This window comes from Streptomyces sp. NPDC002911 (genome assembly GCF_053591835.1).
The window spans coordinates 59,374-271,915 of sequence record NZ_JBSFUO010000010.1 but is presented as its reverse complement, the minus strand read 5'-3'; the positions used below and the strand labels follow the sequence as shown (position 1 = coordinate 271,915).

Genomic DNA, 212,542 nt, shown 5'->3' with positions numbered 1-212,542 from the left:
AGAGAACACGACGTGTCATCTCTACTGCAGGGCGGGCGAATTTACGCCTGACCAGCGGAAACCCGGCGATCACACCCGGAAAAACAACAGGTTCTGAACAGCGGTGATGCGCCGACCGCTTGAGCTCACCTTCGTTTGACAGGCCCCGGCGACGGCTCAGGGCCAAGGCCCGCGTGTAGCCCGGAGAACGGTCGCGGGCGGCAGGGACCCTGGGACTTTCGGCCGCATCAATGTGCACGCGCAGGAGACATCTGAAAGATGATCCACGCAGGTCAACGCTCTGCAACCACGTATCGCCGCAGGTCATGGGACTGCGCGGTCTCTTCCGGGACATCTGAAAGCCTGCAGAAACGGCACCGTCACACCCATCCTGACCTGCACAAATGCGAGTCGAGGCGGGGTGTGACGGAGTCCCTGGGACTTCTCTGGGACTTTGAACCAGGAGCGGCGGCTTCCGTGCACCGCGCAGCGGTGGATCCTCCTTGCCCTTTTGCATGACCTGCGTGACACGGGCCAAAGGGGCCTGTTGTCGTCACGTCGTCATCACAGCGACTGAACGGCGTAAAGGGCCCCGAAGGCTGCGGCAAGGGTGCCGAGCAGGAGGCGCAGGGCGGTCTCGGGCACGCGAGACTGCAGGTGCGCCCCAAGGTAACCGCCCGCCAGCCCGCCCAAGCCGCAGGCCAGCCCGAGGTACCAGTCGGGGGCGACGTCCCCGGAGCCGTTCAGGGACAGCATCGCGAAGGTCGCGGCGCCGACCACGGAAGTGGCGAAGGTGGAGGCGAGGGCTGCCGGGGCGACCCGGCTCACGGGCATGCCCCGGCCGACCAGGACGGGGCCGAGGATGGAGCCGCCGCCGATTCCGTAGATCCCGCCGACGATGCCGACGGCCAGGGCGAAGCCGGTGATGGTGCGGGGGGAGGGCTCCGCCGCCGGGCCGGGCGGGGCGGGCCTGAGGGTGCGGGCGATCAGCCAAAGGCCCAGCGGCATCAGCAATCCGGCGACCAGTAAGCGGAAGGCGGTGGGGCCGGGGACGGCGAAGACCCTCACCACGACGCCGATGATCACTCCGGGCAGGGTGCCGATCACCAAGCGGCGGGTGAGCGGGTTGTTCATCAGGCCCGCTCGCCGGTAGCGCAGCAGGGCGCCGGGCCCGGCGACCACGTTGTACAAAAGGTTGGTGGGGGTGACTGCCGGACTGGGTACGCCGAACACGCTCAGTTGCACGGGCAGCAGGAACACCGCGCCTGAGACTCCCACGGGCGCGGTCACCACCGCGATCATCAGGCCGACGGCCAGCCCACACAGTTCCGCCGACCCTGCCACTTCACTCCCGATAATTCGAACGTCCGCCCAGTATCGGTACCTCGCCCCGGCGTCCCGTCACAGGGTTTCCGCTGTCGAGTGGGAGCAGAGGGCCGCGGCCGGTGCTGAAGGGGGAGGCGCGGTCGATCTGCTTCCTGCGTGCCGGCACTTCGATGGTGTCGGCACCTTCCCAGGGCGGTGCCGTAGACCGGGGCTGGCGGGACCAGGCGTGCCCGCTGGCACGGTCAGGCAGAAAACCGGGCCATGACCGGCTCATCGACGTTGCCACTCTTCTGCGAGGAGTTGGTAGGAGCGCACCCTGTCGGCGTGATCGTGGGTGACGGTGGTGATGATCAGCTCGTCGGCGCCCGTGGCCTCCTGCAGTTGTTCGAGCTGGTCGGCCACGCGCCCCGGAGAGCCGACGAACTGAGTGTCGACACGGTCGGCGACCAGAGCCCGGTCCGCTTCGGTCCAGGCGTTGCCGCGGGCCTGTTCCGGGGTCGGGAAGGGTATGGCGCCCTCGGCGGTGCGGATGCTACGGACCCACGGGCCGTAGCCAGTGGCCAGTTCGCGGGCGGTCGAGTCTTCCTCGGCGACGACGACATCGGCGGAGACGCTGACGTAGGGCTTGTCGAGGTGGTCGGACGGATGGAACGCGGTCCGGTAGCCCTCGACCGCCTCCAGTACGGTGGCCGGGCTGACGTGATAGTTGGCCGCGAAGCGGAGGCCGTTGCGCCCTGCGACGTCGGCGCTTTGTCCGCCGCTGCTGCCGAGGATCCATACCTGTATTTCGGCACCCTCGCCGGGGATGGCGTGTGCTTCGATCTCGTCTGCGGAGCGGTAGTCACCGCGCAGGAGCGCGAGTATGTCGTCGACCTGCTCGCCGTAGTCCTGGGGGCGCGCGCCCGGCTGGCGCAACAGTTGCTGCTGAAGCAGGAAACGCGGCGAACTGAACAGGTGCTCAGGGGAGAACCGTGGCGGGATCTTCAGACCGTTCGAGGCGCGCCCGTCGACGACGGGGGTTGTGGTCGGCGGGTGCCCTGCAGTCTGTCCGGGGGGCCGTCCACCCGAGCGGCCGAGGCCCAGGTCAAGTCGCCCGGGGTGCAGGGCGTCGATCAGTCCGAACTCCTCGACGGTGGACAGGGCGGTGCGGTGACCGAGCTGTACGGCCCCGGAACCGATCCTGATCGTGGAGGTCGCGGAGGCGGTCAGGGCCAGCACGACGGCGGGAGAGGTCCCTGCCACGCCCGGGTTGAGGTGATGCTCGGCGAACCAGTAGCGGGTGTAGCCGAAACGCTCGGTCTGCTGGGCGAGGTCGATGGTGTTGCGCAGCGCATCTGCGACGGTGGAGCCGGACGAGATCGGGACGAGGTCGAGGACTCCGAGACGAGTGCCGGACATGATCGGGTGTTGCTCCTCAGCGGTCGGTGGGCGCGGATGCGGGTACGGACGCGGTCTCGGACTCGGGTCCGGCAAGGACTGGAGTCCAGGGGAACGGCGGGTCGGGGATGTCGCGTCGCAGAACGGGGGCGATGTCGGACTGGAAGAGTTCGAGCGAGGCCCGGTGCCGGGCCTCGGTGAGCCCGCCCGCGTCGGCGTGCAGGTGGAGCACGCTGTGTCCGAACTGCTCGTGGTAGCGGTGCACTTTGTCGATCACTTGCTGCGGGCTGCCGATCAGCGCCGAGCTGCGTTCGACGAAGTCCTCCAGGGTCGCGAACACCGGCTCGACGCCCAATCGTTTCTGGAACGCGAGATAGCCCTCGAACACCGGCCGGTACGCGGCGAACGCTTCCTGTGAGGTGCGGGCCGCGTAGTAGCCGGCCGTTCCCGCGCCGACGACGGCCCGTGCCGGGTCGTGGCCGTAGTGCTCCCACCGTTCCCGGTAGTGGCGGATGAGTTCGGCGTACGACTCGATCGGGTTGGTGACGTTGGCCGAGAAGAGCGGATCTCCGTAGCGGGCGGCGAGATCGACCGACTCCCGGCTGGTCGCGCTGCCGTGCCAGACCCGGATGGGCTGCTGAAGCGGTCTCGGCCACACCTCGGCGTCTGCCAGCTCGGGGCGGAAGCGCAAGGAGGCGCTCACCTTGTCCTGCCGCCAGATCCGGCGGAACAGCTCGTAGCTCTCGGCGTTACGGTCCCACTGGTCCTCGGGTGTGACGTGGAACAACTCGCGTTGGGCGGTGCCGTTGCCCTTGCCGATGATCAGATCGAGACGGCCCGCGGACAGGTGGTCCAGGGTCGCGTAGTCCTCGTACGCGCGTACCGGGTCGAGCAGGCTGAGGGTGGTGACGGCGGTGAACAGCCGGATCCGGGAAGTGAGCGCGGCGATGTGGCTCAGTACGACCGGTGGTGAGGAGGAGATGAACGGGCGCTCGTGGCGTTCGCCGACGCCGAAGCCGTCGAATCCGAGTTCCTCGGCCAGCAGCGCGTTGTCGATCACCTCTCGGAAGCGCTCGTTGGTGGACTTCTGGACGCCGGTCACCGGATCCGGGGCGTGCACGATGAGGGTGATGGCCAGGAACTTCACGACGCCGCCCGCCGGGTCTCCGGCTCCGCGCGTGCGTCGGGGTGTGCCAGACCGAGGTGGTCGCGGAGCGTGGTGCCTGTGTAGTCGTGGCGGAACACACCGCGTTCCTGGAGCAGCGGGACGACGGTGTCGGCGAACGCGTCCAGGCCGCCTGGGGTGATGTGCGGGACCAGGATGAAGCCGTCGGCGGCGTCCGCCTGGACGAAGGCGTTGATGGTCTCGGCGACGGTGGCCGGGGAGCCGACGAACGACTGGCGGCCGGTGGTCTCGATGACCAGTTCGCGGATCGTGAGGTTCTCCGCTTCGGCGCGCTCGCGCCATTGCCTGGCGACGGCGAGCGGGTCACGGAACATCCGGACGCTGGCCCGTCCGCGGGCGATGGTGTTCTCTCCGGGGTCCGGGTCGATGTCGGGGAGCGGGCCGTCCGGGTCGTAGCCGGACAGGTCCCGGTTCCAGACGTGTTCGAGGTACTTGATCGCGGTCCGGCCGCTGACCTGTTGACGGCGTATCTCATGCGCCGACTCCTGTGCCTCGGCGTCGGTGTCGCCCAGTACGAAGGTCGCCGAGGGGAGGATCAGCAGTTGGTCGTGGGTTCGGCCGTGGCGGGTCAGGCGTTCCTTGACGTCGGCGTAGAAGTCCCGGCCCGCTTCCAGGGTGCTGTGCCGGCTGAAGATGGCGTCGGCGCTGTAGGCGGCGAATTCGCGCCCCTCGTCGGAGTCGCCGGCCTGGAATATCACCGGGCGGCCCTGCGGGCTGCGCGGGACGTTGAACTGGCCGGCGATGTCGAAGTGCTGTCCTCGGTGGACGAAGGCTCCGGCCCGCGCGTCCCTGATGAAGATGCCGGACTGCTGATCGGCGACGATCTCGTCGCTGTGCCAGGAGTCGAACAGCTCGGTGGCGGTGGACAGGAACTCCTTGGCCCTGGAGTAGCGCTGCTCCTGCGGGAGGAAGCCGCCGCGCCGGAAGTTCTCGCCGGTGAAGGCGTCCCAGGAGGTGACGACGTTCCAGGCGGCGCGGCCACCCGACAGGTGATCGAGCGCGGCGAACTGGCGGGCCACCTCGTAGGGCTCGTTGAAGGTGGAGTTGATGGTGCCGGTCAAGCCGAGATGTTCGGTTACCGCGGCGAGCGCGGACAGGACGGTGAAGGTGTCGGGCCGCCCCACCACATCCAAGTCATAGATCTGGCCGCCTTGTTCGCGCAGTCGCAGCCCCTCGGCGAGGAACAGGAAGTCGAACTTGGCTCGTTCGGCGGTCCGTGCGAAGTGCGCAAACGAGCTGAACTCGATGTGGCTGCCCGCCTGCGGGTCGCTCCACACGGTGGTGTTGTTGACGCCGGGGAAATGGGCCGCGAGATGGATCTGCTTCACGGGCTTGCCCGCGGTCGCCGTGCTCGTGGCCGGCGTGCCGGTGGTCAGCTTGCTCATGGTCGTACGACTCCTCCGGCTTCAGGCAGCGGCGTAGCGGTTTGTGGGGTGGGCGAGTCCGAGCAGCCCGCGCAGGGTGTCCGCCTCGTAGGCGTGCCGGAAGGCGTCTCGGCGCTGGAGTTCGGGCACCAGGCCCCGTGTGACCTGCTCCAGGTCGTGGTTGATTACTCCGGGACGCAGCCGGAAGCCGCTCAGGCCGGCCCGTCGCCACTCCAGCAGGAGGTCCGCCAGTTGTCCGGGTGTGCCCGTGAACACCTCGGCGTCGCTGGCGTAGGCGTAACCCGCAAGGCCGTCAAGGCGGGCCTTGCGGCCCTCCGCCGCCGCGGGATCGTCGTCCAGGAACACGACAAGGTCACCGAAGATGTGCAGTGGCTCCTCCGCCCGCCCTGCCTCAGCCTGGGCAGCACGGATTTCGGCGATGACGGCGCGGGCCTGGTCGGTGTCGTGCGGGGTGACGTAACCGATGTCGGCCGAACAGCCCACCAGTTGATACGGCGCACTCTGGTGCGCGAGCGCACTGACGATGGGCTGTCCCTGCGGTGGCCGAGGGGTGATGGAGGGTCCCTTGACGCTGAAGTGCTTCCCCTCGAAGTCGATGTGGTGCAGCTTGTCGCGGTCGATGAAGCGCCCGGTGGCGACATCGCGGATCTCCGCGTCCACCTCCCAGCTGTCCCACAGGCGGCGCACCACCTCGATGTGGTCGGCCGCCTCCTCGAAGAGCCCAGCGCTCAGTTCGAGGCCGTCCGGGGTGTCCCTGTCGTCGAAGCGAAGACGTGGGAAGGTACGGCGGCCGAAGTGCGCGGCCTCGTTCTGCCGTGCCGACACCTGGACGCGCATGCCCGCGCGACCGGCGCTGACGTAGTCCAGGGTGGCGATCGCCTTGGAGATGTGGAACGGCTCGGTGTGGGTGGCGACCACAGTCGGCACCAACCCGATGTGCCGCGTCAGGGGTGCGACCCGGGCGGCGACGAGCACCGCGTCAAGCCGGCCCCGCACCTGGTCGGTGCGCCCGTCGAGCTCTGTGAGGCGCGAGGATTGCAGCCCGAGCGAGTCCTCGAACGTGACGAAGTCGAGCAGGCCGTGTTCGGCCTCGGCCACGAGGCCGGCCCAGTATCCGGCGGTGAAAAGGTCAGCGGGCCGGGCGCCCGGCTCGCGCCATGCAGCCGGGTGCCAGCCGGTGCCGTCCAGCGCCACGGCAAGGTGAATGGGGGGATGTGCGGACACGAAGAGGGTGCCTTCCTGGTCGACCGTACGTGATCACCGGCCCTGATGCGCAGGGCCCGGCGACGAGGAACAGGTCAGGGACGACAGAGGGCGCCGGCCACCCGTTGCAGATCGATGTGGGGCCGGGAGTGCAGGCGGACGCAGCCGTGCGCGGCGCGAACCCCGACAGCGGGGACGAGCGCGCGGGAAACGGTGGGCACCACCGTCACCTCCGCTCTTCCGGCCGTTTGTCCTGCTCCGAACGGGCGCTGCCGTGCTCGGCACGGCAGGGCCATGTCGTCGAAGGCTAGGCGGATTCGGATGGACGAAGGTGGAGGGCGTATTGCGGTTCCATGAAACCGTCCGAACACTGCTGGGCAGGCGGGGCCGCGGCCCCGTCCATGGTGTGCGCGGACCAGTCCAGGAACTGCACCGCAGCCCCTGCGGCCTCCAGCCCTTCGCAGTGGGCATGGTGTCGGCGGGCGATGCCGTCCAGGTCGAGGTGGGTGCCGAAGGCGGGGTGGGCGGCCAGTCGCCGTGCGTAGCCCCACAGGTGCGGATGGCCGGCGATGTGGTGGACCGCAGCGGCGTCCAGGTGGAGGCGGTGCACGGTGTCGAGTTGCAGCAGGGTTACCCACAACTGCACGTCGGCGGCGGTCATCTCGTCACCCAGGATGAATTCCTGGTGGGCGAGCCGCCACTCCAGTGAGCTCAGGACGCGGAGCAGGGAGCCGAGGGCGGTCTGTCGCGTCGTGGCATCGGCGTCAGCCTGGCCGGCGCGCTGCGCAGCTTCGTTGATGCCGTATTCGCAGAGGTGCCCGACGGCCTCGGTCTCCTCCTCCGCGCCGTGCGGGTAGAGGGCGGGCCGGTCGGAGCCGTCACCACCGAAGTACCTGGCCAGGTCCCGGAGGATGCCGGATGTGTCCGTGCTGACGATCCGCCCGGACCAGTCGTCGCTCAGCACCGGTGCAGCGGCCGGTCCGGGATGCCGGTGCGAACTGGCCTCGTACAACGGGCGCAGAGCGGAGTGACCGCCGTCGGGGCTGTCAGGCACGGCCGGCAACAGTTCCATCGGGAGGGTCTCCCCCAGACCGAGCAGGCTGTGGGTGATGGCGATCCGCAGACAGTGGGGACAGGACAGTGAGAGGTGCAGGCGGTAGCGGCGCGACACGGCGTAGTAGCCACTGCTCACGGCACCGCCGATCCTTCCCCGGAATGACGGTGGAGAGGCGAGGCACGGCACGGGGGGCAGGGGCTCGGCGGGCATGTGTCTCCCTTGGTCCGGGTTCCGGCTTCGGGTTGCCAGAAGTGCGGTGGGCGGCGCACGTGGGTGATGGGCGCGCGGCGGCGTCGGCGCGTACCCGTGCCGGGTGGAATTGCGGGGCCGATGGGCGCCGCCGCGTGTCAGCGCGGAGGGTTCGCCGCGCTGCAGACACGCAGGAGATCGATGTAACGGCGGGAGGTCAGCAGGAGAGGCGACTGTCCGGCGCACACGGCGCGGTCGGCGGCCGACTCCAGACGCTTCATCATTCCCTACCAGTTCACTAGGAATCTCTGCTACGGAGTCTCTGGCAGTCTTCGTGCCACGTCAAGGGGGCCTCCCCGGGTTTCGCCATGCGTCTCACATGCTGGTCGAGGAGGGGACTCGGGCGGCTGCGTCCGCGCGCGCAGCTCGGGTCCACAGCCCTTGAGCGGCGAGACGTGGCAGGACGTTCGCGCCGAACCAGTAAGCCTCCTCCAGGTGCGGGTAGCCGGAGAGCACGAACTCGTCGATGCCGAGCCGGTGGTACTCGACGAGCCGTTCGGCCACCTCGCCCTGACTGCCGACCAGTGCGGTGCCGGCTCCACCGCGAACCAGACCGACACCGGCCCACAGGTTGGGATAGATCTCCAGTCCGTCCCGGCCGCCGCCGTGCAGGGCGAGCATTCGCTTCTGCCCCTCGGACTCGCTGCGGGCCAGCCCAGCCTGTACAGCGGCGACGGTCATGGAGGATCACGCCTTTCGCTTGTCGTCGGCGGTCACGGTCAAGCCGCTCGTCCGGCGTCCGCCAGCAGGGCCTCACGGCTGCCGAGGGCTTCGGAGAACTGGTCGACGACCTGTGCGAGTGCCTCGGCCGGGCCCGGCGCGACGGTCAGGGTGCCGTCTGCGCCCACCGCGATGTCCTTGTCGAGCGTGAACCAGCCCTGGACGATGTGCGCGGCCCCCATGGAACTGAGCACCGGGCGCAGCGCGTAGTCGATCGCCAGGACGTGAGCCGTACTGCCGCCGGTCGCCAGCGGGAGGACCGTCTTGCCGGCCAGGCCGTACTGCGGCAGCAGGTCCAGCAGGGACTTCAACAGCCCGGAATAGGCGGCCTTGTAGACGGGCGTGCCGATCACGACCCCGTCGGCGCGGGCGAACAGTTCGGTCGCCTCGACGATCGCCGGGTGCCGGAAGTCGGCGCCGAGCAGTGCCTCGGCGGGGATGGTGCGGACGTCCAGGGGGATCACCTCGTGCCCCTGTGCCGTGAGCCGCGTGTCCAGATGGCGCAGCAGGCGGGCGGTACGGGAGGTGGTGGAGGGGCTTCCGGAGACGGACAGGACGTTGGCCATTGCGGCTCCCTTCGGGAGCGTGAGGTGTGCGGTGAACCGTCGCGGGGCCGCGCTCTGCGGCCCCGCGTCCTCGACGTCTACCTGTCGGTCCTGGGCAGCCCTGGCGGGTTGGTCTCGGACGTGGTCACGGCCTCGTCGGACAGGCCCCAGCGCTCCAGCACCTTGTTGTACGTGCCGTTGTCGATGATCTCGCTGAGCGCTTCGGCGAGCGGCTTGGCCAGGCCGCCGTCCTTCTTGGTGGTGGCCGCGATAAGCCCTGGAGAGTGGAGCCGGCACCGGAGTACGTGCCGACGACTTCCGTCTTCCCGGTAGTGGCCGCGTGGTAGGCGGCGGTCGGGTTGGGGCCCAGGTAGAGGTCGATGCGGCCGGACTGGAGGGCGAGGTAGGTGTCGCTGTCGTTCTGCTAGTACTTGATGTTCACCGGCTTGCGGCCGGCCTTCTCGTTCTCCTTGCTCCATTTGATGAGCAGCTTCTCCTGGTTGGTGCCGCTGGCCACGGCGACGGTCCTGCCCGCCACGTCCTTCGGCCCGGTGATCTTCAGGCCGCTGCCCTTCTTCGCCTCGAAGCCCAGGTTGTCCTCGGTCCGGCCCTGCTGGAGCGCGGTGAGAGTCGCCCCGTTCTCCGAGAAGACCTTCACGTCGTACGGCTTCTTGCCCGCCTTGGCGCAAACGCCCTTCTGCGCGGTGAGGGTCGCATCGAAGGTGGTGCCGGCTCCGGTGCCGATGGTCAGCCCGCACAGCTGGGTGAGGTCCGTGACCTTCGTCTTGAGTGCGGTGCCCTTCTTCACTGCGAAGCCCTGGCCGTCGTTGATGTAGGCGACGAAGTCGATGGTCTTCAGACGATCGGCGGTGACCCCGAAGTTGCCGGGGAGGCGTCCTGACGCTCCAGCTTCACGCCGAGGACCTTGGCCACCGCGTCCGCGATGTCGAGGTCCTGGCCGGCAGGCGGCTTGTCCTGCCCGTTCGGGTAGTACGCCACGGGCGGGAACCCGATCGAGCTGCCGACCCGCAGCGTGCCCGCCTGGCGGGCGTCGGCGGGCAGCAGGGCAGCAGGGCAGCAGGGCAGCGACGGAGACCACCTTGCGTACGGCGGCGACCGGGTCGTCGGTCGGTGCGGGGGATGCCCGGGAACCCGCCGGTGAGGTGGCGGAGGTGTCGTCGCCCCCGCAGGCGGTCAACGTCAGTACGGGTAGCAGCATGGTGGTGGCAGCCATGCGCAGACGTGGTTTGGGGTACGGAAACTCATAGGTCGGCTGCCTCTCCTTGGTGTGGTGCGGTCGGCAAGTGCTTCTCGAAGGGCAGGGGGCCGATGCTCTCCGGGTCGGCCTCGGTGTCGAACAGCGGGGTGTATCCGGTCGTCAGGTACAGGCCGCGGGCTTCGGGCTGGCGCGGGCCGGTGGTCAGGTAGATCCGGCGGTAGCCGCGGGCGCTCGCCTCGTGCTCCAGCTCGGCCACGACGCGCCGGGCCAGACCGCGCCGCCGGTGGGCGGAGTGAGTCCAGATCCGCTTCAGCTCGGCCGTGGTCGCGTCGAACCGCCGGAAGGCGCCGCCCGCGACCGGCTCGCCGTGTTCGATGAGCAGGAGCATCACCCCGCCGTACGGTGTGGTGAACTCCTGGTCGGGGTAGCGGGCGAGTTCGGCGTGGGCGTCCCTGCCGTAGCGCGTGGAGTACTCGTCGCCGAGTTCGCGCAGCAGGGGCACCACCCGCGGGTCGCGCATGCTTATCTGAATTACCGTCAGTTGCTTTTCCGGCAGAAGTGGTTGGGTGACGGACGTCATGCGTTCACCGCCACGAGGGTTTGCGGGCCGCGGGCAGCCCGCTCGGCGTCGCGCCTGGCGACCTCCTCACGGACGATCGGGATCACGTACCGGCCGAAGTCGATCGCGTCGCCCAACAGGTCGTAGCCGCGGGCGGAGAGGATGTCGACACCAAGGTCGTAGTAGTCGAGGAGGGCTTGGGCGACCGTCTCGGGGGTGCCGACCAGGGCGTTGGAGTTGCCCGCGCCACCGGTCGCGGCGGCGGTCGGGGTCCACAAGGCGCGGTCGTAGCGCTCCCCCGCCTCGGCGATGGCCAGTAGTCGCTGCGAGCCGACGTTCTGTGGTGGTGCGGTCTGCGGTTGTTGCGCGTGATCGTTGTGGCGCTTGGTGACCGGCTCGCCCTTCTCCCTGCGGGCCTTGATCGCGCCGACCGTGCGGTGAGCCTTCTCCCAGGCCAGTTCCTCGGTCGGGGCGATGATCGGGCGGAAGGCCACCTGAATGCGGGGCACGTCGGTGCGGCCTGCGGCCTTCGCGGCGGCCTTCACGGCCTCGATCTGCTCGGCGGTTTTCTCCAGCGGCTCGCCCCACAGGCAGTAGATGTCGGCTTCGGCGCCCCCCGCGGCGTGAGCGGCCGCCGAGGAGCCGCCGAACGACACGTTGGGGCGCGGCTGTTGTACCGGGAAGACATCACTGACGAAGTCGTGGAAGCGGTAGTGCTCGCCTTCGTGGTCGATGGGCTCGTGGGTGGTCCAGACTTTCTTGACGATCCGGATGTACTCGCGGGTGCGGGCGTAGCGCTCGTCCTTGGTGATGGTGTCGCCCTCGCGGCCCTGCTCGTGGTCGTTGCCTCCGGTGATGAAGTGCACGGTCAGCCGGCCGTCGCTGATCTGGTCGAGGGTGGCGAAGGTCTTCGCGGCGAACGTCGGGTACGAGACGTTCGGCCGGTGTGCCAGCAGGATCTGGAGGTGGTCCAGCCTGCTCGCGATGTACGCGGCGGCAGGCGCGGGGTCCGGCGATCCGGAACCGTACGCGAACAGCACGCGGTCCCAGCCGTGGTCCTCATGCGCTCGGGCGAGCCGGAGAGTGAACTCCTTGTCGAAGGCGGCGCCGGAGCGCGGGGTTGTTTCGGAACCGTCGTTGGTGGCGGCGATGCCAAGGAATTCCACTGGCATGGGAGATGGCCTTTCCTCGAGTCCTCCGGGGCCGGGCTGTTCCGGAAGGAGAGCAGGCGGGCACGGCGGAGCAGCCCTCGGTGCGGCCGGGTGTGACGGCGCTTCGAGGTGCTGGGAGCCGGGTGGTGAGCAGGTGTGATGTCGCCGGGGCATGGGCCTCGGGCGAGGTGGCGCGGCGGCAGCGCTTGTCAGATCTCGCAGGACCCGTCCGTACGCGGATTCAGCGCATGCGTACGGCGGTGCTGCGAAAGGGGGAACTCGGCCCGCGACGGGGTCACCGAGGGAGTGAAGGGCCGGTCAGACGGCCCGCTGCCGCGTCAGGCGCAACACGCGGCGGACCACACACGACCGAAGTCGATGTGGGCACGGGCGACCAGGCACTGCTCGGCGTTCATGCGACTAATTGAGCAGTACATCTCGCTTCTCGTCAAGCACGGCCCGGATGCCGGACCCGCGCCCCGCAGTTCCTGCGCGTGGTTGACACGTCCGCGTGGTGTGCCCATACGATCGGGGCGGACCGGCTCCGCCCCCGCGCGGCAGCCGTACCGGCCGCGTTGAGGGACGCGGCGAGCGCGATGACGCCGAACCCCGCCCCATCACCCTGTGCCCGCACGGAACATGCCCGGAATGCACGAATGTGCACCGCCGGATGGTCACCGACATGCGCCTCCCTCCCCTGGAGAGCCTCCTGATGGTCTCGCCGTCCGACATTGCCGATTCCTCCCCTGTCTTCGCACCCGTCCCACTCGCAGGACGACCGGAAGCCCCCGGCCACGCCCCGGGCCACCCGGGCCCAGACGCCGATCAGCCACGGATCGTGCCGCGCCGGCAGACCGGCCGCTGGCTGACCGCTGCCGCCGCGCTGCTGGTCTTCGCGATGGTGGTCAACTCCGTCGTCCGCAACCGCGCCTTCCAGTGGGATGTCGTCGGCGGGTACTTCACCACCGCCGCCGTGCTCGACGGGCTACTGCTCACCTTGTGGCTGACCGGCTTGGTGATGGTGCTCGGCTTCCTGCTCGGCATCCCGCCGGCTGTCTTGCGGCTGTCCGCCAACCCGCTTCCAAGCACGCTGAGTTGGGGCTACGTTGGATCTTCCGGTCCACCCCGCTGCTGGCGCAGCTGTTGTTCTGGTGCAACATCGGTGCCCTCTACCCGACGCTCGGCCTCGGCATCCCCTTCGGGCCACAGTTCGTCACCGTCGAAACGGTCAACCTGCTCGGCCCAACCCTCACCGCCGTCATCGGCCTGACTCTGCACGAAGCCGCCTACGCCGCCGAGGTGGTGCGCGGCGGCATCCTCTCGGTGGGCCCCGGCCAGACGGAGGCCGCCCAGGCCCTCGGCATCGGCAGACGGCGCTCCCTGAGCCGGATCGTCATCCCGCAGGCGATGCGCTCGATCGCCCCGACCGCGGGGAACATGTTGATCGGCACGTCGAAGGGCAGCAGCATCGTCAGTGTGCTGGCCGTGCACGACCTGCTGTACTCGTACAGCCGGTCTACAACCAGACCTATCAGGTCATCCCGCTGCTGATGGTCGCCACCCTCTGGTACATCGCTGTCACGACCGTCCTCAGCGCGGGACAGTTCTACGTCGAGCGCCACTACGCGCGTGGCTCCGCCCGTGCACTACCGCCCACGCCCCTGCAAAGGCTCAGGATCCGCTTGGCCACGCTACGTGCCCGGCTGGACAGCGCAACGGCACCCGACGCCCGCCCGGCAGTCGCCGGCGACCGGTAGCCCACCCGCGGTGTTGCGTTCCTCAAGGTCCGTCGTCGCCGGGGACAATGGTCTGCGAAAGGCGAGGCCCGCATCTCCGACACGTTCCTTCCTGCCTGCCTGGGCAGGCTTCGGGAAGCGCGCGGGTCTGTGTCAGCTACGTATCGGCGGGCCGCCCGGAGGTGCTGACCGGCAGGTGTGCCGTGCGGGCGTGGTGGACCGCTTCCTCCGGTGTCAGCCGGGCGCCCCTCTCGTACGCCTCCGAGAACGCATCCGCCCCGAGCGCTGCCCGGGCCGAGGTGGTGATGCGGTCGACGTCGGCCCGTTCGGCGGGCGGCAGCGGGGCTCCGGCCCTGTGGCGGGCGGCCGCCGCCGCGCCCAGGAGGACGGCCGCGCGGGTGGCGGCGGGCTCGTGGCCGGGCAGCGCGGCCGCACCGGCGAGGCCCTCCAGGGAGAGGGCCAGGGCGCGAGGCTCGTCGAGGGCGAGAGCGATCTCCAGGCCCTCCAGGTGGAGGGCCGCCGCCCCGCACGCGTCACCGCGCAGCTCGGCGACGAAGCCGAGCTCGGCCAGAAGCAGGTGGTTGCCCGCCCGGGAGGAGACGTCGGCGTAGCCGTCGCGGATGTGCAGCAGGTACGCCTCGGCCCCCTTCAGGTCGTCCGAGCGGCGTGCACCGAGGGCGAGGCCCATCTCTGAGTGGATCTCGCCGTACTTGTAGCCCTGTTCGGCGGCGATGGTGCGGGCCTGTTCGTGCAGGTGGCGCGCGCGGTCCCAGTCGCGGGCGAGCAGTGCGAGCCGTCCGAGCCCGGAGAGCCGCGCGGACACCTCCGCCTCCAGGCCCAGCTCCCGTGCCATTCGCAACCCGTCGTGCTGGCGCCGCTCCGCTTCCTCGTACGCGCCCCTGATCTCGGCGAGCGCGGCGAGCGGCGAAACAGTCTGCAACTCCCCCCACCGGTCGCCCAGTTCGCGGAACATCAGGGCGCTGCGCAGCCCGTCACGGCCGAGGCCGGTGAGGTCGCCGCAGACCAGCGCGAGCGTGGCGCGCAGGCCGAGCGCGGCGGCGGTGCCCCACTGGTCCTGCGCAGCGGTGAAGAGGGTGAGTGCGTAGGTGTTCACCTCGCCGCCCTTCGTCGCGTCGCCCGCGCTGAACAGGCCGTACGCACAGAGCCACAGCGCCCGCGCCCGGCGTACGGGGTCGGGGACGGCTTCGCCGGTGGCAGTGAGGCCGCGGCTGTCGGCCGTGGAGGCGGCTGCGGTGTGATCCCCGGTGAGCAGGGCGAAGGCGGCGTGCAGCAGGACGAGTTCGGCGGGGGCAGGACGGGCGGACGTTGCGGCCAGCACCGCCCCCAGGCTGCGGCGGGCTTCCGTGAGGCGGCCGCGCAGCAGCCACCACCAGGCGAGGGCGGTGGCCAGCCGCACCGCCTCGTCCGGTTCGCCCGCGCCCGCGCGGCGCACCGCCTCGTCGAGTGCCGTGCGCAGGTTACCTGCCTCAACGTCCAGCCGGGCCAGCCAGGGCCGCTGCCCGGCGCCGCGCAGCTGCGGCTCGGCGTGTTCGGCCAGGGCCCTGTAGTGGCCCAGATGGCGGTCCCGTACGGCAGTGAGGTCCTCCATCTCGTGGAGTCGCTCGGTCGCGTACGCGGCGACGGACTCCAGGAGCCGGTAGCGGGGGCCGATGGGCCCGCCCACTACGACCACCAGGGACCGGTCGACCAGCCGGGTGACGAGGTCGAGCACCTCGCCCCGGGCGACGCCGTCGCCCGCGCAGACCGTTTCGGCGGCGGCCAGGTCGCAGCCATCGCTGTGCGCGGCGAGGCGGCGCAGGACGATGCGTTCGGGCGCGCTGAGCAGCTCCCAGCTCCAGTCGATCACCGCCCGCAGCGTCTGCTGGCGGGCCGGTGCGCCGCGCCGCCCGCAGGTCAGCACCCGGAACCGATCATGGAGCCGGTCCGCCAACTCCCGTACTCCCAGTGCCCGTACGCGGGTGGCGGCCAGTTCCAGCGCGAGTGGGATGCCGTCGAGGCGGCGGCAGATCTCGGCGACGGCCCGGCGCTCGGGCCCCTCCAGGGCGTCCGGGTCGCGCGGGAAGCCGGGGGTGGCGGCGGCTGCCCGCTCCATGAACATCCGGACCGCGTCGGCGGATGGCAGGGGTTCGACGCTGAACACTGTCTCGCCCGCCAGGCCGAGCGGCTCCTGCCCGGTGGCCAGGACCCGTAGCCCGGGAGCGGTGCGCAGGAGCAGCTCGGTGAGCTCGGCGGCAGCATCGACGACGTGCTCGCAGTTGTCCAGGACGAGCAGGGTGCGGCGGTCGCGCAGGGCGGCGGCGAGGCGGTGCGGCAGGGAGGGGGCCCCGGCGCCGGGGCTCTGCGGGGGGCGGGGGGCGTCGTCCCGGATGCCGAGGGTGGCCGCGACGACCTGGGCGAGGTCGGCGGAAGTGCCGGCGCGGACGCCGGAGAACTCCACGAGCCATACGCCGTCAGCGAGTTCACCGGACCGGGTGCCGGCCCGTTCGGCGGTGGCCGCCGCAATGGCCAGCCGGGTCTTACCCACGCCACCGGGACCGGTGAGCGTCACCAGCCTCTTCTCCATGAGGAGTTGGTAGAGATCGGCAAGCGCCTGGTGGCGACCGACGAGGGGGGTGAGGGGGACTGGGAGGTTGGAATGGGAGGGAGGGAAGAGGGCTGCGGTGGACGGGGCGCCCGCGGCGGGAGTGGTGGACGCCGTGCCCTGTGGGAATACGTGCTCCGCAGGCCCTGCGGAGTCGTCCGCCGACGCCACGTACGCGTACGCCCTCGCGCTCAGCCTCGGCTCCTGCCGCAACACCGCCCTGTGCAGCGTGACCAGTTCGGGGCTCGGGTCGACCCCCAGCTCTCCCACGAGCCGGGTGCGCAGGTCCTCGTACGACGCGAGTGCCTCGCTCTGGCGGCCCGCCGCGTAGAGGGCCCTCATCTGGGCGGCCCGCAGGCGCTCCCGCAGCGGGTGGAGCGCGACGAGGCCGCCGAGCTCCCCGGCGAGGAACGCGTAGTCCCCCGCCTCAAGGCGCGCTTCCGCCTGCTCCTCCAGCACGGAGAGCCGCTGCTCCGCGAGGCGCTGCGCGGGCCCCCGCACGAAGAGGCCGTCCGCGAAGTCCGCGTACGCCGGTCCCCGCCACAGTTGCAGGGCCTCCGTGAGCAGCGCGGCACGGGCGTGCGGGTCCCGGACGGGGCGGGCCTCGGTCACGAGGGCACGGAACCGTACGGCATCCACCTCGTCGCCGGCGCCGTCGTCGAGCCGCAGCCGGTAACCGGCGGGCTGGCGCACCACCCGGTCCCGGCCGATGACCCGGCGCAGCTGGGAGACCTTGGCCTGGAGGGCACCCGCGGGCTTGCCCGGAGGCGCGTCGCCCCACAGATCGTGGATGAGCCGGTCGGTGGAGACCGGTCCCCCGTCGTTCGCGAGCAGGTCCGCCAGCAGGGCCCGGACCTTGGCTTCGGGGACCCTGACTTCCCGTCCCTCGCCGTCCCACACCACCAGTGGTCCGAGTACCCCAAACCGCATAGCCGCCACCGTACATGTCAGACGGACCGGCGCCCCGGCCGTCAGCCGCCCCGAAGTTTTCCCGAAGCACCCGGGCGCAGAGTCGTCCCCGCCGGTGGCACCGCTCCACCTGCGAGCGTCTCGTGGAGGGCGGGGCGACGGTCCTACTGACCGCCGGCACCGACGAACAGCGCGCGCACGCGATCGCCGAACTCGGCGCCGCCGCCCGCGTCGTCACCCCGTCGGCCGACGTTCACCACCGGGGCCCGGCTGCCCGTCGACCACGGACTCGGCCACCCGTGAGCCGGCCGCGCCGGATCACCACCACCGCCTCCGGCACCCAGCCGCCCGCCACCGTCCCACACCTCCCTTCCGGAAATCTGGAGCACACCCCATGAGCACCGCACCCGACAGGGCGCCCGCCGCCGCCGCGGCACCGAACCCGATGAGCGGAGGCGACGAACAGCAGAAGCTTCCGCTCTTCGCGCTGCTGGCCCTCGCCACCGCCGTCTTCATCACCAGCCTCACCGAGACCCTCCCCGCCGGCCTGCTGCCCGCGATGAGCCAAGACCTGCGGGTGAGTGAGTCCGCGACCGGCCAGACCGTCACCGTCTACGCGATCGGCACCGCCCTGACCGCGATCCCGCTCACCGCGGCCACCGCGGGCTGGCGGCGCAAGAAGCTGCTGCTCACGGCCATGGGCGGGTTCGCCCTCGCCAACACCGTGACGGCCGTTTCGTCCGTCTACGAGCTGACGATGGTGGCCCGGTTCGTCGCCGGTGTCGCGGCCGGTCTCGCCTGGGCCCTGCTCGCCGGGTACGCCCGACGCCTGGCCCCCGTACACCTCCAGGGCAAGGCGTTGGCCATCGCCATGGCCGGGATCCCCGTCGCGCTCTCCCTCGGTGTGCCCGCCGGTACGTTCCTCGGCCACTGGCTCGGCTGGCGTGTGGCGTTCCTGTCGATGACGGTGCTCACGGTCGTGCTCCTGGTGTGGATCTTCGCGGCCGTACCTGACTTCCCCGGCCAGGGGCGCGGCGGGCGGCCGAAGCTGCTCCGTACCTTGCGCATCCCGGGGGTCTTTCCCGTCCTCTTCGTCACGCTGGTCTTCGTGCTGGCCCACACCATCCTGTACGCGTACATCGCCACGTACCTCGACGACCTGGGCCTGGGCGGCTCCGCCGGCCTGATCCTCCTCGTCTTCGGCGCCACCTCGCTGGTGAGCGTCTGGATCGTCGGCGCGCAGATCAACCGGCGGCTGCGCGGCCTCACCGTCGGCGGCGCCCTGCTGGTCGCCGTCGCCTCGCTGCTCCTGGCCGTCCTCTCCGACACCACCGCGCTCGTCTACGTCGCCGCAGCTCTGTGGGGGCTCGGCTGGGGTGGCGTGCCCACCCTGCTGCAGACCGCAGTCGGTGACGCGGGCGGCGAATCCGCCGACGCGGCCCAAGCGATGCTCGTCACGCTCTGGAACGTCGCCATGGCGGGCGGGGGCATCGTCGGAGGCATCCTGCTCGACACGGCCGGCAGCGAGTCCTTCCCCTGGACGGTTCTGCTGCTCCTGCTGCCGGTGATCGCGGTCGTGCTCTACGCCCGGCAGGCCGGCTTCCCCGCCCAGCGGCCTGTGGCCGAGGCGGAGGAGGCTTCGGTCCCGGCGGCCTGACGACCGACCGCCGGAGGCACCCTCACCGTCCTCCGGCTGGCGCGCAGCAACACCGGCTCTCTCGGCCGTGGCCACGCTGCGTGAACAGTTCGGCGTGCTGGACTTCGAGGGCCGTCCCTTCCCCGGCTGGCACCACCACACGATGATGGCCCCGGCCCCCACGTCCACCAGCGCCTGTCCTGCTCTCCCGGAGGAGCCACCGCGTCCCCGAACGCGCCTCCCCGCGCCCCGTCCACCCCGCCGGCCGCTGCCCGGCGGGGTGGACGGGGCGCGGGAGCCTGTCGGCGCTGCATGAACACCTCGTGAAGTAGAGCCGGTCGGCCTCTGCACGACCGGCACCATCGACCCGAAGGGCACCCCGGCCGCCTCCGGCACCCCCGGCGCCCCGGCCACCCCGCTGGTCATCGGCCAGGTCGGCGAGGCGGTGGAGCGTACCGGCCGGAACGTGAGCGCCCGGCCGCTGCGGACCTTCGCGGACCTCGTCGTGTTCCTAAATGACGAACCGGGAGCCGCAGCCGGGCGCAAGGCCCGCCTGGACGAGGCGGCCGGGTCCGGACTCGCCTCCGACGCCGCGATCTTCACCGGCAGGCCCCGCGAACTCGCCGGTCTGCTGCTCGGCTGGCACTCGACCTGGCTGGACGGCTTCCGCCTCCGCCCGGGCACCCTGCCGCACGACTCACGGCGATCACCCGGGGCTTGGTCCCGGAGCTGCAGCGGCGCGGAGCCTTCCGTGCGGCGTACGGGTCCACCACGCTGCGCGGCCACTTGGGCCTGGCTCGTCCCTCCAGCCGCTATGCGAGAGCAGGGTGACGCACCACGAGAGCGAGCCGGGGGCCTGGCCCCGGGACCGACCGACATCGTACGGTCCCGGGGTCAGGCCCCGTCGCGCATTCGGGGCGGACGGTCATCGGCACGACAACCGCAGTGCACGACCTGCTGCACTCGGTGCAACCTGCCCGGCCGGACAGTGCGACGCACCCGACGCCCGGTGGCCGGTGGCCGGCGGGCCCCGCCCGCGGTGTGTGTTCCCTATATTTCCTATCGATTTACTAGGAAAGTATTGACGGCCCGCCCAGCGGGTGCGCAGGATGAGTACATGGCCCACACGCAGCAGCGACTCGTTCGTCGTCGGCATGTCGACTTTGGTCACGTCGTCAGCGCCGCCTGCTGTCGCGTGTAGGGCACGCCGCTCACACGTTGCGCGTGCCACTCCGATCCTTCTCTCTCATCCCAGGTGATCAGGCAAACCCACCGGTGCGCTGATGACCCGACGCACCCCTGAAGGACGACCGCCATGACCACGGCACTTCCGGCCACTCCATCGGATTCGCCACTGCCCGACATGCGCCATCTCCGCCTCGTGAACGGCACCGCGCAGTTCGGCGACGAGGGAGCCGGTTCCGCTCCCCTCGTCGGCTACCTCGTACTCGTCCCCGAGGGCACCGACCCCGCCCGGCTTTTCGCCGAGGGCGTGACACGACCGGCGATCCGACCGGTCGCCTACACGGACTCACCTCCCGCGCAGCAGACTGCAGGCGGCGCCGTCAGCATCGATCCCGCACGGCATGCTGCGCAACTGGACGGACGCGAACTCGACCTCACATACCTTGAGTTCAAGCTGCTGGCCCATCTCGCTCAGCATCCCCACCAGGTGCATTCGCGCGAACAGCTGATCGCCGACATCTGGGGCTACGACCACATCGGCGACGGCCGCACCGTGGATGTCCACATCGCGCGCCTGCGCCGCAAGCTCGGCAGGGCTCACCGGCACCGCATCGTCACCATACGGCGCGTGGGCTACAAGTACGTGCCCGACCAGCAGGAGAGCACCGACACCGCACTTTGTCACCGGCCTTGAGGAGACCACCGTCATGGGCGTTGACACTGCGCCGTCCGGCCCCGCCCCGGAATCCGGCCGGGCCGGGCCCGGCCGCGCGCACTGGCTGCGCGTGGCCCGCGAAACTGCTGACGACCTGGCCACGGACGCGGCGGCCAGGGAGCAGGCGGGCAAGGCCCCTTTCGACGAGGTGGCCCGACTGCGTGAAGCGGGACTGCTGACCCTCCTGATGCCGGCCGAGCTCGAGGGAGGCGGTGCGGACTGGACCACCGCCTACGCCGTCGTCCGCGAGATCGCCGCCGCCGACGCCGCGATCGGTCAACTGCTCGGCTGTCACTACTTCCTGTCGTCGAGCGCCCGGTTCTTCACCGAGCCCGCTCTCGCCGCTCAGGTCGAGCGGGAGTCCGCGGCGGAACAGTGGTGCTGGGGTGGTGGCTTCGCCCGTCAGGAACTGCCTCTGACACTGACCAGGAAAGCCGGTGGCTATGTTCTCGACGGTCGGCAGAGCTACGCCACCGGGGTGCTGGTCGCCGACCACCTCGCCGTGCGAGCCGAGCTGGCCGACACCGGCGAACCGCTCGCCGTCGTCGCCCATCCCGCCCAGCACGGCGTGAGGGTCGACGGCGACGCCGACACCTTCGGCCAGCGGCTCGCGGCCGGCGGGAGCGTGGAATTCGACGCCGTACCGGTCGCTGCCCAGGACGTGCTCGGTTCCCTGTCCGCGGACGAGGACATTCTGTCACCCGCGGCTGCTCTGGCATCGCCGGTCGGGCGCCTACTCTCGGCCCAGCTCCTTCTCGGCATCGCTGAGGGAGTGCTCGCCGAGGCCCGCGAGTACAGCCGGGTGGGCCACTCGCCCTGGTACCCCGCCTGGCCGGCCGGCTCCCCCCAGGACCCGCAGGTACTGACCGTCTTCGGCGAACTCACCGTCCTCACCCGCTCCGCGTCCGCACTCGCCGATCAAGCGCAGGAAGCCGTGCACGGAGGGCTGGCACGTGGCGAGGGCCTCACCTACGACGAGTACGCGGAAATCTCCGTTCTCGTGGCCATGGCCGAAGCCGCTGCTTCCAGGTCTGCGCAGGAGTCCACCTCCCGCGCCCTCGACATCATCGGCTCCCGCTCCGCGTCCTCGCGTCTGGGCTTCGACCGCTTCTGGCGCAACGCCCGGACCCACACCCTGTACGTGCCGGTCGCCCCCCGACTGCGCGACGTCGGGGACTACTTCCTCAACGGTGCGCACCCTCCGTTCGTCCTGCCTGTCCGACCCTGAGGGCCCGGGGCTCCGGATCTGCGGCGGAGCGCACGCTCCGGAAACGAATTGGATCGGAATATCGCGGCAGAACTCGGCGTGATCGGTATTCGCCACGAGATCTCGCATCCAGGCAATTGTGAACGCCGCACTGCACCTGCATGTCAGGCAGTTCAGAATATGAGACATCCGCGCGCACGGCGTTGACGTGTCCAAAATTGGCTGCAACTCTGTTGACTGTGAGCAACTTCGAGAACCTCGCCGCACACCTGCACGTCGATCTGCGACGTCAGGCCAGTGCCATCTGTGCCGTCGGCCGCTAAACCGCTGACGAGCACCGCTCTCGCCCGCTCCATTGCGAAGTCGGTTGCTACGGCCAGTTCATTTTGCCGTGGTGACTCACTGATTTCTCGCAGGCATTCTGACGAGCTCTCCTTTCTCAGCCGACGTCCCACCTTGCCGCGCTTACCTGCCGAGCACACCTTTCGCTGGGGATTCCTCAAACCAAAAACCCCTGCAGGCGTCTCGTCTCACCCTCCAGGAAAGTACGCCCGCCGAATCCACGTCGCTCCCTATTCGTCTGAACAGGACCCTTTCCATGGCCACTACGGCAGCGTCCCGACGCCAGTTCCTCTCCTTGCTCGGCCTTTCCGCGGTGGCCGTGAGCTGCGGCACCAACGCGACCGGAGCTACCTCCGGAAAGGGACGGACCAAGACGCTCCGGTACCAAGGTTGGGCCGGTCAGGTCACGTTGCCGGAGCTGGCCGAGGACCTCGGCTATCTGGAGGACGTGAAGCTGAAGTGGGTCGGCAACACCATCAGCGGGCCGCAGGACATCCAGTCCGCGGCCACCGGCCAGACCGACTTCGGCGGCGCCTTCAACGGCGCTGTGGTCAAACTGGCCGCCGGCAACGCCCCCATCAAGGCCGTCATCAGCTACTACGGCTCCGACAAGCACGCCTACAACGGCTTCTACGTCCTCACGGACAGCCCCATCCGCTCGGCCCGGGACCTGCTGGGCAAGAAGGTCGGAATGAACACCCTCGGGGCACATTCCGAGGCCGTGCTCGACATCTACCTGCAACGAGGCGGCCTCTCCCGGACAGAGATCGCAGAGGTGGAACCCCTCGTGGTTCCACCGGTCAACACCGAGCAGACGCTGCGGCAGAAGCAGATCGACGTGGCCGTGCTCGGTGGCATTCTGCGCGACAAGGCCCTGGCCACCGGGGGCGTCCGTCCGCTGTTCACGGACCATGAGCTGCTCGGCTCGTTCAGCGCCGGCACGTTCGTGATGACGGACCGCTTCCTGAAGCAGAACCCAGAGACGGCCCGGGTCTTCGTCACTGCCGTGGGGCGGGCCATCGAGTGGTCCCGTTCCACTCCGCGCGAAGAGGTCATCGCGCGGATGACCGACATCGTGAAAGAGCGCGGTCGCAACGAGGACAGCGCACCGCTGAAGTTCTGGCGATCCTATGGCGTCGCCGAGACGGCGGGCCGGATCACCGGCCCGGAGATCCAGTTGTGGATCGACTGGCTGGCCGACCGGAGTGACATCCAGAAAGGCCAGGTCGCCTTGTCCGACCTCTACACCAATGAGTTCAACGCCGCCGGCAAGGGCGGCACGGAGGCTTCCCCAGCGGCCTCCTCCCCTTCGACGAGCGGGAGCTGACCCATGCCGGACTCCACCAAGGAATCCATCACACCCAAGGTCGTGATCGAGCGCGTGCGGAAGGACTTCGCCGTCAAGGACCGGTCCAGGAAGGGCCGAGCGGGCACGGACCGCCCGGGGGCGGCGCAGACGACTCATCTCGCCGCCCTCGACGACATCGATCTGGAGATAGCGGCCGGTGAGTTCATCGTCCTGGTCGGTCCCAGCGGCTGCGGAAAGTCGACCCTGCTCGATCTGCTCGGCGGCCTCACCCAGCCCACCGGTGGACGAATCCTGTTGGACGGGCAACTCGTCACCGGCCCGGGCCTGGACCGAGGCATCGTGTTCCAGCAATACGCGCTGCTGCCGTGGCGCACGGCACGGGGCAACGTCGAGTTCGGTCTGGAGGCGACCGGCGTACCACGACGACAACGTGGAGCGCGAGCACAGGAGTTCCTGGACCTGGTTGGTCTGTCCGGGTTCGAGGAGCGCCATCCGCACGAGCTGTCGGGCGGGATGCGACAGCGCGTGGCGATCGCCCGCAGCCTCGCCTACGACCCCGATGTCCTGCTCATGGACGAGCCGTTCGCCGCGCTGGACGCCCAGACCCGGGAATCGCTGCAGGACGAGCTGCTGCGCATCTGGCAGCGCACCGGCAAGACCGTCGTCTTCATCACGCACAGCATCGACGAGGCTGTCTACCTGGGACAGCGCGTCGCCGTCATGACATCGAGGCCGGGCCGCATCAAGCAGATCGTGCCGGTCGCCTTCGATTCCCGTACGGCGACGGACGACCTGCGCTCCAGCCCCGAGTTCGCACGACACCGGCACAAGATCTGGTCGCTGCTGCACGACGAGGTCGCCAGAGCACAGCAGTTGGAGAAGGAGGAGGCTTCCGTATGAGCCCCGTATCCGGCACGGCCACAGAGAAGACCGCGGCAGTGGGCTCGGTGAGCGGGGCCGAGCCCGTCCCGGCCCAGTCCTCTGTTACGCCGCCCGCCGAGCCCTCGCCGCATGACGCACTGCAGTCGGGAACGCGTCAGCAAGTCCCCGTTACGGCGGCCCGGGTCCGCCGACTGCTGCGCCTGCTGGTCAGGGGGGTGACCAAGTCCGCGGCGCTCGTGGCGCTGCTGCTGCTGTGGGAGACCGCTCCCCGACTCGGCTTGGTCGACCAGACCTTCCTGCCGCCGTTCAGCGAGGTCGCCCGTGCCTGGTGGGGGCTGGCCGCCGACGGTCAGCTCGCCGACAACACACGCGCCAGCCTTGTGCGCTCGTTCAGCGGATTCGGTCTCGCGCTGGCCGTCGCGGTGCCGCTGGGTCTGCTGATCGGCTGGTACCGGCCCGTCGCCGACCTCCTCGGACCGCTTCTCGAGGTGTTCCGCAACACCGCGGCGCTGGCTCTGCTTCCGGTGTTCGTACTGCTGCTGGGGATCGGCGAGACCTCGAAGATCTCCATCGTGGTGTATGCGTGCGCCTGGCCGATCCTGCTCAACACCATCAGCGCGGTTCGCAACGTCGATCCGACCCTGCTGAAGCTGGCGAAGTCGATGGACCTGTCCGCGCCCCGTCTGTTCCAGAAAATCATTCTGCCCTCCTCGGTGCCTGTGATGTTCACCGGTATCCGGCTGGCGGGAGCGGTGTCGATCCTGGTGCTGGTCGCCGCCGAGATGATCGGCGCCAAGGCGGGTCTCGGCTATCTGATCAACGCCTCGCAGTACAACTTCGCGATCCCCCAGATGTACGCGGGCATCATCACGATCTCCGCCATCGGCGTGACTTTCAACCAGCTCCTGGTTGCCGTCGAGCGGCGGCTCAGTTCCTGGCGCCTGCCAGTCGGCGGCTGACTCGATCGCCCCCCATTTTCGGTGTCCTGCCTCTCCCGGCCGTCCCACCCTCGACCCGAGGAATCTCATGACCGCTGCCAGCCCTCGTCGGCTCCACCTCAACGCCTTCCTCATGAACGCCGGCCACCACGACGCAGCCTGGCGACACCCCCGCACCCAGCCCGGGCGTGTCACCGATCTGCGTTACTTCCAGCAGCTGGCGCAGACTGCCGAGCGCGGCCTGCTCGACTCGGTCTTCCTCGCCGACGGCCTGGCCCTGTGGGGCAAGGTCCGCCACAACGCCCTCGGCGGCTTCGAGCCCCTCACCCTGCTGTCTGCCCTCGCGACGGTCACCGAGCACGTGGGCCTGATCGCGACCGTCTCCACCACCTTCAACGAACCCTTCCACACCGCCCGTAAGTTCGCCTCCCTGGACCACATCAGCGGTGGCCGGGCCGGCTGGAACATCGTGACCTCCGGCACCGTGAACGAGGCCCGCAACTTCGGGCAGGAGGAACACCTGGAGCATCGGCTGCGCTACGAACGGGCACGGGAGTTCGTCGAGGTCGCCACCAAGCTGTGGGACAGCTGGGAAGACGACGCGATCCTGCTCGACCGCGAGCGCGGTGTCTACGCCGACACCGACAAGGTGCGGGAGATCAACCACCGTGGAAAGCATTTCGGCGTGCAGGGCCCGCTGAACGTACCGCGCACCCCGCAGGGGTACCCCCTGCTGGTGCAGGCCGGTTCGTCGGAGGACGGCAAGGAGTTCGCCGCCCAGTACGCCGAGGCCGTCTTCACCGCCCAGCAGACCCTCGCCGACGGCCAAGCCTTCTACAAGGATCTCAAGTCCCGGCTCGCCCGCTTCCGTCGCACCGGGGACGAACTGCTGGTACTGCCCGGAATCGCCCCCGTCATCGGGTCGACCGAGGCCGAGGCCCGCGCGCTGGAACAGGAACTGACGGACCTCCAGGTACCCGAATACGGGCTCACCCAGCTGTCCGGGATGCTGGGCACCGACCTGACCGGGCTGCCGTTGGACGGGCCGCTGCCCGAACTGCCCGAGGAACGGGACATCAACGGCAACAAGAGCCGCTTCACGCTCGTCGCCGAACTCGCCCGCCGGGACGGCCTCACCCTGCGCGAGCTCATCGCCCGCCTCGGCGCCGGACGCGGCCATCGCGTCTTCGCCGGCACGCCCGAACAGATAGCCGACCAGCTGGAGGAGTGGTTCACCCAGGATGCCGCCGACGGCTTCAACATCATGCCGCCCCATCTGCCGGGTGGATTGGAGGACTTCGTCGACCACGTCGTCCCGATCCTGCAGCGGCGCGGCCTCTTCCGTACCGAGTACACCGGCGGTACTTTGCGCGAGAACTACGGTCTGGCCCGCCCCGCCAACCGGCTGGCCGCGGCGGCCGTAGCAGAAGGGCAGCCGGCATGACCGGACTGGACCTCACCACGGACGTCCTGGTGGCCGGCAGCGGCCCCGCGGCCACCTCGGCCACCTCGGCCGCGCTCGAGCCGAACCAGGACGGAGCGGATGTGGTCCTCGACGACAGGGGCCACTGCGGCACCAGCGGTGCCTCCGCCGGCACCGGCGCCTCGTACGTCCCCCGGAGCCCGCCGGCCTGCTTCCAGCGCGAATCGAACTGCCCGGCCGACGCGCTCCACGTCGAACCACTGACCCGCCCACCGCCCGCCGACCCCACCGCCCGGGACGAGGAGCACCTCGACCGTGGGGGCCTCCTCGGCAGCTACCGCAGGCACATCGGCTGGGGACAAGGCCGTACCCCGGGCGCACGTCGGCCGTCGCCCTCCCCTGGGACCGCCGGGGTGCAAGAAAAACTCCCTGCCCATCACCTCCTGACGGCCCTCCAGATCACCTATCCGCTGATCACCTCCTGAAGGGAACACCCGCACATGACCACCAGCACGGGCTTCGACATCCGCAGGATCGGCGGCCGTATCGGCGCGGAGATCCTCGGCGTGGACCTCTCGACCGAACTCGACCGCGCCGTCGTCACCGAGATCAACTCCGCACTCCTGCAACACAAGGCACTCGTTTTCCGCGACCAGAATCTCGACGACGCGGGCCAGCTCAGCTTCGCCTCCCTCTTCGGCGACCTCACCACCGCGCACCCGACCGTCCCCTCCGTCGACGGCCAGCCCCAGATCCTGCCCGTCGACGGCGACGAGGGCATCCGCGCCAACCACTGGCACACCGATGTCACCTTCGTCCGTACTCCCCCCAAGGCGTCCACGCTGCGCAGCATCGTGGTCCCGCCCTACGGCGGAAACACCCTCATCGCCAACTCGGCCGCCGCGTACCGGGACCTGCCCGAGCCGCTGCGCGAGCTGGCGGACAAGCTGTGGGCGGTGCATACCAACGCCTACGACTACGCCGCCCCGAAGAGCGAGAAGGCGGCCCAGCACCGCAAGCGGTTCGTCTCCCGCAAGTACCGCACCGCCCACCCGGTCGTCCGCGTCCACCCGGAGACCGGGGAGCGCGGACTGTTCATCGGCGGCTTCGCCCAGAGCATCGTCGGCCTCGGCCCCTCCGACTCCCGGGACCTGCTGCGCATCTTCCAGTCGTACGTCACCCGCCCCGAGAACATCGTTCGCGTGGTTTGGACACCGGGCGACCTCGTCCTCTTCGACAATCGCATCACCCAGCACTACGCCCCCGACGACTACGGCGACCTGCCGCGCCTGCTACACCGGGTGACCGTCGCTGGCGACGTCCCCGCCGGTGTCGACGGCACCCCCAGCCACGTCGTCGAGGGCGACGACGCCTCGCACTACACCCCCGCCGCGGCCTGAGCCCCGGGGCCGCAGGGCAGAAGCACCCTGCCCTGCGGCCCCGCCCCGGACACCGACCGAGCCATGCGGGATAATGTGTGCATGCGGATCTCAGCCAGGGCGGACTACGCGGTACGTGCCGCGCTGCAGCTCGCCGCCTCGCGGGACGACGGGCCACTGAAGGCCGAGGCCATCGCCGATGCCCAGGACATTCCACACAAGTTCCTCGAAGGCATCCTCAACGACATGCGCCGGGGCGGCCTCGTGCTCAGCCAGCGCGGGGGCAACGGCGGCTACCGTTTGGCCAAGCCCGCCGAGTCCATCAGCATCGCCGACGTCATCCGCGTCGTGGACGGCCCGCTGGTGTCGGTGCGAGGGGTCCGCCCCCCGGAGCTGTCCTACACCGGTCCCGCCGAGTCACTGCTCCCCCTCTGGATCGCGCTGCGATCAAACGTGCGCGAGATCCTCGAAGGCGTGTCGCTCGCCGATGTGTCGTCGGCCCAACTGCCCCCCGAGGTATCCGCGTTGACCAAGACCTCCAGGGCCTGGGTAAACCCCTGACGCGCTGGATCAACTGACTGCTGTCCCGCAAGGCGGGATGGCAGCATCCACCATGCGAAACACCCCTTGGGGCCGACGCCATCTTCTGCCACGATCCCTATCAACCAGGTAGGAAAACTAGGGATCTCGGGGGGTCAGGGGAATGGGAGCGTTCAACCGTGCAGCCCGGTCGCTGCCCCTGCTGACCCGGCGTCGCCATATCGACCTCGGCCGCACGGCCAGTGCCATCTGTCGGCCCCTCTGACGCCGCAGAAGCTGACTCGCTTCCTGCCAGAGCTGCTTCCCGGCCCGCGCACTCTCGGCGGATCGGACATCCTCGCCGACTACGCCCCACGTCGCAGTTATCTGCCCGTGACAGCACGACTGCCGCCGATGGCCAGGAGGGGGTGTCAGTACGTGCCGAGAAGCAGCACACCTCGCATTTTTCTGCATCCCTGACCACCCATCCCCAGAAGGGACACCTCCGTGTCTTCCGCAAGACCGCTCACCACCCTGCGCACCATCGCCGCCATAGCCGCACTTCCTCTCCTGATCACCGCGTGCGGCTACGGTTCCGAGTCCACTGACGACGGCAAGCAGACCGAGGTCGCGGCGGACGCCGAGAAGCTCTCCGTCGACGAAGTACGGATCGGTCACTTCCCCAACCTCACGCACGCGACCGCTCTGGTGGGCGTCCAGGAGGGGCTGCTCCAGAAGGAGCTCGGCGGCACCACGATCAAGGCGTCCACCTTCAACGCCGGCCCCTCCGAGATCGAGGCGCTGAACGCCGGCTCCATCGACATCGGTTTCATAGGCCCCTCCCCCTCCATCAACGGCTACACCAAGTCGAACGGCGCGAACCTGCGGATCATCAGCGGTTCCGCCTCCGGCGGCGTGAAGCTCGTCGTCGACCCGGACCGGATCAAGTCCCTGGACGACCTCAAGGGCAAGAAGATCGCCACGCCGCAGCTCGGCAACACCCAGGACGTCGCGTTCCTGAACTGGATCGCGGAGAAGGGCTGGGAGGTCGACGCGCAGAGCGGCAAGGGCGACGTCTCCGTCGTGCGCACGGACAACAAGATCACCCCGGATGCCTACAAGTCCGGCTCCATCGACGGCGCGTGGGTACCGGAACCGACTGCGTCAAAGCTGGTCGCCGAGGGCGCGAAGGTACTGCTCGACGAGTCCACCCTGTGGCCCGACAAGAAGTTCGTGATCACGAACATCATCGTGTCGCAGAAGTTCCTCAAGGAACACCCGGACGTCGTCAACGCCGTGCTGCACGGCTCGGTGAAGACCAACGAGTGGATCAACGCCAACCCGGAGAAGGCGAAGGCTTCCGCGAATGCGGCGCTGAAGGAACTGTCGGGCAAGGCGCTGCCCGCCGAGGTCCTCGACCCGGCCTGGAAGTCCATCACCTTCCTCGACGACCCGCTGGCCGCCACCCTCGACAGCCAGGCGAAGCACGCGGTGAAGGCCGGACTGCTGGAGAAGCCCGATCTGAAGGGCATCTACGATCTCGCACCGCTCAACAAGGTCCTCAAGGCCGACGGCAAGGACGAGGTCGACGACGCCGGTCTCGGCGCCGAATAGCGGCAACCGGACCCGATGAGCCCCCCCAGCAGGTGACGACCATGGCCACCACGATCGCCAAGGCTGCCGCAGACGCCACGCCGGTGACGCACGCCGCCCGAATTGAACACGTCTCGAAGTCCTTCCCCGCGCCGGGCATGCCCGGCGGGCAGCAACTCGTGCTGGACGACATCACGCTCGATGTCGCGCCGGGTGAGTTCGTCACCCTCCTGGGGGCCTCAGGATGCGGTAAATCCACCCTGCTCAACCTGGTCGCGGGGCTGGACCGGCCGTCCGCCGGCTCGATCGGAACGGATGGCCGGCCCGCCCTGATGTTCCAGGAGCACGCACTGTTCCCGTGGCTGACCGCAGGCAAGAACATCGAGCTCGCACTGAAGCTCCGCGGGGTCGCCAAGCAGGAGCGCAGTTGCCATCGGCCGCATCGTGGGCACCCGGAGTCCAGGATGTGGCTGTAAAGGCCGCTGTCCAGTGCGCAGTTGCTGGTCCTCGATGTCGACTCGTGTAACGGTCGTTTCCAGGACCGTGAACCTCGACTGTTCGACCGTCGGCCCTGCCTGGATCGCAGCGGCCGCCCTTGCCCCTCGGAACGTGAAGAAGCCGGTGATGACGGCTCCCAGCTCTCGTCATCAGCGACAACGCGGTGGACGCACACCAGAACTTGGCCGATGACTTCAACTGGCTCATCGCACTCCTCCCAGACGTCGTCCGGTTGATGTGATCAACTCAGTCACGAACGCCCAGGCCCCTTCGCTCCACCCCCGTCACAGGGGCTTCATCACTACTACGAGCCGGTCCGCCAGCAGGTACCGCATCGGTACTCGACCCCTCACGGTGTCTGCCGCTTGGGGCACTCCCTCTCGCTGCCGCAGTGCGGCAGCAGTGCCGGACCTGCCTTCTGCTGTTCCGTGCGAAAGCCGCAGACCGGGCTCACGTCGCCTCCATGCCGGACACCACCTGGTCAATAAGCGGGAACCCGCCAGGCTCATCCCGAGGTCGTTCCCACACCCCGGTTTTGATGTCATCTATCTGCTTTTCGACACGTCAGCAGCGATTCACTTGAGTTCGTCTTCCCGATCCCCACCTGACGCCTCTTACGACGCCTTGTCCTCATCGCTCACCACGACAGTCATTGGCTAACGCAGCATGAGGCGGATCGAAGCCTCCCCCCGCAGGGCGACTCCGAAGGGCCAAAAACCTTCATCTTTCACACCACACCATGATCGGGAGCTGCCCTACAAACAACCCCTTCTCACGCGCAGGACACACGGAAACAAGCAGCCCGAACGGGCCTTCCTCCTCGCCGCGTTCGCCTCCTTCGCCGACCCGGCCTCTTGGGCCTACTACGACAAGAAGATCAGCCAGGGCAAACACCACACCCAGGCTCTGCTCCGCCTCGCCCGACGCCGGGCCGACGTCCTCTTCGCCATGCTCCGCGACGGCACCTTCTACGCGTCCCGGCCAGCCGCAGCTGCCTGACCCCAAGCAGCCTCGCCGCACACGGGGCAGTCACGCTCGTCGACCGAGTCGATGACGACCGAATGACCACAGAAGTCGCACGGACGCATGCCCCCGCCCACCGACCCTCCAACAGCCACCTCATCACCCATGACAGCCACACTGCCACCCGACCACCTCGACCGAAGACATAGGGGCAACCCCCCCCCGTTTGTGAGAGGCCCCACCCGTCGAACCCATGCTCGACTATCGATCAGCCCTCGGCGGTCGATCCCTGTAGGCGGCCATGACTCAGGACTCTGGTGGTGAAGTTCGCCAATTGCGCGCGCATTCTTTCGCGCCCCACGCGCTCTTGTCCGGCCAGGTGCTCGACGAGGTCGGCTCGGGTGGCGGCGAGCAGGGCGTGTGCGGTGAAGTCGCTGTCGGTCAGGCCGGGTATCTGCTCCAGTACGACTCGGAGCAGGCCGTGCCACCGCTCGTAATGCTCCGCCTGATACGGGCTGCTGCTCCCGCTCTCCTCCAGGGCCAGCGTGAGGCGACGGTTGTCGAATTTGAAGCACAGGACGGCGTCGAGCAGGGCGGGTGCGCGCCGCTGCGGTGGGGTGGCGGGCCCCAAGGGAGGCGGGCCGGTCTCGACGGCCTTCCTCAGCGGTTCCAGCCGCGCCTCGTACAGCGCGCGGAGTAGCCCGGGGCGGTCGCCGAAAGCCCGGAAGAGCGTGCCCTTGCCGACGCCGGCCACTGCTGCGATGCCGGCCATGGTGACGTCTTCGGGACTCCCGCGGCGGGCGAAGAGGGAGTCGGCGGCCGCGAGGATGGCTTCCCGGTTACGGGCGGCGTCCTTGCGGGGCTTGCGCTCGGGCACGTTGCTCCTCACTTGAAAAACGGACCGCAGGTCCGTATCTTCAAACGGACCCAAGGTCCGGATTCTACAAGAAGGAGGATACCCATGTCCGCACCAACTTCTCCGGCGGATCTCTACCGCCACAGCCTGCGACTGCTGTTGGACAAGAACATCCCTGGCTGGGTCGGCCTGTGGGCCGACGACGGCGTCATGGAGTTTCCCTTCGCGCCCGACGGCTGGCCCGCGCGTCTGGAGGGCAGGGAGGCCATCGCCGCCTACATGCGCGCCTACCCCGACCACATCGATCTGCGCGACTTCCCGGAGCTGCGGATCCACGAGACCACCGATCCGGAGATCATCGTGGTCGAGATGCGCGGCGTAGGCCGCCTGGTGGAGTCCGACAGCGCCTTCGACATGACCTACATCGCCGTCGTCACCATCAGGGACGGGCGCATCACCTCCTACCGCGACTACTGGAACCCCCTCGCCGTCCTCGCACCCGGCACCGACTTCACCGGGAGCAGCCGATGACCGCCACCGGCACCACTCTGGTCATCGGTGCCACCGGTACCACCGGCAGCCGCACCGCCGCGCGGCTGACCGCCGCCGGTCACCATGTCAAAGCCGCCAGCCGCCACGCCACCCAGGTCCCCGGCACGGAGCCGGTCGTCTTCGACTGGTACGCCCCCGCCACTCACGCAGCCGCCCTCGACGGAGTCGACCGCGTCTACGCGATACCGCCCCTGGGCGACTCCGACCCGGCGACCGTCATGCTGCCGTTCCTCCGGCAGGCCCGCACCGCCGGCGTACACCGCGCGGTGCTCCTCAGCTCCTCGGCCATACCCGAGGGCGGCCCGGCGGTGGGAAAGGTGCACCAGGCCTTGCCCGATCTGTTCGAACAGTGGGCGGTGCTCCGGCCCTCATGGTTCATGCAGAACTTCACCGGCGCGCACGCGCATTCCGTGAGCATCCGTGAAGACGGCATCATCCGGACCGCAACCGGGAGCGGCCGGGTGGGCTTCGTCGACGCCGAGGACATCGCGGCCGTCGCCGCTCACGCCCTGACCGACGCACACGCCCCCAACAGCGATCTCGTCCTCACCGGACCGGAGGCGCTCAGCTACGACGACATCGCCACGATTATCACTGAGTTCACCGGCAGGCCCGTGGTCCACCGCCGTCTGTCCTACGAGCACATGCGCGATCACCTCACGCAGCTGATACCGGCGGAGTTCGCCGGGATGCTGGCCGGCTTGGACCGTGCCATCGCCGAAGGGGCGGAGGACCGCATCACCGACACCGTCCAGCGCCTCACCGGTCGCCCGGCACGCACCTTCCGTGCCCTTCTCGAAAGGGAGATGCAACGCAGCATCTGATGTGCCGGGACGACCAGCAGTTCCGGTTCGAGACCCTACGCAAGCTCGGCCTGGCCGTCTACGGTGGCTCGGACGTCAGCGAATTCATCGCAGCTGCCTCCCGGGTCACCTCCGGCGACTTCCTGGGTGGCGACCGCGTCGTCCAGCACGGTGGAGTCCAGAGCCCTCGGCCCTACGGGGCGCGGCAGGCCCCGAGGAAGCACCGCGCCGGACGTGCGGTCGCCTTACGGGGTGTAGAAGGCGTCACTGCCGTACAGCTGCCTGGTGAACGCGGAGACATCGGCGCTGCGATCGGCACCGTCGAGGTTGTACGTCATGAATACGCCGTACCCCTCGCTGACGGTGCGGCGGGCGAGGTCGGCGGCCGTGCTCTGCGAGGTCCGGCCGATCTCGACGGCCGCCGGCGACAGCTTCGACTTGGGCAGTGCCGTGCCGGGGACCTGCCAGGTGCCGTAGTACGGGTTCCAGGCGTAGTCGAACTTGGACGAGACGTCCACGCCGCCGTAGGAGAGCCGCGCCGCGGCCGGGCCGATGTTGTAGAGGCTGATGATCTTGTCCGGCATGTCCGCGCGCAGCGCCGTCACCAGGTGGACGAACGAGCCGGCGTTGGGCTGGCCGGTGCCGTTGGTGCCGTACCCGGCGTACTCGTCGTCGAAGTCGATGCCGTCGAGGCCGTACTCGTCCACGGTGTCCGACAGTTGTGTCGCGAACGCCGAAGCCGCTTGTCGGGTCGGGAAGTTGGCGAAGCCCGCGCCTTGGTGGTTGCCGAGCACCGAGAGGACGACCTTGATGCCCTTCTGCTGCAGCGGCCGTATCTCCGTGGCGGCGTTGTCGAGGACGCGCCGCACGTTCTCGTTGAAGTGCAGATACGCCGCCTTCGTGCCCGTGTCGTAGTTGATGTTCGCCGCGAAGATCACGGCGACGTCGAAGACGTTGCCGCCGTCGGCGAGGGTGTACCTGCCGACGTTGAGCATGCTGTGGTTGTTCACCTCGACGTACGCCACCGAGGTCGGCCCCTGTTTCGCGGGAGCGGGGGCGGGAGCAGGAGCGGGGGCCGCTGCCGCGCCGGTCGTGGCGGTCGTGCCGAAGGCGAGGGCCGCGACGGCCGAGAGAGCGAGCGCGGCCGTCCGCACTCTGCTCCGTACCGGAGTGAACATCGTTGATCGGTCTCCCATCGCATGGGTCGGCGCCCGACCTGTTCGAAAGCGCCGAGTGAGCCCTCCGAGCTTTCCGCTCCCGTCACCGAATCCCGAGAATCTTGCACGCACTCTCACGACTCCTACGCACTCTTCACTGCAACCCGGCACCTCAGCAGGGGCGTTGGTGCGTCCAGTCCCGTGGTCGACATGTTCCTGAGGGAGATAGGCAGGCCCTCGGGATCCAGGCCGTGTCGCGCAGAACCGGTGACGAGGTGACGCGCGGGGCCGGGGCACCGGCCGAGCGGAATAGTCCACAGAGGTCGCGTCATCCTCCACACCGAGCGTTCTAGCCTCACTTCAATGCCGGCCGCGCGGCACCGGTGCCACCCGTACACATGCTCTCTCCAGTAACCCCCACGGACGGAGAATCCCCATGCGCAGGACGAGCGCACGGCACACCCTCATGATCGCCGCGACGACGACCGCTGTCGCGCTGGCACTGACCGGGGCCACCGCCGCCAACGGAGCCCCGGCACCGCAGGACAGCCCCCGGGCCGTCGCCGCCGCGGGACCGGTCGGCTTCGGCGCCGGCACCACCGGCGGCGCGGGCGGCAGCACCGTCACCGTCACGAACGCGACCCAGCTGACGGATGCCCTGAAGCGCACCGGAGCCCTGGTGATCCGTGTGAACGGCACCATCCAGCTCAGCAGCATGACCAAGGTGACGTCGAACAAGACCGTGGTCGGGGTCGGCACCGCCGGCCGGATCACGGGCAGCGGGCTGAACGTCAGCAAGGTCGACAACGTGATCATCCAGAACCTCTCCTTCAGTGGCTCCAACGACGACGCCATCAACGTCGAGTACTCCACGAAGGTCTGGATCGACCACAACACCATCTCCGGTGCCAAGGACGGCGCCCTCGACATCAAGCGGGCGTCCACGAACATCACGGTGTCGTGGAACCGCACGCACAGCCAGGACAAGAACATGCTCCTCGGCCATGACGACGGCAACGGTTCCGAGGACATCGGCAAGCTCAAGGTCACCTACGACCACAACTGGTTCGACGGCACGAAGCAGCGCAACCCCAGGGTGCGCTTCGGGAATCCGGTGCACGTGCTGAACAACTACTTCAGCAACGTCAGCTCGTACGGCGTCGCCTCCACGGAGAACGCCGGTGTCCTGGTCGAGGGCAACTACTTCGAGAACGTCGACGACACCTTCCACCGGGGCGAGGCCGACTCGGGCCCCGGTGGACTGGCCGCGAAGAACAACCACTTCGTCAATTCCACGGCCGGCCAGACCGGTGGCAGCGTGGCCGCCATCCCCTACAGCTACTCCGCCGAGAGCGCCTCGGCGGTGAAGGGGAGTGTGACCTCCGGCGCGGGCGTCGGCAAGATCTGACCCACGCCGTACCCGTCCCGGCGCCCGGCCACCGCCGGGCGCCGGGCCCGGGCCGGGGCAGGACCGGTGATCAGGCTCGTCACCGGTCTTGCCCCGGCCCTTTGCCTCGTCTACGTTTCCCGGACCGGCCACGGACGCGTGACCGGCGGCGGACGGCTCTTCCCGGTGAGGGAGGCACCTGCATGGACGAGCTGGACAAGCGCGTGACGGACGGCGCCCCGGACGGGTCAGACCGGGGCGGGCCGCCCGCAGCCGGGGAGCCGGAGAGGCGCCCGACCGGGGCGCGTCCGACGATCGGACTCGTCACGGCGAACATTCACCTGGGGGTCGGCGCCACCCTCTGGTCCGGCGCCCTCGGCGCGGCGGAACGCAACGACGTGAACCTCGTCTGCTTCCCGGGCGGACCGCTGCGCCACGGCGACGTCCCGCGCAGCGCGCTGTACGAACTGGTCGGTCCCGCACGGCTGGACGGCGTCGTGTGCTGGAGTTCGACGCTCGGCCTCCCGGCGTCCGGCGAGCGCGCGGAACGCCTGATGCGGCAGCTCGCCTGCCTGCCCGCAGTGAGCCTCAACCAGCCTCTGAGCGGCCTGGAGGACACCCTCACCGTCGACTCCTACGCGGGAATGCGGGAGGCCGTCGGGCATCTGGTGGGGGTGCACGGGCGCCGCCGACTGGCCTGTATCCGGGGCCCGTTGGCCAATCCGGTCTCCCAGGAGCGACACCGCGCCTTCACGACGGCACTGGGACGGCACCGCGTCGCGCACGACCGCTCCCTCACCTGCGCGGCGGTCGACTTCGCGGCGGGCGCAGGAGCGTCCGCGATGCGCATCCTGATCGAGGCCAGAGGCTTCGTACCGGGTGTCGACTTCGACGCGGTGATCGCCTGCAGCGACGTGCTGGCGGCGGACGCCCTGCGTTTCCTGACCGCACGCGGAGTACGGGTCCCGGAGGAGGTCGCGGTCGTCGGCTTCAACGACTCCCCGGAAGCGCTGCTGTCCGACCCGCCGCTGACCTCGGTCGCGCTGCCGTTCGCGGAGCTGGGCGCTCTCGCGGTGGACACCCTCGTGGCCCGGCTGCGCGGCTCGCACCCGCCGGCCCGTACGGCGGTGCCGGGGACCCTGGTCGTACGGCGGTCCTGCGGCTGCCACTCACCCCTGGTCGCTCACGGGCGCGCCGCCACCGGTGCGTCCGCCACGCCGGGGCTCCGGCCCGCCGCGTCGGAACTCTTCGCACCGCTGCCGCGCGCGGCGCCGCAGCTCGCCGCCGCCTTCCGCGCCGACACCGCGCTCATCGCCACGGTGCCCGCCGGCCCCGGCCCGGCGCCGGCCCCGGCCGGGGAATTCCTGCCCCTGCTGGAACGCCTGTTGGGCTCCCACGTCCATACCTCGCGGGACGTGGCGTCCTGGGACGCGGCGCTCGTGCGGATACGCGGCCCCGTCCTCGCCTCCCTGCCACCCCCGCGCGGCGAGCACGGTGAACTGCTGCTCGGGCAGGCCCGGTTGATGGTGGCCGAGAAGGCCCACCGGCTGCTGGAGTACGAGCGCTGGGAACAGGTCCGGCAGTCCCAGCGATTACGGGAGCTGGGGACGGCGCTGACGACCGTCGTGGACGTGGAAGGGCTCACCGACGTACTGGAACGCCATACGGTCACCGCGCGGATGCCCGGATGCCGCCTCGTGCTGTACGACGAGGCGGGCCGGCGTACGGACCGCACGGTGCCCGGTCTGGCCCGGGTGCAGCTCGCCCAGGACGAGCGCCTCGCCCGGGGACGGACCGCCGCCACCGACGTGGCCTACCCCGCGGCGCTGCTCCTGCCCGATCCGCTCATGCCGGACGCCCGCCGTTTCACCCTCGTCCTGGAACCTCTGCACCTCGGTGACGACCACCTCGGCTTCGCCGTCTTCGATGCCGGGACCGTCCGGGAGGCCGAGCACGCGGGGGCCCTGTTCCGCGCGCTCGGCGACCAGATCAGCGCGACCCTCAAGGGGGTTCGCCTCTTCGACGAGGTACGGCGCGCGCGGGACGCGGCCGAGCAGGCCAGCCGCTTCAAGACCCGGCTGCTCGACCATGTCACCCACGAACTGCGCACCCCCGTCGAATCCCTCCTGCGGCACACCGGCGTCCGGCCGCGCGACGCGCTCGCGCTCGTGCGCCGCGACGCCACGCAACTGCTCACCCTGATCGACAACCTGCTCGACCTCTCCCGGTCCGAGGCGGACGATCTGGACCTGACCCGCCGCCTCCAGGACCCGGCGCCGCTGCTCGCCCGGGCGTTCCTGAGCGCGAGCGCCGCCCGGCCGGCGGGCCCGAGCTGGGACATCACCCTGCCCGACCGGCTGCCCGTCGTCCCGGTCGACGGTGCCCGGCTCGGCCGGATCATCGCCAACCTCCTGTCCGCCGCCGCCTCCCACGCGGGCGCCGACGGCCGGGTGACACTCGATGCCGAGGCCGGTCCCGCGTCGGTCCGTACCACCGTCACCTCGGCCCGTACCGTCCAGGAACCGCCCCGGCCGCCCGTGCCCGCCGCCGCCGGGGCCGGGGCCGTTCAGGAGGCCGCGCCGGCCACTTCCCCCGACGGTCCTGGGCCGGTCGGCGCGACCACAGCCCCCGGCCCCGCCGATCCGGCGGAACCGACCTCCGTCGGTCTGCGGGCTGCGGAGATCGGCCTGGCGACGGCGCACCGGCTGGCGATGCTGCACGGGGGTTCCCTCACCACCGATCGCGGCCCCGGCCGGCTGCGGCTCGTTCTGGACCTGCCCCTTCCCACGCCCGGTGGGGGCCCGCCGCCCGCCTCCGGACGGGGGGACGTCCTTGTGGTAGTCACGTCCCGGGGCCCCGCCCCCGAGCTGAGTGGCCTCGCCGAACGCCACGGTCTGCGGCTGCGCCGGCTGACGGCGGGCGCCGACATCGGCTCCCTGATCGAGGAACTGGCCCCGGCCGCAGTCGCCTGGGACCCGTCCGGCGCCGGTCCCGACGAGTGGCCCGGCGTACAGCACCTGCACGACCACCCCCGGCTGCGGCACACCCCGTTCCTCATCTACGGCGCCGAGGGACAGGACCTGTCCCGTACGCTGCGCTCCCTGCGCCCCGGCACACTGCGGGGGGCCGTCATCGCGGCCGCCGCGTCCGAGCGGTCCCGCAAGGACTGTGTCCGGCTCATGTCGGCCGCGCTCCCCGATCATCCCCTGCGGATCGCGCCCGACGGCACGACCGCGCTGGCCCTCGTCACGGAGGAGCCGCCCGTGCTGATCATCCTGGAGCGGACCCTGCCCGACATGTACGCGTTCGACGTCGTCGACCACATGCACCACGGCGCGGGACCCGCCCCCTGTCCCGTGGTCGTGCTGAGCGACCGCGGCTTCGGTACGGCCGACGCCCGTCGCGCCGAGCCGCACTCCGCCCTGTTGCTCGATCACACGGTCCTCGGGCCGGAGAAGACAGCCGCGCTGTTGCGGCTGATGACGGGTCGTCCGCCCTCCACGCGCTCCCGCGCCCCGGTCAACGCGGCGCTGGTCTTCCTCTACGAGCACTACCGGCACCGCATCTCCCGCTGGCAGATCGCCGAGGCCGCCGGGATCAGCGCCGACCATCTGAGCAGGCTCTTCCACCAGCAGTACGGGCTGACCGTGTGGGACTACCTCACCCGGTTGCGGATTCAGCGGGCGGGTGAGCGGCTGCGGCAGAGCGGGGACGGCATCCACGCGGTCGCCCGGTCGGTCGGCTTCCACGACCGCGCCTACTTCAGCCGGGTGTTCCGCAAGATCACAGGGGAGCCGCCCCATGTCTTTCGCACCCAGGCCCCGGCCGAGCCCGGGAGTGTGACGCGGGAGGCGCCGAAGTGACGTGCGCGTCGATGTCGGCGGCGCCGGCCTCCGTTGTCACGGGCCGGTCGTTCTCCGCCGTCGGGCAGCCGGGTCCGGCCGGTCGTCACGCCGGGCCGCGCGAGGACGTCCGGGAGCCGGGTTGCGACAACGGTCGCGTGTACGGGTGCGTCACTTGGTGCGACAGGGTCGGCTGCGGGTCGGCGCGCCTCCTCCCCCGGCGGATGACGAGGGCACGATCGCGCCGGCGAAGGAAGACGGCGCGCACGTCCGTCAACACGGTGTAAAAAACGGAAGTCGCCCGCGCATTGATGCCGTCGCCCACCGCGGACCGCATTTCGCACGCCCGACGACAGCACGTTCACAGCGTCCGTCCCGGCCGCCTCAGCACCCAGCAACTGCGTAGTGCGGACGCAATAGAGTTCACTCCATTGTTTCCTTTTCCTCGACAATTCCCCACGGAGATGGTTGTAAATTGCATACACATGAGCACCATCTTGCCCGGCACCCGCCACGTCACCGCCTTCGCAGAATGGATCGACGCGAATCCGGACGACATCACCGACCGAGTGTTCCGAGCTTGCGTCGCGGCCGTTCCTTCCTTCGTCACGAACGGCCGCGAGGTCGAGATTGCATTTCGCGCGTCGTGCTCCTCACTTCTACCGGTCGTCAGCAAGGCGGTGGCCACAGGCGATATGGCTTGTGGGGCTTCACTCCCCGCAGCGGCGGAGGACTTGGCACGCCGGCTCCCCGCAGTGGGGATCAAGCTCGTGGATCTTGTACTCAGCTACGACGTCGCGGGAAACGAGCTACTCGACGCCTTCAGCAGGGAACTGCGGTGCGCCTCCAGCTGTTCGGGGGACAGCGACCGCGCCGACATGCTGTCGGTGGCAATGGGCCGGCTGTTCCAGTTCCGCCAGGCAGCGCTGTCCCGAGCGATCGCGGTCTACCGTCAGGAGCAGCAACTACTGCGGCGCTGCGGGATTTCCGACGCATTGGAAGCCACCCGGGCGGTACTGGCGGGCGAGTTGGACGACGCCGAAGCGGAACGGCGTCTTGGCTATCGGATGAACACCCGGCACATGGGTTTCGTGGTGTGGGGCCCCGGAGCCACGGAAGCCACTTTGAGGGGGGTCGCGACGCGGCTGGGTTCCCAACTGCGAGCACGACAGGACCTGGTGGTACTGGCGGACGGGCATGCTCTGCACGGATGGCTCAGCGTCCCGGAGAACCCTCCCGGTGTGGACGTACTGCGTGCTCGCCTGTCCGTGCCTGCCGGCGTCCGCATCAGTCTGGGTATGCCCCACTATGGCAGCAACGGCTTCCGGATCACCCATCGCGAGGCGCTGGAGACCCAGCGCCTCACAGACCGGGCCATGCCGCAGCCCGCATGTCCCGGTGCGACGGCCGAGGCCGGCAACATCGTCTCCGTCTGCGACGTCGTCGCGCTGGTCTTCGCCAGCCGCGACGTGGAACTGGCTCGGCGTTTCGTCCGAAGCCAGCTCGGAAGCCTCGTCGAACCGCGTCACTCGGTCCTGCGCGAGACGATGCATGTCTGGTTCGAGGAACTCGGCAGCCCCACCCGAGCCGCCCGACGCCTCAACGTGCACGTCAACACCCTCGTCAAGCGCCTCAACCGGGCTTCGGACATAGTGGCCCGGCCCGTGAACGCCGGTGATTTCGCCTTCCGTTTCGCGTTCGAGCTTTCCAAGATCACCCACGCGCACGGTACGAGTGAGCCCTTCGAGGACGGCCACTGACCGGCCGACGCCGTCGACGCCCGCACCGTACGGGGCTCTGTGCCGTCGCAGGAGCTCTTCGACATCCCACTCACCGGCCCAGGAGCTTCGCCGGTTCTCTGTTCAGCTCGCACGCCCGGGCCGGGCTGGTTGCGCGTCCGGAGCGTCCGCTGCCGACACAGCAGCAGAGGACGAGCCCGGCACGGCCCGGCCGGCGAGGGGAAACTCCGCTGGGAGAATCCGCGTCGCCGACCGGGGCGCCGACTGCGCCGAGCCGGCCTGTGCTACGTGTCCGTGCCGCTCACCTGGCCGGTCGCCGGGCGTTCACCAGAGAGGCGAGGTCGTCCTCCACGGTGAGGTAGCGGCCGGACAGCGGATCAGCTTCACCTGCGGCCAGGCGGACGAGCATCTCCGCCGAGCGACGAGGGTCGGCGAGCCGATGACTCTCGCGCTGGGCCAGCAGCCACGCCCTGACTTCGTCACTCCACCGCTCCCCGGTCAACCCGCCCTCGATCTGCCGCTGGGTGATGCCGAGGTCGACGAGGCCGGGGTGGTAACTGAGCACCGCGACGCCCGTCCCTTCCAGTTCGGGCGCCAGGTTCTCACCCAGCTTGATCAACGCGGCCTTCGACACGGAGTACCCGGAGACAAGAGGCCACCGGTGCTTCCCCGCCGAGCTGACGATGTTGATGACCCGGCCACCGTGCCGCTCGATCATGCCTGGCAGGACGGCACGGCAGGCGCGGGTGCTGCCACGGAGGTTGACCTCCATGGCGTGCCACCACGCGTCGTCGTCCGTCTCCCACAGCGGGCCGGCCGGACCGGTCACTCCTGCGTTGTTCACCAGAACGTCGACCGAACCGAACCGTTCGCCGGCCGCCGCTATCAGCCGCGGCATCGACTCGCGATCACTCAGGTCCGTCGGCAGCGCGAGGACTTCGGCCTGCCGTTCCCGCAGCTTGAGCGTGAGATGGTCCAGCCTTTCCACGTCGCGCCCGGTCACCACGAGGTTCGCCCCGGCTTCCGCCACAGCCATCGCGAACAGCTGCCCCAGCGCTCCGGTGGCCCCTGTCAGCAGGACGGTCAGTCCCTCCAGGGGGAGCACCGGCTCAGGCACTACCGCGGCCTCGGACACCGTCGCGGCCTCACGCCCGCCCTCGACGACACTCACCGCAGGCCTCGCCTCTTCGGCCGGTACGGTGATCTGCGTGGGCAGGTACCGTGCCAGAGCGCCCGGAGTGGGGTGGTCGAAGACCACGGTGGCCGCGAGGGGCTGCCCCACCAGCTTCTCGATACGGTTCCTGAGTTCGAGAGCCGTCAGCGAGTCGAACCCGATTTCGAAGAAGTTGCGGTCCGCCTCGACGTCCTCCGTCGTGGTGAACCCCAGGACCGCCGCGACTTCCTCCGCCACCACCGACTCCAGCAGTTTCGCCCGCTCTTCCGCGTCCAGGGGGGCCAGCCGCTCCCCGAGCGGCCTCACGGCTCCCGCCCGGCCCGACGGCTTCGCCGCGTGCGACGACTGACGGAGGTGGTCGCGCAGCAGCGGCGTGAGGGGCGACGCCTCGGTGTCGGACAAGTTCCGGGTGTCCAGCCGCAGAGGCAGCAGCACGGGGTTGTCCGCTCCCAGCGCCGTGTCGAAGGCCGTCAGCGCGTCCACGGTGGCGAGGGGAGCGATGCCCAGACGGGCGAGCCGGCGCAGGTCACCACTGTCGAGATGACCGCTCAGCTCGCTGCGCTCCGCCCACAGCCCCCAGGCCAGGGACAGTCCCGCGTGTCCCGCCGCACGGCGTCGCTGCACCATGGCGTCGACGCATGCGTTGCTCGCCGCGTAGTTCGCCTGTCCGGCGCTGCCCCACCAGCCCGCGGCCGACGAGCACACGACGAACCAGTCGAGCGAGAGATCCCGGGTGAGCTCGTCGAGGTGGTGCACAGCGTCCACCTTGGACGGCAGCAGTCCCTCCAGCTTCTCCCACACCAGTCCGCGGAAGGTGCCGTCCTGGGTCGTTCCGGCCGCGTGGATGACACCGCGCAGCGGACGGTCCGCCGGTACGCGTGACAGGACGCTCGCAAGCTGGCTGTGATCGCTGACGTCACATGCCTCGATTGAGACCGTGGCGCCGAGAGCCCGCAACTCGTCCGCCAGCTCCACCATGCCGGGAGCCCGCTCGCCGCGTCGGCTGAGCAGTACCACGTGGCCCACACCATGTGTCCGGACCGCGTGCCGCGCGAGCGCCGAGCCCACCACGCCACCTGCTCCCGTCACCAGCAGGGAGGCCGTAGCCCAGGCAGTGCCGGAGTCCGCCGGAAGAGTGCCGGGCGTCGCCTGTGCGGGGGCGTCCACCGCTGCCGTGACCAGCCGGGGAGCGTGCGCCTTCCCGGCCCGTACGGCGATCTGCGGCTCGCCGTCCGCCAGCAGTGCCTCGAGCCCGTCGGCCGACGCGGGGTCCGCGTCGAGATCGACCAGCAGCAGACGTCCGGGGTGTTCGGTCTGTGCCGCGCGCAACATGCCCCAGACCGCTGCCTGAGCGGGGTCACAGCTCTGGGACTGCCCGTCCGTCGTGACCGCGTTCTGCGTGACGACGACCAGACGTTCCTTCGGGGTCGGCTCCTCGGCCAGCCAGCCCTGCACCTCCGTCAGAACGGCGGAGAGCGCGGCACGCACCTGTGCGGGAGCCGGAGCGGTCTCGTCGAGGCACTTCAGGGAGTGCACGTCCCTGCCACCCTGCGCCATACGGGCGGCAGCCGCGTCCGTCTCGGCGTCCCCGGTCAGCATCAGGTACCGGTACGCCGGACCGTCGGCCGTCGGTGAGGCCGCTGGTACCGGCGCCCACTGCACCTCGTAGAGGCACTGCTGCGGCGTACTCTCCAGTACCCGGAGTTCGTCCGGCCCCATCACCCGCAGGGTCAGGCCGTCGGCCGTCATCACCAGACCGCCGTCCGGGTCCCACGCGGTGAACGCCACGGTGTTGTCACCGGTCCGCACGAGCCGGACGCGCAGGCGTGCGGCACCGTGCTGGTGGATCTCCGCACCTGCCCAGGAGAACGGCAGCCGCAGTCCCGCGGCGGCCGGCAGCACTCCCGGCACTGTCAGCGGATGGAGCGCCGCGTCGAGCAGGGCCGGATGCAGCAGATAGGTCCCCGCTTCCTTCTCCACGTGCTCCGGCAGTTCGACCTCGGCGAAGACCTCACCGTCCCGGTACCAGACGGCGCCGGCGCCCCGGAAAGCGGGTCCGTAGCGAAGGCCCTGCCATTCGAGGTCGGCGTAAGCCCCCTCCAGGTCGTACCTCTCCATTCCGCCGGGCGGCCAGGCCGGCATCGTGTCGGCCTCCGGAACCGTCGTCTCCACCTGAACCGTGAGCCGGGCCGTCGCGTTGTCGGTCCACGGCACGTCGTCCCCGGCCGCGGCGGGCCTGGAGTGCACGCTCACGTCGCACAGTCCCTGACCGCCGGACGGCGAGACGAACAGCTGGATGTCCAGGTCGTCCTCCGGTGGGACCACCATCGGTGCGCGCAGGACGAGTTCGGCGACTCGCGGGGCACCGGCCTGCTGCCCGGCCCTGGCCAGCATCTCCACGATCGCGGTGCTCGGCACGACGACGGCATCGCCCACCTGGTGGTCCGGCAGCCAGTCGATACCCGCGGTGGACAGCCGGCCGGTCAGAGCCACTCCGCCGTTGGCGAGGTGGATCGCCGCGCCCAGCAGCGGATGTCCCAGCTCGCCGGGCAGGTCCGCAGCGCGGCGGGCGGCGGGGGCGGCGTCGGAGTCGAGCCAGTACCGCTCACGCTGGAACGCGTAGGTGGGCAGCTGCAGCGACGGCTGAACCGGCGCCTCACCGAGCACCGAGCTCCACTGCACGGGGGCACCCTGCACGAACAGACGGGCCACCGCTTCGAGCAGCGCCCTGTCCTCCGGCCGGTCCTTGCGGAGCAGAGGGACCAGGGTGGCTCCGGACGGCTCCCGCAGGCATCCCGCGGCCAGGGCGGACAGCGTTCCGTCCGGCCCCAGCTCCACGATCGTCCGCACTCCTTCCTCTTCCAGCGCACGCACGCCGTCGGAGAACCTGACGGCCTCGCGCACGTGCGTCACCCAGTACTCGACCGAGGTGAAATCGCCGGTTTCGGCCGGCGCGCCGGTGAGTGTGGAGACCAGCGGGATCTGCGGCACGCCGAAGTCGATCCGGGACAGGACGGCGCGGAAGCCGTCGAGCATGGGCTGCATGAGCGGCGAGTGGAACGCGTGGCTCACGCGCAGCGCGCGGGTCCTGTGACCGCGCTGCTCCAGTTGCTCGACGACGTCCGCGACCTGCCCGCTCTCGCCCGAGACGACCGTGGCGGTGGGCCCGTTGACGGCCGCGACGCCGACGGCGTCACGACCCGCCAGCAGTGCCCTGACCTCGTCCTCCGGAGCCTGGACCGCGACCATGGCGCCGCCGTCGGGCAGCTCCTGCATCAGGCGGCCACGCGCCGCGACCAGTTCGGCGGCATCCGGCAGCGACAGGACACCGGCCACGTGCGCCGCCGCGATCTCCCCGACCGAGTGGCCGGCCAGGTACGCCGGCCGCACTCCCCAGGAGGTGACCAACCGGAAAAGAGCGACCTGCAGAGCGAACAGACACGGCTGCGCGTACTCGGTGCGGTTCAGCACCGCGGCCGCTTCGGGGTCGCCGGCGTCCGCGAAGACGACGTCCGCCAGCCGGCGGTCCAGATGGACCTCCAGGGCCGCGCTCACCGCGTCGAACGCCTCGGCGTACGCGGGGAACGCGCGGTACAGCTCGCGGCCCATCGCCACCCGCTGGCTTCCCTGCCCGGAGAACAGGAACGCGGTCTTCCCCGCCTCGCGGGTGTCGTCGGCCAGAACGACGTGGGGATGTTGTTCCGTCCGCGCGGCGGCGGACAGTCCGCCGACGAACTCGTCGTGTGCGGCACCGAGCACGACAGCGCGGTGCCTGAAGGTCGCGCGTCCCGAGGCCAGCGTCGCGGCCACCGCGTGGTCGTCCGCTTCAGGCCGGGCGTCGGCGAATTCGAGCAGACGGCTTGCCTGAGCCGCGAGGGCGTTGCGCGTCGTACCGCTGAGCACCCAAGGAAGCACGCTCGTCGCGGGCCGCTTCGGGTCGGGTTCCGCCGGGGCGGGGTCCGACGGATGCTCCAGGATCACGTGGGCGTTCGTGCCGCTGATACCGAAGGAGGAGACGGCCGCCCGCCGCGGGCCGTGCTCCGCGGGCCACGTCCGCTGTTCGGTCAGCAGACGAACCGCCCCCGAACTCCAGTCGACGTGCGACGTGGGCTCCGCCACGTGCAGCGTCCGTGGCATGACACCGTGGTGCATCGCCATGACCATCTTGATGATGCCGCCGACCCCGGCAGCCGCCTGGGTATGCCCGATGTTGGACTTCAGCGTGCCCAGCCACAGGGGCCGTTCGCGGTCGGCTCCGTACGTCGACAGAAGCGCCTGGGCCTCGATCGGATCGCCCAGGGCGGTGCCCGTGCCGTGCGCCTCGACCACGTCGATGTCCCCGGGGGACAGTGCCGCGTTGGCGAGGGCCTGCTGCATGACGCGCTGCTGCGAGGGACCGCTCGGGGCGGTCAGACCGTTGGAGGCACCGTCCTGGTTCACCGCGGAGCCACGCACGACGGCCAGGATCCGGTGACCGTTGCGCCGGGCTTCCGACATCTTCTCGACGACGAGCACGCCTACGCCCTCGGCCCATCCGGTACCGTTCGCGTCTGCCGAGAAGGCCTTGCAGCGCCCGTCCGGGGCGAGCGCCCGCTGCCGGCTGAAATCGACGAACGTGCTGGGGATGGACATCACGGTCACCCCGCCCACGAGGGCCAGCGAGCACTCGTCCCGCTCCAGTGCCTGACTCGCCAGGTGCAGCGCGACCAGCGAGGACGAGCACGCGGTGTCCACCGTCAGCGCCGGACCCTCGAGCCCCAGGACGTACGAGACCCGGCCCGACGCCACGCTGCCCAGGCTGCCGTTGATCAGGTAGCCCTCCATGCCGTCCGGGGTCTCGTGGAGGCGGGAGCCGTAGTGGTGGTACATGATGCCGGCGAACACGCCGGTCGGCGAGCCCTTGCGCGTGTGAGGGTTGATGCCCGCGTGTTCCAGCGCCTCCCACGAGGTCTGCAGCAGAAGTCGCTGCTGCGGGTCGGTGGCGAGCGCCTCGCGTGGGGAGACACCGAAGAACTTGGCGTCGAACATCGCGGCGTCGTGCAGGAAGCCACCGGACCGCGCATGGCTGGTGCCCGGAAGGTCCGGATCGTCGGCGAACAGCGTCTCGAAGTCCCAGCCGCGGTCCGTGGGGAACGGTGTCACGCCGTCGGTACCGCTTGCCACCAGGTCCCACAGGTCGTCGGGGGACGCGACGCCTCCGGGGTAATGGCACGCCATGCCCACGATGACGATCGGATCGTCCTCCGCGACCGTGGTGGCCGCGGTCTGCGGCGTCGGGGCCGCCGCCGGCTCCTCCTCTCCCCCGAGGACCTGCATGAGGTGATCCACCAGTGACGAGAGTGTGGGGCAGTCGAACAGCACGGTGGGCGGCAGCTGGGTCCCCGTGGTGTTGCTCAGAACGGCGCGCAGTTCGAGCGCCATCAGCGAGTCCACGCCCAGCTCCGAGAACGCCGCTCCCAACTGGTCGTCACGGAGGTCCTTCCATCCGAGGACAGCCGCGGTGCCCGTCCGGACGAGGTCCGTCAGGGCCTGGCGCCGCTGCTCCCTCGTGGGAGGCAGTGCCATGGGTGAACCGCCGGCCGGGGCGAAGACCGGGCTCGTCGGCTGCGGCCGTGCCGCGTGCACACGCTCCGGGACGCGCGCACCGGAGGCGCCAGTCGTGAGGAAGGGCGGAAGGGACCCCGTGACGGCTCCCGGCCGGCCGGCCGCGCCCAGCCGGACCGGTGCGAGGACCGGTTCCCGCCTCGCCAGGGCGCTGTCGAACGCCCACAGCGCGTCCATCGTGGACAGCGGCTCGATCCCCACGCGTGCCATCCTCTGGATGTCCACGTCGCTCAGGTGCCCGGAGAGTTCACTTCTCTCCTCCCACAGCCCCCAGGCGAGCGACAGCGCAGGGTGGCCCGCACGGTGCCGGTTCTCGATCAGCGCGTCCACACACGCGTTCGCCGCCGCGTAGTTCGCCTGTCCGGCGGTCCCCCACCAGCCGGCGACGGACGAGCACGCCACGAACCAGTCCAGCTCCAGTTCCCGGGTGGCTTCGTCGAGCACGTGCACCGCGTTCACCTTGGCGTCGAGCACAGCGTTCAGCCGGTCGGGAGTCAGCGTGTCGAAGATGGTGTCCGCAAGCGTCCCGGCGGCGTGGATGACACCCCGCAGCGGGTACGCGGCGGGGATGTCCGCCAGGACCGCGGCGACCTGCTCGCGGTCGGCCGCGTCGCAGGCGGCGACGGTGACCGTGGCCCCCAGCTCCCGGATGTCGTCGGCAAGCTCGGTCACGCCCGGTCCCGCCGCGCCGCGCCGGCTCACCAGGACGACATGGCCGACCCCTCGAGTGGCTACGACATGACGGGTGAGCGCCGAGCCCACCACGCCTCCGGCGCCGGTGACCAGCACCGACGTGTTCGCCGACTGTGCGGCGTCACCGTCCGGGGCGACGGCCGTCGGCGGCGGTGCGCCGGCCGATGCCTTGACGTGCTCCAGTCGCGGAACGAGGAGCCCACCGGCCCGCAGCGCGAGCTGCGGTACCGCGACACCCACGGCGGAGGAGAGCCCCTCGATCACGCCTTCCGTCCTGTCGACGTCGATGAGCCGCACCAGTCCGGGGTACTCGGTCTGCACCGTCCGGACCAGCCCCCAGACAGCCGCGTGCATCGGATCGACCGCCGCGTCGGGACCGGCCGAGCACGCCTGCTGGGTGATCACCGCCAGGCGCTCCTCCTGTTGCCGCGGCCCGGCGAGCCACGACTGGATCCGCTCCAGCACCGCGGCCAGTCCGGCGCGCACCCGCTCGGGTTCCGCACCCGTGAAACCGCCGACGCGGTCCACCGCTGTGCCGGTACCTGCCAGGTGGTCGTGCACGGCCTCCGCGACGGGACCGTCGCCGACCACCATGCATCGCTGTGCCGGCGGCGCCTGCCCACCACTCGCAGCCGCGGCCCCGAGCGGGGTCCACACCATCCGGTACAGCGGCTCCTCGCTGCCGGCGGACAGCGCCGGCCGGAGTCCCGCCGCCGGCACCGGCCGCAGCACCACGCCGGCTTCGACGACGGGGCCGCCCTGCGTGTCCCAGGCCGTCAGATGAACCGTGTCGGGGCCTTCCAGCCGTATCCGCACACGCAGAGCCGAGGCTCCGTAGGCGTGATGGCGTACGGCGGACCAGGAGAACGGCAGCCGCGCGCCCTGCGTGTCGGGCAGCAGCTCGCCCGCGGCGAGCGGGTGCAGCGCCGCGTCCAGCAACGCGGGGTGCAGCAGGTACTCGCCGCACTGCGCCGCAGCGGCGTCCGGCAGCCGCACCTCGGCGAACAGCTCGCCGTCGTTGCGCCAGACTCCCTGCACGCCGCGGAAGGCCGGACCGTACGTGAGGCCGCGTGCCGCGAGTTCGTCGTAGTAGTGCTCGACGTCCAGCGCCACAGCGCCCGCCGGAGGCCACGCGGTCAGAGGCTCCGCGCCCTTCGGTGCGGCGACCGGCTCCGCGCCCAGCGTTCCCGTGGCGTGAGGGGTCCACTCGTCGGCACCGGCGCGCCGGGAGAGCAGGTGGAGCACGGACACACCGGGGGTGTCCGTCGCTTCGATCCTCACCTGTACGTCGGTCGCTTCGCCGTCGGAGACGACGAGCGGAGTGTGCAGCAGCAGTTCCGCGACCTCGCCGTGGCCGGTCTCCTCGGCGGCCCGCGCCGCTGTCTCCAGCAGCGCAGTACCCGGCACCACGAGGGCGTCGCCCAGTTGGTGATCGGCGAGCCAGGGCAGGCGCCGGGTGCTGAGCCGACCGGTGAGCACCGCCCCGTCGTCCCACTGCACGGCCGCTGCCAGCAGCGGGTGCCCCACCGGGATCAGACCGGCGGACGCGAGGTCCGGCTCCTGGGTGAGCGGCTCCAGCCAGTAACGCTCGCGCTGGAAGGCGTACGTCGGCAAATCCACTGTGCGGGCGTCCACGCCCGAGAAGTAGGCGGCCCAGTCGACCTCCATGCCTGATGCGTGCAGCTGTCCGACGGCGAGAGCCAGGGCCGTCTGCTCGGGCCTTTCCTTGCGGAGCACCGGCAGAATCAGCTGTTCGGTGTCATCCAGGCAGCCTTGTGCCATCGCGCTCAGCACACCGTCCGGGCCGAGCTCCACGAAGCGGGTGACGCCCTGCTCCCTGAGGTGGCGGATGCCGTCGGCGAAGCGCACTGTCTCCCGTGCGTGCCGGACCCAGTGTTCGGCGTCGCCGAGTTCCTGTGCGGAAACGCGGCGCCCGGTGAGGTTGGACACGACGGGGATGTTCGGGGCGGCGGGGGTGAGGCCTTCCGCGACGGTGCGGAAGCGATCCAGCATGGGCTCCATCAGGGGCGAGTGAAAGGCGTGGCTGACCGCCAGCCTGCGCGTCCTGCGGCCGCGTCGTGACCATGCGGCGGCGAGCGCGAGCACGGCTTCCTCGTCACCGGACAGGACGACCGACTCCGGGCCGTTGACGGCCGCGACGCTCACCCGGTCGGTGAGGTGCGGCAGCACCTCGTCCTCACTGGCCTGGACGGCGACCATGGCTCCGTCCGCGGGAAGCCGCTGCATCAGACGGCCGCGCTCCGCGACCAGCAGTGCCGCGTCCGGCAGGGACAGCCCACCGGACACGTGCGCGGCCACCAGTTCTCCGACCGAGTGACCGGTGACGTAGTCCGGCCGGATGCCCCAGTCCTCCAGCAGCCGGTACAACGCCACCTCGACGGCGAACAGCGCTGCCTGGGTGTGGACCGTGCGGTCCAGGAGTTCCTTGTCCGTACCCCAGACGACGCTGCGCAGCGAACGGTCCAGATGCCGGTCCAGCTCGTCCACCACGGCGTCGAACGCGGCGGCGAACACCGGGTACTCGGCGTGCAGTTCACGACCCATGCCCAGGCGCTGGGCGCCCTGGCCGGTGAACATGAAGGCCAGTTCGCCCTCCGGCACGGCTTGTCCCCTACCCACGCCCGGGGCACTGCGGCCGTCAGCCAGGGCCTCGAGCCCGGACAGCAGCTCCTCGTGGTTCCGACCGGTCACGACCGCCCGATGCGGGAAGGCGGTACGCACCGTGGCCAGTGAGTACCCGATGTCCGCCGGCCGCAGTTCCGGCTGCGCCTCGACGAAGGAGCGCAACCGCTCGGCCTGGCCCGCCACGGCGGCCGGGGACTTTCCGCTGATCATCCACGGCAGGGCCGTTCGCGCCGTCGTGGGGGTCTCCGTGCGCCGGCCGCCGGCCGGCTCGTCCGGCGGCGCTTGCTCGATGATGACGTGGGCGTTCGTCCCACTGATACCGAAGGAGGAAACAGCCACACGCCGGGCCCGCTCGCCCTCGGGCCAGAGCCGCGCCCGGGTGAGCAGCTCGACGGCGCCCCCGGCCCAGTCGACCTTTCGCGAGGGTTCCTGTACGTGCAGTGTCTGTGGCAGCACGCCGTGTCGCAGGGCCATGACCATCTTGATCACGCCGGCGACACCTGCCGCGGCCTGGGTGTGCCCGATGTTCGACTTCAGGGAGCCGAGCCACAGAGGGTGCTCGGCATCGCGCTCCTGTCCGTAGGTCGCCAGAAGCGCCTGCGCCTCGATCGGATCGCCCAGTGCGGTACCGGTGCCGTGTGCCTCCACCACGTCGACCTCTGCCGCTGACAGGCCCGCGCCGGCCAGTGCCTGCCGGATCACCCGCTGCTGCGAGGGACCGTTCGGCGCGGTCAGGCCGTTGGAGGCGCCGTCCTGGTTGACGGCGGACCCCCGCAGAACCGCGAGGACGCTGTGACCGTTGCGCCGGGCGTCGGACAGCCTCTCCACCACCAGGACGCCGACGCCCTCCGACCATCCGGTGCCGTCCGCCGCGTCCGAGAACGCCTTGCAGCGGCCGTCCGAGGCAAGTGCCTGGTGACGTCCGAACTCGGTGAACATCCCGGGCGTGCTCATCACCGTGACGCCGGCGGCCAGCGCGAGGGTGCACTCGCCCTGGCGCAGCGCGTGAGCGGCGAGGTGGAGTGCCACGAGGGACGACGAGCACGCCGTGTCCACCGTGAGGGCGGGCCCCTCGAGTCCCAGGCAGTACGCCACTCGGCCCGACACCACGCTGGATGCCAGGCCGGTCAGGAGATGTCCGGCGACTTGGTCCGGGCTTTCGTGCAGACGTGTCCCGTAATCCCCCGCCATGGCCCCGGCGAAGACTCCGGTCCGGCTGCCCCGAAGCGTCTCCGGCACGATGCCGGCCGCCTCCAGGGCCTCCCACGACGCCTCCAGCAGCAGTCGCTGCTGAGGGTCCATCGCGAGCGCTTCGCGCGGCGCGATGCCGAAGAACTCGGCGTCGAACTCGGCCGCGTCGTACAGGAAACCGCCCTTGCGGGGGCGTTCCTCGTCGGCCGGACTCCCGGCGAGGGGATCCAGCACGTCCCAATGGCGGTCGGCGGGATAGTCGCCCAGGGCTTCCCCCGCGTCATGCACCAGCCGCCACAGGTCCTGCGGAGACCGGACACCCCCGGGGAAGCGGCAGCTCATACCGACGATGACGATGGGGTCGTCCTCGACCGGCTTCTCCGAGGCGCGCACGGCCTCGGCCACCGCCGCCGCGGAAGCACCGCCCGCGCTGCGCAGAGCGTCGATCTCCCCGGCCAGGCGCTCCGGAGTGGGGTGGTCGAAGACGACGCCGGACGGCAGCGCGAGTTCGGTGGCCGCGTTGAGCCGGTTACGCAGTTCCACGGCCATGACCGAGTCGAAACCCTGGTCCTTGAAAGTCCGGTCGGCCTGGACCTCCGCCGGATCCGTGCGCAGGACCACGGCGGTCTGCGCTCGGACGAGACCGAGCGCGGGGGCCAGCGCGTCGGTTTCCTGCCGCTCCGGCTCGGCGCCGTGCTCCTGCGGCGCGGCGACGGCCGGCCCAGGACCACTCGGGCGTGAGGGCCCGGCTGTTATCCAGTGCCGCCGCCGCTGGAACGCGTAGGTCGGAAGTTCGTGCGCCGGCCACGGCTCGATGCCCTCGGGGAGGAAGCCGGCCCATCGGACAGGCGCGCCCCGCACATACGTCTCCGCAAGGCAGGAGAGGAACCGCTCCAGCCCTCCGTCGTCGCGCCGCAGCGAACCGGTCGTGAAGACGCCCGTCACCGCTGCTTCCTCGGCTGTGTCGGCGACGGCCGCGGTCAGCACGGGGTGCGGACTGCACTCGACGAAATTCGTGTAACCCGCGGCCAGCAGTTCCTGGACCGCCGCACTGAAGCGCACCGGTTCACGCAGATTGCGCACCCAGTACTCAGCGCCCAGGGTGTCACCGTCCAGCCAGGCACACTCCACCGTCGACATCAGGGGCACCCGCCCGGCGACCGGGGCGATGCCGGCCAGGCCGCTGAGGAGTTCGTCCCGGAGGGAGTCCACCTGCGGGCTGTGCGAGGCGTAATCCACGGCGATGCGCCGGACCTTGGCGCCGGCTTGCTCCCATTCGGCCTCAAGGCCCTCAAGAACCTCCGGATCGCCGGAGAGCACGGTCGACCTGGGGCCATTGACCACGGCCACCGAGACACCCGGGTGGGACCGGATCCGCGCACGCACCTCGTCAGCCGGCAGGCCGACCGACGTCATGGCCCCCTTCCCCGCCAACCGGTCGGCGATCAGCCTGCTGCGCAGTACCACCACCTTCGCCGCGTCCTCCATGGACAACGCGCCGGCGACGACTGCAGCCGCGATCTCCCCCTGGGAGTGGCCGACCACTGCGTCGGGTGACACGCCTGCCGCCTCCCACAGCGCCGCGAGTGACACCATGACAGCCCACGAGACGGGCTGGACGATGTCGACCCGCTCCAGTCCTTCCCCGCTGAGCAGCACCTCGGGCAGCGACCAGTCCACGTGGGCGCTGAGTGCCCGGTCACAGCGTGCTATGCAGGCGGCGAACACCGGGGAGGAGGCCAGAAGTTCCTTGCCCATGCCCGCCCACTGGGCGCCCTGGCCGGGAAAGACGAAGATCTGGCGGGTGTCACGCGAGGAGTCCGCGTGTCCCAGGACGACACCCGCGCCGGGGACACCGCGCGCGATCCGGTCGAGGCTTTCCTGCAGCTCTTCCCGGCCCGGCGCCAGGACGACGGCCCGGTGGCGGAAGAGCGTACGGGACGAGAGCAACGTGGAGGCGATGCCGACGGGGTCGACGTCGGGCCGTCCCGCCAGGGACTCGTGCAGTCGCGCGGCCTGGCCGCGCACGGCTGCCGCGTTCCTGGCGCTGAGCACGTAGGGCACCGGCATCGCACCGGCGACCGCCGGAACCGCGGGCACGTCCACCGGGGCGGCGTGCACCGTCCGAGGTGCGCCGGACAGTACGACGTGGCAGTTGGCCCCGCCCATGCCGAAGGAACTGACGCCGGCCAGCCGCTCGTGGGCCGGGTGGCCCCAGTCGGAGAGTTCCGTCTGGACCCGCAGCCCGAGTTCCGCGAAAGGTATGCGGGGATTCGGCTGCTCGAAGTTCAGGCTCGGTGGGAGCTGGCCGTACCGGATCGCCAGCACTGTCTTGAGCAACCCGGTGATACCCGCGGCGCCCTCCAGGTGGCCGACGTTCGTCTTGGCCGACCCCACGGCGAGTGGTGCGCTGTCCGCCCGCCCGTCGGCAGTCACCGCGCCCAGTGCGGCGGCTTCGATCGGATCGCCGACCTTCGTGCCGGTGCCGTGCAGCTCGACGTACTGCACCCTGCTCGGCTCGACGCCCGCCCGCTCGTACGCCGTCCGCAGAACGGACTCCTGCGCCGAGACGTCGGGCGTGGTGAGACCGTCGCTCGCCCCGTCGTTGTTCACCGCGCTGCCGCGGATCACGCAGTACACCGTGTCGCCGTCGGCCAGTGCCTTGCGCAGGGGCTTCAGAACGACGAGGCCACCGCCCTCACCCCTCACATACCCATTGGCCCGCTCGTCGAAGGTGTGGCACCGTCCGTCGGGCGACAGCCCGCCGAACTTCGAGGCGGCGACCGTACTGTCGGGCACGACGTTCAGGTGCACACCACCGGCCAGCGCCAGTTCGGATTCGCCCGACCGCAGGCTCTCGCAGGCCAGGTGCACGGCGACGAGCGAGGAGGACTGAGCGGAGTCCACGACGAAGCTGGGACCCCGCAGTCCCCACGCGTACGACACGCGGTTCGCGATGAGGCCACGGCTCAGGCCGACCACGGTGTGGTGGTCGATGCTCTCCAGACCCTGCTGCTGGCTGAGCGTCGCGTAGTCGGTGCCGATCGCGCCGGCGAAGACGCCGACGTGTGCTCCACGCAGCGAGCCGGGCACCACACCGGCGTTCTCCAGAGCTTCCCAGCTGAGTTCGAGCATGAGCCGCTGCTGCGGGTCCATGGCCGCGGCCTCACGAGGGGAGATCCCGAAGAACTCCGCGTCGAAGTGGCCGACGTCCTCCAGGAAACCGCCCCAGCGCGAATTGGTCTTGCCCGGGCGGGTGGAGTCGGCGTCGTAGAGCTCTGACGCGTCCCACCGCCCGTCGGGGATCTCGGAGACAGCGGTCGTACCGGTGCTGAGCAAGCGCCAGAAAGCGTCGGGATCAGTTGCACGGGGCAGGCGGCACGACAGTCCGATGACCGCGATGTCATCGCGAGGGCTGAGGAATTCTGGAGAAACGTTCATTGCACTGTTCCCATCTTGCGGCAGTGACGAAATCCCTGCTGAGGCGCATTGGTCACACAGCGTGTGAGGGTGCCGCGTCGCGAAGGAGGACACGAAGGTAGCTGCGGAATGTCATCCGCTCGGAATGAGACGGCGGAACGAAGGGATAAGGCCGCGTGTAGCTTTTGTGCACTTCCGGCAACATCGCCCAGAAAAGCAGGCACGGATCTGCACGTGCACGCACACAGCCTCATTGCCGTGCCGTGCTTCGGAGAGGTTGCGAGCGATCAATGAATAACGGAGGCATCACCCGAGGGGCGTTCCGCCTCAGGTAGCTGCCGGCCGAGCGGCTTTCCGGTCTTACCGCAAACAAACGGTCGGTAACTGCAGTTCTTGGGTTTGAACAGCGGGTGGGATCACGTTAGGCATGCTGTTGCTCCGCCATCAAGGGGCTCTCCCTACACTGCCCGGTGGTGTCACCCACCCCCGGACTCGGTGGGCGTGCGGGCCGTGGACGAGGGGCTCTCGACGGCGAGGTCGTGCCGAGCCCGCTCCGACGGGCCGAGGACGGACGGCGCATTCGGCGCGCAGGGGTCTGCGGGCCTCGCATGACGGGTGACGCCCTTTTTTGTATGTGCTGCACGGCCTGCGGGGGCTTCCGCATTCACGGAAGGATTGAAAGAAAGCCAAGTGGTTACCAGGAGGTAACGGCTCGCCCCGCTTTCCGTTGCGTACTTCTCACGTCATCCGCGGGTGACGCTCCGGCCCTTGGGCCGCTGGACAGATCGGTGGGAACGGGTGAACAATGACCCAGCCCATGCCTCACTCGAACACCGACCGCCACGTCGGTGGCACCGACCATTCGGACCGGACAGCTTTACCCGGCCGGGCCGAAGTTCAATAACCCGTCCCCATAAGCGCATGCCTCGAAAAGCAAGCGCATCCGTCGCAGATCCACCGTCGGCGCCACTTCGTCCGTCGCATGCCCGTGCGCAGACTCGGCGCGAAAGGACGCAGCCCGCCACGACGACCCTCCCACCGGAGATCGTCCTCGGGTGGGTGTTTCTGCCGCTACGGACCCACCGCCGAGGAGTAACCATGGTGAGCCACGCCGCCCACGTCACGAGTAAAGGGATACAGCAGTTCCATTCGTCCCCTGGCGCGGAGGCAACCTTGGTGTGTTTTCCGCACGCCGGAGGCGCTGCGAGCTACTACCGACCGCTCTCCGCCGCGCTGAGTCCTGGCGTCGACGTTCTGGCGGTTCAGTACCCCGGGCGCCAGAACCGCAGGACGGAGCCATTCGTCAGCACCATCGATCAGCTGGCCGACGACAGCGTGGAGGCACTGGCTCCGTGGGCCCACCGCCCTCTTTCCCTCTTCGGGCACAGCATGGGAGCCGTGGTCGCCCACGAGGTGGCCGGACGGCTGACCGCCGCCGGCAGTCCGCCCGTCACTCTCATCGTCTCCGGCCGTCGCGCACACGACGACGGGCAGAGGCATGAGGTGCACCTGCGGGACGACGACGGTCTCGTGGCCGAGATCAGGCGGCTGGGCGGGACGGACATGCGCGTGCTCGAAAACCCTGAGATGCGTGCCCTGTTCCTGCCGGCTCTCCGCGCCGACTACCAAGTCGTGGAGACCTACCGGCACACCGAGGGGCCGCCGCTCTCCTGCCCCGTGCTCGCCCTGGCCGGCGACAGCGATCCAGTGGCGTCCCCGGCCGAGATGCGCCACTGGGCCGCCCGGACTTCGGGACAGTTCAGCCTCCTCAGCTTCAGCGGCGGTCACTTCTACCTGGCAGACCACTCCGCGGCCGTGGCGTCCGCCGTACGCGACCATGTCAGCGCGCTGACCGGCTGAACGTGGCGGCGGCAACGAGGGTGCGGGCGTGCAGGACTGCGAAGAACCGGTCCATGCCCAGAGGGGCCGGGACACGGCCCCTGGCACCGGTCGAACCGGTCGGCCAACCGATTCGCCGTCGGCCGGCCCCGGGCAGGACTGAGAAGATCGTTTTATGGCACACCCAGAGGATCGTCAGCTGACCCGGATCGCCCTCGGTGTGCCGGAGGCCGCGGACACCACTCGCGCCGAAGCCGTGCGGTCACTCGGAGCCGACACCGGCCTGCACGCGGAGTGGATCGTGGGGCTCGCCACGAACAAGGCGGCGCCGGACGAGGTACTTCGGCGCGTCTTCACCGTCACCCCGCTGCCCGACCCCCGGTACTGGCTCGCTTTCCACCGGCTGCCCCCTCGGACGGCGCAGGCCGCCGTCGCGCACCCCGACCCGCAGGTGCGCACGCTCCTCGCCGGGAATCAGTACCTGCCGCCGGAGGTGATCGCCGTGCTGGCCGAGGATCCGGACCCGAAGGTGCGACGCACCGCGGTGATGACGGCGTACGAATTCGCCGTCGAACTGCCGCCGGAGCTGACCATGCGGCTCGCCACCGGACCGGAGGCCCGGCTGCGGCACTTCGCCGCCGTGCTGCCCGGCCTGCCGGAGGCGACGCGGCTCGCGCTGGCCGAGGATCCCGACCCTCGCGTCCGGTCCGCCGCCATCAACGCGTGGAGCTGGCCCAGGCTGCGCCCGGAGGTTCGGGCAGCGGCCGAGACCGATCCCGATCCCTGGGTGCGCGGGGCGGTCGAACGCGCTGCCCACGTCGACGCGCCCCTGCCGACGACGGTCGAGGGCTTTCTCGCGGAGACCGACGAGCGTCGCCGCCGCGACGCCGCGTTCGCCGCACCCGTCGACGCGGACCTGGCCGCGCTGCTGGTGGCCCACGAGAACGGTTCGATACGTCACGGGGCCGCCCGCAACCCGTACGTACCCACCGCGCTCGCACTGGCGCTGGGCGCCGACCCCGAAGTCTCCGTCCGTCTCGCCGTGTCCCTGCGTGCGGATGTGACCGAGGACCAGCGGACGGCGATCGACTACACCGTGTCCCCGGGGCGCCATCCGGTGCCTGACTGGGTGGCGGAACGCTTCGGTGACCCGGACGCCCTGCGGGAGATCGCGGCTTCCGGCCACGTCCTGCTGCGCCGGGGGGTCACGCGCGCACCGGAACTGCCCGCCGATGTGATCGAGCGGTTGGCAGCCGACGACGACTACTACGTCAGGCTGATGCTCTGCGAGAACGACCACGCCCCGCACGAGCTGCTCCTGGAGATGTTCGCCGGCTGGGACGGGCTGAGCTGGGGCATGCTGGCTTATCGCCGCAACTTCGCGCGCCCCGGCCTGGCCCGGTTCGGGAACGATCCGAACTACCGGCTGCGGTATGCGGCTCTTTTCGACCCCCGAGCCGAACAGGCGCTCGTCGAGCGGCTCTCCCACGACGCGGAGGGCATGGTGGGCCGCCATGCGGCGGCCGACCCGCGCCTGCCCCTCCCCAGGCTCGTCGAACTGCTCGGCAAGGACGGGATGGCCCGAGCCGCGGCCCGCAACCCCACACTGCCCGCCGGGCTCATGCACCGGCTTCTCGACATCGCCGGCGTCGAGCGCTGACAGGTACGCCGAGGAACCAGCTGGAGGGATCTAACCATTCCGCAACGACGTTCGAACGTCGCCGGACCGGTCAGGTCGGCTCGCCGACACGGTCCGTGCGGCCCGTCCGCAAACCGAGTCGGTCCCTCTCGTGGTACGCCGGAGCGCTGGTCAGGCGCGGTTCTAAGGTCGGCTCCGGCATCTCGGTCCGGGCTCAGGAGCGTGGGCCATCCGAGCACGTACGACTGGGTCGGACCACCCCTGTGCGATAAGTGAGCATATTTTTCGGAGTCACACCCGTCCGAAGTTGCTTATAACCGCATAGGATCATGCCGCGTCATGGGGTCTCACCAGCCCCAGTGGCACCATTCCCCCCACCCTCGAGCGCACAACTTCCCACCTGCACAGTCTGCCTGTCCCTGACGGCCGGACCGTGTGCCGTCGTTCCCCCACCGACACCCCCACAACCCGTTAACAGGTATCTGTGTGTCCCCGATACTCAGCACCGGTTCCGGTCACGGAGCCGCGCAGTGAAAATCAATCGCCGCCTCGCCCTCCTCGTCACCGCGCCTCTCGCCGTCGCCGTCACCTTCTCGGTTCTGGCCCTCGCGCCCGCGACCGACCAGGCGCTCCAGGCCGACCGGCTGACCGCGATGGTCGATGCCGCGACCACCGCAGGGGAGTTGACCCACCAGCTACAGCGTGAGCGGGCGGCAGCCACCGCCCTGGTCTCCCAACAGGCGGACTCGGACGTGTTCCGGCTGAGTTCCGACGCGACCGACGAGAGTGTCGCCAGATTCCGCAGCCGGACCGAGAACCTCTCCGGGGTACCCGGCAACGCACAGGACGCGCTGGACCGCATCGACCGGTTCATCGACGAGATGCCCGCCCTCCGCGCCCAGGTGCGCTCGGGCACCAGCACCATCTCCGCGCTGGCCTTCGGCTACCGGATCGTGATCGCCGACCTCAACGGCTACCGCGACGGCATCGCGCAGGCGGACGGGGTCGACGCCGACATCGCCGACCGGATCCGTGCTGCCGCCGCCCTGTCCGAGGCGGCCGAGCACACGGCCCAGCAGCAGGTCACCGTGATGCGGGCGCAGGCCGCGGGTGGCTTCACCACCGCCTCGCAGCGGACGTTCGACGCCAGCCGGCTGGGTTACACCGAGTCGACCGGTGTCCTGTTCGACCTCGGCCCCGGCCAGTGGCGGACCTGGCTGGAGCGTACCCTCTCGGGAACGAAGGCGCTGGAGGCCCGGCGGCTCGAGGACGAGATCGGGCGTACGGGCACCGGCAAGGACATCACGGTCACTCCGCAGGAGTGGCAGAAGGCCTCCCACGACCGTCAGGCACTGCTGCGTTCGGTGGAGAAGCGGATCGACGAGTCCGTCTTCGCCCTGGTTTCCGACACGCGCACCGAACTCCTGTGGATAGCGGGGGCCGAGGTCGCCCTGGTGGTGCTGACCCTGGTCGGCGCCGTCGTCGTCGCGATCCGCCTGGGCCGGGTCATGATCCGGCGGCTGCGCGATCTGCGTAACGCCGCACACGAGGTCGCCCACACCGGGCTGCCCGCCGTGATGCACGAGCTGTCCCAGCCGGGATCACTGAGCGGTGCGACGCCCGAGCAGGTTGCCCTGCGGACGGGTGACCCGGTCACGACCACGGGCGACGACGAGATCGGCGAGGTCGGTGAGGCGTTCAACGCCGTCCACCACGAGGCCGTCCGTCTGGCGGCCCAACAGGCGCACATCCACGATCAGTTCGCGGAGACACTGGTCGGCGTCGCGCGCAGGGGCGCGCAGTTGACCGCCGTCATGGTCTCCGAGCTGGACACGGTGCAGCGCGACGAGGCCGACCCCGTGCGGATGAAGACCCTCTTCGCGCTGGACCACCTCGCCATCCGCATGGAGCGCAACACCAACAACCTCCTGGTGCTCGGCGGTTACGGAAACGCCCGGGTGCGCGCGGCCGATGTCGGCTGCTCCACCGTCATCGTGGCCGCCGCTCAGCAGATCGAGCGATTCGACCGCGTGTCCCTCGGGGCCATCGAATCGGGAATCGGCGTCATCGCCCGCGCCGTGCACGACGTGGCGCACATCCTTGCGGAACTTCTCGACAACGCGACCCGGTTCTCGCCTCCGGACAAACAGGTCGGGGTCGCCGTATGGCGACTGTGGGACCGGGCCGTCGTGCAGATCGTGGACGAAGGGGTGGGCATGACGGCGGAACGCCGCGCAGCCCACAACGCCGCGCTGCTCGAGCCGCAGACGGGCATCGGCGACGTACGGTCCATGGGGCTGCACGTGGTGGCACGGCTCGCCGCACGCCACGGCATCGTCGTCGAACTGCGTGACTCGTCCGGCCCCGGCACCATCGCCGAGGTCACGCTGCCCGCGAAGGTGCTGGCCCTGGCCCCGCAGGAAGCCGGGCCGCAGCAGGGCGTGCTCGGCACGGATCACGGCAAGGATCGTGGCAACGATGTGCGCTACGAGGCGCCTCGCCCGATCACACCGCCGGGACAGACCGGCCGCAGGCAGCCGGCCGGAGCAGGCGCACGGCCCGACCGCGACGGCGCCTTCGTCGGTGCGGGTGCGGGCGCCGGCAGGGGCAGTGCGTCCGCCGGCGGCGACTCCACACCGGGCCGGTCCGACGCGGCCACGGGAGCGAGCCAGGGTGGCCGCGACCACAGCACACCGCCCGGCCACGACGAGCCGGCTTCGCGCGTCGCCGGAGTCAGCTCCTCAGGACTGCCCCTGCGGCAGCGCAGGACGACGCAGCAGTGGCCCACCTTGGGCAAACGGGACGGCACCGAGCAGCGTTCCGGCGCCACCGCGCCGAGGCCGTCCCCCCGTCGCCGGGACTCCCGGCAGGTCTCCGACGTCCTGGCGGCTTACGCCCAGGGGATCAACAGGAGCACGAACCCCCGTGGCCGCTCCGCTACCGACGACGACACCGAACGGACGAAGAAATGACCTCTTCCACCGACCTGAGCTGGATCCTGAGCGATTTCGCCGGACGCATCCCGGAAGTCACTCAGGCGATAGCCGTGTCCGTGGACGGACTCGCGCTTGCTTACGCGGGTGTGGAGCGTGACGACGCCGAGCGGCTGGCCGCCATCGCGTCCGGCGTCGTCAACCTGCTTTCCGCCGCAGCCCAGTTGACGAACACCGATCCCGTCGAACACAGCCTCACCGCGATGGACGGCGGCTACATGTTCTCGATGGCCGTCTCCAGCGGAGCCTCGCTGCTGGTGACCACGACCAGGGACGCGGACATCGGTGAGGTCAGCTACATGATGTCCGAACTGATCAACCAGGTCGGTGACGCACTGTCTCCTCAGGTCCGCTACACCGGCCTGCCGCCGACTCGCTGACCGCCGGGCCGCCCCGTGCTGCCGTGCCACCCGCTCCACAGCCAGTCCCGTCCCCATTTCTCGACACTCTGATGAGAGCCCTCATGTTCTTCGACACATCACGTTCCCGCCGCCGCAGAATACGGCCGGCCGGCGCCGCCGCCCTCGCTCTCGGTCTGGCGGCCGTCACCGGTTGCAGCAGCGGCAGCGGCTCCGCCGACGACACCGTGAAGGTGGGTCTGGTGGCCTCCCTGTCCGGCACCTACGAGCCGGTCGGCACCGAGCTGCGCGCCGGCTTCGAGCTGTACCTGGACACCCATGACAACAAGCTGGGTGGACGCAAGGTCGAGCTCATCGTGGCGGACGAGGGCGACGGCCCGCCGACCGCCGTCCCCGCGACCACCAAGCTGGTCAAGAAGGACAAGGTCGACGTGCTGACGGGCTTCGTCAGCGGCGGCTCCTTCAACGCGGTGCTGCCGCTGGTCAACCAGGCCAAGATCCCCTTCCTGGGGTCGAACGCCCGGCCGCCCGTCAAGGACCTCTCCTACGTGTGGACGACGAGCTTCCTCTCCGACGAACCGGGCAAGGCCATCGCCCCGTACGTCAAGGAGAAGGTCGACGGACCGGTCTACGCGATCGGCCCCGACTACCAGGGCGGCTACGACGAACTGCGTGGCTTCACCGACGAGTTCAAGCGGGTCAAGGGCGAGCTGGCCAACCCGGACGGCGAGACCACCTGGACGCCGTTCCCGAAGACCACCAACTTCATGCCGTACTTCGCCGAGATCGCCAAGACGGACGCCAAGGCGGTGTACTGCTTCTACGCCGGCAAGGCCGCCATCGACTTCGCCAAGCAGTACGCCCAGTCCGACATCGCAGATCTGCCGCTGTACACGGCCTTCGTCACCGAGGGCAGCGTGCTCCAGGCCCAGGGCGACGCGGCCAAGGGCATCTACTCCGTTCTGAACTACGCGGCCGACCTCGACAACGAGGCCAACCGCACGTTCGCCGCCGACTGGACAGCCGCGCACGACACGCAGCCCACCACGTACGCGATGTCGTCGTACGACGCGGCCGCCGTGCTGGACAAGGCCATCGCCGATGCGGCGAAGGGCGGCGAGGTGACACCACAGACCATCAACGAGGCCATCGCGGATCTGGGCCAGATCGACAGCCCGCGCGGTTCCTGGGAGTTCGGCGACAAGGCGCACTCGCCGGTGCAGACCTGGTACCTGCGCCAGGTCCGGCCGGACGGATCCCAGCTGGCCAACGTCATGGTCCAGGACCTGGCGACGCTCGGCAGCTGACATGGATCTCCTCGATGCCCACTTCATACCGGCGGTGGACGGGGTGGCCTACGGGCTGCTGCTGTTCGTGGTCGCCGCCGGCCTGAGTCTTGCCTTCGGCACCGCGGGCGTACTGAATCTGTCGCACGGCACGCTGTACGCGATCGGCGCCTACACGGGAGCCGAACTGAGTGACGGCACCTGGGGTGGCCTCGCCCTCGGGCTGGCGGCCGGGACCGCCGCGGCGTGCGTCGCGGGGGCGGGCCTTTCCGCCGCGACGGCCCCGCTGGCGCGACGTGGGCATCTCGCGCAGGCGCTGCTGACGTTCGGGCTGGCCCTCGTCGGCGGTGATCTGCTCATCCAGTTCTTCGGGGCGGACGAGCTTCCCGTACGCGTCCCCGAGGCGCTCGACTCCTCGGTGACGCTGCTGGGCCACCGGTATCCCGCGTACCGTCTCGGATTCATCGTGATGGCCGTGCTGCTCGCGGCCTTCGGCACCTGGGTACTGACCCGGACCCGCATGGGTGCGGCGGTACGCGCCGCAGCCGACGATCCGCAGATGCTCGCGACCACCGGTCACAACCCCCGGGCGGTGCACACCGGCGTGCTCGCGGCGGCAGGTGCGCTGGCCGGGGCGGCGGGTGTGCTGGGGGCACCGATCATCGGTCCCGGGCCCGGGACGTCCGAGACGGTGCTGATGCTGTCCCTGGTGGTGGTCGTACTCGGCGGGCTGCGCTCGCTGTGGGCGACGTTCTTCGCGGCGGTCGCCGTCGGGGAGGTCCAGACGCTCGGCGTCTCCCTGGCACCGGACCTGGCGCCGTACCTGCTCTTCGCCGCGATGGCGGCGGTGCTGGTGCTGCGCTCCCGCTTCGCGGAACCGGCGGCCGCGCACGACTCCCACGGCCCGTCCCCGGATCCGGTGGACCGGCTCCGCCGCCGGCTCGCCGCACGGCTGCGGGCCCGCCCGGGCGGGGCGGCCTGGGCACCCGCGCCGAAAAAAGCCGGTGCGGATCCGGTGGAGGGTACGGACGCAGCCAGGTCCGTTACGCGGCCCCCGTATCGTCCAGGGGCGCCGGCGGGCTGGAGCGGGCGCGCGCCCGCCAGGACCGGGTGGCTTCCGCGCGGGGCCGCGTGGCGGCAGGCCGCTCCGCTGCTCGTCCTGCTCGTGGTGCTGATCGCGCTGCCGGGACTGCTCGATTCGTACAGCATCTCGCTGGCCGGTTCGGCTCTGGCTCTGGGGCTGCTCGCGGTCAGTGTCACCATCCTCACCGGTTACGCCGGACTGCCCACGCTCGGGCAGACCGCGCCGTTCGCCGTGGGCGCGTACGCCACCGCGAACCTCGCGGACGCCGGGTGGACCGCGGGCCCCGTACAGATCGTCCTGTCGGCGCTCTCGGCCGCGGTCTTCTCCGCGGTGGTGGGGCCCGCCGTGATCCGGGCCCGCGGCACCACCGTACTGATGATCACGCTCGCCATCGGTGAACTGACCGGCGCGGTCATCAACCAGCTCAAATCCGTCACCGGCGGCGCCGACGGCCTCGTCGGCTTCCCGGCCACGCAGGCGCTGTGGGGCGGGGAGGGGATGACCGAGGAGAGTGACCTCTACACCTACGCCCTCGTCGTCGCCGCCATCGCCGTCGCCGTCACCCTGCTCGTGCTGCGCTCCCCAGCCGGGAAGCTGCTGACCGGCACCCGGGGCGCCGAGGCCCGCATGCGCGCCTCGGGACACCCGGTGGGCCGCTACCTGCTGGTGGCACACGTCTGCGCCGGTGCGCTGGCCGGGGTGGGCGGCTCGCTGATGGTCACCGTCCAGCAGTACCTGTCCCCCGCCGACGTCGGCTTCGAGATCGCCGCCTTCGCCCTGCTGGCAGCCGTCATCGGCGGCACGACGTCCGTGATCGGCGCCCTGATGGGAGCCGGGCTCATCGTCATCACCCGCGACTGGGTCGCCGGTTCGTGGCCCGGCCACGGTCCGCTGCTGCTCGGTGCGCTGTTCGTCGCCGCCGTGTACCTGCTGCCCCGCGGTCTGGCCGGTCTGCGCGGCGGATCCGGCCGGAGCGGGCCGGCGCCCGAGGGGCCCCCGACCGACGAGCGTCCCCCGGCCTCCCCCACCCCGACCCCCACCGGGAAGGCCTCGACATGACGCCCGCACCGAACCCCGCATCGGCGCCCCCGGTACTGGACCTCACCCGTCTCACCCGCAGATACGGCAGTCTCACCGCTGTCGACGACATCAGCCTGCGGCTCCCCGCAGGAGCCCGGCACGCCGTCATCGGCCCCAACGGCGCCGGCAAGACCACGCTGCTCAACCTCATCGCGGGCACCGACCGGCCCGACCACGGCACGATCGCGCTGGAAGGCGCGGACATCACCCGTACGCCCACTGCCCGGCGCAGTCGCCTCGGCATCGCCCGTAGCTTTCAGCAGCCGTCGGTGATAGCCGAGTTGACGGTGCTGGACAACGTCGTCCTGGCCGGCTGGCCGCACCACCCGAAGCGCCGCGGCGCGTGGCGCAGCCCGTCCCGCTACCGGCAGCACACCGAGTCGGCGGGCCGTCATCTGGAGGCCGTCGGCCTCGCGGACATCGCCCACCGGCCGGCCTCCACGCTCTCCCACGGACAGCGCCGCATGCTCGACCTCGCCGCGGCGCTGGCGGGCGAACCACGTCTGCTGCTGCTGGACGAGCCGGCCGCCGGGCTGACCGACGGTGACATCGGACGGCTCCTCGGCATCCTCGGCGGCCTGCCGGAGAGTGTCGCGATCGTCCTGGTCGAGCACCATGTCGAAGTGGTCGCCCAACTCGCCTCGACGGTGACCGTGCTGGCAGCGGGGCGGGTTCTCGTCACCGGCCCGACCCAGGAAGCGCTCGCGCACCCTGAGGTCCGCGACGCCTACCACACCACCGGTACGGCGCCTTCCGCAGCCGCCGTCCCCACCGTCGAAGCGAAAGGACGACCGGCCCCCAATGCTTGAACTCACCGGCCTGACCGCGGGCTACCACGGCGGCACCGTCCTGCACGGCCTCGACCTGTCGGTGCCCGCCGGCACGGTCCACGCCGTCGTCGGCCACAACGGCGCCGGCAAGACCACCCTCGTCCACACCGTTGCCGGACTGATGCGCCCGAGTGCCGGTACCGTACGCCTGGACGGCCGGGATGTGACGGGGCTGCCCGCGCACCGGATCGCCCGCGCGGGGATCGGCCTCGTACCGCAGGGCCGCCGTGTGTTCGCCGGACTCACGGTCGCCGAGCACCTGCGGCTGTCCTTCCGTCCGCCGCGCCGCGGTGACACCACACGCCCCAGCGTATGGACGCCCGCGCGCGTCCTGGAACTGCTGCCCCGGCTGGGCGAGCGCCGGGGCAACCGGGGTACGGATCTGTCCGGCGGCGAACAGCAGATGCTGGCACTCGCCCGCGCCCTGCTCGGCTCGCCGCGTGTCCTGCTGCTCGACGAGCCGACCGAGGGCCTCGCACCCGTGCTCGTCCGCCAGGTCCACGAGCTGGTGACCACACTGGCGGACGAAGGCATCGCCGTACTGCTGGTGTCCCCCAGCCCCACCCAGGCCGCCGCGTGCGCCCGTACACTCACGGTCCTCACCTCAGGGCGGATGACGCTGCGCATGGACGGCGAGGACGTCCGTGCCGACGGCACCGCGCTGCACGCCGCGCTCGAACTCGCGCCGACGGAAGTCTGACACCCAGTCGCTACGGGGGCGGAGTGGGGGCGGGGCCTGTGCGGCCACCGCCCCCGTCGCGCTCCGCGCCTACCCGGCCTTGATGCTGTGCCCGCCGAAGCCGCTGCGCCGGTCGGAGCCCTTGTTCTGGTCCCGCCACCACACGTCGAACTCCGGCTGGCCCATGGCCGACCAGTCGGGTGTGTTCTCGACCTGCGCGCTGCCCATCCGGCGGGCGAGCGCGACCATGGCCGCCCCGACGGGGCCTCGGCCGGCGTCGTAGCTCGCGAGGATCTCCTCCCAGCTGCCCCCGGCCACCCAGGCGGCTTCCAGTGCGGTGGCGTCCTGAAGCGCCTTCACACTGCCGCCGCCGATGTGCGGCCGGGCGACACTGGCGGCGTCGCCGACGAGCACCATCCGGCCCGAGGTGTAGTGCGGCACCTCCAGGTCGTAGATGGGCTGGATGAGGGTGGTCTCGGCGGGCGTACGGAGCACCCTGGCCGCCCAGTACGGCGGGAAGTTGTCGGCGACCAGGGCGCGCAGGTGCGCGGTGAGCTCCGAGTTGAGCCGGCCCGGCGGCAGGGATGTCGGGGTCCGCAGGTCGGGGTGGTGGCCGTCGGTCCGGGGAGGCACGGTGTAGAGGACCCAGTTGAGCAGGTGCCCGCCGGTGCCGTCCGGGATGCGGTAGATCATGCAGTGGCCGCCGGGAAAGACGATGTTGTGCGCGTCGTGGCCGTCCGAGGGCAGGTCCGCGACGTCCGACGACGTACCGCGCCAGCCTATGTATCCGGCGTACGTCGCGTCAGCTCCGGGGAACATGGCCTCGCGGACGACGGAACGGTAGCCGTCCGCCCCGATCACGACGTCGAAGCGCTCCTGGTATCCGTCCGCGAGCCGCAGCGTCACACCGTCGGCGTCCGGTTCCACGCCGGTGACCACCGAGCCTGACCGGTAGGACACCCCCTCGGGCACCCGGCGGCGCAGCTCACTCCACAGGGAGCCCCAGCTGTAGGCACGGAAGGGGAACGGCTGCTCGCCGATCGCCCGGCCGTGATCCGCCTCGCCGTCGCGCGCGCTCCACACGCGCCGGGTGAGGGGCGCCCAGGGCATCTCGGGAGCCACGTACCCGGCGTCCCTCAGCTCGCCGTACCGGTCGCTGTGCAGAGCGATCCCCACTCCTCTGTCACGGAGTCGGGCGTCGGCGCGCTCGAAGACGGTGATCTTCTCGGCTCCGCCGCGCGACGCGGCCAGCGCCGCGGCACACCCCGCTATGCTGCCTCCGACCACGGCGATGCTGCCTCCACGCATGACTGGTACTCCACTCACTCGGTGTTACGGTCGCCGTTCCGGGTAGTGCTCGCGCGACGGCGCACCCGCTCGGAAATCGCCCTGTATCGGCGGTTATTGGCCCCTCCCTCCGGGGGCGGGGTCCGCACGGAATCCTAGCGAGGAGCGCCTGACCGTTGAGCGGCGCACGTACCTCGGCTCCGCAGCGCACCCGGTGGCACATCCGTGAACGGTCCGGGCAACGAGAGAGAAGGATCGCCGCCCCGCTGCACGCTTCGCCCACTGGGTGCTGGTGGAGCCGGGGACTCTCGTCCAAGAGATTCACGCCCGGCATGACTCGGATGTACCTGCGGTCGGCCGTCGAACCGTCCGCGACGCCTCTCCCGCCGGCCACGACGCTGTAGGTCCGCGTACGTCGCGGGTGCACGTACGTCACGCGACCGCTCCCGGGCTGCGACTGTCACGGACGTCGGACGTCGGACGTCCGATCGCGGAGCCGCCATCGGCACGTCAGAGCATGATGAGCAGTCGCGTATTCGCCTTGAGCTTCCGGTTCACCGAGCGGCTCTGCACGTACACCTCCAGCTTGGGATTGTTCCCCGCCTTCACGGAGACGGTCCCATGGATACCGGTGCCGAACAGAAGGCTGCGCGCCGCATCGCCTGTGTACGCGCGGTCTGTGTCCTTCTCGACCACGATGACGTCCTTGTCGGGCTGCACCTGGACCCGGGTGCCCAACTGGTAGTAACACGAACCGCGCTGGTACGTCACGCCCGGATGCGAATCGACGAAGGCACGGATCTCGACCTCCTTGTCGACCTTCAGGAGCCGGTACCTGTCGGCCGCGACCGGTTCGAGGTTCGCCCGCACCTCGTCGACCGATATGTCCTGGCCGACGGCGAACAGGTTCTTCGTGCCGCGCACGCCCTGCTCCCGGCCCCGGAGGAAGCTGGTGGCGGCAGCTCGCACGGTACCGATCGCGTCCTCGACGCCCTTCTGGGAATCCGCGTCCCAGATGGCGATGTTTCCGGCCGGGAAGCCGTAGTTCTGGGCGGTTCGCTTCGCCAGGGAGTTCGGGACGAGGATCGCGGAAGTCCAGTGACCCGGGAGCCCGCCCATCTTCGCCGCGATCTTGTCGAGCCAGGGGCCGAGGATGGACATGTCCCCGTCGTGCCGTCTGTCGCCGCCGGAGGCGTTCTCCTCGCCGTCCGTCACCACGATCTGGAGGAAGCTGTGCTCGCCGTACTCCTCCCAGATGTGCCCCAGGTCGTCCAGGGACTTCAGAGAGGCCTCGATGAGTGCCGTGGCGCCGTTGTTGACCTTGTACAGGCCCCGCATGGACGGCAGATGCTTCACGTCCATGTCCCAGACCAGGTTCTCCACCCTGTGGTCGAAGGAGTAGAGGCTGATCCGGGTCTCATGGCCGAGGTTGTCCGACTCGGCCTTCAGGCCCGCCACGAACTCGTCCACGACGCGGATGAGTTGATCCTGGTGTTGGTACATGGAACCCGAACAGTCCACTACGAGCGCGACGTGATTCACCTTGTGCTGGATCTTGTTGGCGGACACGTGTCTGCTCCTTCTCGAGGCTCCCCAAGTGATGCGTTCACTCTAGGAGGAGGCACTGACAACGGAGCTTGACGACCGGTCATCCACCGCCCGCCGCCTCTCGCAGTCCTGACGAGGCCAGGCTCTCGGCTGCGGGCACCGCCCGTGTGGAACTCGAAGCGTCGCCGGAGCGCGCCCGTTGGTCGCGAAGCGAAGTGAACGATCGGCTGTCCCGCCGCACGTCCTTCGGGCCGGTGGCCAAGATGCCGGCGGCCGAGATGCTCAGCCGTGCGAGGTCCCGGCCACGTCGACCACGTCGGAGACTTCGCGGCGTATCCGTTCAAGTCCCCACGCGCCGAGCGGACCGAGCGCCCGGTTGAGGGTGCGCCCGTGCTCGGTCAGCGAGTACTCCACCCGCGGCGGCACCTCGGCGTAGACCTTCCGGTGCACGAGACCGTCCTCCTCCATCTCACGCAGGTGCTGTGTCAGCATCTTCTCGCTGACCCCCGTCAGACCGCGGCGGAGCTCCGCGAAGCGGCGTACGCGATAGGTGTCGAGTTCCCAGAGGATCAGTCCCTTCCACTTGCCGCTCACCACGTCGAGCGCGGCGTCGATGCCACAGATATAAGGCCCGCGTCTCGGCGCCTTGGCCATCACTGGTCCCCTTACGAAAAGGTAAGTACCGCAGAAAATAGTGGGTACTTCCGAGAGTAGTGGCGCTCTCCGAACATAGAGGGGTGAACGAACAACAGAACCGCACCACCAGGCAGAACAGCCCTGTCACCGTGATCGGACTCGGCCCGATGGGCCAGGCCATGACCCGCACCCTCCTCGCCGCCGGCCACCCGGTCACCGTCTGGAACCGCACCGCCGGCCGGGCCGACGGCGTCGTCACCGACGGAGCAACACTCGCTGCGACACCCGGCGAGGCGGTCGAAGCGAGTGAGCTCGTGATCCTCAGCCTCACCGACTACCAGGCGATGTACGACGTCCTCGACAGCGCCACCGCATCGCTCGCCGGCCGGACGCTGGTCAACCTGAGCTCCGACACCCCCGACCGCACACGCGAGGCGGCGACCTGGGCAGCGGGCCACGACGCCGCCTTCCTCGCCGGCGGGGTCATGGTCCCGGCGCCGATGGTCGGCACGGAGGCGGCCTATGTCTACTACAGCGGTCCCGACGAGGTGATGGAGAACCACCGGGCGACGTTGGCACTGCTCGGCACACCGAAGTATCTGGGCGAGGACGCGGGTCTCGCCCAGATGATGTACCAAGCCCAGCTCGCGTTGTTCCTCACCACCCTGTCCGCACTGATGCACGCCACCGCGATGCTGGGCACCGCGGGAATGACGGCCGAGGAAGTGCTGCCGGAACTGCTCTCCGCCGCTGATTCGATCAGCGCCATCGTCAGGGCCGGCGAAGAGGTCCCCGGTGCCGCGCTTGATGCCGGAAAGCATCCCGGTGGCCTCAGCACGGTCACCATGATGGGTGCGACGTCCGACCACATCGTCGAGACCAGCACGGCACTCGGCCTCGACCTCGCGCTCCCTCTGGCCGTGCAGGCCCACTACCGGCGCGCGATCGAGGACGGACACGGCGGCGACAACTGGACCCGCATCATCGACAGCATCCGCGGGCCGCGCCGCTGACCTGGGCGTACGCCACTGGGGCCAGCGCGGGGAGATGCCTGCGTGCCGGGGCCGGGCGCCCGCTGCCGGGCCCGTGCCGAAGTATCAGCCCGCGTGTGCCACCCGGGGCGGCACACGCGGGCTGTCCCTCCCCCGTCCGTCAGACTCCCGCCAGCAGCGCCTCCAGTGCCGCCGCCGTCTGCGGGTGACGGCCGACGAGGACCGCGCCCGAGGATGCCGGCGCCTCCGCCTCCCAGGTGCCCTCGTAGCCCAGCAGCTCCGCCACGCTGTCGCACGTCTCCGGGTGGGCGGCGAGCAGTACGGCACGGCGGGCCGCGCCGCCACCGGTCGCCGCCGGGGCAGCGGGCGCTTCCGGGGCGGCCTGCCACGGCGGGACCCAGGCGTCCAGCGCCGCGAGGCGGCCGGGGAAGACTCGTCCGGCCTCGCGGATCAGCAGCGGGGCCAGGTCGGCGCCCTCGGACCTCAAGGTCGTGATCAGCGTCGGCAGCCAGGGCAGCAGTACCGGGTCCGGCAGCCGTGCGAAGGCGTTCGAGACCGCTTCCACGACGAAGTCGGCCAGCTGGGGCACCGGCTCCAGAGCGTGCAGGAATCCGCTGAGGTAGCGCGGATAGGAGGACAGCACCAGTGGGTCGGCCAGCAGGTGGTCGCACCGCCCTCTCAGCTCGGCGCGCGAGAGCTGCCCGAGCTGCACCTGGGCCGCCCACAGCAGCGCGACCCTGGAGGGCTCCCGCGGGTGGGACTGCGCGAAGGCCAGATCCAGCTGGGTCCGGTCGCAGCCGAGCGACAGGGCCAGGCTCTCCATGCTGAAGAGGAATCCCAGCATCGCGGCGACCTGGCGGACGGTCGCGTCCTCATCGGTGAACGCCGTCGGCAGGAGCGTGCAGTAGTGCGCGTATCCCGTCTTGGCGAAGGACTCTGTCCACGACGGCAGCGCAGGCCGGCTGATCCGGTAGTACGCGAGGAGCCGGCGCACCCTGCGCAGGACCTCCGGCGCTCCGTCGACGCTGCGCTCGGTGGCCAGCACCTCGAGGGCGCGCGTGCCCAGCTCGTCGGCGAGTCGGCCGCTGCGCAGATGCAGTTCGGCATCCTCGACGGCCCCGAGGACCTGGGCCGTGGTGGCGTTCGGGGCGTACGCGGCGCGGCGCAGGCGCTGTTCCAGGACCTGCTCGATGCTGACGCCCTCGTAACCGAGCTCGATGAGGGCCCGCTGATGGGTGCCCAGCGCCAGGTCCCAGGACTCCTGGACCGACTGCTTGCCGAGCTCCCGCTCACCCATGATCGGGCGTGCGGCGCCGTGGGGCATCAGGTGGCGCAGCATCCACAGCACATCGGAGCACTGCCGTAGCTCCGGCTGGGACGTCATGTCCAGCAGGGCCCGCCGCACCCCGCGCTGCTGAAGCTTGAGGTTCAGCGGGGCGAGGCGGTCGTGCACGTCGCGGGCCAGCGGCGGCAGCGCGTCGTAGCCGACCTGGCCGATCCGGTCGCCGCCCATCAGGATCTCCACGAGGCGGCGGACATCACGCCTGCCCGGCACGGTCTCCTTCTCGATGCAGGTGACCGCCGCGTCCTGGAAGTCGTACGGGGTGGGCCTGGCCCGGTCCCGCATACCGGCGAGCAGGATCGACGCCTCGAACACGGCGATGGCGTCCGCGGTGGAGGCGAGGTAGCCGTTACGGCGGGCGGATCGCACGATCTCCACCGACCAGCCGAGGAGTTCGGCCTCGTCCAGCCGGTCGAGAGCGGGCGGGCTCCGCAGAAAGCCGGAGAGCTTGTCGGAGAGGGCCTCCGGGGCCACGGGGACGGCCGGCGCGGCGGCCTTCCCTTGTTTCGCCGCCTTCTTCGCGCCCGCCTGGCCCGCGAGCCGGAACGGCTGCACCCGGGTGCGCCGGAGGTTCTTCGCCCACTGGGTGGCGGCGATCGACACGGACCCGCCGGCCAGACCGAACTGCGCCTCGATCGCCGCGTGGCTGGAGGGGATCAGGCCGTACTGCCAGGTGCTCTCACTCGGTGGGCTGATCTCGAAGGTGTCGCTTCCGTGGACACCGAACTCCGCGACGCGACTGGACGCGTGGAACGCGCCGCAGACGTAGAGGCAGTCCTCGGGGTCCGTGCCGGTCGCGGCGAGGTGCTCGCGCATCCGGGTCCACATGTGGCGCTCGCGGTCCTCGTCGACGCGGACCCGCTCCGTGTCTCCGGGTGCCAGCCTGCGGAACAGGCTGCCGATCAGGAGCATGACCTGGCGATAGGTGTCGTGGTCACTGTCGCCGAGCGGAAGTTCGACGTACTGGTGCCACCATTCCGACCAGTGCCGCACGCGGCCGTGGTGCAGGAGGTGCTCCTCCAGTTCCGCGAAGCGGGGCCGCATGTCGCCGATCTCCACCCCTACGGCGTCGCCGTGCAGCGCCGCCTCCTCTTCGGCGGGCGGCCCGTCGGGGTCCGTGGGCTCGGGTGCGCGGGCCTGCCACTGGAACACATGGTCCGAGGACCGGTCGACGAGGACCAGTTCGACGCCCGGGGTGTCCAGTGCGTAGGCGATGGCCTGGTACTCGGCCGAAGCCTCGGTGATCGGAGCGACGACCGACAGTGGTGCCCATTCCGCGGGGAAGCCCTTGACCTCACTCGCGAACGCCTGGACGGCGACCGGGAGCCGGCAGTTCTTCAGCTCCGGCAGGAGGGGTGCCATGTCCTCGCACAGCTCCAGATACACCACCTTCGGCTGCTTCTCCCGCAGCCGCCGTGCCATCGCGACCGCCGAGGCGGGCGAGTGGTGGCAGACGGGGAAGATCTCCAGCGGCTCGCGCACGGCGCGGTCGACGTCGTCGACGATGCCGAGGAGGATTCCCTGCAGTGCGTCCGGCCCGTCGGCGAGCTCGGTCGCGGCGTCCTGCAGTTGTCCTCGCAGCGCCTCGAAGGGCGTTCCCGTACTCAGGGCGCTCATGACAGGGTCGCGATCGCGTCGCGGCCGCCCTCCAGGAACTCCGGCCAGGAGCCGCCCTCTTCCTTGCTACGCGGCTCGACCACGCCGTGCAGGTACTTGTTGAGGATGGCCAGGTCCTCGGGTTCCCGCCGCGCCAGCGAACCGACGAGCGAGGAGGCGAGGGTGCGGGCGGTCAGCGCGCGTTCGCCGAAGAAGTTGCTGTGCAGGATCGCGTCCTCCAGTACGCCGATCTGCTCCGCGCTCGACAGCGCGGACTCCAGCTTCTCGTCGTCGCTGCCCGCCGCGGCGGCGGAGGCCCGCAGGTCGGCGAAGCTCTGGAGCAGTACGTCGAGCAGCGTCGGCGGCACGTCCAGCTCGATCTGGTGGCGGCGCAGCAGTTCCTCGGTGCGGAAGCGGACGATCTGCGCCTCACTCTTCTTGTTCGTCACCACCGGGATGCGGACGAAGTTGAAGCGGCGCTTGAGCGCGGAAGACAGGTCGTTGACGCCCCGGTCCCGGCTGTTGGCCGTCGCGATGACGGAGAAGCCCGGCTTGGCGAAGACGATGTTGTCGGTGTCCATCTCCGGGACCGAGATGTACTTCTCGGACAGGATCGAGATCAGGGCGTCCTGGACGTCACTGGTGGAGCGCGTGAGCTCTTCGAAACGGCCGATCGCTCCCGTCTCCATCGCGGTCATGATCGGTGAGGGGATCATCGATTCCCGCGACTGTCCCTTGGAGATCACCATGGACACGTTCCATGAGTACTTGATGTGGTCCTCGGTGGTGCCGGCCGTTCCCTGGACCACCAGGGTGGAGTTACGGGAGATGGCAGCGGACAGCAGCTCGGCCAGCCAGCTCTTGCCCGTGCCCGGGTCACCGATGAGCAGCAGGCCCCGGTCGGAGGCCAGCGTGACGATGGAGCGCTCGACGAAGCTGCGGTCGCCGTACCACTTCTGGGGAATCTCCCGGTCGAGGCCGTCGGAGCGCTCGGACCCAAGGATGAACAGACGGACCATCTTGGGCGACAGCCGCCACGAGAACGGCTTGGGGCCGTCGTCGACCGACTCCAGCCAGTCGAGCTCTTCGGCGTACTTGATCTCGGCGGGAGCGCGCAACAGATCGGACATGTCGATAGGCCTTTCCAAGATTTTGGGTTCAACTGCGCCTAGGACGAGAAGCCCTAGGTGAGGAAGGTCTTGAGCTCGTGGACGAGCTTGCGGATGTGGCCGGAGAGCACCGGCGTCCCCTGGTCCTTGAAGCGCTCCCGAAACCACGGGTTGACGCTGGCTCGGCCGGAGCTGGTCACGGAGCCGACCGGAATGAACTTGGCCCCGGAGCGGTGAATGGCGGCCATGCTTTCGAACAGCGGCTCCGTCTGCCATTCGTAGAAGTCCGAGATCCACACCACGACCGTGTTGCGGGGCTCGGCGATCTTCGGCTGGGCCAGCGCCATGGCGACCGTGCCGTCGGTGCCGCCTCCGAGGTTGGTGCGCAGCAGGGTCTCGAACGGGTCGTGCACCCAAGGGGTCAGGTCCAGCGCCTGGGTGTCGTACGCGATGAGGTGGACGTCCACCTTGGGCAGGCCCGCGAAGATCGAGGCCAGGATGGTGCAGTTGACCATCGAGTCCACCATCGAGCCCGACTGGTCGACGACCACGATCAGCCGCTGGGGCGTCGTCCTGCGCGCGGTGTGGCGGTAGAAGAGCCGGTCGACGTAGAGCCGTTCCTCTTCGGGGCTCCAGTTGGTGAGGTTCTTCCAGATCGTGCGGTCGAGGTCCAGGTTGCGGAACACCCGCTTGGGCGGAACCGAACGGTCCAGGACGCCGACGGTCGACTTCTCCACCTGCGTGCGCAGTACCTCGGCGACTTCGTCGACGAAGCGGCGGATCAAGGACTTGGCGTTGGCCAGGGCCACACCGGAGAGGTTGTCCTTGTCGCGCAGCAGCTGTTCGATCAGCGACATGCTCGGGGTCAGCTGACCGGCCAGCTGGGGGTCGGCGAGCACTTCGCGCAGCCTCATCCGCTTGACGAGGCCGGCCTCGATGGAGCCGAGCTCCGGGCCGATCTCCGGGATGAGCCGACTGAGGTCGGGTGTCCTGCCGCCTCCGCCCGTGCCGGTCGGGCTGACGCCCTTACCTCCGGCGCGTCCGCCTCGCAGCTCGCCCGGCCGACAGCCGAGCGCGCGCTCCAGCCAGCCCGCGTCGGACTGCCACCGGGACAGCTGGCCCGCGGTGACGGTGCCGGGAGGGGTCCGGAAGACGTTCAGCAGCACCTTCGACACGAGCGCGGCGCGGCGCACCTCTGCGGCTCGGTCGCGGGCGTCATCAGCTGCTCCTTCTTCACCGGGGTCCGCCTCCGGAGTCATCAGGCCGTCGAACTCGGCGGAGAGGTCAGGATGGCGCTGCACCACGGAGTCGACCGACGCCTGCGGGTCCAGCAGCGTGGCCGGCAGTCCGATGTCCTCCACCACGGCGATGCTCGCCGACTCCAGGGCCGCCTGCTCCTCCGGGTCGAAGAGCTGGGCGAGGAGGCGCCAGTACACGACCTGGCGGCGGTTGTCGTGCGAGGCCTCTCCGGGCTCCGCGGTACGTGCGTTCTGTTGTCCGGTCACTTCCGCAGCAGCCTTCCCGCTCGCTCGCTCAGCACCTTCGCGGCGTCGGTGGCGGCCTTCTCCGCCCTGACCCCGGCCTTGTCGGCCGTGCCTCCGGCCCACGCCCCCGCGTGCACCGCGGTCACCTTCTTCCGCACCGTGGTCTCGACGGCGAGGGGCTGAACCGCGAACGTCCCGGCGTCCCAGCGGATCAGGGCGATGCACGCACCGGACGTGGCGACGGCCTCGGGGGTGAGCGGCCCGGCGGCCGGGATGCGGTCGGTGTCGACGACCAGCTCGAGACCGGCGACGGTGAAGGTCAGTACGCCGTCGTCGTCCGTCCGAGCGGTGTAGCCCTCCAGGAAGACGGGGACGGCGATGCGCGCCGGATGCCGGTCCAGGGGTGCGGTCGCCGGGGCGGTCGCGGTGGGCAGTGCCACGCGGGCGGTGGCGAACGGCTCGGCAGGCTCACCGGGGCGGGCGTACTCGTCGCTCCAGACGAGGTCGCCCTCGGCGGTGACCGGCATACCGGTGAGATCCATGGAGCGGCCCTCTCCGGCGGCCGCGAGGAGCGACATGTGCGGGCGCAGCAGCTGCCAGATCCCGGCTCCGACGACCGTGTCGGGCTTCGGCACCGACACACTGGCGCGCACGAGGCGGGGCGCCGAGCCGTCAGCGGGCTCGAGCACCGCGTGCACCTGTGCCTGTGCGGCGGTCGCGTGCTCCTGCACGTCGATACCGAGGGGCAGCAGACGTCCGTCGGCGGTCCCCGTCACGGTCGTACCGGCCGCGCCGGGCACCGTCAGCAGCATCCCACGCGACCAGAGGTCGGCCCACCGGCGTACGGGGAACCGCTCCGTCGACGCACCGGGACAGGACGCGGCGAGTTCGGCGGCGAAGCCGTCGAGGAGGGTCGCGAGGCGGCGCAGGGAAGGGTCGGGAAGCATCGCGGAGACGACCTCCGCCGCCCCGGACACCACGTCGTGGTCGAGGCCCTGCCATCCGCAGCGCGCCAGATCGCAGAGCCAGGCACGGGCGGCGGTCAGCAGATTCACCGTCGGCTGCGCGGCGGCCGCCGGTACGGCCTCCTCACCGCGCGCACGGCCGGCCGCGTCCTCGACGAGGGTCAGCAGCGCGTCGTGGACGGAGCCGAGCAGCGCGGTCCGCGCGGCGGCCAGAGCCAGGAAGTGGTCCTCGCCCGCTGCTCCGGCCGACGCCTTCGCGGCAGCCTCCGCGACCCTGGTGGCCAGCGGAGTCCCCACCACGGCGTCGGCGAGCCGCGTCGGACCGGCGGCATCGGCGGGCTGGGGACGGAGCAGGCCTGCGACGAGAGCGCGGTCGAACGCGTCGACGGCTTCCAGGGCTTCGTCCAGCCCGTCCACGGGTTCGGCCAGCAGGTCGGCGCGCATCATGCCACCGCCCTGGTCGGCGGGAAGAACTGCATCTCGGGCAACGGCGTGGTGGCCGGGGCGTGTTCGAGATAGGCGAGGTGTCGCAGGAACCGGCTGAAGACGGAGGCGGCGGCCTTCGTCGCGTCCATCGGCGGACGGGTGCTCCGCATGGCTGAAGCCAGCCGGTTCCCGTCCACATCCCCGTCCGGGACCTCGATCTTCAGGTACCGGACGACGCGCTCGGCGCCGTACTGCAAAACCGCCTCGCTGATCAGGGCGTCGATGTGCTTGCAGAACGATCCGTGCGCACCGCCGCAGGGCCGGTTGTTGTTGGTGCTGCAGGCGAACGCGTAGGTCCCCGCGGCGACGGACGACACGTAGACACGCCCGATGTCCGAGCCGCTGGACACCACGCCCTGCAGGCGTCCGTCGGCCAGCTCGACGAACGGAACCTTGGCGAGCTTGCGCGGCCGCGCGGGTGGTATCACCCGTGCCGTGCTCGACCTCTCCCAATCCGACAACGCGCCATCTCCAATGCACAGCTGAGGGGTTGTCCCCGCCGGATCGGCGGAACACGACTGAACCTACTGGCGCCCACTGACAACGGAGCCCGGAGAGACCTCTACGTGAGCCCGGTGACCCGCATCGTGGCGTTCAGCCGTCCCGCGTCGAGCCCGGTGGCCGGGTCGCCGGTTCCCTCGTAGACCTTGGGAACGCCGTGGCAGGCGAGGCGCGAGGGCCCGCCGAGGACGAACAGGCCGCCCGAAGGGATTTCGATGTCGGTGTACGGCTTGGTGCGGGTCTCGGTGGTGCCGACGCGGAAGACTCCTCGGTGCGCGGGTGAAGGGTGTCGGTCATCGGTGTGTCGCCCTCGCTTTCCCGAGGCGCGTGCCCGGGACGCGGCCGGTCAGGCGGTCCGGTAGTGGTTCTCCAGGTCCAGGAGCTGCCGCTTACGGTCGAGGCCGCCCGCATAGCCGGTCAGGGCGCCGCTCGCGCCGATCACGCGGTGGCAGGGGCGCACGACGAGCAGCGGGTTGGCGCCGATCGCGGTCCCGACCGAGCGCACTGCCGCGCGCGAGGCGCCGATCCGCGCGGCGATCTCGCCGTAGCTGAGCGTGGTGCCGTACGGGATGGCCTCCAGGGCCTTCCACACGCGCCGCTGGAACTCGGTGCCACGGCCGACGGCGTACTCGATGCCGAAGCCGGTCCGGCTCCCCTCGAAGTAGGCGCGCAGTTCGGCGGTGATCACGATGAAGGCCTCCGCGTCCTCCTTCCAGCCGTCCTGGACCGTCGCGCCGCCCTTCTGGCCGGGCACGGAGAGCGAGGCGAGGGCGGTGCCGCCCTGTGCGGTGGCCGACTCCTCGCCCACCAGCAGCAGCTCGCCGACCGGGCTGTCGATCGTGGTGTAGAGCGTCATGGTCGCGGTCCTTCCGGGTTCTTCGTCGTCCACGTCAACTGTGCGGGGTGTGCGGCGATACGGCTGGCGGGATTCGGACGTCACACTGCACCGGCACGGGGCCGGTGCGCGGCCGCGTTCCAGAAGTGGTGCATGGCGTACGTACGCCATGGGCGCCAGACCTCGGTGACCACCGCCTCGGCACCCGCGTGCCGCATGCCCGCCCGGACCGCCACGTCGCCGGTCAGCAGCACATCGGGATCGCCGAGCGCCCGCATGCGGATGTAGCCGGCGGTCCAGGGGCCGACGCCCCGCAGGCTCAGGAGCTCCTTCTCGGCCTGGTCGCGGTCGGCGCCCGGGTCGAGCCCGATCCGCCCGTCGGCGAGGGCCGCGGCGACGGTCCGCAGGGTGGCGCGTCGCGAGCCGGGCGTCCCCAGCTCCTCCAGGCCGGCTTCGGCCAGGTCGCCGGGGTCGGGGAACGTACGGGTGAGGGCGCCACTGGGCACCTGGAGGGGCGCGCCGTAGGCCGTCACCAGCGCGCTGCCCAGCCTGCGCCCGGACGCGAGGGAGACCTGCTGGCCGAGGACCGCCCGGACGGTCAGTTCGTGGACGTCGGCGGCACCGGGGGCCCGTAGCCCGGGCGTACGGGCGACGAGCGGGGCCAGTGTGGGATCCGCGCCGAGGCGCTCCGTGACCGCGTGGGGGTCGGCGTCCAGGTCGAAGAGCCGGCGCATCCGCTGGGTGGCGGTCGTCAGGTCGCGCAGATCGCCCAGGTGCAGCCGGCAGTCCAGCCAGCCGTCGCCCGTCCTCTCGCGGACCTCGGCGATGCCGGTGCCGTGCGGCAGCCGCAGGGTGCGCCGGTAGGTGCGGTCGCCCCGCTCGCCGGCCATCTCCTCGATGCCGTTGAGGGCGCGGGCCGCGAGGTGGTCGAAGATCTCGGCCGCGGCGTACGGCCCCCGGTGGGCGAGCCGCAGCGGCACTCCCCCGGCCCCGTCGGCGGTGCCGACCGAGCCGAAGCGCGAGGCACGGCCGGGCCGGGTGGCGCGCAGCTCGCCGGGGGCGAGGGCGTAGACCTCCCGGACCGTGTCGTTGAACTGCCGGACACTGGCGAAGCCGGAGGCGAACGCGATCTCGGCGGCCTGCAGGGTGGTGGTCTGCAGCAGGATCCGCGCGGTGTGGGCCCGCTGGGCGCGGGCGAGCGCGATGGGCCCGGCACCGACCTCGGCGTTCAGCTGCCGCTGCACCTGGCGGGCGCTGTACCCGAGGCGCGCGGCCAGCCCGGCCACGCCTTCGCGGTCGACGACCCCGTCGCCGATCAGCCGCATCGCCCGGCCCACCAGGTCGGCGCGCGCGTTCCAGCCCGCGGAGCCGGGCACCGCGTCCGGGCGGCAGCGTCGGCAGGCGCGGAATCCGCCGTTCTGAGCGGCGGCCGCGGTGGGGAAGAACGTCACGTTCCGGCGCTTGGGCGTGGTGGCCGGACAGCTCGGGCGGCAGTAGATCCCGGTCGTGGACACGGCGAAGAAGAACTCGCCGTCGAACCGGGCGTCGCGGCTGGTCACCGCCTCGTACCTGCCGTCGTCACTGGTCATACTCCAAGGGTGCGGCATCGCACGCCCCGGTGCTGGCGGAAATCGGACATCGCGCCGCGCCAGCGCCGGCATCGCAGGACTGGGGGCATTCTTATATTGGAATCATTCCAGAAAGGTGGTTCACTGCGTAGGTGATCGAAACCGAGGCCAGGGCCCTCCTGCGCGGAGCGTCCTTGCGAGTGACCCGTCCCAGGGTCGCCGTGCTCTCGGCGGTTCACGAGGCCCCGCACTCCGATGTCAGTACCCTCCTCACCCTGGTGCGTACACGCATCGGTGCGGTCTCGACCCAAGCCGTCTACGACGTGCTCAAGACGCTCGTCGACGCCGGGCTGGCGCGACGGATAGACCTGCCTCATTCCGCGGCACGGTACGAAGGACAGCCCTGTGACAACCATCAGCACGTGGTCTGCCGCTCGTGCGGCACGATCGCGGACGTCGATGTCCCGCAGGACTCTCCGCGTCTCGAGGCGCCCCGGGATCACGGGTTCACCATCGACCACGTAGAGGTGACGTACTGGGGCATGTGCCCCGGATGCCGGACCGCGCGTGGTCAGCACGAACCGGAGTCGGTGCACTGAAGTTTTCCACACGGAGGAGCAGGACCATTTCTGACAACACGAAGCCGCTGACCACTGCCGCCGGCGCGCCGGTCGCGAACAACGAGAACGCCGTCACCGCCGGCCCCCGCGGTCCGATGCTGCTCCAGGACGTCTGGTTCCTGGAGAAGCTGGCCCACTTCAGCCGGGAGGTCATCCCGGAGCGTCGTATGCACGCCAAGGGATCCGGCGCCTTCGGCACCTTCACGGTGACGCAGGACATCACCCGGTACTCCAGGGCCGCGCTCTTCTCCGAGGTGGGCAAGCAGACGGAGCTCTTCGCCCGCTTCTCGACCGTCGCCGGTGAGCGCGGCGCGGCCGACGCCGAGCGCGACATCCGCGGCTTCGCCCTCCGCTTCTACACCGAAGAGGGCAACTGGGACGTCGTCGGCAACAACACGCCGGTCTTCTTCCACCGCGACCCCCACCACTTCCCCGACCTGAACCGCGCCGTGAAGCGCGACCCGCGCACCAACCTGCGGTCGGCGGAGAACAACTGGGACTTCTGGACCAACCTCCCCGAGGCCCTGCACCAAGTCACCATCGTGATGTCGGACCGCGGCATCCCCGACGGCTACCGCCACATGCACGGTTTCGGCTCGCACACCTACTCGTTCATCAACGAGAGCAACGAACGTTTCTGGGTGAAGTTCCACTTCCGTACCCAGCAGGGCATCAAGAACCTGACCGATGCGGAGGCGGCCGCGATCGTCGCCGACGACCGCGAGTCCTCACAGGCGGACCTGTTCGACGCCATCGAGCGCGGCGACCACCCGAAGTGGACCTTCTTCATCCAGGTCATGCCGGAGGCGGACGCCGCGACGTACCGCTACCACCCGTTCGACCTCACCAAGGTCTGGTCCAAGAAGGACTACCCGCTCATCGAGGTAGGCGAGTTCGAGCTCAACCGCAACCCGGAGAACTACTTCGCCGACGTCGAGCAGGCCGCCTTCACCCCGGCCAACCTCGTGCCCGGCGTGGGCGCCTCGCCCGACCGCATGCTGCAGGGCCGGCTGTTCTCGTACGGTGACGCGGCTCGCTACCGCGTCGGCGTCAACCACCACCAGATACCGGTGAACCAGCCGCGCGGCGCGAAGAACGTCAACACCTACCACCGCGACGGCCAGTTGCGGGTGGACGGCAACCAGGGCGCGGTGCCCGGCTACACGCCGAACAGCTACGGACGCTGGGCGGAGCAGCCGCAGTTCGCCGAGCCGGGTCTGGCGCTCGACGGCGCCGCGGCCGACCGGTTCGACTACCGCGAGGACGACGACAACTACTTCGAGCAGCCGGGGAACCTCTTCCGGCAGATGACCCCCCAGGAGCAGGACGCCCTGTTCGGCAACACCGCCCGGGCCATCGACGGCGCCTCAGAGGCCACCGTCGAGCGTCACATCCACCACTGCACGCAGGCCGACCCGGCCTACGGCGAGGGTGTCCGCAAGGCCATCGAGGCCCTGCAGGCCGGCAAGCAGGCCTGACCGAGAGCTGTACGCGAGGGGCCCCGGGCAACGCGCCGTTGTCCGGGGCCCTTTGTGCCGTGACGGCTGCCCCTAGGCGCTGCTACCCAAGCAGCTCCGTCCTCCCGAACATCTCCGCCGTGGCCCGAGCGCTGGGGGTCCCCGCGTCGAGGTCGGCGCCCGCGGCGACGAGCGCCGCGACGATCGCGTCCTCGCCCTTGAACAGGGCCCCCGCGACGGGTGACTGGTCCCGGCCGTTACGCCGGTCGACATCGGCGCCGCGCCCGATGAGCGCCCGCACCGTGTCCGTCTGCCCGTGGTACGCGGCGAGCATGAGGGCCGTGTTGCCCTCCTGGTCCTGGACGTCGACCGGCAGCCCGTGATCGAAGAACTCCAGGAGCTCCTCCGCGCGGCCCTCGCGGGCCAGATCCATCACGATCGCGACGAGTCGGCCGGTCTGTTCCTCGGAAAGCGGTTCCATGGCTCCACTTTAGGCGGATGCCTCCTGGGCGGTCCGGGCAGCACGACAGGGATCACCACGTCCGTCCTGTCTGAACTTCACCAGAACTCCAGCGAAATAGCACGTGTGTGGATATCGTGCACCGAGCGAGGGCGCATCCGTCAGTCCATGGGATCGGCGGATGCGCCCCGTTTGCGGGGATGCAACTGTGGCTGGGGGGTACATGGGGCATGTCGAAATACCAGAATCGGATATATCAGGTCCCACCGGACTCGCGGGGGCTCCACGACCGCGTACCGCCGGGCCCCGAGACCGCACGGTGGCTCCCGAGCAATGGTGGAGAGCCCCGACGACCGCCGAGCGCGATCGCGCGGAGAGACCGCGGGCGAGGAAGATGCCCGATCCGCGTGTGCCCTGCCTCGTCCTGACCGATCTGCTGGGGCTGGGAGTACCCGCCTGGCTCGTGCTGCGGGCCGGCGAACAGCCGGGGCCGCCGGCCGCAGCGGCGTCGGCCGCGCTCGTATGGGCCGGTGTGCGCGCGGCGCGCGGCCGGTACACGCAGCGGCTGCCGGGGGAAGCCGGTGGAGCGGCCTGTGCCCCCTTCGGCGACTGGCTCGCACTCATCGGGGTGCTGGCCGTGCTGCTCGCGGTGACGGGCGGGGGCGTCGACCCGGCGACCGCCGTCGCCGCGCTGGTGCCCGGCCTGGCCCTGGCCGTCCTCGCCGGGGCAGTCGGCCGGCTGCGACGGGTGACGGGCCGGCGAGGGGTGCGCCGGGTCCTCGTGGTCGGCGAGGCATCGGGGCTGGACCGGGCCGTGGAACTGCTCAACTCCCGTAAGGGTCACCCGTACAAGGCGGTGGCCGTGGTCCCGGTGGGCCCGGCGGCGCCGGACTGCGGGACGCCGGTGCCGGGGCGGCTGGCGCCCGAACCGGCCGACGACGATGTGTCCACCGTCCTTGGCGGCGCCTTCGCCCATGACGCGGATCTGGTGCTCGTCGCGCCCGGCCCACAGCTCGACGACGACCGGCTGCGCCGGCTGGCGTGGGGCCTGCACGACGGCGGGCTGGCCCTCTGTGTGCTCTCGGACCTGTCGGGGGTCGCCGCGAACCGGGTGCGGCCGGCCTCCGCCGCCGGACTGACACTGCTGCACGTCGCAGCGCCGCTGCGCCGGGGGCCGCAGACCGCACTCAAGACCGTCGTGGACCGGGCCGGCGCCGCGCTCGGGCTGCTGGTGCTCGCGCCCCTGCTCCTCGGGGTCGCTCTGGCGGTCCGGCTCTCGTCGCCCGGGCCGGTCTTCCACCGTCAGACCCGTCACGGGCGGCACAACAGGCCGTTCACCATGTGGAAGTTCCGCACGATGGTCGCGGACGCGGAGTCCCGCAGGGAGCAGCTCGCGCCGGCGAACGAGAGCGAGGGGCCGATGTTCAAGATGCGCCGCGATCCGCGGGTGACCCGGATCGGCCACGCCCTGCGCCGCACCTCCGTGGACGAGCTGCCGCAGCTCCTCAACGTGCTGCTGGGTGACATGTCCCTGGTAGGTCCACGTCCGCCGCTGCCGGAGGAGGTGTCGCGCTACGACGAGCGGGAGCTACGGCGGCTGGTGGTCCGACCGGGGCTGACGGGCCTGTGGCAGGTCAGCGGCCGGTCGGACCTCTCCTGGCAGGAGACGGTCTCGCTGGACCTCTGGTACGTCGACAACTGGTCGGTGGCCACGGACATGGGGCTGCTCGCCCGCACGGTGCGCGCCGTCGCCGACGGGCGCGGGGCGTACTGAGACGTGGCGGGGGGACATGCGGTGGGTCGCGAGGGGGTTCGCGTGCACGGGTTCAGGACGTACCGCGGCCGCTCGGGCGGGCGGTCAGCTCCGAGGGGCTTGCCGGCCGAGCCACCAGGCGTAGGTGCGGGCGATGCCGTCCCGCAGGGGAATCTGCGGCTTGAAGCCGAGGGAGGAGAGCCGGGACACGTCGAGAAGCTTGCGCGGGGTGCCGTCGGGCTTCGAGGTGTCCCAGACGACGCCTCCCTGATACCCCGTCACCTCCCGTACGGTCTCGGCGAGTTCGCGAACAGTGAGGTCCTCTCCGCAGCCGACGTTGACGGGCTCGGCGCCGTCGTACACCTCCAGCAGCCGCACACAGGCGGTGGCGAGGTCGTCGACATGGAGGAATTCGCGGCGGGGGCTGCCGGATCCCCAGAGGGTGACCTCGTCCGCGCCGTCCCGCTTCGCCTCGTGGAACCGGCGGATCAGGGCGGGCAGCACATGCGAGTTCTCCAGGTCGAAGTTGTCGCCGGGGCCGTAGAGGTTGGTGGGCATGGCGCTGATGTACGAGGCACCGTACTGCCGGCGGTAGGACTGGATCTGCACGATCCCGGCGATCTTGGCCAGCGCGTACGCCTCGTTGGTGGGTTCGAGCGGTCCTGTGAGCAGCGCGCCCTCGGGGATCGGCTGAGGGGCGTGCTTGGGGTAGATGCACGAGGAGCCGAGGAAGAGCAGCCGCGGGATCCCGGCGGCGTGCGCGCCCGCGATCACGGCGAGCTGGATTCGGAGGTTGTCCTCCAGGAACTGCACCGGACGTGTGCTGTTGGCCATGATCCCGCCCACCTTGGCGGCGGCCAGCACGACCGCGTCCGGGCGGCTGTCACGCAGGAACGCCTCGGTCGGCGCCGCCTCGCGCAGATCGAGCTCGTCACGGCCTCGGGTGATCACTTCGTGGCCGTCGGCAGTGAGGCGGCGCACCAGCGCCGAGCCGACGAGGCCGCGGTGGCCCGCGACGAATATGCGGGCGCCGGGGCGCAGCAGGGGGCGGACGGATTCCTGGGGCGAGCCGGGGATATCAGACGTCATGGCACGGATTGTGCCAGCAGCGCGCCGCCCCGGTGACTCTTTGCCGCATTCCGCTCAACTCCAGATATGTCGGTGAACCACATCGCCCGCAGGGTGACACACAGAGGGGGGAGTCATGGCGAAGACCGCATTCATCACGGGTGTGACCGGACAGGACGGTTCGTATCTGTCGGAGCTGCTGCTCGAGAAGGGCTACACGGTCCACGGCCTGATACGCCGTTCGTCGAGCTTCAACACGGAGCGGATCGATCACATCTATCAGGGGCCCGAGGAGGCAGATCGCTCCTTCGTGCTTCATCACGCGGATCTTTCCGACGGCGTCGCGCTGGTGAACCTGCTGCGGGACATACGGCCCGACGAGGTCTACAACCTGGGCGCCCAGTCCCATGTCCGGGTGTCCTTCGACGCCCCGCTCTACACCGGTGACGTCACCGGGCTCGGCACCGTCCGGCTGCTGGAGGCTGTCCGGGCCAGCGGCATCGACACCCGCGTCTACCAGGCCTCGTCGTCCGAGATGTTCGGCGCGAGCCCGCCCCCGCAGAACGAGAGGACCCCGTTCCACCCGCGCAGCCCGTACAGCGTGGCCAAGGTCTACTCGTACTGGGCGACGGTCAACTACCGCGAGGCGTACGGCATGTTCGCCACCAACGGAATCCTTTTCAACCACGAGTCACCGCGCCGCGGCGAGACCTTCGTGACCCGCAAGATCACCCGCGGGGTGGCAAGGATCAAGGCGGGCCTGCAGGACCGGCTGCATCTGGGCAACCTGGACGCCGTACGGGACTGGGGGTACGCCCCCGAGTACGTGGAGGCGATGTGGCGGATGCTCCAGTGCGACACCCCCGACGACTACGTGGTGGCCACCGGTGAGGGGGTCAGCGTCCGCCAGTTCCTGGAGTACGCCTTCGAGCACGCGGGCCTCGACTGGGCGGAGCACGTCCGCTACGACCCGAAGTACGAGCGCCCCAGTGAGGTCGACGCGCTGATCGGTGACGCTTCCAAGGCGGAGGAACTCCTCGGCTGGAAGCCGGAGGTGACGTCACGCGAGCTGGCCCGGATCATGGTCGACGCGGACATCCGGCTGCTGAGCGACCAGCTCACGGGGTCCGCGGTCCGGGTGGACCGATGAGAGGGGCCACACGTCTCAGACATCTCGGACGGGCCCGGGGCGGCGTCTTCGCCGCCGTGCTGGGGCTCGCCGCGGGCACGCTCACCGCGCTCTCCGCTCCCCCGGCCGCCGCGCTCACCCCGCCGGTCGGCTTCACCGCCGACGCCCTGTCCACATACCAGACCAACGGCATCGTCTGGTCGCTCGCCGAGGCGAACGGGGTCGTCTACGCGGGCGGCACCTTCTCGGGCGTCCGGCCCGCCGGCTCCCCCGCCGGGGCCGACACGACACCCGCCGCGAACTTCGCCGCGTTCGACGCGGCGACCGGCGCGCCCACCGGCTGTTCGCTCTCCTTCACCCGCAGCGGCGGCACGGCTACGGTGCGGGCTCTCGCCGTCTCACCCGACGAGTCCACACTCTACGCGGGCGGCTACTTCAACTCCGTGAACGGGAAGGCCGTCAACGGGCTGACCGCGATCGACACGGCCACCTGCCGGCCGCGTACAGGGTTCTCGCCGCAGTTCGGGGCGACGGTCCGCGCCCTCGACGTCGGGGCGGACGGCACCGTCTACGCGGGTGGCGACTTCCGGACCGTCAACGGGACGCCCCGGCGCTTCTTCGGCGCCGTCACCCCCGCGGGGGCGCTGACCGGCTGGAATCCGGACGCCGACGAACCGGGCCGCACCCTGAGGGTGACTCCGGACGGGGACAGCGTCCTCATCGGCGGTGACTTCTTCACCGTCGGCGGCACCGCCTCGCACGCGCTGGCGGTGACCAGTCCTGCCACGGGCGCGGTCACGCGCGCCTACGGCGCGACGTTCATCCCGTCGTCCGCCGTCATCAAGGACATCGTCACGGACGCGGCGTCCGACGGCTGGTACGCGGCGGGCGAGGGCGCGGGCGGCGCCTCGTTCGACGGCCGGCTCGCCATGGAACTCGACGGCTTCGGCCAGCGCTGGCGGGACACCTGCCAGGGCGCGACGCAGGCGCTCCGGGTCCACCAGGGAGTGCTGTACGCGGGCAGCCATGTGCACGACTGCTCGACCATGGGCGGCTTCCCCAACCAGGTCCGCAAGCATCTGACCGCCCAGTCCGTCGACGGCCCGGATTTCCTGGGCTGGCTCCCGGACACCAATGACGGCATCGGTGAGCCGGTCGGGCCGCGGGCCCTGACGGTGTCCTCGAAGGGCGGCCGGGACTTCCTGTGGGTCGGCGGGGAGTTCACCACGGTCAACGGGACCGGTCAGCAGGCACTGACACGGTTCGCGGACACCCCGGACACCGGGACGCCCCCCGCACCGGCGGTGAGCGTGTCCGCACCACGAGCCGGTGAGGTCAGGGTCAGCTGGCGCAGCAGCCTGGACCTCGACGACAGCCTGCTGACCTACCGGGTCTACCGCGACGGTGGCGCGGCACCGGTGTACACGACGACGGGGTCCTCGCTGTTCTTCAGCAGGCCGCAGCTGACCTTCAGCGACCGTGACGTGGTGGCGGGCCGGACCTACAGCTACCGGGTCACGGCGAGCGACGGCACCAACACCAGCGGGCTCTCCGCCACCGCCTCGGTGACCGCCGCGTCCTCGGCCTCCCCCTACCAGGAGAAGGTGCTGGCCGACGGGGCCGACCTGTACTGGCGCTACGACGAGGCCGGCGGCGCCTTCGCCGCCGACGCGTCGACGAGCGACAACGGCGGGGTGTACGTGAACGCGCCGTCCTACCGCGCGACGCCGTCCGCGGTGGCCGGTTCCGCCGCGCTCTCCCTCAACGGCACGAACGAGTACGTCTACAGCGACCGGCTGCACCACTACACCTCGCCCACGCCGTACTCGGTCGAGACGTGGTTCCGCACCACGTCGACGAACGGCGGGCGGATCGTCGGCTACGGCAACAACATCGGTACGGAGCGCGGCCACACCAGCAGCATCTCCGACAAGCTGGTCTACATGACGAACGACGGCCGGCTGTCGTTCGGCGTCCAGAGCGGCGGCACCCGGCCCGCCGTCACCTCAGCCGGCTCCTACAACGACGGCGCCTGGCACCACGCCGTCGCCACGCAAGGGCCGTCGGGCATGGTGCTGTACGTCGACGGGGAGGCGTTCGGCACGAATGCGGCGACCGGCAACCGTTCGTACAACGGGTACTGGCGAGTGGGCGGGGACGCCATGAGCAACGCCTGGCCGAGCCGCCCCACCAGCGACTACTTCGCCGGGCAGGTGGACGAGACCGCGGTCTACCCGTCGGCGCTGACCGCCGCACAGGTCGCCGCGCACCACGCGCTGGCCGGCGCCCCGCCCGGTCCCGGTGACAGCACCGTCCACCTCTCCCCGGACGAGGACGCGTACGTCAACAGCGTTGCCGCGAACACGAATTACGACGACAGCCAGCTCGCCTCCCGGGGCACCACGGCCTATCTGGGCTATCTGCGCTTCACCCTGCCGTCCGCCCCGGCCGGCCAGGTGCTCACGAGCGCGCGGCTCACCTTCCGTACCTCGTCGGATGCGACGGCGGGGTCGGCCGACAGCCACAGCATCGTGCCGGTCACCGGCGCGTGGACCGAATCGGCGGTCACCTACGACACCCGGCCGGCGCTCGCCACGTCCGTGCTGGGGACCATCACCGGCGCGGCCTCGGTCTCCACCGGCTACTCGGCGGAACTGGACGCGTCCGTACTGGTCGGAGCACTCGGCTCCGCCACCTCACTCGCCCTGACCAGCAGCGGGACGGACAGTCTCCGCATCTGGTCGAGCGAGGCAAGCGCGGCCTACCGGCCGCAGCTCGTCCTCACCTTCGGAGATGAATGATGAACGCAAGCACGGGGCGGAGACGCGGGGGGAACGGCCGTGTGCGAGCCGCGGCCGCCGCGCTCTGCCTGTTCGCCGGAGCCCTGACCGCGACAGCGGCCGGGGCCTCCCCGGCGGCGGCGCTGACACCGCCGGTGTCCCTCACCGCTGACGACCTCACCACCTGGCAGACCAACGGCATCGTCTGGTCGATGGCCGCGACGGACGGAGTCGTCTACGCGGGCGGCACCTTCTCCACCATCCGGCCGCCGGACGCGGTGGCGGGCACCTCTGAGGAACCCGCGGTCAACTTCGCGGCGTTCGACGCCGCGACGGGCGCCCCGACGGGGTGCAACCTCTCGTTCACGCTGTCCTCCGGGACGGCGACCGTGCGGGCCCTCGCGCTCTCTCCCGACGGGGGGACCCTGTACGCGGGCGGTCAGTTCGGGGCGGTGAACGGGGTGGGCGTCAGCAACATCGCGGCCTTCGACACCGCGACCTGCGCCCCGCGCCAGGACTTCAAGATCGCCGTCTCCGCGACGGTTCGGGCCCTGGACGTCACCGCGGACACCGTCTATCTGGCCGGCGACTTCAACAGCGTGGGCGGCCAGACCAGGAACAAGTTCGCCGCTGTCACCACCGGCGCCGATCTGCTGCCGTGGACGGCCGACGCCGACGAGGTGGCCCGGGCCGTCCAGGTGACCCCCGACGGGCAGCACGTGGCGCTCGGCGGTGACTTCTTCACCGTCAACGGCACCTCCTCGCACGCTCTGGCCGTCGTCGACGCCGCCACGGGCGCACTCACCACGAGCTATCCGGGCTTCATCCCCGACACCTCGACGGTGCAGGACATCACGACGGACGCCACCGGGCTCTACACCGCCAACGAGGGCACGGGCGGCGGAGTGTTCGACGGCCGGATCGCCATCGACCTCGACGACTACCAGCAGCGCTGGCGGGACACCTGCCTGGGCGCCACCCAGGCCGTCCTGGTCCACTCGGGCGTGCTGTACAGCGGGAGTCACGCCCATGACTGCGCCAGCATGGGAGGGTTCGCCGAACAGCCGCGCAAGCATCTGCTGGCCCAGTCCGTCGACGACCCGACGCTGCTGCCCTGGTTCCCGGACACGAACGACGGGATCGGTGAGCCCGTCGGGCCCAGGGTGATGGCGCAGACCGACAAGGGCGGCCACCACTACCTGTGGGTCGGCGGGGAGTTCACCACCGTCAACGGCGCCGGCCAGCAGGGGCTGACCCGGTTCGCCGACGGGCCGGACACCGGAGCGCCCTGGGTGCCCAACGTCAGTCTCTCCACGGTCACCCCGGGCCAGATCGACGTCAACTGGCAGACCAGCTTCGACACAGATGACGGGGAGCTCACCTACCGGATCTACAAGGACGGCGCGGCCACGCCCGTGCACACCGTCACGGGTTACTCGCTCTTCTGGGACCGCCCGCAGCTGAAGTGGACGGACACCGACGTGGCGGTGGGCGAAACGCCCTCGTACCGCGTCTCTGCGAGCGACGGCACCAACACCAGCGCCAAGTCCCCGGCTCAGTCCGCGACAGTGGCCGCGTCGACCCAGGGCTATCCGGCCCGGGTGCTGTCGGACGGCGCCTCGCTGTACTGGCGCTACGACGAGGGCACCTCCACCTTCGCGGCGGACACCGCGGGCGGCCTGGACAACGGCTTCCTGCGCAACGCGCCCTCCTACCAGCAGACCCCGGCCGCGATCGCGGGCGACTCGACCGCCATCGGTTTCGACGGGACGAGCGAGTACGCGTACAGCAACAAGCGCCACCCGCAGCCCACCCGTTTCTCGGTGGAGACCTGGATCAAGACCACCACCTCACGGGGCGGCAAGATCATCGGCTTCGGCAATCTGAGCATGCAGAACAGCACCCGCTTCGACAAGCACGTGTACATGGCCAACGACGGACGGCTGGTCTTCGGTGTCCACAACGGCGGCCGCCGCACGGTGACCACGGCCGGGAAGTACAACGACGGCAACTGGCACCATGTCGTCGCCACGCAGGGCACCGGCGGCATGAGGCTGTACGTCGACGGGCAGCTGCGTGCGTCGAACATCCTCTACACCGGTAACGAGAACTACGCGGGCTACTGGCGGGTCGGCGGGGACAGCCTGGGCGGCTGGGCCAACAGCCCGACCAGCTATTTCTTCGCGGGTCAGATCGACGAGACCGCCGTGTACCCGACCGCGCTGAGCGCTTCCCAGGTCAGCGCGCACTACGCCCTGAGGACGGGTGCATGAGATATCCGTTCCTGGCCAGCACCGCCGTCGCCCTCGCGACGGCGGTGCTGGCAGCCTGCGGCTCGTCCGGCGGGTCCGACGACGAGGACGGGAAGTCAGCGGCGGGCGGCACGCCGTCCGCGGCGGCCTCCCCCGCCCCCTTGGTAGCCGGTCCGGCGGTCTCCCCGTCCGGCGCGCAGGCCACGAAGCAGAGCGCTACGCCGGAGGTGCCCGCCGGGGACATCACCCCGGCCACGGGGTCCTTCACCAAGAAGCAGAAGGAGTATCTGACCGACCGCGTGCCCACGGGGATGGACCCGGCGGCGGTTCTCCAGACGGGGCAGGAGACCTGTGACAGGCTCCGCTATCTGGTCAGGGCCGACCGGGACATCGCCGTCGGCGCGATCGTCTCCGGCGAGGTCGTGGAGGCGAAACCGGCTGTGGCCCATCTCTGTCCGCAGCACCAGGGCCTCGTCGACGAGGCCGCACTCGGTTACGCCGACGGCACGTACTCCGGCAAGAAGCTCAGGCCCGGCCGCTACCGGGCCCCCTCCCCCACGAAGGCCTGCAGCTGGCAGGTGACCGGGGCGAACAGCGAGGGGCCGGCGTCCGGCTCCTCCGACACCGGCAAGGCGGTGGAGATCACTGTCCCCGGATCCGCCCGCACCTTCACCTCCACAGGCTGCTATGCCTGGCTGCCGCAAGGAGACAACTGATGAGCAAGCTGCCCATCGCCGTGGCGATCCCCACGAAGAACGAGGGCCTGAACATCGCCGAGGCGGTGAAGTCGGTCCTGGGCCACTTCGAGGCGGTCGTCGTGGTGGACTCCCACAGCACCGACGACACGGCGAAGATCGCCGAGGAGTGCGGGGCCGAGGTGGTCACGTACACCTGGGACGGAGGGCACCCCCGCAAGAAGCAGTGGTGTCTGGAGAACGTTCGCACGGATCTGGACTGGATCCTGCTGCTCGACGGCGACGAGCGGCTCAGTCCCGGGCTGCTGGCGGAACTGCGGCGGATCTTCGCCGACCCGGACAGCCCGAAGCCGGCGGCGTACGACATTCCGCTGGGCTATTGGTTCTCGGGCAAGCGGCTGCGGCACGGTTACACGATCCGGAAGCGGTCCCTGACCGACCGGACCAGGTGCTCCTATCCGGAGGTCGGCGACCTCGCCGCGCCGGGGATCGGGGAGGTCGAGGGGCACTACCAGCCGGTCGCGACGACGGCCGAGGCGCTGAGCAACCCCATCGAGCACCAGGACCTGGACCCGGTCACCGCCTGGTTCGAGCGGCACAACCGCTACTCGGACTGGGAGGCATGGCTGGAGCACCACCCCGACGTCAAGGAACAGGTGCGGAAGGTGAAGTCCCGTCAGGGGCAGCTCTTCCACAAGGCGCCGTTCAAGCCGCTGGTGTCCTTCGCCTACATGTACGTCTACCGGCGGGGTTTCCTCGACGGGCGGGCGGGCCTGGACTTCGCGCTCGCGATGAGTTTCTACCGCTGGCAGATCGCCCTCAAGTCGCGTGAAGGAAGGGCCGGTTGACCTCAGGACCGTCGACGGACCACGTCCTCGTACGTCTGCCGGAGGGTTCGGGTGACGACCTCGATGGTGAAGTGCCCGTTGACCAGGCTCCATGCGGCTCTGCCCGCACGGTCGTTGGCCTCCGGATCGAGCAGCTCCAGGACGGCGCCGGCGATCTTGCGGGCGTTCTCGTCGTCCTCGCCGACCCGGCTGTCGATCACCCGTCCCGCCCCGGCGGCGGCCACGTCGGGGCCGAGTCCACAGGTCCGGGTGATGACGGCGGGTGTGCCGACGGACATGGCCTCCAGGACCGAGACGCCGAGCGGCTCCTCGATCGACGGCAGGACGTACACATCGGCCTGCCGCCCGGCGGCGAGCACCTCTTCGTGGCCGAGGGGGCCCACATGGTCCAGCGAGTCCAGGACGCCGAGCCTCCGGGCGAGCGCGAGCGTGCCGGGGAGTGCGCCGGTGTCCGGCCCCGCCAGGACGAAACGGGCGTCGGGGTGCCTGGCCAGGACGGCGGGCATCGCGGCGACGAAGTCCTCGGGGCGCTTGCGCTCCTGGATGCGGGCCAGGAAGAGCACGGTCGGCGGCCGGCCCGGTTCGCGGGCGGGCTCGCGCTCCTGCGGGCGTACGCCGTTGACGAGCCTGACGGTGTTGGTGAGGGGCACCGGAGCGGCGACCGCGTTCACGTCGAGGCGCTCGGCCTCGGTGAGGTGGAGTACGGCGTCGGCGCGGCGCAGCACCGTGCGCACGCCCAGCAGGTCGGTGAGCTGGGCGACGCGATTCTCGGTCGGGTCGACCATGCCGTGCGTCTGGACGACGAGCGGGGTACGGGTGGCCAGGGCGAGCAGCGCGGCGGGCAGGGTCACCAGGTCGCGCATCAGGTGGACGTGGACGAGGTCGGCGCCGCGCATCATGCGGCGCGCGGTGCGCAGCAGGGCGCCGGAGGTGATGCCGCTGACCTCGAACATCGGGAGCAGGTGGCGGGCCTGGAAGAGGTGGACGGGTACTCCTTCGACCTCGCCGGGCAGCGCGCCGTCGAAGCCGTCGCCCAGTGCCATGACGCGGGCGTCGTCGCCGTCCGCCCGCTGGACCTGCGACAGGTTGAGCGCGACCCGGGTCGGGCCGCCGAACGCGTGGTCCGGAGTGTGCAGCGTGACGATGTGCAGGATCTTCACCAGGGTCCCCCCTCAACCTCGGCCGACTGTTCACAGACTAGTCATCACATCCCCTCAAGTGGGCGGGTTCGTTAAGGTGTTCGTGTGCCATGAGGCCGGCGGACGGGGGCCTCGGAGGCCGGTGATCGGGGGGTCATGACGACCGTGCACGAGTCGGTGGGCGCTGTTGCCGTCCGGGAGGACGCTCCCCGCCCGCCGGTCGAGCCCCCGGCGAGGCCGCCGACGTGGGCGATGCTCTCGCGGGCGCTGTCCGTGCCGCTCGTCCTGGGCCTGGTCTGCTTCCTGCCCGCGCTCATCGCCGCCCAGCCGGGCGCGGGTGTCCGGGACACCGCGTACTGGCTGCAACTCGTCCTGACGTGTCACGCGGGCGCCCGGCTCGCCACGATGATCCTGTCGACCCGGCGGAGGCTGCTGCAGGGCGTCTTCTGGATGTTCGTGTACATCGCCCTGGGCGTCGCACCGTTCGCCCAGGTGGTGATCGGGCAGACTCCGACGCCCATGGTGGGACCGCGCTCGGACCTGGTGACGGCGATCGCGATGATCCTGGTCGGGTGTGCGGCCTTCGACCTGGGGGCACTGCTGGCTTCGCGCCGGCCGCTGCGGCGTCGTGCTCCGTCGCGTGCGACGGGCGGGCCGGCCGTGGCGCACCCGGTCAGGCTGCGGCTGCTGGTGCTGCTCGCGCTGCTGGCGAGCGGGTATTACGTGATCAAGCTCGGCGGGCCGGCCGTCTTCTTCTCCAGCCGTCAGGAGATCAGCGACACGGTGGCGCAGAGCGGGGTGGCCTCGGCGGAGTCCAATGTCGGCTCCGCGTTTTTGAAGGGTTTCGGCACCGTCCCGGCGCTGCTGGCGTTCCTGTTCTTCACCCGGCGTCTGGTGACCTCGCGCCGGGCGCGGCGCTCCCCTTCGACGGTGCTGGTGTGGGTGGGGCTCGCGGCCGTCAATCTGGTCGTGAACAACCCGGTGTCCAACGCGCGTTACTGGTTCCTGACGGTGCTGGTGTCCCTGCTGTTCACCGCGTTCCCGAGCAGTGCGGCGATGTACCGCACGGTGCTGACCATGGGCGTGGTGGGCGCCCTGGTGCTGTTTCCGTACGCCGACCGCTTCCGTTACGACGACGAGGGATACCGGCCCGTGCAGTCGGCCTCCGTCTTCGAACCGCTGGCGACCAAGGACTACGACCAGACGGTGATGTTCGCCAACACCATCTCCTGGGTGGACACCCGGGGCCACACCTATGGCCGTCAGCTCGCGGGCTCCGCCCTCTTCTTCGTCCCCAGGGCGGTGTGGAGCGGGAAGCCGGAGGACACCGGGGTCCGGGTGGGCGAGTGGATGGGGATGAACATGACCAACCTGTCGGCTCCGCTGTGGACGGAGTTCTGGGTGGACTTCGGCGCGTCCGGCATGATCGGCGGCTTGGCGCTGATCGGTTACGCGGCGGCCCGTACGGACCGCAGGTACGCGCTGGCCGTCACCCGGGCGGGTCCCGGTCCGGGCAGTGTCCTGGCGATCGCTGCGCCGCTGATCGCCGGGTACACCTTCATTCTGTTGCGCGGCCCGCTGCTCCAGGCGGCGGGGAAGCTTGCGATCGGAGCGCTGTGTCTGGTGCTGATCACCACGTTCAGGGAGCAGAGGGCAGCGCGTCGGCGCTGACGGCCTCCCCCGCCGGGCTCCGGCGGCGCAGCCGGGCCACCCGGGTCCAGGTGGCGACGGCCTTGCAGAGCGAGCCGAGGCACAGCCCCCAGGCGGCCCCGGCGACACCGCCGAGGGCGTACCCCCCGGCCATGAGCGTCACGGCGGTGAGTGAGAAGACCACCTGGATGCTCAGCGTCGTACGGGGGTCGAGCATGCGCAGGGCGAGCAGTCCGCAGGTGCCGACGGCCATCGCCGCGTACTGGCTTCCGGTGGCCGGGAGCAGGGCGGCGGCCGTCGGCCAGGTGTCCCCGAGCAGTTCGCGTCCCGCGCGCTCGGGCAGCAGGGCCAGCGTGGTGGCCCAGAGAGCGGCGGTCGCGGCGAGGGCGGCGGCGAGTGCCGCGGTGGCCCGGACCCGGCGCCGCTCGTCGGCGATGCGGCCGAGCAGCGGCGGGCCGAAGGACGTGGCGGAGGTGAACAGCACGTTGAGCGGTCCGAACAGCGTGGTCGCGCCGCGCAGGGCGCCGACCAGGAGCGGGTTGCCGACGGCTCCGAGCCCGAGGACGGAGAGCTGGCCCGCCGCGTTGCCGACGCCGAACTCGACGACGAAGCGCTGACCGAGGTGGCCGCGCCTCAGCATCGGGCGCAGCCGCAGCGGGGCGCCAAAGGCCGAGCGGTGCAGCAGCACCGCGGACAGCAGAAGGGCGGGCAGGGCGGACAGTCCCCAGACTGCGATCAGCCGGGCGGGGGTGGCCCCGTATCCCTGGGCGGACAGGGCGCCGAGCACGCACGCCAGTCGCAACAGGTCGGCGGCCAGGGCAAGATGGGGTCGCTGGAGGGTGGAGAAGGCGTAGCGCAGGGCGTCCTGTCCCAGCACCACCGGCAGGACGAGGCCGAGCATCGTCAGAGCGCGGGCGGTGTCCCCCGGGACGAGCAGGCAGACGGCGGCCAGCAGGGCGCCGAGGGCCGCCGAGGCGCCGACGGTGAACACGACCGCCGAGCGGCAGGCCGCCCGGGTGTCCTCGCCGCCACCGCGCCGGAGGACCAGGGGCTGCCCGGTGTACGCGCCGGAGACGCCCAGCAGCACCGTGAAGACCAGGTAGACCGCGGAGAAGCGGGCGAAGTCGGCCACGGTGGAGAGCCGGGCGGCGGCCACGAGCACCAGGATGTTGGTGAGCGCCGCCACGCCCTGGTCCGCGACCGAGCAGAGGATCGCGGTGCGGGCTCTCACCGGCGCGCCCCCGGGAGGGTGAAGGAACGCAGTCCCATGGTCTCGTCGGGATTCCGGGTGATCTCCGGGGCGTCCGCTTCGACGGACGGCCCGCCCGGCCCGCGGCCGGACCGGCGCCGGCCGGACCCGGTGCGGCGGTCCGCGCGGCGCAGCCGGCCCCGGGCGGGGTGGAGCAGGGCGCCGAGCACCGAGCCGCCGGAGGCACCGATGATCTCGCGGATGCGTTCCAGGTCGCTGCGGTGCACCTCACGCGGATCGCAGACGATCATGACGCCCTCGACGCGGTCGACGAGGGCGACCGCGTCGGCGTACGACAGCACGGGCGGGGCGAGAACGATGACGACGGCGCCCGGGCGGTCGGCCTCGGCGACGATTCGGGCAACGGACGCGGAGGTCAGGGCGCGCGGCACGTTGTCCGCGGTGGTCCCGGCCACCAGGGCGAACGCCCCGGATCCCGGCACGTCCACGTTGGAGCGGCCGCCGGCCGGCCAGCTGCGGTCGCCCTCCTCGGCCGCCCAGCGTGGTGGCCGGACCTCATGGGCGGCCGGTCCTAGGTCACGGGCCAGGGACGGGGTACGCAGATCGGCTTCCACGAGCAGGACGTCGCGGCCCATCTCGGCGAAGGCGGCGGCCAGGTTGACCGCCGCGGCGGCCGCCATGGCGTTGTCCCCGCGCGGGGCGGTGACCAGGAGCCGGCGCCGCTCCGCGAACGACGGGTCGTAGGCGAGCCGGAAGGCGACCGCACGGTACTCCTCGGCGAGCCGCGAACCGCTGCGCCCGATCGCGAGCAGGGTGTCCGCAGCCGCGCGTTCCCTGGGCAGCGTGCCGAGCAGCGGGGCTCCGAGGGAGCGGACGAGCTCGCGGGGGGAGCGGACGGCGGGGTCGAAGACGAGGCGCACCCAGGAGAGCAGCAGTCCGAGGGCGAGGCCGACGACCGCGCCGAGCCCGAGGAGCAGCGGCAGACCGGCGCCGGCGGGCTCGGTGGGGGCGACGGGCTTCTTGTTGAGGTAACCGGGAGTGGTGTCGAGTGCCTTGAGTTCGGAGATCTTCCGGCTCAGCTCGGAGATGGAGACGATGATGTTGGCGCGGGCGCTGCCGACGTCGTCAGCGGCGTCGACCCCGGTGCGTTCCTCCAGCAGGTCGCGCTTCTCCTCCAGCGGTTCGAGCTGGGCGCGATAGCCGTTCGCCATGTTGTCGATGCTCTCCTCGGTGCGCGCCTTGCGGTGCGCGAGGTAGCCGTTGGCGAGGGCTTCGGCGCGGGCCCGGGCCTGCTCGGGGGTGGCCCCGGTGTAGGAGAAGCGGAGCGTGAGGGTGTTGGGCGGGTTGGTGACCTGGAGGCCGGCGAGCAGCTTCCGCGCGGTGACGTCGTCGCCCTTCTTCAGCAGGGTTCCGGCGGCCAGGTCGCCCACGGTGTCGCTGACCGCGGTCTGCCGTTCGGAGCCGATGTTGATGCCCTTGTCCGCGGACGCTCCGGTGGCGAAGGGGTCCGCGGTCGCGGAGCGCACCTGCACCTCGCCCGCCGCCGTGTACGTGTCGTCACCGCTCAGGGCGAGGAAGCCCCCGCCGAGGAGGCCCACGACCACGCCTCCGGCGAGGAGCAGGCGGTAGCGCAGGAGCTGACGGAACTGGTCGCGCAGCAGCGCCGGTTCGTCCTGGTCGTCGGGGGGACGGATCAGGTGCGTCATCGGCGTTCTCCCCCTTGGGTGTCCCCGGTTCGCGTGTCCTCGAGTGCCTCGGCGAGCAGGGCGTCGAAGCGGGCGAGGCCCGCCTCCCGGCTCAGGTGCTGTGCGACGTACCGCGGGCCGTGCGCTCCCCGTGCCGCCGCAGCCGCCGGATCGGCGGCCAGCCGGCGTACGGCGGCGAGGAGCGCGGCCGGGTCCTCGGGGGCCACGAGGACTCCCGCGCCCGAACGGCGTACCTCGTCCGCCGTACCGCCCTCGCCGGCCACCGAGGCGACGACGGGACGCCCGGAGACGAAGTACGAGGTGAGCTTGGACGGCACGCTCATGTCGAGCACCGAGGCCCGTTGGGTCACCGCGAGCACGTCGGCGGCGGCGAGCACATCGGTGAAGTCGTCGGCGCCCGCGGGCGGGAGGAAGTCGAGATTGGGCAGACCCTCGGCCCGCTCGCGCAGTCCGTCGCGCTGGTTGCCGTCGCCCATCAGGACGACACGGATGTCCGGCGCCAGCCGCGCCAGACCGATCAGGACGTCGAGGCCCTGCTTGAGGCCCATGTTCCCGGAGTGCAACAGCACGGGGGTGTCCTCGGCCCAGCCCAGCCTGGCACGCGTCGCCTCGCGGTCGGCCGAAGGGCTCTGTACGTGCGTCCAGTTGGGGACCACGCGGATGCGCCGGGGGTCCACACCGAGGGCGGTGACACCCTCCACGAAGCTCTCGTGGATGACGCCGACGAGGGCCGCGCCGCGCAGCGCGTAACGCTCGGCCTCCGCGGCGACGGCCGCTGCCCTGCCTCCCCCGCGGATGCCGCTCTGCGCGGCGGCGGCACCCATCAGGTCCTGGACGACGGGGATGTGCGGGACGCCGTGGCGACGCGCCAGCCGTGCACCGAGCACGCTGCCCGCAAGGCTCGGCATCTGCGAGATCACCGCGTCGAAAGGGCCGGACGGCGGGGCGAGGATCCCGTGGACGAGCACGGACGCCTCGAACGCCGCACGCCGCAGCGCGGTCTGACGGGGCGGCACATAGTGCCGTCGCCGATGCACGCGCACCCCCTCACGGCTCTCCTCCCTCAGCCACGCCCCCCGGTACCGTTCGTCCACACGCCAGGCGGGGTAGTGCGGCATGCCGGTCAGGACCTCGGTCCTGGCCCCCGACGCCGCCCAGTGCTCGGCGAGCTGCGTGGCGTACGGGCCGATGCCCGTCAGCTCGGGCGCGTAGTTGGTGGAGACCACGAGAAGTCTGCGATGTGCGAACGGTCTGTGATGCTCAGCAGCGGACAACGGATGATCGCCTTCCCCCCGGAACAGCCTCTCCTTGGAGCTTATCCGTTCACGGGATGCACAAGTGTTCTTCACAGTAAGGTCGTTGAACCAGTTCCACCGTGGGGGGAGAGAACGGATGGTGCAGCACAGAGTCGGCTACGCGCCAGGGGTGTACGACCTGTTCCACGTCGGCCACCTGAACATCCTGCGACACGCCCGCAGCCAGTGCGACTACCTCGTGGCCGGGGTCGTCTCCGACGAGATGGCCGCGCTGGCCAAGGGCCACAAGCCCGTGATCCCGCTGCGGGAACGGCTGGAGATCGTCCGCAGTGTGCGCTACGTGGACGCGGCGTTCGTCGAGACCGTCCCGGACAAGGTCGAGACCTGGCAGCAGGTCCGCTTCGACGTCCTCTTCAAGGGCGACGACTGGCGGGGGACGGAGAAGGGCGAGCGCCTGGAACGGGACTTCGCCGAGGTCGGGGTGGAGGTCGTCTACTTCCCGTACACGGTGCACACGTCCAGCACCCAGCTGCGCCGGGCACTGGACGTGCTCGTCAGCCGGCCCGGAGCGCTTTCAGCTCCCTGAACCACTTGCCCAGGAACGCCACGAGGAACAGGGCGTGCACCGCCGCGAGCACGGCGTACCCGGCCCGGAAGACCCCGGGTGCGCCGAGCAGCAGGAAGACCAGGCAGAAGATCCCGTAGTCCGCGGGCAGCAGCGCCACGGCCCGGAGCCTGGACACCGGAGCGGCAGGGCCCGCCACGGCCGGTGCGCTGCGCGCCGCCGCCTTGCCGAGCTGCTCCCGCAGCAGCCCCGCGCAGAAGGTGAGCACGGCCACGAACAGGAAGCCGAGCGGGAGCAGGAGCCAGCCCTCACCGGGCAGGCCGTCGTGGAGGTAGAACGCGATCAGGACGGCGCTGTGGACGAGAATCATCTTCGCGCAGTCCACGACGTGGTCGAGCCACTCGCCGTCCGGCCCGCCCAGCCCGGTCAGCCGCGCGAGCTGCCCGTCGGCCGAGTCGAAGGCGAAGCCGACGGCCAGTCCGGCCCAGACCAGCACTCCGAGCCACCAGGAGGGCTCCCCGACCGCCACGGCGGCGACGGACGCGAAGGTGAACGTCGCACTGATCAGCGTGACGTGATTGGGCGTCAGTCCGACGCGGAACGCACCCGCCGCGAGCAGGCGCCCGGTCGGCCGGTTCACATACCGCGAGTAGAGCGAGACGCCCTTGGACGACTTCTGTGCGCCACGCAATTCGCGCAGCACCGTGCCCGTGCTTGACATACGCCCCCCAGCGCCCGGTGGAATCCCCGCCGCATCATCGCAGAAACAGTGCGGAGTACGTGGGGATACGTGGACGCGGTGCCTGCGGCAACCTTCAGCTCCGCTCGGACCCCGTGCCCGGTTCCGGTTCGGGCCCCGGCTCGGTGAGCTGTGCGTCCAGGTCGTCGAACAGCAGCTCGCCCCGTTCGACCTGCCCCGTCCGGTACGCCGAGCGCGCCACCAGATGCGCGGCCACCGGGCCGGTCATCAGCTGGAAGAAGCCGATGAGGGCCAGCGTCGCCAGGTCCATGCCGCTGCGCAGCCTCAGCGCGACACCGGCCAGCACCAGCAGCAGCCCGAGGGTCTGCGGCTTGGTCGCCGCATGGCTGCGCGACAGGACGTCGGGCAGCTTCAGCATGCCGACCACACCGAGGAGACAGATCGCAGCGCCGAGGAACACGAGCACCGCCCCGGCCGTGTCCGTGATCTGTACCCAGAGATTCACTCCTGTGACTCCTTCGCGGCGGGTTTCCGGCGTGACTGCGGCTTGTCGCGTACGGCGATGAAACGGGCGATGCCCACCGATCCGGTGAAGCCGAGGAACGCGAGCACCAGCATGATCGGGAAGTAGAAGGCGTCCCGGCCGAAAGCGGACTTGACGCCGAGGCCCGCGATGATCACCGCGGCGAGGACGTCGAGGGAGAGGGCCCGGTCCAGCATGGAGGGCCCTCGGCTGATCCGGACGAGCAGCAGTGCCCCCGCGGCGACGACGAGCACGACTGCGGCGATCATCAGAACCCGGTCGACGGTTTCGGGGCCACTCATGAACTCTCCTCTCCGGAGCCCGGCCCGGAGCCGGCGGTCGACGGCGGCGGCTCGGACACGCGGCGGATCTCGTCCGGGGTACCGAACGCCCGTACCGTCAGCTCCTCCAGCTTCCAGACAGAGCGCCGGGCCGCTTCCAGCTCCGCCGGCCGGTCGGCGTCCAGGACGTGCAGGAAGAGCGTGGCCGTGGCCCTGCGCACCTCGACCACGGAGCCGCCCGGCACGTTCGACACGGTGACGGCGGTCGCGGCGAGCATCAGATCGCTGCGGCAGCGCAGTGGTACGCCGATGACGGCGGCCCGGTGCGGACGGTCGGCGAAGATCTGCCGGGTGACCTCCACCCCCGAGGTGTACATGTCGTAGAGCAGATAGGCGGCGAGCCTGAGGATGCCCCAAGGGTGCAGCCGGAGCCCCAGATCGACCTGCGGCAGCGGGAACGCCAGACAGACCACGACCGCGACGACCGCGCCGGTGACGACGTTGGCCCAGGTCAGGGTGGACCACAGCAGAACCCAGATCAGGGTGAGCCAGGCGATCTGCGGAAGGTCGAGTACGCGGCGCCTTCGGCCGGCGAACTCGACGCTGCACGGGGGCAGATCGGGATTGCGGTACGACAGGGTGATCAGGCGCCTCACCGGCCGAGCACCTCCTCCACATAGGGGCGGCGCGCGATGAGTTCGGCTGCCGAGCGGTCGGTGAAGGCCGTCAGCGGACCGGCCAGGACGGTGAAGGCGAGACCGAGCACGACAGCACCCGCTGTGGCGGCCGTCATGGCCCTGGGCGGGCGGATCGTGGTGGTGACGGCCTGCCCCTGCAACGTGGCGGCCACGGCCTGGCCGGCGGGGGCCCGGGGCGGCCCCACCCCTTCGTCGCCGGTGCCCGGGACGCGGTCGGGTCCGGTATCGGCATCGTCGTCGTCACTGTCGTCGGCGGCCTCCAGGACGGTGCCGTACGCGGCCTGGCCCGGAGGCTCCGTACGCCAGAAGGCCAGATTCCAGATCTTGGCCATCACGTACAGGGTGAGCAGGCTCGTCACGGTCGCGCCCGCGACGAGGATCCATGCCAGGACACTGCCGTCGGCGACACCTGCCCGCATGAGTCCGAGCTTGCCGATGAAGCCGGAGAGCGGAGGGATTCCGGCGAAGTTCATCGCGGGGACGAAGAAGAGGACCGCGAGCAGCGGAGCCGCCCGGGCCAGTCCGCCGAGCCGGGTGAGCTCGTTGGTGCCGCCCCGGCGTTCGATGAGCCCCGCGACGAGGAAGAGGGTGGTCTGGACGGTGATGTGGTGCGCGACGTAGAAGATCGCGCCGCCGTACGCCTCACGGGTGGCGAGGCCCACCCCGAAGACCATGTAACCGATGTGGCTGATGAGGGTGAAGGAGAACAGCCTCTTCAGGTCGGTCTGGGCGACCGCCCCCAGGATCCCCACGATCATCGAGGCGAGGGCGACGATCATGAGCAGATCGCCGAGCCGGTTCCCGGGGAAGAGCAGGGTCTCCACCCGCAGCATGCAGTAGATGCCGACCTTCGTCAGCAGGCCGGCGAAGACGGCGGTGACGGGCGCGGGCGCGGTCGGGTAGGAGTCTGGGAGCCAGGCTGCCAGGGGGAAGACGGCGGCCTTGATGGCGAAGACGGTGAGCAGCATGGCCTGGACCAAGGTCTGCACACCGAGGGGGAGATCGGGCAGCCGGACGGCCAGCTGGGCGAGATTGGCCGTTCCGGCGGCGGCGTAGGTCATGGCGATCGCCGTCAGGAAGAGCATCGAGGAGAACAGCGAGATGATCACGTAGGTCGAACCGGACCGGATCCGGGGGCCGGTCCCGCCGAGCGTGAGCAGGACGAAGCTGGCTACCAGCATGATCTCGAAACCGACGTAGAGGTTGACGAGATCGCCCGCGATGAAGGTGAGGGAGACCCCGGCGACCAGGATGAGATAGGCGGGGTGGAAGACGGCGACGGGCGTCTCCTTGTCCCGGTCCGCCATGCCCTGGCCGAGCGAGTAGACCAGGACGGCGAGGGTGACCGCCGAGGAGACTGTCAGCATCAGCCCGGACAGCCGGTCGGCGACCAGCGTGATGCCGAGCGGCGGTGCGAAATCACCGAGATGGACGGAGAGGGGCCCTTGCCGGTCGGCGGCGATCATCAGGGCCACCGAAAGACAGAGGACCGCGCTGAGCACGGCGACGCTGATGAAGCGCTGGAAGCGCGCGAGCCGGGTGCCGAAGGCGAGGCTCAGCCCGGTGGCGCAGAGCGGCAGCAGCACCGGCAGAGGAACGAGCGCGTTCATCCGGCGGCTCCTTGGTCGTCGTCCTTGTCGTTCACGTAGTCCTCCGGGTCGGCGCCCAGCACGTCGTGCCAGAGGTCCCCGCCGGCGTCCCGGCCCCGGGCCTGCAGGGCGCGGTCGGCGCGCAGCCGGGCGCGCAGCCGTTGGTGCTCCTTGCGGTAGCGGGCGCGGTCCTGCCGGGTACGGCCGGGCTCCGCCCGGAACTCCTCACGGAGTTCGGCCCGCTGCCCCATCACCTCGGCGCGCAGGAAGATGCGTCGGTCCTCCAGGTCGTCGTGGACCTCGTCCGTGCCGGTCAGCTGGTAGCTGCGGTAGGCCATGGCGAGCAGGAAGGCCGTGGTGGCAAGGGTGATGACGATGGCGGTGAGGGCGATGGCCTGGGGCAGCGGGTCGGTGATCCGGCCATGCGCCACGCCGTAGAGCAGGGGCGCCGCGCCTGCCGCGCCGGTGGCAGAGAGGACCAGCAGGTTGATGCCGTTCCCCGCGATCACCGCGCCGAGCAGGATGCGGGTGAGCGGCCGGGTCAGCATGAGCATGCCACCGACCGCGCAGAGCACGACGGCCGTGGCGAGGAGCGAGACGCTCATGGTCATCGGTTGGGCTCCCCCGTCCCGGTGTCGGGCGCGGGGACCAGTGCGCCCGCCGCCCGTTCGATCTGCCGGTCGACCTTGGCGCCAAGGGCCCGCACGATGTCCAGGACCACGCCGAGCACCAGCAGGTAGACGCCGAAGTCGAAGAGGACCGAGGTGCTCAGGTGGTAGTCACCGAACACCGGCAGGTGCCCGTGGTAGGTCCAGGCGTGCAGCACCGTCCCCTCCGCGAGGCCGCCCAGGGCGACCGCGGTGGACACGAACAGTCCGAGTCCGGTGAAGAGCCCGGGCTGCAGCGGCGCGGCCTCCGCGAGCTCGAACCGGCCGCCCGCCAGGTAGCGGGTGATGAGAGCGAGTCCCGCCACGAGTCCGGCGACGAAGCCGCCGCCGGGCATGTTCTCGGCGCAGAACAGCAGATACAGGGAGAGCACCAGGATGGGATGGAAGAGCAGCCGGGCGACCACCTCGAAGACGACCGAGCGGTGTTCGGGCGCCAGGGTGGATCCGGCGGCCAGCCAGCTGCGTTCGGGTGCGTTGTCGTCGCCCTGCGGCAGACCGGTCAGCCGCCTGTTCGAGAGCGTCCAGGCGGTCTCTCCTGTCAGCTCCTGCCTGTTCATGGGCGTCTCGCTGCGCCGGTGCAGATAGATGAGGCTGGTCACCCCGATCGCCGCCGCCGCGAGGACGGCGGACTCCCCCATCGTGTCCCAGGCCCGCAGATCGACCAGGATGGTGGCCACGACGTCCTTGAGACCGTGGTGGGCGACCTCCTCGATCATCGCCGCGCCCGCCGGCTCGGCGACGCGTGCGGCGCCCGCCACCCAGACGGCCACGCCGACCGTCGCCGCGGCGGCCAGCGCCACCGGGATCCGCAGCGCCCGCCGCCAGGTGCCGATCGACTCCTCGAAACGCACCGGCATCCGGCGCAGGACCAGCACGAACACGATCATCGACACGGTCTCCACGCAGAACTGGGTGAGCGCCAGGTCGGGCGCGCCCTGTACGACGAAGAGCAGCGCCGTCCCGTATCCGGTCAGTCCCGCCAGGACGACGGCCTTCATCCGGCGGCTGACGGTCAGGCAGGACAGCGCGGCCGCACAGGTCAGCACGGCCACCGCGCCCTGGAGCGGTACATCCCACACCCGGGGGGCGACCGCTCCCTCCCAGGGGCGGTCCGTGACCAGGACCGCCAGCTGGCCGGCCAGCATCACCATCAGGGTGATGGCCAGGTAGCCGGAGAGGGAGCCGCGCTGCACGAAGCCGGTGACCTGGAGGGCGACCCGTTCCAGGCCGAGCAGGAGGTGCCCGAAGACGCTGTCCGCGGTCGGCCAGGCGACGCGCCGGGAGAGCCGGACGACCGCCGCGCGTCCCCCGAAGAGCACGGCGCCGCCCGCCCAGGTCAGGGCGGAAAGCAGCAGGACCAGGCCGAAGCCGTGCCAGAGCGCGAGGTGGTAGGGGTGGGCGGGGGCGGGGAACGCGTCGGCGTACGCGGCGAACAGACGGTCCGTCCAGCCGACGCCGGGGCCGAGCACCAGCCCGGCGACGGCGAGCACGGCGGGCGGCGCCAGGAGGGCGGCACCGGCGCGGCGGGCCGGGGTGTCGGTGACGCCGGGCTTGCGGGCGAACGCTCCCCAGACGAAGCGCAGGGTGTAGGCGACGGTCAGCACGGAGCCGACGACGGTGACGGCCAGAACCCAGCGGTCCGTGGTGTCGCCGTGCAGCAACGCCTCGAAGGCGGCTTCCTTCGCGGCGAATCCGAGGAACGGCGGCAGGGCGGCCATGGAAGCGGCGGCAAGGACCGCGACCGCGCAGACGTACGGCATGGTGCGGCCCAGGCCGGAGAGTTCGCGTAGGTCCCGGGTGCCGGTCGTGTGGTCCACGATGCCGGTGACGAGGAACAGCGCGGCCTTGAACAGGGCGTGCCCGAGGATCATCGCGACGGCGGCGAGCGCGGCGTCGCGGTTCCCCGCCCCGGCGAGCGCGGTGAGGAAGCCGAGCTGGCTGACGGTGCCGTAGGCGAGGACGAGCTTCAGGTCGTTCAGTCGCAGGGCGCGCCAGGCGCCGAGGAGCATGGTCGCTCCCCCCAGCACCAGGACGACCGGCCGCCAGACGGGGACGTCGGCGAAAGCGGGGGCGAGTCGTGCCACCAGGTACACACCGGCCTTGACCATGGCCGCTGCGTGCAGATAGGCGCTGACGGGAGTGGGCGCGGCCATGGCGTTCGGCAGCCAGAGGCTGAACGGCCAGATCGCCGACTTGGACAGGGCACCGCACAGCACGAGGACGACGGCCACGGAGACGGCGAGCGTCGGCTCCGGCGGGTCGGCGACGATCGCGGAGATCCGGTAGGTTCCCGCCGCCTCACCGAGGATCAGGAAGCCGACCAGCATGGCGAGGCCGCCCAGTGTGGTGACCGTGAGTGCCTGGAGGGCGGAACGGCGGTTCTTCTTACGTTCGCTCCCGTGCCCGATCAGGAGGTACGAGAAGACGGTGGTCAGTTCCCAGAACACGTAGAGCGAGATCAGGTCGTCCGCGAGGACGAGGGCGAGCATGGCACCGGCGAAGGCCAGCAGGTTCCCGGCGAAGGAGGCCAGCCGGGGGGAGTCGTCGGTGAAGTAGGGCGCGCAGTACAGCAGGACGAGCGCCCCCACCCCGGCCGCGAGCAGCACCATCAGCACGGCGAGCGCGTCCAGGCGCAGGGCGATCGACACGTCGTACGTACCGATCCACTCCCACGACCAGGTGACCGCCCGGCCGGTCTCCGCGCCGCTCCACTCGGTGACCGCCCAGACCGTGGTGGCCGCGGGAGGCAGCGCGAGCACGACGAAGGCGTACCTGCCGAGCCGCCGCACCAGCGGCGCCGCACACGCCGCGAGTACGAAGTGGCAGAGGACGAGTGCGATCACGACGGGAGATCCGGGACGAAGGGCACCGAATACAGATATATCCCCCGGCCCGGTTCACCCGTCCGGCGCGCCGCGAGACGACCGGCCCGCTGGTTCCCATCAGCGTCGGTGGCGTCCGGTGCTCGTCCCTCTGTGCTCACAGAACGGCACCTGCCCGCTTCGGCCGTGGTCACACGGCATGACGTGGACCCCGTCCCGCACAGCCGCCGCAGGCCCCCTTCCGCTCAGGAGTACCCGGTCGGCGTTCAGGGGCAGATGCAGCGGTTCGTCGGGGACCTCGTCGGGCATGCCGCGGGTGCCCTCGGCGAGGCGCGGGCGGCTGTGCGCATCGTCGGACATGGTGAGGCCATCACCCTCAGGGGATCTGTTCACGGCGCCCGGAGGCCGTCCGCCGGTCACAGCCGCCACCTCCCGGCATGGCGTGGAACCTGTGCGTGCGTCTCCACTCTCACTCCGGAACGTACACACCGCTACTTGGGCACAGCAAGCATCTCCGACATTTCGCCGGTGACGTCGCGGCGGCACTCGCCGCGTGCGAGGACCGCCGCCGTTCTCGCGCGATGTTCGTGCAGAACCCTTCGCGCGCACTCCTGATGAGGAGACGGGCAGCGCGACGACTCCTGCGGAGGACGAGCTCCTGAAGGTCGGGAGGCCGGGCGCCGCCCACGTCGAGCCGTACTGATCGGCACCCCACGGTGACCGGGGGCGGTACGCACAACCGCGCCGCCCCTTCGCGTGCGGCCTCAGTCCAGCACGGCGATGCCGTCGAGCTCGACCATGGCCTGCTCGTCCCAGAGCCGGACCGCCCCGACGACCGCCATGGCCGGATACTCACGCCCCGCCAGCCTCCGCCAGACGGCGCCCAGTTCGGAGGCGTGGGCACGGTAGTCGGCCACATCGGTGGCGTAGACGGTGACCCTCGCCAGGGCGGCCGGGGCACCGCCCGCGGCGCGCAGGGCGGTGAGCAGATTCCCCAGGGCCGTCTCGAACTGTTCAGGCAGGGTGGAGCCGACGACCTTCCCTTCGCCGTCCAGTGCGGTCTGGCCTGCCAGGAAGACCAGCCGGCCGCCGGTGGCGGTGACGGCGTGCGAGAAGCCGGTGGGCGGGGCGAGTTCGGCGGGGTTGATCCGGGTGATCGGATTCATGCGGGTGTCTCCTGTGTCGCGTACAGCTCCTTGGCGATGATGGTGCGCTGCACCTCGGTGGCGCCCTCGTAGATCCGGGGCGCGCGGACCTCCCGGTAGAGATGTTCGAGCAGATGGCCCCGTCGCAGAGCGCGGGCGCCGTGCATCTGGACGGCCGCGTCGACGACGTACTGCGCGGTCTCGGTGGCGTACAGCTTGGCCATGGCGGCGCGCCGGGGCACGCCCGGCTCCCCCGCGTCGTGGGCGGCGGCGGCCGCGTACACCAGGAGCCGGGCGGCCTCGGTGCGGGTCGCCATCTCCGCGACCTGGTGCGAGACGGCCTGCAGGTCCTTGAGCGGGGCTCCGAAGGCGGTGCGGTGGGCCGTGTGGTCCAGGGTGGCGTCGAGCGCGGCGCGCGCCATGCCGACGGCGAACGCCCCGACACTGGGCCGGAAGAGGTTCAGGGTGTCCATGGCGACCCGGAACCCCCGGCCGGGCTCGCCCAGCACGTCCTCGGCGGTCACCGGCACGTCGTCGAAGTCCAGCGCCCCGATGGGGTGCGGGGAGAGCATGGTCAGGGGCGCTCCGGTGAGCCCGGGACGGTCGGCGGGCACGAGGAACGCGGTGACACCGCGGGCTCCGTCGCCCTCCCCCGACCGCGCGAAGACGGTGTAGAAGTCGGCTTCGGGGGCGTTGGAGATCCAGCACTTCTCGCCGGTGAGCCGCCAGCCGCCCCCGCCGGGCGCGGGCCGTGCGGCGAGGGCGAGGGCCGCCGCGTCGGATCCGGCGCCCGGCTCACTGAGCGCGAAGGCGGCCACGGCGCGGCCCGCGCGCACCTCGGGCAGCCACCGCGCGCGCTGGGCCGCGGTGCCCGCCCGGCGGACCGGCCCGGCTCCGAGGCCCTGGAGGGCGAGCGCGGTCTCCGCCTCGGTGCAGCCGCGCGCCAGCGACTCGCGCATCAGGCAGAGATCGAGGGCGCCGGAGCCGAGCAGCCGGTCGAGGAGCCCGAGGCCGCCGAGCGCGGTGACGAGCGGGCGGTTGACATGGCCGGGCTCGCCCTTCTCCGCAAGGGGGCGCAGCTCGTCGCGGGCGAGGGTGTACAGCTCGTCGCACCAGGCTGTTTGACCGGGATCGAGGGAGAATGCCGTCATACCGGCGCCTCTCTTGTCACGACTTATCGCGGACCGTTGACTACCGTCAACCAAACGATACGCTCCGAGGGCGACAAGGGGGCGATGCTTCATGAAGCCGTCAGGCACCGCGAGCGCGCACACCGACACCTTCGCGCGCGACCATCTCCCGCCCGCCGAGGACCGGCCCGAGCTGGTCTTCGACCTCCCCGAACTGGCCTACCCGGACCGGCTGAACTGCGGACACGAACTGCTCGACCGCACCGCCGACCGCTTCGGCCCCGAGCGCCCCGCCTTCCGGAGCGCCGACGGCGACGTCTGGAGCTACGGCGAACTGCGGGACCGGGTGGACCGCATCGCCCACGTACTCAGCCACGATCTGGGCGTCGTCCCCGGCAACCGCGTACTGCTGCGCGGCCCTACCACGCCCTGGCTCGCGGCCTGTTGGCTCGCCGTGATGAAGGCAGGGGCGATCGCCGTGACGGTGCTGGCCCAGCAGCGGGCGGCGGAACTCGCCACGATCTGCTCCATCGCCCGCGTCGGCCACGCCCTGTGCGACAGCAGGTCGGTCGACGACCTGGCCAGGGCCGAGGTACCCGGGCTGCACATCACCACGTACGGGGGCGGCTCCGCCGACGACCTGACAGAGCTCGCGGCTGCCCGGCCGGGGCCCTACCGTGCGGTGGACACCGCCGCCGACGACATCGCCCTCATCGCGTTCACCTCGGGCACCACCGGGCGGCCCAAGGGCTGCATGCACGCCCACCGCGATGTGCTGGCCGTCGCCGACACCTTCGCCCGGCACGTCCTGCGGCCGGGCCCCGACGACGTGTTCACGGGAAGCCCGCCGCTCGGATTCACCTTCGGGCTGGGCGGGCTGGTGATCTTCCCGCTGCGGGCCGGCGCCTCGGCCCTGCTGCTGGAACAGGCCGGCCCCAAGCAGCTGCTGCCCGCGCTCGCCGCCCACCGGGTCTCCGTCCTGTTCACCGCGCCGACCGCGTACCGCGTGATGCTCGAAGCACTCGAAGGCCATGACCTGTCCACGCTGCGCCGCTGCGTCTCGGCCGGGGAGAACCTCCCCGCCGCGACATGGCGGGCCTGGTACGAGCGGACGGGGCTGCGCATCATCAACGGCATCGGGACCACCGAGCTGCTGCACATCTTCATTTCCGCCGCCGGCAGGGCGGTCCGGCCCGGTACCACCGGCGTCCCCGTGCCCGGCTGGCAGGCGCGCGTGGTGGACGAGGACGGCGAGGAGCTGCCCGACGGCGAACCTGGTCTGCTGGCCGTGCGCGGTCCGGTCGGCTGCCGGTACCTCGCCGACGAACGCCAGCGGGTGTACGTACGCCACGGCTGGAACATCACCGGCGACACCTGTGTCCGCGAGCCCGACGGCTACTTCCGCTATGTCGCCCGCGCCGACGACATGATCGTCTCCGCCGGGTACAACATCGCCGGCCCCGAGGTCGAGGAGGCGCTGCTGCGCCACCCCGACGTGGCCGAGGCCGCGGTGGTGGGCCGGGCCGACGAGCTGCGAGGTCAGATCGTGGCCGCGTACGTCGTGCCGCGGGAAGGCGCGCTGCTGTCGGCCGACGACCTGCGCACCCATATGAAGGCCGAACTGGCGCCGCACAAATGTCCGCGTGCCATCGCATTCCTGCCCGCGCTTCCGAGGACCGCGACCGGAAAACTCCAGCGATTCCTGCTGCGTGGCACCGCCGCCCTAGAGTGATCACGTGGCCGAGCACACTCCCCGTTCCCTGATCGTCACCCTTTACGGCGCGTACGGCCGTCATCCCGGCAACGCCCCGCTGGCGGTGTCCGAGCTGATCCGGCTGCTGCACGCGGTCGAGGTCGACGCGCCGTCGGTGCGTTCGTCCGTCTCCCGGCTCAAGCGCCGCGGGCTGCTCGTGCCCGCCCGTACGGCGGACGGGGCGGCCGGATACGCACTGTCGTCCGACGCCCGCCAGCTGCTGGACGACGGCGACCGGCGGATCTACCGTCGGCCGGCTCCCCGGCCCGGCGACGGCTGGGTGCTCGCCGTCTTCTCCGTGCCGGAGGCCGAACGCCACAAGCGCCACCTGTTGCGCTCCCGGCTCGGCCGGCTCGGCTTCGGCACGGCGGCGCCCGGGGTGTGGATCGCTCCCGCCGGACTGCACGAGGAGACGCGGCACACCCTGGAACGACTCGGACTCGCGCCGTACGTCGACCTGTTCCGCGGGGAACACCTCGGCTTCGCCGCGACGCAGGAGTCCGTGGCGCGCTGGTGGGACCTGGGCGCGATCGCCCGGCTCCACCTCGACTTCCTGGAGCAGCAGGAGCCGGTGCTGCGGTCCTGGGAGGAACGGGCCGAAGGGGCCGCGCCCGATCCCGAGGAGGCCTACCGGGACTACCTCCGCGCGCTGGACGCCTGGCGCCGGCTGCCGTACGCGGACCCGGGGCTGCCCGGGGAACTGCTGCCGAAGGACTGGCCGGGCGGGCGCTCGGCAGAGGTGTTCGGGCTGCTGCACGGCCGACTGCGCGACGCGGGAGCCCGGTTCGTCGGGGAAAGTCCCTGATCCTCCCGCAGAAATCGGGGTGACCCGAGGCCATGCGAGCGACAGGATGAAGCATGACCTGGACCTTCACCGATGACGTCGACGCCTTCCTGGACGCGGCCGGAGCGTCCCTGGCCGCCCGGCCCGCCGAGAACACCCTGCTGCTGACCGTCACCGCCACGCTGCGGGACAGCGGGCCACAGGCGTACGGCGTGGAGCCGCCGGTGCTGGGCTGGTGGCGCGGGGCGGACGGCGAGGTCGCCGGGGCGCTGGTGCGCACGCCACCCTTCCTGCCGCTCCTGGGAACGGCGTCCGCCGAGGCGGTCGGTGCCCTGGCCGACGCGCTGCCGCTGCCGGGCGTCAACGCGGACCGCGACACCGCACGGGCCCTGGCTGCCCGTTGGCCACGCCACCGGGTCGACGAGGAGCACCGGCTGTACCGGCTGGGCACCTTGGTGCCGCCCTCCCCCGCGCCGGCAGGCCGGCCCCGGACCGCCACCCCGGCCGACCGGCCGCTGCTGGTCGACCGGATCCGCGCCTTCGGTGCGGAGACCGGCCAGTCGGGCGACCGGGCCGAGCGGATCGTGGACGAGCGCACGGCGCACGGCGGGCTGACGCTCTGGGAGGCGGACGGGAAGCCGGTGTCGATGGCGGGCGTATCGCGCAGGATCGCGGACACGGTGCGGGTGGCGCACGTCTACACACCGCCGGAGCACCGGGGCCGGGGCTACGCGGCGGCGGTGACGGCGGAGGTGAGCCGGGTGGCGCGGGAGGAGGGCGCCGGGGAGGTGCTGCTCTTCACGGACCTCGCGAATCCGACGAGCAACGGCGTGTACCGGCGCATCGGTTACGAAGCCGTCGGCGACCGGTTGGTGATCACCGCGGAGCCCGAGTGACGGCCGGGGCCGGGTCCGCACCGGCCGAGCAGGTGTGGCTGGTCGCCGCGAACGTCGTGCGGTGGCGGCGCTACGGCGAGGGCGGCCAGGAACTGCGGCCCGGCACCAAGTCCTACCGGGGCGGCTCCAAGGTGTACGTGATCGAGACCTACGCGGGGACGGCGCACGAGCAGCTGACGACGATCGGACGCGGGCGCCACACCGGCACGTACATCACGATCGACATGTCGACGCGCGATCTGCACACCTTCCGGGCCGTTCCGGTCCACAGCCCGACCGTGCTGCGGCTGTGCGAGGAGGCGGGCGTGGGCGGCTGCTGGACGAGCCGTCAGGACGCCGAAGAGGTCGCGGCTCTCCTCGGCCGGCTGTCCCTCGAGTACCGCACCACGCACTGGGCCATGGCTCATCCCAGCCCGTGCCGCTGCCACGAGTGCCTGACGCTCAGTTCAGCGTGAGCCGGGGCCTGGGACCGTCGGTGCGGCCGGTCGGCGGAGTCCGGCTGCCCGCGCGGTACGGGAGCGGCCAGGAGATGCCCGGCCCGGCGTAACCCTGCTCGGCCGCCGCGTGCAGCGTCCAGTGCGGGTCGTACAGATGAGGGCGGGCCAGGGCGCAGAGGTCTGCGCGGCCGGCGAGCAACAGCGAATTGACGTCGTCCCAGGAGGAGATGGCGCCGACGGCGATGACGGGTACGTCCAGGGCGTTGCGGATCCGGTCGGCGTACGGCGTCTGGTACGAGCGGCCGTACTCGGGGCGTTCCCCGGGGACGACCTGGCCGGTGGAGACGTCGATGGCGTCCGCGCCGTGGGCGGCGAAGGCGCGGGCGACCGCCAGGGCGTCCTCGTCGCTCGTGCCGCCCGGCGCCCAGTCCGTGGCGGATATCCGCACGGTCATGGGCCGGTCAGCGGGCCATACGGCGCGGACCGCGTCGAGGACCTCCAGGGGGAAGCGGAGCCGGTTCTCCAGGGGGCCGCCGTAGGCGTCGGTGCGCAGGTTGGTGAGCGGGGAGAGGAAACCGGAGAGCAGGTACCCGTGGGCGCAGTGCAGTTCGAGCAGGTCGAATCCGCAGCGGGCGGCCCGCCGGGCGGCCTCCGTGAACAGGTCGCGGACCGCGTCCATCCCCGCCCGGTCCAGCTCCTGCGGGATCTGGTTGACCCCGTGGGCGTACGGGACGGGCGACGCGGCGCTGACCGGCCAGTTGCCCTGGTCCAGCGGCTGGTCGATGCCCTCCCACATCAACCGGGTGGAGCCCTTACGGCCGGAGTGGCCCAGCTGGACGCCGATCGCTGCGCCGGGGGCGGAGTCATGGACGAAGTGCGTGATCCTGGTCCAGGCATCGGCCTGTTCATCGGTCCACAGTCCGGTGCAGCCGGGGGTGATGCGGCCTTCGGGGCTCACGCAGACCATCTCGGTCATGACGAGCCCTGCGCCGCCGAGCGCGCGGGCGCCGAGATGGACGAGGTGGAAGTCGCCGGGCATGCCGTCGACGGCGGAGTACATGTCCATGGGCGAGACGACGACACGGTTGCGGAGTTCCAGCCCCCGCAGCCGCAGCGGGGTGAACATCGGCGGGGTGCCGGGCGGGCAGCCGAACTCCTCCTCGACCGCCTCGGTGAAGCCGGGATCACGCAGCCTCAGGTTGTCGTGTGTGACGCGGCGGCTGCGGGTGAGCAGGTTGAAGGCGAACCGCCGGGGCGGCTGGTCGGTGTAACGCGGGAGTTCCTCGAACCAGCGCAGGCTGGCCGCGGCGGCGCGCTGGGTGGACAGGACGACGGGGCGGCGCTCGGCCTCGTACGCGGCGACGGCGGTGGGCAGGTCGGGCTGTTCCTCGACGCAGGCGGCCAGGGCGAGGGCGTCCTCGACGGCGAGCTTGGTGCCGGAGCCGATGGAGAAGTGGGCGGTGTGGGCGGCGTCGCCGACAAGCACCGTGTTGCCGTGTGACCAGTGCGCGTTGGTGACGGTGACGAAGGTGAGCCAGGAGGACTTGTTGGAGCGCAGCGGTCGGCCTCCGAGGGCCTCGGCGAACACGGTGGCACAGCGTTCGGCGGACTCGGCGGTGCCGCAGGTGTCGAGGCCGGCGGCGCGCCAGACCTCTTCGCGCATCTCGACGATGACGGTGGAGGCGCCGCATTCGTTCGGCGTCCCGAAGGGCCTCGTCGAGGAGTGGTGGGCGGGCGACGGGCGGGAGAAGGGATAGGCGTGCAGCTGCATCACGCCGTGTTCGGTCTCGGCGACCTCGAAGCGGAACGCGTCGAGCGCGAAGTCCACTGCGAGCCAGATGTAGCGGTTGCGGTGTTCGGTGACCGTGGGGCGGAAGTGGCGGGCATAGGCCTCGCGGGTGGCGCTGTGCACACCGTCGGCGGCGATGACCAGGTCGTGGCCGGCCGCGAGCTCGGCGGCGGGCGGCGCCGCGGTCCGGAAGCGAAGCCGCACACCGAGGGATGCGCAGCGCTCGTGCAGGATGCGCAGCAGCGTACGGCGGCTCAGCGCGGCGAAGCCGTGGCCGCCGGAGGTCTGTGTGGCACCCCGGTATACGACGTCGATGGTGTCCCAGCGGACGAACGCTTCGCTCAGCGCCCGGTACACGACGGGGTCGGCATGCTCGATGCCGCCGAGCGTCTCGTCGGAGAGGACCACGCCGAAGCCGAAGGTGTCGTCGGGGGCGTTGCGCTCCCATACGGTGATCTCGCGGCCGGGGTCCAGCCGTTTGAGGAGCGCGGCGGCGTAGAGCCCGCCGGGTCCGCCGCCGATGACCGCGATCCGCCCCGTGTCCGAGGAGGGCATCGCGCTACCTGCCCCGCCACTTCGGCGGCCGCTTCTCGGTGAAGGCCGCGTGGAACTCGGCGTAGTCCTCACCGTTCATCAGGAGGGCCTGGGTGGCGGCGTCCATCTCCACGGATGCGGCGAGCGGCATGTCGAGCTCAGCGGTGAGCAGCGCCTTCGTCCGGGCGAGGGCCAGCGCGGGCCCGTCGGCGAGCCGCCTGGCCAGAGCGGCGGCGCGGGTGTCGGCCTCCCCCTCGCCGGTCAGCTCGCTGATCAGCCCGATGCGCTCGGCCTCGGGGGCGCGGACGGGTTCGCCGAGCATGAGGATCCGGGTGGCGTGGCCGAGGCCGACGACGCGGGGCAGGAGGTAGGCGGCACCCATGTCGCCGCCGGACAGGCCGACGGCGGTGAAGAGAAAGGCGAAGCGCGCGGACGGGGCTGCGACCCGGAAGTCGGCGGCCAGGGCGAGGACCGCGCCGGCTCCGGCGGCCACGCCGTGGACGGCGGCGATGACGGGGAAGGGGCACTCCCGCAGGGCCCGTACGACCTGTCCGGTCATCCTGTTGAAGTCCAGGAGCTGTGCGGTGTCCATCGCGAGCGTGGCGCCGATGATCTCGTCGACATCACCGCCGGAGCAGAACCCGCGCCCTTCACCGGCGAGCACGAGGGCACGCACGGAGCGTACACGGGAGAGCTCGGCGAGAAGATCGCGCAGGTCCGCGTAGGCGCCGAAGGTGAGTGCGTTGAGCTTCTCGGGGCGGGCGAGCGTGACGGTGGCCACACCGTCGTCCGTCGTCAGGCGCAGATGCCGCCAGCGCTCCGTGCGCGCGGCGGAGCCGGTGAACGGGCTCATGGAAGGGTCCCCTCCAGCCGTCGGGCTGCTGCTGATGCCCTTCGAAGCTATCACCCATCTGTGACTTCCGTCACGAGTGCGCGATAAGTGGCACCCCACTGTGTCGAAGGTCCCTTTTGTACCCGTCGGCTACCCCTATGTCTGGGGCGTCGGGCTTCGTATGGTTGTGCGCAGGAAGTCCTGGTACAGACCCCGTACCCTCCGGTGACGGAGGACGCAGTCCCGGGCGCAGCCGCCCCGGAACGAAAGTCCCCCGCCGGATGTCTCGCTCCTGAACGGAAACTCTCCCTTTGCTGCCCGACGTCCCCTCGCCCCCGCCCCCCTCCTGGCGTATCGCCCTGCCGCACTCCACTGCCGCGGTACCGATCGCCCGCGCCCTCATCCGTACGGCGCTGGCGGACCTCGACGCGCCCGCGGACAGCGACACCGCCGAGCTGCTGACCGCCGAGCTGGTCGCCAACGCCGTGGAGCACACCGACGGCTCCGGGCCGATCGAGCTGGTGGTCGAGCTCCTGGCGTCCGGCTGCCAGGTAGAGGTCCACGACCACGACCCGGGGCCGCCCGGCGGCCTCTCCCGCCTGCTGCCCGGCAGTACGCCGGACCCGTGGCAGGAACACGGCCGGGGGCTGCTCCTGATACGCGCACTCAGCTCCGCCTGCGGTCACCGCCCCACCGAACACGGCAAGGCGGTCTGGTTCACCCTGCGCTCGGGCCTGACGCCGCCTGGTCCTGGGGCTCCCCGGGGCTGACGAGCCGGGAGCGGCTGCGGCTGTACCCCGCGTACACCAGGGCTCCCACCACCAGGAAGACCACGAACTGCACCCAGGTCGTCCAGCCCGTCCCGTACATCAGGTACAGACAGAAGCCGACGCCCAGGATCGGGCTGAGCGGGTGGAGCGGCACCCGGAAGGAACGCTTCAGCTCCGGGTTGCGGCGACGCAGCGCGATGACGGCGACATTGACCACCGCCATGGTGGCGAGCGTGCCGATGGTCGTCAGGTTCACGACGACGTCGAGGGACGAGAACGCGGCCGGGACAGCGAAGACGACGGCCACGATCCATGTGTTGGCGACCGGCGTGTGCGTCTTCGGCGACACCCGTTCGAACACCCGGGGAATCAGCCCGTCGCGGGACATCGACATCAAAATCCGGGTCTGCCCGTACATCACCGCGAGGACGACGGATGCGATGGCGACGACCGCGCCGAAGGCGATGATCCCTCCACCGACGCTCGACTCGGTGACCTTGTCGACGACGAGCGAGAGCGCGGCCGGCTTGTCGGACACGGCGTCCGCGCCCAGCGCCCCGATGGCCCCGAGGGCGACGGCGCAGTAGAGCAGCGTGACCACGCCGATGCAGATCAGGATGGCGATCGGGATGTTCCGGCGGGGGTCCTTGACCTCCTCCCCGGCGGTGGTGACGGCGTCGAAGCCGATGTACGAGAAGAACGCCACCGACGCTCCGGCGGTGACCCCGGCCACGCCGTGCGGGGCGAAGGGCGAGAGGTGACCGTCCTGGAACGCGGTGAAGGCGATCACGCAGAAAGCGACGAGAATGCCGATCTTCAGCACCGCCATCGCCGCCGTGGCCCCCGCGCTCTCCCTGATCCCGCGCACCAGCAGGGTGGCCGCCATCATGACCACGACGACCGCCGGAAGGTTGATCACACCGCCGTCGCCGGGTCCGGAGGAGAGCGCCGCCGGCAGGTTCCAGCCGATGAGGCTGTCCAGCAGTTCGTTGACGTACTGGCTCCACCCGACCGCGACGGCGGAGACCGAGACGCCGTACTCCAGCAACAGGCACCAGCCGACGAGGAACGCGACCCGTTCCCCGAGCGTGGCGTACGCGAAGGAGTAGGAACTGCCGGATACGGGGATGGCGCCGCCCAGCTCGGCGAAGGAGAAGGCGGTGAAGATACAGGTGACGGCGGCGAGGACGAACGACACCACCACGGCGGGGCCCGCCTCGGCGACGCTGTCGGACAGCCCGACGAAGATCCCGGTGCCGACAATGGCCCCGACTCCGAAGCACACGAGCTGGAACAGCCCCATGGTGCGCCGCAGGCCGTGCCCTTCCAGGTCGGCTCCGGACTCGGCGAGCAGCAGATCGGGGCTCTTGATGCGCGCCCTCGGGGTGCGCGAGGAGACTTGTGGGGTGCGGGAGGCGGGTCTCATGGGGGGCGGGGTCTCTTCTCCTGTGGTGCGGGGGAATGAGCCGTGGGGGGCTCGCACCTGGCATGCGCTCCGGACCGGGCACATGAAAAGGGGTCCGGACGCGCGAGCCCGAACCCCACCAAGTAGCACCATCGTAGCCACTTGCACGCATGTTAACCCGATCGGGTGCATGTTCATGCAATCTGTTTCACGTGGTCCGCTTCATCCAGCCTGTGCGTCGGCTGCCAGTGTGGCGACGAGCACCGCCTTGATCGTGTGCATCCGGTTCTCGGCCTCGTCGAAGACGACCGAGTGGGGGGACTCGAAGACCTCGTCGGTGACCTCCAGCTCCGACAGACCGTGCCGCTCGTGGATCTCCCTGCCCACCTTCGTGCCGAGGTCGTGGAACGCCGGAAGGCAGTGCAGGAACTTCACGTCCTCGTTGCCCGTGGCACGCAGGACGTCCATGGTCACGGAATAGGGCGCGAGGGAGGCGATGCGCTCGTCCCAGACCTCTTTGGGCTCACCCATGGAGACCCAGACGTCGGTGACGACGAAGTCCGCCCCCCGGACACCCTCGGTGACGTCCTCGGTGAGGGTGATGCGCGCACCGCTGGACTCCGCGAGCGCTCGAGCCCGGTCCACGACCTCCTGCACCGGCCAGTAGGCGGCAGGGGCGACGATGCGGACGTCCATGCCGAGCAAGGCCCCGGTGACGAGGTAGGAGTTGCCCATGTTGAAGCGGGCGTCACCCAGGTAGGCGAAGGTGATCTCCTCCAGGGGCTTCGCACTGTGCTCGGTCATCGTGAGGACGTCGGCGAGCATCTGGGTGGGGTGCCAGTCGTCGGTGAGTCCGTTGAAGACCGGCACACCGCCGTACTCCGCCAGCTCCTCGACGGCCTGCTGGCTGTCGCCCCGGTACTCGATACCGTCGAACATCCGGCCGAGCACCCGGGCGGTGTCCTTCACCGACTCCTTGTGTCCCATCTGGGAGCCGGAAGGGTCGAGGTACGTCGTGGCCGCCCCCTGATCGGCGGCGGCCACCTCGAACGCGCAGCGGGTCCGCGTCGAGGTCTTTTCGAAGATCAGCGCGATGTTCTTCCCGCGCAGCCGCTGCACCTCCTCGCCCGCCTTCTTCGCGGCCTTGAGCTCGGCGGACAGAGCGATCAGGCCGCGGAACTCCTCGGCCGTGAAGTCCAGCTCCTTGAGGAAATGGCGGCCTGTGAGGTCTATGGCCATGGTGACTGCTCCTGGGTCGTGCTGAGGGCATGCGGACAAGCGTCCTGGAAGTCTATACGAGACCCCGTATTGCTATACAGAGAGGAGGCGTGGAGCCCCGCGCCTCCTCTCGTCCCGGCCCTCCGTCTCACACGGGATCGCGCACCACGGGGCAGCTCATGCAGCGCGGGCCGCCCCGGCCCCGCCCCAGCTCACTGCCCCGGATCTCGATCACCTCCATGCCTTCCTTGCGCAGGTAGGTGTTGGTGGTGGCGTTGCGCTCGTACGCGATGACGACACCGGGCTCCACGGCCAGCACGTTGCAGCCGTCGTCCCACTGCTCCCGCTCGGCGGCGTGCACGTCCTGGGTGGCGGTGAGCACCCGGATCGTGTCAAGGCCGAGCGCGTCCGCGATGGCCCGGTGCATGTGCTCCGGCGGGTGATCGGTGACCTTCAGTTCACGTGGCCCGGCGCCGGGCTCGATCGTGTAGGAACGGAGCATGCCGAGCCCGGCGTACTTGGTGAAGGTGTCCCCGTCGATCATCGTCATCACCGTGTCGAGGTGCATGAACGCCCGGCGCTTGGGCATGTCGAGCGCCACGATCGTCCGGGCCGAACCAGCGTCGAAGAGCCCTCTGGCCAGCATCTCCACGGCCTGGGGGGTGGTGCGTTCACTCATCCCGATCAGGACGGCGCCCCGGCCGATGACGAGGACGTCGCCGCCCTCGATGGTGGACGGATAGTCGTCCTGCCCCTCCGACCAGTGGTGGAAGACACCCGCCTCGGGTCCGGTGAAGAGGGGATGGTGCCGGTAGATCGCTTCGAAGTGCACGGTCTCGCGCTGTCTGGCGGGCCAGCGCATCGCGTTGATGGACACGCCGTCGTATATCCAGGCGGAGGTGTCGCGGGTGAAGATGTGGTTGGGCAGGGGGCTGAGCAGGAAGTCGTCCAGATCCATGACGTGGAAGCGGACGGAGGTCGGTTCGGCGTGCCGCTCCAGGAACTCCCGCTTCGTCATCCCGCCGACCAGGGCCTCGGCCAGCTCGGCGGTGGGCAGCTCGTCGAAGGCGGCGCGCAGATGCTCGGTGGCGAGCGGGCCGTACTCCTTCTCCGCGAAGACCCGGTCGAGGACGAGCCGCCTCGCCACCGGGATGTCCAGGGCCTCCCGGAGCAGCTCGCCGAAGAAATGCACCTCCACACCCCGGTCACGCAGCACATCGGCGAAACCGTCGTGCTCCTCCCTGGCTCGGCGCACCCACAGCACGTCGTCGAACAGGAGCGCGTCCTTGTTGCTGGGGGTGAGCCGCTTCAGCTCCAGATCGGGGCGGTGCAGGATGACGCGGCGCAGCCGCCCGGCCTCGGAATCGACATGGAATCCCATGTCTTCATCCTCACCGCGCGGGGCGCCGTTCACCCTGCGAACCGCACCCGGATTTGGGTCGGGCCGTCCTACAGCCGCGGGTCGACGGGCTCCGACTCCAGGGCGAGCACCGCGAAGACCGGCTCGTGGATCCGCCACAGCGGCTCCCCGTCGGCCAGCCGGTCGAGCGCCTCGAGGCCTAGCGCGTACTCCCGCAGGGCCAGCGACCGCTTGTGGCCGAGGAAGCGCGAACGCAGCCGCTCCAGATTCTCCGGCCGGGTGTACTCGGGACCGTAGACGATCCGCAGGTACTCCCGGCCTCGCACCTTGATGCCCGGCTGGACGAGCCTGCTTTTCGCGTCCCGGACGAGGGCTCCGAGCGGCTTGACGACCATGCCCTCCCCGCCGCGGCCGGTCATCTCCAGCCACCAGTCGATGCCGGAGCGCACGGAGGCCTCGTCACCCGTGTCGACGACGAGGCGCCGGGTGACCTGGAGCAGACCGGTCGGGTCGTGCTCGACGAGGCGGTCCAGCCACGCCAGCTGCTCGTCGTGCGGTACGGAGGCGAGCGAACGGCCCTGTACCGCGAGGATCTGGAACGGCGCGAGCCGGACGCCGTCGAGCCCTTCGGTGCTCCAGCAGTAGCGGCGGTAGGCCTCCGTGAAGGCGGCGGCGTCCGCGGCGCGCCCCCGCTGACGGGCGGCGAGGCCCCCGACATCGACACCTCGCACAGCCGCCGCGGCCAGGGCGTCCTCCGCCACGGGCAGGACCGCGCCGGAGGCGGCGCCCACCGCCGCGTACTGCGAGCGCAGGAGCCCGGCGGCCTTGAGGGACCAGGGCATCAGCTCGGCGTCGAGCACCACCCAGTCGGTGTTCCACTCTTCCCAGAGTCCGGCGGCGGTGACGGCCGCGCGCAGCCGGCCGAGGATGACCTCGGTGAGTGCCGTGTCGTCCAGGAAAGGGCGCCCGGTGCGGGTGTGCAGGGCGCCGGTGGGGGCTCCCGCCCAGCCGAAGGCGTGGGAGGTGTCCCCGACGCCGAAGCGCTCGCGTGCGGTGCCGGCGTCGCGGCAGACCAGCGCCACCGCGCGCGAGCCCATGTGCTTCTCCTGGCAGACGACCTTGGTGACGCCGTCCGCGCGGTACTGCGCGAAGGCTTCGGCCGGATGCTCCAGGAAGCCCTCCTCGTGGGAGGTGGCGGTGGGGGCCATGGTCGGCGGGAGGTAGGTGAGCAGCCTGGGGTCGACGGCGAAACGGCTCATGACCTCGAGCGCCGCCGCCGCGTTCTCCTCGCGCACCGCGACACGGCCCATGTGCCGGGTCTCCACGATGCGGCGGCCCTGCACATCGGCGAGGTCGAGCGGCCGGCCCTCCCGGCCTCCGGGGGCCTCGGTGGTCAGCGGCTTCACCGGCTCGTACCAGACGCGCTCGGCCGGTACGTCCACGATCTCGCGCTCCGGCCAGCGCAGTGCGGTCATCTTCCCTCCGAAGACCGCCCCGGTGTCCAGGCAGAGGGTGTTGTTCACCCAGGAGGCGGTGGGCACCGGTGTGTGGCCGTAGACCACCGCGGCACTGCCCCGGTACTCCTCGGCCCACGGGTAGCGCACGGGCAGGCCGAACTCGTCGGTCTCGCCGGTCGTGTCCCCGTACAGCGCGTGCGACCGGACCCGCCCGGATGTGCGCCCGTGGTACTTCTCGGGCAGCCCCGCGTGGCAGACGACCAGCTTGCCCTCGTCCAGGACGTAGTGGCTGACCAGTCCGTCGATGAACTCCGCGACCTGCTTGCGGAATTCGGGATGCTCGGCGTCCTCCCGCTCCAGCTGCTCGACGGTCTCCGCGAGACCGTGGCTGTGCTGGACCTTGCGTCCCTTGAGGTAACGGCCGAGCTTGTTCTCGTGGTTGCCGGGGACGCACAGCGCGTCGCCCGACGCCACCATGGACATGACGCGGCGCAGCACACCAGGGCTGTCGGGGCCACGGTCCACGAGGTCGCCCACGAACACAGCGGTACGCCCCTCGGGGTGGGATCCGTCCTTGTAGCCCAGCGTGTCGAGCAGGGTGTCCAGCTCGGAGCTGCAGCCGTGGATGTCGCCGATGATGTCGAAGGGGCCAGTGAGGTGCCGCAGGTCGTTGTAGCGGCGCTCCAGGACGACTTCGGCGGTGTCGGCCTCCTCCTCGGTGCGCAGGACGTGCACCTTGCGGAAGCCTTCGCGCTCCAGGCCGCGCAGCGAGCGGCGCAGCTCACGGCGGTGGCGCTGTACGACATGGCGGGGCATGCCGGCGCGGTCGGGGCGGGTGGCATTGCGCGCCTGGCAGAGCTCCTCCGGAAGGTCCAGCACGACGGCGATGGGCAGCACGTCGTGCTGCCGGGCCAGCTGGACGAGCTGTGCGCGGCTCTCCGCCTGCACGTTGGTGGCGTCGACGACGGTGAGCCGGCCCGCGGCCAGGCGCTTGCCCGCGATGTAGCGGAGGACGTCGAAGGCGTCCCGGCTGGCGCTCTGGTCGTTCTCGTCGTCGGCGACGAGGCCCCGGCAGAAGTCCGAGGAGACGATCTCGGTCGGCTTGAAGTGCTTGCGCGCGAAGGTGGACTTGCCCGATCCGCTGGCGCCGATGAGCACGACGAGGGACAGGTCGGTCACCGGCAGCGTGCGTGAGGTACTGGTCATGCGGCCTTCGCCTCCTTCGTCGTCTCCTGGGCGGCGGTCATGGTGAACACGGCCATCTGTGTCGGCGGCCCCACCTCGGGGTCCTCCGGCCCCACGGGCACGAACGCCACCGTGTAACCGTGGCGTCCGGCCACCTGCCCCGCCCAGTCCCGGAATTCCTCCCTGGTCCACTCGAAGCGGTGGTCGCCGTGGCGTACGTGCCCGGCGGGGAGCGTCTCCCAGCGGACGTTGTACTCGACGTTGGGCGTCGTCACCAGCACGGTCCGCGGCCGCGCGGAGCCGAACACCGCGTACTCCAGGGCGGGGAGCCGCGGCAGGTCGAGGTGCTCGATCACCTCGCTCAGCACGGCGGCGTCGTAGCCCTTCAGCTGCTTGTCGGTATAGGTGAGCGCGCCCTGGCGGAGGGTGACCCGCCCGGCCTGCCGCTCTCCCATGCGGTCCAGCTTCAGCCGGCGCGCGGCGACGGCCAGGGCCCGCATCGACACATCGACCCCGATGATCTCCGTGAAGCGCACGTCCTTGAGCAGTGCCTGCACCAACTGGCCCTGCCCGCAGCCCAGGTCGAGCACCCGCGTCGCGCCCGAGGCGGACAGTGCCTCCAGGATCGCCTCACGGCGCTGCTCTGCGAGCGGGACGGGCTTCTCCTCCGTGTCGGTGGTCTCGTCCACCGCGTTGTCGACGCTCTCCACCTCCAGGTCGTCCGACTCCGCCAGCCGCACCAGCTCGAGCCGCTCCATCGCCTGCCGCGTGAGCCCCCAGCGACGGGAGAGGTAACGACTGGTGATCAGCTTCTGCTCGGGGTGCCCGGCCAGCCAGCCCTCACCGGCCCGGAGGAGCTTGTCCACCTCGTCGGGTGCGACCCAGTAATGCTTGGCGTCGTCGAGCACCGGCAGCAGCACATACAGCTGACGCAGGGCGTCCGCGAGCAGCAGCTCCCCCTCCAGCACCAGCCGTACGTAACGCGAGTCGCCCCACTCCGGGAACTGCTCGTCCAGCGGTACGGCCACGGCGTCCACCCGTGTCCAGCCGAGCGGCGTGAAGAGCTTGTCCACCAGCTCCGCGCCACCGCGTGCGGGCAGCGCGGGCACCTCGATCCGCAGCGGAAGCGACTCCTGCGCCCGCTCGGGCATTGCCCGGCACGTCCCGCTCAGCGCGGACTTGAACACCGTCGTCATCGCGACCGAGAGCAGCGACGACGCCGCGTACGGACGGTCGTTGACGTACTGCGCGAGCGCCGCGTCGGGGGCTCCGCCCCGGCCCCTGCCCTTGCCGCGCCTGACCAGCGCCACCGGATCCACCTCGAGCAGCAGCGCCGCGGTACAGCGTTCCGCGGATGCCTCGGGGTAGAAGACGTGAGCGGTGCCGTACGAGGTCGAGAACGTCTGCGCCTTGTCGGGATGCTTGTGCAGCAGGTAACCGAGATCGGTGGCGGGACGCTCAAGGGTGCCGGTCGTGCTGATAGTCAGGAACACACGTCCGAGTATGGTCCGGCTGACCGTCCCCTACCAGGCAATTTCACTCTTCCCTCGACTCCATTCGCTCTGCCAGCGCCGCGATTTCGGACGGGCCGATCCGGCAGCAGCCGCCGACCAGCCGTGCGCCCGCCCGCTGCCAGTCCCGCACCCTGCCCGGTTCGAATGTGCCCCTCCCGGTCCAGTCCCGGCCGTCGGCGTCCCACTCCTCTCCGCTGTTCGGATAGACGACGACGGGCTTGCCGGTCGCCGCGGCCGCCACCTCCACCGCACGGTCCGCGTCAACGGGATCGCAGCAGTTGATCCCGACGGCCACCACCTGATCGATACCGGCGACGAGCCCGAACGCCTCCGCAAGGGGCTGCCCGGCCCTGGTCCGGTCTCCCGCCACGCTGTACGAGAGCCAGACCGGCACCCCGAGGTCCTGGACCACGCGCAGCAGGGCCTCGGCCTCGTCGATGTCCGGCACCGTCTCCAGGGCCAGCACATCGGGGTCCGCCGCGGCCAGCGCCTCCGCCCGTGGCCGGTGGAAGCGCGCCAGCTCACGAACGGTCAGTCCGTACCGGCCGCGGTACTCGCTGCCGTCCGCGAGCATCGCCCCGTACGGTCCGACCGAGGCGGCGACCCAGAGCTCCCGCCCCGCCACCGCTCCCGCCCGGCGCGCCGCCTCCACGCTGCCGGCCATCAGCTCCGCCGCGCGGGCCCGTCCGATCCCGCGCCGCGCGAACCCTTCGAAGGTCGCCTGATAGCTGGCGGTGATGAGCACCTGCGCACCCGCCCGCGCATAGGCGGTATGGGCGGCCTCGATCTGCTGAGGGGCATCACTCAGCAGCCGCGCCGACCACAGGGCATCGGACAGATCGCAGCCCTGCGCCTCCAGCTGGTTGGAGAGCCCTCCGTCCAGCAACACGGTCCCCGCGGCGAGCGCGTCGCCGAGCGTACGGCGGGGCGGGACGGCCGGTGTCCGGGCGGAGTGCACGGGTGCTCCTTCGATGTCGGCTGATTCCGGTCGGTCCCGCGTTCGTGCGGTCCCGCGGGGTCGAGCGGTTCCCGTCAGCCCAGCTGCGACTGGATTTGCGACGAGATCAGTTCCAGATGGTCCAGGTCATCCAGGTCCAGCACCTGGAGGTATATCCGGGACGAGCCGATGGCGGCGAAGCGGCCGATCTTCTCGACCACCTCGTCGGGCGTGCCCGCCAGCCCGTTCGCCTTGATCTCCTCGACCTCCCGTCCGATCGCGGACGCGCGCCGCGCCACCTCCGCGTCGTTCTTCCCGACGCAGACCACCAGGGCATTGGAATAGACAAGGTCGTCAGGGGCCCGGCCTGCCGTCACGGCCGCGTCCCTGACGCGGCCGAACTGCTTCTCGCTGTCCTCGACCGACGCGAAGGGCATGTTGAACTCGTCCGCGTACCGCGCGGCCAGTCGCGGGGTACGGACCGCGCCGTGGCCGCCGATCAGGACCGGCACCTTCGCCTGGGCGGGCTTCGGCAGCGCGGGCGAGTCGGTGAGCTGGTAGTACGTCCCGTCGTAGCTGAAGGTCTTACCCGTCTCGGTGTTCCACAGGCCGGTGACGATCGCCAGCTGCTCCTCCAGCCGGCCGAACTTCTCCTTGGGGAACGGGATGCCGTACGCCTTGTGCTCCTCCTCGAACCAGCCGGCGCCCAAGCCCAGCTCGACCCGGCCGCCGGACATCTGGTCGACCTGGGCGACCTGGATGGCGAGCACCCCGGGCAGACGGAAGGTGCCCGCTGTCATCAGCGTGCCGAGGCGGATCCGCTTGGTCTCACGGGCCAGGCCTGCCAGGGTGATCCACGCGTCGGTCGGACCGGGCAGACCGTCCCCGGAGCCCATGTGCAGGTAGTGGTCCGACCGGTAGAAGGCGTCGAAGCCCAGGTCCTCGGTGGCCTTGGCGACGGTGAGCAGAGTGTCGTAGCTCGCCCCTTGCTGGGGCTCGGTGAAGATTCGAAGATCCATGCCTCCATCCTGCACCTTCGAGACCACCGTGCCCTGTCCCCTGCCCTCTTCTCCGAGCCCGGGCGGCCGGGGCACACCGGCCGCCCGCCTCAGGGCTGGCCGGCGACGAACCCCGCCGGTCCATGGATCACGCCGAACGGCCCGTCGTGCTCCCTGTGCGCCTCGTGCTCGCGCTCCTGTTCCCGCTCCTGCTCGGCAAGCCGTCTCAGCATGCCGTGGATTCGGTCCACCGATTCGTCGACGGCGTCTATCGCCTCGATGCACTGCCAGTAGAGCGCTTCCTCCTCCGTGCCGCAGGCGACGCCCACCAGCGCGATGCCCGCCTCACCGAGAAGCAGCGCCAGGGCATCCAACGCCTGTGGTACGTCCGCCACTTCGGTGAGCTGCGATGCCCGCACACCTCCAGCCGGAACCATCGGGTGGTCGAGCACGGCGCTACCCAGAGCGCAGGTCTCGCCGAGCCCGCGGGCCTCAGTCCGTAACTCCGCCGGTCCGTATCTCGCCAGCTGCCCGCCGACCGCCCGGGCGAGTGCCTGGGCCTGCCAGGCCTCCGCCATGACGGCCGGCACTCCCCGGCTCTCCGCCAGCGCGCTCCGGCCCGCCGAAATCAGTCGCTCCGCTTCCATGCGATTCCCCCGTCGCCGAGACCACCCGTGTGAAAACCTTCTCACCTCTTCATTACCCACAGTGAAGGTAGAGGCACACGAAAGCCAGAGGAAAACGGAAATCTGTGGACAGGAAATCGGTTGTGCATAAGTCGATCACTCCGAAGAGTGACGATCTGTTGACTCGCTGCTGCCCGGTGCCGGGAAGCGTGCCTCGTTCCGGTCGATCTTCGCCGCCAGCTCCGCCAGAGCGTCGATGCCCAGGACCTCACAGAACTGCAGCAGATACGCCAGGACGTCCGCGACCTCGTCCGTCACACGGAACGCCGTGTCGGGGTCTTCCATCACTCTCGCCGACTGCTCCGGTGTCAGCCACTGGAAGATCTCGAGAAGTTCGGAGGCCTCCACGCTCAGTGCGGCGCAGAGGTTCTTCGGCGTGTGGTGAGGCTCCCAGGCCCGCGTCGCCGCGAAGTCGGCGAGCCGCCGTTGCAGTTGTGCTACATCCAGTTCCGTCACGGTGCCAGGTCTACCACTGTCACACCGGCCGTCCCGCGGGCCGCCGTCGCTGCCGCCTCACCGACCGTCCCCAGCAAGCGCATGTGCCCGCCCGCGCAGATCGACGCCGCCAGCGTCAGCAGTTCGTTGGTCTGCCGTACATCCAGGCTCCGGTCGAGCCCGTCGGCCACCACGGTGAGGACCTGTATGGCCGACGGCACCTCCGCCGCCGGGTCCACCGCCAGGACATGAGGTCCGGTCAGCAGCACGAGTGCGAACGCGAGATAGCGGAGTTCGCCGTCGCCGAGGCGCCCGATGGGTGTGCTGCGGCCCGGGCCCCGTCCGGCCAGAGCACGCACGGTCCCGTCCTCAAGGCTCTCCACGGTCAGTCCCGTCACCTCTCCCGCGCATCCGGCGTCCGCGCCGGCGACCAGCCGGGCGTGCTGCTGCGCGCATTGGCTGTGGGTGCGGTACAGGACTTCCGCGAGGTTGTCGCAGCACGAGGTCAGCCGCCCTTCCCCGACCGGCACCGCCGCACGCATCCGCTCCGGCTGCGGATCGCAGACGAAGGCGGACCGCAGGGCCACGACCACCTGCTCGGCGGCGGCCAGCACCCTCAGCTGCCCGTCCGTCACCCCCGCGACCCGCAACGGCAGCAGTGCCGTGCCCAGCCGGTCGTCGGGGAGCGGGGCCCGCGTCACCGGTACCGCCCCGCCGGTGTGCCAGGCGGCCTGGACCGAGTGACGGCGTGGGTCCCGCAGCGCCGTGCTCAGCAGGGTCTCGCCGCAGTCCGTCAGCCGCTCACCGACGATACGGAGCGCGGGCTCGGCCTGCACGGCGAGATCCAGTCTCGCCGGGCCGGCCGGGCCCTCCACCGTGCAGCCGAGCCTGAATCCGCGCCGCCCCTGCGGGTCGGCCCCGCCCCCTTCGGGCACCCAGGCCGCCGGGTCGGGGAAGACGTCCTCCAGAGTGTCCCCGGCGGCCAGCCGCGCCAGCGCCTCGTACCCGCGCAGGGCGGTCGACTTCCCGCTGCCGCTGCTTCCGGCGAGCAGCGTGAGCGGCCCGAGCGGGATGACGGTGCGGCGGTGCGAGGCGAAGGCGTTTAGCCGGAGTTCACCGACGAAAGGGCGGGCGGGGCGGGCCGCGCCGGGCGGCCGCCCCGAGGAGATCACAGTCATGAGCGGACCGTACGCACGCCCGTGAGCGGCGAACCGTTCCGCCCGCACGACCTTCCTACGATTGAGGTACGCCCGCCGCTGTGACCCCCTCGACCTCCATGCCGACCGGCGCGAGCAGGAAGACGTTGCGGTCCACCCGGTGCATCCCGCTGCCGAGCCCGAAGACCACGCCGCTGCTGAAGTCCAGGATCCGCTTGGCCACATCGCTCTCGGCGCCGGTCAGGTCCAGCAGGACCGGGATCTGTGCCACCAGGTACTCGGCCACCTCGCGCGCGTCCGCGAACACCTGGACCCGCAGAACGACCAGGCGCCGCTGCTCGGCCGACTCCCGTTGCTCAGGGACGGTCCTGTGGTCGACCCGGGACGGCCATTCGTTACGGCCCCTCAGGGGTACGACCTGGGCGAGCCCTTCCCATTGTTCGTCGGTGGCGTCGTACCTGTCGTACCTGTCGTACCTGCTCACAGAACCACCCCGTCCGTAAGCCGGTTGGCTGTGCGCCGGCTGCGCTCGCTGTTCATCGGGCAATTCTCTCGCCCCTCACCCGTTCGGCGTACCACCGACACGGATCGGAACGTGATCGGCGGCGTCCGGTGCGGCCGCGCCGCCACATTCAGGAAGCGTGTCGAGCGGTGTGAAACGCACCGGGAGGTGCGCCGGGGCACGGTGGAACGGGCCCGGCCGCCAGACCAGCGCGCCGGGCTCGACGGCCAGCTCCAGGTCGCAGAGCTGGCTGGTGAGCTGTTCGATCGCGGTCATCGCCATCAGCAGGGCGGGCTGCTTGGCCGGGCAGCGGTGCGGCCCCGTCGACCACGCCAGGTGGGCGCCGTCGCCGGAGCGCACCGCGGCATCCGAAGTGGAGGGAGGCGACTGCGTGTTGGCGGCGGCGAACGAGACCAGCAGCAGCTGTCCGGCGCGTAGCGGCACCCCGTGGAACTCGGTGTCGTGACGTGGGAAGTGCGCCCCCATGTTGGCCAGGGGAGGATCACGCCAGAGCACGTCGTCGATCGCCTCGTGCGCGGTCATCGCGCCACCGTGCAGGGATTTTCCGTAGCCGGTGTCGCTCAGCATGCGCAGCAGCGCGTTGCCGATCAGATTGGTCGTGGGGTCGTGGCCCGCGCTCATGATGAGTGTGATCTGGCGCACGGCCTCGTCGTCGTCGAGACCTGCTGGATGCGCGAGCAGGTAGGTGGTGAGGTCGCGGCCCGGGCGGGCCCGCCGTGCGGCGACCAGGCCGGTGACGACGCCGACGAGGTCGTCGTACGCGGCCGACGCGTCCTCCTCGGAGTCCATCATTCCGCCGACGCCCCGGACCACCCTGTCGGCGTCCTCCGGCGCCACACCGAGCGAGGCCGTGAAAACGTGCAGGGGGAGCCTGCGGGCGTACTGGGCGATGAGGTCACCGCTGCCGGTGGCCGAGAACGCGGCGATGAGCCGCTGCGCGACCCGGGCGACCTCCGCACGCAGCAGGTGGGGCTCGATCAGGGCGAGGGTGTCGTTGATGGCATCGCGGTAGCGGGCGTGGACGGCACCGTCGGTGAAGGCCGCGGTGGGCCGGTGGCCGAGCACGGGCAGGACCGGGGAGTCTGCCGGTACACCCGCCTGCCAGGCACGCGGGTCCTTGGTGAAGGTCTCGGTGTCCCGCAGCAGGTCGACGGCTGCGTGGTAGTCGGTGACCAGCATCGCGTCGACGTCCGGGGCTATGCGCACCCTGGCCAGCGGACCCTGGGCCCGCAGCCTGCGGTAGTGGCCGTGCGGGTCGGCGGCGAAGCCCGCGCCGTACAGCGCGAGCGGCTCGAGGAGCGATGCGGCGGCGCCTGGTGACGTGCCGGGCACGGGAGGGGTCATGAGGTTCCCTGCGATGCGGGCAGACGGGTCAGCGCGTGCTCGGCGAGGGCGATCAGGGCGTCGATGCTGCCCGGGCGTTCGCGGGCGTCGCACTGCACCAGCGGGGTGCGCGGATCGAGGTCGAGGTGCTTGCGCAGGACCTCGTCGGCGTGGGCGGGGGCGTCGGGGAACCGGTTCACCGCGACGGCGTACGGAAGCCCCTGCTCCTCCACCATGTCCATGACGGCGAAGGAGTCCTCGAGCCGACGGGTGTCGACCAGGACGAGGGCGCCGAGCGCACCGCGCGCGATGTCCTCCCAGAGGGGGAGGAAGCGCTCCTGGCCCGGGGTGCCGAACATGTAGAGCACCAGGTCGTCCTGCACGGTCAGCCGCCCGAAGTCGACGGCGACCGTGGTCGTGGTCTTCTCCGGAAGACCGGCGGTGTCGTCGAGTCCCGTACTGGACTGCGTCATCGCCTCTTCCGTGTGCAGGGTGGGAATCTCCGACAGAGTACGGATCAGGGTCGTCTTGCCCACGCCGAAGGGACCCGTGACTACGAGTTTCATCAGGGTCTCGGCGGCGCTCGGCAGGTAGCCGATGCCGCCCCGGTCAGTGGAGGGAACGGAGTCCAACGAGCAGCCTCTCGACGAGCGACCGGTCGATCTCACCGGTGCTGGGGATCGGTGGTCGAGCGTGCAGATGTCCTGCGGCCACGAGGTCCGTGGCCAGGAAGACCGTGGCGCTGACCGGAAGGTCCAGGTGGGCGGCGCATTCGACGACGGTGAGGGCCCCCGGCTCCAGGAGCTCGCACAGCCTGCGCTGCTCGGAACCGCTGTCCGGTGGCAGGGCCGAGTCCGTACGGATCACCACCGCGAGCCGGTCGAGCGCGGGACCGGTGGGCGCCCAACGGCCACCGGTGACCAGGTAGGCGGGAATCAGGCGGCGCCCTGGGCCGGGGGTCATGGCCGGGTGCGCGCGTCCGGCCGGCGGGTGGGGGCGTGCATGGCCCGGGTCAGCGCGGTGACCTGCACCTGCATCTGGTAAGCGATGTTCCCCAGGTGGGCGTCGGGAGCCGCGAACAGGGCCAGCGTGGTGTTCTTGCCGGCCGGTACGACGACGGCGAATCCCAGGTCGGACTCCACGACCGTCTGGGCCAGGCGCGGTGACTCGGCCTCGGTGAAGGCGGTGGTGAAGGCACGGGCCGCCGCGTGCAGGGTGGCCGTCATCGCGGCGACGCGCTCGGCGGACGCACGGTCCAGGCCGGGCGACGCGCCTTCGACGAGCCCGTCGCCGGTGGCGACCACGGCGTGCCGTACTCCGGGCAGGTCCAGCAGGGGAGTCAGCACCCAGGCGAGATCACCGGCGGTGGGGGTGGTGCTCACGTCTCGTCGTCTCCTTGGTCGTCCGATGGGGATGCAGAGGGCCCCGGGGGCCCGGGCGCCTTCCTGCCTCTGAGGGTGCCTTCCTGGAGGGCGGCCCAGGCAGCTCCGGCCCGCTCGGGCGTGCGGAGCGCGGCCTCCTCCACCGGCTGCTGCCGAGCCGTCGACGCCTGCGGGGAGGCCGTCCGGGGGGATCTGCGCCGCCGGGTGGGCAGTTCCGCCGGGCCCACCGCTCCCCGGGCGGCGGGGGCGGGTTCGGCCGGGGCCGGGGGCGCGTCGGGCTCGGCCGGTACGGGCGAGAGGCTTTCGGCAGCGGCCCCGGCCCCCCGCGCGTGCACCGGCTTCGGCGCGAGCACGGACAGCGTGCGGTCGTCGTCGATCACGGTCAGCAGATGGGCCGGGATACGCAGCATCGTGCGCATCCCCCCGTACGGCGACGCCTCGATGTGGCAGCTGAAGCCGTATCTCGCGATGAGCCGCCCCACCACGGCGAAGCCGGTCTGCGGCGGGTCGCCCAGCTCGGTGAGCAGCACCTCGGAGGGGCCGGACAGCAGTGCCCGGGCCCGCTTCAGCGCGTCGTCGTCCATGCCGATCCCGGCGTCGTCGACCAGGATCAGAGCCCCGCGCCCGGCGGCCTGCTGGACCGTCACCGGTACCTCGGTGTCCGGGTGCGAGTACGCCGTCGCATTGGCCAGCAGCTCGGCGAGCGCGATCGCGAGGGGTTCGGCGGCCCGGGCGACCAGCGCGAGCCGCTCCTGGCGCAGATGGTTGGCGACCTTGATCCGCTCGTACCCGGCGACCCGGGACTTGGCGCCGAGCACGACCTCGACGAGCGGGGAGTTCTGCCGGGCGAGTCCCGGCCAGGCGTCGCAGAGTACGGCCGTGGCCTGGGTGCGGCGCAGCGCCAGTTCGTTACGGAAGTCGAGCTGCAGGATCCGCGGGTCGTCGTACTCGTGCTGGAGTTCCTGCAGCAGGTGCTGCGACTGGTTGAGCAGTGACTGGATCTTGGCCGAGGTTCCGCGCATGGCCGAGCGCGCTGCCGCGTCGACGCGTCCGCGTTCCTCCAGAACCGCCGTGCGGGCGGCCTGTACGGCCTCGGTCAGCAGACGTGCGGCGTCACTCTCGATCTCTGAGGCCTCCCGGAGCCCGGGAACGCGTGCGGTCCGGTGGGAGAGTGCGGTCGCCGCGGCGGGTATCCGCTTCCGGGCGAGCTGGCGGATCTCCTCGGTGAGGGCGAGGGTGCGGGCCTCGGCCGCCTTGGCCTGACGCTCGATCAGTTCCACGCGTGCCGAGGCGGCGTACGCGTCCCGCGCGGCCTGCCGCATACGGGCGGCCGACCATAATGCCGCCGCGACGGCGGTCAGGGCCACGATCCATGCCATCACGGTGTCACCGCGTCCCTGTTGTCGGGGCGGGGGCGGGGTTCCACAGCGGGCCGCGCGGCGAGACGGGGAGCCCCCGGGCGGCCAGGCCGCAGCCCCGCTTCGGCGGCAACCGGACACACGGCCCCCCGCCGAAGTCCCCGACGTCCCCACCCCTGATCGGCATGGGGCGATTATGCCGACCGAGATCCGGCCGCGCGTTCGAACTCGGCCATCGCGCAGGCCCGATGGCGTGGAACTACCCTTCGCCCGGCCCACCCACCGGCCACCGGTGGCCGCCCGAGGTTGCCGCAGATGCACCTCTCAGGGGATTTTCTACCTGATGTACAGGCATATCAGCCGTCAACTTCGCACGATGGCGCGGATATCCCCACGGGGATGACGGAACCGGATTGAGCCGTCCACCTACCAAGCTTGACTGAAAACAGCCGCCGCGAAGAACAGGGGACCTCGATCAGTTTGCTTGTTCTTGCTCGATTATCCCATCCGACATGCAGTATTGAACACGCGGGCATCGATTTCACCCAGCCCCACCCCACCAGGTGCGAACAGCAGCGGAAGCGGAGTGCGGACATGTCGCATGTCGAGACCGAGACAGCCGGCCAGCCGGAGTGCTGGCGCCGCGCCGCGGAGGTCGCTGTCGACCGGATGCGTGCCCTGCCCGCCACCGGTGAGCGCGTCGCCGTCGTCGGCTGCGGGACGTCGTACTACATGGCGCAGGCGTACGCCTCGCTCCGCGAGGCCGCCGGGCAGGGCGAGTCGGACGCGTATGCCGCCTCGGAATTCCCCTTCGGGCGCGCGTACGACAGGGTCGTCGCGCTGACGCGTTCAGGTACGACCACCGAGGTACTCGATCTGCTCACCCGGCTGCGGGGGACCACCCGGACCGTCGCCGTGACCGCCGACCCGCACACCCCGGTGATGGCTGCCGCCGACGACGTGGTCGTCCTCGACTTCGCCGACGAACGGTCGGTGGTGCAGACGAGGTTCGCCACCACCGCGCTGACCCTGTTCCGTGCCCATCTCGGGCTGCACACCGAGGACGTCGTACGGGACGCCGAGACCGCCCTGGCGGAGCCGCTGCCCGCAGGGCTCCTGGAATGCACCCAGTTCAGCTTCCTGGGGCGCGGCTGGACGGTCGGGCTCGCCAACGAGGCGGCGCTCAAGATGAAAGAGGCGTCCCTGTCCTGGACCGAGTCGTACCCCGCGATGGAATACCGCCACGGCCCCATCAGCATCGCCACGACCGGTACCGCGACCTGGATGTTCGGCACCGCTCCGGAAGGACTACGGGAGCGGGTGCTGGCGACCGGGGCCCGTTGGGTGGAGAGCGGCCTGGACCCGCTGGCCGACCTGGTCCGGGTCCAGCGCCTGGCGATCGCCCGCGCGGCGGCCCGTGGCCTCGATCCCGACCTGCCGCGCCATCTGACCCGCTCCGTGGTGCTCGACGCGGCAGCGGGGGCCTGAAGCGGTCAGGGCATGCCACGCACCGGGCCGATGAGCAGCCCGGTACGCGGCCGTGACCGTGACGCGGGTCAGGCCTCCTCGAAGTAGGCGTCCAGCGCCTCGTCGAGCTCCGCCGTCCACGCCTTCAGGTCGCTGCGGGCGCCCGCCTCGACCTCGGCGTTGAACCACCGGCGGCTCGACAGGTGGACGGTTACGGTGAACCGGCGCCCGAAGCGGCCGGTCTTGACCTCGACCGCCCCGATCTCGGACCAGTCGAACTCCGCCTCCTGGTCGTCGAGCCGGAAGCGGACGCCCTCGGCGTCCGCCCTGATGGATCCGCGCCGGTCGCTGACCTCGAAGACGGGGCCGTCCCCGTCACCGGCGCCCTCACGCGTCGTATCGACGCCCGGGGCCGCGTCCTCCGGGGCCGCTTCGTCGGCGGCCGCGGAATCGTCCACGGCCTCCTCGGCCACCCCCTCGGCATGAGCGTCCACGATCTCGGCCTTCGGGTTGCGCTCGGGCGCCGCCTTCTCCGCTTCCGCCTCCGTCCGCGCGGGGGCAGGGGCCGTCAGGCCGGGGATGTACGCCGGGTCTGTCCCCGCGGCGAACTCGGACTTGATCTTCGAATCTATGCGCTGCTCCACGGCGGGCAGTATGGACGACGAACCTGTACGAGACCAGTCGCCCGGGTCCGGCCGGCCGGTCGCCGGTGCGCCGGCCGCCGTGGCGCGACCCCCTCCGGAAACGACTGACGGGTGGTAGGGGTTCCGCCGAACCCGTACCACCCGTCAGTCCTGTCCCTCTGTCACACGCCCGCGCGCCGGCGGTTTCGCCTCGGCGAGGACTCAGTAGGCCGAGAAGACGTTGTCGATCGAGCCGTACTTGTCAGCGGCGTAGTTGCACGCGGCCGTGATGTTGGCGACCGGGTCGTAGCTGTCCATCGACGTACCGGGCACGTGGTAGGCCTGGAAGGTCGGGTCGATGACCTGCAGCAGCCCCTTGGACGGGATACCCGCCGCCGCGTTGGAGTCCCAGTTGTTGATGGCCATCGGGTCACCCGAGGACTCGCGGATGATGTTGCGGTGGATCCCGTCGTAGCTGCCGGGGATGCCCTGCTCGGCCATGATGGCCAGCGACTCCTTGATCCAGCCGTCGAGGTCGTTCGTGTACGTGGCCGTCTCGGCGGCGGGAACGGCCTCGGTGGCGGGAACGGCTTCGGTGGCGGGCGCGCCCTCGGCGGCGACGGGGGTGCTCGCACGCTCCGAACGGTCGGCGCGGTCAGCGCTCTCCTCGGCCCGGTCGGACGCCTTGGATTCGGCCTTCTCGGCCTTGTCCGCCGACTTGTTCTCGGCCTTGGCACCGATGGTCAGCTGAAGACCGGGGCGAATCAGGTCGGGGTTTCCACCGACAACCTTCTGATTGGTCTCGTACAGGGCCTTCCAGCCGCCGCTGACAGAATGCTCACGGGCGATCTTGGCGAGGGTGTCGCCCACGACGACGGAATAGGCGCCGGTCTCGGACTTCTGCGCGGCAATTCCCTTGCCGGATACGGCAGTAGACGTCGCCGCCTTTTCGACGGCGGTCGGCTGGGCCGGGGCGGCGAAGGCGCCGGTCGCACCGATCACAGGAAGGGCCAGGGCGGCTCCACCCGTGCTCACGGCGATGATACCGCGGGTCAGTGAACTGGCCCTGTAACGACGGTGCTTACCATTCTCGGGCATGCTGAATTCCTCTCCGTCGCCTGCGAAGTGAGCTGTCGGGTTCGGACTGGAGATGTCCGGTCGCATACGAATGCGACTTCACCCCGAGCCGCTCCGGAAACCGGATCGGCGCTTACTTGGGTCCCCCGCTCCTGCCGCACGAAGAAGTGGTCGGGTAACCGGACGGCGGCAGGATTAGGCGTTCCGTCCGGAGTGATGGCGACCGTAGGCGAGAAATAGGGAAAGGAACAAGCCCGGCATGGTGATCACAATTCATCCGGAAGATCAATTCACGGGAATTCATGTAATCCACCCCACATCGCGCCGGCCATTCCCGTTGGCACAGAAGGGAACCGGCTGCCGCACCCCCGCGTCCGGGGTGCGCGAAGTGACCCTGGTCACGGAGTCCGATTCGGGCGCTTTGTTCCCGATCGAAGAGGGTCAGGTCGCATGAAATGGCCTTTTATGGATTACGGGATTAATTTAAAAAACCAGACCAAATCGGACATGCGGCTCATGAGTGCGACCGCCATGACCGACGTACTGATCGCTGCCGCAGCCGCCGGCATTCCGGTCCATGACCTCGACGACCCGGCTGCCGTTCGATGGGTGGGGCCGGGCGGCGAACTCAGCCGGAAGCCGCACTGGGCGACCGTCCGGGCGCACCACGGCGACAAGGGACGCGCCGCGGCACAGCAGTGGCCCGCAGCAGCCCGTAAGGGTTTGCTGCGGGCCACTGCGGACCGAGGCCCGTCCCCCGCCGTCCGCCGGCCGGCCGCCTCGCGTCAGTCCTGGATCATGATGGCGAGTGCCGGGCACACGGCCGCGGCCTGCTGGACGTCGTCGGCACGGTCCGAGGACGGCGTGGCGTCGAGCAGTACGGCGATGCCGTCGTCGTCCTGGTCGAACACGTCGGCGGCGGCGACCACGCACTGTCCGGACGCCACGCACTTGTCCTGGTCGAGGATCACCTTCATGAAGACTCCTTCGTCGTCGGTGTCACTGTGCGGCGGGGTGTGGGGGGTGCACGGTCACCACGCCACGGGCAGTTCGTGGACGCCGTAGACGGCTCCGTCGTGCTTGAACGACAGCTCCTCCAGCGGGGCGTCCAGACGCAGCGTGGGGATGCGACGGTAGAGGGTGCTGTAGACGACCTGCAGCTCCATGCGCGCCAGCGGCTGACCGAGGCACTGGTGCACGCCGAAACCGAAGGCCACATGACGCCGGGCGTCGCGCCGGAGGTCGAGCCGGTCGGGGTCGGCGAAGACCTCGGGGTCACGGTTGCCGATGTCGTTGGGCACGATGATTCCCTCGCCCGCCCGGATGACCTCGCCCGCGATCTCGATGTCCTCCAGGGCCACGCGACGGCGGCCCCCGTGGGTGATGTTGAGATAGCGCAGCAGCTCCTCGACGGCACCGGAGACCACGGTGGGGTCCTCGGTGTCACGCAGCAGCGCGAGCTGGCCGGGATGCTCGAGCAGGGCGAGGGTGCCCAGAGCGATCATGTTCGCCGTGGTCTCGTGTCCGGCGAGCAGCAGCAGGACGCCCATCTCGGCCGCCTCACGGCGGGACAGTTCACCCGCCTCGACCCGGGTACCGAGTCCTGACAGGAGGTCGTTCACGGGCCGGGCTATCTTGTGACCCATCAGCTCGTCCAGATAGCCGATCAGATTGCCGTGGGCCACGGCCCGTACCTCGGGATCCGCGCTCCGGCTGATGAGGATCTTGCTGTTCTCCTGGAAGAAGTCGTGGTCGGCGTACGGCACTCCGAGCAGTTCGCAGATGACGAGCGAGGGAACCGGGAGCGCGAACGTCTGGACGAGGTCGGCCTGCGGGGGCCCGGCCAGCATGTCGTCGATCAGTCCGTCCACGATCTTCTGGACGGCGGGGCGCATCGCCTCGACCCGCCTGATCGTGAAGGGCGCCGTCACCATCCGCCGCTGGCGGGCGTGTTCGGGGTCGTCCATCAGGATGAAGCTGAAGCTCGTCCCCTTCACCGGTGCCGAACTGGGATAGCCGGGCCGGGAGATGTCGGCACTGATCCTCGGATCGGCGAGGAGCGCGCGCTGATCGGCGTAACGAGTCACCAGCCAGGGCGTGGTCCCGTCCCACAGGCCGACCTTCCTGAGCGCCCCCTGTTCCTGCTCGGCCTTCAGGGCGGGCGGTGGGTCGAACGGACAGCCCGTCGCGCGGGACATCGGCCATTCCGGGGCCGGGGGCGTGAGCGCCTCTTCTGTGCCTGTCGTGCTGGTCATCGCTTCCTCACTTCGTCGTGCGGTGGGAGTGACGTGTCCTCGGCCGCTGTCACGGCGCGGAGGTTTCCAGGGACGGGACGGGACCGCCGATCTCCTGGCGGCGCAGCCGCGCCTGCTTGGGCATGTTCCAGCCGAGGACTCCGGTGACCTTGCCGTCGCGTTCGTAGCGGACGACGAAACGTCCGCTCGTGGGGTCGCCGTCCACGACGGTCGCCCCGGCGTCCGGACCGAGCCGGCCGTGGGCCTGGATCCGGGCGTCGAACTGGTCGGTCCAGAAATAGGGCACGGGGGTGTAGGGCCGGTCCGCGCCGAGGATGTTGTCCGCGACGGCGAGGGCCTGCTCGGTGGCGTTCGTGCGGTTCTCCAGGCGCATGGGGACGTCGAACAGTTGGTGGTGCCAGGCCGCCACGTCCCCTACGGCGTAGATCCCCTCCGCCGCCCGGCACCGGGAGTCGCAGACGAGGCCGTCATCGATGCGCAGCCCACTGCCCGTCAGCCATCCCGTCGCGGGTTCGCCCCCTATCGCGACGACGACCACATCAGCCGGAAGCACCTCTTCCGTGTCCAGACGCACTCCGGTCACGCGGCCCTGGGCGGTGGTCAGTCCGCTGACCGCGTGGCCCAGCCGCAGACGCACCCCGTGCCCGGCGTGCAGTGCGGCGAGCAGATCCGACACCACGGGCCCGAACTGGTCCAGCATGGGTGCCGGCCGAGGACCGGCCAGGGTGACGTCCAGCCCCATGGCGCGCGCGGTGGCGGCGATCTCGGAGCCGAGTACGCCTTCCCCGACCACGACGAGCCGCCGCGATGTCAGAAGTCCTGCCCTCAGGGCGAGGGCGTCGTCGAGTGTCCTGAGTACGTGAACGCCTTCGGCGGCCGGCTGCCCGGGCAGGGTCCTCGGCCGCAGTCCGGTGGCGACGACGACGGCGTCGGCGCTCAGTTCGCGGCCCGACTCCGTGCGTACCGTACGGCTGTCCGGGTCGAGGCCGACCGCCGGGTCACCGAGGAGGAATGCGGCGTCCAGCGCCGCCAGCGTTTCGGGCGTCCGCAGGTGAGCGGTGTCAGGGGCCCTGCTGCCGGCCAGCACGTGTTTGGAGAGGGGCGGGCGGTCGTACGGATGGTGCCGCTCGGCGCCCAGCAGTGTCAGCTCACCCTGGTAGCCCTTGCGGCGCAGTGCCTCCGCGGTGGTCAGCCCGGCGGCGGACGCGCCCACCACGAGTACGCGGGAGGGGGTCATGGTGGGTGCCTCTGTTCTCGGCCCCGGCGGCCCGGATGCTGGCGCCGGAGCACGGGTTTCGGGGTCGGGTGGGGTGATCCGGAGGGCCGTCAGCGGCAGGGTGTGACCGGTGCCATCCAGAGCCCGACGACGGCGTCGATCAGACCGGTGGCGGTGTCGTGCCAGGTCGTGCGGGGTGTGGAGGTGTTTGCGGCGAGTGCGCGTTCACGCTCCGCGCAGGTGTGGAGGATCAGGTTGCGCGACATGGCGGCCCGCTCGACGTGGACGTCGACCGGCAGGTCGGGCAGGCACCTGTTCAGCCCGTCGAGGGCCTGCAGCGTCGGCGGGCAGGCGAGCGACTCCTCGGCCATGATGTCCTGCAGCGCCGGATCGGTCATGACCTGGGCACAGAACCGTGCGAACCAGGTGGGGCTGCCGAGCGTGGCCAGGTGCTCGGTGGTGGGTCGCACCAGGCAGGCCACCCACTCCCCTATGTCCGTCGGGTCCTCGATGCGGACCAGCAGGCGGGCACGGGCCTCCTCGATCTGCCGGCTGTGCTTCCGGGTGATCGCCCGCACCAGATCGGCCTTCGTCCCGAAGTGGTAGCCGACGGCGGCGTTGTTGCCCTGTTCCGCGACCTCGCTGACCCGGCGGTTGGACACCGCGTAGACGCCGCGCTCGGCGAACAGCCGCTCCGCTGCGTGGAGAATCCGCTCCCTGGTCCCGGTGATCTGCTCGGCCCGCGCCGTCCGTTCCATTGGTCGTCTCCTCGGTCGAGGGCCTCTCGGAGCGTCCAGGCAAGCCGCCGCCAACTCATCGGTCAAGCAACTGATTTAAAGATGGCCGAGATGCTCACACGTCCACCACGGGATGGCTGCGGAGACCTGCGGTGCCCGTGCCACCTGGGGCGATCGGTCTGCGGGCGGCAGTGGTCCGGTCTTCCGGCTCCTGTTGCCCAGGCATGACCTGTCGGCTCCGGGAACCCGGGCGTACGGCTCCGCGAGACCCCGGAATTGGCGCAAAGCCGCGCTACGGCGCGCACCTGACCGGGGAGTGTCCCGCATCACTCGCCAGAAATCGCGCCTGCGAGGTAAAACTCGTACCTGCACTGTAAATGCGAGTGTGAACCATCTATCGTGGCGCACATGCAGTCCTACACCATCGGGCAGGCGGCACGTCTCCTCGGCGTGAGCCCGGACACGGCCCGCCGCTGGGCGGACGCCGGCAGGGTCACGACCCATCGCGACGGGAGCGGGCGCCGTCTCATCGACGGCCGTGACCTGGCCGCCTTCTCGATCGAGGTCGCCCAGGCCGGTCCCGGCGAGGGCGAGGTCCCCTACACTTCGGCGCGCAACGCCTTCCCGGGCATCGTCACCTCGGTGAAGCTCGGTGACATCGCGGCCCAGGTCGAGATCCAGGCCGGCCCGCACCGCCTCGTCTCGCTGCTCACGCGTGAAGCCGTGGAGGAGCTGGGACTCGAGGTCGGCGTGCAGGCCACGGCTCGTGTGAAGTCGACCAGCGTGCACATCGACCGCGCCTGACGCGGCAGCCGCCGACGAGCGGCGGCTCCTACCGAGGAGTTCCCCTGATGCTTTTCCCTCTCACCGGCCGCCGGGCCGGCGCCGTGGTCCTGCCGGCGGCCCTGCTCGCCACCCTGGCCGCGTGCGGCGGCGAAGCCGACGGCAAGGACTCCGCCGCGCCGAAGACCGAACTGACCGTGCTGGCCGCCTCCTCGCTGACCGATGTCTTCGTGGCCGCCGGTGCCGCGTACGAGAAGGGGCACCCCGGCACGAAGGTGACGTTCTCCTTCGCCGGGTCGCAGGAGCTCGCCGCCCAGGTCGGGCAGGGCGCTCCCGCGGACGCGCTCGTCACCGCCGACACCAGGACCATGGACGGACTGACGGCGGACACCGGCAAGCCGACGGTCATCGCGAAGAACCGCCTGGTCATCGCCACCGGCCAAGGGAACCCCGAGAAGGTCGAGAGCCTCACGGATCTCGCCGATCCCGCGCTCAAGGTGGTCCTGGCCGCCCCCGAGGTACCGGTCGGCCGCTACGGCAGGGACATCCTTGACGCCCAGAAGATCGACGTGAAGCCGGTCTCCCAGGAACCCAACGTCCGTGCGGTCCTCAGCAAGGTCGAGCTCGGGGAGGCCGACGCGGGTCTCGTCTACCGGACGGATGCCGCCACCGCCACCGACAAGGTCGACGCGATCGACATCCCGGACGCGCAGAACGCCATCGCGTCCTATCCGGCCGCGACACTGAAGTCGTCCGGGAACACCGAGGCCGCAGCCGCGTTCGTGTCCTGGCTGTCCACGCCCGAGGCACAGAAGATCCTCCAGGCCGCGGGCTTCCAGAAGCCGTGACCCGGCCAGGCCGGACTCGTAGGGAAACGCGTTGAAACAGCTCCGCAGCCGCCCGTCCGGCACCCCGCTCACCCTGGCGATTCCCGCCCTGCTCGCCGTCGTGTTCCTGGTGCTGCCGCTGGCCGGCGTCCTGGCGCGAACGTCCTGGGGCGACCTCGGCGCTCATCTGACGAGTCCCGGCACCACACAGGCCCTGAAGCTGTCGCTGCTGGTCTCCGCCTGGGCGCTCGTGCTCTCGCTCGTGCTGGGCGTGCCCCTGGCCTGGCTGCTGGCCCGCGTCGACTTCCCCGGCAAGGCCCTCGTGCGCTCGCTCGTCCTGCTGCCGATGGTGCTGCCGCCGACCGTAGGCGGCGTGGCGCTGCTGCTGGCGTTCGGCCGGCGGGGGCTCCTCGGGCCCTGGCTGGAGGGCACGTTCGGCATCACCCTGCCGTTCCACACCTCGGGCGCGGTCCTCGCCGCGACCTTCGTCGCGATGCCGTTCCTCGTCATCAGCCTCGAAGGGGCCCTGGGCGGTCTGCATCCACGATACGAGGAGACGGCCGCCTCCCTGGGCGCCTCCCCGGTGCGTGTGTTCTTCACCGTGACCCTGCCCATGGTCGCCCCCGGTCTGGCCGCGGGCGCGGCACTGACCTGGGCTCGGGCGCTGGGTGAGTTCGGCGCGACCATCACCTTCGCCGGCAATCTGCCGGGCACCACGCAGACTCTTCCCCTGCAGGTGTATCTGCTGCTCCAGGACTCCCCCGAGGCGGCCACCTCCGTCTCGCTGCTCCTGCTCGCCGTCGCCATGGCGGTGCTCGTCGCCCTGCGCGGACGCTGGGCCGGCGCGCCCCGCTCCACCACGGCCCCGCACCGCCCCGTCGAGGAGCCCGGCCCGGAGCCCGCCGCGGGCGGCCCGCCCGCCCCCGCCGCGCTCCCCGCGCCCCGCGAGAGCTGGCCGCTGCACGCCGAGATCACCGGCTTCACCCAGCTCACCCTGGATGCGGAACCGGGCACGACGATCGCCGTCGTCGGCCCGAACGGCGCGGGCAAGACCACCCTGCTGCGCGCACTCCTCGGACTGACGCCGCGCGCCCACGCCGCTCTGCGCCTCGGGAACATTGACACCGGCGGCCTGCCCCCGCACCGGCGGGACGTGGCGTGGGTCCCGCAGGACGGCGCCCTCTTCCCGCACCTCTCCGCGCTGGCCAACACCGCCTACGGGCTCCGCGCCCACGGCGTACCGCGCGCCGAGGCCCGGCGCGGCGCCCGGCAGTGGCTCGACCGTCTCGGTGTCGGGCACCTCGCCGCCCGTAAGCCCTCCCAGCTCTCCGGCGGCCAGGCCCAGCGTGTCGCGCTCGCCCGCGCGCTGGCCGCGCGCCCCCGACTGCTGCTCCTTGACGAGCCGCTCGCCGCCCTCGACCAGACCACCCGTGCCCATGTACGCCACACCCTGCGCACCCACCTCGACGGCTTCGGGGGCGTCTGCCTGATCGTCACGCACGATCCCGTCGAGGCCGTGTCGCTGGCCGACCGCGTCCTCGTGCTCGATGAGGGCCGGGCCCTGCAGGACGCGACGCCCGGCGAGGTCACCCGCCATCCGCGTTCCCCCTGGGTCGCCCGGATGCTCGGCCGCAACGCCTGGCCGGGCACAGCCACGGCCGACGGCCTCCGGCTGTCCGGCGGAGGCCACCTCGTCGCCGCGGAGCCGCTGCCCCCGGGCACCCCCGCCCTCGCGGTCATCGGCCCCGAAGCCGTCTCCGTCCACCGCGACAGGCCGGGCGGCAGCCCGCGTAACGTCTGGCCGGGTACGGTCCGCGAGATCACCGCCAGCGGCAGCCGGCTGCGCGTCCTGATCGCCTCCACCGAGTCACCCGATCTCGTCGCGGAGATCACCCCGCAGGCCGCCGCCGAACTCGGTCTGGCCGAAGGGGTGCCGGTCTGGACCGGTGTGAAGGCGACCGAGGCGACCCTCGTCCCGCGGTAGGCCCCGTCAGTCCATCAGTCCGGCTGCGAGCGTCGCCCCGAGTTCCCAGCACGCCTCGGTGTCGTCCTTGCCCGGCTCACCGGTGACGGTCACGGCGTCGGCGGCGCGACGCCAGCCGAGGCCCGTCGTGATCGTCTCGATGCCCCGTACGGCGCCGGTGACGTCGTTCCCGCCGTGCACGTAGTAGCCGAAGGGCCGGCCCTTCGTCCCGTCCAGGCACGGGTAGTAGACCGTGTCGAAGAAATGCTTCAGGGCGCCGGACATGTACCCGAGGTTCGCCGGGGTGCCGAGCAGGTAGCCGTCGGCGGCGAGTACGTCGGACGCCGTGGCGGAGAGGGCCGCTCGCCGCACGACGCGTACGCCTTCGATGTCCTCCGTCGTCGCACCGGAGACCACCGCCTCGAACAGGGCCTGGCAGTTGGGCGAGGGCGTGTGATGCACGATCAGCAGAGTGGCCACGCCCGAACCCTGCCGCCCGGGCCCGTCGGACGCAAACCGCAACGCCCCGTGCCCCGCCCTCGTGTGCTGCGGGGGCGGGGCACGGGGCGTCCGGACGGCTTCAGACGGCGGCGCGGAAGCCCCGCAGGCGCAGGCTGTTGCCGACGACGAAGACCGACGAGAAGGCCATGGCCGCTCCGGCGATCATGGGGTTGAGCAGGCCGGCCGCGGCGAGCGGGAGGGCTGCCACGTTGTACGCGAAGGCCCAGAACAGATTCGAGCGGATCGTGCCCAGCGTCCTGCGGGAGAGCCGGATCGCGTCGGCGGCCACCCGCAGGTCCCCGCGTACGAGAGTCAGGTCGCCGGCCTCGATGGCGGCGTCCGTGCCGGTCCCCATGGACAGGCCCAGGTCCGCCTGGGCGAGCGCCGCGGCGTCATTGACGCCGTCGCCGACCATGGCGACGCTTCGGCCTTCCGCCTGGAGCTTCCGGACGACTTCGGCCTTGTCCTGCGGCATGACTTCGGCGATGACCTCGTCGATTCCGACCTCGGCCGCGACGGACGCGGCGACCGCCTTGTTGTCGCCGGTCAGCAGCACGGGCGTCAGCCCGAGGGCGCGCAGCCGCCGGACCGCTTCGGCGCTGGTCTCCTTGACCGCGTCGGCGACCTCCAGGACCGCGTGCGCCTCGCCGTCCCAGGCCACCGCGATCACGGTCCTCCCGTCCTTCTCGGCCAGGTCCTTGGCGTTCCTGAGCTCTTCGGGAAGCTCGATCGCCCATTCGGCCAGCAGCTTCTCGCGGCCGACGAGGACGGTGTGGCCCTCTACGACACCCTGGACTCCCAGGCCCGGAACGTTGGTGAAGTCCTCGGGAGCGGGCAGCACGCCCAGCGTCCCGGCGGCGCCCTCGGCGACGGCCCGGGCGATCGGGTGTTCGGAGGAGTGCTCCAGCGCGCCCGCGAGGCGCAGCACGTCGGCCTCGTCCGTGGCCTTTGCGGTGTGGACCTTCAGCAGCGTCATACGCCCGGTGGTGACGGTGCCCGTCTTGTCGAGGAGGATCGTGTCGACCCGGCGGGTGGTCTCCAGGACCTCCGCCCCCTTGATCAGGATGCCGAGCTGGGCCCCGCGTCCGGTGCCGACCAGCAGGGCGGTGGGCGTGGCCAGGCCCAGTGCGCAGGGGCAGGCGATGATCAGTACGGCGACGGCCGCGGTGAAGGCCGCGGTGAGTCCGGCGCCCGAGCCGAGCCAGAAGCCGAGTGTCGCGAGCGCCAGTCCGATGACGACCGGCACGAACACGGCGGAGATCCGGTCGGCCAGGCGCTGCGCGGCGGCCTTGCCGTTCTGGGCCTCCTCCACGAGCGCGGCCATCCGGGCCAGCTGGGTGTCGGCGCCGATCCTGGTGGCCTCGACGACCAGGCGGCCGCCGGCGTTGAGGGTCGCACCGGTGACGGAGTCACCGGCGGCGACCTCGACGGGCACCGACTCGCCGGTGAGCATCGAGACGTCGACGGCGGAGGAGCCCTCGACCACGATTCCGTCCGTGGCGATCTTCTCGCCGGGGCGGACCAGGAAACGGTCCCCGACGCTCAGGCCGGCGGTGGGCAGGGTGATCTCGCGGCCCTCGCGCAGCACCGTGACCTCCTTGGCACCCAGCTCCAGGAGCGCCTTGAGCGCGGCGCCTGCCTTGCGCTTCGAACGGGCCTCGAAGTACCGGCCCGCCAGGATGAAGGCCGTGACACCGGCGGCGGCCTCCAGATAGATGTTCCCCGCTCCGTCACTGCGGGTGATCGTGAATTCGAAGGGATGCGTCATCCCCGGCATCCCGGCCGTTCCGAAGAAGAGCGCCCACAGCGACCACAGGAACGCGGCCGACGTACCGACCGAGATCAGGGTGTCCATGGTGGCCGCACCATGTCTGGCGTTGGTCCAGGCGGCACGGTGGAAAGGCCAGCCCGCGTAGGTGACGACCGGGGCGGCGAGCGTGAGGGAGAGCCATTGCCAGTACTCGAACTGGAGGGCCGGGATCATCGCCATCGCGATGACCGGTGCGGCGAGCAGGACCGCGGTGAGGAGCCGCTGGCGCAGGGTCCGCAGCTCGATATCGGCGGGCTCGTCCTCGCTCCCGGTTGGCGCACCGGTTCCGCCGGGCTCGGGGCGGGGCGGGGCCGGCCGCTGAGCGGTGTAGCCCGTGGCCTCGACGGTGGCGATCAGGTCGTCGACCGAGATGTCCTCGGCGAATGCGACCCTGGCCTTCTCCGTGGCGTAGTTGACGGTGGCCTCGACGCCCTCCATGCGGTTGAGCTTCTTCTCGATCCGCGCCGCGCACGAGGCACAGGTCATGCCACCGATGGCGAGCTCGACCCGGGTGTCACCTGAAGTCGTGGAAGTCATTTCCTGCTCCTCGTCCGAACGGGACCCAGTATACCCCTCATGGGTATCCGTCTCACTTCAGGTATACCCCCCACCCGTATCTATGACAAGCTGGGACGGGACAGCGCGCACATACCCCTGGAGGGTATACGCTCGAGGCGTCGGACCCTTGAGCCTCCGCACAGAGAGCACTGGAGCAGCCATGAACCCCGCCGCCAAGACCACTGCGTTCACCGCCGCACTCGCCGCGTCCTTCGGTGCCGCCTACGGCCTCGGACTCGCCGTCGGCCCCGAGGCGGGAAGCACCAGCGCCTCCGAACACTCCGGCCGCACGAAGAACACCGCGTCCCCTGCGGGCGACGGCCGCACGGATCCTCCCGCCGGGGGTCTCCAGATATCCGAGGGCGGTTACACGCTCGATCTCAAGACCCCGCGGATGAAGGCGGAACAGCAGAGCGAGCTGCGTTTCGCCATCCGCGACCGGGCCGGCCGGAAGGTCACGGCATTCCAGCGCGAGCACGACAAGGAACTCCATCTGGTCCTCGCCTCACGCGACCTGGTCACCTACCGCCACCTGCATCCCACCCGGGCGGCCGACGGCACCTGGAGCACCCCCGTCAAGCTGCCCGCAGCAGGCGATTACCGGGTCTTCGCCGACTTCACGCCCGCCGGCGAGAACGCCGACAACCTCACTCCGGGCGCGGACCTGGCCGTCTCCGGGCCGTACGAAGCGGCGGAACTCCCGAAGCCCGCCCCGACGACCACGGTCGACGGATACACGGTCTCCCTGAGCGGCACCCTGCGCCCGGGCTCACCGGAGCGCGTCACCTTCACCGTGCGGAAGGACGGCCGGGCCGTCTCCGGCCTGCAGCCCCATCTGGGGGCGTACGGACATCTCGTCGCCCTGCGCGCCGGCGATCTCGCCTATCTCCACGTCCACCCCGACGGCGAACCCGGCGACGGCTCGACCGAGCCCGGGCCGGGCGTCTCCTTCACCGCGACGGCGCCCAGCTCCGCCACCTACCGGCTGTTCCTGGACTTCAAGCACGAGGGCACCGTCCGGACGGCGGCCTTCACCGTCCCGTCCGGAGCGGCGGCGGAGACTCCCTCCCCGACCGCGCCCACGGACGGCTCCTCGGGCGGCCACGAGGCCGGCGGTCACGGGCACTGACGCGCCTCAGCCCTCGACGTGCCGCAACGGCCGGCGGCCGACGGGCAGAACGCCTTCGTGCACACGTGGACGGCGGAGCTCATGGCGACGGCGGCCCGGCTGTCCTGACGGGTCGCGGGCGGGTCGGCGAGGGCCGGCCGGCCGCCGCCCGCTCCTCACGCCATGGACTGTCCGGCGGACCACCACGGTCCGCCGGACAGGACCTGCCCTGCCGGGCCCGGACGGGACGTGCCGCACCGGGCCCCGACGGGGCCTACCTCACCAGGCAGGGCCGCTTGGCGTCGAACGTCCAGCCGGGTACGAGGTACTGCATGGCGTCGGCGTCGTCCCGCGCCCCCAACGCCTTCTGCTGGTACAGCTCGTGGGCCGCGAGGAGGCGGTCCATGTCGAGCTCGACGCCCAGGCCGGGGGCGTCGGGTACGGCGATCTCGCCGTCGGCGATGCGCGGCGGGCTGACGGTGAGCCGCTCCAGGCCCTCCTGCCAGATCCAGTGCGTGTCCAGGGCGTTGTACTCGCCCGGGGCGGCGGCCCCGCAGTGCGTGATCATGGCGAGTGAGATGTCGAAGTGGTTGTTGGAGTGGCATCCCCAGGTCAAGCCCATCGCGTTGCACAACTGGGCGACGCGCACCGACCCCTGCATGGTCCAGAAGTGCGGGTCGGCCAGCGGGATGGAGACGGACTGCAGGGCCAGGGCGTGGGTCAGCTGCCGCCAGTCGGTGGCGATCATGTTGGTCGCGGTCGGCAGCCCCGTCGCACGGCGGAACTCGGCGAGGACCTCCCGCCCCGAGTAGCCGTCCTCCGCCCCGCAGGGGTCCTCGGCGTAGGCGAGCGTTCCCACCAGCGGGGAGCACAGCTCGACCGCCTCGCGCAGTGACCAGGCGCCGTTCGGGTCCAGGGTGATGCGCGCGGCGGGGAAGCGGTCCTTGAGCGCGCGCACGGCCTGGACCTCTTCCGCGCCCGCGAGGACTCCGCCCTTCAGCTTGAAGTCCCGGAAGCCGTAGAGGTCGTGGGCGGCCTCGGCCTGGCGGACGATGGCCTCGGGTGTGAGGGCCTCCTCGTGCCGGACGCGGTACCAGTCGACGTCGGAGCCGGGTTCGCGGACGTACTCCAGGCCGGTGCGGCCGGGGTCGCCGACGTAGAAGAGATAGCCGAGCACCCGTACGGAGTCCCGCTGTTGCCCGTCGCCCAGCAGCGCCGCGACCGGTACGTCGAGGTGCTGGCCCAGCAGGTCGAGCAGGGCCGACTCGACGGCGGTGACGGCGTGCACGGTGGTGCGCAGGTCGAAGGTCTGGGCGCCTCGTCCGCCCGAGTCGCGGTCCGCGAACCGGCTCCCGATCTCGCGCAGGACGCGCTTGTGGTCGCCCACCTTCGCGCCGAGGACCAGGGACTCGGAATCCCGCAGGGTCCGGGTGATCTGCTCGCCTCCGGGCACCTCCCCCAGTCCCGTACGGCCCTCGGAGTCCTTGAGGACGACGATGTTGCGGGTGAAGAAGGGGCCGTGGGCCCCGGAGAGGTTCAGCTCCATGCAGTCGCGGCCGGCGACGGGATAGACGGCGAAGTCGGTGATGGTCGGCTGGTTCATGCTGGTCGGGTCCCTTGGGTACGAGAGAGGGCGGCGGGCCGGGAGCGGAGGTTTCAGAGGCTCAGGACGTCGAGGGCCCACTCGGCCGCAAGGACGCCGCCGAGGCCGAGGACGGCGAGGACGGTCGTGTAGCCGGTGCGGACCTTGATCGCCTGGATGACCGAGAGGTTGAAGTACTCCTTGAACAGCCAGAATCCCGGGTCGTTGACGTGGGAGAAGGCGATCGATCCGCAGGAGACGGCGAGCACCATCATCTCCGGGTGGACGCCGCTGCCCGCGAGGAGCGGCAGCACCACACCGGAGGCGGTGACCACGGCGACGGTCGCGGAGCCGAGCGCGATGCGGAGGATGGCGGCGATGAGCCAGGCCAGGATGATCGGCGAGATCGCCCAGTGCTCGGTGATGTCCTTGATGTAGTCGGATATCCCGCCTTCGACGAGGACGTTCTTGAAGGCGCCGCCCGCCCCGATGACCAGGAGGATCATCGCCATCGCCTTGGCCGCCGAGGTGCAGGAGGCACTGACGTCGGCCAGGCTGCGGCCGATCCGCGGTCCGAACGCCCAGGCCGCCAGGAGGAGGGCCAGCAGGAGCGCGATCGGTGCCGAGCCGATGAAGGCGATGCCGTGCAGGAAGGGGCTCTCGCCGGATGTGAGCATGTCGGTCACGGCCGCGCCGGCGATCAACGCCACCGGGAAGAGTGCCACGAACAGCGACCAGCCCATGCCGGGCATTTCCTCGTCGGTGAACTCGCGCTCACTGACCAGGCCCGTGGGTATGGAGGGGTTCATCGCCTTGACGAACGGCAGGCGCGGCCAGAGGAGTGCGATGAGCGCACCGATCGGTACGGCGATGAAGAGACCGTAGAAGAGGGTGTGGCCGACGGAGGCGTGGAAGGTCGCGGCCACGGCGGTGGGACCTGGGTGCGGCGGCAGGAAGCTGTGCATCGTGGACAGGGAGATCGACATCGGCAGACCCACCCAGAGCAGGTTCACCCCGGTGACCCTGACGAGCGTGAACGCGATCGGCACGATGATGATGAAGGCGACCTCGTAGAACATGGTCACGCCGATGAGCATGGACGTGACCACCATGGCCAGCTGGACCCCGCGCGGCCCGAAGGCGTCGAGAAGCTTGCCCGCGATCCGCTGGGCCGCTCCGGAGTCGCCCATCACCCGGCCGACCATGGCGCCGAGGCCGATGGTGAGCATGGTGTCGCCGATCTGGTCCCCGATGCCCGCCGAGAGGATGTCCGGGATCTCGATCGCCGGGATCCCCTGGACCAGTGCGACGCCGATCGCCACGAGCAGGAGCGCGGCGAAGCCGTTGAGTTTCATGCGGGTCATCAGGATCAGCAGCACCAGAACGCTGATCCCGACCACGAGGAGCGGCATGTCAGTTCCCCTTTGAACTGTCGGTCTGTCGGTCTGTCGAACCGCCGGCCCGCGCCGACCCTGGCCGGGAGCCGTGGGCCGGCGCGATGGGAGCGCGGTTCAGGCGGTTCGGCGGCGGGCGGCGCCGACCAGGTCCAGCCCGGCGTCGAGGATCTTCTTCAGGTCGGCGAGGTCGGCCGGGACGGGGTCGGTGAGCGGGGCACGCACGGGGCCCACCGGGAGTCCGCGCAGCCGGGCCGCGGCCTTGACCAGGGACACGGCGTAGCCCGGGACCCGGTCGCGCAGCTCGACCAGCGGTACGTAGAAGTCGCGCAGCAGCTTCCGTGTCACCACGTCGTCGTCGGCCCGCAGCGCGGTGAAGAAGGCGTCGGCGATCTCGGGTGCGAACGCGTGGACGGCCGAGGAGTAGGCGGGGACGCCGACGGTCGCGTACGCGCGCGCCTGGATCTCGGCGGTCGCCGCGCCGTTGAAGAACAGGAAGCCGTCCGGTGCGGCGAGGGTGAGGCGCTGGAGCCGGTCGAGGTCGCTGTGACCGTCCTTGAGCCCGATGACGGTGGGGATCTCGGCGATCCGGCGCACGCCCTCGGCGTCGAAGGTGACCTGGCCGCGCTGGTACGCGATCAGCGGCAGCCGCGTGCCCGCCGCGATCCGGCGCAGCTGCTCGATCAGACCGTCCTGCGGGGCCGCGACGAGGTAGTGGGGCATGACGAGCAGGGCGTCGGCTCCGGCCTCCTCCGCGATGCGGGCAAAGCGCAGCGCCTGCGCCCAGCCGTAGCCGGTACCCGCGACCACGGGCAGCCGGCCGTCGGCGGCCTCGACCGCGGCCCGGACGACCGCTCGGTACTCGTCCTCGTCGAGCGCGCTGAACTCGCCCGTTCCGCAGGCCGGGAACAACGCACCGGGGGCGGTGGCCACCTGGGCGGTCAGGTATTCCCGGTACGACTCCACGTCGAGGCTGCCGTCGTCCCGGAAGCTGGTGAGAGGGAAGGCCAGCACCCCGCCCGCCATGCCTTCCCGCAGGCGCTGAGTGACGTCATCGGTGTCCGCACTGAACCGCTCCACAAGTCTCATCCTCATATGCAGATGGCGTACATGTATGAGAACGGAGGCTAAGCGGGTGGACGCAGCGCGGTCAATGGGCGTGACCATGCGGATTTAAGATGGGAGGCATGCCGGAGAACAGCGGGGTCCGTGGGGTGAAGTCGGCATCCCGCACCGTCGCGCTGCTCGAACTTCTCGCCGCCCGGGGCGACAGCCCGGCCCGCCTGGACGAACTCGCCGAGGAACTGGGCGTGCCACGCAGCAGCATGTACCAACTGCTGCGGACCCTCATCGACTGCGGCTGGGTGCGCACCGACAAGACGGGCTCTCTCTACGGCATCGGCATCCGCGCCCTGCACACGGGGACGAGTTACCTGGACAGCGACCCGCATGTGCGCGCGGCCCGGCCCTATCTCGACGAGGCGTCGGACACACTCGGCGAGACGATCCATCTGGCCCGGCTCGACGGCGCCAGCGTCGTCTACCTCGCGACGCGCGAATCCCATGAATACCTGCGCACGATCAGCCGGGTCGGCCGCCGGATCCCGGCCCACGCCGGAGCGCTCGGCAAGGCCCTGCTCGCCGAGCGCCCGGACGACCGACTCCCGCTCCCTGAAGGCTCCCTGACGCCCCGCACGAAGAACACGCACACCGAGCACGTCACGCTGCTCGCCGACCTCGCCGGCGTGCGCGAGCGCGGCTACTCCGTCGACCGCGAGGAGACGGTGACGGGCATCGCGGGCTTCGGCTTCGCCCTGCGGTACGACTCACCGGCCGTCGACGCCATCAGCTGCTCGGTACCGGTGGCGCGGCTCAGCGAGGAGCACGAGGCCCGGGTGGTGGCGGTCATGCGGGAGATCCGGACGAAGATCGAGAGCACCCTGTCCCCTGCCTCGGGCGCCCCCGACTGGCGCTGACCGCCGACCCCGCGTGTGTGAACGGGCGCCCTGTCGTTGTCAGTTGTTCCGGTGCCCCTCCAGACGCGCACGCAGCAGGTCCGGGCCGGTGGCGGTGGTGCGGGCGGCGGCCGGGCCGGCCGGCCAGGGCTTTCGTTCCATCATCCCGGCTCGGGCGGGTTCGAGCCGGGCATGGGGGCGCCGCATGGTGCCGGCACCAATTTCTATTCCACGCACGGCGGAGCCGCCAAGCGTCACCGCAGGGCCGGGGCGGGCAGCGCTCGACGCGCCTGCGGGGTGATCCACCGCACCCCGGAGAGCGGAGCGGAGCGGGGGCCGTCGCGTTCGACGGCCCCCGTTCCGGACGTGCGGCAGCGACGCCGCGGTCCCGGCGTCGCTGCCTCGTGCGTGGGTGCCGCCCGGGAGGATTCCCGGGACCCACCGGTCCCGGACAGTGGCCGGGACCGCGCCGCTATCCGGCGTACGTCTCGAACTCGGCGATCTTCGGCGTCCCGGTCGAGCCGGTGATCTCGAAGGTGATCTTCTTCAGCGAGGTCTGCGGCACCGTGATGACGCCCGCCCCGCTGCCCGAGGTCAGGACTGCGCCGGTGTCGCCGTTGCGGACCCTCCAGGATCCGACGCTTCCGGTGGAGCCGGACGCCTCGCGAATGTTGATCTTGGAGACGGCGGTGGCGGTTCCCCACTTGACCGAGATGGAACCGGTCGAGCCGGCCGGCGACCAGAAGGTGCTCATGTCACCGTCCCGCACGTTGCCGTAGCTCGACCCGCTGGCCTTGCTGGAGCCGTCGGCACCGGCCCCGATGCTGAGGTTGGTGCCGCTGGGGTCGGTGGGGTCGGGTGTGGGGTCAGTCGGGTCCGGCGTCGGGTCCGTGGGGTCCGGGGTGGGGGTCGGCGTCTGCGGCGAGCAGTTGCCGTCCGACACCTTCAGGCCCTTGTTGGCGCCGGCCGTCTCGCCCACGATCTGCGGCACACAGCTCGCGCCGTCAAGACTGTAGGGGTAGGGGATGCTGACGGTGGTGTTGGACTTCGGGTCGGGCCCTGCGGGGTTGTTGTCGCCGCCGGGTGAGGACCAGGTCACGTTGTCGAACGTGTTGCCGCTGACCTGCCAGTATCCCGCCGCGTCCGTGTAGAACGTGCCCAGGACGTCCTTGGAGTCCTTGAAGTAGTTGTTGTCCACCTTGGCACGCGCACCGGCCCTGGAGTTGATGCCGGACTCGTTGAGCTTCACGTAGTGGTTGTTGTAGATGTGCGCGATGCCGCCACGCAGCAGGGGCGCGCGGGAGTCGATGTTCTCGTACAGGTTGTGGTGGTAGGTGACGTAGCCGTTCGAGACGTCGGACTCGCTGGATCCGATGAGGCCACCACGACCGGAGTTACGCAGGGTGCTGTAGGACAGCGTGACGTACTGCGTGTTGTCCTTCATGTCGAAGAGGCCGTCGTACCCCTCCGACTCACCGCCCGACGCCTCGAGAGTGGTGTGATCGACCCAGACGTTGCGGACGTCGCTCTCCATACCGATCGCGTCACCGCCGTTGGACGTGGGCGAGCCGGACTTCTTGACGTTCTTGACAGTCACGTTCTGGATGATGATGTTGCTGGACTGACGAATGTGGATGCCCAGCTGGTCGAACACGGCTCCGCCGCCGACACCGACGATCGTGACGTTGCTGATCTGCTTGAGCTCGATCACACCGGCGGCGGTGTTGCAGCTGCCGCCCGACACCTTCGTGGTGTTGCCGTGGTTGATGGTGCCCTCGACCTCGATGGTGATCGGGGTGCTGCTGCTGGCCCGGCCGCACAGGGCCGCGTGGATCGCGGTGCCCGTGGTGGCCCTCACCGTCTCCCCGCCGGCGCCGCCGGTGGTCCCGCCGTTCTGGGTCGCGTAGCCGGTGGCGCTGCCGGTCACCGCCGCGGACGCTTCGGGCATCGACATCACCACACCGGTCGCGGCCGCCACGGCCATCGTGGCCAGCGCGGCGTTGAGTCGCAGTGCGACTGGTCGTCTCATCTTCGTGTCCCCATTCGTCTTCACAAGATGTGTTGCTGCTCCATGCCGCGGTCGCAACGGCGAAGCCACCGAGGCCGCCAGTACGTAACCGGAGGCTCTCGTCGGCCAGTTGTGCGTGTACTTCTCGATGCGTCGAGCCGGCGGTACCTGCCGGGCCCGAATGTGCGAGGTTGTCGGATACAGCGGCGAAACCGGTACCGCGCACCCTTCGTTCCACTGAGGCCGACGTCCTGGATGAAGCCCTGGGCAGCCCGGCGGCGGCTCATGCGCGTCCGTGGCGATGGCCGTCGCGACGGACGCTTCCACCGGACGGGACCAGGAGAGGGAAAGCGCTTTCTGCTCGTGACAATAGAGTGCCCGTAGCCACACTGACAAGGTTCATGACACTTGTGGAATGAGGCTCCGCCATGCGAGGTACGAAGCAACGGCCGTGCTGAGAAGCGGAGTTCGGAGCCCAAGTGATCGACTCCGTACGCCCTTCGGGGCTGATGCCGCACTCCAGGGCCGGCCCGTCGGGCAGGATGGTCGCCACGCCAACGCACTCGACACACCCTCCACAAGGGCATGCGCCCAAGATCGACCCGACGGACGACGTGATCGGCCAGGCCAAGTGGCGGGAACTGTCGCGCGTCGTTCGGTATCGACCTCGCGTCTGCGTTTCCCGGACCACGGCGCTGGTTTCATCACCGCTCACCGGATCGTGGTGTCCTCGGCCGGTTTCACCGGAGGCGTTCCAGCGTTTCTCGTCATCTCACGGTCGTTCTCGTCCAGGACGACCGGCGTCGGCCGAGCGTAGGCTCGCTCAGCGAAGCCGGTGCCTGGAGATCGCGGCCAGGGCTTCCTGGACGGTGGTGAAGTTCTCGGTGCCCACCTGCGTCAGGTCGACCAGGGTCTCCGAGCTGCCGGAGGCCTTCACGAACCTCACGCCCTGGGAGGGGTGGTACACCCCGGCCCTGTAGTTGCCTGGGTAGACGTCGCTCGGGATGACCTCACCCACCGACTGGCGGGTCGTGGCGTCGATGGCGTAGTAGCAGCCCGTGCCGTCAGCGCGGTCCACCGCGATCAGCTGTCCCATCAGGGCCCTCCCCCAAGTCGTGGCTCCACCTCAGGGTACGTTGCGCCAACCAGCGCTCACAAGAAGGGACTTGATGGGCCGTGCCGCCCCCGACATCCGCCACAGCACGGCCTCCGACGTCAGCCCCGAAGATTCTACGGAGTCGACCGCTGAGCACACTATCGGCTCCTATGCCGGGTGGCATCGCCCCTTCCGGGCGAGGGTCACCCAGTCGGCGGTGAACTGGTCCGCCGCATCAAGGCGGCCGTGGCGCCGGGGCGGCCCGCCCCACGACACACACTTCTGGGAGGACTCCTGTGACCAGCACCGATGAATCGCCTGATGGTCTCGTGCGCACCGACGACGGGGTGTCAGTGGCGTACCAGTGCCGCGGCGCCGGCCGCCCGCTCGTCCTCCTGGCGGGTCAGGCGAACACCCACCACTGGTGGGACGGCGTACGCGAGGACTTCCACGGCACCGCCCGCACGATCACGCTGGACTACCGCGGTACCGGCGCGAGCGACGCCCCGCGCGAGGGCTACTCCACCCGGCGCTTCGCCGAGGACGTGGTGAGCGTCCTCGACTCCCTCGACATCGAGCGGGCCGACGTGTACGGCACCTCGATGGGCGGGCGGGTCGCCCAGTGGGTCGCGGCCGGCCACCCGGAACGCGTCCGGCGGCTCGTCCTCGGATGCACCTCTCCCGGCGGGCCCCTGGCCGTCGAACGCGACGCCTCGGTGCGCCGGGCCCTGGCCGGGCCCGACCCGGACGCCGTGCGGCGGACCCTGACCGAGCTGATGTACACACCCGGCTGGATCGCCGGGCACCCCGGCCCCTACCGGACCCTCGGCGACCCTCACATGCCGCCGCACGCCCGGCACGGTCACCTGATCGCCAGCAACCGGCACGACGCGTGGGACTCGCTCCCCTCGATCTGCGCGCCCACGCTGATCCTGCACGGCGACCAGGACCGGCTCACGCCGCCCGAGAACGTCCCGCTGCTGGCGGGGCGCATCCCGGATGCCAGGACCCACCTCCTCCCCGGCGCCCGGCACGCCTATTTCGAGGAGCGCCGGGACGCTGCCGGCGCCCTGGTCCGCGCGTTCCTGGACTGAGACCCCCCCCGGGGACCGGGCCGCACCTGTCGACCTGGAGGACGCGGTCGCCACCGGGGGCAGGGAGCGGGCCCGACGGGGCGCCGGTGAGTGGCCGGGCCTCGGCCACCGTACGGCCGGACGCGTCAACGCCCCCGGCGCCCCCTGGTTCGAGGCGGACCCGCGCATGGCGGCCGGTCTCGGCTGCCGCGGGCGTTCCGGGCCCGACGGGCCGCCGGGCCCGGTCTCCGCACCCGGCCACGGACCACCACCTGCGCGGGACTTCAGGTCCTGCCCGACCTGGAGCTGCTGCGCAGTGGCTTCGTGAGGTGAGGAAGTGCGGGCAGGACTCGACGGTGATCCGGATGCCCTCCGCCTTGGCGGCGGCGATCGGCGGCGGCGCGGCAGTCCGAGCGGGTCGGGAGCATGTGCCGGCCGCCGTCCCGGCCTGAGCCGTCAGGAGTCTTCGATGGTGATGAAGGGGTCCCACTGGAAGTACCCCTTCACTTGCTGGTGGCGGTCCAGGATCTGGAAGTAGAAGTGATACACGACCTTTCCGGCGCTTTTGACGGTCGTTCGCCAGTAATGGTCCTGGTACCTCTGCGTCCCGAATTCCGGCCGGCCCTCGGTGCCCTCCTTCGGCATCGGATAAATGTGGTTGATCACCTCGATCTCCGGCGTTTTGATGAGCGTGTGTTCGCGGTCGCTGCTCACGAACCTGTAAAGCAACGCCGTGTAGAGGCTGCCGAACGACAGCGTCGTCTCCCGCCACCTGATGCTGTCGCCGGGTTCGGCCCGGAGGTTCAGCTCGGCCCCCGACGCGCCGACGATGTGATCGTGGCGCGCCGTCATGTAGATCAGGCTGTGATCGACCTGTGTCGGCGTGTCAGGGTTCCTCGAAGCGTTGGGATACCGCTCGACGATCGTCTCCGCGTCGAACGCGATCAGTACGTTGAGATCAGCCATGTCCTGCCCCCTTGGAGTGAGTGACTTACGACTTCGGCACCTTGTACGCCATCGCTCGCGGATAGTCGTGCCGATGCAGGCGGACGCGGACCAGGAGCGGTCCGGCGTTGAACGGGTCGGTCGGATCGGCGAGGCGGGCCAGCAGGTCGTCCAGCTCCGAGTGGTGCGCGACGCTGACCCCGTTCGCCGGGGTCTTCCCGCCGGCGAAGACGGCTGCGAGGCGGTCGTAGTGCCATGGGTGCAGGACGTTGTAGAAGTCCGCGTCGTCCGGGTCGGCGGAACCCGGCTCGGCGTAGAAGGACGGGTGCACCAGCATCTGCTCGATGCCGTAGAAGTGTCCGTTGTCCATGATGAACACCACCGACCGCAGCCCGAGCCTGGTGTGGGTGGAGATCTCCTGGCAGGTCTCCTGGAAGGCGCCGTCGCCGACGAACACCATGGGGCGGGCGGGCCCGCGTTCGGGGGCGAGCGCCGCGCCGGTGGCCGCGCCGACCGACCAGCCGATGGACAGCCAGCTGACCTGCGACAGGAACCCGCCCGCCGGCAGGGACAGGTTCATCGAGCCGATGAGAGAGAACGCGGCGTCGGAGACGACGGTCCAGTCCTCGTCGGTCTCGTGGCCCAGGAAGTGGTTGATCCGGTCGAACGCACCGTCGTAGGTGAGCCGTTCGCTGTGCCGGGACCGCGTGCCCCTGGTGCGGAGCGAGGCGCGGTGGTGCGCCAGGCCGGCGGGGCGGTCGCCGGGTGCTCCGTGGTGGGCGTGGGCCTCGGCGTAGTAGTCGGCGGTCAGGCCGTCGGAGCCGTAGGTCTTCACCAGTGCGTCCTGGATGGCGGGCAGCAGGTGTTCGAGCTGGACGTCGGGGAAGTAGGCGGTGCCGACACTGACGCCGCCGTTCGCGGCCATCACCCAGTCGGTGCCGACGCATTGCTCGCCGCCGAGGTTCTTCGACGTGGACCAGGCCCCGAGCCCGATCCGGCAGGTGGCCCAGTCCCTGAAGATCCAGTGCACGTCCGGATGACTGGCGTGGCCGTTGTAGACGCCGTGGAACTGCGGCAGGTCCTCGTCGACGACGGCCTTGGCGCCGACGGTGGTGCAGAACGGCACCCCGGTGGCCCCCACCAGGTCGGCGAGCTGCCCGTCGAGGCCGAACCGGGCGATCTCCTCGCCGGCCCACACGATCGGGCGGGGCCTGCCGTCCGGGCCGGGGTGCTCCTCGACCAGGGTGAGGACCGCGTTCACGGCGTCGTCCAGCATGAGCTGGTTGCGCGCGCTGAACGGCCGCTCGCGGCGGACGATCGGCCCCTCGGGCTCGGGGCAGGGTTCGTCCCACAGGTCCTCCATGACCTCCAGGTAGACCGGCCTCCGTTCGGAGAGGCACGCGGTGAGCGCGGCGTCGATCTGAGCGGCGGCGAGGCCCGGGTTGGAGATGACCCGCGCGTCCACGGTGACCTGCCGGTAGACGTCCAGGTTGCTCTCCGGGCGGGGGCTCATGTGTGAGGTGAGCATGCCGAGCGCACGGTAGTTCTGCCACTGCTCGTAGGGCGGGGAGGCGTTGATGGCGACGAGCGGGACCCGCTCCACGTAGGCGCCACCGCAGGCGTTGAGAAGGTTGAACGCGCCGACGCTGTAGGTGACCGCGGCCGCGCCGATGCCGTGGATGCGGGCGTATGCGTCGGCGGCCTGGCCCGCGCCGCCTTCGGTGGGGGTGCCGACCCACTCGATGTCGCCCTCGGCCCGCAGGGTGGTCAGGAACGGGCCGAGGTGGTTGCCGGGTACGCCGAACAGGTGGGTGATGCCCAGCTCGGCCAGCCGCAGGGCGAGGTAGCGGGCGACCGTGCACTCGGGAATGATCGCGGTCACGAGCGGTCCTCCTGCCGGATCGCGCCCGGGGTGGTGACCGGCGGGGCCTGGTGGACGGCGGTGGCGGCGCGGACGGCGCTCTCCAGGGCGCCCTCGATCCAGGCGTGCTTGAGGGAGGTGTGTTCACCGGCGAAGTGCACGGGGCCTTCGGGCCGGGAGACGTCCAGGTGGAAGCTGGTCATCTGGTGCGCGGTGTAGATGGCGGCCTCCCCGAAGGCATACGGGTCGCGGGCCCAGCTCTTGGTGGCTCCACGGCCGGTGAAGAACACCTCGATGCGGCGGCCGTGCAGGGCCTGGAGGTTGCGCAGGGCGTAGACGTAACGCTCCGCGCTCCGCATGGAGTCCCAGCGGGCGGCGTCGTCGGACCAGCAGTACGAGGCGAGCACGACGCCACCGGTGCTGCCCTCGACCCGGTGCGACGGGTAGTACATGAACCGGTTGGGGTTGTCGGTGGCGGAGCCCCCTCCGAAGCAGTGGGTGGCGGGGCGGACCGCGGGGCCGCGCAGCGGGATGGTGTCGTTGAGCTGCCGCATGTCCTCGGTGACGCCACTGTCCTTGACCGCCGCACCGAGCAGGCCGGCCTCGGTCCCGGAGAGCGTGAGAGCAGGATCGCTGTCCCCGTCCGCGCCGTTGTGCCGGTAGTACTCGTACAGGCCCGGTGCGATGCTCTCCAGTGCGTCGCACCAGTCGTCCTCGGTGAACTCCCACCACCGGTGACTGAACTCCAGCAGCACCTTGGTGGCCTGGTCGTAGTGGGTCTCGATGATGGCGCGGCGCTTCTTGTACGACATCGAGGGGACGATCTCCACGAAGCGCAGGGCGGAGAACGGAACGGTGACGACGGCCAGGTCCGCCGTCCACAGGAGCGGCGGGGCCTGCGGGTCGTCCTCGGCGACGGTCTGCACGGCCACGCCCCATCCGTCGGGTCCGACGGCGCCGGTGCCCTCGGGATCGGTGTCGCGGCTGGGGTCGTGGTACTCGAGGCGGATCATGCGATGGCCGAGCCGCACCTCGTCGCGCAGGCCCTGGTGGAGGGCGTGCGGCAGACGCCAGCTGCCGCCGGGTATCTCCCAGTAGCGGATGCCGGGATTGATGTCGCTGCGGCTGAGGAAGCTGTGGAAGAAGGAGAGGTGCAGCCGTGAGGACATGTTCTCGAGGGTTCCGACAGCCTCGATCGCCTCGTCGCTGAGCCCGGCGTGATCTCGCAGGAAGCCGCCCATCGAGTAGCTGTCGAAGTCGCGGATCACCCGGGCCCAGCCCTCGACCCACTCGTCGAACGGCTTGTTGACGCGCTTGCCGTCGACGAGGTCGGAGTAGTAGTCGCGCACGCTCTCCAGCGCGTCGTCGACCATCTTCACGACGGGGGCACGGACCTCGTCGTCGGTGAGGTGGAAGCCCTCGTTGATCCGTTCGGGAGTGGTGGTGTAGTCGGCACGCCGCACCTGGACGCGGTTGGCGCGGATCCAGGAGTTGCCACGCTTGTCGGGTTCGCGGAAGCCGGGGTCGTCGTCGCCGTAGGTCCAGGTCCGGCCGGTGAAGGAGGTGTACGTCACCGGGGGGACGGGGACGTCGGGCCCGCTGCCGGTGCCGGGGTCCACGTCCACGTTGTAGAACTGGCGGCGGCCGAGCCCGAGTTTGTCGACGAGGGCGAGGACCAGCGGGTGGAAGTCGGGGAGCCGCATGGCACCGGCCTCGGCGTACTGGGCCGGGTCGTCGAAGGGCTGGTGGTGCTTGGTGGTGCGGAAGGTCTTGATGCGTCCGCCGACCCGGTCGGCGTTGGCCTCGAGAATGGTGACGTCATGGCCGGCGTCCTTGAGCAGGCGGCCGGCGACGAGGCCGGTGATGCCGGCGCCGATGACGAGGATCTTCTTGCGCGGGTGGTGGGTGGGGCCGAGGCGGCCCGTGTCGATCAAGGTGTGGAGATAGCCGAGCTTCTGGTCGCTGCCGTCCGGGCCGACGAGGAGGAGTTCACGGGCGAGCTTGAGACAAGTCTGCCAGCGCGCACGGGTGGCGGAGTTGTCCCGTGATATGTCGGTCATAGCGCGTCATCGTAGATATGGAGAAACGGTTTCCCGGCCCCTCCCGCATATAAAGTCCAAAAAGCACCGACCGCGCCAGTGGCGTAATTTCGGCTTGCACGGACTTCCCTTGCGAGAACGGATGGTTCGTCAGGGGCGGAGGAGTAAGGGGAACTCAGAAGAAACAATTATCCGCTTGTGGAACGGAGAATTCCCGGGCCTCGGTGGTGGTGGTCCCGCCAGCCGAGTCGGCGCAAAAGTCATCCTCCAGCTTCCGCCTCCGGTCGACAGCCGGCCGCCGGTACGGGGCGAGCGGGGCCCGCGGCACGGGTGCTGGAGGCGGAACAGGCCTCGCGCACCGATCCCGGCCCGCCCAGCCGCCGCACAGGATGTCGTCCGCAGGGGCAGGGGCAGGGGCAGGGGCCCAGCCTTCACCATCATCGCTTCGGTCACCCGTCGAGGGCCTCGGTCAGGAGGTCGAGTTCGACGAGGAGTGCGGCGAGGCGGCACGCGGGGATGGCCTTGGTCATGCGCTCCTCGACGGCATGGACGGCACCGCGCACCGCGTGCAGCCGTTGCCGTCCGGCGGGAGTGCGGTGGACGGGCAGGGCGCGTCCGTGGTCAGTGGTGGCCGGCCGAGTGATGAGCCCGGCCTCTTTGAGGCCGCGGAGGACGACGTTGGCGGACTGCCGGGTGACGAAGGTGGCGCGGGCCAGTTCGGCGTTGGACAGGCCCGGCCTCTCATCGAGGAGTTCGAGGCAGGAGTACTGCGGGACGGTGAGGTCATGGTCGCGCATCGCCCTGTCCATGGCGCCCCGCAGGGCGGCCCCGACGTTCTCCTTCACCGGCCCCGGGGGCTACCGCCTCACCGTGCACGGGAGCTGGCCGTGGGGGCCGGTTCCTCCCGGCGCCGCGGCCGCGGTCGCGGCACCTGCTGAGCCAGGATCGAACTCCCTGTGATCCTTTCCCACGTGCCCGTAGCACTGATCATCACGGGCGACTGCCGCATCGTCATCTGCGCTCGGTGTAAGCATCGTCGGACTGGGCAGGGGCAGCCGAGCTGCCTCCTCGCTGCAGTCATGCGATGTGGATACGGAAGGACGCGACGGCGAGGGCGCGGTTGCCCGCCGTGTCCTGAATGAGGATGTCGACCCGCTCATGGTGCTGGTTCTCGGGATCGCGCGCGAGGCGCAGATGAAGGCGCAGTGTCGCATCGAGATCGGCGTTGCCGAGGTAGCAGATCCGTATGTCCTGGATCGAACGGTCGAGGAACGCTCGGTCGGTCCGGCCGAGGCCGCGCCAGAGTTCCAGCAGCGCCCCCTCCGCGATACTGAGGAACGAGGCGAAGTACATCAGCCCGACACCGTTGATGTCGCGCGTCACGTCTACGCGATGGTTGACGATCAGCTCGTCGCCCGACTGGGTGTAATGGGCCGTGGCCGGATCGTGCATACGATGGTCGACCCTGGCCTGTCTGCACAGCGCCTTCGGGGAGTAGACGTCGGGCAGTTCCGGGAGACGCGTGTGGTCGAAGCCGACGGGCGGGGTGTGCACCAGTCCGACATTGGTGTGGCCGGCCCCTCGGGTGAGCCAGTGGTTGAGGTTTTCCACGTACAGGCAGTCGGGCCGTGGCAGTTCGTGAAATTCCTCGAGGTCGAACGAGGCGTCGAGATCGGTGGTGCCCTGGGGAAGCCTTCGGATGCGGTGGAGAGTCAGCACCGAGCGGCGGCCCTGGGAGAAGACTCGGGTGATGACTTCCAGCCGGTCCCCGAAGGTGATCCGCTCGGGGGTGAGATCGCCTCCGGAGCGAATACGGAAGTAGTGGAACGCCAGGTAGGCGGCACGCCCTTGGGTGTCCTGGGCGTTGAAGACATCGAGACCGCAGACGGTGCTGACGCTTTCCCAGGTCCAGTCCCCGACCCTGGCAGCGAACAGCGCGGTGGGCCCACACATCCCTGGTTGTACGGTCACCAGCCTGCGGACGTCCGCCGGGCCGGTCTGCTCGATGCGGGTGACAGGGGGCGCGGATGCGAGAGTCACATTCACGGCAGGGTACCTCTTCACTGGTAACTGTCAGGCGTGGAAGTCGGTGAGCCCTGGGCGGAGTGCTGGGGCACGCAGGAGCTCGTCCGTGAGGCCGAACCCGTCGATGAGCAGGTCCGCGTAGGGCAGCACACGGGTACTGAGCGCTTCCAGCAGAGCCGGGATGCGGGTGGCCTGCTGGGGAGTGAGCGTTCCTTGGGCCAGGTGCCACGCGGCGTCACGCTCTGTGAGGCCCAGCCCGTAGATCGCCGCCAACAGGCCGAGTGCCTGACGGGTGCGCGGGGTGGTGGCTTGGGCCGCGGCCGTATGCAGTTCTTCGAGGGCCAGTTCGCGCCCTCGGGACTCAGCAAGGGTGAGCGCCGCGTTGATGTGATGGTTCCAGGCGTCGAACAGGGAACTGCCGCCGCGGATCTCACGGCGCATGGCATACGCCGTGGTGTCGGTCAGGCGCGACTGGCGGAACCGTGTCAGCTCACGGTGGAAGGAGGGGTCGGTCAGGCTTCTTCCCCGCGGCTCAGGCGTGCCGGTGTCCGTGGCGGGCGGGTGGGCAAGGAGTTCGTTGCCCGCTTTCGCCAGGAGGGGCAGGTTGTCGCCTTCGGCCGTGACTACGCCCTGGGCCATGGCGATGTAGTCCGCGATGCGGTTGGCGGAGAACATGCCCTGCGCCCCGGTGCGTTCACGGCAGGTGGTGAGGACGTCGGTCATCGACCAACTGCTGACCACCTTGGTGAGGGAGATCAGGTGGTTGGTGTCGTCGCTGACTCCGGTGCGTACGAACGCGCGTTTCGTGCGATTGACGAGAAACGTCATGGCGTAGACGTCGGCGAGCGCCCGGAAGAGTGCCGTCTGCTGGCTTCGGTAGGCGATGACGGGCACATCACTCTCGCCCGGTGCGAAGGTTTTGCGCTGTTGCGCGTACCTCAGGGCGATGTACAGGCTGGCGCGCCCGGCCGAGACGAGGGCGGAGGCCAGACAGAGCCTGCCGGGCTGCACCCGCTCGAGGGAGGTGAGGAAACGCCGTCGCCGGCTGGGGATCGTGCTCTCGAAGGTACCGTCGGGCGTGAGCCGCCCCATGGCTCCGCCCAGCAGATTGCGACGGGGCAGGCGTACGCCGTCGAACCAGGTGACGCCGTTGTCCAGAGCGAGACCGGGCTTGTCCGGCAGGGCTGTGGCCCGCACACCTGGGCGAAGACCGTCGGCGTCGCAGATTCTGACGATGAAGGGGAAGATACCTCGGTCGGTGTCCTGGACGACCAGCCTGGCCATCACGACCGCGATCTTCGGAATGTCCTGGATGCCGGTGTACGGCATGAACTTCTGTGCCTGAGCGTCCGGCGTGCTCAGGACGAACTCATCTGCCAGCGGGTCGTACACGGCCTTGGTGCGCATCGCTGCCGCGTTGTTCCCGAAGCCCAGCTCGGTGACCATCAGCATGCCGACCGACCGCATGGTGGCGAGCTCCTCGATGATGTCGTCGAGGTCCTCGCGCCCTGCGCTGTGGTGCAGGAGGGTTCCCAGGCAGAGGTTGTAGTGGCTCATGAGCAAGGGCAGCGTGGTCGTGTCCATCAGCGACGGCCATTCGCTGAGCGCGAAGAGGCGAAGGGGGTCGTCGAGGACTTTCTGCGCAGGCCCGGTTCGGGCGTGGACGAGGCGGCTCCGGTCGTAGGCGAGCCTCCCCTGCTGGGTCGCGTCGAGCCCGCTGCGCGGTGCGAAAAGCGGATCCGAGACCGTGTCGCGGAGATCCGCGTGGACGCTGTCGAAGGTGCCGTCGAAAACGAGCCGGATCAGCTCGTCCCGGTCATCCGTGGGTGTGCTGGAAGGCATGGTGAGGGTGGTTCCTTCCCCTGTGTCTCTGCTGTGGGGCGCAAGCGTCAGACGGCGAAGGCGAGACTGACGTTGTGGCCGCCGAAACCGGCCGAGTTGGTGAGTGCGTACGAGGCGGCGACGGGACGCGGCCGGCCGCTGACGACATCGAGCCCGATGGCGGGATCCAGCTGTTCCAGGTTCGCGGTCGGCGGGAGGGTCTGGCGGGAAAGTGACAGAACAGTCAGTGCCGCCTCGATCGCGCCGGCCGCACCAAGGGTGTGACCGGTGACCCCTTTCGTGGATGTCACGGGGACGCGTGGCCCGAAGAGGCGATGGATCGCCTCCGCTTCCACGGCATCGTTCAGCTGGGTCGAGGTGCCGTGGGCGTTGATATGTCCGACCCGCTCCAGTGGCAACCCGGCGTCCGTACAGGCACGGCGCATCGCCTGTTCGATCCCTCTGCCCTGCGGGTGCGGGGCGGTGACGTGGCTGGCGTCTGCTGACGCCCCGTACCCGACGAGCCTTGCCCGTACGTCCGCACCGCGCCGTCGGGCATGGTCGAAGCGCTCCAGGACCAGTACCCCCGCTCCTTCGCCGATGACGAAGCCGTCGCGGTTCGCGTCGAAGGGCCGGGACACGCTGGAAGGGCGCGCGGACTGACGGGACAGTGCTCCCATCCGGGCGAACCCGGTGACGAATGTGGGCGAGATCGCGGCTTCCGTGCCACCGGCGATCACCACGTCACAGGCGCCCGAGACCAAAAGGTCGCGTGCGACACCGATCGCGGTGGCACCCGACGCGCAAGCGGTGGCGGTCACGAGGTTGGGGCCTGTGGCGTCGAATTCGATGGCGAGACGGCCGGAGACCATGTTGACCAGCGCCATGGGGTGGAAGAGAGCGGATACTCCCTTGGGCCCTCTCTCCAGGAAGCCGGCGTGCTGGCTTTCCAAGGTGGCCACACCGCCTGCTGCCGAGCCGATCACGACGCCTACCCGGGTTCCGTCCCAGCGGGCGGGCTCCAGACCTGAGTCGGACACCGCCTCCCGGGCGGCCATGAGCGCCAGTTGGACGAATCGGTCCAGGCGCCAGGCCTCGGACGCACCGAACTCGGCGTCTGCATCGTACGGAGGGACACGGCAGGAGATCCCCACAGTGGCGGAGGCCAGAGTGGGGTCTTCGGTAGCGGTTCCGACACCTGCGCAGACACCTCGCCAACTCTGCTCAGTTCCCGCACCGGCGGGCGATACCAGCCCCAGCCCCGTCACGGCCACTTCACGGCTCACTGGCCGGCGGCCGCGTGTATCTCGAGGGCTTGCGCCGCTTCGGCGAGCGTAGCGCCCTTCCTGATCTCGCCCTCCTCCATGACGATTCCGAGCTGCCCTTCGATGATGTCGGTGAGTTCGACGAGGGCGAGCGAATCGATGTCGAGTTCCTCGAACGTGGCGGCGGGATTCAACTCCGCTGCGTCGACACCGAGTTTGTTCGTCAGCAGTCCAGCCAAGCGATCGTACATGGCAGTCACAGCAATGTCCTTTCCTGCCCCGCACAGTGCGGAGTGAATTGCTGTCACTCTAACTGCAGTTGCGCCGCTGCGGGTTACCGGGACGTTCCAGATGATTGAACTATTCACTGTTCCTGCACGCATGTTGCACGGTTCGCGGACCCCCAGGGGCTGAAGAAATACGAGGCCTTTCCACAGCCTGGCGACTCGCGATCCCGATCGCGTCACTTTGAGTCGTTAAGATGAGTTTCTTCGCGTTGGTCTGGACCGGGGCGGATCTTCACCAGTACCCTCTCGGAGGCCATAATCCGGATAAACAAATGCACGTCCGCCCTGAAAGCCTTCCGCGCGGGGGTAGTTGGCGCGTGCATCGACGGCTCGCGGGAGGGGGCCCTGTTTCCCGTGCTCGCACCGATGTGACCCAGGTAGTGAGCGTCAGCAGCTGCTGGGGTCTGAGCGGCCGACCTGGTGCTGCCTCCATGGAAGCAGCGGTGGGCCGTGGGGGCGGACAGGGGCATCGCGGCCGGCGAGTTGGAGCACTCGCGTGCGGAACCAGCGCAGGAAGACCCGCACCGCCCGCCGGAGGCAGCCCAGGGCCCGGCAACTCCGACGGGTGCCCAGCCGGCGCTGCTCCACCTGGAGGAGAAAGGCCGACCGCAGGGGCCACTCGCGCGGGATATCGAGGGTGGCGGAACGGGCTCGACGTCCGCGCGTTCCGCCGACCATCCGATGCGCCGGCGTTCAGGGGGGTAAGACGCTTTTCGATGACCGTGTGGCCCGTCGCGACAAGTTCGCCTCCGTCACTGCTTCCGGGAACCCATGACGGCAGTGTGCCCGCACAGTGGACCTACAACAACTCGACGCTTAATCAGGGGACTTCAGGGCGAATACGGGTGGTCTCTTATCGTCTTGGCCGCGCACGGCGGCAGGTCCTGCACCGTGTTCGGCGTCCGAGTATGTCGTTGTGGCCGCTGCCCCCGTCATGGGCGGGGAACTCGAAGTCCGTGACCAATGAAGGTGGGTGGAGAAGCTGCGAGAGGCACATGAGTGGTGCGCGCATCACTTTCAGCGTTGCGTTCCCCGGGAGTTGGCGTTGAAATAGATCGGCGGACGGTCGCCGAGCGGGTGGGGGATGACCGGCCTGGCCAGTTGCAGCGACTACTCCATACCCGTGACTGGTGCCGAAATCCGCTCGTACGTAAGGGAGTTGGCGCTCAGACGCCGCCGTGCACCGCGGGCGGTCCGGGTCACCGGCGTGGCCTCGATCGTTCAAGAGCCCTCGTTGGTCCGCTGACGGGGGTTTCGTGCTTGCGAGGCGGGGTCTATTCGGGTCGGGGCAGGCTGGTGGTCCGGCTCTCGCAATGTGGTGGCGGAGGCCGCCGAGTAGCCCAGGGGCCGGGTCTCGCGGTTCCCGCCGGCGCCGGAGCCACCGCGTGCCGTGGGGCGGCGACGGGTGCGGGCCCGGCCGCGGTCAGACTTTCGACGCGGCCGGTTCCGCGGGGACGTCCCCGCCGGCCTCCGGCTCGTCCCCGCCGATGACGCTGACGTGCCGCAGCACGAGGGCGGACAGGAACGAGAGCACCAGGGTGCACACCGCGGCGACGACCATCGCGGTGTTCATCCCGGAGGTGGCCGCTTCCTTGGCATGGCTGAGCCAGTCGGCGGGCATCTGCTGTGCCGAGGAGACCGCACCGGCGAGGCTGTCCCCCGCGACGTCAGCCACCTCGGACGGGGTGCCGGCCGGGATCTCGGCGCGGACCTCGTTGCGATAGGCCGCGGTGGCCAGGCTGCCCAGGATCGCCACGCCCAGGGCGAGGCCCAGTTCCTGCACGGTCTCCGACATTGCCGAGGCCGAGCCGGCCTTCTCCGCCGGCGCGGCTCCCACCACCAGGTCCGTGCCCAGGGCCGCGAGCGCCCCGAGCCCGAGGTAGACGAGACCGAAACCGATCACCATCAGGGCGATACCGCCCGAGGCGTCCACAAGGGCGAGCAGCACATACCCGACCGTGGACAGTGCCAGGGTGGCTGCCACCACGATTCCCGGCGGCACCCGGCGCGCGACCAGAGGCGACGCGATCGCCGCCAGGAACATCAGCAGCGCGGGCGGCCCCATCCACAAGCCCGCTTCGACGGGGGGCAGTTCCTCCACGAACTGGAGCTGCTGGGTGATCAGCAGCATCGAGCCGCCGACGCCGACAAGTCCGATGAGCAGCACGCTCAGCGCGGCGCTGAACGTCCGGTTGGTGAACAGGCGCACGTCCAGCAGCGGGCTCGCCAGTTTGCCCTGGCGCCGGACGAACAGCACCGCGACGACCAGGCCCAACACCACGGCGCCGATCGTGGCGGCGTCGAGGCCGTCCTTGGCGAACCGCTTCACCGCGTAGACCACCGGCAGGATCGCGATCAGCGACAGCGCGACGCTGAGCAGGTCGAACCTGCCGTTCTGCGGCGCCCGGTACTCGGGGATCAGGGCCGGTGCGGCTACCAGCGTCACGATCGCGACCGGGACCGCGAGGAGGAACACCGAACCCCACCAGAAGTGGTTCAGCATCACGCCGCCGACCACCGGCCCGAGCGCCATGCCGAGCGCGAAGCTCGTCGCCCAGACACCGATGGCCAAGGAGCGCTGGCGCTGCTCGGCGAACATGTTGCTGATCAGGGCCAGCGTGGACGGCATCAGCGTGGCGCCGGCGACCCCCAAGGCCGCACGCGCGGCGGTGAGCATTTCGGCGCTGCTGGAGTAAGCCGCCAGCACTGAGACGACCCCGAAGGCCGCGGCCCCGATCATCAGCAGCCTGCGCCGGCCGATCCGGTCACCCAGCGTGCCCATGGTGAGGAGGAAGCCGGCGATCAGGAAGCCGTAGGCGTCCATGATCCACAGTTCTTGGGTGCCGGACGGATGCAGATCCTCGGCCAGCGAGGGGAGCGCCAGGTACAGCACGGTGACGTCGAGGCCCAGCAGCACGGTGGGCAACGAGAGGACGGCCAGCCCTCCCCACTCCCGGGCACCGGCCCTGCGTACGGTCGTTGTGCTCATGGCACTCCCATGCGATTCGAGTTCCGACAACGTGCACCGGCCACTGTGCCGACCCCCACGCACGATTTCCTGAGGGCCGTTCGGCGATAGACTGCGCCCATGCGTTACGGGGTGCTCGGCCCGCTGGCCGTCTGGGACGCCGAGGGGCTGCCGGTCAGGGTCCCCGAAGCGAAGGTGCGCGCCCTGCTGGCGAATCTGCTCGTCCACGGCGGCGGACCGGTTCCCGCAGACCGCCTGATCGAGGACCTGTGGGCGAGCAACCCGCCCGGCGGGTCCGCCAACACGCTGCAGACCAAGATCTCCCAGCTGCGCCGCGTGCTGGGCCGCGAGCAGGTGGTCCGCGAGCCCGCCGGCTACCGGCTGCTGCTCGCGGACGACGTGGTCGACGCCCTGCGGTTCCAGGAGCTGGCCGAGCGCGCCCGCGCCCACGAGGAACCAGCGGTCAAGGGCGGCCTGTTCGCCGACGCGCTCGCGTTGTGGCGGGGCCCGGCCTACGCCGATGTAGCCGAGTCCCTGTTCGCCCGCAGCGAGATCACCCGGCTGGAAGAACTGCGCCTCAACGTCGTCGAGGACCAGGCCGAGGTGCGCCTGACATTGGGCGAGCACACGGCCCTGGCGGCGGAACTGGGCGTACTGGTGGCACGGCACCCGCTGCGCGAGCGGCTGCGCATGGCCCACATGCGCGCCCTGTACCGGGCCGGGCGGCAGGGCGATGCGCTGCAGAGCTTCCAGGACCTGCGGCGACAACTGGCTGAGGAGCTGGGGGCGTCACCCGGGCCGGGAGCCTCCGCGCTGCACGAGGCGATCCTGCGCCAGGAGCCGCAGCTGGCCACGCCCGCGATCGGGTCCCTGTCGTGCCGTACCAACCTGCCCACCCCGCTGACCGCGCTGATCGGCCGGCGCGAGGCGGCCGAGCAGGTGCGGGCACGGTTGAACCCCGGCGCGAACACCCGCCTCGTCACCCTCACCGGTCTCGGCGGAGTGGGCAAGACACGGCTGGCCATCGCCGCGGCGCGCGACGCGGCCGGGCAGTTCGCCGACGGCGTGTGGCTGGTCGAACTGGCCGGCCTGGGCGCCACGTCGACCCCGGACGACATCGCTGAGCGGGTCATCACCACGCTGGGTCTGTGCGACACCGCGGCGACGGAGCCGAACCTGGACGACCTGGTGGGCTGGCTGTGCCAAGCCGTGGCCGGCATGCACCTGCTGATCCTGCTGGACAACTGCGAACACCTCGTCGAGCCGGTTGCCGTGCTCGCCCACGCCATACTGTCGGCCGTGCCCGCGGCGCACCTCCTGCTCACCAGCCAGGAAGCCCTCGACATCCCCGGCGAGGTGGTGCATCCGGTGCCACCGCTGTCGCTGCCGCAACGCACCGATCCGCAGGCGGTGGCCCGGTCCGGCGCCGTCGAACTGTTCGTGGAACGGGCTGTGGCAGCGGCACCCGGCTTCGTTCTCGACGCGGACAACGCGGCGGCCGTTTCCGCCATCTGCCGTCGCCTCGACGGTATTCCGCTCGCAGTGGAACTCGTGGCGTCCCGCCTGCGGACACTGAGCCCGCACGAGCTCGCCGCCTGCCTGGACGACCGCTTCACCCAGCCCGACGTCCGGGTGCGTGGACTTCCGGCCCGCCAGCAGACACTGCGGGGCATGCTCGACTGGAGCTGGCAGCTGCTGACCGCGGACGAGCGCACCGTGCTGCGGCGCCTCGTCGTGCACGCGGACGGCTGCACCCTCTCGTCCGCCCAGGCGGTCTGCGCCGACCGCGACCTGAGTGCCGAACGGGTCCCCGACCTGCTGTCCCGGCTGGTGGACCGCTCACTGGTGGTCCGTGAGAAAAACCGGTTCCGGCTGCTCGAATCAGTGGCCGCCTACTGCGCCGAACGACTGGTGGAGGCGGGTGAGGAGACCGCCGTACGCACACGGTTCGTACGCCACTGCACCGAGTCGGCCGAGCGCGAGAGCGAGCGGCTGCGCGGCCCGGACCAGCGCTGCTGCCTGGAGCGCCTCGACGCGGAGACCGTCAACCTGCGCCGCGCCCTGGACCTCGCGGTCACCCAGGGCACCGCCGGATACGCGGTACGGATGGTGAACGCGCTGGCGTGGTACTGGTTCCTGCGCGGCCGGCTCACCGAGGCCCGCAGGTCGCTCCGGGCGGCGCTGGCCGCCGACGGCGAGGCCGCCCCGGCCGTGCGCCTGACGGCGCGGGCCTGGCTGGCCGGCATCGAGCTGCGCACATCGCAGGCCGCCGCGGCACCGGACCCGGCGGGTGAGGACCTCGTCGCCGGTGTCGAGGATCCTGTGCTGAGAGCCCGGCTGCAGTGGTTCCTCGGCACCGGCTTGACCGGCCACGGCCACCACCGCGAGGGGCGGCAGCTGGTGAAGGCGAGCCTGGCAGGTGCACGCGCCGCCCGAGACCGCTGGGGCCAGGCCGCAGCACTGGTCGAGCTCGCGAGTCACGCCCCGGCCCAGGACGAATCCGCGGAACTGGGTGCCGCGCTGTTCCACGAGGTCGGCGACCGCTGGGGCCAGCTCCGGGCCACCCGGTCCCTGGCGCTCGCGGCCGAACGCGAGGGCGACGACGTGCGGACGGAACAACTGCACCGGGAAGGTCTCCTGATGGCCGAGGAACTCGGGCTGTGGACCGAGGTCGTCGAGGCACTGACCTGGCTCGGCAAGACCGCTCTGGCGGGCGGCCGCACCGAGCGGGCGACAGAACTGTACGAGCGCGCGCTGTCCGTGTCGGCCGAACGGGCCTACAACAGGGGCGAGATCCGTGCCGAGACCGGCCTGGGCCGCGCCGCGAGTCTCCGCGGCGACCGGGAAGCCGCCAAGCGCCACCTGAACCGGGCACTGGCCAAAAGCCATTCAGCGGGCCACGCCGCCGAAGCCGCGGCCGCGCTGGCGGAACTGAACCTTGCCCCCCGGGCATGACCGGGTCCGTGCGCTGCCCCTTCGCAGGGGAGGGGCAACCGGCCATCTGACCTCCAGCGCACCTGGAAGCGCTGCGGTTCTCAGACACGACCGGCTCGTCGCCCACACGAACTGGAACCCGTTCGTCGATACGGGGGTGGACGAGGACTTCTGGGGTGCCTTCCAACGGGGTTGTCGCAGCAGCCTTCGATGACCGGCCGCACGCCGGACCGGGACCGCCACGTCCGTCGTCGCTGCGGCTGATCACCGCCGATTCGTTCCCGCCGCGGACTGCGGCGATGGTAACGCGAGCGCGGCATACAGCCACGCATTGCCCGCAGGGGGATCGAGTCGTCACCGCGACCGGGGCGCCACCGGTGGACCGTCGAACGCACGCGGCCGACCCGACGTCCTGGCTCGCCGGCTGCCGCCGCCTCCACCGACGCTACGAGCGCAAAGCTGACCACTTCCTCGCCTTCACCAGCATCGCCTGCACTCGCGGCGGCCGCTCCGTTCGTCGGTGCCGGGCCGGCTCGTCTTCCTCCGGTGGCTATGTCTCCGGCGTAGGCGTCGACGTGGCCGACAGCCGGCTCCCAGGCGTCCCGGACCGCTGATCGGCCGTCCCGTCCCGTCCCTCCACCGGCTCCGTCCGCTCCGTCCCTTCGGTCCGGGGAACGCTGACGTCCAGGTCCGTGGTCTCCGGGAGCGCCCCCGCCGGAGCCGCTGTCCCCTCCGCCGCCGCTTCCCGCAGCACCTCCGCGAGCCCGTCCGTGGTCAGCACCATGCTGACCGGGGCCGAGCTGTTGAGGTACAGGCTGTGGCCCGGAGGGATCCGGCCGAGCAGATCCACTACCGGCAGCTGTTGGAACCCCAGCCGCCCGGCGGCCTGGAGATAGCGAGGGGAGGTGTAGACCAGGACGACCGCCGTGCCGTCGGGCGCCGATGCGCTCACCGGCTCGCCGTCCGCCGTGACCAGCACCGCTACGTCAGTCCTGGCCAGCGCCGAGGTGACGTCCTCCGCCGCGCCGTACCCGGTGGTGGCGAGCTGGATCGCGCGGTCCACGTCGTCGGCGGGCTCGGGCCACCCCATCGCCTCGGGTGACGGCCTGTAGTCCTCGTTGTCCTCCCACTCGACGATCTCGCCCTCGGAGTCGGAGCGCCACTGACCGGCCACGGCCCACTCCGGCGGCGGGCCCTCCCCCTGCCAGGCGGGATCGGTCAGATAGAGCCAGTGGTCGGGTGCCAGCCTGGCGGCCTGGACGAACTCCTCGGGTGGCTCGGGGTCCATGGGGGCGGCGGCAGGGGTTTCGGCGCCGGACTCACTCATCTTGTCCTCGCTTGCTGGGGGTATCCGGGTAGGTACTGGGGCGCCCGACGGCCGGTGCCGGGGCGCCCGGTGCGGGTTCGCCCGTAGCCTTCTCCCACCGTGCCCGCAGATCGTCCGCCGGGACGAGCAGGGCCGCCGGGGCGGACGAACTGAGGAACATCACGTCCCGGCCGGGCGGGAGCCGGTCGAGGAGATCGGGAAGCGTCATCATCACATGCGCGGGCAGGGGGCCCGCAGGTTCCTGCGGCGGCTCCGGGAAGACGGGCACCGCGTGCGCGCCGCCGGGTGCCCGCGTCCACGCCGGCTCCCCGTCCCCGTCCACGCACACGGCCACGGAGCCGGCCTCCGCGAGGGCCTCGGCGACGTCCGCGTCCGGGCCGTAACCGGTGGCGGCCAGGTGCACGGCGGCGTCGGCGTCGTTGACCGGTGGAGCCCAGCCGAGCGCGGCGGGCGAGGGGCGGTAGTCCGGGTTTACCTCCCACTCGACGATCTCGCCGTGCGCGTCACTGCGCCAGCGGCCGAGGACGGCCCACGGGGGCGGGGGCTCCTCGTCCGTCTCGCCGAGCCAGTGCCGGTCGGTCACCGACAGCCAGTGGTCGGGAGCGGTGCGGGCCGCCGCGACGATGTCCTGGGGCGGCGCGGGGAAGTCCGGCGCGCCCCGAGCAACGGTGGCGGGTATCGGCCAGCGGGCGCCGTCCGGCTGTCCGCCAGAGGTCGGCATAGGGGTCACTCCAGACAATCCACGCCGGGCGGATGCCCGGCTCGCGGAGGAAGACAACGAAGACATCTCATCACCGGTGCGCGCTGTCGTCGTTCCCTGCCCCCGTTTCGCCGGGATTCCCGGCCTGGTCGGCCTTCTCGGCCTCCAGCTCGGCCAGCACAGCCCGTGCGTGCTCGTCCGGGAACAGCCCGTCCCGGGCGACGAAGGCCCGCAGCTCCTCCTCGGTCAGCGGGTAGGCGTCCCAGTACCGGCCCCAGTTGTTCACGTAGACCGAGGCAGCCGTGCGGTCACTCTCGTCCAGGGCGTGCTGGGCGCCGGTCATGACCTCGTGGAAGCTGTGGTGGCCCACGCCCACCAGCACGCTCACCAGTCCGGCCCTGATCAGGCCGAGATCCACGGGCACGCCCGCGAGCCGGGTGAGCCGGGCCACATGCGTGATGATCCGGTAGGCACTGCCCGAGGTGCCGGTCATCACCAGACCGCCGGAGTCCTCGGAACGTGCCTGGAAGTCGGCGGCCATCGGCAGCGTGTCCGTCAGCCCGGCGGGCGACCAGAGCAGGACCCCGTCCCGGACCGCGAGGCGCCGTTCGGCCGGGCTCAGTGCGGGCCGGACCTCGTGGGGCCGCAGATGTGTCCGCAGCAGCGCGTCCAGCTCCTCCATCTCCTGTTCCTCGTCCTCGGGGTCCAGGTCCGCCGCGTAGAGTTCGGCACGCTCGCGCTCGTAACGCTTGAGCTGCTCGCTCCGGTGCCGGTCACGGCGCTCCAGTCCGATCACCGGATGCTGCGGCTCGACGCCTCCCATGAGGTACGGGACGAGGTCCCTCGCCACGCCGTTGAACAGGAACGTCACCCGCTCACGCAGGTTGCCGGACTCCACCACCCGCGCGAGTTTGTCGTACGAGGTCCCGACGGATCCGGCGGCCTCGCCGTTCCTGCTGCCGAACTGCCGGTAGTCCGTACGGTTGTGCAGAGCGATCGCCCAGAACGCCCGCACGACCTTGCCGAACTCGTCGTTGACCTGCTGGTTGTCGCCCAGGTACGCGGCGAGCCGCTGCTCGAAGTCAAGGGCCTCCTGCGCGTAGCGGACGCGTGCCAGGGCCCAGGGAGGCGCGGCGAGTTGACCGCCCTGGTCCTCGGACTCCGAGGAGTCCCCCGGCCGGGCGTCCCGTCGGGAGCCCCCCGGTACCGGGGTGGCCTCGCGGTCCGTGGACGGCTCCCGGCCCCGCGACGGCCGGGGCGCCGGATCGTCGTCCGAGTCGGAATCGTCGCCCCGCGACAGCAACGGCCGCGGATCGTCGTCCGAATCCGAATCCGAGTCCAGGGACAGCGCAGGGAACGATTCGAGCACCTGGCCGGCGGTCGGGCCCGCGAAGTCCGCGTCCACGACGGACGCCCCGCCGCTTCCGGTGTGCGGCGCGAAGTGCGGGTTGGCGACGTACGGTCCGACCGGCATCCCGTACGCCATCGGCTGCACGCCACGGATGTACCGGCGGTCGATGCCTCCGGGGAAGAGCACCTCCTCCTGGTCGGGGAAGGGCGAGGCCAGACCCAGGGTGGCGTTCACGTCGATGCCGCCGGGGACCTGCATGTCGTAGCGCCAGCGGTAGCGGCGGTGCAGGGCGGCCGCCCCCATGGGGTTCGCGCGGGCGCTGTCGCGCACATAGTCACGGTTCGCGGTCGCGCTCGCGAAGACGGTGTTCGGGACCAGGGCGCTGCCGCCGTAGACGTGGTCGATGAGGTGCACCATCTCGGGGCCGTACGGCTTGAGCCCCTCGCGGAAGACCTGCTCGGGACCGTCAGGACTGAAGCGGAACAGCGGGGCGTCGTGGTCACGCCACAGCGCGTCGGGGAGCGTGCTGCCTGCCAGCGCGGCCGGGTCGGCGGCGACGACGGCCGGGTCGACGGGCGGGGTCGGGCTCACCGGTCCGGTGGCGGGCCAGCCGATCGGCACGGGCTCGGCGCCCTGCTCGTTCGCGGTGGAGGGCTCCGTCAACAGGCGGGAGGAGGCGACGAGTCCGCGACCGGGCAGGTACCAGTCCCAGGCCGGGCCCTTGGAGTACACCCGCCCGGCCATGTCGGTGACTCCACCGGCGGACGGGCCGTCGGAGTTGTACTCGCCGCGCAGTCCGAGCGACGGTATCTCGGCCACGAACACGTGGAAGTCCGGATCGTCCTGGCCGTAGCCCCACACCGTGTGGCGGTCGGTGGCGGCGGCGACGGGGAAGGCCTCCAGCGTCTCCTCGTACCGCCCGTCGAACTGCCCGTCCGCCGAATAGGGCAGGACCTGCTGCCCCGCCGAAGCCGTGCCGGTGCCGGGCGCGGTGCTCGCGTTCCACTCGGCGCTCTGCGCAGGGTTCACCGAGCCCGGACGGACGGACGGTTCGGCGGACGGCATGCGCGGCACGGTCCGATGCCAGGCGCCGGGCCGCCCCGCGTCCTGAGCGAGGGCCGACACGACGCCCGGCCGCTTCGCACTGCCCTCGGACACCGTGAACGCGCCGTCGTAGCTCCATACGGTCCGGTCGTTCGTGACGGAGAAGTGCTGCTGCGCGCGCAGCTGCCCTGTTCCGATTCCGGGCACCAGCAGGGCCAGGGGGCGGTGGTGGTCGGTCAGCGAGAGATCCGGGTCGGACTCCAGCAGTGCGAAGAGCTCCGGCACGGTGACCTGCACGGTGCCGCCCGGCAGCCGCAGGACCACCGCGCCGGCGTCGTCCGTCTCCGCGTACACGAAGTACGGGGCGGCGGCGCCCTGCTGGGCCCACGGGGCGAACTCCAGCGAGCCGGTGTTCCCGGCGGTGCCGGTCCTGTCGGCGTACAGGCGGGAGGGCTCCAGCCCGCCGGGAGTCTGCGTGGGGCCCCAGTTGCGGCCCTGGAGGGGGCCGCCGGGCGTGCGGATCCGGCCCTCGTCGGCGAACGCACCCAGCGTCTCCAAGTGGAAGACGGCCAGTTCGTCCGGGTGGCCGGAGTCCCGTCCGGTGGCGAAGGCCTGTTCGGTCAGCTCCCTCAGCCGGGCTTCCGTGGACGCGTCCCACGTGGCGTCGGCGGGCAGGTGGAGCGCCGCACGCCCCAGTTCCGCCCGTTCCGCGGATGTCCTGGCGTCCAGCAGCCGTGCGGCGCCGGTCATCGCCCACAGCGCGCGGGCGTACGCGCGCGGCGTGAGCGGACCGGCGGACATCCGCAGCACCGCTCGCACCGCGGCGTCACCGCCTGTGGCGAGCCGGTCCATCGCGGCCCGCAGCGCGGGCGCGTCCCACACGGCCGTGAGCGCCGCGTCCCGTGGCGCGGCCAGGGCGCGGTCGAGCACGGCCTCGAAGTCGGCCGGTCCGGGGGCGGACCCGCCGGGCGTCGGCGCGAGGAGCTGCCACAGCTCCATGCGCAGCGGGGTGAGCGCGCCCAGTTCCGGGTCGTTCGCCCGCAGTGTCTCCAGGGCGCCGATGCCGCGCAGCAGCCGCTCGTAACGGCCGCCCGGCACACCGCGGTCGTCCTCGACCTCGTTGCCGAAGACCTGCCTCAGCGCCCGTACCAGTCGCAGGGCGCGCGGCCCCTCGTCGTCCCAGGCGGGAAGGCCGCTGGGACGCGGGAGGGGGCGCAGGCCGGCCGCCTCGGTCACCTCCGCCGTCCTGTCGACCGGTTCGGGCCGGAAGGTCTCCATGCGTGCCAGGGTTCCGTCGGGCGTCGCGGCGAGCAGCCGCATGGTGTCGTTGTAGCCGGTCCTGCCGGTGGCGGCGGTGGTGGTGCGCCCGCTGTGGTTGGCGGCGTGCTGCGCGAGTGCGACCTCCTCCAGGGGGTCCTCGACGAGCGGCGCGGGCCTGATGAGGGACTGCTCGCGCAGCGGGTCGCCCGCCACTCCGCCGTAACAGCTCGCGACGTGCAGTTCGTCGCCGGCCGCCCGCTCGACCACCTCGGGCAGCCCGCCGATGTAGCGTCCGCCGTCCTCGGCGCCGAGGAGCAGCACCCGGCCTTCCTTGCTGACCAGCTTCAGCCCGCCGGGTACGCCGTGGGCGTGGAAGGTGTAGACCGACGCCTCCGGGTCCGGGGCGGTCTCCTCGGCGCCGACCGTGTGGAACGTGTCGCCGAGGCGGAGCACGTGCGCGCGCTCACGCATGCCCCGGTACAGCCTCAGCCGTCGCTCCCGCAGCCGCCTGCGGCCGTCGTCCGGCATCGACTCGCGGCCGTCGAAGCGGTGGTCCGCCCCGACCAGGGGGCGGGTCTCCACGTCGCTGTCCCGGAACCGGATGCCGTCCACCGTGACCCACTCGCGGTCCGTGGCCGGGCCGGTTCCGTCCGATGGCGGGTCGAAGGGCACCCAGTCGCCGTACGCGTCGTCCGGGTGGGAGTCGACGAGCGAGAGCACGTGGACGTCCGGCCCGGCGGCAGTCACGTCGGCCGTGGCCCCGGCCTCGGGGCCCATGAGACGTCCGTCGCCGCTGGGCGCCCAGACCCTGCGGCCCAGCCGCTCCGCCACGGCCCGTGCCAACTGGCCGTACTGGGCACCCGCGTACGGGCTCGCCAGCACGACCGGGACGTCGGGCGGCAGCGACGCCAGTACGGGATCGGCTGCCAGCAGGTCGGCCAGCGCCTGCGGTCCCAGCTCCCGGTCGTCGGTGAAGACGGCCTCGTCGTAGCCGCTGTCGGCCGCGACCACATAGGCCCCGGCCCCCCACGGTGACGCCTCCTCGGAGACCTTCCGCAGCTCGCCGCCCCGCTGTTCGTGGAGCCGCGTCCGCGAGGCGTCGACGCTCCTGATGCCGGAGCCGGTCCAGTCGCGCCCGCGCGGAGCGCCCTGGGCGTCGCTCATCAGTGTGGCGCCGGACAGCAGCGGGTCCGAGGCCGCGTCGACAACTCCTGCGGACGGAAGTGAGTCCGTGGACCACGACTCGGACGTGTCCGAGGAGGAGACGGGCGAGGCCGGGGCCGAAGCCGCCCCGGGCGCCGGGGCGAAGGCCCAGTCGGGGTCGGACCGCAGCGTGCGCGGCGGCAGGGCGCCCTGCGGTCCGGTGTCCGCAGCCGGGTCCGGAGTCGTGGCGCCCCGTCCGGTGGACCGGGGCACCGGCGCGGGGAGCGTGCGGGGCGCGTCCTTGGGCGCGGTGTACTGGACCGGGCGCGCCTCGTTCCAGACGCCGCCCCCCGGCACACCTCCCATGACGGCCGAGTGGGGCATGGTCAGCACCGGCTGCCCGGAGTCGCCGGTGCCGGAGAGGTCCGCCGGGAAGTCGGTCCACCACACGGTGCGGCCCAGCCGCTGGGCGAGCCGCTCGGCTACGTCGCCTGCGTCGGCGGACGGTCCCGTGAACGCCAGGACGACGGGGGTGGTCAGTCCCCTGCGCATCAACGAGCGGTCGTGGGCGAGCAGTTCCACGAACTCGCGGGTGGGCACGCTGGACGTCTCACCGTCGTAGGTCAGTCGGAGGAGTTCCGGGTCGTGCGCGTCCGGAGCGACCTGCACCAGGTACGGGACCCGCCTGCCCCCGCCCTGCGCCCACGGCGCGTCCGCCACCACGGCGGGCGTGCGGAACTGCGTCAGGTCCACGTACGACTGCGGCTGTCCGCCGGTGAAGTCGCGGCCGGTCCCGCGGGCGCTGCCCTGCACCGCGCGCAGACCGGTGGTGGTGTACGCCCCCGACTCCTCCAGGCCGTACGCCGCCGCCACATGCGGGTCGGATGCCTGGCGGCCCACCGCGAAGGCGCGGGTGAGCAGGTCGAGTGCGTCCTCGCGCCCGACGGCGTCCGGCCACGAGCCGGGGCTCAGATGGAGGACCTGCGCGACGAACGCGTCCTGGTCCGGGCCGGGCGTGGGCAGCGTCTCCTCGGCCTTGACCCGGGCCCAGAAGATGCGCGACCGTTCGGTCTCGCCGACCGCGTCGGCGTCGATGTCCAGGGCGGTGGCGACCTCCTCCTCGGGGTCGGCGTCCCGCATCCACCGGGCGGCTGCCTCCACGGCCGGCAGCTCCACGAAGGCGGCCAGCGGGTCGCCGGGCCACATCGTCCACTGCTCGGCGGCGGCGGCCAGCACACGGCGGGTGACCTCCTGGTTCACACCGGATGCGGCATCGGGGTGCGCCTCGACCACCCGTCGCAGGAGGTCCAGCGTGAACGGGCCGGCGGTGTCGAAGTCGGAGTCTCCGCGCCACATGTGATCCACCGCCGCGGCACCGCGCAGCAGATCGCCGAAGTCGGACGCGTCGTCCACCTCGTGCCCGAACGTGAGCCGCAGCGCCCGCACCAGGCGCAGTGTCCTCGTGCGCGTCTCCTCCGTGTCGTGTCCGTGGACCGGGCCGGATCCGGCGACCTCGGCCAGGCGGTCCAGTGCGGAGCCCGAGGGCTCCGGCCGGAACAGGTCCCATGCCCGGTGCCGCCCCTGCGCGTCGGCGAACAGCGTGCGCGAGTACCGGCCGTTGTCCGACCGCGTCCCCTGCGAGCTGTAGGCCAGGCGAACGGTGCGTCCCGTGGTGTTCGCCAGGTGCTGCCCCATGGACACGTCGCGCAGCGGGTCGGGGACGAACGGGCCGGGGAAGGCGTCGCTCACGCTGTCCGGGGCCGGCACGGCGCTGTCCTTGGGCGCTCCGCTCCAGCAGACCACGAGGTCGATCCAGTGGTCCTCGGGCAGGCTCGCCAGGCTCTTGCGGCGCTTGAGCCACGGTCCGGCCTCCCGCTCGTCGACCGTCCGGACGGTGCCGTCCCGCAGCGCCAGTTGGAGGCGGCCGGGTTCACCGTGCAGGTCCAGGCGGTAGGCGGTGTCCTCCGGGCCCGGGCGTGGCAGGTCGTGCTCCTGGGACATCCTGTCCGTGGCCGGGTAGTAGTGCACGAACGTCGTCATCCGGTCGAGATGGCGGCCCTCGTTCTCGAAGTCCTTCGCGTACTCGGCGGGGTGGTGCGAGGCGCGCCCGATCTGCTTCCCGCTCAGTGCGCTGACGATGGGCCGGGTGACCACGTCGCGGTGCCAGTCCGGTGTGTCGTCGTCGGGGTCGGGCGCCAGGCCGGGCTCGCTCGCGATCCAGTCGCCCTGCGGGACGCCGGGACGCCGGACGGTGTCGATGGTGCTCGCCGCGCCGGGCGCCGAGCTGAGCATCGCCTCGCCGCTGTGGGCCCATACCGTCAGACCGGTGCGGTCCGCGAGCGTGCGCGGCAGATCGAGGTAGCCGTCCCCGGCGAAGGGGATCGCCAGCACGATCGGGGTGCCCTGCGCGAGCTTCTCCCGTGCCACGTCCGCCGCGACCAGCTCCACGAACTCGTCGACGTCCAGCTCACGCGTCGAGCCGTCCGGCAGCCGTGCCTCCACCCGGTCGTGCCCTCCGTCGGCGGCCACGACGTACGGGGTCACGCCCTGCGGCCAGGGGGTCCTCCCCGTGTCGAGGACGTCGTACGAGCCGGACGGCGCGTCCTCCAGTACGTCGCCGTGGGCGGTGTCGAGCTCCGCGACGTCGTCCTCGTCCCAGTTGAGTCCCGGTACGCGGCGGCCGTGGACGGTGAAGTGGTGTGCGCGGCCCGGCGCCCTCACGCCCAGCTCGGTGAGACGGAAGGCACCCAGCGCGGCGAGGCTGGTCGCCGCACCGGCCGCTGTGGCCCGTTCCACCAGCGCGAACAGCTCCGCGCGCAGGTCCGGTCCGGTGCTCGCGCCGGAGTCCAGGTGCAGTACGCGGCGGGCGAGCGCGTCCACGTCCAGCGGACGGTCGCGCAGCGCCGGGACGTGGCGCCGCAGGGCGTCCAGCGTCTGCACCGCCGCCGCGTCCGGCGGCTGGGATATGCCGATCGTGGCCTGCCGCCCCAGCTCGGCCCGGGTCACGCCGTCGAGCGCCCCCGTGCCCACCCAGTCACCGGGGGCCCGTGTCACGCTCCTCGCCCCGACCGAGAAGTCCTCGGCGGTCAGACGCGGTTCGCCGGCGGCGCGGTCCTTCTGGAGGTCGTCCAGCGAGCGGGCCAGCAGCCGCTCGAAGAGGGTGCGCGCGGCCTGCGCGCGCCGCCTGCCCGCCGAGGCCTGCTCGTTGACGTGCGCCGAGCTGTCCGTCCGGCGCGCGTCGGCGCCGTAGCCGGTGACGATGACGCGGGGCAGCGCCGCGCCGGCCCGCTGGTTGCGCAGCCCGGCGGCGGCCACCTGGGACGCCAGCCGGCGCAGGGTGTCCGCACCCTTCACGGACGGGGCCGTCTCCCCGGGCCCGTACGCCACGAGGGCGCGCGTCGGCAGGGCGGGCAAGGGCCGGGCCGCCTGCGGAGCGGCCGGGGCGGTGTACACCGGCGAGGTGAGCGTCGGCACCGACGTCATCTCCACGCCCTGCATGGGGTCTCCGGCCGAGGAGCGGGGCTTCACGGCGGAGGTCGCCGCCGCATCGACGACGGGCGGTGCGGCGCTCGCGGCCGTGGGGCTCTTCCCGGGCGACGGCGCCGCGGGCAGCGGCGGCTCGACGGGGCGCGGGCCCTCCTGGGTCCCGGCGCGGTCGACGGGCCGCGCCTCCTTCCAGTCAGCGACCGTCGGACTGGTCAGGGTGATCAGCGAGTCGACGAGCGTGGGCACCGCGAAGCCTACGTCGTCCTTGCCGGACAGGTTTGCCGGGAACGGGCTCCACCACACGCTGCGGCCCAGCCGCTGGGCGATCACGTCCGCGACGCCGGACGCCGGACCGCCGAGACCGGTCAGCATCAGGAGGACGGGGACGGCCAGCTTCTTTCGGTTCAACTCCACGTCCGCTGCGAGCAGTTCGGCGAACTCCACGGCCGTCACCTCGTAGGAGGCACCGTCGAAGTTCACCTGGACGCGGCTGTCGTCCAGGAAGCCCACGTCCGCCAGGACCAGGTGCGGGACGGGCTTGTCCTCACCGTAGGCGTCCTGCCCGGCCCACGGGGCGTCGGTGAGTCCGCCCGGGGTCCGGAACCTACCCAGTTCCGGCTGGGTACCCGACCCGTCCGCCCAGTCCCGGCCGCCGCCCGTGGCGGACCCCATGGTCGTGGCCGGCGCGGGCCGGCCGAAGGCGCCGCGGGTCTCCAGGTCGTACGCGGCTGCCACGTCCGGGGCCGTCATGTTCCGGCCCGCCGCGAAACCACGGGTCAGCACCGTCAGTGCCTCGCCGCGCAGCGTGTCGTTCACGTCGACGCCGGGATCGAGGTGCCGGATCCACGACGTGAGGGCGTCCGCGTCCGGACCGGCCAGCGTCTCCTCGGCCTTGACCCGCGCCCAGAACATCCGCGCCCGCTCGGCATCGCCCACGTCGTCGGGACCGGAGAGCTTCAGGGCGGCGACGGCCGCCTCGTCCACCACCACGGTGTCCTGCAGCCACCGGGCGGCGGAGCGCAGCACCGGCAGGGCGACGAACCCGCTCACCGGCAGGGAGGGTCCGTTCTGCCACGCCTGTGCGGCTGCGGCCAGTACGCGGCGGGTGACCTGACGGTCCACCCCGGAAGCGGCCTCCGCGTGGGCGGCGATCACCCGGCGCAGCAGGTCCGGTGAGAACGGGCCGGTCCTGCCGAGGTCCGGATCGGAGTGCCACATGTTGGCGAGCGCACCGGCTCCACGGATGAGGGCCGCGAAGTCGGCGGCGTCCTCCACGTCGTGGCCCAGGAGCAGCTTCAGGGCCCGCACCAGGCGCAGCAGTTCGGCCCGGCTCCGCGGCGACGGCTCGCCCGTGAACCCGGCCAGTGCCCCCAGCCGGTCCAGCTCGGCCTCGCCGGGCTCCGGGCGGCTGGTGTCCCACCACCACCGCTGTCCGCTCGCATCGGTGAACAGCACCCGCACGGGGTCGTCCTGGTAGGTGAAAGCTGCCTGCAGGGCGTGGGACAGACGGACCGTGCGCCCGGTGACGTTCGCCAGATGCTGCCCCAGGGAGAGGGCGTCGTCCGAGAGCGGATCGGCGGCGAACGGTACGGGGAAGGAGTCGCCGGCCTGGGTGAGGTCCTGCACGGCACCGTCCTGCGGGGCCGAGGAGTAGCAGACCACCATGTCGATCCAGTGGTCCTCGGGCAGGCTCGACAGGCTCTTGCGCCGCCGTAGCCACTCCCCCGCCTCGTGCCGGTCGGCCGTCCTCGCCCCGCCGTCGGCCAGGGGCAGCTCCAGACTGCCGGGCAGACCGTGGCCGGCCAGGTGGTACGCCTTGTCCTTCGGCCCCGGGTCCGCCAGCGGGAGCTTGGCGGAGTACGTGCCGGTGGCACGGTTGAAGTGGACGTACAGCGTCATCTGGTCGAGACGGCTGAAGTGGTCCTCGCGCGACGACTCGGTGAGCTCGCCGGGCTGGTGCAGACTGCGGCCGATCTGCCGCCCGGTCCGTGCGCTCACGATGGGCTGGGACAGCACGTCGCGATGCCAGTCCGGGGCGCCGTCGTCCGCGTCGGGCGCCAGGCCGGGCCGGACCGGGACCCACGAGCCGTGGGGCATCCCGTCCCGCTGGATCACGGCGATGGTGTTCGACCCCGCCGGATCGGGGTTGCGCCGCGCCAGGCCGCTGTGCGCCCACACGGTGCGGCCGGTGCGCTCCGCGAGCTTGCGCGGCAGTTCCAGATACCGGTCGCCGGTGAACGGGACGGCCAGCACGATCGGGGCCGCAGCCGGCAGGCCCGGCAACGCCGGGTCGGCGGCGACCAGTTCGGCGAACTCGTCGGGGTCGAGGTCCCTCGTCGTTCCGTCGGGCAGCCGTGCCGTCACCGTGTCGTGGCTGCCCTCGGCGAGGACGGTGTACGGGGTCGTGTCCCACGCCCAGGGGGCGAAGTCCGTCATTCCGCTCGGAGCGAACCCGCCCGCCTGATCCTGCTGGAGGTGGTCCACGAACAGGCTTTCCAGTTCGGCGACATCGGACCCGGCCCAGTTCAGGCCCGCCAGCCGGTCGCCTCCCATGGTGACGTACCGGGCGCGGCCCGCGGCAAGTACGCCCTCTTCCTCCAAGGCGTACGCCGTGAGGGAGGCCAGGCTGCCCGCCCGCCCGGCCGCGAGCGCCCGTTCGACCGTCGTGTAAAGGTCCCTGTGCATCTCCGGATCGACGAGCACGGACGGGCCGAGGCGTCGCACTCGCCGGGTGACCGCGTCCGGATCGAACTCCCCGGCGCGCAGCGTGCGGTCGTCGCGGCGCAGCGCGTCCAGGGTCTCGACCGCCGCCGCGTGCCCCGGCGACGTGAGGCCGATGGTGGCCTGCCGGCCCAGGTCCGCGCGGCTCACCGGATCGGACATGGCCGCGGTGCCGTTCCGGCCGGGCAGGCGCGCACGGCCGCGCGACGTGATCTTGAAGTCCCTCGCGGACAGTCGCGTCCGCCCTTCCGGCAGGCTCGTCTGGAGGGCGCGCAGCGCGTCGTCGAGCTTCCCCACGAACAGGTCACGCGCGGTCCGCGCGCGCCGGTCACCCCTCTGCCGGGCGGCCTGTTCCCGCTGCTGCGCGGTGCCGGTCTGGCGGGCGTCGGCACCGTACCCGGCGATATCGATCTTCGGCAGCGGTACCCGCGTACGCAGGTTGCGCAGACCGGCCTTCGCGACCTGGAACGCCAGTCGTTCGACGCTCTCCTCCGTGCCGGCCGAGGGACGCGTCTCACCTTGGGCGTACGTCACGAGGCTCAGCCGGGGCAGGGGGGCGAGCGGCCGCGCGGACGCGGCGGTCACCGGCGCGGCGAACACCGGATGACCGTCGGCCGTGTCCAGCGCGGTCATGTCCGGGCCGGTGAGCTCAAGACCGGTCATGTCGACGTCGGTCGTGTCCGGACCCGTCAGGCCCAGGTCGGCGAGGTCAGTTCCGGTCAGGTCGAAGTCGAAGTCGAAGTCGAAGTCGCCTGCCTCGAGGTCGTTCCAGGCCGACGGGTCGAAGTCACCGAAGTCGATCGTGCCCAGATCGATGTCGTCCAGCATCGACATGTCGAAGTCGGTCATGTCGGCGTCGGTCCCCGACTGGGCTGCCGGGACCGGCACCGGTTCCGTGCCGGTCCCGGGAGCCGGGGCGGGTTCCGTGACGGGAGCGGTCCAGCGCGGCCGCAGGTCCAGGCCGGAGCGCAGGGTGTCGGCCAGCTCCGTGGCGGAGGCCGGTGCGGCCCCGGTGCCGGTCCCCGTCTCCAGCAGGTGGCCGGCGACCCGGCGCACCGCGTCGCGGAAGCCGTCACCGGCGTACCGGGAGTCGGCGAGGACGTCGTGCGGCTCCGCCGGCAGCACCAGGGAGACGGCGCCGTCCCAGGCGCGGGTGGTGTCGGTCCCGTCCGCGCCCTCGGGTGCCGAGTCCGCGAAGCGGGCGTACGCCTGCGCCCACAGCCGCCGCGACGCGTTCGCGGCCACCGCGTCCATCGTGTCCGTCCAGGCGTCGGGCCGCGCCATCCGCACCCGCACCAGGTCCAGCGGCGACAGTTCACGCGCGGGCAGCCGGTCGTCGCCGCGCAGCATCATCTCGGTGCGCTGGCCGACGGAGGGCGTGATGCCCACGCCACCCAGCTCCTGCAGGCTGACGGTCTCGTCCTCGGTGGGCTGCGGCGGAGCGGGCGGCAGGTCCGCCTCGGTCACCTGGTCCGCGATCCACCGGCGTTCACCGGCGTCCCTCGGGACGGCCGGGGCCGCGTCGTCCCTGTCGGAGCCGGTGTTCCGCGCCGCTCCCAGCTCGTACGGAGCGACGCCCAGGGTCCACAGCCGCGCCTCCGCGTCCTCCAGCCGGTGGCGCGCCTCGTCGACCCCGGCCCAGGCGTCCGTCACGGCCGTCTCGTCACCGCTGATCCGCTCCGTCGTCGCCGCTTCGGCGGTGGCCTCGCCGAGCGCGGTCAGTGTCTGTGCGTGGGCGCCCCAGGCCGCGTCGTGTTCCGTGGTGACATCGGCCACCACGGCCTCACGGGGTGACGCCGAGTTGGTCGCCGTCGCCGTGGGCGTGGTGCCGGAGCCGTCGCCCTCGGGGGTCGTGATCCGCCCCCAGCCGCCCGCCGTGGCCGGCTGCCCGTCCGGGCCCGGCAGCACCGCGACGGTGAACGTTCCGGTCGTCGGGTCGTGATGGAGCGTGGTGGCGCCGCTGGTGGCCCACCAGTTCCGGGCCGAGTTCCGGGCGCCCTCGCCCGGGATGCTGCCCTCGACGGGCCGCGCGCCGGACGGCCTGCCGTGCGGCACCACCGCGATGACCTCGGCGTATCCGTTCTCGGAAAGCAACTCCGGGTCTCGGAAGACCAGTTCGCCGAACTCGAGTGGCGGCACCGTTCCCTGTATCCGCAGCCCTTCGGCGTCACCGTCGGCGACGTACACGAAGGGCCTCGGGCGGTGCGGGTCGGCCGTCCAGGGCGCGGGCTCGGTGCCGACGGGCACGAGCGAGCCGTCGGGCGCGTACCCCAGCAGCGTCACGACGCTGTGGTCGAACGTGCCCTGCGGCCGTGATGTGCCGTCCAGCGCCCGGCCCCAGGCGGTGCCCTCGTCGTCCGTCAGCAGTCTGTCGTCCTCCAGTGCCCCCTGCTGTTCCAGGTGGTAGGCGGCCACCTCGTGGAGCTGCCACGGGTTCCGGCCCGCAGCCGCAGCCTGCCGCGCCAGGAGGACGGCGTCGCCGAAGGACGCCGGGGCGGGGGCGGGCAGATGCAGCACCGCGGCGGCGAACGCGCCCCGGTCCGGCAGGGCGGCCGTCATCGTGGCGGCGTTGAACGACGCCCACAGCAGACGCGACCACTCGGCCTCGCCGACCGGCGCCGTCGCGTCGAGCCCCAGGACCCGCCGGGCCACGGACTCGCGGTGGGGGGACGACGTGAGGCCCGCCACCATACGGGCCAGCTGCGGCAGGGCGATCCAGCTGGTCAGGGGGCCGTGCAGGCCCCGGTCCCACCGCTGCGCCGCTTCGGCCAGCAGGCTGTGGTGGCTCTCCGGAGCGAACTGCGGGACCGGCCCCAGCGGGAGCCCTCCCCCGTGATGCCCGGCCAGGATGTGCTCGTACAGGTCCAGGGTGAACTGACGTGCGCCGTCGCGGTTCAGGTCCGGATCGGCCTCGCGCATCAGGTCGAGGGCGCCGATGCCGCGCAGCAGCACCGGATACTCCGGGCTCTCGTCGACCGTGGGGCCGAAGATCTGGCGCAGCGCCCGGACCAGCCGCAGGGCCCGCTCCCGTGTCACCTCGGGGGCGGGTCCGGGGCCGTGATGCAGCCCGGCCTCGCGGGCCCGCCCGTCCAGCGCGTCACCGGTCGGCTCCGGCCGGAACATGACCCACGGGTGGACGCGGCCCCGCGCGTCGGTCTGGACGCTGAGGTACGCCTCCTGGTCACCGTTCCGCTGCACGACGGCGTTCACCAGGGAGGTCGCGAACACCGTGCGGCCCGTCTCGTTGGCCGTGTGCTGGGCGACCGCGACGTCCGCGAGCGGGTCGGGGGTGAACGGCAGCGGGCCCTCGATGTGCAGCCCGTGCATCTCACCGATGCCGGGAGTCGCCGCCGCGTAGCAGACGAGCAGCGCCACGGGGTGCTCGGGAGCGAGCGAGGTCAGGCTGCGGCGGCGGGCGAGCCTGCGGGCGAACTGCGGCCCGTCGTCCGTCCTCTCCCCCTCCGGGGTGTGCCACTTGACGGAGCCCGGCAGGCCGTGGTTGTTGGCGAAGTACGGTGCGGGCAGGTTGAGTTCGGCCCACGGCACGGGGTAGGTGACGCCCTTGGCGTCGTAGGCGGTGCGCTGGAACGCGTAGGACGTGACCTCTCCCAGCCGACTGTGCAACAGCGTTCGCGACCAGCCGCCGTCGGCCGAATCGGCGAGGTCCATCGAGATGTAGCCCGTGGACCGGTGGCCGTGGTGGGCGATGGAGAGGGCGCTGACATGATCGTCCGCCGCGTCGGCGGGCGAGGTGGGCGCCGTGGCCGGCGTGTTGGCGAACCACTGGCCCCGGGGCGCCTGCTTCTCCTCGTCCAGCAGCAGGACCACCGAGCGGTCCGGGGCGGCGGGGAGACGTCCGATGGCCGACCGGCCGGTGGTGGCCCACACCTCTCGGCCGAGCCGGTCGGCGAGCCCGCGCGGCAGGTCCAGGGACGCGGCGGTGGGCCGGGCGACGTGGAGCAGCAGCGGCCCCGGCCGGCCCGCCAGGTTCCGGTCGAGAGCCATCAGCTCGTGGAAGACCTCGGGCGGCACGGGGCGCGCGAACCCGCCGAGCCCACGCACCACGACCGCGTCGGTCCGGCCGTCGAGCAGCACGAGGTACGGATCGGGGTGGCCCGGCGTGGGCAGCCATGGCGCCGTCTCGGATCCGCTGTGGCCGGTCGTGCCGTCGGGGGCGCGGGAGATCCGGCCGGTGGTGCCCGGATCGAAGTCGGCCGGGAGAGGCCGGCCGAGCCAGTTCCAGCCGCGCGGGCGGCCCTGGGCGTCGGTGAGCCGGAAGTCCGGGTGGAACGCTCCGCGTTGGGCCAGGTAATGGGCGGACAGCGCGGCTGTGGTGCCGGCGCCGGCTGTGAACGGGGCCGTCACCAGCCGTACCAGGGCGCCACGCGCCGCGGCGTTCACCGTGTCAGCGGGGTCGAGCAGCAGCACCCGGCGGACCAGCGCATCCAGGTCCAGGAAGCCTCCGCGCAGCTCAGGGTCCGTCGTCCGCAGCCGGTCCAGCCGTTCCAGCCCCTCGGCGGCCCGTTCCCGGTCGACGCCGTCCAGGGCGCCCAGACCGTACAGCGCGTCGAGGACCGCGTCGCGGTGGCCCTCCGCCTCGTGGGGCGACACCTCCGGGGCCGTCGCGGCGGTGACCCGGTGCGTGGCGGGAGGGTTCGGCATCTGCGGCGCCGGGTGGTTGGGCTCGGTGGCGACGGGCCGGGTGTGGATCGGGCGGTGCGGGAGCGCGGTGCGGGTGCCGGTGCCGCCCTCACGCGTCACGGTACCCGGCTTCGGCTCCAGCTCGTCCAGCAAGGCCTGGGCGTGCTCGTCGGGGAAGAGCCCTTCCCGCGCGACGTTCTCCCGCAGCTCCTGCTCGTCGAGCGGATAGATGTTCCAGTACCGGCCCCAGTTGTCCGTGTAGTCGAGGGCCGGGTCGTGGCCGGGAACGTCGTTCAGCGCCAGCTGGGCGCCGCGCATCACCTCGTGGACGGTGTGGTGGCCCACCGTCAGCGAGATGGCCAGCATCCCGGCCCGGATCAGGCCGAGGTCCAGGTCGAGGCCCCACTGCTCCCGCATGCGGGCGGCGTGCAGCATGAAGCGGTACGTGGACCCGGCGGTGCCGGTCGCCACCAGACCGCCGGAGTCCTCGGAAAGCCCCTGGAATTCGGCGCTCATCGCGATGTCGTACACCGACGTCGCGGGCATCCAGGTCAGTCCCGCCTCGTCGACCGCGAACCGGCGCTCCGCCTCGCTCAGCGGCGGACGCGCGTCGTCCGGACGTGCCGGGTCCGCCACCGGCTGCGGCAGCTCCTTGATCGCGGCCTGCTTGTCCGCGAGGGTCATGTCCGACGCCTGGATCTCCGTGGCGCGCTGCATGTACGCGGCGTAGGTCTCCCGCTGCCGTCGGCTCGGCCGCTCCGCGGCGATGTCCGGATGCTGCTCCTCGGCGCCGCCGAGCATCTCCGGCACGAGATCACGGGAGATCCCCTCGTACAGGAACGCGACGAGCTCCCGCAGGTTCCCGCTCCTCACCACCCGCTGGAGTGCCTCGCGGGACGTGCCGACGACGCCCGCCTTGAACTTGCTGGTGTCGCCGAACGTCGCCAGCGTGCGCGGATACCGCCGGCGCGCCTCCGCCCACGCGGCACTCGCCATCTTCCGGAACTCAGCGGTCACCGCCTCGTGTTCGGCCAGGTACTCGCCCAGCCGCCTGTCGAAGGCGACGGACTCCTCGGCGTAGCGGATCCGCGCCAGGGCCCACGGGGGCGCCTCGCTGTTACCGCGCTCCCGGCTCGCCTGTGCGGAACGGCCCGTCGGCCGGGACCTGGCGCGCTCGGGGGCGGGTACGGGTTCGGCGGTCGCGGGCCCGGTGGCCGCGGACCCGTCCGGCCGCACGGGTGCGGGCTCCTCGGACCGGTCCGGCTCTCCGACGGGCGCGGTGTGCCGCGAGTGCCCCGGCGGGACCAGGCGCTGATCGTCGATCGCGATCGTCACCACGCGTCCCTGGTCCGGGTCGGTGGCACTGCGCACCCGCTTGGCGGTTCTGGTGAGACCGAAGTCCCGTACGCCGACGCGCGGCCCGCGCAGGCCGGTCTGGAAGGTGTCCAGAACCTGGGCCAGCCTGGCCGCGAGCGCCCTGGCGACGGCGTCGGCCCGCCTTTGGCCACTGGCCTGCGAGCGGTTGCCGTGCCCGGTGAGGGTGACCGCCGGCATCGGCAGGCCGTGGGCGCGGTTCCACAGCCCCGCGCGTGCCAGCGCCAGGGCCAGGCCGTCGATCGTGCCGTCCGCGTAGGCGGGGGTGTCGTGCTGCCCCTCCTCGAAGCGGACGGTGTGCTGGTGCCGGCGCGGCGCGTGGCCGTGCAGCACCACCGTCGTCAGCGGATTGGCCACCGCGGGCGAGGAGTCGGACAGCAGGGCCGCGTTGACCTCGTGCGCCGACTCGCCCGGCCGCTTGCTGTACGCCCGGAAGGACCACAGGTCCTTGCTGTCCATCACCGGCGCGGCGGCCAGGATCAGATCCCTCGCGCGGGAGCGCGCCCGGTCGGCCTCGTGCAGCGCCAACGCGTGCTCGGGCCGGTCCTCGTCGAAGTACCACAGCAGTTGCTCCGCCTCGTGGACACCGGCCAGGGCCCTGGCCGCCCGCGCGAAGCTCTCCAGGCGGTCGATCTCCGCCTGGTCCGCGCCGTTCCGCCGCGCCTCGGAGAGGCGCTGTTCGGCTCCGCCGGCCAGCCGGATGAGCTCGTCCTCGCCGTAGCGGTCGATGTTCTCGTCGATGACGTCGTCGAGGAGTTCGGCCGGGATCTCGCTCCGGGAGTGGGTCTCGTTCTCCAGCGTGATCTGGTGGGTGCCGTCCTCGCTGGCCAGCACCACCTGCGCGAAGTGGTAGGGGGCGTGCGGGCCCACCCGGTCGCCGGGCTTGGCGTGGTTGTGCGAGAACAGCTGCGCGCCGCCGTCGTTCGTGGTGCTGACCGACTGGATCAGGTAGCCCTCGCCGACCCCCGCCCATGCGTACTCGTTGACGCCGATGCGACGCGCCGCCGAGGCCAGCGGGGTGCGCAGCGGGTTGTCCTGCGGCTCGTAGCTCAGGGCCTGGCCGTAACGCTCGCCCGGTGTGGGGGCGCCGACCACGCCTCCGGTGAAGCGGTTGTCCCGGCCCGTCTGGCGGGCGGCCCAGCGCGGGGTGACGTCGGTGGCGGCGCGCGTGCCCTCGGCGACCTCCGTCAGTGCGTGGGCCAGGTGGTGGGTTCCGGTGACCTCCCGGCCGTGGAGTCCGTTCACCGGGGCCGTCGAGACGACCTCGCCGGTGGGAGCCCGGAAGGCGATGTGGGACAGGGGCGCGCTCGCCGCGCCGGCCACCATCTGGGCGAAGTCCCGCGTGAAGGCGTGCTCCGAACCGCCGGAAGCCGTCAAGAACTCCGGCTCCACCCGGAACAGCGGTTCGCCGTACGAACCGTCCTCCGTCGGCAGCAGCACACCGGTCGACTCGTCGGCCTTCAGCCGGACTCCCGCTCCGGCCGCGGTCAGCCGCGCCGACGAGTGCTCGATCGCCGCGCGGGTGGCGTACACCTGCCGGCCGCGGCCGGTCGTGCCGTCGTCGGCCGCGAGGATCGCCAGCGTCCGGTCCTCGGAGATGTGCAGCGGCGGCCGGTCGGCCATGGCCACGGTCCCGTGGTCCTGGCGCGGCAGGATCAGCGCGTCGGGTCCGGTGCCGGCCCGGACCTCCCCGACGGATCGCGGGAGCGGCTGGGTGAACAGGATCCCGGTGCCCCGCTTGTCGATGACGCCGTAGTCGCGCGTCGTCAGCGGGCGGGGACGACGCCCCTCGATCTGCCGTTCGAGTACGGCCTGGTCGACCATGCGGTCGAAGTCCGCGTCGTCGTCGCTGCTGGACCCGTCGTCCTCGCCGTCCGGGTCGGCCTCGCTCCCGGTGTCGGCCTCGCCGCTGAGGTCGCGGGCACCGGGCAGCCCGCCGTCGGCGGGCGGGGCGGCCGAGGCCCAGCCCGCACCGGTGTTGCCCTCGCTCAGTTCGAGCATGAGGTGGCGGGTCCCGGCCGTCGGATGCGTGGCCACACCGACCGGCGCCTCCGGGTACCAGACGCGGCGGCCCGTCGTCCCCGCGACGAGGGAGGCGACGGTAGCGGCGTACTCCGGGGGGAGCGCCAGGACGATGTCCGCGCCGCGGGGCCTTCGGGCGTCGTACGAGATGAGCATGGCCAGCTCTTCCGCGCTGTCCACCCGGAAGGTCCGCCCCGGCATGGCGATCTCGACGGCGCGGCCGTCCGCGTCGGCCGCGACCAGGTACGGGTTCTGCCACGGAGCGGGCCGTGGGATGACCCGGCCGCGGCCGCGCACCGCGTAGGACGCCAGTTCGGGGGTCGGCTGCCCCGGCCCGGTGAAGTCGCGCCCGACAGCGTTCCCCTCGTCGTCGCGCAGCAGCGTGCCGTCGTCCAGGGCGCCCCGACCGGTCTCGATCTGCCGCTCGACGAAGTACAGGGCGAGGTCGCCGACGCTGGCGAGGTCGTCCGAGGAGGCGTCGAGCGCCAGCGAGCCGAGCAGCAGGAAGTCCGCGGGGCCCGGCCGGGTCCCGCGCCCCATGTGCAGGACCTGCCGGGTGGCGCGCCTCAGGCCGTCGCGCAGCGTCTGCGCCGTCGGGTGCGCGTCGGCCTCCTCCCGGACGAGGTCGTACAGCGCCTCGGAGGTCTCCCGGAGGCGGGCGCGCGGAATGCTGCCCCGCTGGGGACCGAACATCGTGTCCAGCCAGCCCGGTTCGGCCCAGAACGGGCGCTCGGCCTCGTCGTCGGAGTCCGAGTCGGACTCCGACTCGTCGGGGTCCTCCGCCAGCGTGGGCAGGGCGTGTCCGGGGGGCAGCGGGGGCGCCACCGCGCCGTCCGGACCGGTCCGGGGGCCGGCCGCGGGGAGCGACACCGGGTCGACCCATACCGGCTCCCGGAGCTCGGCCGTCGCGTTCTTCCGCGCGTCCGCCCAGCTCGTCCCCTCCGGCGCGGTGTGCGGCGTGACGTCCCCGGCGACCGCGGCCCACAGCTGGAGGTGCCGCGGGCGCAGACCGCTCTGCGCGAGGCCGTCGGGGGCCTGCTCGTCGAACGGGCCGAGCAGGCTGCCCGGTGCGTGGAGACGGCCGGGGTTGCTCGCGTCGCGCGTCTCGTCCCGCAGGAACAGCTGGTGCGCCAGCTCGTGCGCGAACTCCACCGGATCGGCGTCGGCCCACCACGCCCGCTGGTTCATCTGCTGGTCCCGGCCGACGAGTTCGACCGTCAGATGGGGGTCCTCGTCCGGCCCGGGCGGCTCGACGGTGACGTGCAGCCGGTCGCCGTTGGGCAGCCTGTGCCCCGGCCGGTTGTAGAACTCCTCCACACCCTCGAGCACCCGCGCCATGGCGGCATCGGTGTCGGCCTGCCCGTCCCCCGGGTGAAAGGCGAGCCGCACGGTCAGGTCGGTGACGGTCTCGCCGTCGTGGGTGAAGCGCCGTACGTCGAAGGCCGATCGCACGACGTAACGGGGCCGGTCGTCGAGGCGGGCGCGGGGCGGCGCGGTGGTCTCCCGGAGCGGGATGCGCAGGGCTGTGTCGCCGCCGTCCTCCGGCACCAGGTACAGGGCCGAGGAGTCCGCCGTGATCCGGTGGGGCGCCGAGTCGTTGTCCAGGTCGGCCATCACGACCGAGAGGGTGTCCATGTTGGCGACGCGGCCGATCCAGCCGCTGTCGCCCCGCAGGATCGCGCCCGTCGCCTCGTGGACGAAGTCGTGGCCGAACCGCGTCCACCCGGCCGGCGGGATCTCCTCCCCGTCCGGGAGCCTGATGTGCCCGGTGTCGGCGACCTCGTAACGGAAGGGCTCCGAGCGGGACTCGGCGGGACGCGTGTACGTGAACCACCGGTTCGGCTGCGGGTCCGTGGTGGCCGCCGCGTCGTCCGCGCTCGCCACGGCCGGGGCTTTGCCCTTCCCGGTTCCGGTGTCGGCAGGCAGGTCGGTCGCAGGCACGTCGGCGGCCGGTACGTCGGCGGCGGGCACGACGGAGGCCGGGTCGACGCCGCCGAAGCGGGGCCGCATGACGGTGACCGGGCGGCCGATCGGCCACTGCTCCGCCACCGGGTCGAGACCGTCGTCGGGCGAGCCGCCCCACAGGCCTCCCGGCCGGGAGGCGCGCGGACTACGGGTGGCGACCTGCCGCGGTCCGCCGCGGTGGTCGTCGATCGTGACGTCCACGGTGCCGGTGCCCGTGTCGCCGGTTGCGGACCGCGGCCCGCGCGCCGAGACCGCATCGACGGTGAACAGGTCGGCGGTGAGGTGCGGTCCCGGGGTGCCGTCCTGAAGCGGTGTGAGCGCCTCGGCCAGTTCCTGCCGGAACGAGGCCACGACCGCCTCGGCGCGGGCCTTCGCGATGTCCCGGCCCGTCAGGAGCCCGCTGCGCTGGCCGGTGACCTTGACGTCCGGGAGCGGCAGCCCGTTGGCGGTGTTCCACATCGCCGTCCTGGCCACAATCTTGGCCAGGTACCGCAGGGGGTGCTTCGCACCGTCGGGCGTCTGCTGGGCGCCCTTCGGGAAGGAAATGGTCACCGGCAGTGCCTGCTGGCCGCGGAGCACGACGGCGGTGAGCGGGTTCGCCTCGGCGGAGGGCCTGTCGTCCAGCAGTCCCGCGTTGGTGTCGTGGGCCGACTCACCCGGCCGCTGGGAGTACATCCGCATGTACCACTGGTTCTTGCCGGGGATGACCTGTTCGAGCTGTCCGATGCGCTGCGCGGCAGTGCGGGTGGCGCCCTCCAGTGTCCGCTCGGCGGCGGCGCGCTCCGGTGACCCGGCGGGCGCCGCGCGCATCTCCGCCTGGGCCTGCTTCGCCCGTGCCAGGGCCAGCGTCAGGTCGAGATGGGCGCGCAGCTCGCTGAGGTGCTCGTCGGTGCCGGCCTCCTCCCGTTGCTCGATCACCCCCCGCAGTCGCGCCGCGGCCTCCCGCAGAGCCTTCAGGTTGTGCCCCCTCAGGTTCGCCTTCGCCTCCCCGCGGTGCCGGGCGTTCCGCTGCGAAACCCGCGCGTGGTTCTCCAGGGAGATCTGGTGGCTGCCGTCCTCGCTGGCCAGGACCACGGTGGCGAAGTGGTAGCCGAAGTGCGAGCGGCTGATGCCGGATCGCGGCTTGGCGTAGTTGCGTTCCAGGCTCGGCTGACCCTGGGCGCCGGCCGTCGCGACGGACTGGACGACGTAGCCCTCGCCGACGCCGGCCCACGCGTGCTCGTTGACCCCGATCCGTTTCGCGGCGTCCGACAGTGCGTCGCGGCGCGGGTCGACCGGCTGGTCGAGGCTGAGCGCACTGCCGTACGCGTGGCCGGGCAGCGGGCCGCCGTCGCCGCCGGTGGGCCGGTCGTCCCGGCGGACGTACGAGGACGCCCACGCGGGATCCGCCGTGTCGGGCGCCACGTCGCCGTCCGCGACGTGGCCCAGGGCGTCGGCGAGGTGGTGCGTGCCGGTGACCTCCACCCCGTCGGAGGCGTTGACCGGCGCGGTGACCACCAGGCCGGTGCGGGGATCGCGGAAGACCATGTGCGACGTGCGGGAGTTCTCTGCCAGCATGTCGGCGAAGTCCCGGCAGACCTCCTCCGAGGACTGCCCGGACCGGGTCAGGAAGTCGGGCGTCACGCGGAACAGCCGCTGCGTGCTTCCGTCGGGGGTGGGCAGCAGGATGCTCAGGTCCTCGTCGGCCCGCAGACGCACCGCGAGGCCCGCACGCGCCAGATCGACCGACGCGCGGGCGACGGCCTGCTCCGTCGCGAAGACCTGCTGCCCGTATGCGCCGTTCTCGACCGCGAGCGTACGGTCCGAGGAGATCCGCAGGACGGGCCGCTGGGTGGCGAGCGTCTCGTAGTAGCCCTGTACGGACATGGCCAGTTCAGGGGCGTCCTCCACGTCCGCCAGCGCCTGCGGGGTCTGCCAGGTGCCCTGGAGGTCGCCGGGCTTGCGGAAGAGCACGCCGTCACCACGGTGGTCCTCGACCCCGTAGTCCCTCGTGGTCAGCGGCTTGGGCCGGCGCGCCTCGATCCCGTCGGCGGACTCGGACTCGTTCTCGTACAGGGCGACGATGTCCGCGAAGTCCGCCTCGCCGGCGTCGTCCGCATCCGGTCCGACGGAGGCCCATGCCGTCCCGGCGCCGTCGGGGACCGGCCCCAGCGTGATGTGGTCGGTGCCGGACCGCCCGTCCGTCGACAGGAGGGGACCGTGCTCCGAGTACCAGACCTTGGAGCCCGTCAGGTCGGCGACGTGCCGTGCCAGCACCGCGATGTCGCCGTGGGGGAAGGCCAGGACGACATCGGCTCCCGGAGGCCGGGCCGGGTCCCGCGCGACGAGCCGGGCGAACTCACCGAGATCGTCCAGGGTGAGCCTGCCGTGCGGCGTCACCAGGTGAACGGCGTCCGCGCTCTCCTTGGCGAGGACCACGTACGGCTCCGGCCAGGGTGCGGTCCAGGTGACCAGGCTGCCGTCCTCGCCCTCCAGCGCGTACGAGTTCAGGGGCGGCGTCTGGTTCCCGGTGCCGACCCAGTTCCGCCCGGTACCGGCATCCGTGACCAGCTGGGTGTCCTGGCTCAGGACGGCGTCGTGCTGCGTCAGGTAGTCGGCGAGGGCGTCGGCGTCGGACAGTTCGTCAGGGGAGGCGCTCAGGGCCAGGGATCCGAGGAGCAGCAGGTGCTGTCCGTGCACCGGAACGTCCGGGCCGAGGTCCAGCACCCGCCTGGTCAGGTCGTGCAGTGCGTCCAGCTCGCCGGTGGCCACGTACGACGGCAGCTCCTCCCGCATGGCGAGTTCCCGCAGCGACGACACCGTGTCGACAAGTGTCTCGGGCGAGTGGTCGTGCCTGGCCGCGGCTCCGAAGAGGAGGTCGAGCCACGCCTCCTGGGCGGCGTCCGGGGCACCGTCCTCGCTGTCGGTGTCACTGCTGTCGTCGGCGTCGCCGCTGTCGTCCACGAAGCGGAACTGCGCCAGATCGACCTCCGCGGCGCCGTCCTCGCTGTCGCTGTCACTGTCGTCGCTGTCACTGCTGTCGGTGTCACTGCTGTCGTCGGCGTCGCCGCTGTCGTCCACGAAGCGGAACTGCGCCAGATCGACCTCCGGGGCGCCGTTCTCGCTGTCGCTGTCACTGTCGTCGGTGTCGCTGCTGTCGTCGGCGTTCCGGGACTGTGCCGGCGCATCAGCTACGGGGGGCCGGGTGCGTGCGGACGGCGGCAGGGGGAACGACCCGTCCTCGGTGCCTGCCGTCTCCGGGGCCTTGGTGGCTCCGGCACCGGACAGCGTGCTCAGCTCGTACGCCTCTTCCTCGCCCGGGAGCCCCGGGAGGTCGCTGCCGTCCGGGGACGGGGGCAGGGGAACGGCGGCCGGGTCCTGCTGCGGCGCGGGCGGAGCCGGCGGTGCCGCTTGCGGGGCGGGCGGCGCGGGGGTGCGCTGGAGCAGGGGTACGAAGTCGCCGCCGCGCCGCCGGAGTCGGAGGTGCGGCCCGTCGGCGGACGGACCGGGATAGGTGTGGGCGGTGCCGTCCTCCTCGACCAGGGTGACGGTGGTGCCGGTGGCGGCAGCCGCCCACTCGGCGGCGGCCCGGTCGGCCCCGGGGCCCCAGGGCGCTGCGGTGAGGTGGCGGCGCAGGTGGCCGTCGAGAGCGTCACGGCTCGGCGCGGGCGCACCGGGCCGCACCCTCATGGGCGGTGGCGCGAAGAGGGTGTCGCGTTCGGCGGGGTCACCGGGCAGGCCGTTCAGACGCATCAGCTGGGCGGGCGACGCTCCGCCACGCGTGCGCAGCCGTGCCGCCTCGCGGCGGTCGAGTCCGGGCTGCTCGGCGGCCTGGAGCAGGACCGTGGACAGCGCTCCGAAGAAGCCGTTGCCTCGTCCTGTGGGGGCGCCCTGGGTGTAGGTGGCACGGTCGGGTGCGGTCAGGACGCCGTCGCGGCCGAGGCGGTAGCGCGGGCCGGTGCTGTCGGCGGGCGGCAGCCAGGGTGCGGTGGTGTGGCTGCGGTGCGCGGGCGGCTGCTGCGCTGCGCGCGTGGTGTCGTCGGCCGAGGTGCCGGATCCCGGCGCGGTCGCAGGGGCCGGCAGCGCGGCGGCGACCGGCGCCGTGGTGCCCGGCGGAAGAGCGGCGTGGAAGAAGCCGTCGGCGGAGAACAGCACCGGGTCGGCAGACGGGTCGACGGCGGCCGGATCGACGCCGTGCGGGAGGAACAGCTGGTCGCGGCCCTCACCGGTCACGACGGTCAGCGGGGTGCCGAGGACCCGCGCGGCAAGGGCGGGCAGCAGGTCGGCCCCGCCGTTGTCACCGGCGCGGCGCTCGGGCGCGGCCGGTACGCCGTCCGGTTGCCCGGCGTCGGCGGGGACCGGCTCGCTCGCGAACGGGCGGGACAGGGCGGCCGTCGCCAGCGCGACCCGCTGGTCCGGCGTCGGCCAGTACGTCAGCGGTAGACGGCCGAAAGCGTCGAACTCCGCCTGCTGGGCCGGGGTCAGTACCACGCCCGCTGCGTCCAGTTCGTCCTGGGTGAAGGTGTCGGCGACGTCCAGGGCGAGGGCGTCGAGCAGATCCTCGTTGCCGTCCTCGCCCATGGCCCAGGCGAGGCGGTCGCGGGCGGCGCCGATGGCCTCGGCGGTGACCTCCGGGTCGCCGGCCGCGCCCGCGAACCGGTCGGCGAGGTCGTTGCCGAGCAGGTGGGGCAACCGGCCCCGGGTCGCGGCGGCGGCGAGCAGCGCGTGGAAGAACGAGGCGCCGTCGTGCGGCATCTCGTGCACCTCGCGCACCGTGGCGCCGTCCGGGGAAGTGAGGGTGCGGGGCGTGGAACCACTGCCGTCGGTGATTCCGTACGGCTCCGGCGCCTGGGAACGCCACTCCGGCGCGGCGTACTCCTGCGGCACATCACGCACCGGGACCGAGGCCGAACCCTGGTGGTGGGCGGTGAGGCGGGAGGCTGCGAGGTGCAGCCGGTGGTGGTCCGCGGCGGCGGCGTCGGTGCGTCCCTCCCACAGCCGTGCCTCGTCGCGGGCGGCCTGCCAGGCGACGACCGCAGGGGCCTGCGCGAGGTCCCGCGGCAGTGCGGTCGCCAGGCGGGGGTCGTCGTCGCCGAGCGCGGTCCGCTCCGCGGGGCTCAGCGAGAGCCAGGCCTCCCGGGCCCGTGCGCGGGCGTCGTAGTACTCCTTCTCGGCCGTGGCGAGGTCGGCGGCGGCCTTGGTCATGTCGCCCCAGGCGGTGCCGACCTCCTCGGGGAACGTGCCGTCGTCCAGGAGTCCGTAGTCGCGGGCGATGTCCTCACGCAGCCAGACCAGTGCGGTGGTCTCGGCCTCGGCGGCGCGTGGTCCGCGCGGGACCGCGCCGAGCGCGCGCATCGGGCGGCTGTTGGTGATCCGTTGGTCCACCTCGGCCACCGCCAGCCAGCTCACCGGCACCGCGAACAGCATGCTGCGGTCGGTGACGACCTTGACATGGGTGCCGAGGGTGGTGTCCGCGGCGCCCTTGAGCGCGACGCCGTCGTTCGAGCCGGCGATCGGGACCGTGGCTCCGGGGTTCGTCATACCCGCGTTGCTGTTCCCGGCCAGCGGCGCGGTGCCCGTCGCTCCCTCGACGTTGTCGGTGATGCCGGCCTCCAGCGCGTCGGCGGTCTTGCGCCGCTGAGAGGCCTCCATGCGGGGCTTGCTCTCCACGGCGAGCAGCCGAGCGCCGCGGCGGTGCATCTTCGCGTAGAGGCGGGAGTCCGCGGTGTGGGACTGGCCGAACAGGTGCGCGGAGGACTGGGTCGGCAGCCGGGAGCCGCCCGCGCCGAGCGCCTCGCGGAATCCGCCGGTCAGACCACCCTGCGAGGTGGCTTCCTGCTGTGCCTGCGCGGAAGCCGTGCCCAGGCCGGTGAGCGGGGTGAGATGCGCGATGCGGACGCGTGCGGCGAGGGACCGGCCGGTGTACCCCTTGCCGAGGTCGGTGTCGCCGAGGCCGTCGGCGCGGGCGGTGGCGAGGGTCAGCGCGTCGTACACACCGGCCGCGCCACGGATGTCCACGGCGAGGATGCCTGAGCCGATCCGGTCGTCGAAGGGCAGGACGTCGGAGTCGGCCGTGCCGGCATCAGGGGTGCGCCACGCGGTGATGCCTTCGGGCAGAGCCTGATCGGCCGTCAGCATCCGTACGGCACGCTCCGGTTCGGGCACGACGCGCTCGGTGAGCGCGCCGTCGTCTCCGTCGCCCACCGGGGTGAGCAGCCCCGCCGGGGCGAACTCGTTGAGGGTGCCGACCTGCGCGACGGCTCGCGGCGCGAGCGCGTCACCGGCCACGTCCGTCATGGTGACGCTCAGGATGTAACTGGTGACGATCTCGACGTGAGCCTGCGTGGTGGCGATGTTCGGCATCGCCGTACTGCCGTCGGTCTCGGTGCGGTTGCTCGCCCGCTGCTTGGCCGCCGTGCCCTGGAGCGAGGGGTTGGCGACCAGGATGCCGTCGGCCGCCGCGCGCTGACCGCCGCTCAGGGTGATGTCGGCACCGCGGTCCTGGGTGACATTGCCCGCGTTGTCGCGGGCGATGGTCCGGTAGTCCTCCAGCTCGTACCCGGTGCGCAGCCGCTCCACGGTCGTGGTGACCGGGGTCAGCTTGAAGCGGACCTGGCCCGGGCTGCCGCCGACCGGCAGGTGGTGCGGGCGGGACCAGGTGCGGTAGCGGACCGGCAGGTTCATCCCGTCGGTGGTCAGCTCGTGCAGATGGGCGCGCAGGAAGTCCGGCGAGAGCCGCTGCAACACCTGTTCCCGGTCGTGCGAGGGAACGCCGATCTTCTCCAGACGCGGCAGCAGGTCCCGCGCCGCCCGGCTCGCGTCCAGCTGGCCGCTGGGGTGGGTCGGGAAGCGCCGACGGCGCAGGAAGTCCGGCACCCGGTAGCCGCCGCCGAGGTTGCGCGGGGTGGTGGTGCCCAGCCCGTCCGGAGCGAGCCCGGTCTCGATGACGTCCTGCATCGGCAGGTGGAACATCACGGCGTCACGGATCCGCTGGAGCGCGGCGGCGGCGCGGCGGGGTGCCAGGCCGCGCCCGAGGCGCTCGGACAGCCGTCCGGCGGCGGAGCTGACGCGGGCCCCGGCCCGGGTGCCGACCGTCCCCATCGCGGCGGTCCAGCGGTCTCGTACCGCCACGGTCTCCGCGGCGTCGGCCACCACCAGGTACATCCGCCCGGCGAAGCTCAGGGTGGTGTTGTGCCCGCGGGTGAGGGCCTGCGAGACGCCACGGCCCTTGCCCCAGGCGTACTGGAGGGCCGTCGAGTACGAGCCGACCAGCGCCTGTTCCCCGGGCATCTGCTGCAACGGCATGTAGCCGCCCTGGACGCCGAGCGTGGTGCGCGAGGCGGTGCTCGCGTTGCCGACGACCCGGTGCTCGTTGCCGATGGTGCTCTCCAGGCTGGCCGGCTTCGGGTCGCTCTTGACCCGTACGTTGTCCAGCTCGCCCCGGATCGCGCCCTTCAGGTAGTGCGTCCGGAACGGCCCTGCGCCGTTGAGCCCGGTGATCCGGGAGCCGAACGGGCCGAGGTACTGACCGAGTTGGCCGGCCACACCGAGGTTGGCCATCGCCCGGCGCAGCGCGGTGCGCACCGGTGCGCCGGGCGCGCTGACGTGCCAGGAGGTGCCGGAAGCCCGGTCGGCGGTGTCCTGCATCAGCTGCTGGCGCTGCGGGCCGCCCTCGGCGCTGAGCACCACGTGCGGGGCGCTCAGCAGCCGCCGGACGAGCCGCTGGTCGTCCGAGTCCGACCTGGGCAGGGGTCGGGTGCCGTCGAGGAGCTGATCCGCCTCGGTGGCGGAGAGGCGCTGCGGCACGGGTGTGGGACCGGGTGCCGTGCCGCCGGCGGGCGGGTCGGTGGGGGCGTAGCGGTCGGAGCCGTGCGCCGCGGGCACGGCCAGCTCCACCCGCCCCACGGTCTCGGTGCCCCGGCTGAAGAGCGGACGCTCCTCGACCTTGCTGACGAAGACGCCCGCACCGAGCAGACCGACCGACAGCAGGCGGGCCCAGCCGCGCGGGCGGCGGTGGCCCTCGAAGGTGGCGCCCAGTTCCACCTGGTAGCTGTAGAGGTCGGCGCCGTTCTGCAACGCCAGGTGGTCATGGGTGACCGTGATGTTGCTCCGGGAGCCCTTCTGGTAGGTGCGGGCGTAGCGGGCGCCGACCGAGACGTTTCCGGTCTGGCGCGGCAGGTTGGGGCCGGGCACCTTGTCGTGGTCGCGCGGCGAGATTCCCAGCTCGACACCGGCGGAGTAGGTGCTGGACTCCTGCTGCCCCTGCCCGGAGACCTCACTGCCGACCACCGCGCCGCGCAGGGACCGCTCGCTCATGGTGGTCTCGAACCGGCGGTCGGCCAGCCGCGCCCGCAGGATCAGCGTGTGGTGGCCGCGGCGCACCTTGCCGTCCTCGGTGAGCGTGACCGGGACCCCGGTGGTGGTCAGCTCGTCCAGACTCTGCGTCAGGGTGGGCCGGTTCAGCGCTTCGCGTACCTGCCGGTCGTTGTGCAGCGCGGTCCGCATCCGCCCGTCGCCGTACCAGAAGCGGGCCAGCCGGGGGTGCCGCAGCATCATCGGCGGCACGAACATCGACGGGTACGAGCGGTGCAGGGTGTCCAGGACGGCTTCCGTGAAGACCCGCATGGGGTCCTGGGGAGCGGCGGTGCCGTCCTGAGGGGCGGGCTGCTGCTGGGTCGCCGGTGGCGTCTGCTGCTGGGTGGCGGGAGGAGACGTCTGCTGGGTGGCGGGCGGGGGCTGCTGCTGCTCGGTGACGGGCGCCGGGGCCTGCTGCCCGGTCACCGTGGGCTGCGTCTGGGCGCGTGCCTGCGGACGGAAGCCCTCCGCGCGGACCTGACCGCCCAGATGCACCGGATTCTCACGGGTGAGGTACCACGGCACCGGCGGCTCGGCGTCCGGGTTCGGTCCCGTCCGGCCGGGCGTACGGCTGTCCCAGCCCGCGAGCCGTCGGGCGTCCTGGGTGGAGATCCAGTCCAGGCTGACCGCCCGCACCGGCCGGGCCGCGGACGCCGGTTCACCGGCCTTGCGGACCATCAGGGTGCGCTCCACCTGATAGAGCGCCATCGGATGGTTGCGGACCCTGCCGGTGACCTTGCGGGCCGCGTCGGTGCCCAGGTAATGACCCCGTCCGGCGGCCAGGTCCATGCGGACCAGGGGACCGCCCTGGAGACGTACGTCGGTGTCCGGGCCGACCAGGCTGTAGTTCGGCCCGGCGGTGACCTGGAAGCCGAAGCGGGTGTCGCGGACGTGGCCGCGCTCGTTCTGGTACGTGGTCTGCGTGAGGTCGCGCACCTCCGCCTTGACCGACTCGGTGACCAGCACGGCGCGGTGCGGCAGCGAACGTTCCACCACCAGATGACCCATCGGGTGCTGACCGCTGCCCCGGGTCAGCTCAGGCCCGCTGACCGGCCCGGTGAGCCGCCCGAACAGCCCGAGCAGCCTTCCCGGGCGGACGTACGAGATCAGTGTGCGGTGCGCCGAACTGCCTGGACGGGCCCCGGAGATAGCCAGCGCGATGTCCTCCGGCGGGGTCGTCAGGTACAGGCCGGTGGAGTCGGTCAGCCGCGGTTCCACCCCGTCCGGGAAGGTCAGCGTCTCCGGCGCCCGGCGGGGCCCGGTGAACGGCACGGTGAAGTCGTCCGGCAGCCGCCAGCTCAGCCCGTCCCGCATGCCGAACTCCGCGGTGTGCACCTGGGTGCGCTGCCAGCGCGGTCCCGGCGCGGGCGGGGCGGTGGGATCGGTCGTCCGGCTGTCCGTTCCGGTGGTCTTCGGTGCCTCGGTGACCCGCTCCACCCGCACCCGGTAGTGGACGTCGTCCAGGTGCAGGTGCGAGCCCTCCCAGCCCCGGTGCTCGCTCTGGTTGTACGCCGAGGTGCCCTGGGAGTAGTCCGTCCTGCGGCCCCAGCCCAGCGAAGTGCCGATCTTCAGCAGCCAGTTGAGCGGGGGCCCCATGCCGATGCCCGCAGCGATCCGGCGCCCGAAGCCCACGCTGCGCCCACCGCCCGTACCGGCTTGCCCGCGCCGCATCGTGTCCACCCGGACCGTGGCGCCCCCCACGTCGGAGAAGCGTTCCCACCGGTGGTACGGGATGGCCTCGACCGTCATCTCCAGGCCGACCCCGGACTTCTCCCGGCCCACGAGGCGGGCACCGCGGGCGTCGGTGAACGCCGAGGGCTGGTCGGTCAGCAGACGCAGCAGCTCCGCCTCGTCGAACCTCGCCCGCACCGACGCCGGAACCTTGTCGAGGATCTCCCGGGCCACCAGCTCGGGCGAGCGCAGGGTGAGCGTGCCCGGCCCGGCGAGCAGCCCGGTGGGAGCGCCCTGCGGCGCCCCGTCCGGGGCGGTGTCGCGCGGATCGGCGCCCGGCCTGATCAGGACGGCGGGCAGCCTGCTGCCGTCCTCGAAGGTGACCGTGCGCGGCGCGGGCCCGGGCGGGCGGGCGTCCTCGCCGGTCAGCAGGCGGGCCGGGCGGTGCCGTTCGAGCTGGGTCTCCAGGGGCACCGGGTCGCCCCGGTCGGGGGGATCGGCACTGTCAAGATCGGTGATCCCGGCCATGCCGCGCAGCCACTCACCGAACGGGTCGGAGCCGTCCGGCTCCTGAGAGACCGGCGGTACGGGGGGCGCGGGCGTGGACGGCTCCGGGATGGGCACCAGGGCGTCGTAGTGATCGGTTCCGTCGTACGCCAGGTGCAGGATGCCGCCGGGGCCGCCCGGATGCAGCTCGGTGACGAGGAGCGTGCCCGTCTCCCGCGGGTCGGGCTGCACAAGCCTCAGATCGATGTCGAGGGTGTTCGCCAGCGCGTCCGGGAGCAGGTCGGCGAAGGGGGACGCCCACAGTCCGGGGCGTTCCGCGGCGGCGGCGAGCAGGCCCCGCCCTCCGAGCCGCCGCGCGTCGGCGGGGGTGGGCGCCACCTCGGCGAGCTGCGGATAGCCGGTGTCGGCGAGGATCTGCTGCCACCGGCCGGGGTCGCCGTCGGTGACGACCTCCTGAGCGACGGTGTTCCACTCCTCGGTGATCCGGCGCTGCTCATCCGCGTCGTCGACCCCGGCCAGGGCGCGTATCCGGAGGTCGTCCACCACGGTGGACACCGGGTCCGGTACGGCGGTGTCGGCGACGGCGCCCAGCTCGGAACCGGCGACGCGGTCCCGCACCAGACCGCGCAGCCCGGCGATGCTCCGCGCGGCCCAGGCGGGCGGCACGTCCTGGCCGCGCGCGCTGTCGAGCACCGCCCGGAAGAGGCGGTTCTCGTCGGCGCGGGCTTCCACCCGGCGGAAGGCGAGACCGTCCGCCCGGACGAGGTCCGCCGGGTCGGTCGTCGTCGCGGGGTCGGTCGTCGCGGGGTCCTCGCCGGACAGGGGAGGCGGGACGGGCGCCCGCGTGTCCGCCTCGGGCCAGGTGAGTCGGGCGTTCTCGTTGTCGGGTCCGAACCGGAGCAGTGGTTCGCCGTCAGGACCCTGGTGCTTATGGACGATCTTGTCGA

136 protein-coding genes, 8 pseudogenes and 1 riboswitch are annotated in these 212,542 nt (G+C 71.2%); of the genes and pseudogenes, 56 read left to right on the top strand and 88 right to left on the bottom strand.

What is annotated here, in order from left to right:
- Window positions 1-543: 543 nt before the first annotated feature.
- The 14 genes and pseudogenes from ACWD04_RS18450 to ACWD04_RS18385 form a co-directional block, all read right to left on the bottom strand.
- Entirely contained in the window at window positions 544-1,323 is a 780-nt protein-coding gene (locus ACWD04_RS18450) for a TSUP family transporter (protein WP_451133118.1), read from the bottom strand.
- A 252-nt stretch (window positions 1,324-1,575) separates the two neighbouring features.
- Complete coding sequence (locus ACWD04_RS18445; RefSeq protein WP_451133116.1) at window positions 1,576-2,703, bottom strand: LLM class flavin-dependent oxidoreductase; 1,128 nt, start codon at window positions 2,701-2,703, stop codon at window positions 1,576-1,578.
- 16 nt (window positions 2,704-2,719) lie between these two features.
- Entirely contained in the window at window positions 2,720-3,829 is a 1,110-nt protein-coding gene (locus tag ACWD04_RS18440) for an LLM class flavin-dependent oxidoreductase (RefSeq protein ID WP_451133114.1), read from the bottom strand.
- Window positions 3,826-5,253: an NtaA/DmoA family FMN-dependent monooxygenase gene (locus tag ACWD04_RS18435; RefSeq protein WP_451133112.1), complete on the bottom strand. Its 1,428-nt coding sequence runs from the start codon at window positions 5,251-5,253 to the stop codon at window positions 3,826-3,828. Before ACWD04_RS18435 ends, ACWD04_RS18440 begins: the two co-directional genes overlap by 4 nt.
- A 21-nt stretch (window positions 5,254-5,274) precedes the next feature.
- Complete coding sequence (locus tag ACWD04_RS18430; protein WP_451133110.1) at window positions 5,275-6,477, bottom strand: LLM class flavin-dependent oxidoreductase; 1,203 nt, start codon at window positions 6,475-6,477, stop codon at window positions 5,275-5,277.
- Window positions 6,478-6,551: 74 nt separating this feature from the next.
- Window positions 6,552-6,752 carry a putative leader peptide gene (locus ACWD04_RS18425; protein WP_451133108.1) on the bottom strand — a complete coding sequence of 67 codons (201 nt, stop codon included), beginning with the start codon at window positions 6,750-6,752 and terminating at the stop codon, window positions 6,552-6,554.
- Between the two features lie 11 nt (window positions 6,753-6,763).
- Window positions 6,764-7,723 carry a glutathione S-transferase C-terminal domain-containing protein gene (locus tag ACWD04_RS18420; protein ID WP_451133106.1) on the bottom strand — a complete coding sequence of 320 codons (960 nt, stop codon included), beginning with the start codon at window positions 7,721-7,723 and terminating at the stop codon, window positions 6,764-6,766.
- 354 nt (window positions 7,724-8,077) lie between these two features.
- Window positions 8,078-8,440 (bottom strand): annotated as a pseudogene (locus tag ACWD04_RS18415) (LLM class flavin-dependent oxidoreductase); the annotation flags it as partial.
- 41 nt (window positions 8,441-8,481) lie between these two features.
- Complete coding sequence (gene ssuE / locus ACWD04_RS18410) at window positions 8,482-9,048, bottom strand: NADPH-dependent FMN reductase (protein WP_451133104.1); 567 nt, start codon at window positions 9,046-9,048, stop codon at window positions 8,482-8,484.
- 77 nt (window positions 9,049-9,125) lie between these two features.
- Window positions 9,126-9,628, bottom strand: a pseudogene (locus tag ACWD04_RS18405) (ABC transporter substrate-binding protein); the annotation flags it as partial.
- A 254-nt stretch (window positions 9,629-9,882) separates the two neighbouring features.
- Window positions 9,883-10,026 carry a hypothetical protein gene (locus ACWD04_RS18400; protein WP_451133102.1) on the bottom strand — a complete coding sequence of 48 codons (144 nt, stop codon included), beginning with the start codon at window positions 10,024-10,026 and terminating at the stop codon, window positions 9,883-9,885.
- A 263-nt stretch (window positions 10,027-10,289) separates the two neighbouring features.
- A complete protein-coding gene (locus ACWD04_RS18395) occupies window positions 10,290-10,766 on the bottom strand; it encodes a GNAT family N-acetyltransferase (RefSeq protein WP_451133100.1) in 477 nt (158 codons plus the stop codon).
- A gap of 56 nt (window positions 10,767-10,822) precedes the next feature.
- Window positions 10,823-11,977 carry an LLM class flavin-dependent oxidoreductase gene (locus tag ACWD04_RS18390; protein WP_451133098.1) on the bottom strand — a complete coding sequence of 385 codons (1,155 nt, stop codon included), beginning with the start codon at window positions 11,975-11,977 and terminating at the stop codon, window positions 10,823-10,825.
- Window positions 11,978-12,781: 804 nt separating this feature from the next.
- Window positions 12,782-13,000 (bottom strand): hypothetical protein, encoded by a 219-nt coding sequence (locus ACWD04_RS18385; RefSeq protein WP_451133096.1) that lies wholly within the window; start codon window positions 12,998-13,000, stop codon window positions 12,782-12,784.
- Window positions 13,001-13,051: 51 nt separating this feature from the next.
- Between ACWD04_RS18385 and ACWD04_RS18380 the strand changes: the two genes are divergently transcribed.
- Window positions 13,052-13,507 (top strand): ABC transporter permease subunit, encoded by a 456-nt coding sequence (locus ACWD04_RS18380; protein WP_451133094.1) that lies wholly within the window; start codon window positions 13,052-13,054, stop codon window positions 13,505-13,507.
- Complete coding sequence (locus ACWD04_RS18375) at window positions 13,507-13,713, top strand: hypothetical protein (protein ID WP_451133092.1); 207 nt, start codon at window positions 13,507-13,509, stop codon at window positions 13,711-13,713. The genes ACWD04_RS18380 and ACWD04_RS18375 overlap by 1 nt, the downstream gene beginning before the upstream one ends.
- A 136-nt stretch (window positions 13,714-13,849) precedes the next feature.
- Here the strand turns inward: ACWD04_RS18375 and ACWD04_RS18370 are convergent, their stop codons facing one another.
- Window positions 13,850-17,224, bottom strand: coding sequence for an AfsR/SARP family transcriptional regulator (locus ACWD04_RS18370; protein ID WP_451133090.1), 3,375 nt, complete (start codon window positions 17,222-17,224; stop codon window positions 13,850-13,852).
- 373 nt (window positions 17,225-17,597) lie between these two features.
- Here ACWD04_RS18370 and ACWD04_RS18365 point away from each other — a divergent pair, with 373 nt between their 5' ends.
- From ACWD04_RS18365 to ACWD04_RS18295, 15 genes and pseudogenes are all read left to right on the top strand, one after another.
- Window positions 17,598-18,860: an MFS transporter gene (locus ACWD04_RS18365; protein ID WP_451133088.1), complete on the top strand. Its 1,263-nt coding sequence runs from the start codon at window positions 17,598-17,600 to the stop codon at window positions 18,858-18,860.
- Between the two features lie 409 nt (window positions 18,861-19,269).
- Window positions 19,270-19,670 (top strand): annotated as a pseudogene (locus tag ACWD04_RS18360) (LLM class flavin-dependent oxidoreductase); the annotation flags it as partial.
- Window positions 19,671-20,154: 484 nt separating this feature from the next.
- Window positions 20,155-20,718, top strand: a complete 564-nt coding sequence (locus ACWD04_RS18355; RefSeq protein ID WP_451133086.1) for a winged helix-turn-helix domain-containing protein — start codon at window positions 20,155-20,157, stop codon at window positions 20,716-20,718.
- A 13-nt stretch (window positions 20,719-20,731) separates the two neighbouring features.
- The gene (locus ACWD04_RS18350) at window positions 20,732-21,967 is read left to right on the top strand and encodes an acyl-CoA dehydrogenase family protein (RefSeq protein WP_451133084.1); all 1,236 of its coding nucleotides are present in this window, start codon (window positions 20,732-20,734) and stop codon (window positions 21,965-21,967) included.
- Between the two features lie 577 nt (window positions 21,968-22,544).
- Window positions 22,545-23,615, top strand: a complete 1,071-nt coding sequence (locus ACWD04_RS18345; protein WP_451133082.1) for an ABC transporter substrate-binding protein — start codon at window positions 22,545-22,547, stop codon at window positions 23,613-23,615.
- Window positions 23,616-23,618: 3 nt separating this feature from the next.
- Complete coding sequence (locus tag ACWD04_RS18340) at window positions 23,619-24,497, top strand: ABC transporter ATP-binding protein (RefSeq protein WP_451133080.1); 879 nt, start codon at window positions 23,619-23,621, stop codon at window positions 24,495-24,497.
- The gene (locus ACWD04_RS18335) at window positions 24,494-25,438 is read left to right on the top strand and encodes an ABC transporter permease (protein WP_451133078.1); all 945 of its coding nucleotides are present in this window, start codon (window positions 24,494-24,496) and stop codon (window positions 25,436-25,438) included. The genes ACWD04_RS18340 and ACWD04_RS18335 overlap by 4 nt, the downstream gene beginning before the upstream one ends.
- A 67-nt stretch (window positions 25,439-25,505) precedes the next feature.
- Window positions 25,506-26,861, top strand: a complete 1,356-nt coding sequence (locus ACWD04_RS18330) for an LLM class flavin-dependent oxidoreductase (protein WP_451133076.1) — start codon at window positions 25,506-25,508, stop codon at window positions 26,859-26,861.
- The gene (locus ACWD04_RS18325; protein ID WP_451133074.1) at window positions 26,858-27,325 is read left to right on the top strand and encodes a hypothetical protein; all 468 of its coding nucleotides are present in this window, start codon (window positions 26,858-26,860) and stop codon (window positions 27,323-27,325) included. The genes ACWD04_RS18330 and ACWD04_RS18325 overlap by 4 nt, the downstream gene beginning before the upstream one ends.
- Before the next feature lie 15 nt (window positions 27,326-27,340).
- Window positions 27,341-28,240 carry a TauD/TfdA dioxygenase family protein gene (locus tag ACWD04_RS18320; protein WP_451133072.1) on the top strand — a complete coding sequence of 300 codons (900 nt, stop codon included), beginning with the start codon at window positions 27,341-27,343 and terminating at the stop codon, window positions 28,238-28,240.
- 81 nt (window positions 28,241-28,321) lie between these two features.
- Window positions 28,322-28,780, top strand: coding sequence for an RrF2 family transcriptional regulator (locus ACWD04_RS18315; RefSeq protein ID WP_451133070.1), 459 nt, complete (start codon window positions 28,322-28,324; stop codon window positions 28,778-28,780).
- Window positions 28,781-28,922: 142 nt separating this feature from the next.
- Window positions 28,923-29,024 carry a putative leader peptide gene (locus ACWD04_RS18310; protein ID WP_451133068.1) on the top strand — a complete coding sequence of 34 codons (102 nt, stop codon included), beginning with the start codon at window positions 28,923-28,925 and terminating at the stop codon, window positions 29,022-29,024.
- Window positions 29,025-29,245: 221 nt separating this feature from the next.
- Window positions 29,246-30,352, top strand: coding sequence for an aliphatic sulfonate ABC transporter substrate-binding protein (locus ACWD04_RS18305; RefSeq protein ID WP_451133066.1), 1,107 nt, complete (start codon window positions 29,246-29,248; stop codon window positions 30,350-30,352).
- Between the two features lie 41 nt (window positions 30,353-30,393).
- Window positions 30,394-30,756, top strand: a pseudogene (locus tag ACWD04_RS18300) (ATP-binding cassette domain-containing protein); the annotation flags it as partial.
- 862 nt (window positions 30,757-31,618) lie between these two features.
- A pseudogene (locus ACWD04_RS18295) lies at window positions 31,619-31,828 on the top strand (IS110 family transposase); the annotation flags it as partial.
- 232 nt (window positions 31,829-32,060) lie between these two features.
- Here the strand turns inward: ACWD04_RS18295 and ACWD04_RS18290 are convergent.
- Entirely contained in the window at window positions 32,061-32,669 is a 609-nt protein-coding gene (locus ACWD04_RS18290; RefSeq protein ID WP_451133064.1) for a TetR/AcrR family transcriptional regulator, read from the bottom strand.
- Between the two features lie 84 nt (window positions 32,670-32,753).
- On the opposite strand from ACWD04_RS18290, the gene ACWD04_RS18285 reads away from it, so the two are divergent.
- Entirely contained in the window at window positions 32,754-33,179 is a 426-nt protein-coding gene (locus ACWD04_RS18285) for a nuclear transport factor 2 family protein (protein ID WP_451133062.1), read from the top strand.
- Window positions 33,176-34,024 carry an NAD(P)H-binding protein gene (locus tag ACWD04_RS18280; RefSeq protein WP_451133060.1) on the top strand — a complete coding sequence of 283 codons (849 nt, stop codon included), beginning with the start codon at window positions 33,176-33,178 and terminating at the stop codon, window positions 34,022-34,024. The genes ACWD04_RS18285 and ACWD04_RS18280 overlap by 4 nt, the downstream gene beginning before the upstream one ends.
- A gap of 224 nt (window positions 34,025-34,248) precedes the next feature.
- Here ACWD04_RS18280 and ACWD04_RS18275 read toward each other — a convergent pair whose 3' ends face one another.
- On the bottom strand, window positions 34,249-35,181 hold the full coding sequence (locus ACWD04_RS18275) for an endo-beta-N-acetylglucosaminidase H (protein WP_451133058.1): 933 nt from the start codon (window positions 35,179-35,181) through the stop codon (window positions 34,249-34,251).
- A 415-nt stretch (window positions 35,182-35,596) separates the two neighbouring features.
- On the opposite strand from ACWD04_RS18275, the gene ACWD04_RS18270 reads away from it, so the two are divergent.
- From ACWD04_RS18270 to ACWD04_RS18260, 3 genes are all read left to right on the top strand, one after another.
- Window positions 35,597-36,568, top strand: coding sequence for a pectate lyase family protein (locus ACWD04_RS18270; protein ID WP_451133056.1), 972 nt, complete (start codon window positions 35,597-35,599; stop codon window positions 36,566-36,568).
- Window positions 36,569-36,750: 182 nt separating this feature from the next.
- Complete coding sequence (locus ACWD04_RS18265) at window positions 36,751-40,410, top strand: substrate-binding domain-containing protein (protein ID WP_451133054.1); 3,660 nt, start codon at window positions 36,751-36,753, stop codon at window positions 40,408-40,410.
- Between the two features lie 476 nt (window positions 40,411-40,886).
- On the top strand, window positions 40,887-42,149 hold the full coding sequence (locus ACWD04_RS18260) for a PucR family transcriptional regulator (RefSeq protein WP_451133052.1): 1,263 nt from the start codon (window positions 40,887-40,889) through the stop codon (window positions 42,147-42,149).
- A gap of 280 nt (window positions 42,150-42,429) precedes the next feature.
- Here the strand turns inward: ACWD04_RS18260 and ACWD04_RS18255 are convergent, their stop codons facing one another.
- On the bottom strand, window positions 42,430-56,877 hold the full coding sequence (locus ACWD04_RS18255) for an SDR family NAD(P)-dependent oxidoreductase (protein ID WP_451133050.1): 14,448 nt from the start codon (window positions 56,875-56,877) through the stop codon (window positions 42,430-42,432).
- A gap of 1,155 nt (window positions 56,878-58,032) precedes the next feature.
- Here ACWD04_RS18255 and ACWD04_RS18250 point away from each other — a divergent pair.
- From ACWD04_RS18250 to ACWD04_RS18215, 8 genes are all read left to right on the top strand, one after another.
- The gene (locus ACWD04_RS18250; RefSeq protein ID WP_451133048.1) at window positions 58,033-58,716 is read left to right on the top strand and encodes a thioesterase II family protein; all 684 of its coding nucleotides are present in this window, start codon (window positions 58,033-58,035) and stop codon (window positions 58,714-58,716) included.
- A gap of 154 nt (window positions 58,717-58,870) precedes the next feature.
- Complete coding sequence (locus tag ACWD04_RS18245) at window positions 58,871-60,355, top strand: hypothetical protein (protein ID WP_451133046.1); 1,485 nt, start codon at window positions 58,871-58,873, stop codon at window positions 60,353-60,355.
- Between the two features lie 509 nt (window positions 60,356-60,864).
- The gene (locus ACWD04_RS18240; RefSeq protein ID WP_451133044.1) at window positions 60,865-63,306 is read left to right on the top strand and encodes a sensor histidine kinase; all 2,442 of its coding nucleotides are present in this window, start codon (window positions 60,865-60,867) and stop codon (window positions 63,304-63,306) included.
- Entirely contained in the window at window positions 63,303-63,707 is a 405-nt protein-coding gene (locus tag ACWD04_RS18235; RefSeq protein WP_451133042.1) for a roadblock/LC7 domain-containing protein, read from the top strand. The genes ACWD04_RS18240 and ACWD04_RS18235 overlap by 4 nt, the downstream gene beginning before the upstream one ends.
- Window positions 63,708-63,790: 83 nt before the next feature.
- Window positions 63,791-64,993: an ABC transporter substrate-binding protein gene (locus tag ACWD04_RS18230; protein ID WP_451133040.1), complete on the top strand. Its 1,203-nt coding sequence runs from the start codon at window positions 63,791-63,793 to the stop codon at window positions 64,991-64,993.
- 1 nt (window position 64,994) lies between these two features.
- Complete coding sequence (locus ACWD04_RS18225) at window positions 64,995-67,115, top strand: branched-chain amino acid ABC transporter permease (protein ID WP_451133038.1); 2,121 nt, start codon at window positions 64,995-64,997, stop codon at window positions 67,113-67,115.
- On the top strand, window positions 67,112-67,945 hold the full coding sequence (locus ACWD04_RS18220) for an ABC transporter ATP-binding protein (RefSeq protein ID WP_451133036.1): 834 nt from the start codon (window positions 67,112-67,114) through the stop codon (window positions 67,943-67,945). The genes ACWD04_RS18225 and ACWD04_RS18220 overlap by 4 nt, the downstream gene beginning before the upstream one ends.
- On the top strand, window positions 67,938-68,666 hold the full coding sequence (locus ACWD04_RS18215; RefSeq protein ID WP_451133034.1) for an ABC transporter ATP-binding protein: 729 nt from the start codon (window positions 67,938-67,940) through the stop codon (window positions 68,664-68,666). Before ACWD04_RS18220 ends, ACWD04_RS18215 begins: the two co-directional genes overlap by 8 nt.
- A gap of 69 nt (window positions 68,667-68,735) precedes the next feature.
- Here ACWD04_RS18215 and ACWD04_RS18210 read toward each other — a convergent pair whose 3' ends face one another.
- The 3 genes from ACWD04_RS18210 to ACWD04_RS18200 form a co-directional block, all read right to left on the bottom strand.
- On the bottom strand, window positions 68,736-69,953 hold the full coding sequence (locus ACWD04_RS18210) for an FAD-dependent monooxygenase (RefSeq protein WP_451133032.1): 1,218 nt from the start codon (window positions 69,951-69,953) through the stop codon (window positions 68,736-68,738).
- Window positions 69,954-70,442: 489 nt separating this feature from the next.
- Window positions 70,443-71,501 carry a VWA domain-containing protein gene (locus ACWD04_RS18205; RefSeq protein ID WP_451133030.1) on the bottom strand — a complete coding sequence of 353 codons (1,059 nt, stop codon included), beginning with the start codon at window positions 71,499-71,501 and terminating at the stop codon, window positions 70,443-70,445.
- Between the two features lie 261 nt (window positions 71,502-71,762).
- Window positions 71,763-72,134, bottom strand: a complete 372-nt coding sequence (locus ACWD04_RS18200; protein WP_451133028.1) for a winged helix-turn-helix transcriptional regulator — start codon at window positions 72,132-72,134, stop codon at window positions 71,763-71,765.
- 83 nt (window positions 72,135-72,217) lie between these two features.
- Here ACWD04_RS18200 and ACWD04_RS18195 point away from each other — a divergent pair, with 83 nt between their 5' ends.
- Complete coding sequence (locus ACWD04_RS18195; protein ID WP_451133026.1) at window positions 72,218-73,129, top strand: NAD(P)-dependent oxidoreductase; 912 nt, start codon at window positions 72,218-72,220, stop codon at window positions 73,127-73,129.
- 139 nt (window positions 73,130-73,268) lie between these two features.
- Here ACWD04_RS18195 and ACWD04_RS18190 read toward each other — a convergent pair whose 3' ends face one another.
- The 8 genes and pseudogenes from ACWD04_RS18190 to ACWD04_RS18155 all read right to left on the bottom strand — a co-directional run bounded on the left by ACWD04_RS18190 (window position 73,269) and on the right by ACWD04_RS18155 (window position 83,015).
- A complete protein-coding gene (locus ACWD04_RS18190; RefSeq protein WP_451133024.1) occupies window positions 73,269-76,067 on the bottom strand; it encodes a hypothetical protein in 2,799 nt (932 codons plus the stop codon).
- Window positions 76,064-77,176 (bottom strand): ATP-binding protein, encoded by a 1,113-nt coding sequence (locus ACWD04_RS18185; protein ID WP_451133022.1) that lies wholly within the window; start codon window positions 77,174-77,176, stop codon window positions 76,064-76,066. Before ACWD04_RS18185 ends, ACWD04_RS18190 begins: the two co-directional genes overlap by 4 nt.
- A gap of 53 nt (window positions 77,177-77,229) precedes the next feature.
- Window positions 77,230-78,660: a vWA domain-containing protein gene (locus tag ACWD04_RS18180; RefSeq protein WP_451133020.1), complete on the bottom strand. Its 1,431-nt coding sequence runs from the start codon at window positions 78,658-78,660 to the stop codon at window positions 77,230-77,232.
- Entirely contained in the window at window positions 78,657-80,048 is a 1,392-nt protein-coding gene (locus tag ACWD04_RS18175) for a hypothetical protein (protein WP_451133134.1), read from the bottom strand. The genes ACWD04_RS18180 and ACWD04_RS18175 overlap by 4 nt, the downstream gene beginning before the upstream one ends.
- A complete protein-coding gene (locus ACWD04_RS18170) occupies window positions 80,048-80,551 on the bottom strand; it encodes a hypothetical protein (protein ID WP_451133018.1) in 504 nt (167 codons plus the stop codon). The genes ACWD04_RS18175 and ACWD04_RS18170 overlap by 1 nt, the downstream gene beginning before the upstream one ends.
- A 101-nt stretch (window positions 80,552-80,652) precedes the next feature.
- Window positions 80,653-80,856, bottom strand: a pseudogene (locus ACWD04_RS18165) (alpha-ketoglutarate-dependent dioxygenase AlkB); the annotation flags it as partial.
- A gap of 81 nt (window positions 80,857-80,937) precedes the next feature.
- Window positions 80,938-81,447 carry a methylated-DNA--[protein]-cysteine S-methyltransferase gene (locus ACWD04_RS18160; RefSeq protein WP_451133016.1) on the bottom strand — a complete coding sequence of 170 codons (510 nt, stop codon included), beginning with the start codon at window positions 81,445-81,447 and terminating at the stop codon, window positions 80,938-80,940.
- Window positions 81,448-81,527: 80 nt separating this feature from the next.
- A complete protein-coding gene (locus tag ACWD04_RS18155) occupies window positions 81,528-83,015 on the bottom strand; it encodes an AlkA N-terminal domain-containing protein (RefSeq protein WP_451133014.1) in 1,488 nt (495 codons plus the stop codon).
- Window positions 83,016-83,146: 131 nt separating this feature from the next.
- Between ACWD04_RS18155 and ACWD04_RS18150 the strand changes: the two genes are divergently transcribed.
- A complete protein-coding gene (locus tag ACWD04_RS18150) occupies window positions 83,147-83,593 on the top strand; it encodes a Fur family transcriptional regulator (RefSeq protein ID WP_451133012.1) in 447 nt (148 codons plus the stop codon).
- A gap of 26 nt (window positions 83,594-83,619) precedes the next feature.
- Window positions 83,620-85,092, top strand: coding sequence for a catalase (locus ACWD04_RS18145; RefSeq protein ID WP_451133132.1), 1,473 nt, complete (start codon window positions 83,620-83,622; stop codon window positions 85,090-85,092).
- Window positions 85,093-85,174: 82 nt separating this feature from the next.
- On the opposite strand, the gene ACWD04_RS18140 is transcribed toward ACWD04_RS18145, so the two are convergent.
- Window positions 85,175-85,552 carry an ankyrin repeat domain-containing protein gene (locus ACWD04_RS18140; RefSeq protein WP_451133010.1) on the bottom strand — a complete coding sequence of 126 codons (378 nt, stop codon included), beginning with the start codon at window positions 85,550-85,552 and terminating at the stop codon, window positions 85,175-85,177.
- 202 nt (window positions 85,553-85,754) lie between these two features.
- Between ACWD04_RS18140 and ACWD04_RS18135 the strand changes: the two genes are divergently transcribed.
- Window positions 85,755-87,305 carry an exopolysaccharide biosynthesis polyprenyl glycosylphosphotransferase gene (locus ACWD04_RS18135; RefSeq protein ID WP_451133008.1) on the top strand — a complete coding sequence of 517 codons (1,551 nt, stop codon included), beginning with the start codon at window positions 85,755-85,757 and terminating at the stop codon, window positions 87,303-87,305.
- 84 nt (window positions 87,306-87,389) lie between these two features.
- Here ACWD04_RS18135 and ACWD04_RS18130 read toward each other — a convergent pair whose 3' ends face one another.
- Window positions 87,390-88,373, bottom strand: coding sequence for a GDP-L-fucose synthase family protein (locus tag ACWD04_RS18130; protein WP_451133006.1), 984 nt, complete (start codon window positions 88,371-88,373; stop codon window positions 87,390-87,392).
- 115 nt (window positions 88,374-88,488) lie between these two features.
- On the opposite strand from ACWD04_RS18130, the gene gmd reads away from it, so the two are divergent.
- The 5 genes from gmd to ACWD04_RS18105 are packed head-to-tail and all read left to right on the top strand — an operon-like array spanning window position 88,489 to window position 96,056.
- Complete coding sequence (gene gmd / locus ACWD04_RS18125; RefSeq protein ID WP_451133004.1) at window positions 88,489-89,502, top strand: GDP-mannose 4,6-dehydratase; 1,014 nt, start codon at window positions 88,489-88,491, stop codon at window positions 89,500-89,502.
- Window positions 89,499-92,282: a DNRLRE domain-containing protein gene (locus ACWD04_RS18120; RefSeq protein WP_451133002.1), complete on the top strand. Its 2,784-nt coding sequence runs from the start codon at window positions 89,499-89,501 to the stop codon at window positions 92,280-92,282. Before gmd ends, ACWD04_RS18120 begins: the two co-directional genes overlap by 4 nt.
- Entirely contained in the window at window positions 92,279-94,534 is a 2,256-nt protein-coding gene (locus ACWD04_RS18115) for a LamG-like jellyroll fold domain-containing protein (protein ID WP_451133000.1), read from the top strand. Before ACWD04_RS18120 ends, ACWD04_RS18115 begins: the two co-directional genes overlap by 4 nt.
- Window positions 94,531-95,229, top strand: coding sequence for a hypothetical protein (locus ACWD04_RS18110; protein ID WP_451132998.1), 699 nt, complete (start codon window positions 94,531-94,533; stop codon window positions 95,227-95,229). Before ACWD04_RS18115 ends, ACWD04_RS18110 begins: the two co-directional genes overlap by 4 nt.
- Window positions 95,229-96,056 (top strand): glycosyltransferase family 2 protein, encoded by an 828-nt coding sequence (locus ACWD04_RS18105; RefSeq protein ID WP_451132996.1) that lies wholly within the window; start codon window positions 95,229-95,231, stop codon window positions 96,054-96,056. Before ACWD04_RS18110 ends, ACWD04_RS18105 begins: the two co-directional genes overlap by 1 nt.
- 2 nt (window positions 96,057-96,058) lie before the next feature.
- On the opposite strand, the gene ACWD04_RS18100 is transcribed toward ACWD04_RS18105, so the two are convergent.
- A complete protein-coding gene (locus tag ACWD04_RS18100) occupies window positions 96,059-97,216 on the bottom strand; it encodes a glycosyltransferase (RefSeq protein ID WP_451132994.1) in 1,158 nt (385 codons plus the stop codon).
- Window positions 97,217-97,351: 135 nt separating this feature from the next.
- On the opposite strand from ACWD04_RS18100, the gene ACWD04_RS18095 reads away from it, so the two are divergent.
- Window positions 97,352-98,866 (top strand): hypothetical protein, encoded by a 1,515-nt coding sequence (locus tag ACWD04_RS18095; RefSeq protein ID WP_451132992.1) that lies wholly within the window; start codon window positions 97,352-97,354, stop codon window positions 98,864-98,866.
- Here the strand turns inward: ACWD04_RS18095 and ACWD04_RS18090 are convergent.
- From ACWD04_RS18090 to ACWD04_RS18080, 3 genes are read right to left on the bottom strand one after another with little or no spacing between them, the layout of a single operon-like run.
- Window positions 98,835-100,076, bottom strand: a complete 1,242-nt coding sequence (locus tag ACWD04_RS18090; protein WP_451132990.1) for a hypothetical protein — start codon at window positions 100,074-100,076, stop codon at window positions 98,835-98,837. The genes ACWD04_RS18095 and ACWD04_RS18090 overlap by 32 nt on opposite strands.
- Entirely contained in the window at window positions 100,073-101,761 is a 1,689-nt protein-coding gene (locus tag ACWD04_RS18085) for a lipopolysaccharide biosynthesis protein (protein WP_451132988.1), read from the bottom strand. Before ACWD04_RS18085 ends, ACWD04_RS18090 begins: the two co-directional genes overlap by 4 nt.
- Complete coding sequence (locus ACWD04_RS18080; protein WP_451132986.1) at window positions 101,758-102,987, bottom strand: glycosyltransferase; 1,230 nt, start codon at window positions 102,985-102,987, stop codon at window positions 101,758-101,760. Before ACWD04_RS18080 ends, ACWD04_RS18085 begins: the two co-directional genes overlap by 4 nt.
- 166 nt (window positions 102,988-103,153) lie before the next feature.
- Here ACWD04_RS18080 and ACWD04_RS18075 point away from each other — a divergent pair, with 166 nt between their 5' ends.
- Window positions 103,154-103,603: an adenylyltransferase/cytidyltransferase family protein gene (locus ACWD04_RS18075; protein WP_451132984.1), complete on the top strand. Its 450-nt coding sequence runs from the start codon at window positions 103,154-103,156 to the stop codon at window positions 103,601-103,603.
- Here the strand turns inward: ACWD04_RS18075 and ACWD04_RS18070 are convergent.
- The 9 genes from ACWD04_RS18070 to ACWD04_RS18030 form a co-directional block, all read right to left on the bottom strand.
- Entirely contained in the window at window positions 103,572-104,303 is a 732-nt protein-coding gene (locus tag ACWD04_RS18070) for a CDP-alcohol phosphatidyltransferase family protein (protein WP_451132982.1), read from the bottom strand. The genes ACWD04_RS18075 and ACWD04_RS18070 overlap by 32 nt on opposite strands.
- Window positions 104,304-104,397: 94 nt before the next feature.
- On the bottom strand, window positions 104,398-104,787 hold the full coding sequence (mnhG, locus tag ACWD04_RS18065) for a monovalent cation/H(+) antiporter subunit G (RefSeq protein ID WP_451132980.1): 390 nt from the start codon (window positions 104,785-104,787) through the stop codon (window positions 104,398-104,400).
- The gene (locus ACWD04_RS18060) at window positions 104,784-105,107 is read right to left on the bottom strand and encodes a monovalent cation/H+ antiporter complex subunit F (RefSeq protein WP_451132978.1); all 324 of its coding nucleotides are present in this window, start codon (window positions 105,105-105,107) and stop codon (window positions 104,784-104,786) included. Before ACWD04_RS18060 ends, mnhG begins: the two co-directional genes overlap by 4 nt.
- Window positions 105,104-105,742 carry a Na+/H+ antiporter subunit E gene (locus tag ACWD04_RS18055; RefSeq protein ID WP_451132976.1) on the bottom strand — a complete coding sequence of 213 codons (639 nt, stop codon included), beginning with the start codon at window positions 105,740-105,742 and terminating at the stop codon, window positions 105,104-105,106. Before ACWD04_RS18055 ends, ACWD04_RS18060 begins: the two co-directional genes overlap by 4 nt.
- Window positions 105,739-107,394 carry a Na+/H+ antiporter subunit D gene (locus tag ACWD04_RS18050; protein ID WP_451132974.1) on the bottom strand — a complete coding sequence of 552 codons (1,656 nt, stop codon included), beginning with the start codon at window positions 107,392-107,394 and terminating at the stop codon, window positions 105,739-105,741. Before ACWD04_RS18050 ends, ACWD04_RS18055 begins: the two co-directional genes overlap by 4 nt.
- On the bottom strand, window positions 107,391-107,984 hold the full coding sequence (locus ACWD04_RS18045; RefSeq protein WP_451132972.1) for a Na(+)/H(+) antiporter subunit C: 594 nt from the start codon (window positions 107,982-107,984) through the stop codon (window positions 107,391-107,393). The genes ACWD04_RS18050 and ACWD04_RS18045 overlap by 4 nt, the downstream gene beginning before the upstream one ends.
- Window positions 107,981-110,884 (bottom strand): Na+/H+ antiporter subunit A, encoded by a 2,904-nt coding sequence (locus ACWD04_RS18040; RefSeq protein ID WP_451132970.1) that lies wholly within the window; start codon window positions 110,882-110,884, stop codon window positions 107,981-107,983. Before ACWD04_RS18040 ends, ACWD04_RS18045 begins: the two co-directional genes overlap by 4 nt.
- A 743-nt stretch (window positions 110,885-111,627) precedes the next feature.
- Window positions 111,628-112,029 (bottom strand): RidA family protein, encoded by a 402-nt coding sequence (locus ACWD04_RS18035; RefSeq protein WP_451132968.1) that lies wholly within the window; start codon window positions 112,027-112,029, stop codon window positions 111,628-111,630.
- Entirely contained in the window at window positions 112,026-113,159 is a 1,134-nt protein-coding gene (locus tag ACWD04_RS18030) for an acyl-CoA dehydrogenase family protein (RefSeq protein WP_451132966.1), read from the bottom strand. Before ACWD04_RS18030 ends, ACWD04_RS18035 begins: the two co-directional genes overlap by 4 nt.
- A gap of 91 nt (window positions 113,160-113,250) precedes the next feature.
- Between ACWD04_RS18030 and ACWD04_RS18025 the strand changes: the two genes are divergently transcribed.
- The 4 genes from ACWD04_RS18025 to ACWD04_RS18010 are packed head-to-tail and all read left to right on the top strand — an operon-like array spanning window position 113,251 to window position 117,026.
- Window positions 113,251-114,870, top strand: a complete 1,620-nt coding sequence (locus ACWD04_RS18025; RefSeq protein WP_451132964.1) for an AMP-binding protein — start codon at window positions 113,251-113,253, stop codon at window positions 114,868-114,870.
- A gap of 4 nt (window positions 114,871-114,874) precedes the next feature.
- Window positions 114,875-115,696, top strand: a complete 822-nt coding sequence (locus ACWD04_RS18020) for a PaaX family transcriptional regulator (protein WP_451132962.1) — start codon at window positions 114,875-114,877, stop codon at window positions 115,694-115,696.
- A 53-nt stretch (window positions 115,697-115,749) separates the two neighbouring features.
- Window positions 115,750-116,571, top strand: coding sequence for a GNAT family N-acetyltransferase (locus ACWD04_RS18015; RefSeq protein WP_451132960.1), 822 nt, complete (start codon window positions 115,750-115,752; stop codon window positions 116,569-116,571).
- On the top strand, window positions 116,568-117,026 hold the full coding sequence (locus tag ACWD04_RS18010) for a hypothetical protein (protein ID WP_451132958.1): 459 nt from the start codon (window positions 116,568-116,570) through the stop codon (window positions 117,024-117,026). The genes ACWD04_RS18015 and ACWD04_RS18010 overlap by 4 nt, the downstream gene beginning before the upstream one ends.
- Here the strand turns inward: ACWD04_RS18010 and ACWD04_RS18005 are convergent.
- Together ACWD04_RS18005 and ACWD04_RS18000 are read right to left on the bottom strand one after the other, a co-directional pair.
- Complete coding sequence (locus tag ACWD04_RS18005; protein WP_451132956.1) at window positions 117,013-119,352, bottom strand: bifunctional salicylyl-CoA 5-hydroxylase/oxidoreductase; 2,340 nt, start codon at window positions 119,350-119,352, stop codon at window positions 117,013-117,015. The two genes, ACWD04_RS18010 and ACWD04_RS18005, sit on opposite strands and share 14 nt — an antisense overlap.
- Window positions 119,353-119,356: 4 nt before the next feature.
- Complete coding sequence (locus tag ACWD04_RS18000) at window positions 119,357-120,184, bottom strand: enoyl-CoA hydratase family protein (RefSeq protein WP_451132954.1); 828 nt, start codon at window positions 120,182-120,184, stop codon at window positions 119,357-119,359.
- Window positions 120,185-120,474: 290 nt separating this feature from the next.
- Here ACWD04_RS18000 and ACWD04_RS17995 point away from each other — a divergent pair, with 290 nt between their 5' ends.
- The gene (locus ACWD04_RS17995) at window positions 120,475-120,933 is read left to right on the top strand and encodes an ATP-binding protein (RefSeq protein ID WP_451132952.1); all 459 of its coding nucleotides are present in this window, start codon (window positions 120,475-120,477) and stop codon (window positions 120,931-120,933) included.
- Here the strand turns inward: ACWD04_RS17995 and ACWD04_RS17990 are convergent.
- The 16 genes from ACWD04_RS17990 to ACWD04_RS17915 form a co-directional block, all read right to left on the bottom strand.
- Window positions 120,881-122,359: an amino acid permease gene (locus ACWD04_RS17990; RefSeq protein WP_451132950.1), complete on the bottom strand. Its 1,479-nt coding sequence runs from the start codon at window positions 122,357-122,359 to the stop codon at window positions 120,881-120,883. The genes ACWD04_RS17995 and ACWD04_RS17990 overlap by 53 nt on opposite strands.
- 201 nt (window positions 122,360-122,560) lie before the next feature.
- Window positions 122,561-123,577: an ornithine carbamoyltransferase gene (argF, locus tag ACWD04_RS17985; RefSeq protein WP_451132948.1), complete on the bottom strand. Its 1,017-nt coding sequence runs from the start codon at window positions 123,575-123,577 to the stop codon at window positions 122,561-122,563.
- Between the two features lie 127 nt (window positions 123,578-123,704).
- Entirely contained in the window at window positions 123,705-124,937 is a 1,233-nt protein-coding gene (locus ACWD04_RS17980) for an arginine deiminase (RefSeq protein WP_451132946.1), read from the bottom strand.
- Window positions 124,938-125,005: 68 nt separating this feature from the next.
- Window positions 125,006-127,579 carry a polynucleotide kinase-phosphatase gene (locus tag ACWD04_RS17975; RefSeq protein WP_451132944.1) on the bottom strand — a complete coding sequence of 858 codons (2,574 nt, stop codon included), beginning with the start codon at window positions 127,577-127,579 and terminating at the stop codon, window positions 125,006-125,008.
- The gene (locus tag ACWD04_RS17970; protein ID WP_451132942.1) at window positions 127,576-129,051 is read right to left on the bottom strand and encodes a 3' terminal RNA ribose 2'-O-methyltransferase Hen1; all 1,476 of its coding nucleotides are present in this window, start codon (window positions 129,049-129,051) and stop codon (window positions 127,576-127,578) included. Before ACWD04_RS17970 ends, ACWD04_RS17975 begins: the two co-directional genes overlap by 4 nt.
- 43 nt (window positions 129,052-129,094) lie before the next feature.
- Complete coding sequence (gene mmuM, locus ACWD04_RS17965; RefSeq protein ID WP_451132940.1) at window positions 129,095-130,030, bottom strand: homocysteine S-methyltransferase; 936 nt, start codon at window positions 130,028-130,030, stop codon at window positions 129,095-129,097.
- Window positions 130,031-130,104: 74 nt separating this feature from the next.
- On the bottom strand, window positions 130,105-131,028 hold the full coding sequence (locus ACWD04_RS17960; protein ID WP_451132938.1) for an LLM class F420-dependent oxidoreductase: 924 nt from the start codon (window positions 131,026-131,028) through the stop codon (window positions 130,105-130,107).
- 89 nt (window positions 131,029-131,117) lie between these two features.
- A complete protein-coding gene (locus tag ACWD04_RS17955; RefSeq protein WP_451132936.1) occupies window positions 131,118-131,654 on the bottom strand; it encodes a DUF6099 family protein in 537 nt (178 codons plus the stop codon).
- Window positions 131,655-131,789: 135 nt separating this feature from the next.
- The gene (locus ACWD04_RS17950; RefSeq protein WP_451132934.1) at window positions 131,790-132,149 is read right to left on the bottom strand and encodes a nucleotide pyrophosphohydrolase; all 360 of its coding nucleotides are present in this window, start codon (window positions 132,147-132,149) and stop codon (window positions 131,790-131,792) included.
- Complete coding sequence (locus tag ACWD04_RS17945) at window positions 132,146-133,354, bottom strand: AAA family ATPase (RefSeq protein ID WP_451132932.1); 1,209 nt, start codon at window positions 133,352-133,354, stop codon at window positions 132,146-132,148. Before ACWD04_RS17945 ends, ACWD04_RS17950 begins: the two co-directional genes overlap by 4 nt.
- 7 nt (window positions 133,355-133,361) lie before the next feature.
- Window positions 133,362-133,769, bottom strand: coding sequence for a cell division protein SepF (locus tag ACWD04_RS17940; RefSeq protein WP_451132930.1), 408 nt, complete (start codon window positions 133,767-133,769; stop codon window positions 133,362-133,364).
- Window positions 133,770-133,844: 75 nt separating this feature from the next.
- Window positions 133,845-135,152: a cytochrome P450 gene (locus ACWD04_RS17935; RefSeq protein ID WP_451132928.1), complete on the bottom strand. Its 1,308-nt coding sequence runs from the start codon at window positions 135,150-135,152 to the stop codon at window positions 133,845-133,847.
- Window positions 135,149-135,763 carry a GTP-binding protein gene (locus tag ACWD04_RS17930; RefSeq protein WP_451132926.1) on the bottom strand — a complete coding sequence of 205 codons (615 nt, stop codon included), beginning with the start codon at window positions 135,761-135,763 and terminating at the stop codon, window positions 135,149-135,151. The genes ACWD04_RS17935 and ACWD04_RS17930 overlap by 4 nt, the downstream gene beginning before the upstream one ends.
- Entirely contained in the window at window positions 135,741-136,094 is a 354-nt protein-coding gene (locus ACWD04_RS17925; RefSeq protein WP_451132924.1) for a DUF742 domain-containing protein, read from the bottom strand. Before ACWD04_RS17925 ends, ACWD04_RS17930 begins: the two co-directional genes overlap by 23 nt.
- Window positions 136,091-136,513 (bottom strand): roadblock/LC7 domain-containing protein, encoded by a 423-nt coding sequence (locus tag ACWD04_RS17920; protein WP_451132922.1) that lies wholly within the window; start codon window positions 136,511-136,513, stop codon window positions 136,091-136,093. Before ACWD04_RS17920 ends, ACWD04_RS17925 begins: the two co-directional genes overlap by 4 nt.
- Window positions 136,510-137,892, bottom strand: coding sequence for an ATP-binding protein (locus tag ACWD04_RS17915; protein ID WP_451132920.1), 1,383 nt, complete (start codon window positions 137,890-137,892; stop codon window positions 136,510-136,512). The genes ACWD04_RS17920 and ACWD04_RS17915 overlap by 4 nt, the downstream gene beginning before the upstream one ends.
- Window positions 137,893-138,465: 573 nt before the next feature.
- Here ACWD04_RS17915 and ACWD04_RS17910 point away from each other — a divergent pair.
- A complete protein-coding gene (locus tag ACWD04_RS17910) occupies window positions 138,466-139,359 on the top strand; it encodes an SIS domain-containing protein (RefSeq protein ID WP_451132918.1) in 894 nt (297 codons plus the stop codon).
- Window positions 139,360-139,427: 68 nt separating this feature from the next.
- Here ACWD04_RS17910 and ACWD04_RS17905 read toward each other — a convergent pair whose 3' ends face one another.
- Together ACWD04_RS17905 and ACWD04_RS17900 are read right to left on the bottom strand one after the other, a co-directional pair.
- Window positions 139,428-139,982, bottom strand: coding sequence for a hypothetical protein (locus tag ACWD04_RS17905; protein ID WP_451132916.1), 555 nt, complete (start codon window positions 139,980-139,982; stop codon window positions 139,428-139,430).
- 201 nt (window positions 139,983-140,183) lie between these two features.
- Complete coding sequence (locus tag ACWD04_RS17900) at window positions 140,184-141,059, bottom strand: transglycosylase SLT domain-containing protein (RefSeq protein WP_451132914.1); 876 nt, start codon at window positions 141,057-141,059, stop codon at window positions 140,184-140,186.
- 2 nt (window positions 141,060-141,061) lie between these two features.
- Window positions 141,062-141,222: riboswitch (cyclic di-AMP (ydaO/yuaA leader) on the bottom strand.
- Between the two features lie 75 nt (window positions 141,223-141,297).
- Between ACWD04_RS17900 and ACWD04_RS17895 the strand changes: the two genes are divergently transcribed.
- Complete coding sequence (locus tag ACWD04_RS17895) at window positions 141,298-141,492, top strand: hypothetical protein (RefSeq protein WP_451132912.1); 195 nt, start codon at window positions 141,298-141,300, stop codon at window positions 141,490-141,492.
- 331 nt (window positions 141,493-141,823) lie between these two features.
- Here ACWD04_RS17895 and ACWD04_RS17890 read toward each other — a convergent pair whose 3' ends face one another.
- The 4 genes from ACWD04_RS17890 to ACWD04_RS17875 form a co-directional block, all read right to left on the bottom strand.
- A complete protein-coding gene (locus tag ACWD04_RS17890) occupies window positions 141,824-142,015 on the bottom strand; it encodes a ferredoxin (protein ID WP_451132910.1) in 192 nt (63 codons plus the stop codon).
- A 54-nt stretch (window positions 142,016-142,069) separates the two neighbouring features.
- Window positions 142,070-143,293 (bottom strand): cytochrome P450, encoded by a 1,224-nt coding sequence (locus tag ACWD04_RS17885; RefSeq protein ID WP_451132908.1) that lies wholly within the window; start codon window positions 143,291-143,293, stop codon window positions 142,070-142,072.
- Between the two features lie 49 nt (window positions 143,294-143,342).
- The gene (locus ACWD04_RS17880; RefSeq protein ID WP_451132906.1) at window positions 143,343-144,530 is read right to left on the bottom strand and encodes an NAD(P)/FAD-dependent oxidoreductase; all 1,188 of its coding nucleotides are present in this window, start codon (window positions 144,528-144,530) and stop codon (window positions 143,343-143,345) included.
- An 89-nt stretch (window positions 144,531-144,619) separates the two neighbouring features.
- Entirely contained in the window at window positions 144,620-145,267 is a 648-nt protein-coding gene (locus tag ACWD04_RS17875; protein WP_451132904.1) for a TetR/AcrR family transcriptional regulator, read from the bottom strand.
- Window positions 145,268-145,654: 387 nt separating this feature from the next.
- On the opposite strand from ACWD04_RS17875, the gene ACWD04_RS17870 reads away from it, so the two are divergent.
- Genes ACWD04_RS17870 through ACWD04_RS17860 form a run of 3 tightly spaced genes read left to right on the top strand, consistent with a single transcriptional unit; the run spans window position 145,655 to window position 148,840 of the window.
- Window positions 145,655-146,050, top strand: coding sequence for a TOBE domain-containing protein (locus ACWD04_RS17870; protein WP_451132902.1), 396 nt, complete (start codon window positions 145,655-145,657; stop codon window positions 146,048-146,050).
- Between the two features lie 47 nt (window positions 146,051-146,097).
- The gene (gene modA / locus ACWD04_RS17865; RefSeq protein WP_451132900.1) at window positions 146,098-146,877 is read left to right on the top strand and encodes a molybdate ABC transporter substrate-binding protein; all 780 of its coding nucleotides are present in this window, start codon (window positions 146,098-146,100) and stop codon (window positions 146,875-146,877) included.
- A gap of 31 nt (window positions 146,878-146,908) precedes the next feature.
- Complete coding sequence (locus ACWD04_RS17860) at window positions 146,909-148,840, top strand: ABC transporter permease (protein ID WP_451132898.1); 1,932 nt, start codon at window positions 146,909-146,911, stop codon at window positions 148,838-148,840.
- 6 nt (window positions 148,841-148,846) lie between these two features.
- Here ACWD04_RS17860 and ACWD04_RS17855 read toward each other — a convergent pair whose 3' ends face one another.
- On the bottom strand, window positions 148,847-149,299 hold the full coding sequence (locus tag ACWD04_RS17855) for a flavodoxin family protein (RefSeq protein WP_451132896.1): 453 nt from the start codon (window positions 149,297-149,299) through the stop codon (window positions 148,847-148,849).
- A gap of 100 nt (window positions 149,300-149,399) precedes the next feature.
- Window positions 149,400-151,667: a heavy metal translocating P-type ATPase gene (locus tag ACWD04_RS17850; RefSeq protein ID WP_451132894.1), complete on the bottom strand. Its 2,268-nt coding sequence runs from the start codon at window positions 151,665-151,667 to the stop codon at window positions 149,400-149,402.
- Between the two features lie 181 nt (window positions 151,668-151,848).
- On the opposite strand from ACWD04_RS17850, the gene ACWD04_RS17845 reads away from it, so the two are divergent.
- On the top strand, window positions 151,849-152,817 hold the full coding sequence (locus ACWD04_RS17845; protein ID WP_451132892.1) for a hypothetical protein: 969 nt from the start codon (window positions 151,849-151,851) through the stop codon (window positions 152,815-152,817).
- Window positions 152,818-153,070: 253 nt separating this feature from the next.
- Here the strand turns inward: ACWD04_RS17845 and ACWD04_RS17840 are convergent, their stop codons facing one another.
- The 3 genes from ACWD04_RS17840 to ACWD04_RS17830 form a co-directional block, all read right to left on the bottom strand.
- On the bottom strand, window positions 153,071-154,399 hold the full coding sequence (locus ACWD04_RS17840; RefSeq protein WP_451132890.1) for an enolase C-terminal domain-like protein: 1,329 nt from the start codon (window positions 154,397-154,399) through the stop codon (window positions 153,071-153,073).
- A 53-nt stretch (window positions 154,400-154,452) separates the two neighbouring features.
- Complete coding sequence (locus ACWD04_RS17835; RefSeq protein ID WP_451132888.1) at window positions 154,453-155,790, bottom strand: gluconate:H+ symporter; 1,338 nt, start codon at window positions 155,788-155,790, stop codon at window positions 154,453-154,455.
- A 99-nt stretch (window positions 155,791-155,889) separates the two neighbouring features.
- Window positions 155,890-156,852 carry a 5-dehydro-4-deoxyglucarate dehydratase gene (locus tag ACWD04_RS17830; protein WP_451132886.1) on the bottom strand — a complete coding sequence of 321 codons (963 nt, stop codon included), beginning with the start codon at window positions 156,850-156,852 and terminating at the stop codon, window positions 155,890-155,892.
- A 107-nt stretch (window positions 156,853-156,959) separates the two neighbouring features.
- On the opposite strand from ACWD04_RS17830, the gene ACWD04_RS17825 reads away from it, so the two are divergent.
- Complete coding sequence (locus tag ACWD04_RS17825; protein ID WP_451132884.1) at window positions 156,960-157,748, top strand: IclR family transcriptional regulator; 789 nt, start codon at window positions 156,960-156,962, stop codon at window positions 157,746-157,748.
- A 39-nt stretch (window positions 157,749-157,787) separates the two neighbouring features.
- On the opposite strand, the gene ACWD04_RS17820 is transcribed toward ACWD04_RS17825, so the two are convergent.
- The 3 genes from ACWD04_RS17820 to ACWD04_RS17810 form a co-directional block, all read right to left on the bottom strand.
- Window positions 157,788-157,934, bottom strand: a complete 147-nt coding sequence (locus ACWD04_RS17820) for a hypothetical protein (RefSeq protein WP_451132882.1) — start codon at window positions 157,932-157,934, stop codon at window positions 157,788-157,790.
- A gap of 265 nt (window positions 157,935-158,199) precedes the next feature.
- A complete protein-coding gene (locus ACWD04_RS17815) occupies window positions 158,200-159,756 on the bottom strand; it encodes a pectate lyase family protein (protein WP_451132880.1) in 1,557 nt (518 codons plus the stop codon).
- Window positions 159,757-160,558: 802 nt separating this feature from the next.
- Entirely contained in the window at window positions 160,559-160,831 is a 273-nt protein-coding gene (locus tag ACWD04_RS17810) for a hypothetical protein (protein WP_451132878.1), read from the bottom strand.
- 296 nt (window positions 160,832-161,127) lie between these two features.
- On the opposite strand from ACWD04_RS17810, the gene ACWD04_RS17805 reads away from it, so the two are divergent.
- Window positions 161,128-161,925, top strand: a complete 798-nt coding sequence (locus tag ACWD04_RS17805; RefSeq protein WP_451132876.1) for an alpha/beta fold hydrolase — start codon at window positions 161,128-161,130, stop codon at window positions 161,923-161,925.
- A gap of 435 nt (window positions 161,926-162,360) precedes the next feature.
- Here ACWD04_RS17805 and ACWD04_RS17800 read toward each other — a convergent pair whose 3' ends face one another.
- The 9 genes from ACWD04_RS17800 to ACWD04_RS17760 all read right to left on the bottom strand — a co-directional run bounded on the left by ACWD04_RS17800 (window position 162,361) and on the right by ACWD04_RS17760 (window position 175,136).
- Complete coding sequence (locus tag ACWD04_RS17800; RefSeq protein WP_451132874.1) at window positions 162,361-162,870, bottom strand: inclusion body family protein; 510 nt, start codon at window positions 162,868-162,870, stop codon at window positions 162,361-162,363.
- A 25-nt stretch (window positions 162,871-162,895) separates the two neighbouring features.
- The gene (locus tag ACWD04_RS17795; RefSeq protein ID WP_451132872.1) at window positions 162,896-164,731 is read right to left on the bottom strand and encodes a thiamine pyrophosphate-binding protein; all 1,836 of its coding nucleotides are present in this window, start codon (window positions 164,729-164,731) and stop codon (window positions 162,896-162,898) included.
- A complete protein-coding gene (locus ACWD04_RS17790) occupies window positions 164,728-166,770 on the bottom strand; it encodes a flavin monoamine oxidase family protein (RefSeq protein WP_451132870.1) in 2,043 nt (680 codons plus the stop codon). Before ACWD04_RS17790 ends, ACWD04_RS17795 begins: the two co-directional genes overlap by 4 nt.
- A 428-nt stretch (window positions 166,771-167,198) precedes the next feature.
- Window positions 167,199-167,558: a MarR family winged helix-turn-helix transcriptional regulator gene (locus ACWD04_RS17785; RefSeq protein ID WP_451133130.1), complete on the bottom strand. Its 360-nt coding sequence runs from the start codon at window positions 167,556-167,558 to the stop codon at window positions 167,199-167,201.
- Between the two features lie 268 nt (window positions 167,559-167,826).
- Complete coding sequence (locus tag ACWD04_RS17780) at window positions 167,827-168,789, bottom strand: LnmK family bifunctional acyltransferase/decarboxylase (protein WP_451132868.1); 963 nt, start codon at window positions 168,787-168,789, stop codon at window positions 167,827-167,829.
- 33 nt (window positions 168,790-168,822) lie between these two features.
- Window positions 168,823-170,616: an acyl-CoA dehydrogenase family protein gene (locus ACWD04_RS17775; RefSeq protein ID WP_451132866.1), complete on the bottom strand. Its 1,794-nt coding sequence runs from the start codon at window positions 170,614-170,616 to the stop codon at window positions 168,823-168,825.
- 47 nt (window positions 170,617-170,663) lie between these two features.
- The gene (locus ACWD04_RS17770) at window positions 170,664-171,869 is read right to left on the bottom strand and encodes a beta-ketoacyl-[acyl-carrier-protein] synthase family protein (RefSeq protein WP_451133128.1); all 1,206 of its coding nucleotides are present in this window, start codon (window positions 171,867-171,869) and stop codon (window positions 170,664-170,666) included.
- An 8-nt stretch (window positions 171,870-171,877) separates the two neighbouring features.
- Window positions 171,878-172,111, bottom strand: a complete 234-nt coding sequence (locus ACWD04_RS17765; protein WP_451133126.1) for an acyl carrier protein — start codon at window positions 172,109-172,111, stop codon at window positions 171,878-171,880.
- Between the two features lie 1,459 nt (window positions 172,112-173,570).
- Complete coding sequence (locus ACWD04_RS17760) at window positions 173,571-175,136, bottom strand: MFS transporter (RefSeq protein WP_451132864.1); 1,566 nt, start codon at window positions 175,134-175,136, stop codon at window positions 173,571-173,573.
- A 99-nt stretch (window positions 175,137-175,235) separates the two neighbouring features.
- Here ACWD04_RS17760 and ACWD04_RS17755 point away from each other — a divergent pair, with 99 nt between their 5' ends.
- On the top strand, window positions 175,236-178,070 hold the full coding sequence (locus ACWD04_RS17755) for a BTAD domain-containing putative transcriptional regulator (protein WP_451132862.1): 2,835 nt from the start codon (window positions 175,236-175,238) through the stop codon (window positions 178,068-178,070).
- A 285-nt stretch (window positions 178,071-178,355) separates the two neighbouring features.
- Window positions 178,356-178,543: pseudogene (locus ACWD04_RS17750) on the top strand (IS5/IS1182 family transposase); the annotation flags it as partial.
- Between the two features lie 218 nt (window positions 178,544-178,761).
- On the opposite strand, the pseudogene ACWD04_RS17745 reads toward ACWD04_RS17750, so the two are convergent.
- The 3 genes and pseudogenes from ACWD04_RS17745 to ACWD04_RS17735 form a co-directional block, all read right to left on the bottom strand.
- Window positions 178,762-179,376, bottom strand: a pseudogene (locus ACWD04_RS17745) (type VII secretion system-associated protein); the annotation flags it as partial.
- On the bottom strand, window positions 179,369-180,097 hold the full coding sequence (locus ACWD04_RS17740; RefSeq protein ID WP_451132860.1) for a type VII secretion system-associated protein: 729 nt from the start codon (window positions 180,095-180,097) through the stop codon (window positions 179,369-179,371). The gene ACWD04_RS17740 and the pseudogene ACWD04_RS17745, both read right to left, overlap by 8 nt.
- Window positions 180,098-180,167: 70 nt before the next feature.
- Window positions 180,168-212,542, bottom strand: a 32,375-nt coding sequence (locus ACWD04_RS17735) for a lonely Cys domain-containing protein (RefSeq protein ID WP_451132858.1), incomplete at its 5' end; no start/stop codon positions are given.

What these genes read in the sequence shown, in the direction of transcription:
- ACWD04_RS17815 (WP_451132880.1), bottom strand. Translation starts at nt 159,756, where the DNA reads ATGAGACGACCAGTCGCACTGCGACTCAACGCCGCGCTGGCCACGATG.
- modA (WP_451132900.1), top strand. Translation starts at nt 146,098, where the DNA reads ATGCTTTTCCCTCTCACCGGCCGCCGGGCCGGCGCCGTGGTCCTGCCG.
- ACWD04_RS18375 (WP_451133092.1), top strand. Translation starts at nt 13,507, where the DNA reads ATGGTCGCCACCCTCTGGTACATCGCTGTCACGACCGTCCTCAGCGCG.
- ACWD04_RS18200 (WP_451133028.1), bottom strand. Translation starts at nt 72,134, where the DNA reads ATGGCCAAGGCGCCGAGACGCGGGCCTTATATCTGTGGCATCGACGCC.
- ACWD04_RS17875 (WP_451132904.1), bottom strand. Translation starts at nt 145,267, where the DNA reads ATGGAACGGACGGCGCGGGCCGAGCAGATCACCGGGACCAGGGAGCGG.
- ACWD04_RS17870 (WP_451132902.1), top strand. Translation starts at nt 145,655, where the DNA reads ATGCAGTCCTACACCATCGGGCAGGCGGCACGTCTCCTCGGCGTGAGC.
- gmd (WP_451133004.1), top strand. Translation starts at nt 88,489, where the DNA reads ATGGCGAAGACCGCATTCATCACGGGTGTGACCGGACAGGACGGTTCG.
- ACWD04_RS17790 (WP_451132870.1), bottom strand. Translation starts at nt 166,770, where the DNA reads ATGACCGACATATCACGGGACAACTCCGCCACCCGTGCGCGCTGGCAG.
- ACWD04_RS18050 (WP_451132974.1), bottom strand. Translation starts at nt 107,394, where the DNA reads ATGAACGCGCTCGTTCCTCTGCCGGTGCTGCTGCCGCTCTGCGCCACC.
- ACWD04_RS18215 (WP_451133034.1), top strand. Translation starts at nt 67,938, where the DNA reads ATGCTTGAACTCACCGGCCTGACCGCGGGCTACCACGGCGGCACCGTC.
- ACWD04_RS18420 (WP_451133106.1), bottom strand. Translation starts at nt 7,723, where the DNA reads ATGCCCGCCGAGCCCCTGCCCCCCGTGCCGTGCCTCGCCTCTCCACCG.
- ACWD04_RS18015 (WP_451132960.1), top strand. Translation starts at nt 115,750, where the DNA reads ATGACCTGGACCTTCACCGATGACGTCGACGCCTTCCTGGACGCGGCC.
- ACWD04_RS18035 (WP_451132968.1), bottom strand. Translation starts at nt 112,029, where the DNA reads ATGAATCCGATCACCCGGATCAACCCCGCCGAACTCGCCCCGCCCACC.
- ACWD04_RS17960 (WP_451132938.1), bottom strand. Translation starts at nt 131,028, where the DNA reads ATGGATCTTCGAATCTTCACCGAGCCCCAGCAAGGGGCGAGCTACGAC.
- ACWD04_RS17910 (WP_451132918.1), top strand. Translation starts at nt 138,466, where the DNA reads ATGTCGCATGTCGAGACCGAGACAGCCGGCCAGCCGGAGTGCTGGCGC.
- ACWD04_RS18085 (WP_451132988.1), bottom strand. Translation starts at nt 101,761, where the DNA reads ATGACGCACCTGATCCGTCCCCCCGACGACCAGGACGAACCGGCGCTG.
- ACWD04_RS18140 (WP_451133010.1), bottom strand. Translation starts at nt 85,552, where the DNA reads ATGGAACCGCTTTCCGAGGAACAGACCGGCCGACTCGTCGCGATCGTG.
- ACWD04_RS18000 (WP_451132954.1), bottom strand. Translation starts at nt 120,184, where the DNA reads ATGAGCCCGTTCACCGGCTCCGCCGCGCGCACGGAGCGCTGGCGGCAT.
- ACWD04_RS17775 (WP_451132866.1), bottom strand. Translation starts at nt 170,616, where the DNA reads ATGCCTTCCAGCACACCCACGGATGACCGGGACGAGCTGATCCGGCTC.
- ACWD04_RS17915 (WP_451132920.1), bottom strand. Translation starts at nt 137,892, where the DNA reads ATGGCATGGATCGTGGCCCTGACCGCCGTCGCGGCGGCATTATGGTCG.
- ACWD04_RS18135 (WP_451133008.1), top strand. Translation starts at nt 85,755, where the DNA reads ATGGGGCATGTCGAAATACCAGAATCGGATATATCAGGTCCCACCGGA.
- ACWD04_RS18395 (WP_451133100.1), bottom strand. Translation starts at nt 10,766, where the DNA reads ATGCGCGACCCGCGGGTGGTGCCCCTGCTGCGCGAACTCGGCGACGAG.
- ACWD04_RS17990 (WP_451132950.1), bottom strand. Translation starts at nt 122,359, where the DNA reads ATGAGACCCGCCTCCCGCACCCCACAAGTCTCCTCGCGCACCCCGAGG.
- ACWD04_RS18390 (WP_451133098.1), bottom strand. Translation starts at nt 11,977, where the DNA reads ATGCCAGTGGAATTCCTTGGCATCGCCGCCACCAACGACGGTTCCGAA.
- ACWD04_RS17935 (WP_451132928.1), bottom strand. Translation starts at nt 135,152, where the DNA reads ATGACCCCTCCCGTGCCCGGCACGTCACCAGGCGCCGCCGCATCGCTC.
- ACWD04_RS17820 (WP_451132882.1), bottom strand. Translation starts at nt 157,934, where the DNA reads ATGCGGCGCCCCCATGCCCGGCTCGAACCCGCCCGAGCCGGGATGATG.
- ACWD04_RS18235 (WP_451133042.1), top strand. Translation starts at nt 63,303, where the DNA reads ATGACCTCTTCCACCGACCTGAGCTGGATCCTGAGCGATTTCGCCGGA.
- ACWD04_RS18070 (WP_451132982.1), bottom strand. Translation starts at nt 104,303, where the DNA reads ATGTCAAGCACGGGCACGGTGCTGCGCGAATTGCGTGGCGCACAGAAG.
- ssuE (WP_451133104.1), bottom strand. Translation starts at nt 9,048, where the DNA reads ATGGCCAACGTCCTGTCCGTCTCCGGAAGCCCCTCCACCACCTCCCGT.
- ACWD04_RS18210 (WP_451133032.1), bottom strand. Translation starts at nt 69,953, where the DNA reads ATGCGTGGAGGCAGCATCGCCGTGGTCGGAGGCAGCATAGCGGGGTGT.
- ACWD04_RS18255 (WP_451133050.1), bottom strand. Translation starts at nt 56,877, where the DNA reads ATGAACGTTTCTCCAGAATTCCTCAGCCCTCGCGATGACATCGCGGTC.
- ACWD04_RS18270 (WP_451133056.1), top strand. Translation starts at nt 35,597, where the DNA reads ATGCGCAGGACGAGCGCACGGCACACCCTCATGATCGCCGCGACGACG.
- ACWD04_RS18175 (WP_451133134.1), bottom strand. Translation starts at nt 80,048, where the DNA reads ATGCGCGCCGACCTGCTGGCCGAACCCGTGGACGGGCTGGACGAAGCC.
- ACWD04_RS17980 (WP_451132946.1), bottom strand. Translation starts at nt 124,937, where the DNA reads ATGGGATTCCATGTCGATTCCGAGGCCGGGCGGCTGCGCCGCGTCATC.
- ACWD04_RS17880 (WP_451132906.1), bottom strand. Translation starts at nt 144,530, where the DNA reads ATGACCCCCTCCCGCGTACTCGTGGTGGGCGCGTCCGCCGCCGGGCTG.
- ACWD04_RS18160 (WP_451133016.1), bottom strand. Translation starts at nt 81,447, where the DNA reads ATGACGCTCTACACCACGATCGACAGCCCGGTCGGCGAGCTGCTGCTG.
- ACWD04_RS17975 (WP_451132944.1), bottom strand. Translation starts at nt 127,579, where the DNA reads ATGACCAGTACCTCACGCACGCTGCCGGTGACCGACCTGTCCCTCGTC.
- ACWD04_RS18025 (WP_451132964.1), top strand. Translation starts at nt 113,251, where the DNA reads ATGAAGCCGTCAGGCACCGCGAGCGCGCACACCGACACCTTCGCGCGC.
- ACWD04_RS17760 (WP_451132864.1), bottom strand. Translation starts at nt 175,136, where the DNA reads ATGAGCACAACGACCGTACGCAGGGCCGGTGCCCGGGAGTGGGGAGGG.
- ACWD04_RS18385 (WP_451133096.1), bottom strand. Translation starts at nt 13,000, where the DNA reads ATGCCGAGCAGGAAGCCGAGCACCATCACCAAGCCGGTCAGCCACAAG.
- ACWD04_RS17845 (WP_451132892.1), top strand. Translation starts at nt 151,849, where the DNA reads ATGAACCCCGCCGCCAAGACCACTGCGTTCACCGCCGCACTCGCCGCG.
- ACWD04_RS18445 (WP_451133116.1), bottom strand. Translation starts at nt 2,703, where the DNA reads ATGTCCGGCACTCGTCTCGGAGTCCTCGACCTCGTCCCGATCTCGTCC.
- ACWD04_RS17765 (WP_451133126.1), bottom strand. Translation starts at nt 172,111, where the DNA reads ATGTACGATCGCTTGGCTGGACTGCTGACGAACAAACTCGGTGTCGAC.
- ACWD04_RS17925 (WP_451132924.1), bottom strand. Translation starts at nt 136,094, where the DNA reads ATGACCCCCGGCCCAGGGCGCCGCCTGATTCCCGCCTACCTGGTCACC.
- ACWD04_RS17850 (WP_451132894.1), bottom strand. Translation starts at nt 151,667, where the DNA reads ATGACTTCCACGACTTCAGGTGACACCCGGGTCGAGCTCGCCATCGGT.
- ACWD04_RS18320 (WP_451133072.1), top strand. Translation starts at nt 27,341, where the DNA reads ATGACCACCAGCACGGGCTTCGACATCCGCAGGATCGGCGGCCGTATC.
- ACWD04_RS17900 (WP_451132914.1), bottom strand. Translation starts at nt 141,059, where the DNA reads ATGCCCGAGAATGGTAAGCACCGTCGTTACAGGGCCAGTTCACTGACC.
- ACWD04_RS17840 (WP_451132890.1), bottom strand. Translation starts at nt 154,399, where the DNA reads ATGAACCAGCCGACCATCACCGACTTCGCCGTCTATCCCGTCGCCGGC.
- ACWD04_RS18435 (WP_451133112.1), bottom strand. Translation starts at nt 5,253, where the DNA reads ATGAGCAAGCTGACCACCGGCACGCCGGCCACGAGCACGGCGACCGCG.
- ACWD04_RS17895 (WP_451132912.1), top strand. Translation starts at nt 141,298, where the DNA reads ATGGTGATCACAATTCATCCGGAAGATCAATTCACGGGAATTCATGTA.
- ACWD04_RS18275 (WP_451133058.1), bottom strand. Translation starts at nt 35,181, where the DNA reads ATGTTCACTCCGGTACGGAGCAGAGTGCGGACGGCCGCGCTCGCTCTC.
- ACWD04_RS18245 (WP_451133046.1), top strand. Translation starts at nt 58,871, where the DNA reads ATGGCACACCCAGAGGATCGTCAGCTGACCCGGATCGCCCTCGGTGTG.
- ACWD04_RS18030 (WP_451132966.1), bottom strand. Translation starts at nt 113,159, where the DNA reads ATGACGGCATTCTCCCTCGATCCCGGTCAAACAGCCTGGTGCGACGAG.
- ACWD04_RS18345 (WP_451133082.1), top strand. Translation starts at nt 22,545, where the DNA reads ATGGCCACTACGGCAGCGTCCCGACGCCAGTTCCTCTCCTTGCTCGGC.
- ACWD04_RS18225 (WP_451133038.1), top strand. Translation starts at nt 64,995, where the DNA reads ATGGATCTCCTCGATGCCCACTTCATACCGGCGGTGGACGGGGTGGCC.
- ACWD04_RS18130 (WP_451133006.1), bottom strand. Translation starts at nt 88,373, where the DNA reads ATGACGTCTGATATCCCCGGCTCGCCCCAGGAATCCGTCCGCCCCCTG.
- ACWD04_RS18115 (WP_451133000.1), top strand. Translation starts at nt 92,279, where the DNA reads ATGATGAACGCAAGCACGGGGCGGAGACGCGGGGGGAACGGCCGTGTG.
- ACWD04_RS18045 (WP_451132972.1), bottom strand. Translation starts at nt 107,984, where the DNA reads ATGACCATGAGCGTCTCGCTCCTCGCCACGGCCGTCGTGCTCTGCGCG.
- ACWD04_RS18425 (WP_451133108.1), bottom strand. Translation starts at nt 6,752, where the DNA reads ATGGCCCTGCCGTGCCGAGCACGGCAGCGCCCGTTCGGAGCAGGACAA.
- ACWD04_RS17835 (WP_451132888.1), bottom strand. Translation starts at nt 155,790, where the DNA reads ATGCCGCTCCTCGTGGTCGGGATCAGCGTTCTGGTGCTGCTGATCCTG.
- ACWD04_RS18350 (WP_451133084.1), top strand. Translation starts at nt 20,732, where the DNA reads ATGGGCGTTGACACTGCGCCGTCCGGCCCCGCCCCGGAATCCGGCCGG.
- ACWD04_RS18185 (WP_451133022.1), bottom strand. Translation starts at nt 77,176, where the DNA reads ATGTCCGATCTGTTGCGCGCTCCCGCCGAGATCAAGTACGCCGAAGAG.
- ACWD04_RS18370 (WP_451133090.1), bottom strand. Translation starts at nt 17,224, where the DNA reads ATGCGGTTTGGGGTACTCGGACCACTGGTGGTGTGGGACGGCGAGGGA.
- ACWD04_RS18220 (WP_451133036.1), top strand. Translation starts at nt 67,112, where the DNA reads ATGACGCCCGCACCGAACCCCGCATCGGCGCCCCCGGTACTGGACCTC.
- ACWD04_RS18190 (WP_451133024.1), bottom strand. Translation starts at nt 76,067, where the DNA reads ATGAGCGCCCTGAGTACGGGAACGCCCTTCGAGGCGCTGCGAGGACAA.
- ACWD04_RS18060 (WP_451132978.1), bottom strand. Translation starts at nt 105,107, where the DNA reads ATGAGTGGCCCCGAAACCGTCGACCGGGTTCTGATGATCGCCGCAGTC.
- ACWD04_RS18285 (WP_451133062.1), top strand. Translation starts at nt 32,754, where the DNA reads ATGTCCGCACCAACTTCTCCGGCGGATCTCTACCGCCACAGCCTGCGA.
- ACWD04_RS18095 (WP_451132992.1), top strand. Translation starts at nt 97,352, where the DNA reads ATGACGACCGTGCACGAGTCGGTGGGCGCTGTTGCCGTCCGGGAGGAC.
- ACWD04_RS18365 (WP_451133088.1), top strand. Translation starts at nt 17,598, where the DNA reads ATGAGCACCGCACCCGACAGGGCGCCCGCCGCCGCCGCGGCACCGAAC.
- ACWD04_RS17825 (WP_451132884.1), top strand. Translation starts at nt 156,960, where the DNA reads ATGCCGGAGAACAGCGGGGTCCGTGGGGTGAAGTCGGCATCCCGCACC.
- ACWD04_RS17955 (WP_451132936.1), bottom strand. Translation starts at nt 131,654, where the DNA reads ATGGAAGCGGAGCGACTGATTTCGGCGGGCCGGAGCGCGCTGGCGGAG.
- ACWD04_RS18355 (WP_451133086.1), top strand. Translation starts at nt 20,155, where the DNA reads ATGACCACGGCACTTCCGGCCACTCCATCGGATTCGCCACTGCCCGAC.
- ACWD04_RS18155 (WP_451133014.1), bottom strand. Translation starts at nt 83,015, where the DNA reads ATGACCAGTGACGACGGCAGGTACGAGGCGGTGACCAGCCGCGACGCC.
- ACWD04_RS18120 (WP_451133002.1), top strand. Translation starts at nt 89,499, where the DNA reads ATGAGAGGGGCCACACGTCTCAGACATCTCGGACGGGCCCGGGGCGGC.
- ACWD04_RS17740 (WP_451132860.1), bottom strand. Translation starts at nt 180,097, where the DNA reads ATGCCGACCTCTGGCGGACAGCCGGACGGCGCCCGCTGGCCGATACCC.
- argF (WP_451132948.1), bottom strand. Translation starts at nt 123,577, where the DNA reads ATGGCCATAGACCTCACAGGCCGCCATTTCCTCAAGGAGCTGGACTTC.
- ACWD04_RS18340 (WP_451133080.1), top strand. Translation starts at nt 23,619, where the DNA reads ATGCCGGACTCCACCAAGGAATCCATCACACCCAAGGTCGTGATCGAG.
- ACWD04_RS18265 (WP_451133054.1), top strand. Translation starts at nt 36,751, where the DNA reads ATGGACGAGCTGGACAAGCGCGTGACGGACGGCGCCCCGGACGGGTCA.
- ACWD04_RS17800 (WP_451132874.1), bottom strand. Translation starts at nt 162,870, where the DNA reads ATGGCTGATCTCAACGTACTGATCGCGTTCGACGCGGAGACGATCGTC.
- ACWD04_RS17810 (WP_451132878.1), bottom strand. Translation starts at nt 160,831, where the DNA reads ATGGGACAGCTGATCGCGGTGGACCGCGCTGACGGCACGGGCTGCTAC.
- ACWD04_RS17755 (WP_451132862.1), top strand. Translation starts at nt 175,236, where the DNA reads ATGCGTTACGGGGTGCTCGGCCCGCTGGCCGTCTGGGACGCCGAGGGG.
- ACWD04_RS18075 (WP_451132984.1), top strand. Translation starts at nt 103,154, where the DNA reads ATGGTGCAGCACAGAGTCGGCTACGCGCCAGGGGTGTACGACCTGTTC.
- ACWD04_RS17885 (WP_451132908.1), bottom strand. Translation starts at nt 143,293, where the DNA reads ATGACCAGCACGACAGGCACAGAAGAGGCGCTCACGCCCCCGGCCCCG.
- ACWD04_RS18330 (WP_451133076.1), top strand. Translation starts at nt 25,506, where the DNA reads ATGACCGCTGCCAGCCCTCGTCGGCTCCACCTCAACGCCTTCCTCATG.
- ACWD04_RS17890 (WP_451132910.1), bottom strand. Translation starts at nt 142,015, where the DNA reads ATGAAGGTGATCCTCGACCAGGACAAGTGCGTGGCGTCCGGACAGTGC.
- ACWD04_RS18110 (WP_451132998.1), top strand. Translation starts at nt 94,531, where the DNA reads ATGAGATATCCGTTCCTGGCCAGCACCGCCGTCGCCCTCGCGACGGCG.
- ACWD04_RS17785 (WP_451133130.1), bottom strand. Translation starts at nt 167,558, where the DNA reads ATGGACAGGGCGATGCGCGACCATGACCTCACCGTCCCGCAGTACTCC.
- ACWD04_RS18280 (WP_451133060.1), top strand. Translation starts at nt 33,176, where the DNA reads ATGACCGCCACCGGCACCACTCTGGTCATCGGTGCCACCGGTACCACC.
- ACWD04_RS18325 (WP_451133074.1), top strand. Translation starts at nt 26,858, where the DNA reads ATGACCGGACTGGACCTCACCACGGACGTCCTGGTGGCCGGCAGCGGC.
- ACWD04_RS18105 (WP_451132996.1), top strand. Translation starts at nt 95,229, where the DNA reads ATGAGCAAGCTGCCCATCGCCGTGGCGATCCCCACGAAGAACGAGGGC.
- ACWD04_RS18335 (WP_451133078.1), top strand. Translation starts at nt 24,494, where the DNA reads ATGAGCCCCGTATCCGGCACGGCCACAGAGAAGACCGCGGCAGTGGGC.
- ACWD04_RS18315 (WP_451133070.1), top strand. Translation starts at nt 28,322, where the DNA reads ATGCGGATCTCAGCCAGGGCGGACTACGCGGTACGTGCCGCGCTGCAG.
- ACWD04_RS18230 (WP_451133040.1), top strand. Translation starts at nt 63,791, where the DNA reads ATGTTCTTCGACACATCACGTTCCCGCCGCCGCAGAATACGGCCGGCC.
- ACWD04_RS18310 (WP_451133068.1), top strand. Translation starts at nt 28,923, where the DNA reads ATGGGAGCGTTCAACCGTGCAGCCCGGTCGCTGCCCCTGCTGACCCGG.
- ACWD04_RS18005 (WP_451132956.1), bottom strand. Translation starts at nt 119,352, where the DNA reads ATGCCCTCCTCGGACACGGGGCGGATCGCGGTCATCGGCGGCGGACCC.